The sequence below is a fragment of the Campylobacter sp. MIT 99-7217 genome (assembly GCF_006864365.1).
Classification (GTDB): Bacteria; Campylobacterota; Campylobacteria; order Campylobacterales; family Campylobacteraceae; genus Campylobacter_D.
Window position 1 is genome coordinate 1 of record NZ_QHLJ01000002.1, and the last position, 230,686, is coordinate 230,686.

Annotated in this window: 218 protein-coding genes, 2 tRNA genes and 5 pseudogenes (1 of these 225 cut by a window edge); 104 read left to right on the forward strand and 121 right to left on the reverse strand. The window is 33.6% G+C overall.

Going from position 1 to position 230,686, the window contains the following annotated elements; translation table 11 throughout:
* From DMB92_RS01865 to DMB92_RS01905, 9 genes are all read left to right on the forward strand, one after another.
* On the forward strand, positions 1 to 2,856 hold a 2,856-nt coding region (locus DMB92_RS01865), incomplete at its 5' end, for a glycosyltransferase family 8 protein (protein WP_142681355.1).
* A gap of 99 nt (positions 2,857 to 2,955) precedes the next feature.
* Positions 2,956 to 4,050, forward strand: coding sequence for an FkbM family methyltransferase (locus DMB92_RS01870; protein WP_260604721.1), 1,095 nt, complete (start codon positions 2,956 to 2,958; stop codon positions 4,048 to 4,050).
* A gap of 25 nt (positions 4,051 to 4,075) precedes the next feature.
* Positions 4,076 to 6,346, forward strand: coding sequence for a discoidin domain-containing protein (locus DMB92_RS01875; RefSeq protein ID WP_142681356.1), 2,271 nt, complete (start codon positions 4,076 to 4,078; stop codon positions 6,344 to 6,346).
* 81 nt (positions 6,347 to 6,427) lie between these two features.
* Positions 6,428 to 7,483 carry a GDP-L-fucose synthase family protein gene (locus DMB92_RS01880; RefSeq protein ID WP_142681357.1) on the forward strand — a complete coding sequence of 352 codons (1,056 nt, stop codon included), beginning with the start codon at positions 6,428 to 6,430 and terminating at the stop codon, positions 7,481 to 7,483.
* Positions 7,484 to 7,504: 21 nt separating this feature from the next.
* Positions 7,505 to 8,662, forward strand: a complete 1,158-nt coding sequence (locus DMB92_RS01885) for a DegT/DnrJ/EryC1/StrS aminotransferase family protein (protein WP_142681358.1) — start codon at positions 7,505 to 7,507, stop codon at positions 8,660 to 8,662.
* A 64-nt stretch (positions 8,663 to 8,726) separates the two neighbouring features.
* Complete coding sequence (locus DMB92_RS01890) at positions 8,727 to 9,758, forward strand: GDP-mannose 4,6-dehydratase (protein ID WP_142681359.1); 1,032 nt, start codon at positions 8,727 to 8,729, stop codon at positions 9,756 to 9,758.
* Positions 9,759 to 9,763: 5 nt separating this feature from the next.
* The gene (locus tag DMB92_RS01895) at positions 9,764 to 10,783 is read left to right on the forward strand and encodes a dehydrogenase (RefSeq protein WP_142681360.1); all 1,020 of its coding nucleotides are present in this window, start codon (positions 9,764 to 9,766) and stop codon (positions 10,781 to 10,783) included.
* Positions 10,771 to 11,364 (forward strand): D-sedoheptulose 7-phosphate isomerase, encoded by a 594-nt coding sequence (locus DMB92_RS01900; RefSeq protein ID WP_142681361.1) that lies wholly within the window; start codon positions 10,771 to 10,773, stop codon positions 11,362 to 11,364. The genes DMB92_RS01895 and DMB92_RS01900 overlap by 13 nt, the downstream gene beginning before the upstream one ends.
* Positions 11,364 to 12,041, forward strand: coding sequence for a nucleotidyltransferase family protein (locus tag DMB92_RS01905; protein WP_142681362.1), 678 nt, complete (start codon positions 11,364 to 11,366; stop codon positions 12,039 to 12,041). The genes DMB92_RS01900 and DMB92_RS01905 overlap by 1 nt, the downstream gene beginning before the upstream one ends.
* Positions 12,042 to 12,232: 191 nt before the next feature.
* Here DMB92_RS01905 and serC read toward each other — a convergent pair whose 3' ends face one another.
* The 9 genes from serC to gap all read right to left on the reverse strand — a co-directional run bounded on the left by serC (position 12,233) and on the right by gap (position 21,201).
* A complete protein-coding gene (serC, locus tag DMB92_RS01910; protein ID WP_142681363.1) occupies positions 12,233 to 13,309 on the reverse strand; it encodes a phosphoserine transaminase in 1,077 nt (358 codons plus the stop codon).
* 10 nt (positions 13,310 to 13,319) lie between these two features.
* The gene (xseA, locus tag DMB92_RS01915; RefSeq protein WP_142681364.1) at positions 13,320 to 14,483 is read right to left on the reverse strand and encodes an exodeoxyribonuclease VII large subunit; all 1,164 of its coding nucleotides are present in this window, start codon (positions 14,481 to 14,483) and stop codon (positions 13,320 to 13,322) included.
* A complete protein-coding gene (gene ubiE / locus DMB92_RS01920) occupies positions 14,480 to 15,193 on the reverse strand; it encodes a bifunctional demethylmenaquinone methyltransferase/2-methoxy-6-polyprenyl-1,4-benzoquinol methylase UbiE (RefSeq protein WP_142681365.1) in 714 nt (237 codons plus the stop codon). The genes xseA and ubiE overlap by 4 nt, the downstream gene beginning before the upstream one ends.
* A gap of 71 nt (positions 15,194 to 15,264) precedes the next feature.
* A complete protein-coding gene (gene perR / locus DMB92_RS01925; RefSeq protein WP_142681366.1) occupies positions 15,265 to 15,675 on the reverse strand; it encodes a peroxide-responsive transcriptional repressor PerR in 411 nt (136 codons plus the stop codon).
* A gap of 118 nt (positions 15,676 to 15,793) precedes the next feature.
* On the reverse strand, positions 15,794 to 17,470 hold the full coding sequence (locus DMB92_RS01930) for a hydrogenase small subunit (protein ID WP_142681367.1): 1,677 nt from the start codon (positions 17,468 to 17,470) through the stop codon (positions 15,794 to 15,796).
* Positions 17,471 to 17,499: 29 nt separating this feature from the next.
* A complete protein-coding gene (gene fabI / locus DMB92_RS01935) occupies positions 17,500 to 18,321 on the reverse strand; it encodes an enoyl-ACP reductase FabI (protein ID WP_142681368.1) in 822 nt (273 codons plus the stop codon).
* 3 nt (positions 18,322 to 18,324) lie between these two features.
* Complete coding sequence (locus DMB92_RS01940) at positions 18,325 to 19,005, reverse strand: triose-phosphate isomerase (protein WP_142681369.1); 681 nt, start codon at positions 19,003 to 19,005, stop codon at positions 18,325 to 18,327.
* A complete protein-coding gene (locus tag DMB92_RS01945) occupies positions 19,002 to 20,204 on the reverse strand; it encodes a phosphoglycerate kinase (RefSeq protein WP_142681370.1) in 1,203 nt (400 codons plus the stop codon). The genes DMB92_RS01940 and DMB92_RS01945 overlap by 4 nt, the downstream gene beginning before the upstream one ends.
* 1 nt (position 20,205) lies before the next feature.
* Complete coding sequence (gene gap, locus DMB92_RS01950) at positions 20,206 to 21,201, reverse strand: type I glyceraldehyde-3-phosphate dehydrogenase (protein ID WP_142681371.1); 996 nt, start codon at positions 21,199 to 21,201, stop codon at positions 20,206 to 20,208.
* 59 nt (positions 21,202 to 21,260) lie between these two features.
* On the opposite strand from gap, the gene nadD reads away from it, so the two are divergent.
* Both nadD and rsfS read left to right on the forward strand, forming a co-directional pair.
* Complete coding sequence (nadD, locus tag DMB92_RS01955) at positions 21,261 to 21,818, forward strand: nicotinate (nicotinamide) nucleotide adenylyltransferase (RefSeq protein WP_142681372.1); 558 nt, start codon at positions 21,261 to 21,263, stop codon at positions 21,816 to 21,818.
* Between the two features lie 18 nt (positions 21,819 to 21,836).
* A complete protein-coding gene (gene rsfS, locus DMB92_RS01960; protein ID WP_142681373.1) occupies positions 21,837 to 22,169 on the forward strand; it encodes a ribosome silencing factor in 333 nt (110 codons plus the stop codon).
* A gap of 4 nt (positions 22,170 to 22,173) precedes the next feature.
* Here the strand turns inward: rsfS and DMB92_RS01965 are convergent, their stop codons facing one another.
* Positions 22,174 to 23,508 carry an apolipoprotein N-acyltransferase gene (locus DMB92_RS01965; protein WP_142681374.1) on the reverse strand — a complete coding sequence of 445 codons (1,335 nt, stop codon included), beginning with the start codon at positions 23,506 to 23,508 and terminating at the stop codon, positions 22,174 to 22,176.
* Between DMB92_RS01965 and yajC the strand changes: the two genes are divergently transcribed.
* The 11 genes from yajC to DMB92_RS02020 are packed head-to-tail and all read left to right on the forward strand — an operon-like array spanning position 23,481 to position 36,608.
* Complete coding sequence (yajC, locus tag DMB92_RS01970; protein WP_142681375.1) at positions 23,481 to 23,753, forward strand: preprotein translocase subunit YajC; 273 nt, start codon at positions 23,481 to 23,483, stop codon at positions 23,751 to 23,753. The genes DMB92_RS01965 and yajC overlap by 28 nt on opposite strands.
* Positions 23,746 to 25,329: a protein translocase subunit SecD gene (gene secD / locus DMB92_RS01975; protein ID WP_142681376.1), complete on the forward strand. Its 1,584-nt coding sequence runs from the start codon at positions 23,746 to 23,748 to the stop codon at positions 25,327 to 25,329. The genes yajC and secD overlap by 8 nt, the downstream gene beginning before the upstream one ends.
* Positions 25,329 to 26,300 (forward strand): protein translocase subunit SecF, encoded by a 972-nt coding sequence (gene secF, locus DMB92_RS01980; protein ID WP_142681377.1) that lies wholly within the window; start codon positions 25,329 to 25,331, stop codon positions 26,298 to 26,300. Before secD ends, secF begins: the two co-directional genes overlap by 1 nt.
* Positions 26,300 to 28,738 carry a leucine--tRNA ligase gene (leuS, locus tag DMB92_RS01985; protein ID WP_142681378.1) on the forward strand — a complete coding sequence of 813 codons (2,439 nt, stop codon included), beginning with the start codon at positions 26,300 to 26,302 and terminating at the stop codon, positions 28,736 to 28,738. The genes secF and leuS overlap by 1 nt, the downstream gene beginning before the upstream one ends.
* The gene (lptE, locus tag DMB92_RS01990; RefSeq protein WP_142681379.1) at positions 28,735 to 29,244 is read left to right on the forward strand and encodes an LPS assembly lipoprotein LptE; all 510 of its coding nucleotides are present in this window, start codon (positions 28,735 to 28,737) and stop codon (positions 29,242 to 29,244) included. Before leuS ends, lptE begins: the two co-directional genes overlap by 4 nt.
* Positions 29,231 to 30,604 carry a hypothetical protein gene (locus DMB92_RS01995; protein ID WP_142681380.1) on the forward strand — a complete coding sequence of 458 codons (1,374 nt, stop codon included), beginning with the start codon at positions 29,231 to 29,233 and terminating at the stop codon, positions 30,602 to 30,604. Before lptE ends, DMB92_RS01995 begins: the two co-directional genes overlap by 14 nt.
* Positions 30,597 to 31,778 (forward strand): Mur ligase family protein, encoded by a 1,182-nt coding sequence (locus DMB92_RS02000; RefSeq protein ID WP_142681381.1) that lies wholly within the window; start codon positions 30,597 to 30,599, stop codon positions 31,776 to 31,778. The genes DMB92_RS01995 and DMB92_RS02000 overlap by 8 nt, the downstream gene beginning before the upstream one ends.
* Positions 31,756 to 32,658 carry a M23 family metallopeptidase gene (locus DMB92_RS02005; RefSeq protein ID WP_142681382.1) on the forward strand — a complete coding sequence of 301 codons (903 nt, stop codon included), beginning with the start codon at positions 31,756 to 31,758 and terminating at the stop codon, positions 32,656 to 32,658. The genes DMB92_RS02000 and DMB92_RS02005 overlap by 23 nt, the downstream gene beginning before the upstream one ends.
* Entirely contained in the window at positions 32,604 to 32,990 is a 387-nt protein-coding gene (locus DMB92_RS02010; protein WP_142681383.1) for a polymer-forming cytoskeletal protein, read from the forward strand. The genes DMB92_RS02005 and DMB92_RS02010 overlap by 55 nt, the downstream gene beginning before the upstream one ends.
* A gap of 7 nt (positions 32,991 to 32,997) precedes the next feature.
* Positions 32,998 to 35,931: a DEAD/DEAH box helicase gene (locus tag DMB92_RS02015; RefSeq protein ID WP_142681384.1), complete on the forward strand. Its 2,934-nt coding sequence runs from the start codon at positions 32,998 to 33,000 to the stop codon at positions 35,929 to 35,931.
* On the forward strand, positions 35,931 to 36,608 hold the full coding sequence (locus tag DMB92_RS02020; protein ID WP_142681385.1) for a 3-methyladenine DNA glycosylase: 678 nt from the start codon (positions 35,931 to 35,933) through the stop codon (positions 36,606 to 36,608). Before DMB92_RS02015 ends, DMB92_RS02020 begins: the two co-directional genes overlap by 1 nt.
* On the opposite strand, the gene DMB92_RS02025 is transcribed toward DMB92_RS02020, so the two are convergent.
* From DMB92_RS02025 to DMB92_RS02035, 3 genes are read right to left on the reverse strand one after another with little or no spacing between them, the layout of a single operon-like run.
* The gene (locus DMB92_RS02025; protein ID WP_142681386.1) at positions 36,605 to 38,593 is read right to left on the reverse strand and encodes an LTA synthase family protein; all 1,989 of its coding nucleotides are present in this window, start codon (positions 38,591 to 38,593) and stop codon (positions 36,605 to 36,607) included. The two genes, DMB92_RS02020 and DMB92_RS02025, sit on opposite strands and share 4 nt — an antisense overlap.
* Positions 38,590 to 39,174 carry a hypothetical protein gene (locus DMB92_RS02030; protein WP_142681387.1) on the reverse strand — a complete coding sequence of 195 codons (585 nt, stop codon included), beginning with the start codon at positions 39,172 to 39,174 and terminating at the stop codon, positions 38,590 to 38,592. Before DMB92_RS02030 ends, DMB92_RS02025 begins: the two co-directional genes overlap by 4 nt.
* Complete coding sequence (locus tag DMB92_RS02035; RefSeq protein WP_142681388.1) at positions 39,174 to 40,322, reverse strand: sialidase family protein; 1,149 nt, start codon at positions 40,320 to 40,322, stop codon at positions 39,174 to 39,176. Before DMB92_RS02035 ends, DMB92_RS02030 begins: the two co-directional genes overlap by 1 nt.
* A gap of 172 nt (positions 40,323 to 40,494) precedes the next feature.
* On the opposite strand from DMB92_RS02035, the gene acpP reads away from it, so the two are divergent.
* From acpP to DMB92_RS02070, 7 genes are all read left to right on the forward strand, one after another.
* Positions 40,495 to 40,728, forward strand: coding sequence for an acyl carrier protein (gene acpP / locus DMB92_RS02040; RefSeq protein ID WP_142681389.1), 234 nt, complete (start codon positions 40,495 to 40,497; stop codon positions 40,726 to 40,728).
* Between the two features lie 28 nt (positions 40,729 to 40,756).
* The gene (locus tag DMB92_RS02045; protein ID WP_142681390.1) at positions 40,757 to 41,971 is read left to right on the forward strand and encodes a beta-ketoacyl-ACP synthase II; all 1,215 of its coding nucleotides are present in this window, start codon (positions 40,757 to 40,759) and stop codon (positions 41,969 to 41,971) included.
* Between the two features lies 1 nt (position 41,972).
* Positions 41,973 to 42,908 carry an acetyl-CoA carboxylase carboxyltransferase subunit alpha gene (locus tag DMB92_RS02050; protein WP_142681391.1) on the forward strand — a complete coding sequence of 312 codons (936 nt, stop codon included), beginning with the start codon at positions 41,973 to 41,975 and terminating at the stop codon, positions 42,906 to 42,908.
* Between the two features lie 3 nt (positions 42,909 to 42,911).
* Positions 42,912 to 43,739, forward strand: coding sequence for a hypothetical protein (locus DMB92_RS02055; RefSeq protein WP_142681392.1), 828 nt, complete (start codon positions 42,912 to 42,914; stop codon positions 43,737 to 43,739).
* A 1-nt stretch (position 43,740) separates the two neighbouring features.
* A complete protein-coding gene (locus DMB92_RS02060; protein ID WP_142681393.1) occupies positions 43,741 to 44,148 on the forward strand; it encodes a hypothetical protein in 408 nt (135 codons plus the stop codon).
* An 84-nt stretch (positions 44,149 to 44,232) separates the two neighbouring features.
* Complete coding sequence (locus DMB92_RS02065) at positions 44,233 to 45,438, forward strand: MFS transporter (protein ID WP_142681394.1); 1,206 nt, start codon at positions 44,233 to 44,235, stop codon at positions 45,436 to 45,438.
* The gene (locus tag DMB92_RS02070) at positions 45,439 to 47,424 is read left to right on the forward strand and encodes an LTA synthase family protein (RefSeq protein WP_142681395.1); all 1,986 of its coding nucleotides are present in this window, start codon (positions 45,439 to 45,441) and stop codon (positions 47,422 to 47,424) included.
* Between the two features lie 100 nt (positions 47,425 to 47,524).
* Here the strand turns inward: DMB92_RS02070 and DMB92_RS02075 are convergent, their stop codons facing one another.
* The 23 genes from DMB92_RS02075 to DMB92_RS02185 all read right to left on the reverse strand — a co-directional run bounded on the left by DMB92_RS02075 (position 47,525) and on the right by DMB92_RS02185 (position 74,160).
* Positions 47,525 to 48,253 (reverse strand): ABC transporter ATP-binding protein, encoded by a 729-nt coding sequence (locus DMB92_RS02075; RefSeq protein ID WP_142681396.1) that lies wholly within the window; start codon positions 48,251 to 48,253, stop codon positions 47,525 to 47,527.
* Entirely contained in the window at positions 48,250 to 49,215 is a 966-nt protein-coding gene (locus DMB92_RS02080) for an iron ABC transporter permease (RefSeq protein WP_142681397.1), read from the reverse strand. Before DMB92_RS02080 ends, DMB92_RS02075 begins: the two co-directional genes overlap by 4 nt.
* The gene (locus DMB92_RS02085) at positions 49,216 to 51,303 is read right to left on the reverse strand and encodes a TonB-dependent receptor plug domain-containing protein (protein ID WP_142681398.1); all 2,088 of its coding nucleotides are present in this window, start codon (positions 51,301 to 51,303) and stop codon (positions 49,216 to 49,218) included. It lies immediately after the preceding gene.
* 16 nt (positions 51,304 to 51,319) lie between these two features.
* A complete protein-coding gene (locus tag DMB92_RS02090) occupies positions 51,320 to 52,285 on the reverse strand; it encodes an ABC transporter substrate-binding protein (RefSeq protein ID WP_142681399.1) in 966 nt (321 codons plus the stop codon).
* A 259-nt stretch (positions 52,286 to 52,544) separates the two neighbouring features.
* Positions 52,545 to 53,156, reverse strand: coding sequence for a hypothetical protein (locus DMB92_RS02095; protein ID WP_142681400.1), 612 nt, complete (start codon positions 53,154 to 53,156; stop codon positions 52,545 to 52,547).
* Positions 53,157 to 53,166: 10 nt separating this feature from the next.
* Complete coding sequence (locus tag DMB92_RS02100) at positions 53,167 to 53,823, reverse strand: aspartate/tyrosine/aromatic aminotransferase (RefSeq protein ID WP_142681401.1); 657 nt, start codon at positions 53,821 to 53,823, stop codon at positions 53,167 to 53,169.
* 126 nt (positions 53,824 to 53,949) lie between these two features.
* Positions 53,950 to 54,024 (reverse strand) — tRNA-Asn (locus DMB92_RS02105).
* Positions 54,025 to 54,091: 67 nt separating this feature from the next.
* Positions 54,092 to 54,997 (reverse strand): radical SAM protein, encoded by a 906-nt coding sequence (locus tag DMB92_RS02110; protein ID WP_142681402.1) that lies wholly within the window; start codon positions 54,995 to 54,997, stop codon positions 54,092 to 54,094.
* Positions 54,998 to 55,006: 9 nt separating this feature from the next.
* Positions 55,007 to 56,029, reverse strand: a complete 1,023-nt coding sequence (gene hemE, locus DMB92_RS02115) for a uroporphyrinogen decarboxylase (protein ID WP_142681403.1) — start codon at positions 56,027 to 56,029, stop codon at positions 55,007 to 55,009.
* Positions 56,030 to 56,057: 28 nt separating this feature from the next.
* Complete coding sequence (locus DMB92_RS02120; protein ID WP_142681404.1) at positions 56,058 to 56,564, reverse strand: YqhA family protein; 507 nt, start codon at positions 56,562 to 56,564, stop codon at positions 56,058 to 56,060.
* Positions 56,565 to 56,574: 10 nt separating this feature from the next.
* Entirely contained in the window at positions 56,575 to 57,600 is a 1,026-nt protein-coding gene (locus DMB92_RS02125; RefSeq protein WP_142681405.1) for an aspartate-semialdehyde dehydrogenase, read from the reverse strand.
* A gap of 3 nt (positions 57,601 to 57,603) precedes the next feature.
* Entirely contained in the window at positions 57,604 to 58,893 is a 1,290-nt protein-coding gene (locus DMB92_RS02130) for a sigma-54 dependent transcriptional regulator (RefSeq protein ID WP_142681406.1), read from the reverse strand.
* Positions 58,894 to 58,975: 82 nt separating this feature from the next.
* Positions 58,976 to 59,410: a hypothetical protein gene (locus DMB92_RS02135; protein WP_142681407.1), complete on the reverse strand. Its 435-nt coding sequence runs from the start codon at positions 59,408 to 59,410 to the stop codon at positions 58,976 to 58,978.
* 9 nt (positions 59,411 to 59,419) lie between these two features.
* The gene (gene ccsB / locus DMB92_RS02140; RefSeq protein ID WP_142681408.1) at positions 59,420 to 62,656 is read right to left on the reverse strand and encodes a c-type cytochrome biogenesis protein CcsB; all 3,237 of its coding nucleotides are present in this window, start codon (positions 62,654 to 62,656) and stop codon (positions 59,420 to 59,422) included.
* Positions 62,657 to 62,714: 58 nt separating this feature from the next.
* Complete coding sequence (locus DMB92_RS02145) at positions 62,715 to 63,410, reverse strand: ABC transporter ATP-binding protein (protein WP_142681409.1); 696 nt, start codon at positions 63,408 to 63,410, stop codon at positions 62,715 to 62,717.
* Positions 63,410 to 64,180 (reverse strand): ABC transporter ATP-binding protein, encoded by a 771-nt coding sequence (locus tag DMB92_RS02150; RefSeq protein ID WP_142681410.1) that lies wholly within the window; start codon positions 64,178 to 64,180, stop codon positions 63,410 to 63,412. The genes DMB92_RS02145 and DMB92_RS02150 overlap by 1 nt, the downstream gene beginning before the upstream one ends.
* Positions 64,177 to 65,199, reverse strand: coding sequence for a branched-chain amino acid ABC transporter permease (locus DMB92_RS02155; RefSeq protein ID WP_142681582.1), 1,023 nt, complete (start codon positions 65,197 to 65,199; stop codon positions 64,177 to 64,179). Before DMB92_RS02155 ends, DMB92_RS02150 begins: the two co-directional genes overlap by 4 nt.
* Before the next feature lie 5 nt (positions 65,200 to 65,204).
* Entirely contained in the window at positions 65,205 to 66,101 is an 897-nt protein-coding gene (locus DMB92_RS02160) for a branched-chain amino acid ABC transporter permease (protein ID WP_142681411.1), read from the reverse strand.
* An 11-nt stretch (positions 66,102 to 66,112) separates the two neighbouring features.
* Positions 66,113 to 67,225, reverse strand: coding sequence for an ABC transporter substrate-binding protein (locus DMB92_RS02165; protein WP_142681412.1), 1,113 nt, complete (start codon positions 67,223 to 67,225; stop codon positions 66,113 to 66,115).
* Between the two features lie 22 nt (positions 67,226 to 67,247).
* Positions 67,248 to 68,363, reverse strand: coding sequence for an ABC transporter substrate-binding protein (locus DMB92_RS02170; protein ID WP_142681413.1), 1,116 nt, complete (start codon positions 68,361 to 68,363; stop codon positions 67,248 to 67,250).
* Positions 68,364 to 68,385: 22 nt separating this feature from the next.
* Positions 68,386 to 69,501 carry an ABC transporter substrate-binding protein gene (locus DMB92_RS02175; protein ID WP_142681414.1) on the reverse strand — a complete coding sequence of 372 codons (1,116 nt, stop codon included), beginning with the start codon at positions 69,499 to 69,501 and terminating at the stop codon, positions 68,386 to 68,388.
* 325 nt (positions 69,502 to 69,826) lie between these two features.
* Positions 69,827 to 70,891: an aminofutalosine synthase MqnE gene (gene mqnE / locus DMB92_RS02180; RefSeq protein ID WP_142681415.1), complete on the reverse strand. Its 1,065-nt coding sequence runs from the start codon at positions 70,889 to 70,891 to the stop codon at positions 69,827 to 69,829.
* Between the two features lie 77 nt (positions 70,892 to 70,968).
* Positions 70,969 to 74,160: a S8 family serine peptidase gene (locus tag DMB92_RS02185; RefSeq protein ID WP_142681416.1), complete on the reverse strand. Its 3,192-nt coding sequence runs from the start codon at positions 74,158 to 74,160 to the stop codon at positions 70,969 to 70,971.
* Positions 74,161 to 74,378: 218 nt separating this feature from the next.
* Between DMB92_RS02185 and DMB92_RS02190 the strand changes: the two genes are divergently transcribed.
* The gene (locus tag DMB92_RS02190) at positions 74,379 to 76,772 is read left to right on the forward strand and encodes a nucleotidyltransferase (RefSeq protein WP_142681417.1); all 2,394 of its coding nucleotides are present in this window, start codon (positions 74,379 to 74,381) and stop codon (positions 76,770 to 76,772) included.
* Positions 76,773 to 76,775: 3 nt separating this feature from the next.
* Positions 76,776 to 78,572: a glutamine--fructose-6-phosphate transaminase (isomerizing) gene (gene glmS / locus DMB92_RS02195; protein ID WP_142681418.1), complete on the forward strand. Its 1,797-nt coding sequence runs from the start codon at positions 76,776 to 76,778 to the stop codon at positions 78,570 to 78,572.
* Here glmS and queA read toward each other — a convergent pair whose 3' ends face one another.
* The 4 genes from queA to hemW are packed head-to-tail and all read right to left on the reverse strand — an operon-like array spanning position 78,573 to position 81,896.
* Positions 78,573 to 79,592 carry a tRNA preQ1(34) S-adenosylmethionine ribosyltransferase-isomerase QueA gene (gene queA / locus DMB92_RS02200; protein WP_142681419.1) on the reverse strand — a complete coding sequence of 340 codons (1,020 nt, stop codon included), beginning with the start codon at positions 79,590 to 79,592 and terminating at the stop codon, positions 78,573 to 78,575. It abuts the gene before it with no gap.
* Positions 79,585 to 80,340 carry a twin-arginine translocase subunit TatC gene (tatC, locus tag DMB92_RS02205; protein ID WP_142681420.1) on the reverse strand — a complete coding sequence of 252 codons (756 nt, stop codon included), beginning with the start codon at positions 80,338 to 80,340 and terminating at the stop codon, positions 79,585 to 79,587. Before tatC ends, queA begins: the two co-directional genes overlap by 8 nt.
* Positions 80,333 to 80,797 carry a Sec-independent protein translocase protein TatB gene (gene tatB / locus DMB92_RS02210; RefSeq protein WP_142681421.1) on the reverse strand — a complete coding sequence of 155 codons (465 nt, stop codon included), beginning with the start codon at positions 80,795 to 80,797 and terminating at the stop codon, positions 80,333 to 80,335. Before tatB ends, tatC begins: the two co-directional genes overlap by 8 nt.
* 46 nt (positions 80,798 to 80,843) lie before the next feature.
* Positions 80,844 to 81,896, reverse strand: coding sequence for a radical SAM family heme chaperone HemW (hemW, locus tag DMB92_RS02215; RefSeq protein ID WP_142681422.1), 1,053 nt, complete (start codon positions 81,894 to 81,896; stop codon positions 80,844 to 80,846).
* A gap of 100 nt (positions 81,897 to 81,996) precedes the next feature.
* On the opposite strand from hemW, the gene DMB92_RS02220 reads away from it, so the two are divergent.
* The 12 genes from DMB92_RS02220 to cmoA are packed head-to-tail and all read left to right on the forward strand — an operon-like array spanning position 81,997 to position 92,692.
* Entirely contained in the window at positions 81,997 to 82,467 is a 471-nt protein-coding gene (locus tag DMB92_RS02220) for an RNA pyrophosphohydrolase (protein ID WP_142681423.1), read from the forward strand.
* Entirely contained in the window at positions 82,467 to 83,672 is a 1,206-nt protein-coding gene (locus tag DMB92_RS02225) for an aspartate kinase (protein ID WP_142681424.1), read from the forward strand. Before DMB92_RS02220 ends, DMB92_RS02225 begins: the two co-directional genes overlap by 1 nt.
* Positions 83,672 to 84,205 (forward strand): HobA family DNA replication regulator, encoded by a 534-nt coding sequence (locus DMB92_RS02230; protein ID WP_142681425.1) that lies wholly within the window; start codon positions 83,672 to 83,674, stop codon positions 84,203 to 84,205. The genes DMB92_RS02225 and DMB92_RS02230 overlap by 1 nt, the downstream gene beginning before the upstream one ends.
* A gap of 53 nt (positions 84,206 to 84,258) precedes the next feature.
* Complete coding sequence (locus DMB92_RS02235; protein WP_260604730.1) at positions 84,259 to 84,813, forward strand: DNA polymerase III subunit delta'; 555 nt, start codon at positions 84,259 to 84,261, stop codon at positions 84,811 to 84,813.
* Positions 84,810 to 85,952, forward strand: coding sequence for a dihydropteroate synthase (gene folP / locus DMB92_RS02240; RefSeq protein ID WP_142681427.1), 1,143 nt, complete (start codon positions 84,810 to 84,812; stop codon positions 85,950 to 85,952). The genes DMB92_RS02235 and folP overlap by 4 nt, the downstream gene beginning before the upstream one ends.
* A 10-nt stretch (positions 85,953 to 85,962) precedes the next feature.
* Entirely contained in the window at positions 85,963 to 86,967 is a 1,005-nt protein-coding gene (locus DMB92_RS02245) for an AAA family ATPase (RefSeq protein ID WP_142681428.1), read from the forward strand.
* The gene (locus DMB92_RS02250) at positions 86,954 to 87,493 is read left to right on the forward strand and encodes a hypothetical protein (RefSeq protein ID WP_142681429.1); all 540 of its coding nucleotides are present in this window, start codon (positions 86,954 to 86,956) and stop codon (positions 87,491 to 87,493) included. The genes DMB92_RS02245 and DMB92_RS02250 overlap by 14 nt, the downstream gene beginning before the upstream one ends.
* Before the next feature lie 12 nt (positions 87,494 to 87,505).
* A complete protein-coding gene (ligA, locus tag DMB92_RS02255) occupies positions 87,506 to 89,458 on the forward strand; it encodes an NAD-dependent DNA ligase LigA (protein WP_142681430.1) in 1,953 nt (650 codons plus the stop codon).
* Positions 89,455 to 90,423: a hypothetical protein gene (locus DMB92_RS02260; protein WP_142681431.1), complete on the forward strand. Its 969-nt coding sequence runs from the start codon at positions 89,455 to 89,457 to the stop codon at positions 90,421 to 90,423. Before ligA ends, DMB92_RS02260 begins: the two co-directional genes overlap by 4 nt.
* Positions 90,413 to 91,171 (forward strand): TlyA family RNA methyltransferase, encoded by a 759-nt coding sequence (locus DMB92_RS02265; RefSeq protein ID WP_142681583.1) that lies wholly within the window; start codon positions 90,413 to 90,415, stop codon positions 91,169 to 91,171. Before DMB92_RS02260 ends, DMB92_RS02265 begins: the two co-directional genes overlap by 11 nt.
* Positions 91,140 to 91,988, forward strand: a complete 849-nt coding sequence (locus tag DMB92_RS02270) for a bifunctional riboflavin kinase/FAD synthetase (protein WP_260604731.1) — start codon at positions 91,140 to 91,142, stop codon at positions 91,986 to 91,988. Before DMB92_RS02265 ends, DMB92_RS02270 begins: the two co-directional genes overlap by 32 nt.
* Positions 91,985 to 92,692: a carboxy-S-adenosyl-L-methionine synthase CmoA gene (cmoA, locus tag DMB92_RS02275; protein WP_142681433.1), complete on the forward strand. Its 708-nt coding sequence runs from the start codon at positions 91,985 to 91,987 to the stop codon at positions 92,690 to 92,692. The genes DMB92_RS02270 and cmoA overlap by 4 nt, the downstream gene beginning before the upstream one ends.
* 400 nt (positions 92,693 to 93,092) lie before the next feature.
* Here cmoA and DMB92_RS02280 read toward each other — a convergent pair whose 3' ends face one another.
* Entirely contained in the window at positions 93,093 to 93,701 is a 609-nt protein-coding gene (locus tag DMB92_RS02280; protein ID WP_142681434.1) for a trimeric intracellular cation channel family protein, read from the reverse strand.
* 156 nt (positions 93,702 to 93,857) lie between these two features.
* Between DMB92_RS02280 and DMB92_RS02285 the strand changes: the two genes are divergently transcribed.
* On the forward strand, positions 93,858 to 94,451 hold the full coding sequence (locus DMB92_RS02285; RefSeq protein WP_142681435.1) for an NAD(P)/FAD-dependent oxidoreductase: 594 nt from the start codon (positions 93,858 to 93,860) through the stop codon (positions 94,449 to 94,451).
* Positions 94,452 to 94,494: 43 nt separating this feature from the next.
* On the opposite strand, the gene DMB92_RS02290 is transcribed toward DMB92_RS02285, so the two are convergent.
* The 5 genes from DMB92_RS02290 to DMB92_RS02310 form a co-directional block, all read right to left on the reverse strand.
* A complete protein-coding gene (locus DMB92_RS02290) occupies positions 94,495 to 95,211 on the reverse strand; it encodes a TerC family protein (protein ID WP_142681436.1) in 717 nt (238 codons plus the stop codon).
* A 78-nt stretch (positions 95,212 to 95,289) separates the two neighbouring features.
* Positions 95,290 to 95,859: a phosphoribosylglycinamide formyltransferase gene (purN, locus tag DMB92_RS02295; protein WP_142681437.1), complete on the reverse strand. Its 570-nt coding sequence runs from the start codon at positions 95,857 to 95,859 to the stop codon at positions 95,290 to 95,292.
* Positions 95,850 to 97,223 (reverse strand): NAD(P)H-hydrate dehydratase, encoded by a 1,374-nt coding sequence (locus DMB92_RS02300; RefSeq protein ID WP_142681438.1) that lies wholly within the window; start codon positions 97,221 to 97,223, stop codon positions 95,850 to 95,852. The genes purN and DMB92_RS02300 overlap by 10 nt, the downstream gene beginning before the upstream one ends.
* Positions 97,220 to 97,903, reverse strand: a complete 684-nt coding sequence (locus DMB92_RS02305) for an NYN domain-containing protein (RefSeq protein ID WP_142681439.1) — start codon at positions 97,901 to 97,903, stop codon at positions 97,220 to 97,222. The genes DMB92_RS02300 and DMB92_RS02305 overlap by 4 nt, the downstream gene beginning before the upstream one ends.
* A gap of 10 nt (positions 97,904 to 97,913) precedes the next feature.
* Positions 97,914 to 98,900 carry an MnmA/TRMU family protein gene (locus DMB92_RS02310; protein ID WP_142681440.1) on the reverse strand — a complete coding sequence of 329 codons (987 nt, stop codon included), beginning with the start codon at positions 98,898 to 98,900 and terminating at the stop codon, positions 97,914 to 97,916.
* A gap of 121 nt (positions 98,901 to 99,021) precedes the next feature.
* On the opposite strand from DMB92_RS02310, the gene DMB92_RS02315 reads away from it, so the two are divergent.
* On the forward strand, positions 99,022 to 100,266 hold the full coding sequence (locus tag DMB92_RS02315; protein WP_142681441.1) for a glycosyltransferase family 2 protein: 1,245 nt from the start codon (positions 99,022 to 99,024) through the stop codon (positions 100,264 to 100,266).
* On the opposite strand, the gene DMB92_RS02320 is transcribed toward DMB92_RS02315, so the two are convergent.
* Positions 100,237 to 101,364 carry a glycosyltransferase gene (locus tag DMB92_RS02320; RefSeq protein ID WP_142681442.1) on the reverse strand — a complete coding sequence of 376 codons (1,128 nt, stop codon included), beginning with the start codon at positions 101,362 to 101,364 and terminating at the stop codon, positions 100,237 to 100,239. The two genes, DMB92_RS02315 and DMB92_RS02320, sit on opposite strands and share 30 nt — an antisense overlap.
* Positions 101,365 to 101,513: 149 nt before the next feature.
* Here DMB92_RS02320 and rfbA point away from each other — a divergent pair, with 149 nt between their 5' ends.
* From rfbA to DMB92_RS02385, 15 genes are all read left to right on the forward strand, one after another.
* Entirely contained in the window at positions 101,514 to 102,389 is an 876-nt protein-coding gene (gene rfbA / locus DMB92_RS02325) for a glucose-1-phosphate thymidylyltransferase RfbA (RefSeq protein WP_142681443.1), read from the forward strand.
* Positions 102,390 to 102,393: 4 nt separating this feature from the next.
* Positions 102,394 to 103,437 (forward strand): dTDP-glucose 4,6-dehydratase, encoded by a 1,044-nt coding sequence (gene rfbB / locus DMB92_RS02330; protein WP_142681444.1) that lies wholly within the window; start codon positions 102,394 to 102,396, stop codon positions 103,435 to 103,437.
* A gap of 7 nt (positions 103,438 to 103,444) precedes the next feature.
* A complete protein-coding gene (locus DMB92_RS09275) occupies positions 103,445 to 103,675 on the forward strand; it encodes a hypothetical protein (RefSeq protein WP_221886241.1) in 231 nt (76 codons plus the stop codon).
* A gap of 32 nt (positions 103,676 to 103,707) precedes the next feature.
* Positions 103,708 to 104,013, forward strand: a complete 306-nt coding sequence (locus DMB92_RS09280; RefSeq protein WP_221886242.1) for an acyltransferase — start codon at positions 103,708 to 103,710, stop codon at positions 104,011 to 104,013.
* 10 nt (positions 104,014 to 104,023) lie between these two features.
* Positions 104,024 to 104,461: a sugar 3,4-ketoisomerase gene (locus DMB92_RS02340; RefSeq protein ID WP_142681445.1), complete on the forward strand. Its 438-nt coding sequence runs from the start codon at positions 104,024 to 104,026 to the stop codon at positions 104,459 to 104,461.
* Between the two features lie 10 nt (positions 104,462 to 104,471).
* A complete protein-coding gene (locus DMB92_RS02345) occupies positions 104,472 to 104,873 on the forward strand; it encodes a sugar 3,4-ketoisomerase (RefSeq protein ID WP_142681446.1) in 402 nt (133 codons plus the stop codon).
* Positions 104,874 to 104,924: 51 nt separating this feature from the next.
* On the forward strand, positions 104,925 to 105,383 hold the full coding sequence (locus DMB92_RS02350) for an N-acetyltransferase (protein WP_142681584.1): 459 nt from the start codon (positions 104,925 to 104,927) through the stop codon (positions 105,381 to 105,383).
* 36 nt (positions 105,384 to 105,419) lie between these two features.
* Entirely contained in the window at positions 105,420 to 106,103 is a 684-nt protein-coding gene (locus DMB92_RS02355) for a GNAT family N-acetyltransferase (protein ID WP_142681447.1), read from the forward strand.
* A 10-nt stretch (positions 106,104 to 106,113) separates the two neighbouring features.
* Positions 106,114 to 106,944: a formyltransferase family protein gene (locus DMB92_RS02360; protein ID WP_142681448.1), complete on the forward strand. Its 831-nt coding sequence runs from the start codon at positions 106,114 to 106,116 to the stop codon at positions 106,942 to 106,944.
* A 48-nt stretch (positions 106,945 to 106,992) separates the two neighbouring features.
* The gene (locus DMB92_RS09140; protein ID WP_185900149.1) at positions 106,993 to 107,553 is read left to right on the forward strand and encodes a glycosyltransferase family 2 protein; all 561 of its coding nucleotides are present in this window, start codon (positions 106,993 to 106,995) and stop codon (positions 107,551 to 107,553) included.
* Entirely contained in the window at positions 107,550 to 107,999 is a 450-nt protein-coding gene (locus tag DMB92_RS09145; RefSeq protein ID WP_185900150.1) for a hypothetical protein, read from the forward strand. Before DMB92_RS09140 ends, DMB92_RS09145 begins: the two co-directional genes overlap by 4 nt.
* Entirely contained in the window at positions 107,992 to 109,062 is a 1,071-nt protein-coding gene (locus DMB92_RS02370) for a glycosyltransferase family 2 protein (RefSeq protein WP_142681449.1), read from the forward strand. The genes DMB92_RS09145 and DMB92_RS02370 overlap by 8 nt, the downstream gene beginning before the upstream one ends.
* Positions 109,059 to 110,150, forward strand: a complete 1,092-nt coding sequence (locus tag DMB92_RS02375) for a DegT/DnrJ/EryC1/StrS family aminotransferase (RefSeq protein ID WP_142681450.1) — start codon at positions 109,059 to 109,061, stop codon at positions 110,148 to 110,150. Before DMB92_RS02370 ends, DMB92_RS02375 begins: the two co-directional genes overlap by 4 nt.
* A 10-nt stretch (positions 110,151 to 110,160) precedes the next feature.
* The gene (gene yibB / locus DMB92_RS02380) at positions 110,161 to 111,162 is read left to right on the forward strand and encodes a protein YibB (protein ID WP_142681451.1); all 1,002 of its coding nucleotides are present in this window, start codon (positions 110,161 to 110,163) and stop codon (positions 111,160 to 111,162) included.
* Between the two features lie 85 nt (positions 111,163 to 111,247).
* A complete protein-coding gene (locus DMB92_RS02385) occupies positions 111,248 to 112,105 on the forward strand; it encodes a capsular polysaccharide synthesis protein (RefSeq protein WP_260604722.1) in 858 nt (285 codons plus the stop codon).
* A gap of 32 nt (positions 112,106 to 112,137) precedes the next feature.
* Here the strand turns inward: DMB92_RS02385 and DMB92_RS02390 are convergent, their stop codons facing one another.
* The 3 genes from DMB92_RS02390 to waaC are packed head-to-tail and all read right to left on the reverse strand — an operon-like array spanning position 112,138 to position 115,597.
* Positions 112,138 to 113,694: a glycosyltransferase family 2 protein gene (locus tag DMB92_RS02390; RefSeq protein WP_142681453.1), complete on the reverse strand. Its 1,557-nt coding sequence runs from the start codon at positions 113,692 to 113,694 to the stop codon at positions 112,138 to 112,140.
* Positions 113,695 to 113,706: 12 nt separating this feature from the next.
* Positions 113,707 to 114,576, reverse strand: coding sequence for a lipid A biosynthesis lauroyl acyltransferase (locus tag DMB92_RS02395; RefSeq protein ID WP_142681585.1), 870 nt, complete (start codon positions 114,574 to 114,576; stop codon positions 113,707 to 113,709).
* A gap of 1 nt (position 114,577) precedes the next feature.
* Complete coding sequence (gene waaC, locus DMB92_RS02400; RefSeq protein ID WP_142681454.1) at positions 114,578 to 115,597, reverse strand: lipopolysaccharide heptosyltransferase I; 1,020 nt, start codon at positions 115,595 to 115,597, stop codon at positions 114,578 to 114,580.
* 72 nt (positions 115,598 to 115,669) lie between these two features.
* Between waaC and DMB92_RS02405 the strand changes: the two genes are divergently transcribed.
* Complete coding sequence (locus DMB92_RS02405; RefSeq protein WP_142681455.1) at positions 115,670 to 116,464, forward strand: 3'-5' exonuclease; 795 nt, start codon at positions 115,670 to 115,672, stop codon at positions 116,462 to 116,464.
* 96 nt (positions 116,465 to 116,560) lie between these two features.
* Here DMB92_RS02405 and DMB92_RS02410 read toward each other — a convergent pair whose 3' ends face one another.
* Complete coding sequence (locus tag DMB92_RS02410) at positions 116,561 to 116,785, reverse strand: hypothetical protein (protein ID WP_142681456.1); 225 nt, start codon at positions 116,783 to 116,785, stop codon at positions 116,561 to 116,563.
* 149 nt (positions 116,786 to 116,934) lie between these two features.
* Here DMB92_RS02410 and galE point away from each other — a divergent pair, with 149 nt between their 5' ends.
* The 13 genes and pseudogenes from galE to DMB92_RS02470 all read left to right on the forward strand — a co-directional run bounded on the left by galE (position 116,935) and on the right by DMB92_RS02470 (position 130,038).
* Positions 116,935 to 117,921 carry a UDP-glucose 4-epimerase GalE gene (gene galE, locus DMB92_RS02415; protein ID WP_142681457.1) on the forward strand — a complete coding sequence of 329 codons (987 nt, stop codon included), beginning with the start codon at positions 116,935 to 116,937 and terminating at the stop codon, positions 117,919 to 117,921.
* A pseudogene (locus DMB92_RS09510) lies at positions 117,915 to 118,790 on the forward strand (ABC transporter transmembrane domain-containing protein); the annotation flags it as partial. The gene galE and the pseudogene DMB92_RS09510, both read left to right, overlap by 7 nt.
* Positions 118,791 to 119,003: 213 nt before the next feature.
* Positions 119,004 to 119,463, forward strand: a pseudogene (locus DMB92_RS09515) (ATP-binding cassette domain-containing protein); the annotation flags it as partial.
* Positions 119,464 to 119,629: 166 nt separating this feature from the next.
* Positions 119,630 to 120,688 (forward strand): glycosyltransferase, encoded by a 1,059-nt coding sequence (locus DMB92_RS02425; protein WP_142681459.1) that lies wholly within the window; start codon positions 119,630 to 119,632, stop codon positions 120,686 to 120,688.
* Positions 120,685 to 121,611, forward strand: a complete 927-nt coding sequence (locus DMB92_RS02430) for a glycosyltransferase family 2 protein (RefSeq protein ID WP_142681460.1) — start codon at positions 120,685 to 120,687, stop codon at positions 121,609 to 121,611. Before DMB92_RS02425 ends, DMB92_RS02430 begins: the two co-directional genes overlap by 4 nt.
* Positions 121,599 to 122,696: a glycosyltransferase gene (locus DMB92_RS02435; protein WP_142681461.1), complete on the forward strand. Its 1,098-nt coding sequence runs from the start codon at positions 121,599 to 121,601 to the stop codon at positions 122,694 to 122,696. Before DMB92_RS02430 ends, DMB92_RS02435 begins: the two co-directional genes overlap by 13 nt.
* Positions 122,697 to 122,704: 8 nt before the next feature.
* Positions 122,705 to 125,044, forward strand: a complete 2,340-nt coding sequence (locus tag DMB92_RS02440; protein ID WP_409513383.1) for an STT3 domain-containing protein — start codon at positions 122,705 to 122,707, stop codon at positions 125,042 to 125,044.
* Between the two features lie 2 nt (positions 125,045 to 125,046).
* Positions 125,047 to 126,174 carry a glycosyltransferase family 4 protein gene (locus DMB92_RS02445; protein WP_142681463.1) on the forward strand — a complete coding sequence of 376 codons (1,128 nt, stop codon included), beginning with the start codon at positions 125,047 to 125,049 and terminating at the stop codon, positions 126,172 to 126,174.
* Positions 126,175 to 126,777, forward strand: coding sequence for an undecaprenyl phosphate N,N'-diacetylbacillosamine 1-phosphate transferase (pglC, locus tag DMB92_RS02450; RefSeq protein WP_142681464.1), 603 nt, complete (start codon positions 126,175 to 126,177; stop codon positions 126,775 to 126,777).
* On the forward strand, positions 126,764 to 127,351 hold the full coding sequence (locus DMB92_RS02455) for an acetyltransferase (protein ID WP_142681465.1): 588 nt from the start codon (positions 126,764 to 126,766) through the stop codon (positions 127,349 to 127,351). Before pglC ends, DMB92_RS02455 begins: the two co-directional genes overlap by 14 nt.
* Before the next feature lie 68 nt (positions 127,352 to 127,419).
* Positions 127,420 to 128,997 carry a DNA methyltransferase gene (locus DMB92_RS02460; protein ID WP_142681466.1) on the forward strand — a complete coding sequence of 526 codons (1,578 nt, stop codon included), beginning with the start codon at positions 127,420 to 127,422 and terminating at the stop codon, positions 128,995 to 128,997.
* A gap of 1 nt (position 128,998) precedes the next feature.
* Entirely contained in the window at positions 128,999 to 129,766 is a 768-nt protein-coding gene (locus DMB92_RS02465; protein WP_142681467.1) for a TdeIII family type II restriction endonuclease, read from the forward strand.
* 32 nt (positions 129,767 to 129,798) lie between these two features.
* Positions 129,799 to 130,038 carry a TdeIII family type II restriction endonuclease gene (locus DMB92_RS02470; RefSeq protein ID WP_142681468.1) on the forward strand — a complete coding sequence of 80 codons (240 nt, stop codon included), beginning with the start codon at positions 129,799 to 129,801 and terminating at the stop codon, positions 130,036 to 130,038.
* A gap of 11 nt (positions 130,039 to 130,049) precedes the next feature.
* Here the strand turns inward: DMB92_RS02470 and DMB92_RS02475 are convergent.
* Together DMB92_RS02475 and DMB92_RS02480 are read right to left on the reverse strand one after the other, a co-directional pair.
* A tRNA-Ile gene (locus DMB92_RS02475) sits at positions 130,050 to 130,126 on the reverse strand.
* A 59-nt stretch (positions 130,127 to 130,185) separates the two neighbouring features.
* Positions 130,186 to 131,301, reverse strand: coding sequence for an FtsW/RodA/SpoVE family cell cycle protein (locus DMB92_RS02480; RefSeq protein WP_142681469.1), 1,116 nt, complete (start codon positions 131,299 to 131,301; stop codon positions 130,186 to 130,188).
* 74 nt (positions 131,302 to 131,375) lie between these two features.
* Here DMB92_RS02480 and DMB92_RS02485 point away from each other — a divergent pair, with 74 nt between their 5' ends.
* The 13 genes from DMB92_RS02485 (at position 131,376) to mnmC (ending at position 146,567) form a co-directional block, all read left to right on the forward strand.
* Positions 131,376 to 132,353, forward strand: a complete 978-nt coding sequence (locus DMB92_RS02485; RefSeq protein WP_142681470.1) for an RluA family pseudouridine synthase — start codon at positions 131,376 to 131,378, stop codon at positions 132,351 to 132,353.
* On the forward strand, positions 132,301 to 133,512 hold the full coding sequence (locus DMB92_RS02490; protein ID WP_142681471.1) for a fibronectin type III domain-containing protein: 1,212 nt from the start codon (positions 132,301 to 132,303) through the stop codon (positions 133,510 to 133,512). The genes DMB92_RS02485 and DMB92_RS02490 overlap by 53 nt, the downstream gene beginning before the upstream one ends.
* A complete protein-coding gene (trmB, locus tag DMB92_RS02495) occupies positions 133,512 to 134,699 on the forward strand; it encodes a tRNA (guanosine(46)-N7)-methyltransferase TrmB (RefSeq protein ID WP_142681472.1) in 1,188 nt (395 codons plus the stop codon). Before DMB92_RS02490 ends, trmB begins: the two co-directional genes overlap by 1 nt.
* Positions 134,700 to 134,776: 77 nt before the next feature.
* Complete coding sequence (locus DMB92_RS02500; protein ID WP_142681473.1) at positions 134,777 to 135,442, forward strand: cell division ATP-binding protein FtsE; 666 nt, start codon at positions 134,777 to 134,779, stop codon at positions 135,440 to 135,442.
* Positions 135,429 to 136,235, forward strand: a complete 807-nt coding sequence (locus DMB92_RS02505; protein WP_142681474.1) for an FtsX-like permease family protein — start codon at positions 135,429 to 135,431, stop codon at positions 136,233 to 136,235. Before DMB92_RS02500 ends, DMB92_RS02505 begins: the two co-directional genes overlap by 14 nt.
* A complete protein-coding gene (locus DMB92_RS02510) occupies positions 136,232 to 137,401 on the forward strand; it encodes a murein hydrolase activator EnvC family protein (RefSeq protein WP_142681475.1) in 1,170 nt (389 codons plus the stop codon). Before DMB92_RS02505 ends, DMB92_RS02510 begins: the two co-directional genes overlap by 4 nt.
* 53 nt (positions 137,402 to 137,454) lie before the next feature.
* Positions 137,455 to 138,180, forward strand: coding sequence for a UMP kinase (pyrH, locus tag DMB92_RS02515; RefSeq protein WP_142681476.1), 726 nt, complete (start codon positions 137,455 to 137,457; stop codon positions 138,178 to 138,180).
* A 13-nt stretch (positions 138,181 to 138,193) separates the two neighbouring features.
* Positions 138,194 to 138,412 (forward strand): DNA-directed RNA polymerase subunit omega, encoded by a 219-nt coding sequence (locus DMB92_RS02520; protein ID WP_142681477.1) that lies wholly within the window; start codon positions 138,194 to 138,196, stop codon positions 138,410 to 138,412.
* Positions 138,399 to 140,600, forward strand: coding sequence for a RelA/SpoT family protein (locus DMB92_RS02525; RefSeq protein WP_142681478.1), 2,202 nt, complete (start codon positions 138,399 to 138,401; stop codon positions 140,598 to 140,600). Before DMB92_RS02520 ends, DMB92_RS02525 begins: the two co-directional genes overlap by 14 nt.
* Complete coding sequence (tyrS, locus tag DMB92_RS02530; protein WP_142681479.1) at positions 140,601 to 141,812, forward strand: tyrosine--tRNA ligase; 1,212 nt, start codon at positions 140,601 to 140,603, stop codon at positions 141,810 to 141,812.
* Positions 141,812 to 142,909: a nitronate monooxygenase gene (locus DMB92_RS02535; protein WP_142681480.1), complete on the forward strand. Its 1,098-nt coding sequence runs from the start codon at positions 141,812 to 141,814 to the stop codon at positions 142,907 to 142,909. The genes tyrS and DMB92_RS02535 overlap by 1 nt, the downstream gene beginning before the upstream one ends.
* Positions 142,902 to 144,725, forward strand: a complete 1,824-nt coding sequence (locus DMB92_RS02540) for an N-acetylmuramoyl-L-alanine amidase (RefSeq protein ID WP_142681481.1) — start codon at positions 142,902 to 142,904, stop codon at positions 144,723 to 144,725. Before DMB92_RS02535 ends, DMB92_RS02540 begins: the two co-directional genes overlap by 8 nt.
* Before the next feature lie 3 nt (positions 144,726 to 144,728).
* Positions 144,729 to 146,567, forward strand: a complete 1,839-nt coding sequence (gene mnmC, locus DMB92_RS02545) for a bifunctional tRNA (5-methylaminomethyl-2-thiouridine)(34)-methyltransferase MnmD/FAD-dependent 5-carboxymethylaminomethyl-2-thiouridine(34) oxidoreductase MnmC (protein WP_142681482.1) — start codon at positions 144,729 to 144,731, stop codon at positions 146,565 to 146,567.
* On the opposite strand, the gene DMB92_RS02550 is transcribed toward mnmC, so the two are convergent.
* Positions 146,564 to 147,211 (reverse strand): MarC family protein, encoded by a 648-nt coding sequence (locus DMB92_RS02550; protein ID WP_142681483.1) that lies wholly within the window; start codon positions 147,209 to 147,211, stop codon positions 146,564 to 146,566. The two genes, mnmC and DMB92_RS02550, sit on opposite strands and share 4 nt — an antisense overlap.
* Before the next feature lie 2 nt (positions 147,212 to 147,213).
* Positions 147,214 to 147,591, reverse strand: coding sequence for a methionine-R-sulfoxide reductase (locus DMB92_RS02555; RefSeq protein ID WP_260604732.1), 378 nt, complete (start codon positions 147,589 to 147,591; stop codon positions 147,214 to 147,216).
* 63 nt (positions 147,592 to 147,654) lie between these two features.
* Between DMB92_RS02555 and DMB92_RS02560 the strand changes: the two genes are divergently transcribed.
* The gene (locus tag DMB92_RS02560; protein WP_142681485.1) at positions 147,655 to 148,470 is read left to right on the forward strand and encodes a ferritin-like domain-containing protein; all 816 of its coding nucleotides are present in this window, start codon (positions 147,655 to 147,657) and stop codon (positions 148,468 to 148,470) included.
* Here the strand turns inward: DMB92_RS02560 and pssA are convergent.
* The 16 genes and pseudogenes from pssA to DMB92_RS02640 all read right to left on the reverse strand — a co-directional run bounded on the left by pssA (position 148,467) and on the right by DMB92_RS02640 (position 163,752).
* Complete coding sequence (gene pssA, locus DMB92_RS02565; RefSeq protein ID WP_142681486.1) at positions 148,467 to 149,189, reverse strand: CDP-diacylglycerol--serine O-phosphatidyltransferase; 723 nt, start codon at positions 149,187 to 149,189, stop codon at positions 148,467 to 148,469. The two genes, DMB92_RS02560 and pssA, sit on opposite strands and share 4 nt — an antisense overlap.
* Positions 149,190 to 149,197: 8 nt before the next feature.
* Positions 149,198 to 149,821, reverse strand: a complete 624-nt coding sequence (locus DMB92_RS02570; RefSeq protein WP_142681487.1) for a phosphatidylserine decarboxylase — start codon at positions 149,819 to 149,821, stop codon at positions 149,198 to 149,200.
* Positions 149,821 to 151,743: an ATP-dependent zinc metalloprotease FtsH gene (gene ftsH, locus DMB92_RS02575; protein WP_142681488.1), complete on the reverse strand. Its 1,923-nt coding sequence runs from the start codon at positions 151,741 to 151,743 to the stop codon at positions 149,821 to 149,823. Before ftsH ends, DMB92_RS02570 begins: the two co-directional genes overlap by 1 nt.
* Positions 151,743 to 152,576 carry a 50S ribosomal protein L11 methyltransferase gene (locus DMB92_RS02580; RefSeq protein ID WP_142681489.1) on the reverse strand — a complete coding sequence of 278 codons (834 nt, stop codon included), beginning with the start codon at positions 152,574 to 152,576 and terminating at the stop codon, positions 151,743 to 151,745. Before DMB92_RS02580 ends, ftsH begins: the two co-directional genes overlap by 1 nt.
* A 27-nt stretch (positions 152,577 to 152,603) precedes the next feature.
* On the reverse strand, positions 152,604 to 152,993 hold the full coding sequence (locus DMB92_RS02585) for a chemotaxis response regulator CheY (RefSeq protein ID WP_142681490.1): 390 nt from the start codon (positions 152,991 to 152,993) through the stop codon (positions 152,604 to 152,606).
* Between the two features lie 196 nt (positions 152,994 to 153,189).
* Positions 153,190 to 154,959 carry a nucleoside-diphosphate sugar epimerase/dehydratase gene (locus DMB92_RS02590; RefSeq protein ID WP_185900152.1) on the reverse strand — a complete coding sequence of 590 codons (1,770 nt, stop codon included), beginning with the start codon at positions 154,957 to 154,959 and terminating at the stop codon, positions 153,190 to 153,192.
* A 10-nt stretch (positions 154,960 to 154,969) separates the two neighbouring features.
* Positions 154,970 to 156,130 (reverse strand): aminotransferase class I/II-fold pyridoxal phosphate-dependent enzyme, encoded by a 1,161-nt coding sequence (locus DMB92_RS02595; protein ID WP_142681492.1) that lies wholly within the window; start codon positions 156,128 to 156,130, stop codon positions 154,970 to 154,972.
* Between the two features lie 571 nt (positions 156,131 to 156,701).
* Entirely contained in the window at positions 156,702 to 157,613 is a 912-nt protein-coding gene (locus tag DMB92_RS09475; RefSeq protein WP_312845140.1) for an HNH endonuclease family protein, read from the reverse strand.
* A gap of 129 nt (positions 157,614 to 157,742) precedes the next feature.
* A pseudogene (locus tag DMB92_RS09330) lies at positions 157,743 to 158,345 on the reverse strand (DUF262 domain-containing protein); the annotation flags it as partial.
* A 161-nt stretch (positions 158,346 to 158,506) separates the two neighbouring features.
* Positions 158,507 to 158,764, reverse strand: coding sequence for a hypothetical protein (locus tag DMB92_RS02610; protein ID WP_142681495.1), 258 nt, complete (start codon positions 158,762 to 158,764; stop codon positions 158,507 to 158,509).
* Positions 158,761 to 159,237: a Panacea domain-containing protein gene (locus DMB92_RS02615; RefSeq protein WP_142681496.1), complete on the reverse strand. Its 477-nt coding sequence runs from the start codon at positions 159,235 to 159,237 to the stop codon at positions 158,761 to 158,763. The genes DMB92_RS02610 and DMB92_RS02615 overlap by 4 nt, the downstream gene beginning before the upstream one ends.
* Positions 159,238 to 159,343: 106 nt before the next feature.
* Positions 159,344 to 160,117: a putative hydro-lyase gene (locus tag DMB92_RS02620; protein WP_142681497.1), complete on the reverse strand. Its 774-nt coding sequence runs from the start codon at positions 160,115 to 160,117 to the stop codon at positions 159,344 to 159,346.
* 9 nt (positions 160,118 to 160,126) lie between these two features.
* Entirely contained in the window at positions 160,127 to 161,086 is a 960-nt protein-coding gene (locus DMB92_RS02625; protein ID WP_142681498.1) for a biotin-dependent carboxyltransferase family protein, read from the reverse strand.
* A complete protein-coding gene (gene pxpB / locus DMB92_RS02630; protein WP_142681499.1) occupies positions 161,067 to 161,807 on the reverse strand; it encodes a 5-oxoprolinase subunit PxpB in 741 nt (246 codons plus the stop codon). The genes DMB92_RS02625 and pxpB overlap by 20 nt, the downstream gene beginning before the upstream one ends.
* A complete protein-coding gene (locus DMB92_RS02635; protein WP_142681500.1) occupies positions 161,800 to 162,972 on the reverse strand; it encodes an NRAMP family divalent metal transporter in 1,173 nt (390 codons plus the stop codon). Before DMB92_RS02635 ends, pxpB begins: the two co-directional genes overlap by 8 nt.
* Before the next feature lie 15 nt (positions 162,973 to 162,987).
* Positions 162,988 to 163,752, reverse strand: coding sequence for a LamB/YcsF family protein (locus DMB92_RS02640; protein WP_221886243.1), 765 nt, complete (start codon positions 163,750 to 163,752; stop codon positions 162,988 to 162,990).
* 238 nt (positions 163,753 to 163,990) lie between these two features.
* On the opposite strand from DMB92_RS02640, the gene DMB92_RS02645 reads away from it, so the two are divergent.
* From DMB92_RS02645 to DMB92_RS02670, 7 genes are read left to right on the forward strand one after another with little or no spacing between them, the layout of a single operon-like run.
* Entirely contained in the window at positions 163,991 to 164,908 is a 918-nt protein-coding gene (locus DMB92_RS02645; RefSeq protein WP_142681502.1) for a DMT family transporter, read from the forward strand.
* Positions 164,909 to 165,718: a 3-deoxy-8-phosphooctulonate synthase gene (kdsA, locus tag DMB92_RS02650; RefSeq protein WP_142681503.1), complete on the forward strand. Its 810-nt coding sequence runs from the start codon at positions 164,909 to 164,911 to the stop codon at positions 165,716 to 165,718.
* Positions 165,719 to 165,720: 2 nt separating this feature from the next.
* Positions 165,721 to 166,191 (forward strand): 6,7-dimethyl-8-ribityllumazine synthase, encoded by a 471-nt coding sequence (gene ribH, locus DMB92_RS02655; protein ID WP_142681504.1) that lies wholly within the window; start codon positions 165,721 to 165,723, stop codon positions 166,189 to 166,191.
* Between the two features lies 1 nt (position 166,192).
* The gene (gene nusB, locus DMB92_RS02660) at positions 166,193 to 166,585 is read left to right on the forward strand and encodes a transcription antitermination factor NusB (RefSeq protein ID WP_142681505.1); all 393 of its coding nucleotides are present in this window, start codon (positions 166,193 to 166,195) and stop codon (positions 166,583 to 166,585) included.
* Positions 166,582 to 167,262 carry an orotidine-5'-phosphate decarboxylase gene (gene pyrF, locus DMB92_RS02665; protein WP_142681506.1) on the forward strand — a complete coding sequence of 227 codons (681 nt, stop codon included), beginning with the start codon at positions 166,582 to 166,584 and terminating at the stop codon, positions 167,260 to 167,262. The genes nusB and pyrF overlap by 4 nt, the downstream gene beginning before the upstream one ends.
* Positions 167,252 to 167,386 carry a hypothetical protein gene (locus tag DMB92_RS09335; RefSeq protein ID WP_260604724.1) on the forward strand — a complete coding sequence of 45 codons (135 nt, stop codon included), beginning with the start codon at positions 167,252 to 167,254 and terminating at the stop codon, positions 167,384 to 167,386. Before pyrF ends, DMB92_RS09335 begins: the two co-directional genes overlap by 11 nt.
* A 4-nt stretch (positions 167,387 to 167,390) precedes the next feature.
* A complete protein-coding gene (locus DMB92_RS02670) occupies positions 167,391 to 168,554 on the forward strand; it encodes a glycosyltransferase family 8 protein (protein WP_260604734.1) in 1,164 nt (387 codons plus the stop codon).
* Positions 168,555 to 168,661: 107 nt separating this feature from the next.
* Here DMB92_RS02670 and DMB92_RS02675 read toward each other — a convergent pair whose 3' ends face one another.
* The 29 genes and pseudogenes from DMB92_RS02675 to DMB92_RS02810 all read right to left on the reverse strand — a co-directional run bounded on the left by DMB92_RS02675 (position 168,662) and on the right by DMB92_RS02810 (position 197,564).
* On the reverse strand, positions 168,662 to 168,892 hold the full coding sequence (locus DMB92_RS02675) for a hypothetical protein (RefSeq protein WP_142681508.1): 231 nt from the start codon (positions 168,890 to 168,892) through the stop codon (positions 168,662 to 168,664).
* Positions 168,893 to 168,997: 105 nt separating this feature from the next.
* On the reverse strand, positions 168,998 to 171,412 hold the full coding sequence (locus DMB92_RS02680; protein WP_142681586.1) for an efflux RND transporter permease subunit: 2,415 nt from the start codon (positions 171,410 to 171,412) through the stop codon (positions 168,998 to 169,000).
* Positions 171,412 to 171,993, reverse strand: coding sequence for a phospholipid-binding protein MlaC (locus DMB92_RS02685; RefSeq protein WP_142681509.1), 582 nt, complete (start codon positions 171,991 to 171,993; stop codon positions 171,412 to 171,414). The genes DMB92_RS02680 and DMB92_RS02685 overlap by 1 nt, the downstream gene beginning before the upstream one ends.
* A gap of 11 nt (positions 171,994 to 172,004) precedes the next feature.
* Complete coding sequence (locus DMB92_RS02690) at positions 172,005 to 172,697, reverse strand: VacJ family lipoprotein (RefSeq protein ID WP_409513384.1); 693 nt, start codon at positions 172,695 to 172,697, stop codon at positions 172,005 to 172,007.
* A gap of 29 nt (positions 172,698 to 172,726) precedes the next feature.
* On the reverse strand, positions 172,727 to 173,170 hold the full coding sequence (locus DMB92_RS02695) for a phosphoribosyltransferase (protein WP_142681511.1): 444 nt from the start codon (positions 173,168 to 173,170) through the stop codon (positions 172,727 to 172,729).
* Between the two features lie 12 nt (positions 173,171 to 173,182).
* Positions 173,183 to 174,496, reverse strand: a complete 1,314-nt coding sequence (locus DMB92_RS02700) for an NCS2 family permease (RefSeq protein WP_142681512.1) — start codon at positions 174,494 to 174,496, stop codon at positions 173,183 to 173,185.
* Positions 174,497 to 174,583: 87 nt separating this feature from the next.
* Positions 174,584 to 176,488, reverse strand: coding sequence for a motility associated factor glycosyltransferase family protein (locus DMB92_RS02705; protein WP_142681513.1), 1,905 nt, complete (start codon positions 176,486 to 176,488; stop codon positions 174,584 to 174,586).
* Positions 176,489 to 176,509: 21 nt separating this feature from the next.
* Entirely contained in the window at positions 176,510 to 178,378 is a 1,869-nt protein-coding gene (locus tag DMB92_RS02710; RefSeq protein WP_142681514.1) for a motility associated factor glycosyltransferase family protein, read from the reverse strand.
* On the reverse strand, positions 178,378 to 179,157 hold the full coding sequence (locus tag DMB92_RS02715; protein WP_142681515.1) for an oxidoreductase: 780 nt from the start codon (positions 179,155 to 179,157) through the stop codon (positions 178,378 to 178,380). The genes DMB92_RS02710 and DMB92_RS02715 overlap by 1 nt, the downstream gene beginning before the upstream one ends.
* Positions 179,157 to 179,864, reverse strand: coding sequence for an acylneuraminate cytidylyltransferase family protein (locus DMB92_RS02720; protein WP_142681516.1), 708 nt, complete (start codon positions 179,862 to 179,864; stop codon positions 179,157 to 179,159). Before DMB92_RS02720 ends, DMB92_RS02715 begins: the two co-directional genes overlap by 1 nt.
* Positions 179,861 to 180,787, reverse strand: a complete 927-nt coding sequence (locus DMB92_RS02725) for a Gfo/Idh/MocA family oxidoreductase (RefSeq protein WP_221886245.1) — start codon at positions 180,785 to 180,787, stop codon at positions 179,861 to 179,863. The genes DMB92_RS02720 and DMB92_RS02725 overlap by 4 nt, the downstream gene beginning before the upstream one ends.
* Positions 180,768 to 181,814 (reverse strand): nucleotidyltransferase family protein, encoded by a 1,047-nt coding sequence (locus DMB92_RS02730; RefSeq protein WP_142681521.1) that lies wholly within the window; start codon positions 181,812 to 181,814, stop codon positions 180,768 to 180,770. Before DMB92_RS02730 ends, DMB92_RS02725 begins: the two co-directional genes overlap by 20 nt.
* Positions 181,804 to 182,973, reverse strand: coding sequence for a UDP-N-acetylglucosamine 2-epimerase (neuC, locus tag DMB92_RS02735; protein ID WP_142681522.1), 1,170 nt, complete (start codon positions 182,971 to 182,973; stop codon positions 181,804 to 181,806). Before neuC ends, DMB92_RS02730 begins: the two co-directional genes overlap by 11 nt.
* Positions 182,966 to 183,976, reverse strand: a complete 1,011-nt coding sequence (gene neuB / locus DMB92_RS02740; protein WP_142681523.1) for an N-acetylneuraminate synthase — start codon at positions 183,974 to 183,976, stop codon at positions 182,966 to 182,968. The genes neuC and neuB overlap by 8 nt, the downstream gene beginning before the upstream one ends.
* A 60-nt stretch (positions 183,977 to 184,036) precedes the next feature.
* A pseudogene (locus DMB92_RS02745) lies at positions 184,037 to 185,151 on the reverse strand (N-acetyl sugar amidotransferase).
* A gap of 104 nt (positions 185,152 to 185,255) precedes the next feature.
* Positions 185,256 to 186,137 carry a methionyl-tRNA formyltransferase gene (locus DMB92_RS02750; RefSeq protein ID WP_142681525.1) on the reverse strand — a complete coding sequence of 294 codons (882 nt, stop codon included), beginning with the start codon at positions 186,135 to 186,137 and terminating at the stop codon, positions 185,256 to 185,258.
* A gap of 42 nt (positions 186,138 to 186,179) precedes the next feature.
* Entirely contained in the window at positions 186,180 to 186,773 is a 594-nt protein-coding gene (locus DMB92_RS02755; RefSeq protein WP_142681526.1) for an acetyltransferase, read from the reverse strand.
* Positions 186,770 to 187,153 (reverse strand): type II toxin-antitoxin system death-on-curing family toxin, encoded by a 384-nt coding sequence (locus DMB92_RS02760; protein ID WP_142681527.1) that lies wholly within the window; start codon positions 187,151 to 187,153, stop codon positions 186,770 to 186,772. The genes DMB92_RS02755 and DMB92_RS02760 overlap by 4 nt, the downstream gene beginning before the upstream one ends.
* A complete protein-coding gene (locus DMB92_RS09340) occupies positions 187,150 to 187,284 on the reverse strand; it encodes a hypothetical protein (protein ID WP_260604725.1) in 135 nt (44 codons plus the stop codon). The genes DMB92_RS02760 and DMB92_RS09340 overlap by 4 nt, the downstream gene beginning before the upstream one ends.
* Before the next feature lie 10 nt (positions 187,285 to 187,294).
* A complete protein-coding gene (locus DMB92_RS02765) occupies positions 187,295 to 188,443 on the reverse strand; it encodes a LegC family aminotransferase (protein ID WP_142681529.1) in 1,149 nt (382 codons plus the stop codon).
* Complete coding sequence (locus DMB92_RS02770) at positions 188,436 to 189,407, reverse strand: GDP-mannose 4,6-dehydratase (RefSeq protein ID WP_142681531.1); 972 nt, start codon at positions 189,405 to 189,407, stop codon at positions 188,436 to 188,438. The genes DMB92_RS02765 and DMB92_RS02770 overlap by 8 nt, the downstream gene beginning before the upstream one ends.
* 70 nt (positions 189,408 to 189,477) lie before the next feature.
* A complete protein-coding gene (locus DMB92_RS02775) occupies positions 189,478 to 191,493 on the reverse strand; it encodes a motility associated factor glycosyltransferase family protein (protein WP_142681532.1) in 2,016 nt (671 codons plus the stop codon).
* Positions 191,494 to 191,510: 17 nt separating this feature from the next.
* Positions 191,511 to 192,542 carry a pseudaminic acid synthase gene (pseI, locus tag DMB92_RS02780; protein WP_142681534.1) on the reverse strand — a complete coding sequence of 344 codons (1,032 nt, stop codon included), beginning with the start codon at positions 192,540 to 192,542 and terminating at the stop codon, positions 191,511 to 191,513.
* A gap of 118 nt (positions 192,543 to 192,660) precedes the next feature.
* Positions 192,661 to 193,488 (reverse strand): UDP-2,4-diacetamido-2,4,6-trideoxy-beta-L-altropyranose hydrolase, encoded by an 828-nt coding sequence (gene pseG, locus DMB92_RS02785; protein WP_142681536.1) that lies wholly within the window; start codon positions 193,486 to 193,488, stop codon positions 192,661 to 192,663.
* A gap of 3 nt (positions 193,489 to 193,491) precedes the next feature.
* A complete protein-coding gene (locus DMB92_RS02790) occupies positions 193,492 to 194,199 on the reverse strand; it encodes a WbqC family protein (RefSeq protein WP_142681537.1) in 708 nt (235 codons plus the stop codon).
* Positions 194,196 to 194,870 (reverse strand): bifunctional 2-polyprenyl-6-hydroxyphenol methylase/3-demethylubiquinol 3-O-methyltransferase UbiG, encoded by a 675-nt coding sequence (locus DMB92_RS02795; RefSeq protein WP_142681538.1) that lies wholly within the window; start codon positions 194,868 to 194,870, stop codon positions 194,196 to 194,198. The genes DMB92_RS02790 and DMB92_RS02795 overlap by 4 nt, the downstream gene beginning before the upstream one ends.
* Before the next feature lie 13 nt (positions 194,871 to 194,883).
* On the reverse strand, positions 194,884 to 195,558 hold the full coding sequence (locus tag DMB92_RS02800) for a class I SAM-dependent methyltransferase (protein WP_260604726.1): 675 nt from the start codon (positions 195,556 to 195,558) through the stop codon (positions 194,884 to 194,886).
* A gap of 9 nt (positions 195,559 to 195,567) precedes the next feature.
* Positions 195,568 to 196,263, reverse strand: a complete 696-nt coding sequence (gene pseF / locus DMB92_RS02805) for a pseudaminic acid cytidylyltransferase (RefSeq protein ID WP_142681539.1) — start codon at positions 196,261 to 196,263, stop codon at positions 195,568 to 195,570.
* Between the two features lie 53 nt (positions 196,264 to 196,316).
* Positions 196,317 to 197,564 carry a DUF2920 family protein gene (locus DMB92_RS02810; protein ID WP_142681540.1) on the reverse strand — a complete coding sequence of 416 codons (1,248 nt, stop codon included), beginning with the start codon at positions 197,562 to 197,564 and terminating at the stop codon, positions 196,317 to 196,319.
* A gap of 62 nt (positions 197,565 to 197,626) precedes the next feature.
* On the opposite strand from DMB92_RS02810, the gene DMB92_RS02815 reads away from it, so the two are divergent.
* Positions 197,627 to 198,844 (forward strand): DUF2920 family protein, encoded by a 1,218-nt coding sequence (locus DMB92_RS02815; protein WP_142681541.1) that lies wholly within the window; start codon positions 197,627 to 197,629, stop codon positions 198,842 to 198,844.
* Here the strand turns inward: DMB92_RS02815 and DMB92_RS02820 are convergent.
* Together DMB92_RS02820 and DMB92_RS02825 are read right to left on the reverse strand one after the other, a co-directional pair.
* Complete coding sequence (locus DMB92_RS02820) at positions 198,831 to 199,883, reverse strand: 3-oxoacyl-ACP synthase (RefSeq protein WP_142681542.1); 1,053 nt, start codon at positions 199,881 to 199,883, stop codon at positions 198,831 to 198,833. The two genes, DMB92_RS02815 and DMB92_RS02820, sit on opposite strands and share 14 nt — an antisense overlap.
* Positions 199,883 to 200,671: an AAC(3) family N-acetyltransferase gene (locus DMB92_RS02825; RefSeq protein WP_142681543.1), complete on the reverse strand. Its 789-nt coding sequence runs from the start codon at positions 200,669 to 200,671 to the stop codon at positions 199,883 to 199,885. The genes DMB92_RS02820 and DMB92_RS02825 overlap by 1 nt, the downstream gene beginning before the upstream one ends.
* Before the next feature lie 78 nt (positions 200,672 to 200,749).
* On the opposite strand from DMB92_RS02825, the gene DMB92_RS02830 reads away from it, so the two are divergent.
* A complete protein-coding gene (locus DMB92_RS02830) occupies positions 200,750 to 202,000 on the forward strand; it encodes a DUF2920 family protein (RefSeq protein WP_142681544.1) in 1,251 nt (416 codons plus the stop codon).
* A 204-nt stretch (positions 202,001 to 202,204) separates the two neighbouring features.
* Here DMB92_RS02830 and DMB92_RS02835 read toward each other — a convergent pair whose 3' ends face one another.
* On the reverse strand, positions 202,205 to 202,429 hold the full coding sequence (locus DMB92_RS02835; RefSeq protein ID WP_142681545.1) for an acyl carrier protein: 225 nt from the start codon (positions 202,427 to 202,429) through the stop codon (positions 202,205 to 202,207).
* Between the two features lie 166 nt (positions 202,430 to 202,595).
* A pseudogene (locus tag DMB92_RS09345) lies at positions 202,596 to 202,733 on the reverse strand (CHC2 zinc finger domain-containing protein); the annotation flags it as partial.
* Between the two features lie 765 nt (positions 202,734 to 203,498).
* Between DMB92_RS09345 and DMB92_RS02845 the strand changes: the two are divergent.
* Genes DMB92_RS02845 through oppF form a run of 5 tightly spaced genes read left to right on the forward strand, consistent with a single transcriptional unit; the run spans position 203,499 to position 208,982 of the window.
* The gene (locus DMB92_RS02845) at positions 203,499 to 205,106 is read left to right on the forward strand and encodes an ABC transporter substrate-binding protein (protein ID WP_221886244.1); all 1,608 of its coding nucleotides are present in this window, start codon (positions 203,499 to 203,501) and stop codon (positions 205,104 to 205,106) included.
* A 10-nt stretch (positions 205,107 to 205,116) separates the two neighbouring features.
* A complete protein-coding gene (gene oppB, locus DMB92_RS02850) occupies positions 205,117 to 206,037 on the forward strand; it encodes an oligopeptide ABC transporter permease OppB (RefSeq protein ID WP_142681547.1) in 921 nt (306 codons plus the stop codon).
* A gap of 10 nt (positions 206,038 to 206,047) precedes the next feature.
* Entirely contained in the window at positions 206,048 to 207,028 is a 981-nt protein-coding gene (oppC, locus tag DMB92_RS02855) for an oligopeptide ABC transporter permease OppC (protein WP_142681548.1), read from the forward strand.
* The gene (locus tag DMB92_RS02860) at positions 207,028 to 207,999 is read left to right on the forward strand and encodes an oligopeptide/dipeptide ABC transporter ATP-binding protein (RefSeq protein WP_260604728.1); all 972 of its coding nucleotides are present in this window, start codon (positions 207,028 to 207,030) and stop codon (positions 207,997 to 207,999) included. Before oppC ends, DMB92_RS02860 begins: the two co-directional genes overlap by 1 nt.
* A complete protein-coding gene (gene oppF / locus DMB92_RS02865; RefSeq protein WP_142681550.1) occupies positions 207,999 to 208,982 on the forward strand; it encodes a murein tripeptide/oligopeptide ABC transporter ATP binding protein OppF in 984 nt (327 codons plus the stop codon). The genes DMB92_RS02860 and oppF overlap by 1 nt, the downstream gene beginning before the upstream one ends.
* Before the next feature lie 150 nt (positions 208,983 to 209,132).
* Here the strand turns inward: oppF and DMB92_RS02870 are convergent, their stop codons facing one another.
* From DMB92_RS02870 to DMB92_RS02930, 13 genes are all read right to left on the reverse strand, one after another.
* Entirely contained in the window at positions 209,133 to 210,545 is a 1,413-nt protein-coding gene (locus DMB92_RS02870; protein WP_142681551.1) for a major outer membrane protein, read from the reverse strand.
* Between the two features lie 508 nt (positions 210,546 to 211,053).
* Positions 211,054 to 211,818 carry a 3'(2'),5'-bisphosphate nucleotidase CysQ gene (locus tag DMB92_RS02875; RefSeq protein ID WP_142681552.1) on the reverse strand — a complete coding sequence of 255 codons (765 nt, stop codon included), beginning with the start codon at positions 211,816 to 211,818 and terminating at the stop codon, positions 211,054 to 211,056.
* Between the two features lie 106 nt (positions 211,819 to 211,924).
* Positions 211,925 to 213,361 (reverse strand): efflux transporter outer membrane subunit, encoded by a 1,437-nt coding sequence (locus DMB92_RS02880; protein ID WP_142681553.1) that lies wholly within the window; start codon positions 213,359 to 213,361, stop codon positions 211,925 to 211,927.
* Entirely contained in the window at positions 213,354 to 216,494 is a 3,141-nt protein-coding gene (locus DMB92_RS02885; protein ID WP_142681554.1) for an efflux RND transporter permease subunit, read from the reverse strand. The genes DMB92_RS02880 and DMB92_RS02885 overlap by 8 nt, the downstream gene beginning before the upstream one ends.
* Positions 216,494 to 217,591 carry an efflux RND transporter periplasmic adaptor subunit gene (locus DMB92_RS02890; protein WP_142681555.1) on the reverse strand — a complete coding sequence of 366 codons (1,098 nt, stop codon included), beginning with the start codon at positions 217,589 to 217,591 and terminating at the stop codon, positions 216,494 to 216,496. Before DMB92_RS02890 ends, DMB92_RS02885 begins: the two co-directional genes overlap by 1 nt.
* A gap of 93 nt (positions 217,592 to 217,684) precedes the next feature.
* On the reverse strand, positions 217,685 to 218,302 hold the full coding sequence (locus DMB92_RS02895; RefSeq protein ID WP_142681556.1) for a TetR/AcrR family transcriptional regulator: 618 nt from the start codon (positions 218,300 to 218,302) through the stop codon (positions 217,685 to 217,687).
* Positions 218,303 to 218,407: 105 nt separating this feature from the next.
* Positions 218,408 to 218,977, reverse strand: coding sequence for a type II secretion system protein (locus DMB92_RS02900; RefSeq protein ID WP_142681557.1), 570 nt, complete (start codon positions 218,975 to 218,977; stop codon positions 218,408 to 218,410).
* 8 nt (positions 218,978 to 218,985) lie between these two features.
* The gene (gene tsaD / locus DMB92_RS02905; protein ID WP_142681558.1) at positions 218,986 to 219,993 is read right to left on the reverse strand and encodes a tRNA (adenosine(37)-N6)-threonylcarbamoyltransferase complex transferase subunit TsaD; all 1,008 of its coding nucleotides are present in this window, start codon (positions 219,991 to 219,993) and stop codon (positions 218,986 to 218,988) included.
* The gene (locus tag DMB92_RS02910; RefSeq protein ID WP_142681559.1) at positions 219,990 to 221,378 is read right to left on the reverse strand and encodes a M99 family carboxypeptidase catalytic domain-containing protein; all 1,389 of its coding nucleotides are present in this window, start codon (positions 221,376 to 221,378) and stop codon (positions 219,990 to 219,992) included. The genes tsaD and DMB92_RS02910 overlap by 4 nt, the downstream gene beginning before the upstream one ends.
* A gap of 2 nt (positions 221,379 to 221,380) precedes the next feature.
* Positions 221,381 to 222,457 (reverse strand): 1-deoxy-D-xylulose-5-phosphate reductoisomerase, encoded by a 1,077-nt coding sequence (gene dxr / locus DMB92_RS02915; protein ID WP_142681560.1) that lies wholly within the window; start codon positions 222,455 to 222,457, stop codon positions 221,381 to 221,383.
* Positions 222,454 to 223,179, reverse strand: a complete 726-nt coding sequence (locus tag DMB92_RS02920) for a phosphatidate cytidylyltransferase (RefSeq protein WP_142681561.1) — start codon at positions 223,177 to 223,179, stop codon at positions 222,454 to 222,456. Before DMB92_RS02920 ends, dxr begins: the two co-directional genes overlap by 4 nt.
* Positions 223,180 to 223,191: 12 nt before the next feature.
* The gene (locus DMB92_RS02925) at positions 223,192 to 223,566 is read right to left on the reverse strand and encodes a hypothetical protein (protein ID WP_142681562.1); all 375 of its coding nucleotides are present in this window, start codon (positions 223,564 to 223,566) and stop codon (positions 223,192 to 223,194) included.
* A gap of 1 nt (position 223,567) precedes the next feature.
* Complete coding sequence (locus DMB92_RS02930) at positions 223,568 to 224,872, reverse strand: NFACT RNA binding domain-containing protein (protein ID WP_142681563.1); 1,305 nt, start codon at positions 224,870 to 224,872, stop codon at positions 223,568 to 223,570.
* Positions 224,873 to 224,976: 104 nt separating this feature from the next.
* Between DMB92_RS02930 and DMB92_RS02935 the strand changes: the two genes are divergently transcribed.
* Positions 224,977 to 225,579, forward strand: a complete 603-nt coding sequence (locus tag DMB92_RS02935) for a molybdenum cofactor guanylyltransferase (protein ID WP_260604729.1) — start codon at positions 224,977 to 224,979, stop codon at positions 225,577 to 225,579.
* On the forward strand, positions 225,549 to 226,415 hold the full coding sequence (locus tag DMB92_RS02940) for a phospholipase A (protein WP_142681564.1): 867 nt from the start codon (positions 225,549 to 225,551) through the stop codon (positions 226,413 to 226,415). Before DMB92_RS02935 ends, DMB92_RS02940 begins: the two co-directional genes overlap by 31 nt.
* Positions 226,416 to 226,484: 69 nt before the next feature.
* On the opposite strand, the gene gdhA is transcribed toward DMB92_RS02940, so the two are convergent.
* The 4 genes from gdhA to gltX form a co-directional block, all read right to left on the reverse strand.
* Positions 226,485 to 227,846 carry an NADP-specific glutamate dehydrogenase gene (gene gdhA, locus DMB92_RS02945; RefSeq protein ID WP_142681565.1) on the reverse strand — a complete coding sequence of 454 codons (1,362 nt, stop codon included), beginning with the start codon at positions 227,844 to 227,846 and terminating at the stop codon, positions 226,485 to 226,487.
* A gap of 117 nt (positions 227,847 to 227,963) precedes the next feature.
* Positions 227,964 to 228,635: an MqnA/MqnD/SBP family protein gene (locus tag DMB92_RS02950; protein WP_142681566.1), complete on the reverse strand. Its 672-nt coding sequence runs from the start codon at positions 228,633 to 228,635 to the stop codon at positions 227,964 to 227,966.
* Complete coding sequence (locus tag DMB92_RS02955) at positions 228,632 to 229,897, reverse strand: malic enzyme-like NAD(P)-binding protein (RefSeq protein ID WP_142681567.1); 1,266 nt, start codon at positions 229,895 to 229,897, stop codon at positions 228,632 to 228,634. Before DMB92_RS02955 ends, DMB92_RS02950 begins: the two co-directional genes overlap by 4 nt.
* 3 nt (positions 229,898 to 229,900) lie before the next feature.
* Positions 229,901 to 230,686: the 3' portion of a glutamate--tRNA ligase gene (gene gltX, locus DMB92_RS02960; RefSeq protein ID WP_142681568.1), read on the reverse strand. Its footprint extends 603 nt past the window's final position; the window shows 786 of its 1,389 coding nt (coding positions 604-1,389); the start codon falls outside the window, past its right edge; it ends in the stop codon at positions 229,901 to 229,903.

The following is a 230,686-nucleotide window of genomic DNA, read 5'->3' on the forward strand; positions in this document are numbered from 1 at the left end:
GATATAGAATGGGTAACTTTTACTGATCCTGATGATTTTTTAGATAGGGATTATTTTTATGAGGTGGATAGGTTTTTGAGAAAAGAGGAAGGTGAAGATATCATAGCAATCAAAACCACTCCTTTTATAGACCATATAAAAGATAAGCCTAAAGGTAAAATAAAAAATAAAATAAGCATTGATTCTTTTATAGATTTGGATTTAAATTTATACTTCACATCTTTAATTTTTTCTTTAAAATTATTCAGTAAAAATAATAATTTCAAAGAAGATATTAAAAATGATTTATATGAAGCATTTTTTATGGAAAACATATGTTCAAATAATCAGAATAAATTTATATGCTTTGTCAAAAATGCCAATATATTCAAAAGCAATGCACCCAAAAATGACGACTCTTTGCATGATTTGCATAAGGTATTAAAAAAATATATAGATTTTTACTATAAAAAACATTCTTTAGTATCTAAATTTCTACAAAAAGAGCTTTTAAAAAAATTAGAAATATTTGTCCAAACAATAGAAAATAACAAAGAAATAACTTCTCAAGAACAGCAAGAACTTTTATCTTTTTTGAAAAGAAGTTTTGACTTGATAAATGATAATCAGATTATATTTAACTTTAATTATACTAAAAGGTATTATAAAATTTTATTTTTAGAATGCTTTAAGAAAGTTTATTATTATCCATATGAAATATATCGCGAAAGCTTACATGATGGATTAAAGATAAGCTATTTTAGTGCTAATAAAGATAGTGTTGAGTCTATATTTTTTCACAATAAAGAAATATTTGCGTATAAAGAAGAAATTTATGAACTCAGCCTTTTAGAGCAAGTTTTTTACAAAAAAGTATTATACTTAAATATTGGTACTTCAAATAGAACAAAGTTCAAAGTGAATGGTAAAAAATGTACCATCATAAAAAATAGCCCCTTTGAAATAAATAAAAAATTAATATATTCTTATTCTAATAAAAGATTAGACTTGGATTTAGAATATATAACCCAAAAAGCTTGTAAAGCAAAAAATCAAGCTTTTTTAGATCTTGCTTTAAAAAGATATGACTTTCTTTATAAAAAAACTAAAAACTATGAACTTTTAGAAGGATACTGCTCTTGCTTAAGAAATGTTTATCTATACGATATAGCATTATCATTGCTCTCTAATTTAAGTGAAAATCAAAAAACCGAAGCTCTAAAACTCGAAGAAATAAAATGTCTCATAGGCATGAAATTGTATAACAAATCACTAAAAATGCTCTTAAAACTAGAAAAAGAAGGAAGTAAAAATGAAAAAATTTTATATCTAAAGCTTAGAATCTATTGTATTTTAGAAGAACTAGAAAAAGCTCAACAATTATTGATAAAAATTAAAATGTTGCCAAAAACTATAGAAACAGCAAAATTAACCACTCAAATTAATAAAAATGAGGAATTTCATATTATTTTTAATGCCGATGAAAAGTATTTTAAATATGTAGCTGTTATGATATATAATATTATCTCCAAAATAGATAAAAATAAAAAATTTAGCGACTTTTTAAATTTAAGTGAAAAATCTATTCAAAATGAAAAATTTGTATTTCATATATTAACCGATATTGCAAGTAAAGAGAGCTTGGAAAAATTTGATAAATTACAAAAAGAATTAAATTTTATTTTTAAATGTGAAATTCTTATACACGAAGTTGATGAAAGTGATTTCAAAAATTGTCCAAAATGGCAAAATCACGAAAATCATCTATGTTATTTTAAAATCAAACTTGGTGATTTTATTCCTGAATATATAGACAAATGTATTTTTTTAGATGCTGATATGCTGGTTTTATCCGACATAAGAGAAATTTTTGCAATCAATTTAGAAGATAAAGTAGCTGCTAGCACTCCAGATTGTTCAAATTCATTGATAAATAGAAAATTAAAATCGGTAAATCAAGATAAAGCAAAACTAACACTATCTTATCAAGATTTATATTTTAATGTTGGTTTTATGCTTATAAATCTTAAAAAATGGAGAGAAATAAATGTAAAATCAAGGGCATTAAATTTTTTAAAATGTTATATCCCAAGAGTTCCAGAACAAGATACACTAAATTATGCTTTATCAGGGGAGATTATAAGACTTTCACCCAAATATAATTTTTTTATTGCTCATTTTCTAGATGAAAAATGCCATTGGAAAAGTTCGTTTAAAGATGAAGTGCGAGACTATATCTATGATTACACTCGTGAAGAATACGAAGAAGCATTAAAGGATATTAAGATAATACATTTTACCTATGGTGTGCCTAAGCCTTGGGAAAGTATTTATAAAGATATAGCAGTTAATTTCAAACTCAAATTTTACCCTTTTTATAAAGAATGGTGGCAAAATGCTCTCAATGTGCCAATTTTTAAAGATGAACTAAAAAGACAAAAAGAAAATAATGAAAACGGCTTAAAAATATATTCAATAGAGCTTTCTAAAAGACTTAACATTATAGAACAAAGATTAAATTATACAGAAACACTCTTGGGTCTTGAGAACAATAACGCCTTTAGTGCCTTAAAAAATCAAAAATCGTATCACACGGGCAATATTATGGTAAAGAATAAAAGCAACATACTAAAACTTGTTTTTATCTTATTTAGTGAATTAAAAAAAGAAAAATTAAGAGAAAAATATTTGAAAATATTGGCAAAGAAAAATTATAGTGAAATTTCAACCCATTTTTATGAAGATCATGAAAAAGCACAAATAGAGCTTAAAAAGCACCTATCTTATAGGCTAGGAGAAGCTTTTTATAAAAATAAACTAAGTTTTATTTTTAAAATTAAGAGTATTTATAAGGAATTTAAAAATCTAAACAAATAAAGGAGGATACAATGAAAATATTGGAACACAGAAGAAATGGCGATTTTAGAAAAACCTATTTTTTAGGCATCCCTATTGCAAGTCGCATAAGAAATGTTTATGCTAGGGGGGGGGGGGATTGAATATGTGCGTTATATTTATAAATTTTGTGGTATTAGCTATTTTAGAACCCAAAGCATCATTGAAGCAAAAAAGTCATATGGTGAAAATATGAGTTCATTATATCATGAAATAAAACATATGCAGTGGCAGTGGCAAATGCATCATTATCCACATTTGTTTCCTAAAGATGACTGGTCGATATCATTAGGAAAATGTCTATGTGAGGATAAAAATCTTTTTGATAAAATTCAAAATTTAACCCAAAATTTAGATGAAGTGAGTAAAACAAAGATTTATACAATAATAGCAAGATTAAAAACTTGTTATTTATCTCAAAATCATCAAATTCAAAATTTAACCAAAGAAGAATTAGATGAATTTTTTGAGATACAAACTAAATTTATTCCAAATATTTTTCAAGTCGCAGAAAATGTTTTTTGCTACAATGGATATTTTTTGCCCATAAATCACTTTGAAGTTGGTATGTTTTGGAGTAAAATGGGCAAGCATATTTTAAGCCTTCAAACTCTAGAGAAAATCAAGCAAAAAGACATAATAGATGTTGGCGGATATATAGGCGATAGTGCCATAATCTTTGAAAAAGAATGGACTGATAAAAATATCTATAGTTTTGAAGCTACGAAAAAAAATTATGAACTCATGCTTCAAACTATAAAATTAAATCAAAGCACAAGGATTAATCCTATCAACAAAGGTTTAGGATCTAAAAGAGAAATTTTAAAAATCAAATTTCAAGGTTCAGCTTCTTCTATTGGCAATGCAAATGAGGCAGATGAAGAATGTGAAATTATTACCTTAGATGAATTTGTTACGCAAAATAATATAGAAGTAGGTTTTATAAAAGTTGATATAGAAGGGTTTGAGCAAGAATTTTTAAAAGGAGCGATGAATACTATAAAAACTCAAAAACCAGCAATGCTTATTAGTATTTATCATAATCTTGATGATTTCTTTAATATAAAACCTTTAATAGAAAGCTGGAATTTAGGCTATAAATTTAAAATATATCGCCCATCAGAACTATGGAATTTCCATGTAGAAACAGCGTTGTATTGTGAGGTAATTGATTGAATAAATCCATAAATAAGGGAGTAAAATGATATTTAAAGAATGTGATATCATTAATGTTGCAGAAAATAAAAAAGCTATACAAAGCTCTATAAGTGCATGGTCATTTAAAAACGATTTAAAAAGTGATTTAGAAGTGCAAGATTTTGCTTTTCATACAGGATTTGAGGAAAATCCTTGGTGGATGGTGGATTTAGAAGATGAGATCGAAATAGATTGCATAAGACTCACAAACAGAACAAATAAATCTTTTCAAGAAAATTTAAAAAACATTAAAGTTGAGCTTTCTTTAGATAAAAATTCTTGGATTACACTTGATCATTCTATGTTTGAATGGCAAAATGGGTTTGACATTTTAGACATAAATATTTACCAAGTAACAAAGGCAAGATATATTAAAATTTCATTAAATGGCTGGGGTCATTTATATTTTAAGAAATGTGAAGTTTTTGTAAAAAATGTAAAAGGTTATGTCATAGCTTCAAGAGGCGATGGACTTGGCATGAGACTTACAGCTATGATAACAGGAATTTGGCTTGCTAAAAAGCTTGATTTTAAATTTGCTTTCATATGGGAAGAAGGAGATTTCCTAAATATGCCATATATTAAAAACAAAGATATAGTTGATGTTTCTATGGCTAGTAAAGAAGAGGTGTTTTCAAAAGAGTACCTTCAAGAGTACGCAACTAATGGAGAAGCACTATACGGTTACCCTGCATCATTAAAAGATGAATTCTTTGAAAATAATCTTTCTTGGTTTAAAAATCCTGATAATCTTTATAAAAATTATGGATATTACACCGCTGATTATTTCTTGCATTATATAGAAAAATTTGGATTTTACCAAGAGCTTAAAGAATGCTTTGAAAGCATAGATTTTAGTGATAAGTTTAAAGAAATTCAAAACTACTCCAAGATTATAAAAGAGCAACTAAGTGATCATTCAAATAAAATTTGTGCTTTACACATTAGAGGAGCAGAATGGGTATATTCTGACGATGAAGGAGGACTTCATTGTCCTAATGCTTGGATTAATTCTAGATTTTTTCCTTATGAGTTAGCTTTAGAAATAGCAAAAACAGAACTTTCAAATGGCAATAGTGTGATTATTTTTTCACAAGATAGAAGTGTTGATTTAAGACTAATAAAACATATTAAAAAAGAGCTTGGAGAAAAATCAAAAATCGTAAGAGCTGTGGATTTATTCTCTCATAAAAATTATACAAATTTTGAAGAAGCCTTTTTTGAAATCAATTTAATGTCTAAAGCTGATAAAATATATGCAACAGGATCATCTGGGTTTTCTTTAGTTGCTCAGGCAATATCTGCAAATACAAATCAATCAATTTACCAGCTTTATTCAACAAAAGAACTTTGTGAGATAATAATTAAAAATATAAACCTAAAAACTTCTGATAAACAAAAAGCTATGTCTTATTATTTTATTTATTATTTTTTACGAGAAGATAACTTTAATAAAGCTTTTTCTTATCTTAAAAAGGCTATTGAAACAAATGATAAAAGCATAACTTTTAAGGTAATTTTTATGGATTGTCTTTTTAGATTAAAAGAATTTGATCAAATAGAGTTCATTTTAAAAAACCTTGTAAAATCTGATCTAAGAGAGCTTGAAGGAGGTCTGTATGGAAGTGGTACTTATTTTGGCTGGATATTTGATTTTTATGAGAATATAAGAAAATGTTATACAAATTTTCAAAATAAACAAAATTACCCTTACATTAGCTTTATAGCAGCTAAAATATCATTTCATAAGCAAGATACAAGGCATGCAGAACAATATTTACAATTTTGCTTACAAAAAGAGCCAAATAATGAGATATTTTTAGAATTTTATGAGCAACTAAAATATAAAAACAATGTCTTGCTTACTGGCAAAAACCAACAAGAAAGCATAAAAACCTCAGCTGTGTCAAGAATAAAATCCCACCTTTCTTATAAACTAGGTCAAGCTATGATAGAAAACTCAAAAAGTATAAAAGGTTATATAAGAATGCCTTATGTCTTATCTTATATAAAAGATAAACATAAACAAGAACAAAGAGCTTATGAAAGATCTATTAAAGAAAATCCAAGTTTAAAACTACCTCCTTTAGAAACTTATAGTGATTATAAAGAAGCTTTAAAAATAAAAGAACACCTATCTTATAAATTAGGGGAAGCTTGGATAAGGGCTTATAAAAATTGGTATAAGGGTGGCTTTATCAAATTCATCTTCATAGACGCACCTAAGATCAAAAAAGATTTTAAAAATAAAAAAATAAATAAGGATCAACCATAAAAAGCAGAGCTTCTACTCACACAAAATCAAGTTCATTTTGGTTAAATTATGATATAATGCGAGTTCTCACAAGGATAGTAAATGAAGAAAGATAGCAAAATTTTTATCGCTGGACATAAGGGGCTTGTAGGCTCTGCTTTGATGAAAAAGCTACAAAATGAAGGTTTTGTAAATTTAATCACTAGATCACATACACAGCTTGATTTGACAGAACAAAAAGCTGTGCATGATTTCTTTGATAAAGAAAGACCACAATATGTATTTTTATGTGCTGCAAAAGCCGGAGGCATAGCAGCAAATAGCACTTATAGGGCTGATTTTATCTATGAAAATTTGATGATTGAAAGCAATGTCATTTATCATGCCTATAAATTTGGTGTCAAAAAGCTCTTATTTATGGCTTCAACCTCTGTTTATCCAAAGGATAAAAGCTTCATCGTAGAAGAGGATTTACTCAGCGGGAAGCTTGATTTTTCAAACAAACCCTACGCCTTGGCTAAAATGGCTGGCTTGGTGATGTGCGAGAGTTTTAACATTCAGTATAACACAAATTTCTTGGGTGTTACACCCATAAATTTATACGGCAATAATGATAAATTTGATCTTGAAAAAGCACATGTTATGCCTGCTTTATTGCGTAAATTTCATCTTGCTAAGCTTTTAAGTGAGAAAAAAGATGAAGAAGTTTTAAAAGATTTAAGATTAAACAACATTGATGAGGCAAGAAAATATCTCGCTCTTTTTGGAGTGAGTGAAGAAAGTGTGGAAATTTGGGGAAGTGGAAAGCAAAAGAGAGAATTTTTACACAGTGATGATTTGGCTGAAGCTTGTATTTTTTTAATGCAAAATGTGGATTTTAAAAATCTTGTGCAGGATAAAAAAGAGGTTGAAAATACACATTTTAACATCAGCTCTAATGAAAATATACGCATTAAAGACTTAGCCCTTTTGATCAAAAAAATCGTGGGCTTTAAAGGGGAGCTTGAGTTTAACACGAGTCGTCCTGATGGCATAGCTGGACGCCTTACAAGTAGTGCGAAAATCAATGCTCTTGGCTGGAAAGCAAAAATAAATTTAGAACAAGGAATTAAAATGATGTATGAGTGGTATTTGAAACAAAATAATTTTAGAAAATAAACTTAAATAAAAGGAGAAAAAATGAATTACCCACTAGCTTCATCGACTTGGGATGAAAAAGAGCTAAATGCTATACAAGAGGTTATCAAAAGTGATATGTTCACTATGAGCAAAAAAGTTGCAGAATTTGAAAAGGATTTTGCTAAATTTGTTGGTTCAAAATACGCCGTAATGACAAGTTCAGGTTCAACTGCAAACTTAATTGCTACTGCAGCGTTATTTTACACTAAAAAGCCTAAACTTAAAAGAGGAGATGAGGTCATAGTGCCTGCTGTTTCTTGGAGTACGACTTATTATCCACTTTATCAGTATGGGCTTAAGCTTAAATTTGTAGATATTGATTTGCACACACTAAACTATGATTTACAAGCTTTAAAATCAGCTATCACAGATAAAACAAAGATGATCATGATCGTAAATTTATTAGGCAATCCAAATGATTTTGATGCGATCAAAGAGATGATCAAAGATAAAAATATTATTCTACTTGAAGATAACTGCGAATCCATGGGTGCTGAATATAAAGGCAAGCAAGCAGGAACTTTTGGGATAATGGGGACTTTTTCGACCTTTTTTTCTCATCATATGGCGACTATGGAGGGAGGCTTTGTAGTAACCGATGATGAAGAGCTTTACCATATCTTGCTTTGCTTAAGAGCTCATGGCTGGACTAGGAATTTACCAAAAGAAAATAAGATTTGTAACAAAAGCGATAACTGGTTTGAAGAAAGTTTCAACTTCGTTTTACCAGGCTATAATGTCCGCCCTGTTGAAATGAGTGGAGCAATAGGCATAGAACAGCTTAAAAAATTACCTACCTTTTTAAAACATAGGAGGGAAAATGCCAAGCTTTTTAAGGAACTTTTTGGAAATCACCCTGATTTCATCATGCAAGAAGAAATAGGCTCTAGTTCTTGGTTTGGCTTTTCTTTGATCATTAAAGAAAACTCCAAAATCCAAAGAAAAGATATCATTGAAATACTTGAAAAAAACAATATAGAATACCGCCCAATAGCAACAGGAGATTTTACTCAAAATCCTGTTATAAAATATTTTGATTATGAAATTTTTGGCGAACTTAAAAATGCAAAATACCTAGACAAACACGGCTTTTTTGTAGGAAATCATCAATTTAGCATAAAAGAACAGATAGAAAATTTACATAAGTTGATTGGATAGGATTATCATATATGTGGAACTTATTTTAAAAAAGTATTAATAAATTTAAAAAAAAGGAAAATAATTGAAAAAAACCGCCCTAATCACAGGCTTTACAGGTCAAGTTGGCTCTCAAATGGCTGATTTTTTACTTGAAAATACGGACTTTGAAATTATAGGCATGATGCGTTGGCAAGAAAGTATGGAAAATATCTATCATCTAAATGAGCGTATCAACAAAAAGGATAGAATTAGCGTATTTTACGCAGATTTAAACGATTATTCAAGCTTACAAAAGCTTTTTGAGAGCAAAAGACCTGATTTTATCTTTCATTTAGCTGCCCAATCTTTTCCCAAAACTTCCTTTGATATCCCCCTTGAAACACTGCAAACAAATATCATCGGCACAGCAAATTTGCTGGAAAACATAAGGGCTTTAAAGGATAAAGACGGATACGATCCTACCGTTCATATTTGTTCTTCTAGCGAGGTTTATGGCAGAGCCAAAAAAGGCATTCGCCTTGATGAAAATACCCCATTTCACGGCGCAAGTCCTTATAGTATCAGCAAGATAGGCACGGATTATTTGGGGCGTTTTTATGGCGAGGCTTATAAGATCCGCACCTTTGTTACCAGAATGGGCACTCACAGCGGACCAAGAAGAAGCGATGTTTTCTTTGAAAGCACGGTCGCAAAGCAAATCGCTTTGATCGAGGCAGGACTTCAAGAACCCATCATCAAGGTAGGAAATTTAGAAAGCACACGCACCTTTCAAGATGTACGCGACGCTGTTAGGGCTTACTATCTTTTAAGCCTTGAAAGCCAAAAGGGCAAAGTTCCTTGCGGCGAGGCTTTTAACATAGCAGGTGAAGAAGCCTTTAAACTGCCTGAAGTTATAGAAATTTTACTTAGCTTTAGCACGCGAAAAGATATCAAGGTGCAAACAGATAAAGAGCGTTTGCGTCCTATTGATGCGGATTATCAAATGTTTGATAATACCAAGATAAGAAGTTTTATCGACTGGAAGCCTTTAATCCCTGCTAAAAAGATGTTTGAAGACTTGCTTAATCACTGGAGAAAAGAAATTTCTCTTGGCAAAATTCCATTAGATAGGTAAAAATCATGACTTTAATTCGCTCTCAAACCCCTTTAAGACTTGGTTTAGCAGGTGGTGGAACTGATATAAATTTATACTGTGATACCTACACGGGCTATGTTTTAAATGCGACGATTTCTATGTATATTCACTGCACGCTGATAGCTAAGGATAATGGAAAGATTATTTTTTACTCCCCTGATACTAATGCTAAGACAAGCTATAAAAGCTCCTTGCATTTAGAGCTTGACGGAAAAATGGACATTTACAAAAGCATTTATAACCGCTTGGTAAAGGACTTCATCAAAAAGCCCTTAAGCTTTGAGCTTTACACCTACTCAGACGCTCCAAGTGGCAGTGGGCTTGGAGGAAGCTCTACCTTGGTGGTGGGCATCATTAAAGCCTTTGTGGAGTGGCTTAACTTACCCCTTGGAGAATACGACATCGCAAGGCTTGCTTATGAGATAGAAAGGGAGGATTTAGGCATAGTTGGAGGCGCGCAAGATCAATACGCCGCAACCTTCGGAGGCTTTAATTTTATAGAATTTTACGCAGATAAAAGAGTTATTGTAAATCCCCTTCGCATTAAAAACTGGATCATGAGTGAGCTTGAAGAGCAAATCGTGCTTTATTTTACCAATATCACACGCGAGGCAAAGGACATTGAAGAGCATAAAAAAGGAAAGCTAGGAGATACAAAGTCCCTTGAAGCCATGCACGCCATAAAAGAGGATGCAAGCCATATGAAAGAAGCCTTGTTAAAAGGGGATTTTAAAAGCATTGCTAAAATTTTAGGCAGATCTTGGCAGAGCAAAAAGATCATTTCTGAAATCGTAAGCAATGATGAGCTTGATAGAATTTATAACTTAGCCATGTTAAACGGTGCTTACAGTGGCAAGACAAGTGGGGCTGGGGCTGGTGGCTTTATGTTTTTTATGGTTGATCCTACTAAAAAATATGATTTGATCAAGCTTTTAAACAAGGAGCAAGGTTATGTGGCTAAATTTAATTTCACCAAAGAAGGAAGTAAATCATGGAAGCTTTAAACACCTATATCAAAGAGCATTTCTCAAAATCAATCAGCGTCAAAGAACAAATTTTAAAAGATGAAAGCCTTATAAAACTCATCAAAGAAGTAGCCTTAAAAGGCGTTGAGCTGTATAAAAAAGGAGGCAAGATCTTGCTTGCTGGAAACGGAGGAAGTGCAGCTGATGCACAGCACATCGCAGGAGAGCTTGTAAGTAGGTTTTATTTTGATCGAGATGGCTTAGCAAGCATAGCACTTACCACAGATACAAGCATATTAACAGCCATTGGCAATGACTATGGCTATGAAAGGCTTTTTTCAAGACAGCTTGAAGCAAACGGCGTTTTAGGCGACATGTTCATAGGAATTTCTACAAGTGGAAATAGCAAAAACATACTTGAAGCACTCAAAAGCTGCAAAGAAAAAGGCATTTTAAGCGTTGGGCTAACAGGCATGAGCGGAGGAGCTATGCAAGGGCTTTGTGATTATTGTATCAAAGTGCCATCAAATGAAACCCCACGCATACAAGAAGCGCATATTTTAATAGGACATATCATCTGTGCCATCATCGAAGAAAGCCTTTTTGGCAAGGGCTTTTAATGGAGGCTATTTTACTTTGCGGAGGGCTTGGCACGAGGCTTAAAAGCGTGGTTAAAGACCTGCCAAAGCCTATGGCTAACATAAATGGCAAGCCTTTTTTGCAAATTTTACTTGAGTTTTTACAAAAGCAAGGCTTTAAGCAAGTGATCCTCGCCGTAGCTTATAAATTTGAGCTTATACAGGATTTTTTTGCAAATGATTTCAAGGGCATGAAGCTCATTTACAGCATAGAAAAAAGCCCCTTAGGAACAGGTGGGGGACTAAGACAGGCTTTAAGCTATGCTAGCCAAAAAGAAGTTTTTGTGCTTAATGGGGATAGCTTTTTTGATATCAATTTAAAGGCTTTAAGCTTAGAAGGACAAAGTAAGATTATCCTAGCCTTAAAAAGGATGAAAGAATTTGACAGATACGGCGAAGTAAGGCTTACTGAGGCTGGTTTTATCAGCTCTTTTAGGGAGAAAGAATTTGTAAATGAGGGGCTTATTAATGCTGGGATTTATCTTTTAAAAAAAGATATTTTTGAGGGTTTTATCTTAAATGATAGCTTTTCTTTTGAGGATTTTTTGCAAGCTAATTTTAAGGCTTTAAAGGCAAAAGGCTTAGCCTTTGAGGGCTATTTTAAGGATATTGGAGTGCCTGAGGATTATGAGGAGTTTAAGAGGGATTTTAAAGGCTAATCAACTCATGATATTTTCTTGCCACCTGGTATGAATTCACAATTTTTAATAAATACCATTTATATTACATTTTCTTTTTCAATATCCATAGTTCTTAAAAATCGATAAACAAAGATATAAAAATCTAAAAAACTCTTTAGGTTTTTTCAGCTATTTACACTCTTAAATTCACATTTTGCTTATTTAAAAACTCAAGAATATTTCTTTTGAAAATCTTTCATAAATTCACAAAGAGTTTGCACCTGCTCTAAACTAATGGCATTATAAATGCTTGCACGAATTCCTCCTAAAAGGCGGTGTCCTTTAAGCCCTATCATGCCAACTTCTTCTGCTTCTTTAACAAAAACAGGCTCAAGATCAGCGTTCTTAGCCACATTAAAACTTACATTCATAAGCGAGCGAGAGCCTTCTTTGGCATGAGCTTTGTAAAAACCGCCACTTTGATCAATGCACTCATAAAGCGTTTTTGCTTTTTGCTCATTTTTAGCATTAATCGCTTCAAGTCCTCCTTGATCCAAAAGCCATTGCATTTCAAGTGCAAACATATAAATAGCAAAGGTTGGTGGGGTATTAAAAAGCGAGTCATTTTCACTATGAACGGCGTATTTTAGCATGCTTGGGATATTTTTTGTCTTACTTCTTTCAAGCATATCCTTACGCATAAAAACACAGGAAAGCCCTGAAATTCCAGCATTTTTTTGCACTCCACCATAAAATACAGCAATATTACTAAAATCAACTTTTTTTGAGAAAAAATCACTCGAAGCATCGACGATCAAAGGAGCTTTTGTCTTTGGATAGCTAGGATACTGCGTGCCATAAATGGTGTTGTTTGAGCAAATATAAGCATAATCAGCGTTGTCGCTAAATTCCACGCTTGGAATATGATCAAATTTATCCTCCTCGCTGCTTGCGACAACCTTTACATTTGCGCCTAAAATTTGTGCTTCCTTGATAGCCTTTTTTGTCCAAACCCCTGTATTTGCATACTCGCAAACTCCATCTAAGCTTAAATTCATTGGGATCATCGCAAACTGCAAGCTTGCTCCACCTTGCAAAAAAAGCACTTCATAATCATCATTCAAGCCATAAAGCTTTTTAGCATTATTCATCGCACCAAAATGCACTTCTTCAAAAATCTTCGTGCGGTGTGAAATTTCCATTATCGAAAAGCCCTTATTTTGGTAGTTTAAAAGCTCATCTTGTGCCTTTTGCAAAAGCTCTAAAGGCAGGGTTGAAGGACCGGCGCTGAAATTAATTTTTCTCATTTATTTTTCCTTATATGATTTGTGCTTCTTTGCTTAAATCTTGAGAGCTTAAAACAACCTTATCTCCACTTTTAAGCTCGTTTAGCCTCGTTATTTTACCATTTTTTTGTATAGAAACTAAATTTTTGCTTCGTTTAAAAAAATTTTCGTGCTGAAAAAAGGCATTTTGTAAATTTATAAGCTTTAATTCTTCAAGATTTAAGCGGTTTTTCATAGCATTTTGAAAGCTTTTTAAAAGCTCTTTGTTTTGTTTTAAATTCTGCTCTATTTTTAAAGGCAAGGACTGCATTTTAAAGATTTTTTCCAAATTAAACAGCTCGTTTTTTAAACTCGTCATTTTGGCTTCACAAAGCGTTTTTAGCTTATCTTGCAAAAGATCTAAATTCTGCTCCAAAGAAAAACGCGAGAAAAAACAAAGATCAATAGCAGCACTTGGCGTAGGCGCTCTAAAATCCGCCACAAAATCGCTAATCACATAATCAATCTCATGTCCAATAGCCGAGATTATCGGCGTTTTAGCTGAAAAAATAGCCCTTGCTAAGTCCTCATCATTAAAACAAAACAAATCCTCCCTGCTCCCACCGCCTCGTGCGATGATGATGAGATCAAGCCCTGCTTCATCAGCTTTTTTAAGGGCTTTGATCAAAGAAGCTGGTGCTGTATTTCCTTGCGTAAGTGCGTTAAAAACAAAAAATTTAGCCAAAAAATACTCTTTTTGCGTGATGAGTTTTAACATATCTTGCAAGGCTGCCGAAGTGCTTGAAGTGATGATACCTACTTTTTTTGGAAACTTTGGCAAGGGCTTTTTAAATTTGTCATCAAAAAGCCCTTCGCCCTCAAGCTTAGCTTTAAGGGCTAAAAAGCGTGCCTCAAGATCTCCAAAGCCTGATTTGCTCATACTTGTAGCGATAAATTGATAACGCCCACTTTGTTCATAAAGGCTTACAAAACCGCGTAAATTTAGGCTATCGCCAATGCTTGGCTTAAAATTGAGTTTAGAATTTGCACCCTTAAACATGGCACAAGCTATGCTTGATTTTTCATCTTTAAGCTCGAAATACCAATGTCCTGAGCTATGAAGCGTGATCTTTGAAATTTCTCCACTTAATTCAATATCACTTAAATGTGCTTCCAAAAGGCTTTTAGCCTTTAAATTAAGCTCGCTAACTTTCAACGCTTTTTAGCCACAAACATAGAACTGATGCCAAAACTAAAGCTATCATAAAAAACGATATCAAAGCCAGCTTCATCGAGTTCTTTAATGAAGTCATCTTTAGTGATAAAAGCCTCAATAGAACTTGGTAAATACTCATAAGCAGCTTTGTTTTTGCTTATGAAGCCCCCTATTTTTGGCAAGATAGTATGAAGATAAAAATTGCTCAATGATCTTAAAATGCCCTTATCACTTGGCTTTGTAAATTCAAGCACAAGCAAAATGCCATCTTTTCTTAAAACCCTTGCAAATTCCTGCCAAGCCCTTTTTCGCTCAAGAACATTACGAATACCATAACTTATACTCAAAATATCCATTTGCCTATCATCAAAGGGAAGCTTGGTAGCACTTGCTTTGATAAACTTGGCATTTTCTATCTTTTTTTGAGCAAGTTCAAGCATTTTTTCACTCGGATCAACACCTATAATTGTTTGAATTTTTTGACCCAGCTGCCTTGCTTTATCCTGCCAAGTGAGTATCAAATCCCCTGTCCCACAAGCAATATCTGCGATTTGAAGCTCTAAATTCTTATCCTCAAAACAAGCTAAAGCTTTTTGGCAACCCTTTTTACGCCATTTTATATCTATACCAAAGCTTAAAATTCGATTTGCTTTATCATAAGTAGGAGCTATATCATCAAACATCTTGATGATTTTTTCTTGTTCTTGCATACGAGTTTATCCTTAAAAATTTAGGCTCATTGTAACAAATTTTTGTAACACAAACCTAAATTTTATTAAGTCTATTTACACTTAGAACAACCATCAATATAAGCACAAATATTTAAATGATCAACAAAATTACCCACTTTTTTTTCAAGAGTTTCATTAAATGCTGATAAATTTACATCTTTAAAACTCAAATCACTAATATGTCCGCATTTAGAACATATCACATGGATATGAGGCTCTTCGTAAATATCATAGTAGGTTTTTTGATTTGGCACATTAACTTCAACGACAAGCCCTTGTTCTTGAAGTGTGTTTAAATTTTTATAAACAGTTGCTAAAGAAATGGAAGGATATTCTTTTTTAATATCTGCATAAAGCTCGTCTATATTTGGATGTTCATGACGCTTTAAAATTTTAAGCACACAAAGTCTTTGAGGAGTCGCTTTTAAATCATGCTCTTTAAGTAAATCAATAAGTTCCATAAATTTAACCTTTTTTATCTTAATAGCTTTTTTGTAATGATATATTAAAAAAGTTTAAAAAAAGTTTATACTATCTAATATTTTTTATCATTTAAGAAAAATAATTTCTAAAATAAGACTAATTTTTTTGCAAATGCTTTGAAAAACTTTCCTGTAAAAAACCCGTGTTTAAAGACTTATCGATATTTAAAACGATAGTTTTATTTTCTTTTTTGCTCATAAAACTAAGTATTTGGCTTAGATTTTGAATCAAAGCATAAACCAAAGAAAAAGCCAAGGCTTCTAAATCAAGTCCCCCGCAAAGATAAATCAAAGGCATACGCAAGGATTTGCTTACATCAAGCTTTGCTCCTTGTTCATTTAAAGAAAGCTTTATATCAAAAGGACTTGAGTGTTTGTATTTATAGCTTGCAGCCAAATTTAAAAACTCTACCTTATCCTTTAAAAACTCTCCTTTTGCCAAAATATAAACAAGCTCGAAAAGCTTTGTCATATCAGTGCTTATAACCTGTTTTTCATCAAAATTTTCTTGTATAAAGGCATAATTTTGGGGAAAATCTTTTTGATAATTTTCCACTAAACTTGCTCCAATTTTATTTTTAGCCAGATTTTGCAAAATAAGCTTGAGATTACTTTCAAATTCAAAACTTAAGAAATTTTGAATAAGCTCTCCGTCTTTTTTATAAAGAATTTGAGTTTGAGGCGTGAAATTTAAAACAATATTTTCATCTTTAAAATTTTTATTCAAGCTTTGAAAATCTTGCTCTAAATTTGGCAAAAAGGACTTAAAATCTTGCTTAAAAGAAAAATCCATATAAGCAAAAGCATTTCTCATAGGTTCTTCATAATTTCCAAAATCGTCCCAAAAATTTGGCTCACTACAAGCCATGCAACCATGTCCAGCAGCCACAGGCCAAGAAGTTTTAGCATTAAATTTTACCTTAGGGCAGTTATTGTAAGTATAAGGACCCTTACAACCTATCTTAAACAAGCAAGCCCCTGTTTTTGCTAACTCATCATCAAAGCGGTTTGCAAAAATTCCAGCTTCAAATTTAGCCTTTCTTTCGCACATATCATGTAAGCATTTTCCATAAGCCCATTTTGGACGATTTTTTTCATCTAAATTTGGAGCTATTCCAAAAATCGCATAAAAAATAAGATTTGCGACTATATTTATATCACTTGGAGGACAACCCGGCACATTAATAACTTTTTGCGTTAAAACCTCGCTTATGCCACAAGTCTTTGAGATATTAGGACGCGCTGCTTGGATACCTCCATAAGAAGAGCAAGTTCCCATAGCAAAAATAGCCTTAGCATTTTGAGCTGCTCTTACTAAGCCCTCATAACCACTTTGTCCATGAGCTCCAATAGTCAAAAAATAAGTATCAATGGCAGCTACTCCACCCTCAACTGCTAAGATATAATCCTCATCTAAGGTATTTTCTAAATTCTCTTCAGCCTGCCAACCATTAGCCGTCATAATGGTTTCATGATATTCTAAAGAAATAAAATCAAAAACTAATTCGATAAAATCAGGCGCTAGAGTCCTAAACAAGCTCTCAGAACAACCTGTACATTCACAAAGGTGCATCCAAATGACCTTTTGTTTTGGAGCAAGCTCTAAAACCCTACTTGCTAGTGGGAGAAAATCACTTGGCAGGGCTAAAATCTTCAAAATATTTTGTAAATTTTCCACATTGATCGTTTTTGGCTCTTGTTTAGAAGAACTTTCAAGCTCTTGAATGCGTTTTTGAAGTATGATCTTTAGATCATCATTGCTCATATCTGCCATTTTTTCTCCTATGTTTTTAATCTTCTTCCTTATTTATGATAATCCCAGCAAAGCACCGTGTTGCCTTCCTCGTCCTTAGTTACATCGCCCATACCTAAGATATTAAAGCCAGCATCAACATAATGCACCTCGCCTGTTACAGCACTTGCTAAATCGCTGAGCAAATACATAGCTGAATTTCCCACCTCATCAATGCCCACATTGCGTTTTAAAGGGGCATTTAGTTCGTTATATTTTAAAATCATTCTAAAATCGCCTATCCCACTTGCTGCAAGGGTTTTGATAGGTCCTGCTGAAATGGCATTGACACGAATTCCTTGCTCTCCAAGGTCTCTAGCTAAATAACGCACTGAGCTTTCAAGTGCCGCTTTTGCAACACCCATGACATTATAATGAGGCACATATTTCACTCCGCCAAGATAGCTTAGCGTTAAAATACTTCCGCCTTTTTTAAGCACCGGCAAAACCGCTCTTGTCAAAGAAAGTAGAGAATACACAGAAGTTTGCATAGCCACATCAAAGGCTTCTTTGCTGGTTTGTAAAAAAGAATTTTCTAAGGCTTCTTTTGGAGCAAAGGCTACTGCATGCACCAAAAAATCAATCTCGCCAAAGTCTTTTTTGATCTTTTGTGCAAGAGTGTTTAAATGCTCCTCGTTATTCACATCAAGTTCATAAACTAAATTTGAGTGAAATTCGCTTGCTATAGGCTCAACGCGTTTTTTTAAAGCATCATTAAGATAGGTAAAAGCAAGGCTTGCTCCTTGTAAGGCACAGGCTTTAGCAATGCCGTAAGCTATGGATTTATTATTTGCAACACCTACTATAAGTCCTTTTTTTCCTTGCATAATCATTTTTTATCCTTTAATTAAATTTATAAATTTACGCACATCTAAGGCAGCGCTCCCCACTAAAACACCACCACAATGCTCTATGTCTAAAATCGCTTTTATATTGTCCTCATTTACGCTTCCACCATACAAAAGCTTAGCCTTAGTCTTTGAACTAAGAAAAGTTAAGACACTTTCAATATCCTTTATCTCAGCACTCAAACCTGTACCAATAGAATAAATCGGCTCATAAGCGATAATTAAATTTTGATAGTTTAAATCCAAATTTTCAAGCTGTTTATTAAGAAATTCTTTCGTTTTGCCCTGCTTTTTACACTCAAGCTCTTCGCCTACACAAAAGATAATTTTAAAATCATGCTCTTTTGCAAACTCAAATTTAGCTTTTAAAAGCTCATGATCTTCGCCTAAAGCTCTGCGTTCAGAATGCCCTATCAAAACGCAGTTTATACCAAATTCATCTAAATGCATTTTGCCAAGTTCGCCTGTGAATGCGCCATTTACGCAAGGATAGAAATTTTGTGTACCTTGAATAAAATCTAATTTTTCTCCTAAAAAAGCTATGCTTGGTGGAAAAACAATAATTTCATCTTCATTTTTTGTATATTTTAAGGCTTCATTTAAGGCTTTGGCATAAAGTGCAAAACTTGCTCTTGTGTGATTGCACTTTAAATTTGCGGCAAAGATCATTGTTCTTCCTTAATTCTTAGTGGTTTTACCCCCGGAAGTTCCTTGCCCTCTATAAGCTCCAAGCTAGCACCTCCACCGGTTGAAATAAAGGTCATTTCATCAACATCACCAGCCCTAGCCACAACATCAGCCGTATCGCCACCACCTATCACACTTGTAGCATGTGTATCAGCGATATAATGGCTCATTTTAATGCTTCCTTTGCTAAATTTATCAATCTCAAAAACGCCCATAGGTCCATTCCACCAAATCGTCTGTGCATCAGCAATAACTTCTTTAAAAAGCGTCACACTTGCAGGTCCCACATCAAGCCCCATCCAGCCATTTGGAATTTCTTGCACGCTTACATACTGCACAGGTGATTCTTGAGAACAAGTTGGAGCAGCTACTATATCAACAGGTAGATAAATTTTTACGCCAAGTTCTTTGCCTTTTCGCAAAATTTGCTTTGCTTCATCGATAAGCTCTTCTTCTAAAAGCGAGTTACCTATATCAAAGCCGATTGACTTTAAAAAAGTAAAAGCCATACCTCCGCCAATGATAAGTTTATCCACCCTTGGAAGCAAATTTGTCAAAGCTTGAAGCTTGCCACTTACCTTTGATCCTCCAACAACAGCAACAAAGGGACGAGATGGGCGTTTGATAAGATTTTTAGAAAACTCAATTTCTTTCAAAAGCAAAAATCCAGCCGCCTTTTTACCCTCAGCAAAAAATTTAGTGATAGCCTCAACGCTTGCATGAGCTCTATGACAAACTCCAAAGGCATCATTAATATAAATTTCAGCCATGCTCGCAAGCTCTTTGGCTAAATTTTCATCGTTTTTGGTTTCACCCTTTTCAAAACGCAAATTTTCAAGTATTAAAATCTCAGTTGGTTTTAACTCACCAACCTTTTTTTTTGCATCTTCGCCTATAACATTTTTAGCCAAAATCACATCTTTATTCATAAGCCTTGCTAAACGCTTAGCAACAGGTTCTAAAGAGTATTTTGAACTAATTTCCTTGGGGCGTCCTAGGTGAGAGGCTAAGATCACGCTACAACCATTATCAAGGCAATATCTGATCGTAGGAATAGCCGAACGAATACGCCTATCATCAGTGATATTTAAAAACTCATCTTGAGGTACATTAAAATCACATCTTATAAAGACTTTTTTACCAGCAATCTCAATATCTTTAATTGAAACAATATCACTCATGCTAAGTCCTTGCTATAAATACAGCCATATCGACCAAGCGACTTGAATAGCCCCATTCATTGTCATACCAAGCTACAATTTTTACGAAATCATCGCAAATAACCTGAGTTAGATCGCTTGCTACAATAGCCCCATAAGAACAAGTAATAAAATCGCTTGAAACCCGCTCATCATCATCAACAAGCAAAAGTCCCTTTAAATTTGTCGCAGCTGCCTTTCTAAAGGCTTCATTGATTTCTTCCTTGCTTGTTTTTTTACGAAGCTGAGCAGTTAAATCTACACTTGAAACATCAATGACAGGCACACGCATGCTTTGACCATGAAGTTTGCCCTCAAGCTCTGGCATAACAAGTTTCATCGCCTTTGCCGCACCGGTTGAAGTAGGGATAATATTTTGCGCAGCCGCACGGCTTCTTCTTTTATCACGCGCCTTTGCATCAATAATGCTTTGTCCATTTGTATAGGCATGAATAGTTGTCATAAGTCCTTTTTCTATGCCAAAATTATCTTGCAAAACGCGACACACAGGTCCTAAACAATTCGTAGTGCAACTTGCGTTTGAAATGATATTTTCACCCTTATAAGAGTTAGAATTTACGCCCAAAACATAAGTTGGCGTGTCATCTTTTGCTGGCGCACTCATAATCACTTTTTTAATACCCTTGTCCAAAAAACCTTGACATTTTTCCTTTGTTAAGTGAGCTCCTGTGCATTCTAGCACTACATCAGCACCAAATTTAGCAAAATCAAGCTCCTTTATATCACGACTTTTAAAAACCTTAATTTTTTTACCATTGATGATCAAATCATGATCATCACTTTCAACACTTCCTTTAAATTCCCCATGAACTGTATCGTATTTGAAAAGATATTTTGTAAGTTTAATATCTGTAGTGTCATTGATCGCCACAAGCTCTATATCATCTCGTTCTAAGATGATTCTAGCAACACATCTACCAATGCGTCCAAAACCATTTATCGCAACTTTTACAGCCATTTAATTTCCTTTTGAAAAATAAAATGCTAATATTTTACAAAAAAAAGGTTGAATTTTTTATGAAAATAGCAATTTTTGGCGGAAGTTTTGATCCGCCACACAAAGGACATGATCGTATCGTGAAGGAGGCTTTAAAATGCCTTGATATTGATAAACTTTTTATCATACCTGCCTTTATAAGTCCTTTTAAAAAAGGCTTTTTTGCAGATGAAACACAAAGGCTTAAATGGGTAAAAAAGCTTTGGGGAAATTTAGAAAAAGTTGAAATTTCTGATTTTGAAATTGCTCAAAAGCGTCCTGTACCAAGCATTGAAAGTGTTGAATATTTATATAAGCTTTATAAGCCCAGCAAATTTTATCTTTTAATTGGAGCTGATCATTTAAAAAGCTTACATCTTTGGCATGATTTCGAAAAGCTCAGCTCTTTAGTAGAATTTGTTATAGCAAATCGCGATGATATAGAAATTCCAAAAACTTTTAAGGATTTAAACACTCATGTAAATATTGCTTCTTCTTTTATCCGCTCAACCCTAGATACAAACGAAGTTTGTGATGAGATTAAGGACGAGGTAAAAGATTATTATCAAAAATTACAAAAAACAGATACAATTTCATAAAAATAATTAAGGGAAAAAATGCAAACAAGAATTGATGCAATCACACAAATTTTAGATGAAAAAAAGGCTGAGGATATTCAAATTTTTGATATGAGAGGAAAGGATTATTTTACTGATTTTGTTATACTTGCAACCACCCTTACCCAAAGACATGCCCTATCTTTAATAGATGAGCTTAAAACAAAACTCAAAGCAAAAGGTGAAGAATTTTTAAGTATAGAAAGTAGTGAGGATTGGAGTGTGATTGATCTAGGAGATATCATCATTCATCTTTTAAGCGAGCAATATCGCTTAAAATACAATATAGAAGAACTTTTAAACTCTCTTGAAAAACAAAAACTTGGCTCATAAATTTCTAACTCAACAATGCTAAAATTTTGTCTTTTGCTTCAAGTGTGTATTTTTTCACTATGGATTGTTTTGGGGTAATGATAGCTGTTTGTTCTCCATTTGTTGCATGATAGATACTTACTGCATATTTATTAGCATAATAACGCATTAAAAGTTTTTGCAAACTTGGTTCAACGAAGCCATCAAACCATGCATTGTTAGAAATAGCCACGATAATTTTGCTTTGTTTATAAAGCTCTTCCTTACTTGCTTCATAGCAAATGGCGTTAGTAATATTTTGATCATGTATGGTGTAAGTATTAAGCCTTTCTCCTCTTGAAAACTCAGCCATATTTGGCATCAGATATTTTCTAAAAGTATCTTTAAAAAATGGAATTTCTTCTCCAAAAGGCACGAGATAGTATTTATTTAAAATTTTATCCCTACCCTTTTCAAAAACATAAGTGCTATTAAAAACTTTATCATCTTGCTCGCTAAATGCACCGACAACGATAGAAATTTGATAAGAAAGCTCTTGTAAAATAGCATAATATCGCCCATCAAAATCTCTTTCTAAATTAAAAGCAAAAGCACTTTCAGGTAAAATCACAAGCTCTTTTTTTTCTTCTATTGCCTTTTGAATTTCAGCAATCAAATCATCTGAGTTTTTTTGCATATTTTCATAAAAATACTTTTGACTTTGAGAAATATCTGTATGAATAAGCTTGTAATCTACATTCAAACTCTCATAAGGAGTATCTTTAAGTTGAATACCAAGATAAAAAAGTCCTAAAATGATAGCAATTTTATAATATCTTGAAATATATCTTTCATGATAAAAATAAGCGATGAGAAAAATACAAACAACACCCTTTAAAGAGCTTTCAAAGACACCAAAGCTCGTTAAAATTCCCCAATTTAGCCAATCAAATCCCAAAATATGAAGATATGAAAGTAAAAAAATACCTGTAAGTCTTAGAAAATCATATTTAAAAGCATAACAAATTCGAAATAAAATCCCATAAACCAGCCCAACCCCTAAAATTTCAAAAGGCACAAGATAAGTTAAGCCAAAATAAATAGAAGAAAGGCTAAGCCACCAAAACCAAAGCAAGCCAATAAAAAATCCTGTCCAAAAATATCCAAATTTATCACTTCTTAAAAGCAAAATGAAACCATAGATAGCAAAAAAAACTGAAAAAAGTTCGAAAAATATATTTTCCAAAAAAGACAAATATATAGAATTTGAAATGAAAAATGCACAAGTAAAGGCTTTTATTATTTTAAAAATGTTAGAATTAGGGTTTAATTTTTTAAAAAAAGGAAAAGAAAATGGAACAAAATTCAATGCTAACCTCATTATTACCTCTGATCGTTTTATTTGCGATTTTTTATTTCTTGGTGATAAGACCTCAACAAAAACAAGCCAAAGCTCACAAACAAATGATTTCAGAGCTTAGTAAAGGTGATAAAATCATCACTAATGGCGGACTTATCTGTGAAGTAGTAAAACCCGAAGAGGATTTTATCAAAGTTAAGCTTAATGATGAGAATGTTATGGCAAAAATTTCAAAAGAATTTATAGCAAAGAAAATCAATGACTGATAAAAAAATCACTTATAAATTTTGGGTATTTGCCCTTGTTTTAATCTTTGGAGTGGCTTTTTCACTACCTTCTTTTTTGCAAAGTGAAAAGGGCAAAAAAATCAATCTTGGACTTGATTTACAAGGTGGACTTTATATGCTTTTAGGCGTTGATAATGAAGAGGCTGTAAAATCCAAGATCAAATCCATAGCTTCAGCACTTAATTATGAGATTAATAAACAAAATATCATCATCGATGAACTCAAAATCAGTGATACAAGTATTGATTTTAGGCTTTTTGATAACTTAGATGTCGAAAAAATCAATGCTGTTTTAAAAGAAATTCAAGGATTAGAGATCAAAAATGAAAACATGCATTATAGTATCGCTTTAAGTGCAGCTGAAACTAAGGCTACTTATGATTATGCCCTTCTTCAAGCAGTAGAAACCATAAGAAACCGCCTTGATGAATTTGGACTTGCTGAACCCACAGTAGCTAAACAAGGAGATGATAAGATCTTGGTTGAGCTTGCTGGGATCAAAACTCAAGAAGATGAGCAAATCGCTAAAGAAAGGATTACAAAAGCAGCTCATTTACAACTCATGGAAGTAGATGAAGCAAGAATGCCTATGGCACAAACTCTAAGCCAAGCTTCAGCCGCTGCTTATGGAGATGTTATCTTAGCTGATGCAAAAAATGAAAATATCAAATACGCCCTAAAAGCTATCCCTGTTCTTGACGGCTCAACACTTACCGATGCAAGGGTGGCTTTTTCTCAAGATCAAAATACCCCTATTATCAATTTTACACTCAATTCTCAAGGAGCAAGAATCTTTGCTGATTACACCGAAAAAAATGTAGGCAAACGCCTTGCTATAGTCCTTGATAACAAGGTTTATTCAGCTCCTAGGATTAATGAAAGAATTGGTGGAGGAAGTGGGCAAATTAGCGGAAATTTCACACCAAATGAGGCAAGAGATGTTGCTGTAGCTTTAAGAAGTGGGGCTTTGATCGCTCCTGTTAAATTGCTTGAACAAAGAAGCATAGGACCATCTTTAGGAAGTGATAGTATAGAAAAGTCTATGATTGCTCTTATAGGTGCTAGCATTGCTATTGTCGTGTTTATGATGATTTATTATGGCATAGCTGGAATTTTTGCAAATTTAGCCCTTGTGGTTAATATCTTGGTTGTCGTTGCTGTAATGGCACTTTTTGGTGCGACACTAACTCTACCCGGAATGGCTGGTCTTGTCTTAACAGTTGGTATGGCAGTAGATGCAAATGTAATCATCAATGAAAGGATTAGAGAGCTTTTAAGAGAGGGTAAGTCTATCAGACAAAGTGTAGCAGATGGCTATAAGCATGCTATGAGTGCGATTATAGATTCAAATATTACTTCTTTGGTTACTGCTATAGCACTTTATACTTATGGAACAGGAGCTGTAAAGGGCTTTGCCGTAACAACTGGTATAGGTATAGTTGTGAGTATGATAACAGCTATTTGGGGAACTCATGCTATGTTTGATCTTTTTATGGCTAAAATGATGAAGAGTGCAAATACAAGACTTTGGTTTGGATATAGGAGAAAAATTTAATGCAGTTTTTTAGCGAGAAAAAAGTTTATGATTTTATGCGTATGCGTTTTGGCGCTTACGCAATTACCGGATTTTTAGTCCTTGCTTGTATTTGGCTTTTATTTGATCGTGGTTTGCAGTATGGTATTGATTTTAGTGGAGGAACCCTCATACAAATGAAGTATGAAGAAAAAGCTCCTATACCGCAGATCAGAGAAAAACTCGAACTTGGTGGGGATTTTCAAAATTTAAGTGTTACTGAATTTGGAAGCGATGATGAGATCACTATTCGCTTTTTAGGATCAAATGACAATATAAACGAAAATATAAGCGATACGATCAGCGAACTTTTAAAAGATACAGGTCATTTTGAAATTCGCCGTGTTGATGTCGTAGGACCAAAGGTTGGAGATGAGCTTAAAAATAAAGGCTTTATGGCGATTAGCGTTTCTTTGATTGCTATACTCATTTATATAGCACTTCGTTTTGAATGGCGTTTTGCCATGGCAGCTATCCTAACAACTATGCATGATGTTTTGATCACACTTGGAGCGATTTCCTTGCTTAAAATCGATGTTAATTTAGACACCCTAGCTGCTGTTTTAACTGTGCTTGGTTATTCTTTAAATGATACTGTCATCATCTTTGATAGAATTCGTGAGGGGGTCAAAACGAGCAAGAAAAGCGATCTTGCCCCTATCATCAATGAAAGCGTTTCAGCTACCCTTTCAAGAACAGTGCTTACCTCAGGGCTTACCTTAGCCACTGTTGTGATCTTGTATTTTTTTGGTGGCTCTATGATAGAAGGTTTTTCTTTAGCTATGATAGTAGGTATAATAGCTGGAACTTTAAGTTCGATTTTTGTTGCAAGCCCTGCTCTTCTTTGGTTTAATTTCAAGATTGATCACTACCGACAAAAAGAACTTGATAAAATCAAACGCAAACAAGAAGCAGCTAAACAAAGAGCCTTATACGAAAAAGGGAGCATTTAATGGGATATAAAGCAAAAGATATAGAAAAAAAATGGCAAGAAATTTGGCTTAAAAATAAAGCTTTTGAACCAAGCAAAGACTACACCAAACCCAAAAAATATATCTTATCTATGTTTCCGTATCCAAGCGGACGCATACATATGGGGCATGTTAGAAACTATACCATAGGCGATGCTCTAGCAAGGCATTATAGAAAAATGGGTTATAATGTTTTGCATCCTATAGGCTTTGATAGCTTTGGAATGCCTGCTGAAAATGCTGCTATCACACATAAAATTCACCCTAAAATTTGGACCTATGACAATATAGACTACATGAAAAAAGAACTTTTTTCTTTGGGTTTTAGCTTTTCAAGAAAAAAGATCCTTGCTACTTCTGATCCTATATATACGAAATTTGAGCAAGAAATTTTCATTAAAATGCTTGAAAAAGGGCTGGTCTATACCAAAGAAGCCCTAGTTAACTGGTGTGAAACAGATCAAACCGTGCTTGCAAACGAACAAGTTGAAGATGGAAAATGCTGGCGTTGTGGGCATGAAGTTATCCAAAAGAAAATGCCCGGATACTATGTCAAGATAACTGCTTACGCTGAGGAGCTTTTAAAGGATCTTAAAAAACTTGAAAATAAGTGGCCAAATCAAGTTTTAATTATGCAAGAAAATTGGATAGGCAAGAGCCTTGGGCTTGAACTTGCTTTTGAACTTGATGAGGAGGCAAAAAAACAAAGTTTTGTGGATAAATTTGAGGTCTTTACAACAAGAGCAGATACGATCTATGGGGTTTCTTATGTGGCTTTAGCACCAGAGCATGAAATTGTTGCTAATCTACTTAAAAACAATGCCCTTGATGAAAAAACCACGCAGGCTATCAAAACTATACAAAATCAAAGCCCAAAACAAAGACAAATGAATGATAAAGAGGGCTATTTCTTAGGAATTTATGCACTTCACCCCCTCACAAAGGAAAAAATACCTATTTGGGTAGCAAATTTTGTTTTGGCTGATTATGGAAGCGGTGCTGTTATGGCTGTGCCAGCTCATGATGAGAGGGATTATGACTTTGCTTTAAAATATGGCTTAGAAATCAAAAAAGTCATTTCTTCAAAAGATGCTAAGGAAAATGAAGCCTATACTCAAAAAAATGGAATTTTAATCAATAGTGATATCTTTAATAATCTTGAATGCAATGAAGCTAGAGCAAAGATCATTGCTCACTTTGAAAAATTAGGGCTTGGAAAGAGCGTTATTAACTATAAGCTTAGAGATTGGGGGGTTTCAAGGCAAAGATATTGGGGTTGTCCTATCCCTATGGTGCATTGTAAGGATTGTGGTATAGTAAGTGAAAAGATAGAAAATTTACCCATTACCTTGCCTGAAGATATTGTTATTACCGGAGAGGGCAATCCCTTAGAAAAACACCCAACTTGGAAGCTTTGCAAATGTCCTAAGTGCGGAAAAGATGCCTTAAGAGAAACAGACACCCTAGATACTTTTTTTGAAAGTTCTTGGTATTATGCTCGCTTTGCAAGCGATGAGGATACTTGGCAAGAAGTAGCTTTAGATAAACAAAGCACCGAGTATTGGCTTGGGGTCGATCAATACATAGGTGGTATAGAACATGCCATTTTACATCTTTTGTATGCAAGATTTTTTCAAAAAGCCTTAAGGGATCTTGGATATTTAAAAAATGATGAGCCCTTTGATCAACTTTTAACTCAAGGAATGGTCTTAAAAGACGGCAGAAAAATGAGTAAAAGCTGGGGCAATGTCGTAGAACCTGATTTTATCATCAACTTATACGGAGCAGATACAGCAAGGCTTTTCACACTTTTTGCAGCGCCTCCTGCAAAGGAACTTGATTGGAATGATGATGCACTTGAGGGAGCTTATCGCTTTTTGTGCCGTCTTTGGGATAGAGCCTTGAAGCTTGAGGGCAAAAAGCTTGAAAGTATAGTCCAAGAAAAACTAAATAAAGAAGAAAAATATGCGAGATTAAAGGTTTTTGAAGCTGCAAAAAAAGGTGAAGAGGTATTTGAGAAAAGCTTTGCTCTTAATACCCTCATTGCTGCTTGCATGGAAGCACTAAATGCTTTGAACGCAGCTAAAAATGAAAATTTAGAACTTGAGGGCTTTTATATCATCTTAAATTTACTAGAACCCATAGTTCCGCACATTGCTTATGAGCTTTCAAATAGGCTCTTTGGGTGTGAAAATTTCCAAAAAATCAAGCTTATAGATGAAGTTTTTATCAAGGATAGCTTTAGCATAGGTGTGAGTATCAATGGTAAAAAAAGAGCCGAACTTGAAATAAATGCTCATTTAAGCCAAGATGAAATTATCAATGAAGCAAAGCAAAGCGTTAAAAAATGGCTTGAGGGCAAGGAACTTTTAAAAGAAATTTATGTTGAAAAAAAGCTTGTAAATTTGGTTGTAAAATGAAAATTGTAATCTTGAGCTTTTTACTTTTTTACATCGGTGCTTGTGGCTATGCCCCAACAAGTAAAATCTCAAGCAATGTTTTTAATGATAAAATTTATGTAGAAGTCATCATCAACCAGCAAGATCCTCAAAATAGTATTTTCGTCGTGGATACCTTAAGAGAGGTCGTTTTAAATAAACTTGGAAAAACCCCAGCTTTAAAATCAGAAGCTGATGATACGATAAGGGTTGAAATGAATAATCTAAGTTTTACTCCTATTATCTACGATGAAAATGGCTATGTTATAGGCTATAAGGCTAAACTTGAACTTGAATTTTATGTGAGCTTTAAAGATAAACAAGATGAAAGCATTAAAACAACAGGAAGCTATGATTTTGCTATTTCCCCAAATAGCGTCATCAGTGATACCGCGAGACTTGAAGCCATAAGAACAGCATCAAGTGAAGCTTTTGATGAATTTATTTCGGTCTTAGCGATCAAAGGGCAACAAAATGTCAAATATTAGCGAACTTGCAAAACAAACACTCATTGTTTTACATGAAAGAGGACTTAAACCAACCCCTGAAAATTACTCTGAAGTTTTTGAGGAACTAAGCTCTAAAAAGGGTTATAGCGGTGGGACAAAGGAAAAGATTGAAAAATTTAAAAATCTACTTATTCCAGCTTATCAAGAAAATTTAAAAAATCGAAATTTCAAAAATACAGATGAGCTTTTAAGTTTTTTGATCTCCTTACTCAATAGACAAGGCACAGAAAAGGTTTCAAGCTTTTATGAGCCTTTAAATTTGATCCTAAAGGCTTTGCTTGTTAGCAAAGATAAGAAAATAAAAGATATGGCTTCACTAAGCTTAAGTCGAATTTCTAAAACTATGGATGCTGAAATGATTTTTTTGCTCGAAAAAAAATGGCAAGAATTTCAAAAAAACTATGAAAATAATGATTTTGAAGAAGAGCTTAAAAAATACGGCATTAAAAATGAGGATTTTAACTCGACCATAAAAAAACTTTTAACCCAGCTTGATTTAAGATCTTATGAGTATTTTGCAAGCTTGCTAGCAGCTTGCATGAAACCTTCCTTAGTTCAAAGTGAACTCATTGATAATTTTGCCAAAAATCTTGAAGACAAACCAAGTAAGCTTTTAGATAAAAATTTTAAAAATATCTTACTAGAATATATCAATAAAAGAATTGCTGCGGATATGATCTTTGTGCAAAAAAATTTAAGTTTTTTTAATCAAAATTTATTAAAACTTAACCAAATGCTTGATTTGCTTCAAAATATCAATCAAAAAAATATCGACTTTGTTAATGGTTTTGATCATAAAAAAGAAGATATTCAGCTCAGTTTTGATGATATAAAATCCAAATTTATGGAGCTTAATGAAAAAATTAATGCTATTAATGCTCAAATTAAAATCACAAATGATCCAAAACAAAGACAAGAATGGAGTTTAGAAAAAGAAATCCTCAAACTTGATGAAAGATTTTTATCTTATAAGCTTAACTATGCTCTATGCTTGTTTAGCGTGAGCAATTATCATTTCATTATAGAAAAATACGGCATCATCAACCTAGGAGAAATTCTTACTCGCTTAAAAACTATCCTTGAAAACAGCTGTGGTGAGCTTGATGAGCTTTGGATTGTTGATGAAAAATCTTTCATGCTTATCATTCGTAACAAAAGCTATGATGAGGTGATTAATTTAGTTCAAAGAAACATTACAAGTATAGAAAATTATAAATTCATCTATCAACAAGAAGTCGTTGTGCCAAGAATTCAAAGCTTTTTTATGGACAAACAAAGCTATCCTCATCTTAATATCTATAAAGAGCTTTTAAAAAAATTAGATAGCGAAAATGAATAAAACCTTTCTTGCTTTCTTAGAAACCAAAAGCCAAAACTACGATAAAATAGATCGCTTTAGAGCCTTTAGATTTTTTGAAAAATACAAACAGCATTTTAAACTAAAACCTATCATTCATATCATAGGAACAAATGGCAAGGGAAGCACAGGACGCTTTTTAACTCAGCTTTTACTAGGTCTTGGCTTTAAGGTGGGACATTATACAAGTCCTCATATTTTTAAATTTAACGAAAGATTTTATTTTAATGGCAAAATTGCTAGTGATGAGCTTTTAAATAAAACACACGAAAAGCTAAAAAATATCTTTAAAGATGACTTAGAAAAACTTAGTTATTTCGAATACGCAACCTTTTTAGCAGCTCTTATGTTTGAAGAATGTGAATTTGTTATTTTTGAAGCAGGCATTGGAGGAGAATACGATGCTACCTCTCTTTTTGAAAAAAGACTTAGCATTTTTACAAAAATTGGTTTTGATCATATGCAAATTTTGGGCTCTAGTTTAAAAGAAATTTCAAGAACCAAGCTCAAAGTTATGTCAAAAGAAGCGATTATTTCGCATGAACAAGAACAAATTACCCTTGATCTTGCTTTAAAGATCGCTCTTTTAAAAAATGCAAAACTTTCTTTTCTCAATGAAAGCTTGAATGAAAATTTACTTCAAGGCGTTCATCTTTATCAAAAAAAATACCCCTTAGTAGCTTTTTTAAAACACAACCTCTTGCTTGCCTGTGCAAGCTTAAATCAAATGCTAGGACAAGAACTATGCTTAAAAGCTCTTGAAAGGCTTGGAAAACTTGATCTAAGAGGACGATGTGAAAAAATAGCTGAAAATATCTATATCGATGTGGGACATAACGAAATGGCCGCTCAAGCCTTAGCTGATGAACTAAGTGGAGAAAAGGTGGTTTTAATCTATAATGCCTTTATGGATAAAGATATTTTTTCAATTTTAAGAAAATTAAAGCCTATAATTGCTAAAATTAGTATTTACAATTATAAAAGCGAGGAAAGAAAACTCGCCAATAAAACGATCAAGCAAGCTTGCGAAGAGCTTGAAATAAAATGCGAAGAGTTTCAAACATTTGATAAAAATGAAAAATATTTAGTATTTGGCTCTTTTGTTTTGGTTGAAAATTTTTTAAGAGGCTATATTGAAAAAACTAAAAGCTCATAAATTTACAATTACCATAACAGATGTTAATGGTTCAAGGCATTTTCATTTATCACAAATCATAAAAAAAGTCGCCTTATATACCATACTCTTTATTTTGGCATTTTTAGTCTTCTCAGCCTTTTATATTGACTATCTCAATGGAAAAGTTACTGAAATTTCAAACAAAAGAGAAGATCTGATCCAAAAAAGCAAAGAACTTGAAAAAGCTAATGAAAAAATGCAAGAAAGCGTAGCCAAAAAAGCTGAGGAATACTCGCTCATAGAAAATAAAATAGCCCTTTTTGAAGAGCAGCTTGGTCTTGATAGCGAAAACAATCTCACCCTTAATGCTAGACTTGATAAGCTTAATCTAACAAACGAACAACAAATTGGAGTTTTACTTCAAATTCCAAATGGCTATCCCATAGAAAACAGAGGCATTACGGGAAATTACGGCTGGAGGGATCACCCTGTTTTAAATAGAAAAGAATTTCATTCAGGTATTGATCTTAGAGCACCCATTGGAACGCCTATTTATGCTCCTGCAAATGGGGTTGTTGAGTTTTCATCGTATAATAGCAATGGATATGGATATATGATTATTTTGGTGCATAATTTTGGCTTTAAAACCGTTTATGCTCACATGACAAGAAAAGATGTGGTTCAGCCCGGGGAATTTGTAACAAAAGGACAACTCATAGGCTATACGGGCAATACAGGCGTAAGCACTGGACCTCATTTGCACTATGAAGTGCGTTTTATAAATAAAACCTTAGAACCTTTATATTTTTTAAATTTGACTCGCAAAAACATGGATAAATTTTTTAATCAAGAAAGGAGAGTACCATGGCAATCTTTAATAAAAGCAATATCAACTCAAGCGTCTCAGAAACAACAGTAATTTCTTCGGGCGCTAGGATTGAAGGACAATTTTATTTTAATTCCATGCTTCATTTAGATGGAGAAATCAGTGGTGTGATCAATTCACAAAGTCAAGTTGTTATCGGCAAAAATGGCGTCTTAAAAGGACAGCTTAACGCTGATAAGGTTATTGTAAGTGGTGTTTTTGAAGGAGAGCTTGAAACAAATGTTCTTGAAATTTTAGAAGGCGGCTTAGTCAATGGAAATATCATTATCAAGCAAATCGCCATTGAAAGCGGTGGGAGATTTGTTGGTAACAGCAAACTTAAAGATGACAATACAATCAATCTAATAGAAAACGCTCAAGACTAAGCTGTAAATGCAAGCCAATCTTTACGAATTTTTACAAAAAACAAAATGCGAGCTTGTGCTTTGTGAAGACGATAAAGAGGCTGATTTACTTGCACAAGTGAGTATTTTTCAAGGTTTAAAAACCTTTGTTTTGCCGGATTTTAGAGCTGAGTTTAATGATGATTTAAAACCTTTTTCAAAGGAACTTTTTGAAATTTGTAAGGTTTTAAATGCTTATCATCAAACAGACTCAGCCAAAATTCTCATCAGTCCCATAAAAACTATACTCAATAAGCTTCCGGGTAAAAATCATCTTAAAAATCTTAATTTAAATCTCAATCAACAAATTAAGCTCAACGAACTTAAAGATGAATTTGAACGCTTGGGCTATGAATTTGTAGATATGGTGCAAGATAGGGCTGAGGTATCTTTTAGGGGAGAAATCATTGATATTTTTGCTATCAATGAAGAAAATCCTTTTAGAATTTTACTTTTTGAAGATGAGATTGAAAGTATAAGATATTTTGATCTTAATACACAAAAATCCATACCCAAAGAACTTTCAAGCATTAAAATTTGCCCCTTTTTATCAAATTTTTCCAAACAAGGTTTTATTGATTTTCAAAACAAGCTCGAAGAAAGGCAAAATCAAAGCCTTATTAGCGATATTAACTCGCTTGGTTTTTGGTGCATTGATGATTTTTTTGATTATTTAAGCCTTGATTTTATGTCTATAAAAGCTTTTGTCCAAGAAGAGTTTTCAAGGGATATTTCTTTTATCAATAAAAAAATTATCCCCGAAGCTAAGATTTATAAGGACTTGCAAAGCTCTTATACGAGGGATTTTTTTAGTTTTCATAAGGATAAAAAGATTACTATCCTTGCTAGAAATGAAGCCTTGCTCAAGCAAAAAGGCATAGAGCTTGACATAAATATTTGCTTTAAACAAAGCGAACTTCGTATAAATCTCATCAGCAAAGATGAAATCATACTTTCTTTAAATACAAAGGAAAGAAGAACTTTTCGCAAAAAAGCAAATTTACTCATTGATGAGCTTAAAGTGGGGGATTTTGTAACCCATGAAGATTATGGTGTAGGCAAGTTTTTGGGGCTTGAGATGATTAAAATAGCTGGGGTGCAAAAAGAATTTGTCGCCCTACTTTATCAAAACAATGACAAGCTTTTGCTTCCTGTTGAAAATTTATATATGATCGATAAATTTTTAAGTGCAAGCGGTAATGTTCCCATACTTGATAAGCTTGGTAAGGGTTCGTTTTTAAAACTTAAAGAAAAATTAAAAGAAAAACTTTTTGCCATTGCCAATTCCATTATCTCAATGGCTGCAAAAAGAGCCTTAATCAAACCCAAAGATATAAAGATTGATTATGCTATGCAGGCTAAATTTTCTCAAAGTGCTGGCTTTGTCTATACTGAGGATCAAGAAAAAAGTATAGAAGAAATTTTACAGGACTTTGAAAGTGGCAAGGTCATGGATAGGCTTTTAAGTGGTGATGTGGGCTTTGGAAAAACAGAAATCGCCATGAATGCGATATTCCCTGTTATTAAAAGTGGTTTTTGTGTATTTTTTTTCGTGCCAACCACGCTTTTATCACATCAGCATTTTAAAACACTTAAAAATCGTTTTGAACCCTTTAATATAGAAGTTTTTAAGCTTGATCGTTTCACAAGCTCAAAGGATAAAAAAAGCCTTTTAGAAAATCTTGCTCTTAAAAAGCCTTGCGTTGTTATAGGAACACACTCACTTTTAAATGTGGAATGTGAAAATTTAGCCCTTGTTATCATCGATGAAGAACATAAATTTGGTGTCAAACAAAAAGAAAAGCTTAAAGAATTTACTCAAAATTCACACCTACTTTCAATGTCAGCTACGCCTATTCCAAGAAGCTTAAATCAAGCCCTAAGCTCTATCAAGTCATACAGCATTTTAAGCACGCCTCCGCTTGAAAGACTTGATGTAAGAACCTTTGTAAAGCAAAGTGATGATGCATTGATCAAAGAAGCTATTTCAAGGGAGCTTCGCCGTGGTGGGCAAATTTTTTATATTCACAACCACATCGCTAGTATAAAAGAATGCGAAAAATATCTCAAATCCTTGTTTAAAGACTTGAAAATACTCATTTTGCATTCAAAGATTGATTCTAAGACCACAGAAGAGCAAATGCTTAAATTTGAAAACAAAGAATACGACTTACTTTTATGCACAAGCATAGTTGAAAGTGGTATTGATCTTCCAAATGTCAATACCATCATCGTTGAAAATTCAGATCGTTTTGGAATGGCTGATTTGCACCAACTAAGAGGCAGGGTAGGAAGAAGCGATAAACAGGGGTATTGTTATTTCTTGATAGAAGATAAAAATGCGATCACAAAAGATGCTCTAAAACGCCTTGTAAGCCTTGAAAGCAACTCTTTCTTAGGTTCAGGAAGCATACTTGCTTATCATGATCTTGAAATTCGCGGTGGAGGAAACTTACTTGGGGTTGATCAAAGTGGGCATATCGAACAAGTTGGCTATGGACTTTATCTTAAAATGCTTGAAGATGAACTCAATGCCTTAAGCAAAAAACGAATTTTAGAACAAAAATGCGAACTAAAACTCAATGTCAATGCCTTTTTAAATAGCGATTTAATCAGCGAAGATCGCTTAAGACTTGAGCTTTATAAAAGACTTAGCAAATGCAAAAGCGTAAATAGCGTATATGAAATAGAAGGCGAGATAGAAGATCGCTTTGGCAAACTTGATACTTACACAAAACAATTCCTAGAACTTATCATCATCAAAATTTTAAGCAAGGATCGCTTTAAGCTGATCAGTAATTTTGAAGCAAATATACAATTTACAAATTTAAATGATGAAAAATTTCTCATCAAAGCAAATAGCAAGGACGATGATGATGTGCTTTCTTGCATTTTAAACTATCTTAGACAAAAGGAAAGCTAATGCAAGGCAGTGATATTTTCAAGCTTCTATGCTCTTTAAATTTAAACTTCAAGGACTTTGACTGGTTTGAAAATAAGGGTTTGAGTGAATTTGAGCTTTTGATTTCTGTGATTTTAACGCAAAATACAAATTGGAAAAATGTTTTAAAAGCCTTAGAAAGCCTAAGATCAGCAAAAATCACAAGCCTAGAACACATTTTAAAACTAGAAAATACCGAGCTTGCAAATCTCATCAAGGCAAGTGGCTTTTATAATACCAAGGCAAAAAGGATCAAAGGCTTATGCGAGGCTATTTTAAGAGATTTTGAAAATTTACAAAATTTCAAGGCAAAAGTTAGTAGGCAGTGGCTTTTGAATATCAAGGGCTTAGGTTTTGAAAGTGCTGATGGGATATTAAATTATCTTTGCAATAAAGAAATTCTTGTCGTTGATAGCTACACAAACCGCCTTGCTTTAGCACTAGGATACGAATTTGAAAGCTATGAGGAATTAAGGGAATTTTTTGAAAGCGGGATCAGCAATGAACAAAATGAGCTTTGTAAACTCTTAGGAAAAAAACTTGAACTTTATGAACTTTATCAAATTTTTCATGCTCTTATCATAAGTTTTGCAAAAGCATATTTTAGAGGCAAAAAGCTTAGTGATGAGGGAAGTGCGATTCTTCAAAATCTAGCTTAATCATCTTTTATCTCATAACCATTTCTAAAAATCCACCAGCTCAAAGCCTTGGCTCTTTTAAGCTGTCTTAACAAATGCTCGGCTAAGCTCTCATCATCTTGCAAACTTTGCTCACCTTCAAAATACTCGTTTTTATAGCCATTGTTTAAAAATCTCTCATTTGCAACGGCAAAATACCCTAAAACATAATCTTTTTTAGGCAAAGCCTGGTTTGAAAAAAGAGGATAACCAAAGCTTTCGTATTTAAAGCCTTTTGGTGCGACAAGTTCGACTATGGTAGGCACGATATCGATGTGAGAGCCAAGCTTTGAGGTCATTTTTGGCTTTAAATTTGGTGCGTAGAGTATGAAAGGAATTTGATTTTGCAAGATAGCACTATCTGTTTTAAAAGGATATTCTCTATCATAATGATCGCCTGTGATGACAAAAAGGGAATTTGGAAGGGCTTTTGAAGTTTCTTTGATAAATTTTGCAAGCATTTTATCTTGATAATAAATATGCGCAAAAACCTTTCTAGCCCTTGTTTTATCAGCTATTTCATCATGTTTTTGTAAAAATTGATCTATGCTTTCAAAAGGCACATTAAAATCCTCTAAAGGCAGATCATAAGGAGGGTGATAAGAGGTGGTCATGATCATAGAAAAGGTTTTTTTGCCTGCATTTTCCAAACTTTTTGCCTTGATAAATTCATACAAATAATGATCATAAGCACCCCAAGCGTTTTCAAAAGGTGCTTTAAATCCTTGTTTTTTAGCAAAATCAATAACATGCGTGTTATAAAAAATTTGATCAAAACCTTGAGAAAGCGTGTAGCTGTCAAGCTTTTGCCAAGTTCCAGAGCCTCCGTAGTAAAAATTATTTTCATAGCCTAAGCTTTTAAAGATAAAACCTGCTGAAGTGTTAAATACAGGGCTTTTGCCTACGCTTAGATTAAGCGGAATTTCGATTTGATAAAGTCCGCTGATTTGTACATCAAGACTTTTTATCGTGGAGGCTGCATTTTGGATAAAAATAGGCACGCAAAAGGCAGTTTGTAAATCAATCATTTTTGAAAGCTCACTTGTTAGATTCATCTCCTTAAATTCCTCGTCAAAATGCCAAGCACTAAAGCTTTCGGCCACGATATAAAAAATATGATCGATTTTTGTATCTTTTGAGCTTTGAACCTCTTTTTGAAGCAAATCATGTAAATTTAGCGTTTTAAAGTCATTTTCTTTGAGATTGAAAAAATTAGAAGCTGTTTTTATAGGACTTTCATCGATATAGTTTTGAAAACTTGACTTTGAAATTTGTGCGTAAGATTTATAAACATAGTTTAAATCCCTGTAAGCACCTTGCGTGATCTGCCTTAAAAAAGTATCGCTCACTGGAACAAGCTCTTTTCCTAAAGAAATGCCTTTAAGTCCTATTTGTCCATTGATAGCAAAGAGTAAGCAAAGGGCGAGACACAAAAAAAGAGCTAAATTTTTAAGCTTGCTTAAATTTATAAAACGAGCCTTAAAGATTTTTTGAGCCAAAAAGAGCAAAAATAAAAATAAAGCATAAAAAACAAAGCTTAAAATAAGCCACAAAAGCACCTTTATACTGAGGTTAAACTCCCCACTTAAGCCCGTTTTTAAAATCGCCATTTGATCATCAAAGATAAGTCCTAAAAGCGTTGCATTAAAAACATCTTTGTAAATTTCATAAAAGCCGATATTAGCAATATTGACAAAGCAAGTGATGAAAATACATAAAAAAGCATAAATTCGGACTAATTTTTGCTTTAAAAACAAAGAAAGTAAAAAATATCCAAGCACCAAAACGCCGATAATTTGCCCATCGTATCTAAAAGCATTGTAAAAACTTGTGAAAAAATCAACATTTAAATGAATGCTTCCTTGAATATACAAGATAAAAACAAGCCTTAAGCTTAAAAATACAAAATACAAAAAGATAAAAAAGATAAAAGAATGAATCAAAATTTGTTTAAAAGAAAGTTTCATTTTCTAAGCCTTAATTTTATTTTATTTAAACCTTTTAGCACCAAAAATATCAAAGAAAAAAGCCATAAATACACATCGATTAAGACATCAAAAGCCGTTTTTTCGCCTATCATAAAAACAAGGCTTAAAAGGGCTAAAATTCCATAAAAAGGCTTTATCAAATACAAAATCATCACAAAAATAAACACAATCATGCCTTGATACATCAAGCTAGAGTGATAAAGATCAAATCCTATAAGATTAAGCTCTCCTAAAAATAAAATCAAGCCAAGAACAAAAACTACCACACAAAAGGCTAAATTTAAAGCATTTTGTTCTAAAAAATGAGTGATTTTTAAGCCTGTATGAAAATCTTTAAGCATTTTTCTTAAAATAAAACACAAAAGCAAAAGTATGCTTAAAATACAAGGTGCATCGAAAAAAGAATACCAAAGATTGATTACAGAATGATTTTTTTGATATAAGGGCAGACAAAATAACGCTAAAAAGCTAATAACTAAGATATATTTAAGCCAAATTTTTTGTATAAAGTTAAACGAAGCTAAAAACAAGGCAAGAAAAAGCAAAAACACTCCAAACATCATCTCACTCCTTGCTCAAGCTTTTCTATAAGGCTATTTAGGCTCTCTAAAGAAAAGCGTTTGAAGAGGATATTTTTTCTATCAAGGGTAAAACTTAAATAAGCATTTTTCTCGTCCAAACTCACGCTTGGATAGCTTACCTCATCAGCTTCTTTGATGGTAAAAAGCTTTGTAAAATGAGCCTCATTTGTCAAATTTTCTAAATTTGTAAGATAATACAAAGAAAGGCTTTTTCTTGGCATCTTTTTGCCTGCATCATTATGGACAAGCAAAATGCGTTTTTTGCCCTCAAAATCAAAGCTAAACAAAACACTTGAAGTGTCGTAACTTTTGAGATTTGTTTTGATGATTTGCTCAGGATTTTCACAGCTTTGCATAAAAGCGTCATTTTCATAAGCTTTGTGGTTGCGAAAAAAGATGAGGCAAGAGTTTGAATTTGTGGCTATCATGCTTGGTTGAAGCTGGGATTTTAAAGAATTTAGCCTTTGTGTAAATTTTAGCCTCGCCTTGTCATCAAAATACCCAAGCAAAGCGTATTTATCCGCAAGTTCATGATAAAATGGCAAAACAAAGCCTGAGTTTTGCAAAGCAAGTGCTGGAGTTCTTACTAGATGAGAAAAATTAGCCAAATTTGAAAGCTTTAGCTCGCCGATAAACTCAAGCTTTTCTAAGCTCTCATCAAAACGAAGTTGATAAATCTTGCTCGTTGCCCAGCCTCCAAGGCTAACGCCCACGACAAAAAGATGTACTCTTTCATTTGTATCCTTAAAAAGCACGGGATTGCCAAGTTTTTTGATAAATTTCTTGCTCATCAAAGAAAGATCTTTTGCACTTAAAATCGCCTTTGGTTCATCAAATTTGCCAGCATTTAAAAAACTCTTGTAAATTCTAACATCTTTAGCCCCTTCTTTTGTGCCTGCAAAAAAGACAAGCAAGATGCCTTCTTTAAATCTTAGTAAAGAGCTTGAATGTGCTGATTTTTCTGAATTTTTAATGAGTATTTCATCAAAGCTTAACTCAAGAGCTTTTTGTGTCGTAACTGCAAAATTTAAATTTGTCTTTGCTGTTTTTATGTCATTTTCTTTATAAAAGCTAAGAGAAAAAACGACAAAAAAGCAAACGCAAGCAAAAATAAAAGCCTTTTTCATCTATATTTATTCCAAATTTAAAATAAAGCTTAAATTCTAATCTAAGTTCGTTTATAAGCTACTTAAAAAAGCCTCTTATGAAAAAAATATATAAAAAAATATTTACACAAGGTTATTTTTTAAGTTTTTTATTGTAGAATATCGTTTAATTTAATTTTATCAAGGAGAAAAAATGGCAACTTTTGATGATGTAAAAGCTGTTGTTGTTGAGCAATTAAGTGTTGATGGAGATTCTGTTAAGATGGAATCTAAAATTATCGAAGATTTGGGTGCTGATTCTTTAGATGTTGTTGAGCTGATCATGGCTTTGGAAGAAAAATTTGGCGTAGAAATTCCAGATAGTGATGCTGAAAAATTAGTAAAAATAGAAGATGTGGTTAGCTATATAGAAAATCTTAAAAAATAATTTTTTAATTTTGCATTGAGGAGCTAACTTGGCAAGAGTTGTAGTTACAGGTATTGCGATGATCAATGCCTTAGGTTTAGATAAAGAAAGTTCTTTTGAAAATATTTGTAAGGGCGAAAGTGGTGTTGATAAGATCACACTTTTTGATACAAATGACTTTCCTGTGCAAATCGCTGCTGAAGTTAAAGGCTTTGATCCCCTAGAATTTATCGATCCTAAAGAGGTTAAAAAACTTGATCGCTTTATACAGCTTGGCATTAAGGCTGCAAGGGACGCGATTAAGGAAGCTAAACTTCCTGAAGACTTTGATAGAGAAGATTTTGGTATAGTTTCGGCCGCTGGTATAGGAGGCTTGCCAAATATAGAAAAAAATTCTATAACCTGCTTTGATAAAGGTGCTAGACGCATATCTGCTTTTTTTATTCCCTCTGCTCTTGTAAATATGCTAGGTGGTGTTATTTCTATCGAACATGGGCTTAAGGGTCCAAATTTAGCCTGTGTAACAGCTTGTGCAGCAGGAACTCATGCTATTGGCGAAGCTTACAAAAGCATAGCCTTAGGCGATGCAAGTAAAATGCTTGTTATCGGTGCTGAAGCAGCCATTTGCCCTGTGGGTATAGGTGGTTTTGCCGCCATGAAAGCCTTATCAACAAGAAATGATGATCCAAAAAAAGCCTCTCGTCCATTTGATAAAGAAAGAGATGGCTTTGTTATGGGCGAGGGTGCAGGTGCTTTAATACTTGAAAAATACGAAGATGCTGTAAAAAGAGGGGCTAAAATTTATGCCGAACTTGTAGGATATGGTGAAAGTGCGGATGCTAACCACATCACAGCTCCTACTCTTGAAGGTCCTTTAAGAGCTATGAAAAAAGCTCTTAAAATGGCTGGAAATATAAAGGTTGATTATATCAACGCACACGGAACTTCAACTCCAGCAAATGACAAAAACGAAACTGCTGCGATCAAAGAACTTTTTGGAAATGATATTCCTTTGATAAGCTCTACAAAGGGGCAAATTGGACATTGTTTGGGAGCTGCTGGGGCTATTGAAGCGGTGATTTGTCTTATGGCTTTAGATAAGGGTATCATTCCTCCAACTATCAATCAAATCAGTAAAGATGAAGAATGCGATCTAAATTATGTTCCAAATTCTGCACAAAAAAAAGATATAAAAGTAGCAATGAGCAACTCCTTTGGCTTTGGCGGAACAAATGGTTGTGTAATCTTTAAAAAAGTGGATTAGTATGGCTTCTTATCTGGATTTTGAAAAAAATATAGAGCAAATTGACGAGGCTATTCTTAATGCACAAATCAAAGGCGATAGCGATGCTGTAGCTATCCTAAAAAAAAATCTTGAAAAAGAGATTTCTAAAACTTATAAAAATTTAAGTGATTTTCAACGCTTACAACTTGCAAGACACCCAGATCGTCCTTACGCACTTGATTATATACAAAGTATTTTAAGTGATGCTCATGAAATTCACGGAGATAGAACCTTTAGAGATGATCCTGCCATTGTTTGCTTTGCTGGGTATTTAGGTGGTAAAAAACTCATCGTCATAGGCGAACAAAAGGGCAGAGGAACAAAAGAAAAGCTTGCTAGAAACTTTGGTATGCCTCACCCTGAGGGATATAGAAAAGCTTTAAGAGTGGCAAAACTTGCCGAGAAATTTCAAATTCCTATTTTATTTTTGGTTGATACTCCGGGTGCTTATCCGGGTATTGGTGCTGAAGAAAGAGGACAAAGCGAGGCTATTGCTACAAATTTATACGAACTTAGTGATTTAAAAACCATTACTATAGCTGTAGTTATAGGAGAAGGTGGAAGTGGTGGAGCTTTGGCTGTTGGCGTGGCTGACAAGCTAGCGATGATGAAAAACTCCGTTTTTTCCGTGATTTCTCCTGAGGGCTGCGCTGCTATACTTTGGAATGATCCTAGCAAGAGCGAGCAAGCTGCAAAAGCTTTGAAAATAACAGCAAATGATCTTAAGAGTCAAGGCTTAATCGATGATGTGATTGATGAGCCTGTTAATGGGGCTCATAGAAATAAAGATAAGGCTGCTGCAAATATCGCAAACTATGTTTCTCAAGCCTTAGAAGAACTTGAAAATATAGACAAAAGAGAACTTGTCGCTATGAGAGTTCAAAAAATACTAAAACTAGGAGCTTTTAAAGGGTAATTTATGTTTGTTTTTTTACCTATTGGTATCTTTCTTGTCCTTGTAGCTATGAGTATTGCTTTTGGCTTACTTCGCTTCTTTAGCACACCTTTTATGCCACTTATCCGCCCTTGGATACAATTTTCCTTTTTATGCGTTTTTGCCCTTGCTATATCTTGGGTGATCGAGCTTGTCATAGGTGTCGAATTTTATAGCTTACTCATTTTAGCTTCTTTTATCATCGTTGTTTATTTTAAAGATGATGAGATCAATGGACAAAATATCCTTATACCCCTTTATATATTTTTGTTTTATAAAAGCTTAAAGGACTTTGGGCTTGATTTGATCGCTGACTTCCCTACAAATGAGAAAGAATTTGAACAATTTATCGCTTTCGTGCCTGAGTTTAAAAGCTTTGAAGATTACGAAAGGCTTATACCTTTGACTCTAAGTTTTGTGGGCGTTTGTAGCTTTTTTATGTGCAAAAGATTTCCTTATTTGCCAAAAGACTTGTTTGCTTTAATCTTTTTTGGTGGTGTGATGTCCTTTTATATCAATGGATTTTTTAAGCCTTTGGCGAAAAATATCACCTCAACTTTTGAAATTTACGCCTTTTATATACTCTCAGGCTTAAGTGTTTTAATCTGCGTTGCTGGTGTGTTTTATACCTTGTATTGCATTTTTAAAGATAATCACCTTAAATTACAATCATACACTGATGAATACGGGCGTATGCAAATTTATGAAGATCAAGAAAAAAGTGAGGCAAGACATGGCGGTGTTTTAGCTGGTGCTTTGTTTTTGGGTATTTTATATATTATTTCGCAGTTTATTTATCACTATGCTGGCTAAAATGCCTCAAAAAATACTTGATTATATACAAAAAATGCGTCTTTTATCATGGGCTATGCAAGATGAAAACGGCGTTTATATCGCTAATGCCTTTTATGCTTTTGATGAAGAAAATTTTGCCTTTATCATAGCTTCACACGAAAATACTAAGCACATTCATCTTGCAAGGCTTAATCCAAACATAGCCATAAATATCGCCGAAGATAGTTTTATAGCTACACTTAAGGGCTTGCAAATCAAAGCTAGCTTTAAAGAAGCAAATTTAAAGCAAACTAAGATATATCATCAAAAATTTCCTTTTGCAAAACTTGGCAATGCAAAATGCTTTTCTTTAGAAATGCTTTATGCTAAAATGACTGATAACACAAGCCTTAAAGCAAAACTTCAGTGGCAAAAAGACCATTTTTAAATTCTAAAATCATATTAATTTTTACATTAAATTAAGGCTAAGAATTTATAATTTCGCTTTGAAATTGTTATCATAGAGGAAAAAATGCAAGATTATAAAAAAGCTATTTTCGCCCTAGCCTTAAGCTCCTTTGCCTTGGGCGTTACTGAATTTGTAATGGCTGGGGTTTTAGTTGATGTGCAAGATTATTTTCATATCGATGCAAAAACTGCAGGCTGGCTCACAACTCTTTATGCCATAGGCGTGGTCATTGGTGCGCCACTTGTTACCATACCTTTAAGTCGCTTTTATCGCCATACTCAGCTTTTGATCAACCTAGGAATCTTTGCACTTGTGAATTTAGTGATATTTTTTAGCACAAATTTTTATCTTACAGCCTTTATGCGTTTTATAGCAGGTACTCAGCATGGGGTATTTTTTGTGATCGCCACACTTGCAGTTACCGCCATAGCACCAAGTGATAAACGCTCAAGTGCTTTGGCTGTTATGGTTACGGGATTAACTGTGGCTTTGGTTACCGGAGTTCCTTTGGGGACTTTTATCGGGCATTTTTTTGGCTTTAAATTTATCTTTTTGCTCATCTTTATCATCACTCTATTAGCCTTTATAGGGGTTTTAAGAATGATGCCAAAAAATTTAAACTCTATTCAAACCAGCCTTAAAAGTTTGATTCCAGCCTTTTCTCATAAGAATTTAGTTAAAACCTATGTGATCACGATTTGTTCATGTGGATCTCAGTTTGTCCTTTATACTTATATCCAAAAACTCTTGGTTGAAATCAGTGGCTTTAGAGTGCAAGATACTGCTTATATCTTACTTGCTTATGGAATTTGTGCTATTTTTGGGAATTTATGGGGTGGAAAAATGGCAGATAAATTTGGTGCTGTTTTTTCTTTAAGAGTGATTTTACTACTTTTAATGCTTTCTTTTTTAAGCGTTGAGCCGGCTATGTATTCTAAGATAGGTATTGTTATAAGCATTTGTTTGATAGGCTTTTTTGCCTTTTCTACTATACCCTCACTTAAAATGCTAAGTATCGCAAAAGCCAAAAGACATAGTCATAAATTTATAGATAGCACCGTAAGTGTCAATGAGGCTGCCTTTAATGTAGGCATAGCACTTGCTTCATGGCTTGGAGGACTTGTTTTAATGAACTTTGGAGTGCAGTTTAATGCCCTTTTTTCAGCTCTTTTTGTGCTTCCAGCTTTGATTTTTGCTTTTATCTTTGCTAAGGATAAACTTAACTACACTAAATTTAGCTCTTCAAAGCTCAAGTCAAAAAGGACTTAGATGAGGAAAATTTTACTTCAAATTCTAGTTTTCAGCCTTGTTTTTATAGCACTTTTTGCCCTGCAAAGAGCCTTTATGATAGGCTTTGCTCAAAATGAGCTTTTAAATACAAAAGATCTTATCAAAATGTCTCTAGCTGGTGCTTTTCATGATATAAGACTTTGTGCAAGTGGCTTTTTGCCTTTGCTTTTGATTTATTTTATACTTTTATTTTTAAAGCCTTTTGAAACAAAAATAAGATATCAAAGTAGGATAATCACTCATTTTTATCTTTACGCAAGCTCTTTTTATATAGGGCTTTTTGCCTTTTTAAATATACTTTTTTGCTTTATTAATTATTATTATTTTGCCTTGTATCAAAACAAGATTGATATTTTTATCTTTGGGCTTAAAGATGATGATACAAGCACCTTGCTTAAGATCATTTGGAGTGATTATCCTATTTTGCTTTTACTTTTTCTTGCCCTTATTTTTAGCCTTTTTTGTGCATGGCTTAATCATAAAATTTTAAGGCTTGATTTAAAGCCCTTAAGGCTTAAATTTTCTTTTTTGATCCTTTTTAACCTAGGCTTAATAGCCCTTTATATCATAGCGTTAAGAGGTCCTTACAAGCATGTTTCAATGAATGCTTTTAATTATAAATTCCACCAAATCCCACTTATCAACGAAATCGCTGTTAATCCCATATTAGCTTTTTCATGGGCATTAAAGCAGTATAAAAATGATGAAAAGATAAATTTTATCAGCGATGAGGAAGGGGCTAACTTACAAAAAGAGCTTTTTCCTCTTTATCAAACAAGCCCTAAAAACGAACTTGCCCTAAGGCTTAAACCTCATGTGGTGCTAAATATAATGGAAAGCTTTGGTTTAGCAGCCTTAGACTTTCAAAATGAGGTGAATTTGCTAGGCGAGCTTGAAAAGCATTTTGAGCAAGATTTTTTATTTACACGCTTTTTATCGAGCGAAAACGGCACTATGCCCTCATTTTCAAGACTTCTTTTTCTAAGTCCTAAGGCACAAATTGCAAGCTCAAGGTATCAAAATTTAAGACTTAAGGATACGCCTTTGCAAATTTATAAAAATGCTGGTTATAAGCTTGTTTTTGTTTATGCTGGAAATGAGGCTTGGCAAAATGTGGGCAATTTTTTAAAAGCCCAAGGCGTTGATGAGATCATCGATGAGGTGGTTTTGATGAGTGAATACGAGGGCGCAAAAGAAAGTGCAAATGGATACGGCGTAGCCGATGAGTATATGTATAAGAAAATTTATGAGCTTTTAAAAAATAGCGAGGAAAGGCTTTTTATCATCGCTCTTAGCATTTCAAATCACCCACCTTATAACAAAACCCCTTATGCTCTGCTTGATGAAAAAGCTGTGCCAAAGGCTTTGCTTGAAAGGACTTACTCACCCAAAACAAACAATGCTTTAGAAATTTTACAAGCCTTTGCATACGCAAATAATGAATTTGGCAAGTTTTTAAGCTTGATAAAAAAAGATGAAAAACTAGCCTCAAACACTATCATAGCAGCTACAGGAGATCACCGCCAAAGAGAGCTTAAGACGGATTTTAACACGCAAAAAGCCCTAACTTACTCTGTGCCTTTTTATCTTTATATCCCAAAGGCTTTGCAAAAGGATCTTTACTATGATAAAACTCGTATCGGCTCTCACAAAGATATCTTTGCAACCTTATATGCTTTAAGCTTAAGCGAGGTTAAGTTTTTAAGTCTTGGAGGTAAAAATATGCTAGCAAAACCACAAAATGAAAGGCTTGAATTTGGCTTTAATAGTGATTTGTTCATCACTCAAAAAGGAATTTATTTAAAAGATAGCAAACAGGGCTTTTTCTACAGGGATAAAGAAAGTTTAAATGATGAAAACAAAGCTTTTGAAGCTGATTTATATCATCAAAACTTTTATGAAAATTATCAACGCTTAGATGAATATCAATTTAGCAGCCGTTTGAAAGAAGCTTTGAAAGAATAATTCAGCCTTTAGTCTAGGGCTTATTTTTATAAAAAAGCCTTTCAGCCCAAATTTAAGCAAGGGCTATTTAAAGACTCTTTAAAGATCTTTTAAACACTCTTTAAAGCCAATGCTCAAAAAACTCCTCCCTAACCTCAAAGCTCTTTGAAAGCTGGGTTTTATTTAAAAGCTCAGCTCCTGCTAGGGCGTGGGTGTTTTTTTCTAAGATAAGCACCTTAGAGGCTAGCTTTTTGGCATTTTGAGGATAATGGGTATTAAAGATTATGGCCCTACCCTCAGCTTGCAAGGCTTTTAAATTTTCTAAGATGCAAAGCTGATTTTTAAAGTCTAAATGACTTTCTATTTCATCAAGTATGATTAGGCTTGGCTCATTTACTAAAGCCCTTGCAAAAAGCACCATACCAAGCTCGCCCCCGCTTAAACTATCGCAGGTTCTGTTTTTTAAATGCTCTAAATTTAGCCTTTCTATCATCATACTAGCCTTTTTATAATGCTCTTTTTTAGGCTCTAAAAAAATTTGAGTATTAAGCCCTAAGACAACCATATCCAAAACACTCAAAGAAAAGCCGTGATTTTTAGCCTGAGCCACATAAGAAAGCTTGGAAAAAAGCTCCCTTTGACTAAGGCTAGTGATATTTTTACCATCTATAAAGCAAGCCCCTGTTTTTAGGGGTAAAAAGCCCATTAGACATTGCAAAAGCGTGGTTTTGCCAACCCCATTTTGTCCTAGTATGGCTAGGATTTCCCCTCCTTTGACGCTTAAGCTTAGCCCCTCAAAAAGCATTCTTTTACCCCTTGCAAAAGAGCCTTGCCTTAGCTCAAAAATCATATTCTCATTCCCTTTGCCTTGTAAAGTATGGCTATGAAAAAAGGCGCTCCAACCACAGCACTAAGTATAGAAATAGGAAGTTCTTGCTGGGCTAAGCTTCTACTTAGCGTATCTATTATGAGCATAAAAATAGCACCTATAAAAAGGCTCGTTGCAATGACCTTGGCTGTGTTAAAACCAGCTATCATTCTAGCTATATGAGGCACTATAAGTCCTATCCAGCCTATGATTCCACAGATACTAACCACACAAGCAACAATAAGAGTGCTAGCAAAGATAAGCCCTAATCTTAAGGCCTTAATATTAAGCCCTAGGCTCCTTGCTTCTATATCCTCAAGCATTAAAATATTGTGTTTAAAGCGGTAAATCACAATGATGATAGAGCCTATTATCATACCTAAGCTACAAATGATCATTTGCTTTAAATTTCCAACTTGCAAAGAGCCAAGTAGCCAATAAGTAATCACAGGCAAGGTATCTTGGGGATCTGCTATGTATTTTAGCAAGGAAATAAAGCTTTGAAAAAGAGCTGAGATGATGACGCCTGATAAGATAATCATGATTTTATTATGAGAATCTTTAGCAATTAAAAGCACCAAAGCAAGGCTAAGTAGGCCAAAGCTAAAGCTAAAAGCAGTTAATAAATAAATATTAAGCCCAAGAAGCAAGGCTAATACAGCTCCAAAAGCTGCCCCACTAGCAACGCCTAAGATATCAGGGGAGGCTAGAGGATTTCTAAAAATAGCCTGAAAGCTAGCCCCTGCCACGCTTAAGCTAGCTCCTACTATGAGGGCTAAAATAACACGAGGCAAGCGAAGTTCAAGCAAGATAAAGGCTTCCCTGCCCTCAGTTTTACCAAGTAAGATATCAAAAATTTGAAGATAACTTAGCTCAAAACGACCAATTCCAAGTATGATCAAGGATAAAATGATAATAAAAATTAAGGCAAATAAAATTTTCATCTAGTAATTATATCCGTATTTGATGAAAAAATTACGCCCCGGCTCTAGCAAGGGATTAGTCTTAGACTTAGCAAATTTTATATCTTCTTGAGTTACCGGATTTCTTGCAAGTTTATCAAAGATATTTTCTACACCAAAGATAAGCTGCATATTTTTAGCTTCTTTATTAAAAAAGCCTAAATTTAAGCCAAGATATAGATCGCTCAAGGCATAGGACTTACTCTTTCTTTCAACTGCCCTATCTACGCGAGTTTTACCCTTATAAGCTCTTTCTTGAAATTTAACATAACCCCAAGGCATATCATAAGCAAGACTTAATCTTCCATAAAGAGGTGCGATTTGAGAAAGAGGCTTATCATTTGTTTTATCTTGAGCATAGGTATAAGTAGCATTATAAGCATAAGTAAAGCCCATAAATTTATGCTCTCCTTGAAGTTCAACCCCGCGGATCATAGCCTTGCCAATATTAATATAAGAATAATTCCAACCATTTGGATACTGCGGATCATTTAAGGTTTCACTTGGAGTAATCAGCATATCTTTATAATCTGTTTGATAAAAATTTAAACTAGAAAAATTATACTCATCTTCGAAACGAATACCAGCCTCATAACTTCTTGCTGTTTCGTTTTTTAAATTTGGATTAGGTAAAAGAACCTTACCCGTTGCTGTTGTAGAACTTGTCGAATAATGAGCTGCTTCAGGACTTTTGAAATTTTGTGAGATATTTGCCACCAAAGATATAGGCTCAGCTATAAAATACACAAAACCTAAGCTTCCTGTAAGAGCATTATTACTTATCGTTCCAAGCTCATCAAGAGCCTTGCTTCTAGCTGGCGTTTCATTTTGTGCGTTTTTCTTGCCTATTTTTGTGATGATAAAATCATCTCTTAAACTTGCATTGATAAAAAAGCTCTCACTAAGCTTTAAATCATCTTTAACAAAGGCTGAAAGCGTGTGTTGTTGGGATTTTCTACCTGCGATAGTTTCTCTTTGTGTATAAAGATTTTTAGCCTTAGCCTGGGTTGGAGATATGGCACTAAGGCTTTCTAATCCATAAGATAGAGTATTTGTTTCAAAGATATTTTGAAGGGCTAATCTTGCACCAAAGAAATTATTATTATAAACTTGATTATTTGTGTAAGTGCTTGCATTACGGGTAAATAAGTCCGTATTATACCGTCTGTAATATACAAAATAATCAAGTTTATCCACAAAGCCCAAATCATAAGCTTCAAGCCCAAGACGAAGATAGCTTTCTATATTTGGATCTCTTCTTCTTTCAAAGCCAAAATCACTCCCAGCTCCTGCAAACTGACCTCCAGCATCCCCGTCAACTGAGCGTTGAAAGCGACCTTGGCTGTAAAATCTTATATCATTGTCATTTGTGTAACCAAGATTAAAATCAAAGCCATAAGAGTGAAAATCAGATCCCTTAGCAGGTCCTAAAGGTGTGCGAAAACTTTCCCCTGTGCGTCCATGAAGTCCAAACAAGGCATCAAAGCCATCTCCTCCTCCTAGAATCTCAAGCCGTCCAGCACTACCCTTATTTACAGAGCTAAATTCCAAGGCTCTTATCCTTGTATCAAGACTAAAGGGTTTGTTGATATCTCCTGTGTAGCGTCTTGACTTAAAATTAACTACCCCATTTATAGCATGAGAGCCATACAAAGATGAGGCTGAACCCCTTATGATCTCTACGCTATCTATAGAATTTGGGTCAATTAAGTTAAGTTCCAGAGTATTTCGTCCGGTTATGCGAACTCCATCAAGAGCTATGATAGAGCGAGAAAGCTGAGAACTCATACCACGTACTGAAATTTGCCCATTTATGCTTCCTTGTCTTACAAAAACTATACTTGGAGCTTTTTCTAAGGCACTTTGCATAGCACCTGTACCACCACTTTGCAAAAGCTCTTCACTCTTAATAACACTTATACTTTTAGAATTTTCTTTCAAGGGTGTTTCAAAAGCCTTGGATCTATCTGCTGATATAAAGCTAGCTTCCAATCTTTTAGTAGAATTAATATCCTCATTTGCTCCAAAAGCACAAAGGCTAAGTAAGGCAATAAAACTTAATTTTCTCATATCTATCCTTTATATTTTATTTCATAAGTCCAGCTTCTTTGCTGGGATTAAAAATCTTTTCAAGCTGAGCCTCGTTTAAATCAAGATTTAAATTTTGCTTAAAATGTCTTTTATATTCAGCTTTTATGTCAAGATCTTCAAAAAGATCTGGGTGATTTTTCAAAGCCATAAATTTCAAAAGCACAGCTAGGTCTAAATTTGGAGCAAAGGAGCGATAAGTTGCCAAAGGCAATTTATACACCTTTTTATCCGCAACCGCCTTTAAACCCTGCCATTTAGAAGAAACAAATAAATCCTCAGGTAAAGCCGTGGTAAAATTAGTGATATAAATAATTTCAGGATCAAGTGCGTAAAGTTCTTCTAAATTTATGGCTGAAGCATTTACACCCTTAAATAAATTCACAGCACCGCTTTTTTCTAAAAGATAATTTGCAAAAAGTCCGCCTAAAACCAGCCTTTCTTTTTCATAGCTAAAGATAATGATAGCCCTTGTTTTAGGCTGGTTTTTTGTTTTTGAGGCTATGAAATCCTCGCTTTTGCTTATATCAGCCAGGATTTTTTCCTCCTTTTCTTTTACATTAAAATACTTGCCTAAGTTTTTAAACCAATAAGCTAAAACTGATTTAGAATTATAATTATCCGCATCAAAACCAAGCTCAAGTACTTCAAGTCCAGCTCTTTTAAGCTCAGCACAAAGCTTAGGCTTAGTACTTGGACAAATATATAAATCAGCTCCTAGCTTTAAAAGCTCCTCAGCACTTGGTTCATTAGAGTGTAAAGCCCTTAAGTTTTCAGGGTAAAAAAAGGCGGCTAGGGAGTTTTTATAAGCATTCATCGAAGCACTTGGCATAAAAACTATCCTCGCATCACTTACAAAAGCAGTTAATGCCGGTAAGGGCAATGGGGCTACAATAGCCACGCTTAAAGGATTTTTAGCCAAAGCAAAGCTTACAAGAAAGAGTAAAAAGAGTATTTTTTTCATTAATTTGCCTTGATGTAATATTTTAAAAAATTGAAATCATACTTTAAGTATCCTTAATTTTTAATTAAATAAATTTTAATAATTATTATTTTTTATTAAAGATAAAATGATATTATCATAGCTTATTTTATATACTTAAATTCTCTCAACAAGCTATAAATTTTAGAAAATAAATTTATAAATTTGCACCATAAATATTTAAATTCACTATGAATATATAGTTTTCATATAACTTCAAAAAATAAAAAATATTTTTAAATCAATTTTTTATATCAAACTCGATAAAAGACATAAAATGATCAAAAAATGGTTCAGTTATTGGCATAAAGCCTTGACCTAGATGAAAGTCAGGATCAAGTGCGCTAAAATAAATATTGCCCTTAAAATGATGCATATCCTTGCAAAGAATAGAAAAACCAAGCTCATCAACTATAATCTTTTGAGTCTTATCATCATGTTTAAAAACTCCATGATAATGCCATTTGCATTGTTCGAGTTTTAAAAATTTCCAAAAACAATCCTGCTTATTAAACTCATAAATAGCCAAATCAGCTCCCGGCAAAATCCACCACCAAAAATTTACAGCCCTTGACTCGTAACTAATAAAATCAAAAAATCCCTTGCAAAGATCATGAAAAAACACAACATGACCTCCATTTTCAAGATAAGTATAAATTTTTTCCTTATTTGCAAGCATAAATTTAGAATGTAGCCGAGAAGCAAAAACAATATATTCGAATTCCTCTAAATTTTCTTTTTCAAGATCAGGTAAATAAATTTTTTTATCAAAAAAATCCTTATACTTGCCATTTTTATTGCTAAAAAAATTTTGATGATGTGATGAACCTGATGTTATGATCGCTTTTTTCATCTTTATCCTTTCAAACTTTTGCTTTAAGCTCGTTTTCAAGCCAAAGCAAGGTATTAAGTGGCATTCTTTTAGAGCTATCATGATCATACAAAGAATATGCGAAAAAATCAGCTCCAGCAGTATTTAAAATGATCCCCTTACTAGAGCTTCTATCAATATAAGCCACACATTTGCCATCGCTATCTGTGAGGATAATCTCAGCTTTTTGAGGGGGATTTAAAAAACCTCTGCTAAAAAAGCCTTTTACTCCTCGCCTATAATTTATATCATACTCTCTAACGCCGTCACATATAATGTGTTTACTAAGCTTAATCTCTCTTACACGAATAGGTGTCATACTTTGTTCATATAAAGATAAATTTGGTAAATACTCGCAAAAACTTGCAACAAAATTAAGAACTATTCCGCCTTGCTCAAGATAAGAAAAAAGAAGTTCCTTGTGTCTGAAAAGCCAAATTTGATCCACACTCATGGGCAAAATCAATGCACAAAAATTATCCAAAGCCCCTTCTTTAAATTCCTCATACAAATCAATCCTCTTTAAAACACCCTGATAAAGTTCCTGTGCATAACTATTGTGCTTATTAAACTCCCAAGAATCAACAAAACCAACCCCACCTTTTTGTTTAAGAAAATCAAAATTTAAATTTGTGTAATCCTTATACATCATAAAACCTCAATATAAATTTTAATAATTATAACCAAAAAAATATTAAATAAATTTTTAAAGATATCTCTACGAAGCAAAAAAATAAAAAATAACGGAGGTAAAACGAGAATTTTTTAAAGATAGTGGCTCCGGATGTAGGATTCGAACCTACGACCAATCGGTTAACAGCCGACTACTCTACCGCTGAGCTAATCCGGAATAAATAAAGTGTGATTATATAGAAAAAAGTTTTACTTGTCAAGGCTTTTTTTAAAAAAATGTATTTTTAAGACTTATAAAATTTAACCCCTCCAAGGCTAAGTTCTTTAATCTTTTTAGCCTCAAGCAATTCTTTTAAATTCTGCCTTGAAAGAGCTGAAAATTTAGCCTCTATGTCAAGTTCGCTTTGAGCTCTTAAATGAAGCATTTTTAAAAGCTCATCTTTACTAAAATCAAGCTTTTTGCCCTCAAAATGCCTACTTGGCAAAAGCACAGGCACGCTAGTTATAAGCTTACTTAAGCTTTCTAGCCTTTCTTTGCTAACAGGCTTTACAGGATAAGCAGGAGGGCGGTCAAGGCTTGATATATCAAGTCTTAGGGGTCTTATCTTATAAAAGGCTTCATTTAGGGCTAAAAAATCCTCCTCATTATCGTTAATATCCTTTATAATCAAGCTTTCCATGATAAGATCTCCCTTAAAGAGCTTGCTAAATTCAGCCATTTTTTCTATCATCTTTTTTAAATTTATGCTTTTTAAGGCTCTGTCTATTCGAAAAAAGCTTTTTTCAAGAGCGCTATCAAGGCTAAGCTTAACTATGTCAAGCTCTAGCAAAGCTTCAAATTTAGCCTCATCTAAAACAGCTGTGCCATTACTTAGGATAAGAAGTTTTTTATCTTTTTTTATCTTTTTAAGCTCTATAATGAGCTCTTTTAAATAAGGATAAAGGCTTGGCTCTCCATTAGCTGTAAGGGTTAGTATGTCAAAATCAAGCTTACTTTCAAGCACCTTTTTAACCTCTTCAAAGATAAGCTCAAAGCTTACTGGCTCATCATTTTTGCTTACTGGCTTTGCAGGGCTTAATTCACAATAAACACAGTCATAATTACAAAGCTTTTTATTTGGGCTTAAATCTATGCCTAAAGAGCGTCCAAAACGCCTAGAATTTATAGGTCCAAAAATGATCTTTGACAAAGCCTATCCTTACAGGGCTGAAAGCTCTTGCACCCTTTTGATGAAAAATTTAGCATTTTCAACAGGAATATCAGGCAAGATCCCATGACCTAGGTTGAAAATATGAGCCCTGCCTCTCATAATGCTTAAAATTTCTTTTATGCCCTCTTCTATCGCCTTTTTATCATATAAACGGCAAGGCTCTAAATTGCCCTGCAAGACAAAACGAGAGCTTAATTTATCCCTTGCAAGTTCTAAGGGCGTGCTCCAATCCACCCCAAAAACATCAAAATCCCCATTAATTTTGTCTAAATACCCGCTAATTGCCCTTGGAAAGACTATCAAAGGAATGTGAGGGTATTTTTCCTTGATATAAGAGCAAAGCTCTTTAGTATAAGAAAAAGAAAAGTCAAAAAAGGCCTTTTCTTCTAAGGCACTTGCCCAGCTATCAAAGATTTGAAGAGCATTTGCCCCTGCTTTGATTTGCTCTTCTAAATAAAGCTTTAAAGCCTGAGTGAGTGTGCTTAAAATTTGATGCAAAAGCTCAGGATTTTGATAAAGCATTTTCTTGCTCTTAGCATAGCTTTTAGATCCAGCTCCTTCTATCATGTAAGTAGCTATGGTCCAAGCGGAGCCACAAAAGCCTATCAAAGCCTTTTCTTTGGGAAGTTTTTCTCTAGTAAGCTTTAAGGCATCATAAACATAACTTAACTTTTTTACAGCCTTCAAAGGATCAAGTGCTTTTAAATCCTCTAAATTTGAAAGAGGCTTAGAAAAAACAGGACCCTCACCTGCTTTAAAGCATAAATGCATACCCATTTCCAAAGGCACAACCAAGATATCAGAAAAAATAATTGCTGCATCAACACCTAAAATTTCAACAGGCTGCAAGCTTACCTCACTAGCCTTTTTATAATCCTTACAAAGTGCTAAAAAGCTTCCAGCTTCTTTTCTAACAGCCATATATTCGCTTAAATACCGCCCAGCTTGACGCATCATCCAAACAGGGGTATAAGGAACCTTTTTTTTAAAACAAGCATCGATGAAAATCATTTTTCTTCCTTAATCATAAACAAATATATCAATGTCCGCCCTTGTGCAAAAAGTAAAGTCCTACACAAAGTGCTAAAATCGAAGCAGCTAAATACCCCATATCAAGCATGCTATCAAGTTTCATTTGAAGCACTCTTTGGAAAAAATTTACCACCAAAACCATGATGATGACCTTAGCAAGTTTATCTTTGAGTTGATCAAGACTATGAACTTCAAGTACTTTTGATTGCTTACTTTGCTTAAATTCCTCAATTTCGCTGATAAAAAGCTCATAAATCCCAAAAGAAAAGATAAAAAGCACTAAAGCCATAAGATATAAATCCACAGCTCCAATGATTTGTCCCACTACATCTTCATGCAGATCAATACCTGAACCAGGAACAACAAAATACTCAAAGGTGCCGATGATAACCTTGATCACATCATAACTTGCGATAAAAAATAACACAAAAGCACCAACAAGTCCAAAAATTACCGGTAAAATCGTAACAATACGACTCTTTATCAACAAAGATTCAAAAAATTTCTCTAACATCAATCCTTCCTTATTTAAGCTCAAGCCATTTTTGAGCGATTCTTACTGCATTTGTAGCAGCACCGACACGAATTTGATCAGCCACACACCAAAGATGTAGGATATTTTTATGATTGATATCACTTCTTATCCTACCAACATAAGTTTCATTTGTATCGCTTGTGAAAAGTGGCATAGGGTATTTTTTATTTTCTGGTTCATCGATCACCACGACACTTGGAGCATTTTTTAGAATTTCTCTTGCCTTTTGAACACTTACTTCTTTTTCAAAATGCATTGAAATGGCTTCGCTGTGGCTTCTAAGAACAGGAACGCGAACGCAAGTTGCCGAAATATCAAGACTTTTATGCAAAATCTTTTGGGTTTCATTGACCATTTTAAGCTCTTCTTTAGTGTAGCCATTATCGGTAAAAACATCAATTTGCGGGATCAAATTTAAGGCTAGAGTATAAGGAAAGGTGTTTGCCTTAAATTCATCAAGCTTAAACTCAAAAAAGCTTTGCATAGCCTTAACGAGCTCTTCCATACCCTCTTTTCCAGCCCCACTTGCTGCTTGATAAGTGCTTACATCAACTCTTTTAAGATTAAAAGCGTCATTTAAAGGCTTTAAAACATGCACCATTTGGATAGTCGAGCAGTTTGGATTAGCAATGATTCCGGTGTTTTTCCAAAGCTTGATATCCTCGGGATTGCACTCAGGAACGACTAAAGGCACATCTTTGTCCATTCTAAAATGGCTCGTATTATCGATCACTACAGCACCTGCTTGCGTGGCAAATTTGGCGTATTTTGCTGAGATACTTCCACCCGCACTAAAAAAAGCTATATCTACAGGATTTTTCTTAAAAACTTCTTCGGTAAGCTCTTGAACAACGAAGCTTTTTCCCCTAAATTCAACCTTTTCTCCAGCGCTTTTTGCACTCGCTAAGGGTAAAATGCTTTCAACCGGAAAATCAAGCTCATCTAAGACATTTAAAAGCTCTTCGCCCACTGCACCTGTTGCACCTATAATAGCGATTTTTTGTTTTTTCGACACTTTCTATCCTTTAAATTTAGCTAGTTTTTCTTTAAATTTATCCTCGCTTATATCAAGGATTTTCGCAGCTTGTGAAATATCGCCTCCGCTTTGTTCTAAGGCCTGTTCAAAAAGCTCTTTTTCTAAATTTTTAATCTCCTTTTTCGTGCTTCTTGCCTCAATAAACAAATCCTGCCTTGAAATTTCAGCACCCTCACTCAAAATACAAGCCCTTTGCACGATAGAAATAAGCTCTCTAATGTTTCCTGGATAATCATACTCTAAAAGTGCGTTTTGAGCATCTTTACTAAGGCTCTTGCTTGGCAAATCATACTCCTTGCAAGTATCTTCTAAAACCTTATTCGCAATGCCTAAAATTTCTTCTTTTCTTTCTCTTAGTGGCGGAATTTGAATGGGAATCGTATTTAAACGATAATATAAATCGCTTCTAAATTCGCTTTTAGCAATTTTTTCTTCTATGTTGGCATTTGTTGCTGAAATGATCCTAACATCTATTTTTATAGGTTTTGTGCTTCCAAGACGCGTGATTTCTTTTTCTTGCAAGGCTCTTAAAAGCTTGGCTTGAATTTCAAAAGGCATTTCGCCGATCTCATCTAAAAAAAGCGTGCCTTCATTTGCCATTTCAAAAAGTCCTATTTTAGCAGCATTTGCGTCTGTGAATGCTCCTTTTTCAAAGCCAAAAAGCTCGCTTTCTATGAGATTGTTTGGAATGGCAGCCATATTGATAGCAACAAAGGGCTTATTTGCTCTCTTTGAGTTTTTGTGTATAAATTTAGAAAAAAGCTCTTTTCCCACACCACTTTCGCCAAAAAACATAACAGAAGCATCAGTTTTTGCAGCTTTTGAGCTTAAATTTAGAGTTTTTTCAAGCTGGGCTGAGTTTGCAAAAAAATCACTTTGCTCGGTATTTTCTTTTTTCTTGTTCTTTTTTTCTGTGGTTTTATCGCGTATGATTTTAGCTCTTTTGATCGCTGTAACTAGGGTTTGTATATCAAAGGGCTTGGTTAAAAAGTCTTTCACGCCCAAACGCACAGCCTCAATGGCTCTATTTAAGGTAGCATTTCCTGTAATGATGATAAAATCATATTTGTTTTCGCAAGCTTTGACAAATTCTATGCCATCAAGTCCTGGCATATTGATATCAGTGATGATCAAATCCACGCTATTATCAAGCTTTTTGAGTGCTTCGGTGGCGGATTTATAAGATTTGATATTAAATTCCTCAAATTCGCCTAGGGCGATTTCAAGTCCCTTACGCATATTAATATCATCTTCAACGATCACCAAATTCATCTTTGCCCCTTAAAAATTTACCCTGAAATCATAGCATATTTTCATATGAATTTAAGAATTTGACTTAAACAATTCCCTCATTTTAGCCTTGTCTTATTTTTCTTTTAGCAAGTCCCATTTGTTCATAAGCATCGATTTCTTTTTTATAAGATGGATATCTTTTGCTTAATTCTCTATTTAAAAAAGCTATATTTTTAGCTTCAGAATGAGAATTTGAAGAAACAGCTGTTACAAAATCAAGCTTTTTCTTTGCATCTTTACTGATACTTTTTGCATTTGTTCTTGAGCCTAATTTTTGCGTATTAACAAAGGTTAAAATAAGATCATGAAGTTTATCATCACTTGCTGTTTGCGCCATAGATATAAGATCATCTAAGGATAAGCTCTTGTGTTCAGGCTTATGCTTTGTGCTATCTTGACTGGTTTGCGTTTGTTTTTTTAAGGTCAAAAATATAGCCACAGCAAAGCCAATAGCTAAAAGTACAACAAGTAAAATGACTATTCTTTCTATGCTCATTCATATCCCTTATAATTTTTTAATAAATTGTTTTTTATAAGAACTTATAATACCTAAAATTAACATAAATAAAAAGCTATAATACGCAGAAGGAGGAATTTGTGCTGCCTCTCCTGCAGCGTAAGAATGAAGTCCCACTAAGAAATAATTAACTCCAAAATAAGTCATTATAATGCTCCAATACGCAAACATAGACCAAAGTGCAAAGCTGTATTGATTGTTAAATTTAGGAACTAAACGCATATGAAGCACAGCAGCATAAATTAATATACTGATCAAAGCCCAAGTTTCCTTAGAATCCCAGCTCCAATACCTACCCCAGCTTTCATTTGCCCAAATCGCACCTAGAAAATTGCCTATAGTAAGCAAGATCAAGCCCAAAATCATAGCCATTTCATTAATCCTACTTGCTTCTGTGATATTTCTTAAGATATTTTCATTGTGTTTGCCCTCTTTTTTCAAAAAGCACATTAAAATCAAAACAAAGATTCCAAGTAAGCAACAAAGCCCTAAAAATCCATAACTAGCAGTAATAACAGAAACATGGATACTTAGCCAATACGATTTTAAAACAGGAACTAAATTTGTAATTTGCGGATCCATTTCCCCAAGATGTGCCACATGCAAAACAACGCCTGCTAGGATAGAGGTTAAGGCTAGAGCAATAGGGCTTTTTCTTGAAAAGAAAATACCACTCAAAGCCAAAGCCCAAGCGATATACACCATACTTTCATACGCATTACTCCAAGGTGCATGATCAGCTAAATAAGCTCTTAAGATAAGTCCTAGGGTATGGATAAGAAAGGCGATGATATTGCAAATATAAACAAGTTTAAAGATAAAATTGATCTTGATCTTTGTTTGTATCATCTTTGCCAAAATCAAGATCAAAAGCAAGGCTCCAGCTAAAAGATATAAAGGGGTAAGCTTTACAAAAATTTGAGCGTGATTGACAAAAACTTCAGTAGCGATTTTATTTTCACTTGGCATAATGCTTGCACCCATTTTTTGCTGATAGAGTTTAAGAGCTTCTAAAGCCTTATTAGCCTCGGTGTAATCATTTGTATTTAAGGCTTTATCAAGATTGATAAAATAATTTCTAAGGAGCAAGGAGGCAAGAGGGTTTTTTTGCTCTTTATCTTCAAGTACTTCAAAAGGATTAAGCCAAGTGGTGTTGTTAGCATCTTCTTGAGGAAAGATCCTAAAAAGCTCGGTACTTAAAACAAGATTGACTATATTTGCTCTTTCATCAAGCTTGATAAGCTCTTTATCAAATACTCCTCTTGCATTAGGACTTTTTCTATTTGCATTTTCAACATATTTTGTAAGCTTATAACCTGTTTTTTCATCAAAAAAATCAAGTATGCTCACATACTTACTAGGATTTATCCCTAAAATTTTAGAAATCTCTTCATTTACACCCTTATTTCTTGGCATGATGATGATAGGCTCTTTACTCCAAGCTCTAAAATCAACAAGCATAGAAAGTATCACACCACTTGCATCTTGTCCTTTATAGTTCGTATCTTTATATACTTTTTCTAAAATTTCCATAGCTAAAGTATCAAAAGGAACAATTCTTCCGTTTTTCTGCACAGCTAAAAAGGCAAATTGTTTGCTGTGTTCTTTGCTGATGAGAGGAAGTTGATTTTCCTCAGCTTGAACGCTTTGAAAATTATAAATCACACCTAAACAAAACAAAGCCACAGCTATATTTTTAAGACTATCACGGCTTACAAGTTTTGCTAAGATTCTAAAGCGAGAATTTGGATTTAAAAGACTAAGAAACATTCCCAAACAAAGTAAAAAATAACCTATGTAAGTTGGGATTTTGCCCGGATCTTTATTGACAGAAAGTATAGTGCCTAGCTCATCTTGATCATAAGAGCTTTGATAAAGTCTAAAACCTCTATAATCAAGCACATTGTTCATAAATATCCTAAAATCAAATTCATTGTCATCATCTTTTACTATAACTTCGCTTGCATAAGATTGTGGAGACATAGAACCTGGATAACGATCAAGAATAAAGTCTTTAAGATAAAGAGAAAATGGTAAATTCATTGTTGAAGTACTCCAAGCAACAAAAAATTTCTCCACTCCAAAGTCAAGGATCACCGGACTTGCTTCTTCAAAAACATATAAATTTTTCTTCACGCCCTTATACTCAAGCTCTAATTCTAAAGCATTTCTTGCATTTTGAGAAAGTTCTAAAGCTTGGTATTCTTTACTCATAGCAAAGTCTTTCATACTAAGCAAGAGACTATTTTTCCAGTTTTGTGGCTCTCCAAACAAGGAAATCAAACCTGTTCTAAAAAGCTCAAGCCAAGAGTTTTTAAACCAAAGCCAAAAGCTATCATCTTGTGGGCGATTTGCTCCTTTGATCTCTTCTTTTGCATGAAGTGAGACAAATTTAACAACAAAATTTATATTATCAAGGGTATAAAGTCTTTTTTCTTCGCTGTTTGCAACACTTTGTGCTTGAAGTTTTGAACTCGAGCCATCACTCATTTGCATAAAATTAAGATTTTCACTTGAGCTTAACTTCAAATTTTTATCAATTTTCACATAAGGGCTTGTAACCTCATCGTTTAAAAAGGCAAAATTTATACCAGCTACATTTTGAACTTCTCCTTCATTTAAAACAAGTTCTAAGGTTTGCCCTTGGTCATTTGAAAGCATTAAAGCAAGCAAGCCAGAAGCATTTTCATCTTCGCTAAAAACTTTTTTTGCATCAAGGAGTAAATTTTTATAACTAAGCTTAGCCTTTTGTCCATCTATATCTAAAACAAGCTTCAAATCATTTGCAAAAGGCAAAAGTCCTATATCTTTCATCGCAGCTGTGCCGTAAGTTTGTCCCTCTTTAAAAGCTGACATTTTGATAAAAGATTTAGAGCTTTCAATGATAGCATTTTCTTCGTTTTCTCTGATATGTAAATTTCCTTCAAAGCCCATATATCTAGTCATAGCAGCACCAAGTAAGATAAATAAAAATGAAAAATGAAAAAGAGCAAGAGGAAGTTTTTTAAGCATGAACATTTTATATCTAAACATTGCACAAGCAAGATTTAAACCTAAAAGTAGCTGTATAAATCCAAACCACAGCGTGCCATAAATCATAGCCCAAGCAGTTGGTGTGCCATAAGCACTTTCAATAAAAGTTGCCAAGGCACAAAAAAGTGCAAAAAGTAAAAATAAAGCAATAGAAATTTTCAAATCGCCAAAATTTTGGATAATATTTTTCATCAAGTCCCTAGGTAGAATAAATTTTTTGTAAATTTATTATATTAAAGTTAATCTAATATTAAATTCCTAAGTATCTTTTGCGAATTTCATCATTTCCTATAAGCTCGCTTGCCACGCCTTGCATAACAAGCTTTCCATTTTCCAAAACATAGGCATAATCACTTATTTTAAGGGCTGAAAAGGCATTTTGTTCAACTAAAAGTATGGTAATGCCCTCTTCTTTTAGTCTCACAATGATATCAAACACCTCTCCTACGATCTTTGGAGCAAGTCCTAAAGATGGTTCATCAAGCATTAAAAGCTTAGGCTCACTCATCAAAGCTCTTGAAATCGCAAGCATTTGAGCTTCTCCACCACTTAAATTTCCTGCTAAACTTTGTCTTTTAGCCTTAAGACGCGGAAAAAGCTTATACATCTGCTCTTTTAAATGCTCATAATTTTCTCCATTGTTAAAAGCTCCGATTTTTAAATTTTCTTCAACGCTAAGATTGATAAAAATTTTTCTACCCTCAGGAACTAAGGCTATGCCTTTTTGCACTAAGGCATGTGTTGAATGTCTTTTTGTCTCATAGCCCAAAAAGCTAATTTCGCCCTTTTTTTTCACGCGGTTTAAAATAGCATTAAGAGTTGATGTTTTTCCAGCACCATTTGAACCTATAAGTGTGATGATTTGCCCTGTTTTTATATCAAAACTTATGCCCTTTAAAGCTTCAATCAAGCCATAATAAACCTTTAAATCTTTAACCACTAACATTATTTTTCTCCATGAAAATCGCCCAAATAAGCAGCAATAACTTCTTCGTTTTTTACCGCCTCTTCAATCTTACCCTCAAAAATCACCTTACCATAATCAAGCACCAAAACCCTATCACAAAGCTTATGCACAAAATTCATATCATGTTCTATCAACAAAACGCTGATCTTATAATCCTTTCTTAGCTTTAAGATCAAATTTGCAAGCTCTAAGCTTTCAGCTGAGTTCATACCAGCAGCTGGCTCATCAAGCAAAAGTAAGCTAGGGTTTGTAGCCATTGCTCTTGCGATTTCAACCTTTCTTTGCTGTCCATAGCTTAAGCTTGTTGCCTTTTCATGTGCAAGATCAGCAATTGAAAGCTCTTCTAAAAGTTCCAAGGCTTTTTTTCTAGCCTCTTTTTCGCTTTTACTAAAACGCCCCAAATGCAAAAAAGCTTCTAAAACATTGTATTTTATACTTTGATCAAAGCCTATAAGCACATTTTCAAGCACGCTCATGCTTGAAAAAAGGCGTATATTTTGAAAGGTTCTTGCTATACCTAAATGAACGATTTTATGAGGCTTTAGCTCATTGATCAACTTATCTTTGAAAAAAACTTGCCCGCTACTTGGTTTATAATTTCCAGTGATGATGTTAAAAAGCGTTGTTTTTCCAGCACCATTTGGTCCTATGAGAGTAAAAATTTCTCCTTCTTTGATACCAAAACTTGTATCACTTATGGCTTGGACACCATTGAAATTTTTGTTGATATTTTTAAGCTCAAGTATCATTTTTTATTCCTTTTTTTGAAAAAATCAAGGATTTCTTTATCGCCTAAAAGTCCTTTTCGTGCAAAAAGCATAACAAGGATCAAAATAAGTGAAAAAACAACCATTCTAAAACCCGGCATTGCAGGTGTTTCATAGCCAAAGATATTCATACTTTCATCTAAAAATCTAAGCCACTCAGCCCCACCAATGACCAAAAATGCTCCCAAAATAGCTCCACTTGTAGATCCAAGCCCACCTAAAACGATGATGATAAGAAGCTGAAAAGTAAGCAAAAAGTCAAACTGCTCAGGACTTACTGAAGCAAGCAAACAAGCTAAAAGTCCTCCTCCAACGCCTTCTAAAAAGGCTGAGGTGCAAAAAGCAAGGGTTTTGATCCAAAAAGCATTGATCCCCATAGCACTAGCTGCATCTTCATCATCTCTAATCGCACGCATAGCACGACCATATTTTGAATACACTAAATTTAGGATCAAAATCACAGCTATAATGGCAGCTCCTCCTGTGTAGTAAAGATTTGAATGTCTTGGCAGATCATTAAGTCCTAAAGAACCATTTGTGATACTTGGAAAATTTATAGCTAAAAGCTTGATGATGATACCAAAACCCAAAGTTACGATAGCTAGGTAATCTCCTCTTACTCGAAACACCGCAAAAGAAAGAAGCAAGGCAAGTAAAGCTGCTAAAAGTCCTCCCATGAACAAAGCAAAGATAAAAGAACTCGAATGAAAGGCTAAAATAAAAGAACTTGGATCTTCAAGTACGAATTGATCGATTTTATTATCAGAGCTTAAAAGTATCAAAGCTGCTGCGTATGCTCCAACAGCCACAAAGCCATTAGGCTCTAAAGAAAACTGCCCTGTAACGCCGTTGATGAGATTATAACTTACTGCTAAGATGATAAAAATAGCGATATTATTTAAAATTTGGTTGCCATAATCACTAAAAAAATTTGGACTAAAAACGATAAAAAGCAAGGCAAGTGCTAAAAAAGCAAAATGTGCAAATTTATTTTTACTCATACTCATTAAAATCTGCTCCTTTCATAGTTTATACCTAAAATTCCCGTAGGTTTAAAAAGCAAGATAAAAACTAAAAAGATAAAGGCAAAGGCATCTTTAAAACCTGAAAGCTCCGGAAAAAACGCAACAACAATCACTTCAGAAAAACCTATGATAAGTCCTCCTAAAACAGCACCCACAACAGAGCCTATCCCTCCTAAAACAGCTGCTGCAAAGGCTTTTAGACCGATTAATACGCCCATGTGAGGATCGATAGAAGGATAATTTATCGCCCAAAAAACCCCTCCAACAGCAGCTAGAGCTGATCCTAGAGCAAAAACTAAAGCTATGATTTTATTTGCATCAATGCCCATTAAGCTCACAGTTTGTATGTCAAAGGCTAAGGCTCTTATCGCAACGCCGTATTTACTTTTGTAAAGCACAAAAAGTACAAAAAGTAGGATAACAAAGGTAAGCACAGGCACAAAAATAGAAATCACACTTATGCTTAAGCCCTTAAATTCTATAACTTTTTCCAAATAACTTGGCACAGGGAAAGAAAGTGCTGCTGAGCCAAAGATGACATTGAAAAGATTTTGTATCAAATAACTCATTCCTATGGCTGTGATAAGAAGAGAAATTTTAGGAGCATTTCTTAGGGGCTTGTAGGCGATTTTATCTATACTTATACCCACTAAGGCAGCAAAAATCATAGCAAGACTTAAAGCACCCAAAAAAGGCACATTTAAAATCGTTATGCAAAATAAAGCCGCATAAGCTCCAACCATCATAATTTCGCCATGAGCAAAATTAATAAGCCTTAAAACCCCATAAACCATAGTATAACCTATGGCTATGAGTGCATACATCGAGCCTAGAGAAAGGGCGTTGATGAGTTGCTGAAAAAAAAGAGTGGTATCCATTTTGAACTATCCTAAGGGTTGATAATGTCTTTGAAAACTTGTTTCAAATCTTTTACTTCTTTGATCACGACAGATCTTTTTGTTTCGCCGCTTTGATCAATGTTTATAATACCTGAAACACCTTGAAAATTACTTGTGCTATGAATTTGCTTGTTAATACACTCACTTGTAAGATCATGTGTGCATTTATTCATAGCTTCAAACATAACAAAATACGCATCGGCTCCCATGGCACTAAAATTTGGAACTTCTTTTGTTTTGTTCTTTTTTTCAAACTCAGCGATAAATTCTTTGCTAAGCTTGGTTTGAGGGTTATTAAAATCAAAACTATCGCTAAAAATATAGCCATTTGCCGCCTCGCCTGCAAGCTCTATAAATTTTTGATCAGCTATACCCCAACCGCTGAGGGTTGGAATTTTAACATTCATCGCAAGGGCTTGTCTTGCAAAAAGTGCTGCTTCGTGATAAAAAATAGGGATAAAGATAAATTCAGGATTTATGGTTTTAATCTTAGAAATAATTGCCTTAAAGTCCTTATCTCCTGTGCTTATCCTTATCTTTTCTTTGATTTTTCCTCCATTTTTTACAAATTCTTTTTCAAAAACCTTGGCTAAATTTAAAGAAAAATCATTACTTTGATCAAGCACGATCACGGTTTCTTTGAAGCTCATTTTTGTTATAGCATATCGTGCAAGAACTTCTCCTTGTAAATTATCTGAAAAACTTACTCTAGCAGCATAGGGTTTATCTGTTATTTTTGCAGATGAAGCTGCTGGAGAAATCACTGGGATCTTATCTTTTTGGGCTATACGCACGACTTGTAAAAAATGTGCTGTTGTCATTTCCCCTATCAGTGCTAAAACTTCATCTGTAGCTATAAGTCTTGTGGCTGAATTTGCTGCTTCTATCTTCTCGCCCTTATCATCAGTTATAACGAGCTCAACCTTATCTCCATTGTCTAAGGTATTTTGCATTAAATGAGCTATTTTAATCCCCTCTAAAGCACTTTGTCCATAAGCAGCAGTAGCTCCACTTAAGGGTAAAACAACACCTATTTTAACTTCTTTTGCATATACAAAACTTGTAAGTGCTAAAGCACATAAACTAAGATGAAATTTTTTCATATTTTTATTTCCTTCAAAAAATTTATGGATTAATTGTCGCCTTATATGTTTGTTTTTCGTTTTGAATTTCTTTCACAACGACTGAGCGACTAGCGTTACCGCTTTGATCAATGTTTATAATACCTGAAACACCTTGAAAATTACTTGTGCTATGAATTTGCTTGTTAATGCACTCACTTGTAAGATCATGTGTGCATTTATTCATAGCTTCAAACATAACAAAATACGCATCGGCTCCCATGGCACTAAAATTTGGAACTTCTTTTGTTTTGTTCTTTTTTTCAAACTCAGCGATAAATTCTTTGCTAAGCTTAGTGGTTGGATTAGTATAATCAAAGCTATCTGTGAAAATATAGCCATTGCTCGCATCTTTTGCTAGCTTGATAAAGGTCTCATCAGCTACCCCATCAGCTGATCCCATAGCTATGTTTAAATTTACATTTTTAGCCTGACGCACAAAAAGAGCTGCTTCGTTATAATAAATTGGCAAATAAATAAAATCAGGCTTTAAATTTGCAATTTGAGCAATCACAGCCTTATAGTCTTTATCTCCAGAGCTTACTCTTAATTTTGCTAAAATCTCTCCGCCATTTTGCTTAAATTCTTTTTCAAAAGCCTTAGCCAAACCTAAAGAATAATCAGTACTTTGATCCATAACAATCACAGCCTTTTTATAAGAAAGGTCTTTAAAAGCATATTTTGCTAAAGATGAGCCTTGAAAGCTATCCATAAAACAAACCCTGCTTGAGTATTTTTTGCCATTTAAAAGCTTATCACTCGTTGCAGCAGGAGCAATGAGAGGAATTTTTTTATCTTCTGCTACACGCATGATCTGCAAGGTATTTGCAGTTACCATTTCTCCTATAAATCCAAGCACCTTATCTTGTGCGATAAGCCTTGTAGCAGCTGTGGCACTTTCTACCTTATCTCCTCTTGAATCAAGAGTAACAAGCTCAACCTTATCTCCATTTTTTAAGGTATTTTGCATTAAATGAGCTATTTTAATCCCCTCTAAAGCACTTTGTCCATAAGCAGCAGTAGCTCCACTTAAGGGTAAAACAACACCTATTTTAACTTCTTTTGCATATACAAAACTTGTAAGTGCTAAAGCACATAAACTAAGATGAAATTTTTTCATATTTTTATTTCCTTCAAAAAATTTATGGATTAATTGTCGCCTTATATGTTTGTTTTTCGTTTTGAATTTCTTTCACAACGACTGAGCGACTAGCGTTACCGCTTTTGTTGATATTGATTGTTCCACCTACGCTTTGAAAATTTGTGATAGAGTGGATTTCATTGTTAATACACTCACTTGTTAAATTTGTCTCACATTTGTTCATCGCTTCAAGCACAACCAAATACGCATCTGCCCCCATGGCTGAAAAAGCTGGAAGCTCTCTTGTGCCTTTTTCTTTAGCATAAAGATCAAGAAAACTTTTGCTGATTTGATTTGGCGGGTTATTATAATCAAAACTATCCGTAAAAACCACGCCATTTACAGCACTACCTCCAAGCTCGATAAAGGTCTTGTTATTTACCCCATCTCCTGCTGCTAAAAGCCCTTTAAAGCCTGCTGCTCTTGCTTGCTTAGCAATAAGTGCAGCTTCTGGGTGATAAATTGGCATATATACAAAGTCTGCATTTATACCTTGAAGCTGCGAAACGATAGCCTTAAAGTCCTTGTCATTTGACGAGATATTAAATTTCTTAAGAATTTTTCCACCTTTTTGTGTAAAGCTTTGCTCAAAAACCTTGGATAAACCCAAAGAATACACATTGCTTTGATCAGTAATCAAAACAGCTGTTTTTAAATTTAAGGTATTAAAGGCATAATCAGCAAATTTTTGACCCTGAAAACTATCCATAAAACAAACCCTGCTTGAGTATTTTTTACCATTTAAAAGTTTATCGCCTGAGGCAACAGGAGCTATCATAGGAATTTTTTTACTTTCTGCTACGCTAATAACTTGCATGGTATTTGGAGTAACAGCTTCTCCTATAAGGGCTAAAACCTTATCTGCTGAAACAAGCCTTGTAGCAGCTGTGGCACTTTCTACCTTATCTCCCTTGCTATCAAGAACAACAAGCTTTACATCATCGCCGTTTTTAAGCTTAGCTTGAAATTTATTAGCAAGTTCTATGCCCATGAGAACATCTTGCCCATAAGCAGCAACGCTTCCCGTCAGGGGCAAAACAACACCTATTTTAACTTCTTTTGCACAAGCAAAACCTGCAAGTGCCAAAGCACATAAACCAAGATGAAATTTTTTCATCTTATCCTCCTTTTTAAGATAAAAATTTATAACATATTTAAAGTAAAGTTATGAAAATCATAACAACCAAAAAACTGAACAATAATAAAAATAATGTGAAGAAAAAATTATTTGACGATAGTCAGGACGACAGAAGAAATGAGAGAAATAAGAGCTTTATTTCTTAAATTTGTTTTCTTATGATCTGTAAAACAAGGGTATTTAAACGCTTGCATGATATATCCTTTCATTTAAAATTAACATGAGTTTGATTATACATAAAAAATTATAAATTTATTCTGAAATCATTATTTTTTAAAATCAAAAATAAAAAATTACACAAAAACTAATACACCCTAAGTTCATTATACAAGCTATCTCTTTCGATGGGGATTAAATTTGAAGTTTTTATCATATCGATGAAAGTTTTTAGGCTTTGACCCTTGGCTGATTTTGCCCCGCCAGCACTTTGTATGCTTTCTTTTTCTATAGTGCCATCAAGATCATTTGCACCAAATTCTTGTGCCACCATAGCTAAATTTATGCCCATGGTTGCCCAATATGCCTTGATATTTTTGATATTATCAAGCACAAGTCTTGAAATAGCTATGGTTTTTAAGATCTCCTCGCTATCCATGATCTTTTTAGCTTCTAAAAAGCTATTATCCACCTGCCAAACAAGTGGTATAAAGGCGTTAAAACCTCCTGTTTCATCTTGAAGCTTACGAAGTCTTAACATATGATCGATTCTATGTTCCTTTTCTTCTATATGACCAAAAAGCATGGTAGCGTTACTTTGCCTACCTTTTTTATGCCATAAAGCATGAATTTTAAGCCAATTTTCGCTACTCACCTTGCCATTGCAAATTTTTTTACGCACCTGCTCATCAAAAATTTCAGCTCCACCTCCGGGCATCGAATCCACGCCATATTCAAGCATTTTATCGATTACTTCTTCGTAGCTCATCTTAAAACGGCGGTGTAAAAAGTCGATTTCCGCTGCCGTCATCGCTTTGATATGAATTTGTGGATATTTTTCTTTAATCATCTTAAAAATACCCAAATACCATTGCCAGCTTGTGTCTTTATTATGTGCTGATACGATATGCACTTCTTTTGTATCATTTTTTACCGTATCATCAACAATCTTCATAATCTCTTCATGACTCATCAAATAAGGATTTGGATTTTTGCGGTGTGCTGAAAAGGCACAGAATTTACAAGTATCTGCACAAATATTTGTAGGATTTATATGGCGATTTATGTTAAAATACACCTTTTTTCCATGAAGCTTACTACGTTTTTCATGAGCATATTTTGCCAAGGTAAAAAGATCAAGATCATAGAGCTTAAAAGCTTGTTCTTCACTCAATCGTTCGCCATTTTCTAGGGTTTTAATAAGTTTTTCCATCATCTTACTCTAAAGGTTAAAATAAAGCTTGATTATAATGAAAAATCGTTAAATTTTCCTTTAGTTTTTGAATATTTTTAAAATCTTACACCCAAATTGGCTAAGATATCAAAATTGTATTGATTTTTAGCAAATTCATTGATAAAATGAAGACGGATAAATTTATCAAAATATCCAAATTCATAGCCCAAACCCCAAGTTACTAAATCCTTACTCAAACTATATCTTTGCGTGAATTGATCATTAGGAAAATCATTAAAATGAACCTTATTTTTGATCACACTCCCACTTAAAATCCTCTCATAAGTTAAAAAACTTGAAAAGGAGGTTTTTAAAGGAGCATTTTCAAGATCATAAGATAGATCAAGTCCCCATGCCATAGATATTGAATGATGATTGACAGCCTTATATTTTTTACTAAATAAGCCATCATTTTCTTTAAAACTTTCTTGTTGCAAGAAATTATAATTAAAATACGCCAAAGGGGTTATCGTTAAAAAATTAATTCCAAAATCCTTGGCAAGCCCTATTTGCCCAGAAGCTAATAGGTTATTATAATCAGCTTTTATGAGATTATTGCTCGCATATAGCTGCCTTTTCATATTATTAGTAGCTAAGCCTAAGCTTGCAGAGTTTAAAACCTTAAAATAATCCAAATTTAAAACATGATTAAAAGAAGCATTGTAAAAATTGTTTTTGAAATCAGCATAATCAAAATCAAGCTTTGAGCGAAGATAATTAAAATTAAAAGTAAGCTGTGAAATCTCATTTGCCCCACCAAAACTCAAATCAAAGCCAAAACTATCACCCTTATAATCATCGCCATTTAAATACTTATATCTTGGACTAAGATAAAAGATATATCTTTGTTCAGGAGCTGGAGTAAAAAGACCTAGATTAATGTATGAATCGCTTCTATATTGTTGTAACTGCGGTGCATAGGCAAGTAAAATAGGCTTTTGAGCATATAAGTTACTTGAGATGAAAACCGGATTAAGAGCTGTGAAGAGATTATTTTGAGTAATTTTATATTGGTGTGAAAGAAGCTGAATACCGGTATTAAGATAATCAATGCTCTCGATACTTTCTAAACTCTCATGAAATGCTGATGAAGAGAGATTAGGATCATCAAGATAGGCAAAATAATCCTGATATGCCTGAGAAAGATCTGTTCTTGCACGAATAGATCTTAAAGCTCTTCCCATATTTGAATTACTCACTTCATAAGCGTTTATTTTCATACTTGGTATGATCACAGGAGGATTTGTGTTACCTCCTGAACCTGGTTTATTAATACTTACCCAATCAGCATCAAGAGTAAAGGTCATAGAATTGCTACTTTGCACGCTCACATCTTGAAAATCAAAAAGATGGGGCTGTAACTGACCTAGATCTATGACAACAGCTGTGCCGTTTGTATAAAATTGAGCAAGGGGTATGTATTCAAGAAAGCCCTTGATATTATAGCTTGTGGCTATGAGTTTTGAATTTCCAGTATTTCCAAACTCAAGTTGCAGTTTCGCATTAGCACCTTGAGTATAAGCTCCTTGTATCGTTAAATCCTTTAAATCTTCATTTCCAGCCCTAACAATGCCTTCATTATTAACATTTTGTTCAACGATACCATTTCCGCTGAAAATACCTCCATTTAAAACCTGAACACTTCCTTTAAGCCTGCCACCATTTGCATTTCTTTGAATCAAACTCAATTCGCCTTGTTTTACAACACTCATGCCCTCGTAAGTGTTATTTCCACTTAAGCTTAATTTTCCATTTCCCTCTTTTATAAGTCCTACATTCAAATTTTGCATGGCGGGTAAATTTAAGGCATTTTGCTGGTGTAAAGAAGCTTCCCACTTTTTTTGAGTTATATCATTGCTAAACTCAGCATCAATTCCGGCAGTATCAAGTGTATAATATGCTTCTTGTTGTCCATAAGTACTTAAAATATCACTTGTATTAAGCCTATTAGCATCAAGAACTGCTAAACCCTTTAAAGCTTTTTCAATATCAAGTATGCCCTGCCCAAAAAGAGCTTCTTTACTAACACTACGCACAGCCTCATAGCCTTGCATAGGAGTATGATTTGTAATAAGATTATTTGTAATATTATCAGCCTCAGTTGAAGAATACCCAGCACTTTGTAAATCCGCCTTAATCCTAGCAATATCAGTGGCATTTGGGGCATTAGCTGTATCGATATAAATGATAGTATAATACACTTTTTGTGAAATAGTTGTTTCTTTTACAGTGAGCTTTGGGGCTTCATAGTCTTTATTTGCAGTGCTTAAAAGCACATCAGCAATTTGCTTTCCATTTAAAAAGCTAAATTTTTGAGCCACTAAAGCAGCTGCTCCACTAACCATAGGTGCAGCCATGGAAGTTCCACTTTTTACTGCGTATAAGCTTTGTCCAGAGCTTGCAAAATTTGAGTTGACATTACTCACACCTGTTCCTGGTGCGACTAGAGAAAAATTTTCAGCTCCTAAAAGAGCATTACTATATGATGCTAAGCCTTTAGCTGAAACCTCAAGCTTTCCACTTGTGGCATTTTTACTCACAAAAGGCGAATCCAAAGCTCCAACTACAAGATAACTTCTTATCTCCTCATCATAACGAGGTATCATGCCATTAAGTCCAGCACTTATAATACCCTCATTTCCAGCAGCAAAAACAGATAAAACTTTTTGATCCTTAGCAAGATCGGCTAGCTGTTTTGTATTTGGGCTATTTCCATAAGCTGTATTAAGAAAAAATTGTGGATTTTGAGTAATAATACTTGCATCATATTTATCCACATTCACACCAGCAACAGGGTAATAAGAGCTATTCCAGCTGTTGTTAATGATCTTGATATTTTTATCTTTGAAATAATTATACACATCAGGAGCTGTCATTGTGCTTGAACCTGTGCTACTTCCAAAACTTTGCACCCCATACATCTGTGCTTCATAAGCTACTCCATGAGGATCACTTGCTCCTGTGCGTTTTGCAAGGATAATACCAGCTACATGACTTCCATGAGTATCCACGCTAAAATCAGGTGTGTAATTTTGTCCACTTGCTAAGGTAGAATAAATTTGACCCAAAACCTGACCTTGCAAACTTGGGTGTTGATCATTAAAAGCTGAATCAATTACACCAACAACAACACCTTTTCCTGTAATGCCTTGGGTGTATGCACTCTCTGAATTAATCAACTCAGCATCATTTAAAGCAAAAAGTTTCACACTACACAATAAAAAAATAAATAAAGATATTTTTCTCATCAAAAACCTCATAAACTAAGCTTGAAAAGCTAATATCGTCCTTTGCGGAAAATGATTTATAAAACAAGGGATAAGATTATAGGATAAATTATGTAAAAAATACATTAATCAGCTCTATTTTTGCATGAAAATTTTGAAAAAATATACCATTTTTTAAGCTTTAAGAAATTATTTTTTGCTAAAATCGCTCAATCATTTTTAAATTTTAAGGATTTTTTTTGCTTGAGTTTAGCCCTTTAAAGCAAGAATTTAAAGAATATCAGTCTTATTATTTAAAGCATTTTTTAAAACAGGGTTCTTTTAGCCTTTATCATTCAAAAGAGATTGATAAACTCATTAAAAAAGCATTTCATATCCTTTTGGAAGATTTTTTTGAAGATTTTTTTGAAGATTTCTTACCTGAAAATATACCCCTTTGTATCATCGCAACAAAACAATATAGTGATTTTAAACTTTGTGCAAATGAAGCTATTAACTTACTTTTTATTTATAAGGATATCAAGGGTTTTAATGTAAAACCTATGATCAAAGCCTTGATTTCTGCTCTTAATGATCTTGATCTTGTTATACAAGCTCAAATTTGTGAACTCAACGGACTTTTAAGCAAAAATGCTCATGAACTAGATATCTTGGGGACTCGTTATTTATGTGGATCAAAATATCTTTTTAAGAATGCTAAAGAAAAATTTAAACTTATTTTGGATTCTAAAAAAAATGAATACGCTTTAAATTTATTTGAGTATTTTCAAAGTAATCATGTGCCTTTTATTAAGCAAGAATTTAGTATACAAAGGGATTTTGGCGGTCTAAATGACTATGCAAATTTAGATTCTTTACTCGCACTTTTTAAGGACAGCCCAAAAAACTACGCACTTCATTTTATCAGCGAAAAAGAACTTAGCGAGCTAAGACTTGCTATGGATTTTTTGCTTTCCTTAAAATCAGCAATGAATATCCAAAGCAAAAAAGATACTGATACCCTATTTTTAAGTGAGCTTGATGAGCTTTGCACACTTATGCAAAAAAAGGATAAAAAGAATTTGGACGCTAAGGAAAGTTTACTCAAAAAAGCTATGCAAAGCCTGCATTGTGTGGGAATTTATACTCATTTTTTAGCTCAAAAAATTAAGGAGAAAAATTACAAAACCGATTTTAAGATCATTAACGAAAATTTCACCGAAAAAAATGGTCTTTTAGCTACAAATAAAAATTTTACTTCTTTAAAATCAGCCTTAAAAGCCTTGCTAGAACTTGAGGATAAAGATTATCAAATCGATATGAGTTTAATTTTTGCACTAAAAAGAATAAAAATCAACAAGAAAAATTTAGAAGAAAGCTTGAGCGAATTTAAACAAATTTTTTATAAAAAACATAGCTTTACGATCTTAAAAGCTCTTTTAGATAGCTCTTTGCTTGAAATTTTATGCAAGCCCTTTTACGAAACAAGATTTTTGCTTGATGAAGAGCATGTTTTAAGTCGCGATGAAAATGCTCTTTTATGCTTGCAAGAATTTGAAAGAAGTTTTGATGAATTTGAGGAATTAAAGTCTTTAAACGAAGATGAACGAGCTGTTGCGAAGCTCAGTATTTTTATGAGTGCCATTGAAGAAGAAAATGAAATTTCCTTAGCAAATATTTACAGAGCCTATGCTTTAAAACTTGACATAAAAGGTGATATTTTAGAATTTGGCTTAAAACTTTTTAAAAATTTCAAACTTATGAAAGATATTATCTTAAAAGAAGATATTTATAATGAAACCATTATTTTTAACCTTATCTCAAGACTTGAAAAACCAAAGTATCTTAAAATTTTATATATACTCACCCTCATTAATGCAAGAGCTTTGCAAGATAAAAACCACTTCTTTTATAAAAGTCTTGATACACTGCTTGCAAATGCCAAGGAGGGCTTTTTAGACGAGAGCTTTTTAGATGAGAGTCAAAGAAGGGTTAAAAAAGAACAAACCCTTAAGCGAAGCAAGGTATTTTTGGAAGCAAACACGCTTTTGCAAGATAAAATCACGCACATAAAATCAAATCTTTTCTTTATAAAAAATTCCTTTGAAGATATCGTTAAAATCGCCAAAATCGCACAAGAAAATGAATTTAAATTCTGGTTTAACAACGATAAAAATCTTATTTTTGAAATGTGTGCAAACTCAAAGCTTGATTTAGAAAACATTTTACAAGCCTTAAGTCATCTAAATCTTATTTTTATGAGCTTTTTTCCACTTTTTGATGATAAATTTTATTTGAAATTTGAGTATGATAATATCATTTCAAATGAGCAAAAAGAAAGGCTTGAAAGCCTTTTAAGCTCAAATTTACAAAGCAAAACAAAAGCAAAGCTTAAAAAACCAAATATTAAAAAAGATGAGCTAAAATTTGACTTTGAGTATTCTAAAACTTATGTCAAGCTTAATCTTAATACCAAAGATGAGCAAGGTTTAATGGCGTATTTGATGAGCGTTTTTAATGAATTTGAGCTTATTTTAAGTGCGGCTAAAATCCAAACCATAAGGCAAAGAACCAGAAATACCTTTTATTTTCTAAAAACGCCAAATTTAATAGAAAATGAAGAAAAAATTTTAAAAACCCTAATAAGTGAGTAAAAAATGTGTGGAATCGTAGGCTACATAGGCAAAAAAGAAAAAAAATCCTTGATCATAAACGGACTTAAAGAGCTTGAATACAGAGGCTATGATAGTGCCGGCTTAGCCGTGCTTAAAGATGAGGAGCTAAGCTTTTTTAAGGCTGTGGGCAAGCTAAATAATCTTGCAAACAAATGCGAAAACTTTGAAAGCAATGGGCTTGGACTTGCCATAGGACACACAAGATGGGCAACGCATGGAAAGCCAAATGAGATCAACGCACACCCACATTTAGGGCAGTATTCTTGCGTGATACATAATGGAATCATTGAAAATTACAAAGAGCTTAAAGAAAAGCTTGAAAAAGAGGGCGTGAGCTTTTTAAGCCAGACTGATACTGAGGTTATCGTGGCACTTTTTGAGCATTATGCAAAAAATTTAGAGGCTTGGCAGGCTTTTGAAAAATGCGTGCATGAGCTAAGGGGTGCTTTTGCCATACTTTTAATCAGCAAAAAAGATAAGGAAAAGATTTTCTTTGCTAAAAACGCCGCACCTTTGATCGTGGGGAAAAACGCTCAAAATGAGCTTTTCTTTTCCTCAGGCGATGCACCTTTGATAGGGCACTGTGAAGATGTGATTTATCTTGAAGATCTTAGTTTTGGCTATGCAAGCAAAGATGAGCTAACAATCTATGAAAATAACAAGCTTAAAACCCCTGTTTTTACTAAACTACCTCAAGATAAAAGCTATGCTCAAAAGGACGGCTTTCGCTTTTTTATGGAAAAAGAAATTTATGAACAAAGCCGTGTTTTAAGCGAGGTTTTAATGGGGCGAGTTGAGGGAGGTGAGATCGTTTTTGATGAGCTTAAAGATGAAAATTTAAAAGAGCTTAGCGAAATCACGCTTTGTGCTTGTGGGACGAGCTATCACGCAGCCCTTGCTAGTGCTTATTTGTTTGAAAGGGTGGCTAAGGTCAAAACCAAGGTTGAAATCGCAAGCGAGTTTCGCTATAAAGACGCCTTAATCACGCCAAATTCGCTTTTCATCGTCATTTCTCAAAGTGGGGAAACTGCTGATACCCTTGAAGCTCTTAAAATCGCCAAGCAAAAAGGAGCAAAAACCTTTGCCATTTGCAATGTGGATAATTCAAGCATAGTCCGCCTTGCTCATCTTAGCATACTAACCCGTGCTGGCATTGAAAAAGGCGTGGCTTCAACTAAGGCTTTTGCTTCTCAAATGCTTACCTTGTGGGCTATTTCTTTATATATCGCTAAAGAAAAGGGCTTTGATATACATGAACATTTGCAAGCACTTTTACACACTCCAAATGTAGTTGTGGTCTCGCCTACCTTGCACGAAAGGATAAGAAGGCTTAGCAAACGCTATCTTGATGGGCATGGCTTTTTTTTCATAGGGCGAGATGTCTTTTATCCTCTTGCCTTAGAAGGAGCTTTAAAGCTTAAGGAGCTTTCTTATTTGCATGCAGAAGGTTATGCAAGCGGGGAGATGAAGCACGGACCTATAGCCCTAGCTGATAGCAAGCTTTATACCATAGCTTTGATGCCCCAGCATCTGCTTTATGAAAAGGTCAAATCAAATGTAGAAGAGCTTATCGCAAGGGATTCAACCCTGCTTTGTATATCTGCTCTTGATTTTGATCTTAGTGATGATCTTATTAAAATCAATCCGCAAAAGCACTATATGAATGAGTTTTTTGAGATGATGCTTGTTTTACAGCTCTTAGCTCTTGAAATTTCTATAAGACTTGGAAATGATGTAGATATGCCACGAAATTTAGCCAAAAGCGTAACAGTAGAATAGTTATACCAAAAGCATTGCATCCCCGTAAGAATAAAAGCGGTATTTTTCTTTGATAGCTTCTTCGTAAAGCTCAAGGGTTTTTTTCCTGCCTATAAAAGAAGCTACAAGCATGATCAAACTTGTTTTTGGAAGGTGGAAATTAGTCAGCAAATGATTTACTCTTAAGGGTTTATTAAAGGGATTTAAAAAAAGATCACACCAGCCTTTTTCAAGCTTTGTTCTTACAAAATACTCAATAGCTCTGGTTGTGGTCGTTCCCACACAAAGCATAGGCTCTTTGCTTTTTATAAGCTCTATTAGCTTTTTTTCTAGCTCATAAGCTTCTTTGTGCATAAAATGATCTTTGATATTTTCACACTCAACACCTTTAAAGGTCCCAGCTCCAACATGCAAGGTTAAGGTATAAAAATCATGATTTTTAGCTAGTTTTTTTAAAATTTTTTCATCAAAATGAAGGCTTGCCGTTGGTGCAGCCACAGCTCCTAAATTTTTAGCAAAAATGCTTTGATAATCTTTTTCATCGTCCTTTTCATCAGCTCTTTTTATGTAAGGAGGCAAGGGGATATGCCCTATTTTTTCAAGCAAGGAAAAAACTTCACTATCCTTTAAAAAAAGCTCATTTTTAATAAAACGAACCACCCTTGTGCCGTCCTCATTGAGCTTTAAAATTTTTATTTTTATCCCCTTTTCAAGATCTAAAAAATCCCCCTTTTTAACTCTGCCCTTGATTTGAACTAAAAACTCATTTTGGCTTAAATTTTTGTGAAAAAAAAGCTCACAAAGCTTGCCACTTGGCTTTTTTGCGAAAATCCTTGCTTTAATAACCTTAGTATCATTAAAAATAATGGCACAGTTTGGCAAAAAATCTTGCAAATATTTAAATTTAGTATGAATGATCTTATCCTTGCTTCTTTCGTAAATCAAAAGCCTAGTTTGTTCTTTATCTTCTAAGGGCTTTGAGGCTATAAGTTCTTTTGGCAAAAAATAATCATAATTTTTTAAAAACAAATCCTCATTCATTTGTATCTTGCTCTAAATTTTCATCATCTTCTTTTGAAGCTGGATTGACCTTTTTAGCAACAAAAATAGAAATTCCATAAAGTAAGCACAAAGGTCCTGCCATGAGAAGCTGAGAAAGCACATCAGGAGGGGTCATAAAGGCTGCAAAGATGAAAATAACCAAAATCGCTACCCTAAAATGCCTTTTTAGCATAGCATCATTTACAAGTCCGAGTTTTGCAAGGAAAAAAGTGATAATGGGAAGTTCAAAGCCAAGCCCAAAAGCTAGCATAAGCTTGATTAAAAAGTCTATGTAAGGAGCTATGGTGATATTTGGGTTTAGATTATGTGCTTGTCCAAAAACAACAAAAAAATCAAAAGCCATAGGCACAGCGATAAAATAACAAAAGCTAGCCCCTAATAAAAACATAATACTAGCACACACAACAAAGGGAACTACTAGTCTTTTTTCATTATCATAAAGTCCGGGTGCTACAAATTTCCAAAACTGCCAAAAAATCACAGGCATAGAAAGTAAAAAAGCTGTAAAAAAACTTACTTTAACAGCGTTAAAAAAGGGTTCTGTAAGCTCGATAAAATTGACTTGATTTGCACCCTGAGGCAAAACGCGTTCAAGTGGGAGGGTAAGGATTTTCGTGATATATTCATTAAAACCAAAGCACGCAAAAAACAGCACAAAAACGCAAGCCACAGAGATAAAAAGTCTTTTTCTAAGTTCGACTAGATGAGGTTTTAATTCTTCAAACATTTTGATTTTCCGTTTTATTTTGAGATGATGAATCTAAATTTGACACAAGTTTAGGCTTATCCCGGGTGTTTGAGGAAGCTAAATTTTCGGTGTTTATCTCACTTTTAGGCTCTTCTTTTTGACCTAGTTCTTTAAGGTCTTGAGCGATTTCTTCTAAGCTCGTATCAATGGCTTTTTTTTCTTTTAAGATATTTTCTTTTAGTTCATCAAATTCTTCAAAACTCAATTTTTTTCTTATGTTTTGATTGTATTCGCTCATTTCATCTTTATACTTTTTCGCCTCTTCTTTTAGTTCGCTTATACGCAACTCTTTTTCTATGCTTTCCTTTGCATCATCAACTTGTCTTTTTAATGCTCTTAAAATTTTAGCAATCTGCACGGCTGTACTTGGCAATTTTTCAGGTCCAAGCACCAAAATCGCCACAACCAAAATGACAATAATCTCGCCCATACTCATATTTTTTCCTTTTAAAGCTCTCATTTTACTAAAAAATGTTTTAAATTTAGCTTTGCAAAAAAAGCACCAGCTCATCAGCTAATAAAAAATTTTTATTAAAAAAACTCCCCCTTTTAAACTCAAGCTTTTTTTCTTCTAAAAGCAAATTTGCCCTTTGTAAGGTGCTTTCATCAAGCCTTGCTTTTTTGATGCCAACACAGCTTCTAAGCCCTAAAAATAAATGTTCTAAATTTAAATCTTGCTTGCTTAAAAGCTCCTTACTTCTAAACAAAGGCTCTTTGATATAGGCTTTTAAATTAGGCCTTGTGTAAAAGCGAGCATTTTCATAAAAACTAACCCCAGAAAGCCCACAAGCAAGATAGTTTTTACCCTGCCAATAAGCAAGATTATGCTTGCATTTAAAGCCTTTTTTGCAAAAATTGCTGATTTCATATTGCTTAAAGCCAAGTTTTTCAAGCTCTTTTATGAAAAATGAAGCTAAAAGGGGGGCATTTTTTTTAAATTTAGGCCTTTTAGCAAAGGCTGTATTTTTTTCTATACTTAAAGAATAAGCACTGACATGAGTTAAAAAATCAAGCTTTGAAAGCTCTTTAAGCTCAAATTCAAGCATTTTTTTATCATCAAGCTTGGTATCATAAATAAGATCGATATTAAGATTTTTAAATCCAGCCTTTAAGGCATTTTCAAAGGCTTTAAAAATTTGCTTTGAGCTGTGAATGCGTCCTAAAAAATGAAGCTTTTTTTCATTAAAGCTTTGAGCTCCAAAAGAAAGGCGGTTTAGCCCAAGCTCTTTCATCTTTTTAAGCCAGTTAAAACTAGCCGAGCTTGGATTTGCCTCGCTTGTAAGCTCACATTTTGAAGCTAAAAAGGGTTGTAAAAAATCAAAAATCCTTTCAAAATGCCTTGCCTTAACACAGCTTGGCGTGCCTCCTCCTATGAAAAGGGTGGTGATTTTTTCTTTTTCAAAAAGGCTTTTTTTAGAAATTAAATCCTTTAAAAGTGCGTCCATATAGGCTTTTTCATCTTTAAGCCTTAAGGAGGTAAAGGCACAGTAATGACACTTGCTCTCACAAAAGGGTATGTGTAAATATAAATGCAAGTTCTCTCCTTTTTGCCTTAAAAGTTCAAATTTTAATCAAAATTTGATTTGAAATAAGTTAAAATAGCATTCATTTTTTGGTAAACTTTGGAAAAAGACTATGGAAAAGGAAAAAAAATACAGAGCAAATGTTGCTGCAATAGTGCTTTCAAATAAATATCCTTTTGAATGTCGTATTCTTCTTGGAGAAAGAAGCGATATGAAAGGTATTTGGCAGCTTCCTCAAGGTGGTATTGATAAGGGAGAGGACGCAAAGAAAGCACTTTTTAGAGAGCTTAAAGAAGAAATAGGCACAGATGAGGTTGAGATCATCAGCTCTTATCCTGAATGGCTTTACTATGATTTTCCTGCAAATGCAAAGGCAAAGATGTATCCTTATGATGGACAAAAACAAAAATATTTTTTAGTTAGACTAAAAGATAAGGCGAAAATTGATATACATACTAAAGATGCGGAATTTAGTGCCTATGAGTTTGTAAATTTAAAAAAATTCTTTGAGGTTGTCAATCACTTCAAAAAACCCCTTTATAGTAAGGTGATTAAACATTTTCAAGAGAAAGGTTACATATAATGCTGATAGTTCAAAAATACGGCGGAACAAGTGTAGGCTCTTTAGAACGCATTGAAGAAGTTGCTAAACGCGTGATCGAGACCAAAAAAAAGGGTTGTTCGCTTGTAGTTGTCGTTTCTGCGATGAGTGGGGTTACAAATGAGTTAATTGACGAGGCACATTATTTTAGTCAATTTCCAAACCCAAAAGATATGGATTTACTTTTAAGTAGCGGAGAAAGGGTTACCTCAGCACTTTTATCAATCGCTTTAAATGATAAAGGCTATAAGGCTATGGCTTTTTCTGGAAGAAAAGCCGGTATCATCACAGACAGCGTTTTTACAAAGGCTAAAATCCAATACATTCATACAAAAAATATAGAGCAAGCCTTAAAAGAAGATATGATTGTTGTTGTAGCAGGTTTTCAAGGCATAGATGAAAATGGCGAAGTAACTACTCTTGGACGGGGAGGAAGTGATCTTAGTGCTGTTGCCTTGGCTGGAGCTTTAAAGGCTGATTTGTGTGAAATTTACACCGATGTAGACGGAGTTTATACAACTGATCCACGCATAGAACCAAAGGCAAAAAAGCTTGATAAGATCTCCTATGAAGAAATGTTAGAGCTTGCTAGTCTTGGAGCTAAAGTGCTTCAAAACCGCTCTGTAGAGCTTGCAAAAAAACTAAGCGTAAATTTGGTAACAAGAAGTAGTTTTAATCAAAACGAAGGAACAATGATAGCAAAGGAAGATGAAATAATGGAAAAAGCTTTAGTTAGTGGGATAGCCCTTGATAAAAATCAAGCAAGAGTAACTCTAAGAGATATAGAAGATAAACCGGGCATTGCGGCAGAAATTTTTTCAAGCCTAGCAGAACAAAATATCAATGTGGACATGATTATTCAAAATGTAGGTCGAGATGGAACGACAAATTTAGGTTTTACTGTGCCACAAAATGAGCTTGAACTTGCAAAAAAAAGTGTTCAAAATATCTTATCATCAAAATCTGTTATAGAAACAGATGATGAGATTGTCAAGGTTTCTATCGTTGGTGTAGGTATGAAATCGCATTCAGGTGTTGCTTCAGCTGCTTTTAGAAGCCTAGCTAATGAGGGGATTAATATAGAAATGATTTCCACAAGCGAGATTAAAATTTCTATGATAGTACACGAAAAATACGGGGAACTAGCCGTTCGTGCCTTACATAGCGTCTATGAGCTTGATAAATAATGCAAGATTTTTTACAATTTACCCTAGAAAATATAAGAGCAGGTGGCACTTTTATGTCCTGGCTTGAAAAAAGGCGTTTAGAATGGGCGCCTTTGATCGCAGCAAGACTAAGGCTTTTGATCGAGGGCAAGAGTTTTATTTTGATTTGTGATAGTGAGCGTTCATGGTATGAAGAGTATTTTTTAAAAAATATCAACGCAAAATCAAACCGCCCCTTAGTGCCTATATTTTCCCTTTCTAGCCTTTGTAATAAAAATATTCAAAGCAAAGAAGATATCCTTTTGCTTAATGATCTCTTAGATGTAGCTTTTCCTAATGGTTTTGTATATTTTTATATAGGAAGTGGTTTGGATAAAAAATCAAATATCGCTAAATCAAAAGATGATAGTCTTTTATGGGTTTTTGATGAGGAGCTTCAAAATAGCTTTTATCTCAGCTCAAAAGATGAAAATTTAGACGAAAAGCTTATTTCTATGTATAAACTTTTTGATAAAAGTTTGGAGGCTATTTTATTTTCCAAGGTTAGCATTTGAACTTTTTAAGCAAAATTTTAATCAGTAATGATTTTGAGGGCGTAAAAGAAAAAATGCTCCAAGAATTTCAAGCTAAAAATTTGCGTTTTATCCCAAAAGAGCCTAAAGATGAGTTTTTGATTGATGATGCAAGAGAGGTTCAAAAAGAAAGCTATATAGCAGAAACAGATGAAAAAATCATCATCATCATGGCAAATTCCTTTAGAGTAGAAGCTCAAAATTTCTTGCTCAAGCTCTTTGAAGAACCGCCAAAAAATATCAAATTTTTACTCGTAGCTCCTTCAAAAAATTTACTTTTACCCACAGTAAGATCAAGATTTATCTGCGAGGTGCAAAAGCTAAAAAAAGAAGAAAAAAAGCTTGATCTTAACATTCAAAATTTAGATCTAAAAGAAATCTTAAATTTTCTCAAAAATAATGAAAATTTAGATAAACTTGACCTCATGCAAACCATTTCTACTTTAAGCACAGAGGCGATAAAAGAGCTAAATTTAAGCGAAAAAGAGCTTGAACTTTTTTTTAATGCCTATGAGTTAGCAAGACTTAACTCAAAGCCCAGTGTTTTACTCAGCACTCTTTTGCTATCCTTATATGAAGGAAAAAAATGAAAATTTATAAGATCAATGAAAATACCGATTTTAACATTATTTGCAAGCTTATAAGCCCTGAGAAAATGGGTGCAATAATTATGAGTAAAAAGGCTAGGCTTCATTTTTTTTATATCAAAGGGCTTTCAAACACAGCCTTAAACATACTAAAACAAGACGCACTAAGTCTTGGAGCTGAGCTTATAACGCACAAGGAGGTCATCACTCACAAGGCTCAAAATAGCCCCTCCTTACTCATAGCAAATGAAAATCAGCTTTCAAAGCTCATAGAAAAGGAAAAAAAACAAGGCTTTAAGCTAAAAGACTTGGCTAAATTTTTACAAAAGAGCTTTAAAAAGCCCAAAGTTGCAAAGCTTATGGGTGTTTTAAATATCAACAATGACAGCTTTAATCCAAGCAGCAGGGTTAGCGAGGCTGATTTTATCCAAAAACTTGAGGCTATGCTCGAGTTAAAGCCTGATTATATAGACCTTGGAGCAGTTTCATCGCGTCCTGGTAGCTCTTATGTAGGAAGCAAGGAAGAACAAGATAGGCTAAAAGGCATTTTTAAGCTCATTTCTAAGCATGATTATACTAAATTTGCTAAATTTAGCCTTGATAGCTTTGATGAGCTTAGTCTTAAAAGAGCCTTAGATCTTGGTTTTAAGATGATAAATGATATCACAGGGCTTAAAAATGAGAATTTAGCCAAATTAGCCAAAGAATATGAGTGCGAATACTGCCTTATGCACATGCAAAATGAGCCCTCAAATATGCAAATAAATCCTAAATATGATGATTTGCTAGGAGAAATTGAGGATTTTTTTGCCCAAAAGCTTGAAATTCTTAAAAGCTACGGGGTTGAAAAAGTGGTGCTTGATGTGGGAATTGGCTTTGGTAAAAGTGCTGAACATAATTTAATTTTAATCAAGCATTTAGAGCATTTTTTGCAGTTTGAAAAGCCCTTGCTTGTGGGAGCAAGTAGAAAAAGCTTGATAAATGAGTATTTTAAAAGCGAGGTTCAAAACCGCCTAGCTGGCACTCTTTTTTTACATTTAAAAGCCTTTGAAAATGGGGCGAGCATTTTAAGGGTGCATGATTTATACGAACATAAACAAATTTTAGCCCTGCACGAGGCTATGGATAAGATTTTTATTTAAGGGAGGATAAATGCAATTAGAACTAAAAGATATGGGAGCTATTAAAGAAGGCTTGGTTGAGCTAGACGGACTTTGCGTTATTGCAGGTTATAATGATGAGGGTAAAAGCACAGTAGGAAAAGTGCTTATGGCTCTTATTAAAGCTCATAATATTAGCAAACAAAAAGAAAAAAAAATTGGGGAAAATATTTCAAAAGAAAAGGAGTTTGGAAAAATATTTCGTCTTTTATTTGATGATAATTTTACCGACAAATCAAGTATAAAGATACAAAAAGAAGGAAATATCCTTTATGATGTGCAAATGGATGGAAATTCTTGTAAAAAATTTACTAGTGAAAAAAATGAGTATCTTGATTGCACCTTTATCCAAAGTCCCTTTGTTTGGGATTTGTTTGATTTTTTTAGACAAGTAAGACTTCTTAATGATAGTGCCGAAATTTATGAACAAAGAGAAAGTATCCGCTATCCTTACATACTTTGGGATTTATATCAAAAAATACAAGCAAATCCACTTAAAGCATATGATGGACTAAAGGAACTTAAAAAAGACATAACAGAACTTATTCGGGGAAATTTTATGAGAGATGAAGAAAAATACAAATTTATAAGAAATGAACAAGAAATATCGCTAAGAAATGTAGCCACTGGTATTAAACAATTTGGTATTTTACAAGCTCTTATCAATAATAACCGTCTTACTCCAAATGGCTTTTTGATCTTTGATGAGCCAGAAAATCATCTCCACCCTATGTGGCAATTAAAATTTGCTGAGTTTTTGGTTAGACTTTGTCAAAAACAAATCCCCATACTCATAAATACTCATAGTCCTTATATGGTAGAAGCACTTCATAAATATAGCTTGAAATACAAGGTTAAAAGCAATTTTCATCTTGCCTCAAAAGGAGAAATAAAACAGCATAAGCATAATGAAAAAACGATAGGCTTGATTTTTGAAAAACTCAACCAACCTTTTGAAACTTTTGATGAATTGGATAAAGAAAATGGCAGATCTTAAGCTTTTAGAAAAAGAATTTAAAGCTTATAAAAGCAATTTAAAAAAAACAAGCTATGATAAACAAAATAAAGAATCTTTATGCTTAAAAGAAGATGAGGTGATTCATTTTGAAAATTATAGCATAGAATATTATCATAAAAACAAAATGCAGGATAGAAAAACAGTCGATGCTCTTTATTATGATATAAATAAATGGAATCTTTATTTAATCGAGTTTAAAAATGAAAAACCAAGCTCTATTAAAAAAGATGAAGTATTAAAGAAATTTAAAGATAGTGTTGCTCTTTTAAAAGAAATTTTAAAGAAAAATAACATTTCTTTAAAAGATATTACAATTTACCTTTATCTTGTAGTGAAGGATAAAAAAGAGAGTGAAACTTTTAAAGATAGACAAAGAGGCGAAAATATTGATCTTATGATAGATAGTGCTATAAACACAAACGAATTACCAAAATGTCATCATAAATGCCGACCAAAAAAATATTTTTTAAAAAATTATAAAGAAATCTTTAATGAAGAATGTTAAAAAGAGGCGACAATGACAAAAGAGCAGTATTTAGAAAAACTAAGCTTAGTAAATGAATATGCTAGGGCATATTATGAAAAAGATGAGCCCTTGGCTAGTGATGAGGAATATGATAAATTAATAAGAGAGCTAAGAAGCTTTGAGGCAGAAAATCCAAATTTAAAGGCTTCAAACTCACCTACCCAGCAAATTGCACCCACCATTCAAAGCGAGTTTAAAAAATTACAGCATTTAAGCAAGATGTGGTCTATGGAAGATATTTTTGATGAGGCTGAGCTTAGAGCCTGGGCTAAAAGAGCAAAAGCTGAGAATGAGGCTTTTTTCATCGAGCCTAAATTTGACGGAGCTAGCTTAAATTTGCTTTATGAAAATGGCAAGCTTATAAGCGGGGCTACAAGAGGGGATGGGCAAATTGGAGAAGATATTAGCCTTAATGTCTTAGAAATTGAAAATATCCCAAAAGCTATTTCATATCAGGGCAAGATTGAAATTCGTGGTGAGGTTGTCATACTCAAAGAAGACTTTGAAAGGCTTAATGAGCAAAGAGCCTTAAATAAAGAAAATCTCTTTGCAAATCCAAGAAATGCTGCAAGTGGCAGTCTAAGACAGCTTGATACTAGCATTACAAGGCAAAGGAAGTTGAAATTTTATCCTTGGGGCGTGGGTTATAATGAGCTTAAATTTAATAAGCATAGCGAAATTATGAGCTTTATTAGAGAGCTTGGCTTTTTAAAAGATGATTTTGTAAGGCTTTGTAAGGATTTAGCTGAGGTGATGAGTGCTTATAAGGAGCTTTTGGCTTTAAGGGATAAAAAGCCTATGATGATGGATGGAATGGTGGTTCGCATCGATAATTTAGCACTTTGCAAGGAGCTTGGCTACACAGTTAAATTTCCAAAATTTATGGCTGCTTTTAAATTTCCAGCCCTAGAAAAAACCACAAGGCTTTTGGGTGTGAGCTTGCAGGTTGGAAGAAGTGGGGCGATCACCCCTGTTGCTATGCTTGAGAGCGTAAATTTAGACGGGGTAATGGTAAAATCAGCCTCGCTTCATAATTTTGATGAGATAGCAAGGCTTGATATAAGGATAAATGATTTTGTAAGCGTGATAAGAAGCGGGGATGTGATACCAAAGATCACTAATGTTTTTAAGGATAGAAGAACCGGGCTTGAAAGCCTTATCACTCGCCCAAGCCTTTGTCCTGTGTGTGAAAGCAAGCTTTTAGATGAGGGGGCCTTGATAAGGTGTCAGAATTTAGATTGCAAGGCAAGGCTAGTTAATTCTATCATTTATTTTGTTTCTAAAAAATGCCTAAATATAGAAGGACTTGGTGAGAGCATAACTGAGCTTTTATTTAAAGAGGGTAAGATCACTAGCATTGAGAGCATTTTTCATCTTAAATTTAGCGATTTTGAAAAACTTGAGGGCTTTAAGGAAAAAAAGATTAATAAGCTTTTAAAAGCCATTGAGGATGCTAAAAATTGCGAGCTTTCTCGCTTTATAACAGCTCTTGGAATTGAACATATTGGCGAGGTGGCTGCTAAAAAACTCGCCCTTAGCTTTGGCTTTGCTTGGCATGAAAAAGGCTTTGAAGAATACAAAAATTTAGAGGGCTTCGGGGAGCAAATGGCTCTTAGTTTAAGTGAGTTTAGTAAGGTCAATAAGCAAAGAATTGATGAGTTTTACAAGCTTTTAAATTTAAGTTTAGATAAGTTAGACTCTAGTGAAAAGGGCCTGCTTTTTGATAAAAGCTTTGTGATTACGGGAAGCTTGAGCCGTCCAAGAGAGGAGTTTAAAAAGCTTATTGAAAGCCTAGGTGGTAAGGTTTTAAGCTCTGTTTCTAAAAAAACTGACTTCGTGCTTTTTGGAAGCGAGGCTGGAAGCAAGCTTCAAAAGGCAAAGGAGCTAGGAGTGAAATTACTTGATGAGGCCCAGTTTGAAGCCTTGCTTAAAGAGCTAAAATGAAAGCTATAGCCTTACTTAGTCTTTGTTTTTTTGTGCTTTTTTGGCAAAGCCTTTCTTTTGCCTTTTTATTTTTAATCCTACCTTTTTTAGCCCTTTTTAGGCAAAATTTTATTATTTTAAGAGCCAGAAAAAGGCTCTTAAAAAGAGCTATTTTAAGATCAAATTCCTTCTTTTTTAGACTGACAAAAAGGCATTTTTTTCTTTTATTTTTAAGCTTTTTTTTAGCCCTTTTAAGCCTTTGTTCTTTAAGCTTAAATTTAATGTATGCAAAGAGCCTTGATTTCGTGCTTTTATTTGCTTTTTTTCCCTTGCTTTATTTTTTTTTAAAAAAAAGACTTTTCACCCAGTTTAAAAAAAGCAGCTTCAATACCCCCTATATAATAATGCTTTGTGCTCTTTTTCCAGCCCTTATTTATGCTCTTTTTATGATAAGTTTTGAAAAAATGGACGCCTTTTTTTATCTTCAAAATGAAATTGATAGCTTTAAAACAGCGACATTTAAGCCTCTAGAGGCTCTTTCTATGATGCTTCATTATTTAAGCTTGTTAAGAGGCTTTTTTTCTTTGTATTTAAATAGCTTCTTGCTTGAGTGCTTATTTTTTTGCTTTCATTTTTTTAATTTTTTCTTTCTACTTTGTGTTTTTGCCCTTTTGATAAATCCAGCCTTAAATGAGCTTAAATATCTTTTTTTAAGCCTTTTTTGTGCCTTTGTTTTACTCTTTTTTTATGAGGAGCAAAAAAATAAGGAGCCTTTTTTAGCTCAAAAACTTTCTTTTTTGATAAAAAATTTAGAGCAAAAAGAGCTTTTATTTGATAATAATTTAAGCAAGCTAAAACTTGAAGAAAGCTTGCTTAAAGAGCTTAGAAAAGGCCTTGATAAGAGCTTTTTTGAGCTTGGGATTTGGTGGTTTTCTGATGAGAAAAAAGAACTTGATGAAAGGCTTAAAAAACTTGATGCGTTATGATCTTTTTGTAAGCAAGAAGCTTAAAATCAGCAAAAATCAGGCCCTAGAGCTTATAAAAAATGAGGCTTTAAGCTTAAATTTAAGGCATTTTAAGCCCTCTTTTAATATTAAAAATTATGCTAAAAGCCTTTTTGCTAAGGATTTTAGCCAAGAGGAGCTTTTAAGCTTAAAGGAGCTAAATTTAAAACTTAAAACTAAGCTTTATGTAAGCCGTGCAGCCTTAAAGCTAAAGGCCTTTTTAGAAGAAATTAAAATAGAGGTAAAAAACAAAGCCTGCCTTGACATAGGCTCATCAACAGGAGGCTTCGTGCAAGTTTTGCTTGAAAAAGAGGTCAAAAGCGTGCTAGCTCTTGATGTTGGAAAAAATCAGCTTCATTCAAGCCTAAGGCAAGATCCTAGGATAAGAGTAGCTGAAAACACTGATTTAAGAGCCTTTGAAAGCAAGGAAAAATTTGAACTAATTACTTGTGATGTGAGTTTTATTTCTCTTTTAAACTTGATTTTTTATATCGATGAGCTAGCAAGCAAGGATATAATCTTGCTTTTTAAGCCTCAATTTGAGGTAGGAAAGGAGGCAAAAAGAGATAAAAAGGGTGTCTTAAAAGATGAAAAAGCGATCTTAAAAGCAAGGGCTAAATTTGAAGAAGAGTGTGCAAAAACGGGCTGGGTGCTTGAGCACTGCGAAATATCTGCTATCAAGGGAAAAGAAGGAAATGCTGAGTATTTTTACCACTATGCCAAAAAATGAGGTTAGATCCTTAGCCATAGGGTGTTTTGATGGACTTCATAGGGGGCATTTAGAGCTGATAAAGCATTTAGACGATAAAAGCATTTTGCTTGTGATTGATAAATTTAAGGGCAAGATGCTTTGTGATAACGAGCAAAAGGCACTTTTGTCTAAGAAAGAGGTCGTGGAGCTTGATTTTGAGAGTATTAAAAACTTGGAGGGCAAGGAGTTTTTAGAGCTTTTGAAAAATGAATTTGTAAATTTAGAATACATCGTTGTGGGTTATGATTTCATTTTTGGTAAAAACAAGATGTCAAAAGCTAGTGATATCGAGCGTTTGAGTGGGATTAAATGTGTGATTGTCGATGAGTTTAAGTTAAATGGCGTGAGTGTGCATTCAAGATATATTAAAGAATTATTATCAAATGCGGATATTAAGCAGGCAAATGAGCTTTTGGGGCGAAGATATAGCATTAAAACCACTCTCACAAAAGGTCAAGGAATAGGCTCTAAAGAGCTTTTTGCGACCTTAAATTCTACATGCCAAAGGCATTTTTTGCCTAAAAACGGTGTTTATGGGAGCTTTATAAAAATCAGAGGCAAAACCTATCCAAGCGTTAGTTTTTTGGGTGTTCGATCGACTGATTTTGCTTTTAGCATAGAAAGTCATATTTTGCAAAATTTTGATGAAAAACTTATAGAAAATGAGCCTTTAGAGCTGGAATTTGTTGATTTTATTAGGGAAAATCAAAAATTTGATGATTTAAGTCTTTTAAAAGAACAAATTTCAAAAGATATTTTAAAAGCAAGGCAAATACTTGCAAAGGAAAGTAAATGAAAGATGAAATTTTTAAGCAAAAACTTAAAAAACAATTTGAATTTGACAAAAGTGTAGCTAGCGTTTTTGATGATATGATACAGCGCTCAGTGCCTTTTTATCAGGAGAATTTAGAGCTTTGTGCTAAGCTTATCGATAAGCTCATGCCTTTGAATGCTAGGATTTTTGATCTTGGCTGTTCAAGTGCAAATTTTTTGCTTTTTTTGGCGACTTTAAGAAAGGATTTTAAGCTTTTTGGTGTTGATAATGCTGCTGCTATGCTTGAGATCGCAAGGGCTAAGAGCGAGGCTTTTGGGGCTAGGATCGAGTTTTTTGAAAGCTCGCTTGATGAGTTTTGTTTCTTTCAAAGCGATGTTTTTGTGGCAAATTACACCTTGCAGTTTATCCGTCCGCCCAAAAGACAGGCTTTAGTCGATAAAATTTATCAAAATTTAAGCAAAAATGGCATGTTTGTGATGAGTGAAAAAATCCTTTATGAAAACGCACTTTTAGCTAAGGAAATGATAGAAATTTACGCTCAGTTTAAGCAAGAGCAAGGGTATTCAAAACTTGAAATTGCCACAAAAAGAGAGGCTTTGGAAAATGTCTTGATCCCTTATAGCGAGCAAGAAAATATCTCTATGCTTAAAAATGCCGGCTTTAAGAGGGTGGAAATCATTTTTAAGTGGGCAAATTTTGAAAGTTTCGTGGCGTTTAAGGATTGATCTTTTAATATAAAATGTGATTTTATATTAAAAAATTTAAGAAAGGAATTAGTAATTTAAGCTTAGATGAAAGTATTAAAAAATTAGAGCTTAAAAAAACTAGAAAAAAGCTTAGGTTTTAATAAAAAAATGTTTTGGTGCATTTATCAAAATGATTGCAAATAGCTTTGTTATAGATAATAAAAGCTTAAATTTAAATGCCCAAACCATAAAAAGCATAAAATAAGGTTTTGGCTCTTTTGCATGCTTAATTTAAGTGTTTTTATTTCGTTTTGTAGAGGTTTATAATAAGGATAAATTTCTTGCAAATAGGGACTAAAATCAAATTTAAATTATTAAAATGAATTTACTCTAATCAGCCTTTTAAAAAACAAAATGAAAAACTTTTTTTCAAGTCAAATCATTTAATAACAAAAATAGGCAAAGACCACCTGTATTTAATCGCTAAAAGTCTCAAACAAACGCCTATGCCTAGAGTGATGAGGCTTGAGATGAGTGTATCTAACTTGGCATAAACGATTAGGGCATAATACAAAATTCCTGCAAGTATGGCAATTCCTGCATAAATTTCTTTTTGAAAAACTAAGGGAATTCTATTGCATAAAATATCCCTTAAAATTCCTCCAAAAACTCCGGTAATCACAGCAGCACTCACAGCGATGATAAGTCCTAAATTTTCTTGTATAGCAATTTGAGCGCCCAAGATACTAAAAACCACCAAGCCAATCGCATCAAGAGTTAAAAAAAGTCCCTCAAGTCGTATCACTACACTAGGAATTTTCGTTGTCAATAAGGCACAAATGCAAATGAGTATCACATATTCTGGGTGCTTTACCCAAGTTAAGGGATAATGTCCTAGTAAAATATCTCTTATAGATCCACCTCCAATAGCTGTTACCAAAGCGATAAAGCTCACTCCAAAAAGATCCATTTTGTGTCTTCCAGCAGCAATAGCTCCTGTCATGGCTTCTGAAGAAATTCCTATGATATAAAGTGTAGTAAGTAGCATAAATTCTTCTTTTCTTTCAAAATAAAAAGCTAATTATATAAAAAATTTATATCATAATGATACATTTTTTCGCAAGACTTGAGCTTTTTCATAAATTTAGTTTGTATTTATATGTTTTAGATATAATTTGTTTTATTTTATTACAAAGGAGAAAATATGAAAAAATCAGTTCTTATCGTAGGTGGAAGCATAGCAGGACTTACAAGTGCTTTAGTTTTAGCCTCTGCAAAAAATGCTGAACTTGACTTTGACATCACTATAGTTGATGATGGTAAGGCAGACTTAAGTGCGGTTGCGATTTATAATGTGCCTTTTTTTCCAAAAGGTGTTCAAGGTAAAGAAATCATAGAACATACAAAAAAACAAATCGAAACTTTGATTAAAGTAAATTATGTCCAAGCGAGCGTTGAAGAGATCAGCGGTTCGAAGGGTGCTTTTGTAGCAAAAAGTAACAATGGAGAATTTAAGGCTGATTATGTGATTTTGGCTACTGGTGCAAGTCGTTTTGATATTAAGGGCTTGGGCGATATAGTAAAACCTCACGAACTTATGAACAAACCAAATAAAATCCGCCTTGCAACAAGCGGTCGTCAAATGGTAAAAGATGGAATTTACGCTTCTGGTCTTGCCTCAGGTGTAACGACTATGGTTACTTGTGCTATCGGTAGTGCAGGCGAGGCTGCTTGTGCTGTTTTAAGTGATATAAAAGGTGCTGTAAGTATCGTTCATGATACTCCAACAAGTAGATAAAAACTCAAGCCTCTTGGCTTGAGTTTATTTTTTTCTTAATTTTCTAGCTTTTTTGATTTTTCAAAGCAAGAATATTTAAAACCTCAACAACTAAAGAAAAGAACATTGCTGTATAAATATAAGCCTTTTGAATATGAATATCTATACTCTCAAGCATCAAAACACAGCCTATCATCACCAAAAATGCCAAAGCCAAAATTTTAATACTTGGATATTTTTCCACAAAATCAGCTATTGGCTTACTTGCAAAAAGCATAACAAGCACAGCGATAACCACCGCAAGTATCATGATCTCGATATTTTGAGCCATTCCAACAGCAGTAATCACGCTATCAAGCGAAAATACTATATCTAAAATAGCGATTTCAGCCACGACAAACCAAAGCTTATCGCTTGCTTTGAGATGACTTTGCTCTTCTTCCTCGCCTTTGATATGTTCGATAAGTTCTTTTATAGGCTTAAAAACAAGAAAAAGTCCTCCAAAAAATAGCACCAAATCCCTACCTGAAATTTCTTGTCCCAAAATACTAAACAAAGGCGTTACAAGCTTCATCACCCAAAAAAGAGAAAATAAGAGCAAGACCCTTGTAAGCATGGCAAAAAACAAACCTAAAATGCGTCCTTTATTGCGGTGTTTTGGTGGTAATTTACCTACAACTATGGCTAAAAAAATGATATTGTCTATGCCAAGGACGATCTCAAGCGCACTAAGAGTTAAAAGTGTCATCCAAGCATCAAGACTAAACACCCATTCAAACATGAATTTCCTTTGTTTGTGGTTTTTTAATTGTTATTGTAAAATTTTATTTTAAATTTGCAAAATATTTTTTAACATATTTTAACTAAAAATCTCCACCACGCTTTGAGGTAAAATTTCATACTCTAGAGCGTGAATTTTACTTTCAAACTCGGTAAAGCTCATATTTTTAGTTTTTTCAAAGGCTTTTTGAGCGATGATTTTTCCACTATCAAGCTCCTCATTTACCCAATGCACGCTAACTCCAGCTACCTTCATATCGCTTTTAAAGCTTTCTTCAATGGCATTTGCACCCTTAAAAAGTGGCAAAAGCGAGGGGTGTAGGTTAATAGCACGCACATTGCTCGTAAAAACAGGGCTTAAAATTCTCATAAAACCAGCCAAAATGCTAAGCTGTGCCCCACTTTGCCCAATCTTTTCAACCAAAGCCTTATCAAAATCTTCTCTTGATAAAAATTTTGTATGATCGATAATCACGCTTTCAAGATTAAATTTCCTAGCCCTTTCAATGCCCTTTGCACCGGGTTTGTTACAAAGACAAAGCACCACTTCAAATTCATTTTCGCCTATCTTTTTTTTGTGAAGTTTTTGCAAAAGATTTTCAAGATTTGAGCCATTTCCACTAAATAAAATCGCAAGTTTTACAAGCATTTAAGTCCTTTTATGAGTTTTAACGCATCAAAGCTGTTTGGATTGTGTTTATATTTTTTAGCCATAAGTGCGTGGGCTAAAACGGCATTTTTAGCAGCTTCTAAGGGTTTAAAATGAGCGCATAAAAGTGCAAGTATCATGCCGCTTAAAGCGTCTCCACTTCCTGCTTTAGCAAGGGCTTCATTTCCTAAATTTACCACAAAAAGCTGATTTTTTTGCACGATGATAGGATTTGCACCCTTTAAAACCAAAACACACTCAAAAGCACTTGCAAATTTTCTCGCATAAAAAAAGCGGTTTTGTTGCAAGTCTTTCACACTTAAATTCTCGTTAAAAGCTTTTTCATAAAGCCTTGTAAATTCCTTTGGATGCGGGGTTAAAATAGCGTCTCGTCGGTTTAAAAAATTTAAAATTTCCTCACTTAAAAAGCAATTTGCATCTAAAACTAAAGGGATTTTTTCTAAAAGCTTATCTTTTAAAAGCTCCAAATTAAGAAGCCCCATTCCAAGTGCGCCAGCCGTTGCGGTATTTTCAAAACGCTCTTTTATCATGATAAGAGGCGAAAAACTGCTAGGTGCGATAAGCGAGATGAGCCCTGCTCCAAAATTTAAAGCCGCTAGCCCAGCCAAAGTGCCAGCACTCGCACTTGCTGCGATGAAACCATGCCCAAAATCGCCCTTATTTGCACTTTTATTACGCTTTATAAGCCTTAGATCCTTTGCCTCAAGCAAAAAACTCTCATTAAAAGGTGCAAATTTTTTCTCATCAAGTCCTAAATTTAAAAGTTTGATTTTCCCCACATTTGGCTTTGCAAAATCCTCTAGCAAAAGCTCTTTCATCGCTCCCATTGTCGCGGTAAGATCTGCTTTAAAGCTCGTTTTAAAACCAAGCCCACAAGGCACATCACAAGCAATTTTCAAAGCCTTGCTTTGATTTGCTCTTATGATAAGCTCTGCTAAATCATCATCTAAAGCCCTTTTTAAGCCACTTCCAAAGATACATTCTACAATCACATCAAATTTTTTAAACCGAGGCTCTTTTTTGAGAAAATGAAGCTTCAAATTTTTAGCGATTTGAAGCTGTTTTTCAAAAAGAGCGGATTTTTTGAGCTTTTCATCGACACAAAAAAGGCGGATTTTTTTAAAATCATTTTGTAAAATTCGAGCCGCAACAAGCCCGTCAGCTGCATTATTTCCACCGCCTAATAAAAAAAGTATCCTAGGCTTTGATTTTTTTTTCAAAAGCTTTTTTTTGATTAAATCTGCTAAATTTAGCCCGGCATTTTCCATCAAAATCAACTCATCAAGCCCTAAATTTACGGCTCTTTCATCAAGTTTTTTGCAGTCTTTGTAAATTGCTTTCATTCTTTTCTTACCAAAAAATAGATATTTTTTTCCCTTTCTTCCTCAAATTTACTCATCTTAGGCAAAAGCTTTTGTATTAATGCACGAAAATTCTTAAAGCCATAGTTTTGTGGGTTAAAATCAGAGTATTTGCGGTTCATGTTGGTGCGGATTTGAGCGTATTCTGCACGACCTTTTTCATCGATTAGTTGTTCTGTTATGTTGATGAGATCTTTAAGATGATCCTTACTTAAAATGCTTTCTTTTTGGTTTTCATTTTGATCGAGATAAAAAAACTCACTAAAGGCATTGACATATGATTTTATAGACTTTTCAAGCCCCATTCCTATAACTTGCTTTTTGTTTTCTCTTAGCTTTTGTATCAAGGAAGTGTAATCACTATCGCTTGAAACGATCACAAAAATATCAATATCCTTTTCATAAAAAATACTCATAATCTCAGTGATCAAATACATATCGCTTGAGTTTTTATTTGCCGCAAAATTAAACTGCTGCATGGCTATGATCGAATATTCAGCGATTTGCTCCCTCCAGCCTTGTAAATTCTTTTGAGTCCAATCTGCATAAATACGCTTAATGATGATTTCTCCATAATCCAAAGCTATATCAAAAATCGCCTTTGCGTATTTTGCCGGGATATTTTCTGCGTCTATAAAAATCGCTATGCTTTTATTTTCCATATAACTTTCTTTATGAGGCTACAAAATACCTTGCCGCTAAGCTTTTATCAGCGAGCGAAGAAGCCTTGTAAAGCTTATCTTTAAAGCCTAATTCGTATTCTTTTTGAGGCTCTGCCTTGCTGTAGCTTAAAGCGATCTTAAGGGCTAAATTTAAGTCATTTTCATTTATATTTTTATCCACCAAAGAATAAGCCCCAACTAAGTCAAAAAGCTTTATTTCCTCGTATTTATCGGTTTTTAGCCCTCTTAAAAGCTCGTTTTCAAGCTCATTTCGCCCTACTATCATTTTTGCACCATTTTCTAGCCTTAAATGGCGTCCGTATTTTAGAAGCTGGGCGTCATTTACCTGCATATTTTGATCAAATTCTTTGAAGTCTTTGATTTTCCTAGCAAAGCTTTCAAGAGTGAGCAAACAGCCACCTCCCGGGCTTTCAAAGTCTTCTAAGCCAAAAATAGCCGCAAGTTCAAGCTGTCTTTTACGGCTTCTACCACTTATGCCCTCAAGTTTTTCTCTATCCACCCAGCCAAGCCTTTCAGGCTTTGTTAGAGGCAAGTTTTTAGCGCACATAGGACGCAAGATAAGATCCTCATCATCGCCTGACAAGCTTTTTACCTTTGCCATAGCGTCATTTCTTTGACTCATGGGGCGTTGCCCTAAAACTTCGCCTGTTATGATAAAGCTTGCTTTTTCGCTTTCAAGCATAGCAAGAGCTGTTTTAAACATGAAAGCATGGCAATCAATGCAAGGATTAAAATGCTTGCCATAGCCATACTGAGGGTTAAAAAGCACCTTTTGCAAATACGCATTTCGCACATCAATCATCTCAAAGCTTGCTCCAACCATAGCCGCTCTTCTTGCCATAAGTTCGCTTTTGTCTTCTCTTGAGCCAAAGCCTATGTTGATATTTAGAGCCTTTACTTCTATGCCTTGATCTGTGATAAGCTTCATAGCTAGCATACTATCAAGCCCACCACTAAAAAGTGCTAACGCTTTCATTTATTTTCCTTAGAGAATTTAAGGCAAAATTATATCAAAATAAGGTTACATTCTCTTTGGTATAACTTAAACTTCATATAACAAAATTTAGATATAATCTTGCCTTAAAAAGGACTAGAATTTGCAAAACCCACTTGTTAGTATCATAATCCCTATTTTTAATGTGAAAAACTATCTTAAAGAATGTCTTGAAAGTGTTATAAATCAAAGCTATAAAAATTTAGATATTATCTTAGTTGATGATGGAAGCGAAGATGAAAGTTTAGAGCTTTGCCTTGAGTATGCGAAAAAAGATAAAAGGATTTTTGTCATTTCAAAGCCAAATGGTGGGTTAAGTTCGGCAAGAAATACAGGACTTGAGTTTATCAAAGGCACTGCTTTGAGAAGCTTTTTTGAAGATTTTGCAAATTCCTCCACAAATGTGGGAATTTCAAGCTTTACAAAAACCCTAAGCTTTGATGAAAGCGTTAAAATCTTAAGCCCAAATGAAATAAACAAGCATTTTAAGCTTAAAGCTTCAAATTTCATTCAAAGTGATTTAGAAAATATCAATGATTTTATAATTCAAGAACTGCCTAAAAGAATCATTCATTTTGTAGATAGTGATGATTATTTAAAACTTGATTGTATAGAATTTTGCGTGAGGCAAATGCAAAGAGAAAAGCTTGAAATTTGTATGCATGAGTGGATAGAATTTCATGAAAGCAATCAACAATTCATCACAAATCAAACAAAGCTTAAAAATAAACAATCCCTCTTTGACAAAGGACTTGATTTTTTGATCAAAAATAGATTTTATGATTTTTTCTTTGCATGGCAAGGAAGCTTTCAAAGTGAAATTTTAAACCGCTATAAGCTTCGTTTTACCCACGGAATTTACCATGAGGATCACGACTTTGGCACCTTACTTTTTTGCTTAGCTTTGAGGATTTTAAAATCTGATTATAAGGGCTATATTTACAGGATAAGGGCTAATTCTATAACGACAAGCCAAAATGATGATACATTTCCTCAAAAACTTCCTAAATTTTTAGAGCCTTTAAAACCATATTTTACAAGTTATAAGGATTTAAGAGAATATTTTAGAACATATGGTAATGTCATCATCGCGTATAATATTTATAATTTTTCTAAAACACAAAATAATTCAAGAAAAGAAAAAAAATTTTTCAAAAAATGTATTTTTAGATACAGCTATGATTATATTTTTAATTTTTCTCATTTCAATTATCTTGATCCTAAAGCCTTGCTTGACAAAATGAGCATTAATGCAAAAAAGCTTAGGAAATTTTTGGTATTAAGAATGTATTGGCGTAATCCTAAGAAAATTTTTTCTTTATTTAATTCCAGCCCAAAAAAGCCATAATTTATAAGCAATTTTATTTTTACAAAAAGGCTTTAACTCCTTTGAATATGAGCTTAAATTTAAGGGATCTTTGTCAAAGTTTTTGATTTTTAAAGCTTGCTTGCAGTAATTTGGTAAAAAAAGATTTTTAATCACTTTTTTAGTAAAATCATCATTATTTGATCTTATAAATTCTATCAAAGCCAAAGAAACCTTAGTAAAATTATGTATCTCATAATAAGCTTTAACCCCATCTTCATCATCAAAGTCCCTATGCAAATGCTCTAAATTTGAAGGTAATTTTATCTTTTTGATAGCATTGGTACTTGAGTTTGGACGAATTCTATAATGATATAAAATTTTAGGCAAAATGTAGATATTTTTTGCACTTGAAAAAAGTAAAATCCCAAAATGATGATCCTCAGCATAAATATGCTCAATAAATTTAAGTTTTAAGCTTTTCAAAAAATTAAAATCAATCAAGCCCATAAAAGAAAAGGCAAATTTTTTCTTTTTAGTAACAATGCTTTGTTTAAGCCATTCTTTAGAGCTTATAACGCCTTCTTTAAATCTGTATTGTTTGAGCCATGATTTACTTTCTTTTTTGGACTTTTCCACCCCATCATACACGCAGTCATAATCAAACCATACGATATCCATACCCAAAGCCTTATTTATGCACTCTTCAAGGCAGGTTTTTTCCCAAAAATCATCACTATCTAAAAAGATGATATAATCAACACTACAAATTCTAAAATTTTCCCTTATGGTGTAAATTTGCTTGATATTTTTAGGATTTTCATTGGATATTTTATAAACTCTAAACTCACTTTCTTTGCTCAAGCTTTCATCAAAACAAAGCTTAAATCCTTCACAAAAAAGCTCTATGCCTACATTTCTAGCTACGCTTTGACCTGCGTTTTCTTTATCGATGAGGATTATTCTTTCATCTTTTAGGGCGTATTTTTTGGCAATTTCAAGGCTATTATCGCTTGATCCGTCATTTATCAAAATAATTTCTAAATTCGTATAAGTTTGATTTAAAACGCTATCTAAACACTCTTCTAAATACTTTTCAACATTGTATATAGGTATAATCACGCCAACTTTTTTTTGCATTCAAAACTCCTTGAAATAAATTATAACAAAACATATTTTATTACATGATAAAATAAATAAGATTTGAAAAACACTTTTAGAAATAATAAAGAGTTTTTTAGATATAGTTTCCCATAAAAATATAAATCACTCATTTTTTAAGGAAGATTATGAAAGGTATAATCTTAGCGGGAGGAAGTGGGACTAGACTTTTTCCAAGTACTTTAACCCTATGCAAACAACTTTTACCAGTCTATGATAAGCCAATGATTTATTACCCTCTTTCTGTTTTAATGCTTGCCTCTATTCGTGAAGTTCTCATTATTTCCACTCCTAAAGATACTCCTAAATTTAAAGAACTTTTTGGAGATGGATCTTGGCTTGGAATGCATTTTGAATACATTATCCAAGAAAAACCGGAAGGCTTAGCTCAAGGACTTATTTTAGCTGAAAATTTCGCCAAAGGAGATGATCTTTGCCTTATCTTGGGTGATAATGTATTTTATGGACAAGGATTAAGTACTTATCTTGCAAATGCGAAAGAATGGGTCAAATCAAACTATGCAACCATATTTTCCTATCATGTTAATGATCCTTGGCGTTTTGGTGTTGCACAAATTGATAAAGAAGGTAAGGTTTTAAGTCTTGAAGAAAAACCTAAAGAACCCAAGTCAAACTATGCTGTTACTGGATTATATTTTTATGATAATAAATGCATAGAATATGCTAAAAGCATAAAGCCAAGTGCTAGAGGCGAATTAGAAATAACTGATGTAAATTTAAAATACCTCGAAGCTTCGAAGCTTAAAAGTATAAATTTAGGTAGAGGCTTTGCATGGCTTGATACAGGGACACATGATAGTTTGATAGAGGCTGGAAGTTTTGTACAAACCATAGAGCTAAGGCAAGGATACAAGATCGCTTGTTTGGAAGAAATTGCTTTTAATAATGGCTGGATTGATGCGAATTTATTATCCCAAAGAGCAAAACTACTACAAAAAAGTTCTTACGGCGAATATCTTTCAAAGATCTTAAAGGAAAAGTAAGATCATGAATACTATCTTAGTAACCGGTGGAGCCGGATTTATAGGCAGTAACTTTATTTTTCATTATCTTAATAATAATCCCGAAGATAAGATCATCAATCTTGACTTACTAACATATGCTGGAAATTTAGATAATCTTAAAGCATTAAAAGATCATTCAAACTATGTTTTTATGCAAGGAGATATCAACGATAAAGATCTCGTTTCTAAGCTTTTTCGCGAATACAAAATAAATGCAGTAATACACTTTGCCGCCGAATCACATGTAGATAATTCTATTAACACTCCTGATATTTTTATTAAAACAAATATTAATGGCACTTTTAATCTACTCTTATGTGCTTATGAATATTGGTATGAAAAACCTTTCTTAGCAAAAAAAGGCTTAGAAAATACTTTATTTCATCATATCAGCACAGATGAGGTTTTTGGAAGTTTGAAAGAAAGTGGTTTTTTTAGCGAAACATCGCCTTATGCACCAAATTCCCCTTATTCTGCCTCAAAGGCAAGTAGTGATATGCTTGTTAGAAGCTATGCTCATACTTATGGTTTGAATGCTGTAATTACGAACTGCTCAAATAACTACGGACCTCATCAACATGATGAAAAATTAATACCAACAATCATTCGTAATGCCTTAGCAAACAAAGATATTCCTATTTATGGAGATGGTAAAAATATTAGAGATTGGCTCTATGTGATTGATCATTGCAAGGGCATTGAAAAAGTATTTCATTATGGTTTAAAAAATTGCAAAAATAAAAAGGATAATGAGGGATTTTTTGATAATTTTTGCATAGGTGCAAACGAGGAACATCAAAATTTGGAAATTGCAAGAATAATTTGTGAAATTTTAGATACAAAACTCCCTAAAAACACAAGCTATAAAGAGCAAATCCGTTTTGTTGCCGATAGAGCAGGACATGATAGAAGATATGCTATTGACTCTACGAAAATACGAGAACAACTAGGCTTTAAAGCAGATGAGAGTTTTGAAAGCGGTTTAGAAAAAACCATTTTGTATTATATTCAAAAATATAAAGGTTGATTAAAATATGAAAAAAATAGCAAAGTTCTTGCAAAAATTTCGTATCTTTTGGTTTAAATCTATACTTTCAGATCACAAAGTGCAAACAAAGGCAAATATTTTATCCCCTACTCTTTTTTTGCAAAATGATGGAAAGATCAATATAGAAGGGAGTGTAACGCTCGGATATTTCCCATCTCCAAAATTTTATAGCGGATATAATCACATAGAAACTCGCAGGGGGGGGGGATTAACATAGACAAAAACTCTTATCTTAATAATAATTTTTATTTGTGTGCTGATAAAAATCATATCAGCATTGGGAAAAATTGTCTTATAGGTGTTGATTTTTGCGTTATAAACTCTGATTTTCATGCTCTTTACATAAAAGATAGAACAGATATAAATAAGGTTAAATCAGCAGATGTTATCATAGAAGATGATTGTTTTATAGGAGCAAATGTTACCATCTTAAAAGGAGTTTGCATAGGTGCAGGAAGTGTGATAGGGTGTGGAAGTGTGGTTACAAAATCATTTGAAAAAAACTCTATCATCGCTGGAAATCCAGCTCGCCTTATCAAAACAATTATTCAGTGAAAGGAAAAGCATGAATTACAAAATCATTGATCTTAAAAGCAATGAAAGCGAAAATGCCCTTCTCATAGCTTGCGAGAAAAACCAAAATTGTCCCTTTGAGATCAAAAGAATTTTTTATATTTATAATACAAACAACGAATGCATAAGAGGCAATCACGCTAATAAAAACTCTCAGTTTTTGTTTATCATGATGAATGGGAGTTGCAAAATAAAAATCGATGATGGGAAAAGCACTGAAATTATAAATCTAAAAGAAAAACATAAGGCTCTTTATATAGATAAAATGATATGGAAACAAATGTATGACTTTTCCAAAGATGCCATTTTACTAGTGCTTACAAATACTCACTATGATAAAAACGAATACATCAAAGACTATGAAGAATTTAAAAAACTCATGGGGGGGGGGGTTAGAGAATTTTTAAACCCTTACTCTAAGGTAGCTTAAGGGTTTAAAAATGAATATTAAGTTACTAAAGATGAAGGTTTTAGGAGATGAAAGAGGAAAACTTGTTTCTTTGGAAGCAAATAAAAATGTGCCTTTTGAGATAAAAAGGGTGTATTATATCTTTGATACCTTGCCAGAAGAAGATAGGGGCAAACATGCACATGTAAATTTAGAACAACTCATTATAGCAATTGATGGGTCTTGTGAGTTTATACTTGATGATGGAAAAGAAAAACAAAATATAGTTCTTAACCGACCTGATATAGGACTTTATATAGGAAAAAATATATGGAGAGAAATGAAAAACTTTTCTTATGGAGCAAAGCTTATGGTGCTAGCAAGTGATTATTATGATGAGAAAGAATATATCAGATCCTATGATGAATTTTTAAAAATATGTAAGGAAAAGTGATCATGTATCAAAATTTAAAATTTAAAGGTTTTTGATATGAACGAGAATATCATGTTACATCCTCTTTGTGATGTACAAAGTAAAAGCATAGGAACAAAAACAAAAATTTGGCAATTTTGCGTTGTATTGCCAAAAGCTATCATAGGCAAAAACTGCAATATCTGCTCGCATTGTTTTATAGAAAATGATGTCAAAATAGGCGATAATGTTACGATAAAATGTGGAGTTCAAATTTGGGACGGTATAGAAATTGAAGATGATGTTTTTATAGGTCCTAATGTAACTTTTTGCAATGACAAATATCCAAAGTCAAGACAATATCCTGATAAATTTTTAAAAACTATCATCAAAAAAGGTGCTTCAATCGGTGCAAATGCCACCATACTACCGGGTATAAAGATAGGCAGAAATGCTATCATAGGAGCTGGTTGCATTGTTACAAAAGATGTGGCTGATGATATGATTGTTTTTAGCAAACAAAATATTATTTCCATGGGGGGGGGGGGTTAGACTCCTAGCTTCTTCTTGCCAAAAGTTGAGGATAGCATGAAAAATCCTCAACTTCAAAACATACTCAATCAAAGTTTTCCCATAAGTTCTAAAAGTATTAACATGCGTTTGGTTCAAGTAAGCGATGCAAGCTTTATACTTGAACTTCGTAGCAATGTAAATAAAAACAAATTTCTTTCTCCTACAACTCAAACTCTTAAAGCTCAAGAAGAATGGATCTACACCTATAAACAAAGAGAAAAAGAAAATAAAGAATTTTATTTTGTTATAGAATCAAAAAGTGGTGAAAAACTAGGTGTTGTAAGGACTTATGACTTTAGGGATAATTCTTTTTGCTGGGGAAGTTGGATTATAAAAGATGAAGCTCCAGCAGATACAGCTATACAGTCAGTTCTTCAAATTTATATCTTTGCCTTTGAAATTTTAGGCTTTGAACAAAGCCATTTTGATGTAAGAAAACAAAACTCTAAAGTTATAGCTTTTCATAAAAGATTTGGAGCAAAAATAATTCGAGAAGATGAGGATAATTTTTATTTTATTTTTTTGAAAAAAGACTTTGAAATAACAAAAACGAAATATAAAAAATATCTTACACCAACTGATATGGGGGGGGGGTATGCTAGATATATAAGCAATCAATACTTACTACTTCTAAAACACACTTTCATTGTAAAAATTGACCCCAACCTTTCTCATTATACCCTACAAAAAGCATCATAGAGGAAAATTAATGTGCAAAATAATCATAGCAGGCAAAAATCAAATAGCTACAAATGCTCTAAAATACATGCTAAAACATTATGTAAGCAAAGATGAAATAGTCATAATATCAAATAAAACAGATAAAGGGCTAAACTCATGGCAACCCTCACTAAAAAATTTAGCAAAGAGCTTAAATGTGAGAGAAATTAGTCTAAAAGAAGCCTATGATATGGAGAATTCTCTGTTTATATCTTTAGAATTTGATAGGCTCATAAAAACAAGTAATTTCCTCACAAAAAGGCTATATAATATCCATTTTTCAAAACTCCCCCTCTATAAGGGTATGTATACTTCCATTATGCCTATTTTATATGGTGAGAAAGATTCTGGCGTTACACTACACAAAATTAATGATGGTATCGATACGGGCGATATTATAGCTCAAAAGATTTTTGACATTGATATAAATGATACAGCTAGGCATTTGTATTTTAAATACTTAAATAATGGCTTTTGCCTATTTAAAGAAAATATAGAAAAGCTACTATCACAAAATTATCAAACTCTCAAACAAAATGTTATTTCCAGTAGCTATTACTCAAAAGCTGATGTAGATTTTAATGATATAAAGATCAATTTAAACAAAACAAGCTTTGAAATACACAACCAAATACGAGCCTTTATATTTAAAGAATACCAACTACCAACGCTAAAAGGCATAAAGATAAAATCTAGCATATTAAGCGAAGAATTTATTGGATTTAATTCTTTTACAGAGTTTAAAAACTGCTTCATACTATCAGGTATAGATGGCTACAAAATAACTGCTTATAAGGAGTTAGATTTTAATAAAAAATAAATCTTGTTATGATACAATACAAATTTTAAGGTCAAATCAAGGATAAAAATGTCTCATAAAATTTCAGTTATCATACCTTGCTATAATTCAGTAAAATACCTAGAAAGAAGTCTTGGATCTGTGCTTAAGCAAAGTTATGACAATTGGGAAGCAATTTGCATCGATGATTGCTCTAGCGATAATACCTATGAAGTACTTTTAAAACTTGCTTACAAAGATAAAAGAATAAAAGTATTTCGTAATGAAAAAAACATGGGATATCCTATCATTAGCTATCCTCTAGCTCTTGAACAAGCAAGTGGAGAATTTATCTTTTTTCTAGGATATGATGATGAATTAAGTAAAACATGCTTTGAACTACTCATCAAAAGATACGAGGAATTAAACGATGAAAGTATTGACATCATAGTACCAGATCTTTTATTTTACTACCCTCAAAATCCAAGCAAAAATCATGAATTAGCGGGTATAGATAATGATGAAAACACGCAAAGTATGATACTTGAAGGCAAAGAAGCTTTTAAATATAGTCTTGATTGGAAAATTCATGGCGCAAATCTTTACAAAAGTTCTCTTGTAAAAAAGCTAGGATTTAGCTGGGGGGTATGAATGATGATGAATACTCAACAAGAGAATTTATTTACTATGCTAGGAAAATTGCTTTTTGTAAAGATGCTACTTATATATACTATCAACTTGATGAAAGTTTGACTAAGAAGCATTCGCCAAGAAAATTTAATGTCTATAGGGTTTTTATGAGATTAGAAGAACTAGCAAAAAAAGAAAAAATGAAAAAATCTTTAATCAAAACAATAAACAAACACAGATACAGCGAGTTTTATTACCTACAAAATATGTATCTACAAGATCAAGATAAATTTTCCCTAGAAGATCAAAAAACTATACAAGGTTATCTTGATGAACATTTTGCTTCTTTAAAGCCGTATTATACTTTAGCAGATTATATTTTTAGAAAAGAAAGAATTATGAATAAAAAATTTATAGTTTTATTTCATTTTATAAAATTTCAGTATAGAAAGCTAAAAAATGCCTAAATTTTCGATACTCTGTCCAAGCTTCAATCACGAACAATATGTTGGCTTTTTTATAGAAAGTGTTTTAAAACAAGAATTTAGAGACTTTGAGTTAATCATCGTTGATGATTGCTCAAAAGATAACAATGTTAAGAAGATACAACAATATAACGATACAAGGATTAAACTCATTTGTCATTCTTTTAATCAAGGCATTAACGCGAGCTTAAATACCGCATTTAAGCACTCGAGCGGAGAAATTATCATATTTTGTGCAAGTGATGATATGTTTGAACAAAACGCTTTAAATGAATACAACAAATACTTCCAAGATAAAAAAAATAATATCATCGTTCCAAGCCTCACTCTCATAGATATCCAAAACCAAGTTTTAACTAAGCAAAGCCACCAACCCATCAAAATGAGTAGGGAAAAGCTTTTAAATCATCTTTTTTTAAAAGGAAACTGTCTTACCTCTCCTGGACTAAGCATGAGAAGGGATATTTTTGAACGAGTACTTTATCCTTTACCTCTATGTATATGCAACCAACAAGATACCCAAATGCACATTAAGCTTCTTTTGCAATACGAATACACCATACTTGATGAAAAACTTGTCAAATACCGCCTTGATATACAAAATCCAAGTATAAGTGCGCAGAATAATCCCCTAACCAAAATAAGAGAAAACTTAGAAACCCAAATGATCATGGATACCTTCCTACAATGCAAAGATTTAAAGCTTTTAAAGCAAATTTTTTCTGCTGAAAACTCTCAAGAATATATAGAAATTTTTGAAGATGATATCTCTTTTTTCTTAGGAAAAATGGCTCTTTTATCTCCTCATCTTGAAAGAAGAATTTGGGGCTATCATAAGATAATGAAAGCTTATGATACAAATGCTCAAGCCTTGCATGAAAGGTATAATTTTACCTTTAAGTCCATGCTAGATCTTGCTTTATTTTGCAAGGAAGATGATACCTACATAAAAAAATATAAAAAATACAAGAAATTTTTTAAAATTAGCCTGATTTTTTTTGGAATTTTGCTGATTTTATTTATTATTTTGGAGGTTTTAAGATGATTAAATTTTTAGATTTATTTGAACTCAATCAAACATATAGAAAAGAGATTGATGAAGCTATTTCTCGTGTTCTTGATAGTGGATGGTATCTACTTGGAAAAGAAGTTCAAAACTTTGAAAAAAAATTTGCTGATTTTTGTGGAACAAAACACTGCGTAGCTTGTGCAAATGGACTTGACGGCTTAAGACTTATCATTAAAGCCTATGATTTTAAAGAAAATGATGAGATTATAGTTCCAGCAAATACCTATATAGCTTCTATATTAGCTATTAGTGATAATGCCTTAAAGCCTGTTTTAGTTGAACCTGATATCAACACTTATAACATCAACCCTGATCTAATAGAAGAAAAAATCACACCCAATACGAAAGCTATCATGGTTGTTCATCTTTACGGACAAGCTGTTGATATGGGTAAAATTTATACCTTAGCTCAAAAATACAAACTCAAAATCATAGAAGATTGCGCTCAAGCTCATGGGGCAATCGAACTTTATACCCAAAAAAGAGTTGGAAATTTAGGTGATGCAGGGGCTTTTTCTTTTTATCCGGGTAAAAATTTAGGTTGTTTAGGAGATGGGGGTTGTATCACTACCAACGATGATAATCTAGCTCAAAAAATACGAGCCTTGGCAAACTATGGCTCACACATTAAATACCAAAATCTTTATAAAGGCTTAAATTCGCGCTTAGATGAGATTCAAGCAGGAGTATTAAGTGTAAAACTAAAATATTTAGACGAGGATAATCAAAAAAGAAGAGAAATAGCAAATTTCTATAGAACTCATATCAATAACCCTAAAATAATCTTGCCTCAAAGCCAAGATGATAAATCTCATGTTTGGCATCTTTTTGTCATCAGAAGCAAACAAAGAGATGAGCTTCAAAAGTATTTAGAGAAAAATCAAATTCAAACCATTATCCATTACCCAATTCCCCCTCACAAACAAGAGTGCTATCCTGAACTTCATCATCTAAATTTACACATAAGTGAGCAAATTCATGAAGAAGTCTTATCCCTACCCATATCTCCTGCAATGCAAGATACACAGGTAAAAAAAGTTGTAGAAATACTCAACGCATGGTGAGCTACAATACATGAATGATCAAATTACTATCATCACAGCTTTTTATGATATAAAACGAGAATCTATCGTGGGAGCTGAAAGAGATATTGCAAAATACTTAGAGTATTTTTCTTTTTGGGCTGGGCTTAAAAATGAGCTTATCATCTATACAGATAAAGAATTTAAAGAAGATATCCTCAATGAAAGAAAAAAGCACGGCTTAGAGCATAAAACAACGATCATCATAAAGGAATTTGAAAGCTTTGAGCCACAAAGCCTAGCTTTGATAAGAAATACTTTCCAAAATTTTGATCAAACTAAAGCAAGGGCAAATCCTAGGAATATCGAGTGCATTAGTGCTGAGTATTGCTTTTTGATGTATATGAAAGTTCTTTGCGTTTGTGACTCTATACAAAGAGGTTTAGGCGAGGAAAATTTTATGTGGCTTGATTTTGGCTTTAACCATACAGATGATTTTTTTACCGATAAAACGCAGTTTAATTTTACTCTCATTAACAATGAAAAAATGTCAAAAGATAAGATGAATTTTTTCAAACTCAAAGATGAAGAAAAAGACAATCTTGCAAGTATTTATTTTTCTATGAAAACCTTTATCATGGGTGGCTTGCTTTTTGGCAACAAAACAGCTTGGCGTGAATTTCACAAGCATTTTAGGGAAGCTTTAAAATGCTTTGCAAGTATGGGACTTATGGACGATGATCAAATTTTTCTACTTTGGTGCGTGAGAAACTATCCGCAAAATTATACTTTACACCGCTCTTATGCTTGGTTTGATTCTTTATATGAATTTATGCCCAAGGAAAAGATAAAAAGTCTAAGTATAAGAAGTTTTGAAACCACCATTATCTTTTATAAACTCGCCAAAAAAGAAATCAAAAAAAACCTTAAAGATGAAAAATACCTTTGCTTATTGAAAAATATGATAAAATACTTTTTCTATAAATTTATTTATAGAAAAAAACTTCATATTAAGTTTGATTACAAAGATAGGGGAAATTATGTTGAGGAGTGAGGCTTTTATATTTAATGAAATTACATATTTTTTAGTCGCTAAACTTACTCCTTTTAAATCATTTAGAAGAAGATTAAAAGGACTCATGAGAAATAAGATAGAACACCCCAAAGCAGCAAATTTCCTCAAGCAAAACTATGTCCTACCTTTTTTAGAGGGTGCAATTCCAAATTTTCCTTTCAAAGCCAAAAAGCATTTTGAAGATGAAAAAATCATTTGGCAACTTTGGTATCAAGGCGAACAAAACGCCCCAGCTCTCATTCAAAAATGCCTAAGCTCAGTTAAAAAGCATATGGGAAAAGAGTATAAGATCATCGTTTTAGATGAGCAAAGCATTAAAGATTATATTGATTTTCCTGATTTTGTTTATGAAAAGCTAAGGCAAAAAAGTTTTGGCGAAAAAAGCGTTACTTTCTTTTCTGACTTGCTTCGCATGAGCTTGCTAAGCGTTTATGGGGGAATTTGGCTTGATGCAAGCATTTTTTTAAGTGATAAAATCCCACAAAAACTTTGTCAAAAAGACTTTTTTGTTTATCAGCGATCAAAGCTAAAGCCACAAGATCACAAAGAATGGACTGCTTTTGATTATAGGTATTTCATTTGGGAAAAGGACTTTCGTGCAAGGTTTTTTTCAGCTTTTATCATCGCGAAGAAAGATTATCCGCTAATAACTGCCTTAAAAGACATTTTGATGAACTTTTGGCAAAAAGAAAACGAGCTTCCTCATTATTTTACCCTACATTTTATCTTTGATTTACTGCTTGAAAATGAAAATTATCAGGCTTTAAACTGCGAGCTTACCAACGATACAGATATTCACCTCGTGCAATTTCACGCTAAAAAAGGGGATTTACGCGAAAAATGGCAAGACATAAAAAGCAAAAGCTTTTTACATAAACTTCACACCACTATACAAGGCGTTGATCCTATCTTTGGGGATTAAAAAAGATTTGATAGAATTTATTTTAAAAAAAGCTAAAGTTTATCCCTCCAGCCTATCTTTTTTTCTCTTAAGCTTTGCAAATAAAGCTGATGATTTGCACTAAAATCAGCCTTCTTGTTTTCTTTATGCCAAATATGAAAGGCAAGAGCTTTAAATTTAAGCCTTCTAAAAGTACCTCCTGCAAACAAAAACCTAGCCACAAATTCGCTATCTTCTCGTCCCCAGCCCTTAAATTTTTCATTAAAGCCCTCTATTTTATCAAAATCTTCTTTAAAAAAGCTCATATTACAGCCTCTCACGCCTTTGATAAGCTCTTTTTTTTCAAAAAAAGAAGCTGTGATTTTAGAGCTTTTATAAATGAGCCTAGCTAAAAAAGAGCATCTTTTAGCCTTGAAACTTCTTTTTTCAAAAGCCTTTTCAAAAGCCTTTTTTTCTAAAATTTCCTTGCTTTCATCTTCGTTTAAAATCACTCTTGAGCCTTGCAAAAACACTCCCTTTTTTGCAAAATCAAGATGATCTTTAACAAAATGAGGCCCTAGTATCATATCCCCATCTACAATGATAATATAATCACTTTTTGAAGCACTCACAGCCTTATTTCGAATTTCACTTAGTGCAAAGCCCTTATCCTCTTGCCAAATATGCCTTAAAGCACAAGGAAAATCCTTAGCATATTTTTCAATAAGCTCTTTAGTATCAGGCTTTGAGCCATCATCAGCGATCAAAAGCTCATCTGGCAAGTATTTTAAAGCCTTGACGCTATCAAGCACCAAAGCTAAACGCTCTTTTTGATTATAAGTTGTGATGATAAGGCTAACTGATGCCTTTTTTAGCTGCAATTCATAAAGCTTCATATATTTAAAAAAGACTCCCAAAGCATTACAAAAGCTTATCACAAAGCCCTTATAGCCATATAAAAAGCCCTTTTTAAAAAAATAATCCCTAAAAAATTTCCAAATACTTCTTAAAATAGCCTTTGAAACAGAGCTTTTTTTATGGATATTTGCCCTTGCATAAAGGCTAGAATAATGACAAAGCTTATCAAGTAAGCCTTGAATGTCATTAAAAGCATAATGCCTGAGTGCATTTTTAAGATAAATTTTCTTAGTATCTTTTTGTATCATTACGCTTTCATGCACTAAATTTTCATTAAATTTAGTGTGATTTTTGTTAAAAAGCCTAAAAACAAAGTCAGGATACCAGCCACTTGCTTTTATCCACTCACCAGCATATAAGTTTTTGCGAGGCAAGGCGTAAAGTTCGTTTTCTTTCAAACTCAAGCTACCTATCTCATCAAAGGCTTTTTTTTCTAAAATTTCATCACTATCAATGCTTAAGATCCACTCGTTTTTAGCAAAGCTCACGCAAAGATTTTTAAGTGCTCCAAAGCCTATAAACTCACTTTTTTCTATGCGTAAATTTGCATAGCTTTTTTGAAAATCTTTTGCAATTTCTAGAGTTTTATCACTGCTATCATTTATAAGTAAAACAATCTCATCAAAGCCCTTTAAGGATTGAAGGCATTCTTTTAAGCTTTTTTGAGCGTTTTTTGCTATTATGCAAACGCTGATTTTATCGCTGTTTTTCAAGACTTTTTTCCTCTATAAGTAAATTTCATTATAAAATCTTTTAAATCTTTTATGAAAGAAGAAGTATTGTTCAGGTTTAAGCTTGATCATTTCTTCACAACATTTTGCTTGATAGCAGGTAAGTTCTTCTATGCTTGCTGTTTTACTATCCATAGGTTTGAAAACCTTTATTTCAAAATTTTTATCCTCGTTTTTAAAGATAAAGGTTGGTATGAGCAAAGCTCCTGTTTTTTTAGCCACCACACTAGCTCCTACAACCCAATTTACCTTTTTGCCAAAAAAATCAAGCACAAGACTTTCGCTATCGCTTGCATCTTGATCGGTAAGTATGCCCAAGGGTCTTTTTTGCTTAAGACAAGCAAGCATTTTTCTTAAACCACCTTTTTTGTCGATAATTTCTATATCAAATTGATGACGATTCTTTTGTAAAATCTTGTCCATAGCCTTGCTATCTAAAGCCCTACCTACAACGCTCATAGGCTTAAATTGAGCCGCAAAAAATAAAGGCAAAAGCTCCCAATTTCCAAAATGTGCTGTAGTAAAAACTATGGGGCGAGTAAAATCAACATAAGCATTTACCACTTCTTCATCACAAACAACCTTTTGCAAAACCTTTTCTTTACTTGTATTTTGATTTTTTAAAGCATCTATGGCAAAAAAAGCAAAATTTTGATAAATTTCAAGAGTGATCGCTTCTTTTTCTTGCTCACTTTTTTCAGGAAAGCAAAGATCTAAATTTGCTCTGATGATTTTTCTATGCTTTGCATTGAACACATACACGCTTTTAGCAATAAATTTAATAAAAATTTGAAGTAAAAAATCAGGCAAAATCCACACAAAGAATTTCAACACATAATACAAACTTAAATACAAATAATCCATCTTACCCCAAAAGCTCTTTTGTAAGCTCAAAGATCTTATCTTCATCAACATTTTGTATGCAAAAATCACTCTTATCCAAATGCTTTGCATGAAGAATTTTCTTACCAGAATCAATAACCCTATTTATAGGTGTCGCAAAGGCATTTCGACCACTTGGAGTAGCTCCAAAGATAGTGATAGAGGGCTTATTCATCGCAAAGGCTAGATGCGTTGGACCGCTGTCATTTCCTATCACTAAAGAGCTAAGCTTGGTCATGGCTATAAGTTCTTGCAAGCTTAGTTTTTGCAAAATTTCAAGCCTTTGAGAAGCAACACAAGAAGCAAGCAAATCTTTTGAAAATTTAAGCTCTTTATCATTTCCCCAAGCAAGAAAGATCCTTGCTTGCTCGTAATGCTTTAAGATGAGATTGATAAGTATGGCTAATCTTTCCTTTGGATAAATTTTATTTTCAACACTTGAACCAACATGAATCAAGATATTTTTATCATCTTTTTTTAAAGCTAATCTTTGAACAAGAGTTTGCTTAATCCCCTCTTTTGCTTTAAAAATAGGCTCTTTAAGCCTCAAATCATCAAGTTCAAAACTTTCATTAAAAACATAAGAAATCAAATTTAAATACCGCAAAAAGACATTTTCATCATAGTTGCTATAAAATTTTTGATTATAAAAATTTGCGGCTAAACTTTCTTTGAGGCTATATTTATCAAAGCCAAAATTATTTACCGACAATGCCCTACTTACAAGGGCTGATTTAACAAGTCCTTGAAAATCCACAACAAGATCATATTCGTTTTTTCTAGCCCTGTGTAAAATTTTTAAGACCTTGAGGATTTTTTTATCCTTTAAAGGCAGGGCATAGACTTTGTCGATTAGGGGGTGATCTTCAAGAAGCTCTTTAAATCTCTCATCAACAAACCAATGAATTTGCGTATCTTGCTTAAATTTTTTGATAAATTGCAAACAAATGGCAGTTTGGATAATATCTCCTAGAGCTGAGAGACGGACTATGGCTATTTTCATCTTTAAGTTTCTTTAATTTTTGCTATAATTTTAACAAATTTTTTTAAAAATAAACTAAAGATTTGAGGCAAAATGAAAGAAAGACAGCAGCTTATTTGCATTTTTGATTGCGAGAGTATCCTAGATACTGAGCTTATCCGTAGGGTTTGGAATTTAGAGGGCGAGGACTTTGAAGTAAGCAAGGAAGCGATGAAAAAGCAGTTTGAAGAAAGTGCGAGTGAGTTTTTGCCCCTGCCTTTTCACAAAGTCATAAGCATTTGTGCTGTGATCACTGATCATTTTGGCAAATTTATCAAGGTCAATAAAATCGAAGGCGAGAGCGAAGCTGAAATGATAAGCAATTTTTTTAAATTCATCGATAAATTTAGTCCCAAGCTTGTAAGTTTTAATGGCAAAAACTACGATATGCCCTTGCTTGTCTTAAGGGCGTTAAAATATAACATCAAAGCAAGCACCTATCTTGACACGATCAGCGATAAGTGGAATAACTATAAATCAAGATTTAACGAGCTTAAGCATTGTGATTTGTTTGAAAGTCTTGGTGCTGGGCGTGGAATGAGGCTTGATACAATTTGTGCTATGGCAAATTTACCCGGCAAATACGATGTTCATGGGGATCAGGTTTTAGAGCTTTTTTATCAAAATGAGCTTGAAAAGATCCACGAATACTGCGAAAGCGATGTTTTAAACACCTTTATGCTCTATCTTAAATACGAGTTTATTAAGGGGAATTTAACAGAAGAAGATTACGCAAATAGCCTAAGTTTGATGAGTGAGTATTTGCAAGAACACAAAGCAAACAGAGGCTATGTAGATATTTTTGTTCATTGTAGTGATGAAGAAATCAAAAGGATTTTAGAAAAATAATAATACTTTGCCTAGTGAGTGTAAAATATAAAGTGCAAAAAACTTTAACCAAGCTAAGCTATAAAAGCTTTGGCTTGGTAAATTTAGCCCGGTTAACTAACCAAGTAATTCGTGGGTTTTAGTAGGGGATTTTGAACAAGAATTTCTAGCAAATGAAGGCACGCCTGAAGACCCACCACAATGAACACAAGTATATTTTGCTAGTTTTTCTGTTGCACTCATTAAAACATGAGATTTAGTTGGACTTTTAGAACAAGAATTTCTAGCAAATGAAGAGTTACATGATTGTGCTCCGCAGTATTTGCAAGTGTAAGTTGCCATTTTGTATCCTTTCAAGTTAAATTTGGTTGAAACGATATCAAAAAAAAAAAAATGTCAAGACAAAAAACTATCAAGGCTATAAAATACAAAATTCCTAACATTAATAAAAGCTTGCTACAATTAAGCCCAATTTAAATTAAGGAAAAATAATGAAGATCTTAATCAGCGGCGGTGCTGGCTACATAGGCTCTCACACGCTTAGGCAGTTTTTAAAAACTAAGCATGAGCTTTGCGTTTTGGATAATTTTTCAAAGGGTTCTAAAAAAAGCCTTGAGGACTTGCAAAAGATAAGAGAATTTAAGCTTTTTGAGCAAGATTTAAGCGATTTTGATGCCATTCATAAGCTTTTTGAAAAAGAGAAATTTGACGCCATAGTTCATTTTGCAGCAAGTATTGAGGTCTTTGAAAGTATGCAAGATCCTTTAAAATACTATCTTAACAACACAGCAAACACCACAAATTTAATCAAAGCTTGCGTTAAATACGGCACAAATAAATTTATATTTTCATCAACAGCAGCTGTTTATGGAGAGCCAAAAACGCCTGTGGTAAGCGAGGAAAGTCCACTTGATCCTATCAATCCTTATGGCTTTAGCAAGCTTATGAGCGAGCAGGTTTTACGCGATACAAGCAGGGCAAATCCTGAGTTTAAACACTGCATTTTGCGTTATTTTAATGTAGCTGGTGCTTGCATGGATTATGCCCTAGGACAACGCTACCCTAAAGCTACGCTTTTAATCAAGGTTGCAGCAGAAGTTGCAGCTGGAAAGAGGGATAAAATTTATATTTACGGCACAGATTATGATACTAAGGATGGCACTTGCATTAGAGATTTTATCCATGTTGATGATATTTCAAGTGCGCATTTAGCAGCCTTAGAATATCTAGAAAAAAATCCAAGCGATATTTTTAATGTGGGCTACGGACATGGTTTTTCAGTAAAAGAGGTCATAGAAGCCATGAAAGAAGTTAGCGGGGTAAATTTTAAGGTCGAATTTGCTCCAAGGAGAGCAGGAGATCCAAGCATTTTAATCTCAAATGCTAATAAGATCAAAGAAAAAACCTCGTGGAAAGCCAAATTTGATGATTTAAAACTCATTTGCAAAAGTGCTTATGAGTGGGAGAAGCAGTGCTAAAAAAGCTTTTTTTTGTTTTAAGCAAGCAAGATAAATACTTTTTCTTTTCCTTGCTTATCTTTTCTGTGTTTATTTCTTTTATAGAAAGCTTTGCGATAAGCCTTATCATGCCTTTTGTTTCACTGGCTAGTGATTTTGAGCTTTTTGAAAAAAATGAGCATTTAAAAAGCTTTTATGCTCATTTTGATCTGCCAATTTATGCCTTTGTGGGCTATTTTGGGCTTTTTTTGATAGCTTTTTATCTTTTAAGAGCCTTTTTAAATTCTCTTTATTTTCATTTATTAGCCAGATTTTCAAAGGGTCGTTATCATCTTTTTGCAAGTAGGCTTTTTGATAAAATTTTAAGCCTTTCTTATGAGGATTTTAGGCTTGAAAAGCAAAGCTTTCTTCTAAAAACCATAACAAATGAAGCCTTTAATCTAAGCACCATGCTAGCAAGCTTTTTACTGCTTTTAAGTGAGCTTTTTGTCGTGCTTTTACTTTACACTTTAATGCTTTTTATAAATCTTAAAATCACGCTTTTTTTAAGTGGCTTTTTAGCTCTTAATGCTCTTATTTTAGTGCGTTTATTAATACCTAGGATTAAAAAAGCAGCAAAAAAAAGAGAAGAGGCTATGAGTGGCTTTTTTGAAAGCTTGAATGCAAATTTAAACAATTTCACCCTTATCAAACTAAGGGGTAACGAAAGGGCTATAAGCAAGGTTTTTGAAGAGCAAAGCAAGGATTTTTCAAAGGCAAATATCATTAGCGAAAGCCTAAATGCTGTGCCTAGAATTTATCTTGAAGCCATAGGCTTTTGCCTTTTGATACTCATTGTTATTTTTTTACTTTGGCAAGAAAAAGGCGATATCAAGGCATCTTTAGCGATGATTTCTATGTTTGTGCTAGCACTTTACCGCCTTATGCCAAGTGCAAACCGCATTATCACAAGCTTAAATGATCTTTATTATTACAAAAACTCGCTTGATATCATTCATGAGCTTTTAAGTAAAAAAAGCGAGTGTTTAAAACATGAAAAAATCAGCTTTAAAAAAGAACTTAGAGTAGAAAATCTTTGCTTTGCTTATAAAAACAAGCAAAAAATGCTTTTTGAAAATGTAAATTTTAGCCTTAAAAAAGGAGAAAAAATCGCCTTCATAGGAGAAAGTGGAGGCGGAAAAAGCAGCTTTGTATCCTTGCTTTGCTCTTTGTTAAAGCCAAGTTCTGGTAAGATCTTGCTTGATGATGTCCCTTTAAACGAGACAAATTTAAAGGATTTTAGAAGCAAAATTGGGCTTATCCCTCAAGAAATTTCACTTTATAATGAAAGCCTAGCTTATAACATAGCCTTAAGCAAGGATTATGATGAGGCTTTAATCATGCAGGTTTTAAAACAAGCTAATTTACAAAGCTTTGCAAGCTCTTTAGAAAATGGCATTTATTCCATGCTTTCAAACACAAATTTAAGCGGAGGGCAAAAGCAAAGAGTAGCCATAGCAAGAGCGCTTTATCAAAAGCCTGAAATTTTAGTGCTTGATGAGGCTACCTCAGCTCTTGATAAAAAAAGCGAGCAAAAAATCATGAATGAAATTTACACACTTTGCACTGATAAAACCCTTATCATCATCGCTCACCGCCTAAGTAGCATAGAACGCTGCGATAAAATTTATGAAATTCATAAGGGGCAAATGAAAATGCTTGATAGCAAGTCTTTTAAGGACAAGGCTTTATGAAAATAGCCTTTATCATCGCAAGTCTTGGAAGTGGCGGAGCTGAGAGGGTTTTAGTAAGCCTTGCAAACGAGCTTTGCAAAGAACATAGCATTAAAATCATTAAATTTGATGATAAGCCAAGTTTTTACGAGCTAAAAAGCTCTATCAGCCTTTATGAACTGCCTCAGTTTTGCTATAAAAATCTTTATCATAAGATCATGAGCCGTTTTAAGAAGTATTTTGCACTAAGAAAGGCTTTAAAACAAAGCAAGGCTGATATTTTTATCTCTTTTTTGGATACTACAAATATAGCTTGCATAGTAGCTAAAATAGGACTTAAAAGCCCTCTTATCATAAGTGAGCATAGCACGCAAAGTTATTTAAAAGCTAAAATTTGGCGTTTTTTAAGGCGTATAAGCTATCCATATTGTTCGGCTTTAACCGTGCTTAGCAAGCAAGATAAGGCTTATTATGAACGCTTTGTTAAAAGGGTAGAAATACTTTTAAATCCTTGTCATTTTAGCCCTAGCAAGGCTAATAAAAAAGAAAATTTGGTGCTTTTTGTGGGGCGACTTGATAGCAATAAAAATCCTTCTATGTTCATTAGAGCTATTTCTTTATTAGATGAAAATTTAAGGGTAAATTATAGCTTTTGTATAGCTGGAGATGGGGAGCTTAGAAAAAAGCTAGAAACTCAGGCCTTAAATTTAGGTGTAAAAATAGAGTTTTTAGGACGCGTGAAAGACATGAAAGCTCTTTATGAAAGGGCTAAAATTCTTTGCTTGTGTTCATTTATCGAGGGCTTGCCAACCGTTCTTATAGAAAGCTTGTTTTTTAAGATAGCAAGGATAAGCACGGATTATATAAACTCAGCCAAAGACTTGATAGATGATGAAAAAGATGGCTTTTTGGTAGCTGTTGATGATAGCCAAGGCTTAGCTAAAAAGCTTGAACTTTTAATGAAAGATGAAAATTTGCGCCAAAAATTAGCTCAAAATGCCCTTAAAAGATGCGAGGATTTTAACCCTGAGAAAATCAAAAAGCAGTGGCTAGAGCTTATAAAGGAGCTTAAATGAAGCCTTTTTTATCGGTTTTAATTACAACTTATAATAGAAAAGATTTGCTTTTAAAGGCTGTAAATAGTGTTTTAGAGCAAGATTTTAAGGATTTAGAACTTATCATTAGTGATGATTTTTCAAATGATGGCACGAAAGAACTTTGCGAGGGCTTAGTAAAAAAAGATGAGAGGATAAAATATTTTCTTAATCAAAGCTATAAAAAAGGACCAAATGGCAATAAAAACAACGCCTTAGATAAGGCTAGAGGCAAATTTATAATCTTTTTAGATGATGATGATGAGCTTTTAAAGGGTGCGATTTCCGAGCTTATCAAAAAGCTAAATGAGGGCTATTCTCATGTTTTGGCAAATTGTGTAATTAGAAAAAATGGAATTTTAAGCGATGAGCTTAGTGGCAGGGGTTTGAAAGAGGATCAAGAGCTAAGTAAAAAAGATTTTTTAATGGCTAAATTTGAGGGAGAGTTTTTGGGGATCTTTGAAAAAGCCTTACTTGAAAATGAACGCTTTGATGAGAATTTTTATGGTAATGAAGCCTTGCTTTGGGTTAAACTTTATGCAAAAAAAAGTTTTTATATACACAAGGCTTTAAGAATTTATACAAATAATCAAATTAGCGTTACTAAAAATGCGAGCAATGAGGCTTCAAGGGTCTTTTTAGGCTATTTTGAAATGGCAAAGCTCATAGAAAAAGAGCTTGAAAATGATAAGGATTTGGCTAAAAAATGTGCTTATGAGTATAAAATGGCAGCGTATTATGCAAAGCTTGCAAGGCTTTATAAAAAAATGTTTTTTTGCCTTTTTAAAAGCCTTAAAATCCACTTTAATAAAGAAGCTTTTATACTTTTATGCCTTTGTTTTTTACCAAATTCTTTTATCAAAACCTTATCTAAAATGAGAGTGAGCTTAAAATGCAAAAATTAGCAATTTTTATTTATTCGCTTGGAAGTGGTGGGGCTGAAAGGGTTGTGGCTACGCTTTTGCCTCATTTAAATCTTTTTTATGAAACTCATCTTATTTTGATGAATGAAAAAATTTCTTACGAGCTTGAAGATACTAAAATTCATTTTTTAGAAAAATCAAAGCCTAATGAAAGTGCCTTTTTAAAGCTTTTTAAGCTTCCTTTTTTAGCCCTTAAATACAAAAAACTTTGCCAAAATTTAGGCATTAACACGCATTTTGTTTTTTTAAACCGCCCAAATTACATAGCCTTAATGGCTAGGCTCTTTGGGCTTAAATCAAGGCTTATAATCAACGAATGCACCACGCCAAGCGTTATGTATAGGGGCTTTTCTTTAAATGCCTTGGTTAATAGGGCTTTGATTTATCTACTTTATCCAAGGGCTGATTTGATTTTGGCTAATTCAAGGGGAAATTTAGAGGATTTAAGGCTTCATTTTAAATTAAGAGAGGATAAAACAGCACTTTTGTATAATGCTGTAAATTTAGAGCAAATAAGGCTTCAAAGCAAGGAAGAAATAGCCTTTAAGCATAAATTTATACTTAGCGTGGGTAGGCTTGATAAGGGCAAAAATCACGCCCTTTTGATAAGGGCTTTTTCAAGGCTTAAAACCGAGCTTAAGCTTTTAATTTTAGGCGAGGGAGAGCTTAAAGATGAGCTTTTAGAGCTTATAAAAAGCTTAAATTTAGAAGAAAGGGTCTTTTTGCTTGGCTTTGATAATAATCCTTATAAATACATGAGCAAATGCGAGTTTTTTGCCTTTGCTTCAAGCTTTGAGGGCTTTTCAAATGTTTTGATCGAGGCTTTGGCTTGCGGTTGTGCTGTTGTAAGTAGCAATCATTTAAGCGGGGCTAGTGAGCTTTTTGGAGAAAATGAATTTGGACTTTTGGTTGAGGTTAATAATGAAGAAGCGATGTTTAGGGGGCTTAAAACAATGTGCGAAGATGAAAACCTTAGGAAAAATTATCAACAAAGGGCAAAAACAAGGGCTTTAAGCTTTGATAAAAACGAGATTGCCAAGCAAGCCTTAGCCTATCTTAAAGGATAAAAATGAATTTGATAAAATCAGCTTATTTTAAAGAAAATCCTAAATTTTCTTTATTTTTGCTTATATTGTGTGCGTATTGTTTTAGCGTTTTGTGTAGGTTTTACTGGGTCGTTTGGGCGAGCTCTTATGAGGATTTTTTCTGGAATAACCAACTCATGATCATCTCAAATGATGGCTATGTCTTTGCTGAGGGTGCAAGGGACATGATAGCTGGCTTTCATCAAGAAAATGATTTGTCCTTTTTTGGAAGCCCTTTATCAAGTATAACTTACTATCTTTATGAGCTTACGCCCTTTAATTTTGAAAGCATTATTCTTTATATGAGCGTATTTTTTGGCTCCTTAATCGTCGTTCCCATTATACTAATCGCAAATTTATACAAGCAAAATTTAGCAGGCTTTTTAGCAGCCTTGCTTGCAAGTATTGCAAACAGCTATTACAACCGCACTATGGCAGGGTATTATGATACTGATATGCTCGTGATCGTTTTAGCCATGTTTATTTTATTTTTTATGATACGACTGATCATTAAAAAAGACTTTTTTTCTTTGTTCGCCCTACCCTTGATGATGATATTTTTTCTTTGGTATTATCCCTCAAGCTACACTTTAAATTGTGCTTTTATCTTACTTTTTTTCATTTATACCCTCATTTTTCACAGAAAAGATAATTTTGCTTATCTTGCTACTATCTTTATGATCATAGCCATTTCAAGCATTGCTTGGTATTATCAATGTGCTATCATTGCTTTATTTCTTGCCTTGTTTGCTTTTAAACAAGAATTTTTCAAGATCAAATTCATCATCTTGCTTGGACTTTTTGCCTTGATCTTGCTTGTTTTAAGCGGTGGAGTTGATCCTATCATCTATCAGCTTAAATTTTATATCTTTAAAGATAGTCTTAATGCTAGTGCCGAGCAAGCTTTTTCGTATTTTAATGTCAATCAAACCATACAAGAGGTTTCGAGTGTGGATTGGTCTGTGTTTATGCAAAGGATCAGTGCAAGCGAGACGGCATTTTTTTGCTCTTTGATCGGACTTTTTTTACTTTGCAAGGAACATAAAAGCTTCATTTTAACCCTACCCATGTTTGCCTTAGGCTTTTTGGCTTTAAGAAGTGGTTTAAGATTTACCATTTATGCTGTGCCTGTTATGGCTCTTGGTTTTGGATATTTTGTTCATTTTCTTTTGCAAAAATGTGAAAATTTACATATCAACAAAACCAAACTAAACGCTTATATCATCTTAAGCTTTAGCTTGGGCTTTTTGCTTTTGTTGCCTTTTTTGGGCGATTTATTTGGCTTAAAAGTATTTTTTATCCAAATTTTAAGCTTGTTATATAGTGCCTTTCCTCAAAGCTTGCAACTTGGTGCTATACTCTTTTGTGTAGGGGTTTTTCTAGTCTTTATACAAAATAAACAAAATGAATCTTTAAAACCCTTTATACTTTGTGTAGCCTTATTTTTCTCTGTATTTTTTGCCTTTAGTCACATTTATAATTACAAAGCCCCAAGTGTTTTTACTGCCAAAGAGGTAAGCATTTTAAACGATCTTAAGAGCATAGCTTCAAGGGAAGATTATGTGGTAGCGTGGTGGGATTATGGTTATCCAGTGCGTTATTACAGCGATGTTAAGACCCTAGCAGATGGCGGAAAGCACTTAGGAAAGGATAATTTCTTCCCCTCTTTTATACTCTCTCATGATCAAATCAGTGCAGCTAATATGGCAAGACTAAGCGTTGAATACACTGAAAAAAGCTTTAAAACGCCTATGAATGATCTTTTAAAAGCCATGATGAAAGATTATAATATAAGCAATGAAGATGTTTTTTTGCACTCTTTGCAAAATATAAATTTTCAGTTCAAAGACGAAAAAACGAGGGATATTTTCTTATATATGCCAGCACGCATGATCAATATCTTTTCAACCGTAGCTAGCTTTTCAAAGATAGATCTAAACACAGGGTTTATAAATTCGCCCTTTGTTTTTAGCCCAGCCTTTGGTATAGGACAAGAAAGTGGCTTTTTTATTTTGAGCAATGGCATGCTTTTAAGCGATGATTTTAGAAGCTTAGCTTATGAAGATAAAGAATACTCTATCAATACTTGGATCAAGGTCAAATCGTTAAGCAAAGGCGAGTTTGATCCTATCAAGATAGATGATAATGGGCGATTTTTTGTTTTGTTTATCGAGGATAAATTTCAAACGCCTATGCAATTTCTTATCATGGATAAATCAATGTTTGAAAGTGCTTTTGTGCAAATGTTTTTCCTTAACAACTACGATAAAAACTTGTTTGATTTGATCATCAATGACAATCAAGCCAAAATTTTCAAACTCAAGAGATAAAGATGAAAATAGCTTTTTTATCGCATAGTGCCATGAGTGTGTATCATTTTAGAATGCCTATCATTAAGGCTTTAAAAGCTCGTGGCGATGAGGTTTTGATCATAGTGCCTGATGATGAATATAGTTTGAAGCTTAAAAATTTAGGCTTTGAGGTCATTAACTACGAACTTAAAAGATCAAGCACAAATCCTTTCATCGTTTTTTCAAATTTCTTGAGCCTTTTAAGGCTTTTAAAAGCTCTTAAAATAGATCTTATACAAAGCTCAGCACATAAAAGCAACACCCTTGGTATCATCGCTTCTAAATTTGCTAAGATCCCTCATCGTTTCGCACTTGTTGAAGGACTTGGCTCTTTTTATATCGATGAGGATTTTAAAAGCTTGCTCATTCGCTCTTGTATTAATTTTTTATACAAAATCACCTTCATATACGCACAAAAAATCATCTTTGTAAGCAAAAGTGATGAGCTTTTTATGCAAAATTTAGGGCTTAAAAAAGAAAAAAGCGTGCTTATAAGCTCGGTTGGGGTAAATTTAAGGCAGTTTTTTCCTATGCAAATTCCCAGCAAAGAAGACTTTTTAAAAAAATATGATTTGCCAGATAAACCCATAGTTTTAATGATAGCTAGAACGCTTTGGCACAAGGGCATTAAAGAATTTTACGAGGCTGCTAGCTTGCTTAGGCAAAGGGCAAATTTTATCCTTGTTGGTGGCAGTGATGATAACAAATCTTGTGCGAATAAAGAATTTTTAAACTCAGGCTGCGTGAAGTATCTGGGCGAGCAAGAAAATATCAACTTTTTTTTAAATCTTTGCGATATTTTCGTGCTTCCAAGCTATAAAGAGGGCTTTCCAAGAACTGTGCTTGAGGCAAAGGCTTGTGCAAAAGCTTGCGTGGTGAGTGATTGTGATGGCTGTGTGGAGGCTGTTAAAAACGGCTTTGACGGACTTTGGGCAAGGACAAGAGATAGCAAGGATTTGGCTGAAAAGATTGAGCTTTTGCTTGTTGATGAGCGTTTGCGTGTAAATTTAGCTCAAAATGCCTTTAAAGACGCCCTAAACTATGATGAAAATATCATCGCTTCAAAATACCTTAAGCTTTATGATGAAGCTTTAAAGCAAGGAAAATAAATGTATGCTCATTTTTTTAAGCGGATTTTAGACTTTTTTTTGGCTCTTTTTTTACTCATCATCTTAAGCCCCCTAATGCTTTTTGTGGCTTTAATGCTTAAGATCATTCAAAAAAGCGTGTTTTTTACCCAAGAAAGACCGGGTTTAAATGAAAAAATCTTTGTGATTTACAAATTTAAAACCATGAGCGATGAAAGAGATGAAAAAGGCGAGCTTTTAAGCGATGAAAAGCGTTTAAAGCCCTTTGGAAAGCTTGTTAGAAGCCTTAGCCTTGATGAGCTTCCCCAGCTTTTTAATGTCCTTAAAGGAGATATGAGCTTTATAGGACCTCGTCCCTTGCTAAGTGAGTATTTGCCACTTTATAACGAGGAGCAAAAACTGCGTCATAGCGTAAGACCCGGCATTAGCGGTCTTGCACAAGTTAGTGGCAGAAACGCCCTTTCTTGGCAGAAAAAATTTGAACTTGATGTGTATTATGTAAGGCATATATCCTTTTTTTTAGATCTTAAAATCATCGCTCTAACAGCTCTTAAGGTGCTTAAAAGAAGCGGTATAAGTAAAGAGGGCATGGCAACAACGGAGAAATTTAATGGAAAAAACTAAGCAAATTTATATCTATGGATACAGCGGACATGGCTTTGTTTGTGCTGATGTAGCAAGGGCTTTAGGATATGAAAAAATCATCTTTTTAGACGATGATGAGAAAAAAGGGGTTTTGAAATTTAGCAAAGAGCTTGAAAAGCATGATATTTTCATCGCTATAGGGGATAATGAAATAAGATCCAAGCTTTATGAAAGAGTTTTAAACTCAGGCTTTAAGCTGGTAAATTTGATCCACCCAAGTGCCATTGTAAGCCCTGAAGCAAGCATAGAAAAAAGCGGAGTGCTTATCATGCCTTTGGTCATAATAAATTCTAAAGCCAAGATAGAAAAAGGAGTGATCTTAAACTCAGCCTGCGTGATAGAACATGAATGCCTTGTGGGCGAGTTTTCGCACATCAGCGTAGGTGCGAAGCTAGCAGGAAATGTTAAGGTTGGCAAAAAATGCCTTGTGGGCATAAATTCATGTATTTTGCCAAATTTAAGCCTTGCTGATGAGTGCATTTTAGGAGGTGGTGCTGTGCTTAGCAAAAGCATTTTTAAAAAATGTGTTTTAAAAGGCGTTGCGGCAAGGTGATTTAAAATATTTTTTACAAATTTAGTATAATATTTAAAAATTCTTTCTTAAAATACAAGGATTAAAATATGCAAGATGATTTATTTGAAGAAAATGAGCTTTTAACACCAAAACAAAGTGCTCTTTGGGCTAGTGAGTATTTAAATAAAAATGTAACGAGTTCTAATATTATTTATCTTATAAATTATGGCAAAATTGCAAATTATGCTATTGATAAAAAGCAAAATTTAGTAAATAAAAATGAGCTAAAAAACTATTATGATAGCCTTTATACAAATGAAAATCTAGCTCATCCACTATCATTTTCGCAATATAAAGAAGCAGAGACTACAAAGCATATACATAGACTTCACCCATACAAGGGCAAGTTTATTCCACAGCTTGTAGAGTATTTTTTAGATTCTCATACTGATAATTTAAAAAAAGAAGTATTTTTTAAAAAAGGTGATATTGTGCTTGATATTTTTTGTGGTAGTGGCACTACTTTAAGCGTTGCAAATGAGCTAGGTATGCACGCAATAGGACTTGAAATATCGCAATTTAACACTCTAATATCTAATGCCAAGATAGAAAATTATGAGCTAAATCTTTTAGAAGCTAGTCTCTTAAAACTTAATAAAATATTAGAATCTAATATAAAAAATTCTAATATTTTAGAATTTGAAAACACTCTAAATCTGGCTTTAAGCGAATTTAATCAAAAATATTTTCCAAGAGAATTCAAAAGACAAGTAGCCTTAAAACAAATTAATGAAAAAACTTATAGCAAGGAAAAAGAGCAGGAATTTTTACTTATTTATGAAAAAATCGTGAGTGATTTTAATATAAATATTTATACAAATATAAATGGTAATTTTTTTGAAAAATGGTATTTTGACTTTATAAAAAGTGAAATAATGCTACTAAAAAATGAGATAGAAAAAGAACCTAAATTTTTGCAAAATATTTTAAGGCTTATTTTAAGTCGCACTGCAAGAAGCTGTAGGGCTACGACACATGCGGACTTAGCCACACTAAAAGAACCTATGATAAAAAGCTATTATTGTGCTAAACATGGCAGAATTTGCAAACCACTTTTTAGTATCCATAAGTGGTTTAAAAGCTATGCACAAGATACTTTAAAGCGTTTATATGAATTTAAGAATTTAAGAAGCGATACTATGCAACTTTGTCTAAACGCAGATGCTACAAATTGTGATATTATAGCTGAGCTTAAAAAACAAAACTCTTATGATTTAGCTAACTTAGTAGAAAGTAAAAAGATAGCTGGTATTTTTAGCTCTCCTCCTTATGTAGGGCTAATTGATTATCACGAACAACACGCTTATGCTTATGATATTTTTAATTTTCCTAGATTAGATAAATTAGAAATAGGCTCAAAAAGTGCTGGGCAAAGCAATAACGCAAAACAAAATTATGTAAAAAATATAGCCAAGGCCTTAAATAACGCTAAAAGATTTTTAAAAGATGATTACAATATTTTCTTAGTTGCTAATGATAAATTTAAGCTCTATCCACAAATTGCCCTTGAGGCAAATATGTGTATAGTAGGGCAGTTTGAACGCCCTGTGCTTAACCGTAGTGAAAAGGATAAGAACAAATATAGTGAAATTATTTTTCACTTAAAAGATGCTAAAGGAGTTTAAAATGCAAAAATTAAAACTAGAAATCAAAAATAAACTTACCCAAGCTTTAAGAAGTAAATTTGAAAACTATAAGCCTGAAAGTGTCTCTATGCCCTTTCATACAAGGCTTTTGGGTAAAGATAGAATGGCACTTTATAGTTTTATTCAAAGCCTTAATACAAATTTTGGCACAAGTATTTTTGAGCCAGTGGCAGAGCTTTTGGCAAAAAGTCGTTTTGATAAGGTAGAAAAGCAAAAAGACGCGGGCGGCACTATAAGCAAAAACGCGCAAAGGGCAATACAAGACATTATGGATAATTTAGAGAGTGCAAACACAAAACCAAACAAAAATGAAGAAATAGCTAAAATCTTAGAAGTGGCAAATAGCGGTGAAACAAGTAGTATAAAGCCTACTAAAATTGATTTATTTTTACAAAAAGATAATAATGTGTATTTAATTGACATAAAGACTGCTAAGCCAAATAAGGGAGGCTTTAAGGAGTTTAAAAGAACGCTTTTAACTTGGGTTGCCACCTATGCCTACACAGATTCTAACAATAAAAATATCAATACACTCATTGCTATCCCTTACAACCCTTACGAGCCAAAACCTTATCAAAGATGGACTATGGCTGGGATGCTAGACTTAAAAGCTGAATTAAAAGTAGCTGAGGAGTTTTGGGATTTTTTAGGCGGAAGTGGTAGTTATAATATGCTTTTAGAAGCTTTTGAAGAGGTGGGAATAGAAATACGAGAAGAAATTGATAATTATTTCAAACGATTTAAATAAAATGCTATTTGGCTTCAGATAGAAATTAATTTATTGATCTATTTTTACAAAAAGATAATAATGTGTATTTAATTGACATAAAAACAGCTAAGCCAAATAAGGGTGGCTTTAAAGAATTTAAGCACACACTTTTAACTTGGGTTGCCACCTATGCTTACACAGATTCTAACAATAAAAATATTAATACGCTTATTACTATTCCTTACAATCCTTACGAGCCAAAAACTTATCAAAGATGGACTATGGCTAGGATGCTAGACTTAAAAGTTTAAGTTTTATAAAATGGTGGATTTAGCAGGACTCGAACCTGCGACCAACCGGTTATGAGCCGGTTGCTCTAACCAACTGAGCTATAAATCCGCCTTGAAGTTTGAAATTATACTATTTTTTTCTTAAAATTTAGTTATATGTTTGATTTTTTACTTTCTGTTGCCAAGTTTGAAATTTTTATCCATCCAAGAATACCTAAAAGTAAGTAGATTTTGCAAGATACCAAAAAAGACCATGAAGGTTGTAAAAGAGCTTCCCCCATAGCTAAAAAATGGCAAAGGAATACCCACAACAGGAGCAAATCCTATAGTCATAGAAATATTTACGGCTGTATAAATAAATATAAACAAAGCAAGACAACTCGTAACCACCCGTATAAAATAATCCTCTTTAAATTTATAATTTAGGCTCAGTAAATGCAAGATCAAAAATACATAGCATACAATGAGTGCAGTTCCTCCTATAAAACCAAATCTTTCAACCACATAAGCAAAAATAAAATCACTCGTAGAAATAGGCAAAAATTTAAAATGCGTTTGTGTAGCAAATTCAGAAGTTTTTCCGCTAAGTCCGCCATTTCCTATGGCGATAATGGATTGTTTAACTTGATAGCTTGGCTTTTCAGACAAAAAGTCGTGAATTCTTTGTTTTTGATAAGGCTTTAAAAGATGAGTGTAGATGATGGGCGATGAGATCCCTATAACAAGGATAATACTTAGCCAAATTTTATAATTTACCCCTATGATAAAAAGAGTTCCAAAGCCAACGATAAGCAAAACCATCGCCGTTCCTAAATCAGGCTCGCCAGCGATAAGAACAAAGGGTAAAAGTATATAAAAACTCAGCCTTAAAAAGTCTTTAAGCTTATAACCATTTTTTGGAGGCGGTTTGTTATATATAAGATAAGCAAGCATAAGCATAAAAGAGGGTTTAAAAATTTCAGAAGGCTGAATGGTAAAATGCACAAAAGGGATCTCAAGCCATCTTTTTGCTCCAAGTTTTTCAACCCCAAATAAATCAACGCTCAAAAGCAAAATGATATTAATCCAATAAAGAGTAGGGATAATCCAAGAAAGTTTTTTGATAGGCAAAATAAAAAAAAAGCCAAAGGCTAGGAAGCCTACTAGGATATATACGATTTGTTTTTCGGCTAAGAAAGGATTTGCCTCAGCGATCAAAATAAAAGAAGTTACGATAATAGGGATAATCAAAACAGGCTGAACAAAGTCAAAATGTATAAGAATTCCCCTATCTAATTTGAGCAAAATGAAACCTTGATTATAAATTTTGTGTTATTATATGCTAAAAATGTGAATTTTAAATAAGTTTAGAAGAATAAATGCAAAAATTTTTAGTCCATACGCCTTGTCGCTTAGATGTGTTCTTAGCCCAAAGTCTTAATCAAAGCCGAAATCAAGTAAGTTTATTGATAAAAGATGAATGTATAAAAGTTAATTCTATCCTACAAAATAAAACCTCTTTTAAGCTTAAAGAAAATGATGAAGTTGAGGTGATTTTCAAAGAAAAAAGCCAAATACAAAATAACTTTGAAATTAATTTTGATATTGAGGTGCTTTTTGAAGATGAGGATTTACTTGTTATCAATAAGCCCCCATGCCTTGTTGTTCATGGAGCAAGTAGCGTGAAAGAAGCAACGCTTGTGGATTGGCTTTTGAGCAAAAATTATGCCTTATCAAGTTTAAATGGCTTGCAAAGAGCAGGTCTTATACACCGCTTGGATAAAGAAACAAGTGGGGCTTTAATCATAGCTAAAAATAATACTTCTCATCAAATTTTAAGCAAACAATTACAAGATAAAAGCATGGGAAGATACTATCTTGCTCTGATCGATCTTGCTTTAAAAGAAGATAAACTTGTTGTTGAAAAGGCTCTTGCAAGAGCCATAAATCACAGGATCAAAAAAACAGCCCTTGAAAAGGCTCGAAGCTCAAGTGGGATAAAACATGCAAAAAGTGCTTTTATTAATTTACTCAGCCAAGAACAAAAAGAGCCAAATCTCATAGCAGCAAAGCTTTTTACAGGACGCACACATCAAATAAGAGCGCATCTTGAAAGTTTAAATCGTCATATTTTAGGAGATGAACTTTATGGATATAGGGGTAAATTTAAAACTAGGGTTATGCTTCATGCTTATTTTGTGTATTTTTTACACCCAAAAACTCAAGAAAAGTACATAATTAAAGCACCAATTTATGATGATTTTAATACAATTTTACACAAATATTTCACACAAGGAGAAATTGATGAAAAAACTTCGCTTAGCTTTATTGAGCAGTGTTTTGATACTTTTGTTTAGTGCTTGTGTTCAAAAACAACAAAACACACAAGTAGTTAATGAAAGTTTGCCAAGAATAGAAAATTTAAAACATATAAGCGATATGAATAGCATTGCTTTTGAATGGTCTGCTCAGTATGATCAAGCAATTTCAGGCTTTTATCTTTATAGAAGCACCCAAGATAACACCCAAATGCAACTCATAGCTACCATTAAAAACAAATTTCAAACCCATTTCGTAGATAAAAATTTAGAGCCTGCAACAAAATATACCTATATGATGAGAACTTTTAATTCTCAAGGGCATGTTTCAGAAGATAGTGCTTTTGTGCAAGCTACAACACTTCCAAGACCTGCTAGTGTTCCTTTTGTTGAGGTTGTTAGGGGACTACCTAACAAGGTCAAGCTTATTTGGCGTCCTCACCCTGATTTAAGAGTAGCTTCTTATGTAATTGAAAGAGCTGAGGATAATAAGGTTGATTTTAAGTCTTTGGCTGAGGTAAAAGGAAGATTAAATGCTGAGTATATTGATGATAATCTCAAGCCAAATCGCTCTTTTGAATATAGAATTTTTGCAAAGACTTTTGATGGGGTGTATTCTGAATCAAGTGAAATTTTACAATCCACAACCAAAGCTTTACCTCCACAAATAAACAGCGTTTCAGCAAGCAAAGATGTGGCAGGAAAGATTGTTTTAACTTGGGAAAGTGTGCCATATGAAGACTTTGCGTATTATCAAGTTTATGCGAGCTCTTCTACTCTTTTGCCCTTTTCTATGATCGCTAAAACGCAAGAGCCTGCCTTTGAGGATATAGTTAATGAGGTTGGCAAGAGCAAAAGATATAAAATCACTATGGTTGATAAGGACGGACTTGAAAGCCCTATGCCAAATGATAGCGTGCAAGGGCAAACCTTAGCACCTCCTCAAGCTCCAAGTATCATTTCAGCTACCCCAACAGATAAAGGCATAGAACTTTTATGGACTCCAAATGATCATAGAGCTGTAAAATATGCTGTTAAAAGATATGGTGGTGGAGATGCGATCTTTAAAGATATCGCAGATACAAGGCTTGAAGATATTACGGCTGAGTATGGGCGTGTTTATACTTATGAAGTCATCGCTATTGATATTAATGGCTTAGAATCAAAGCCTTCATCAAGCATAAAGACAGGCAAATAATGCCAAATTTTAGGTGCAAAGAGCTTTTAGACTTAAATTTGCCCTTTGAAAAGGACGGGGTAAGCTTTTTATGGTGGGCAAAGAATGAACATACCTGCTTGATTTTTACTCAGGTTTTAAACTCAAGCTTTTTTTTGCAACTGAGCTGGGATAAGCAAGGTTTTTTCATCATCAAGGCTGAAAAGACCTTTAAACCCTCTCAAATAGGGTATTTACAAAAGGCTTTACTTGTATTTAAGCAAAATTTTTGCAAGCAAATTATCAGCGAGGCTTTTTCTTTTAAAAAGACACACCTAGCTAGAAAAACTTCTTTGATCGCTTATGATACTCAAAAACTTTTAGATCAAATTTCATTAAAGAAAAAAATTTATGTAGAAATAGGCTTTGGTTCAGGAAGACATTTACTCTTTTGGGCAAATAAAAACAAAGATATTTTTATCATCGGTATAGAAATTTATACACCTGCTTTAGAACAAGTAGCAAAGCTTGCCCTTGCTCAAAATTTAGACAATGTTTTACTTACTCAAAATGACGCAAGGCTTGTATTTAGTATCTTGCAATCAAATAGCGTGGATAAGATCTTTCTTCATTTTCCTGTTCCTTGGGATAAAAAGCCTCACAGAAGAGTAGTAAGCAAGTCTTTTGTTGATGAGTGTTTAAGGGTTTTAAAATGTGGTGGGAGTTTTGAGCTTCGCACTGATAGCAAGGAATATTTTGATTTTTCCTTGCAAAGTTTTTTAGAACATGAAAAGCTTAAGGCTCAAATTTACAAAAATGCTTCTTTAGATATTTCAAGCAAGTATGAAGATCGCTGGAAAAGGCAAGAAAAAGATATTTATGATCTTATTGTGATCAATGAAAATTCAAGCAAAGAGCTTGAGCAAATTAAAGATTTTGATCTTAAAGAGCTTTGTTTTGATAAAAAAAAGCTTGAAAATTTGCGTACGGCTTTTAAAAAGCAACATTTTAAGGGGGAAGATTTTTTCTTGCATTTGGAACAAATCTATGTCCAAGAAGAAAGGCTTATGCTAAAAATTTCTTTTGGAGCTTTTCATAAGCCAGAACATGCTTATTTACTCTTATCAAAACAAAGTGAATTTGTGTTTCACAAGCCCTTTACAACAAAAGAAAATCTCAAAGCCTTTGATAAACTCAAAGAAATTTTGATAAATTTAAGCAAAAATTAGTCTCAAAGAGAGCTTTTTTCTTGAAATTTAAGTAAAAATAAAGCATAATGTAAGATTATATTTTTGTAAGGATAGCAATGCCACATTTGATACAGGCACAAAATTTATGTTTAGGATATGATGAACTTGTGATTGAAAAGGCAAATTTTGCCTTTAATGATAAAGATTTTGTTTTCATTACAGGCAAAAGTGGGAGTGGAAAATCCACACTTTTAAAGTCATTTTATGGAGATTTAGAGCCTTTGGCTGGAAAACTCGAGGTTTGTGAGAGTTCTTTGAAAGGTATAGGGAATTTTGAGCTTTTAAAGCTAAGACAAAAGATAGGTATTATTTTTCAAGATTATAAACTCATTCAAGAATACAGCATTGAAAAAAATATTATGCTTCCTTTAATGATCAAAGGTTATAGTAAAAAAGCTTGTCAAGAGCAGGCTGCAAAGCTTTTAAAACATGTGAATTTAATCTTCAAGGCTAATAAAAAGCCTGATCAGCTCTCAGGTGGAGAACAACAAAGAGTAGCCATGGCAAGAGCTTTAGCACACAATCCTAAGCTTTTGCTCTGCGATGAACCAACAGGAAATTTAGACGAATACAGCTCAGATATCATTTGGACGCTTTTAAAATCAGCTAATGAAGTTTTAAAAGCCTGCGTTGTCGTAGTTACTCATAGAATTCCTAGTCATTTAAAAGTAAATTACAGAAGATTTAATATAGAAAATGGGAAAATGAATGAAGTCTTTTAAAACACATTTATCTTTAATCTTTCCCTTGGTGTTCATCATGTTTGCTTTTGAGTTTATTTTGGTGATTAATGCGACGATTAGGCATTATGAAGAGTTGTTAAATAAGGATTATAATATCATCATAGCAAGCTCAAGTACACTTGATGAGGTAAATTTAAAAACACGAATTCCAGATCTTGCTAGCATAGTCAGTTTAGATGCTAAAAGCATGATACAAAGGTTAAAAAATGATGTTTCAGCACGAAATCTTAGTGCCTTAGAAAAGTCTTTACCCCAGTTTTATTCTCTAAAATTAAGTTCTTTGCCTTCTCAAAAAGATTTAGAACAAATCAAACAAAAACTTACCCAAATTCCAAGTGTTCTTAAGGTTGAAACCTTTTCTAAAACCTATGATAAGGTATATACTTTGCTTGTATTGGTTGAATTTGTTTTGTGGCTTTTTTCTTTTATTATCATTGCCTTAAGTTTCACACTCTTTTTAAAACAAATGAAAATTTGGCTCTTTGAACATATACAAAGGGTGCAAATTCTTTGTTTATTTGGAGCTCCTTTTTGGTTTCGATCCTTTATGCTCTATAAGATCGTTTTTGTGGATTGCTTAGTAGCTTTTTTGCTTGTTTTAGCCTTTTTCACTCAGGTGTATTCACTTGATATACTTATGCAAAGTTTGGAAAAAGTAGATATCATCTTACCAAAGATAAATTTTCTTATGCATTTAGGCTTGATATTTGCCTTTGTGCTGTGTGTCAGCTTGCTTTGCGTAAATAGTGTGATGTTTAAGGTTAAAAGATGAGATTTTTTTGTATTTTTCTTTTGCTTTTAACTTTTATCAATGCTGATGAGATCAAGGAAAAATCAAAAAATTTAAAAGAAAATGAAAGGATAGCAAATCAGCTTAATAAAAAATTAGAAGATCTAGCCAAAGATATACTCAGCAGTGAGAAAAATCTTGCAAATTTAGCAACTCAAATTGAAAAGTTAAATACTGAAACCTCAAGGCTTTCTCAAAGTGCTAAGGTGCAAAATCAAGAACTTGCAAATTTAAGCTCGCAAAATAAAAATCTTCTTAAAAATAAAAACGATATTGAAAGTAAACTTATTAACTTAATCGCTAAGGATTTTGCTTATGAACTTGCTTTGCCAAGTGGATATATAGAAAGCGAGGAAAGTTTTATAGCCTTTGAGGTGTTAAATACTCTTGATGCGGTTTTAAAAGAGGATTTTTATAAACTCTCTAAGGATTATGAGGATATTTCAAAACTCATTGATGATAAGCAAAAACAAATCAATGTCATTAACAATAATCTTAAAGAATATAATAGCCAAATAGCAAAGCTTGAAGAGCTTAAAAAAAAACAAGTTGAAGAGATCAACAAGCAAAAAACAGATAGAAGTATTTATACTAAAAAGCTTAGTGATTTACAAAAGCAACAAGTAGAGCTTCGAAAAACACTTGCTACGCTCAAAATCACAGATGAAAATAAAGAACAACAAATCAATAAAAACTCAAGCTCAAATCAAAGAATTAGGCAACTAGGATCAAGCTATCAAGGCTCTTTGGTTAAAAGATATACAGGGAAAAAGACCATTGCACCGCTTGATAATTTTAGCGTAAAGCAAAAATTTGGAAACTATATTGATCCTGTATATAATATCAAGCTTTTTAATGAAAATGTGGTTTTAAGAAGCAAAAGTTCTGATGCGACAGTTAAAAGTGTTTTAGCGGGTAAGGTTGTTTTTGCTAAGGAAACAAATTTGCTTCAAAAGGTTGTGATAGTGGAGCATTCAAATGGCATTCATACTATTTATGCACATTTAGATAAGATAGCACCCACGGTAAAAGTAGGGAAAAATGTAAAAAAAAGCGAGGTTTTAGGTCGGGTAAAAAATGATCTTACCTTTGAGGTAACGCAGGAGAAATTTCATATCAATCCTTTGGAGCTGATCTCTTTAAATTAATCAAATACAAAGGCTTTTTATGATAGAATTTGGAGCTTAGAAAAGGGGAAGAAATGCTAGATAATGATAAAATAAAAAGGGTTTTGGTTAAATTTTCAGGCGAGGCTTTGGCTGGAGAAAACGGCTTTGGTATAGAAAATGATATTTTAAAATACATTGCAAATCAGATCAAAGAACTTGTCATCAATGATATTCAAGTGGGTATAGTTATAGGTGGAGGAAATATCATTAGAGGAGTATCAGCTGCAAAAGGCGGACTTATAAAAAGAACGAGTGGCGATCATATGGGTATGCTAGCAACTGTTATTAATGCTATTGCTATGCAAGAAGCCTTAGAAAGTAGTGGGCTTGATGTGAGGGTGCAAAGCGCTATTCAAATGGAAGCTTTTTGTGAAACTTATATCATGAGAAGAGCTCAAAGACACCTAGAAAAGGGCAGAGTAGTTATCTTTGCTGCAGGAACAGGAAATCCTTACTTTACAACAGATACAACAGCGATTTTAAGAGCGGTGGAAATCGAAGCAAAGCTTATCATAAAAGCAACAAAGGTTGATGGGGTTTATGATAAAGATCCACATAAATTTGAAGATGCGAAATTTTTAAATACCCTAAGCTATGAAGAGGCGATGAAAGACAATATAAAAGTGATGGACGATACAGCTATTGCTTTAGCTAAGGATAATAAACTTCCTATAGTGGTTTGCAACATGTTTCATGATGGAAATTTATTAAGGATTATTCAAGGGGATATGAGCAAATGCTCTATCGTTACAAACTAAAAAAGGAGAAAATATGCAAAGAATGGAAGAAATAGCAACAAAGGCTTTGGAGCGTTTAAAAAATGACAGATACAAGCTTTCTTTAGTGGTTGCTAAAAGAGCTGAAGAACTTGCAAATGGTGCTTCACCACTAGTTGATCTAGACAAAAATAAGGTTAAATTAGCTGATATTGCTCTTTATGAAATCGCAGAAAATAAAATCATTTTAGAGGATAGTGTTGAAACCTATTGATGAGGAGATATTACTTGAGCAACTCATAGAAGAAATTTATGAGTGCAAAGACTTGCAAAAAGCCCAAGAACTACTTTTTTCACTTTGTCCTGAGAGCGAGTCTATACAAAAGGCAGTGAACTTTTGTATTAAGGCTCATGAGGGACAGCAAAGAAAGGGTGGCGAACCTTATGCTGTGCATCCTATCTTAGCGGCTTCTTTGGTAGCTTATCTTAGCTCAAATGAGACTATGATAATAGTAGCCTTACTTCATGATGTGATAGAAGATACACCACACAGCGAAGAAGAGTTAAGAAATGAATTTGGTTCAGAAGTTGCTAGGCTTGTTCATGGACTTACGAAGATTGCCGAGATCAGAGAGGATAATTTTAACTCTAAATTCAGTAAAAATTTAACCAAATCCGCACTTACTTTTAGAAATATGCTTTTAGCAAGTATCGAAGATGTAGGCGTTTTAGTCATCAAGCTTTGTGATAGACTTCACAATATGCTTACCTTAAATGCTTTAAGAGAAGATAAAAGAAAAAGAATCAGCGAGGAAACCTTGGTCGTTTATGCACCCATAGCTCATAGACTTGGGATTTCTAGCATTAAAAACTATCTTGAGGATTTAAGTTTTAAGTATTTAATGCCTGATGAATATACTCAAATTGATAATTACATTAACTCAAACGATCAGCAAATGCAACTTGGACTTAATGAGTTTATTTCAAAAATCGAACTTTTATTTTTAAAAAATGGTTTTAGACAAGGAAGCTTTGAAATTCATAAACGCATAAAGCATAATTATTCGGTATATCTTAAAATGCAAAGAAAGGGTGTAAGTATAGAAGAAGTACTTGACTTACTTGGGGTTAGGATTATGGTTCAAGATGTGAGCGAGTGCTATCTTGCTTTGGGAATTTTACATACGCATTTTAATCCTTTAATCTCTCGTTTCAAAGACTATATAGCCTTGCCAAAACAAAATGGCTATCAAACTATACATTCAACACTTTTTGATACAAAAAATATCATAGAAGCTCAAATTCGAACCTTTGATATGCACAAGGTGGCTGAGTTTGGTGTTGCTGCACATTGGAAGTATAAAGAAGGCGGAGCTGGAGTTCAAACTCCAAAGCTTGATTGGCTTAATGATATTTCTATGAGAAGTGCTAATAATATCGAAAATCCAGAAGATTATAATGCCGTAGAACTTTACGAATACGCCAAAGATAGTCTTTATATAGAAGATATTGCCGTGTATTCTCCAAAGGGCGAAATTTTTACCTTACCAAGAGGGGCTACTGTGCTTGATTTTGCTTATGAGGTGCATACTAAGATAGGGCTTCATGCAAAAACTGCCTATGTGAACCGCGTTAGAGTTCCGCTTTTAACAGAGCTTAAAAATGGAGATATCGTTCGCGTAGTAACAAGCAATGATAAATTCTATCGTTGTTCTTGGATAGATAGTGTTAAAACAGGTAAGGCAAAAGCAAATATTAGAGAATTTTGTAAGCAAAAGATAAGAGAGATTAATTTGCAAGTATCAATAGGGGTTCTTGCAAATATATTCAATGAAAGTCATGAAATCATTAATGCTTGGATAGAAAAAGAACATTTATCGCGTAAAATTAGACAAGTAAGTATTGATAGTGCTTATTTTAAAGATGTTGTGAATGCTTTGAAAAAATATGCGAAAAAATCTTATCTTTTTGATCGTTATGAGCTTAAAGAACAAAAATTTGATAATATAAAAGTGATTAGCAACCGAAAATACACAAATATAGACTTTGATTTTTGTTGTAGACCAAAAAAAGGTGATGCCATCGTAGCTTTTTCAAATGCAGGAAGTATTACCTTGCATCATAAGCTTTGCGATAAGGCAGAAAAAATGCTTGAAGAACAAGCCCCTATGGTTTTTGTTGAATGGAGCGGAACAACTTTGAAAAGTTATAAGCTCATTTTTTCCTTAGAAAATAAAAAAGGAGCTTTGGCTGAGTTTTTAACAAATTTAGCTAAAATGCAAATCAATGTTTTAAGTATCAATGTTTCTAATGAACCAAGTTCTATAGCAGATTATTTTGAGGTTCATATTGAACTTCCTGAAAATATAGAAGAAAATGTGTTTAAAGAAAGGCTTAAAAATAGATATAAAATCGTTGATTTTACTTCTTTAAACGACGCGTATAATCAGCAAGGAAAATAAATGAACATAAAAGAAATTTTAAAAGATATAAAAAAGGGTGTAGCCGAGCTTATCGATGAAGAAAGACTTGAAATTTTGGTAAAAAATTATTACGAAAAGGGTGAAAATTTCTTTGTCAAAGCAGGTTTTGATCCTACTGCACCTGATTTACACTTAGGGCATAGTGTAGTGTTAGGTAAAATGGCACTTTTGCAAAAACATGGAGCTATAGTGCAGTTTTTAATCGGCGATTTTACAGGACAAATAGGCGATCCAAGTGGCAAAAACGCTACAAGAAAAAAGCTTGACAAAGAAGAGGTCTTAAAAAATGCTAAAACATACGAAGAGCAGGTTTTTAAAATTTTAGATAAAGAAAAAACTCAAATTTGTTTTAATTCCAAATGGCTTAATGAGCTTGGAGCAGTGGGTATGATAGAACTTGCTTCAACTTTTAGCGTAGCTCGTATGCTTGAAAGAGATGATTTTGCAAAAAGATATAAAGAACAAAGCCCTATTTCAGTGAGCGAGTTTATGTATCCTCTTTTGCAAGGCTATGACAGCGTGGCTTTAAATTGTGATATTGAAATGGGTGGAACAGATCAGAAATTTAACCTTCTCATGGGACGACATTTACAAAGAACTTATGGAGCAAAAAAAGAACAAGTTGTCTTGATGATGCCTTTGCTTGTGGGGCTTGATGGTGTAAATAAAATGAGCAAAAGCTTGGGAAATTATATCGGTGTTACTGAAAATGCAAACGATATGTATGCGAAAATTTTAAGCATTAGTGATGAATTGATGATTGATTATTATGAGCTTTTGAGTGAAATTTCAAGTGCTGAGTTTGAAAAATTAAAGCTTGATTTAAAACAAGGTATAATTCACCCTAAAAAAGTCAAAGAAAATTTAGCTTTAGAAATCACTGCAAGATTTCATTCACAAGAAAAGGCTAAAATAGCACAAGATGAATTTGACAAGGTTCATAAAGCAAAGGCATTGCCAAGTGATATTGCTGAGTTTAGCATTTCAAGTGAGCAGGGAAAACTTTGGCTTGCAAAGGCTTTGGTTGAATGTGGCTTAGAAAGTTCAACCTCAGCAGCAAGAAGAAGTATCACAGCAAATGCTGTTAGTGTTGATTCAAAAAAGATAAATGATGAGCAGTTTAAACTCGAAAAAGGCGAGTTTATCTTACAAGTAGGCAAAAGAAAATTCGCTAAATTAAAGGTGTTGTAATGGATTTTCAAGCTTTAAAAATAGGAAAGCATACGATTAGGTATCCGATTTTTCAAGGTGGAATGGGGCTAGGTATTAGCTGGGACCGCCTTGCTTCAGCTGTTTCTTTAAATGGGGGTTTAGGTATTATTTCTTCAGTGGGAACAGGATATTATGAAAATAGATCTCATGTAAAAAAAGAACTTAATCTTAAGCCTTATGGAAGTGAAAATTTTTATTCAAAAGAGGGTTTGAAAGCTGTTATTACTAATGCAAGAAAGGTTTGTGGCGATAAGCCTTTAGGCTGTAACATACTTTGTGCGAGCAATGATTATGCAAGGATAGCAAGAGATGCTTGCGAGGTGGGTTTTAATGTCATAGTGAGCGGAGCTGGTTTGCCGACAAATTTACCTGAATTTACTGCTGATTTTCCAGATGTTGCTTTAGTTCCCATAGTTTCATCAGCTAAGGCTTTGAGGATTATTTGTAAAAGATGGCAAAGCAGATACAACCGCTTGCCTGATGCCATTGTTGTTGAGGGTCCAAAAAGTGGCGGACATCAAGGCTTTACCTATGAGCAATGTTTAGACCCAAATTTTCAGCTTGAGGCTATAGTTCCTCCTATTGCTAAGGAGATTAAAGAATGGGGCGATTTCCCTCTTATTGCAGCTGGTGGTATTTGGGATAAAAAAGATATAGAAAAAATGATGAACTTAGGAGCAAATGGCGTTCAAATGGGAACGCGTTTTATCGGGACCTTTGAATGTGATGCAAGTGATGAATTTAAGGAAGTTTTGCTTGCTTGTAAAGAAGAAGATATAGAACTTTTAAAATCTCCGGTAGGTTATCCTGCAAGAGGGGTTCGCACAAATTTATTAAATTTAGTTGATAAGAGAATGGGACCAAAGATAAATTGTATCAGCAACTGCGTCTCCCCTTGTCAGAGGGGAAAAGAAGCAACTAAGGTTGGATACTGTATAGCAGACCGTCTTTTTGATGCTTGGAGTGGAAAAAAAGAAACAGGGCTTTTTTTCACAGGAGCAAATGGATACCGCTTAGATAAGCTCATAAGCGTAAAAGAGCTTATGGATAAACTTGTTCATGGTGAAGATGTGTAAATTTTTTTTTGTATTTTTTATTTTTCTTTCTCAGCTTTTTGCAGCCTATGAGGCTCAATTATCTGATTTTGATAAAAATTTCATCAGCTCAAATGAAAAATTAAGATTTCATCATCAACTTCAAAATTTATATGTTCAAAGCATTATCAATGAAGATGAAAAAAGCAAAACAGAAATCCTAAAACGCCTAGTCATCAGCTCAAATACACTAAATTTAGACGATAGCTCTTATGTGGCTGAATTAAAGCAAAGTGGGCTTACAACGGCTAATATTAAGAATTTACAAGCAAATAACACAGCTAAGAATTCAAACACAAAATCTTCACAAAATACTTCTAATAAAAACGAAAACAAAACCCTCTTTGTTTTGGGTGTAAAAACCTCAGAAGATGGCTTAGAGCTTGGTTTGAGTGCAAATTTAGATAAAGAGGATTTAAAGATTTTTGAACTTGAGGAAAAGACAAATTTCCGCTATGTTATAGACTTTGAAGCTGCTTTAGATGTGGGGAGAAAAAACTTTAGTTGGGGCGATATAGATGGATCAATCGCTCAGTTTAATCCCAAAACAACAAGGCTGGTTTTACACGCTAAGACTAAATTTAAACCTGAGATTAGCTTTGCAAATAAAAGCTTAATGATTAGCTTTAAAATATCTCAATCTTCAAAAATCACTCAAGAGCCAAAAAAAGAAGTTCAAAAACAAGTGCAAAAAGCAAATCAAAAGCCCCTTTTTGTGCTTAAAAGCTCTAAAGAAAATGCAGGTATCACGCTTGTTTTAAGTGATGAGCTTGAAAAAGATGAACTAAAAAGCTTTACGATGAAAGCTGGTGGTGCGTTTCGTCAAATTTTTGACTTTGAAGCTACGCTTGAGGGAGGTAGGAAAAATTTTAACTTTGGTAAAAACTCTATCACTTTAACACAATATACGCCAAAAATCGTTCGTGTGGTGCTTAATTCGAACAAAAATTTTAAACCTGTATTAAATTTTGAAGATAAAAAGCTTTATATGGGTTTTGAAAATTTAAGCACCAAAGCTCAGCCAAAGCAAAATACTTCAAATCCCTCTCAAAGCCAGCAAGTATCTGTAAGCAAAACAGAAAACAAAGCTCCTGCACGCAGTTTTCGTGCAAGTAAAACCATAGTCATAGACGCAGGACATGGAGGAAAGGACGCTGGAGCTTTAGGAGCTGGAGGAAAGCTTTTTGAAAAAACTGTGGTGCTAAATACGGCTTTAAAGCTTGGTAATGAACTAAAAAAACGCGGTTATAAGGTGTATTATACAAGGACAAAGGATACTTTCATCAATCTTAGGGACCGAACAAAGGTTGCAAATAACAAAAGGGCAAATCTTTTTATCTCAATCCACGCTAATGCTGCACCAAACAAAAACAAAGCAGCCACTATGCAAGGCGTGGAAACCTTTTTTTTAAGTCCTGCTAGAAGTGAAAGAAGCAGGGAAGTAGCTGCTCAGGAAAATCAATCCGATGTTGAAGAAATGAATTATTTTGGAAAGCAAACAACGATTTTGCATTCTTTAAGTAGAGATAAGATCATTGCTTCAAATAAACTTGCTATAGATGTTCAAAAGGGAATGTTAAGTGCTTTGAGAAAAAAATATAAAATCATTGACGGAGGAGTGAGAGAAGCTCCTTTTTGGGTGTTAGTAGGGGCTCAAGATATGCCTGCTATCTTGATCGAAATGGGCTATATCACGCATCCTGAAGAGGGCAAAAGGCTTGCAAATAACGCCTTTCAAGAAAGTATAGCCGATGGTATAGCCGATGGTATAGACAATTATTTTTATTACAATCCTTGATTTATGCAAAAAGCAAGCCTTATCTTTAAAGACAATACCCCTTATTCTACTCTCTTTGAGGATTTTTATTTTAACTCAAAAGAAGGCATTGAAGAGAGCGAGTTTGTTTATACCAAAGCCTTTGAATTTGAGCAAAAAGACACTTTCATCATAGCCGAGCTTGGTTTTGGCATAGGCTTAAATTTCTTTCTTACACTTCAAAGATTTCTAGGACTTAAAAATCGCCCAAAAAAGCTTTTTTATGTGAGTTTGGAAGGTTTTTATCTTTCTTGCGAAGAGCTTTTGCAAAGTTATAAAAAACTTGGTATTTATGAGAAATTTAAAGATTTTTTAGAACCTTTTTTAAAAGCTTATCCAAAGTGCAAGGACGGAATGTATCGTTTTTATTTTGAGGATTGTTTTTTAGATCTTGTTTTTGCAGACGCAAGAAAGGGGATCAAAGAGCTTGATTTTAAGGCTGATGTTTGGTATTTAGACGGCTTTTCGCCAAGAACTAATCCAACTTTGTTTGATGAGGATATGATCAAAGAAGTAGCAAGACTGAGCAAGAAAGGCACGCAAATTTGCACCTTTTCTGCTTCTTCTTTGCTCAGAAAAGCCTTAGAAAAATATAATTTTAAAATACAAAAGCTTCAAGGCTTTCGAAAAAGACAAATGATACGAGCTTTTTTTGAGGGTTTTGAATTTGATGATACGCAAGCTTATTTTGCAAGGACAAAACCAAGACATAAAAACAAAAAAGTTGCTATCATAGGTGCTGGCATAGCAGGGGCAAGTCTTGCCTTTGAACTTGGTTTAAGAGGTTTTGAGGTAAGCGTTTTTGATAAAAAAGCTGATTTAAATTTAGGGGCAAGTGCTAATGAGGCAGGTATTTTAAGTTCTTTGATCTTAAAAGAAGGCGTGAGTTTGGGCGAATTTAGTCAAAGTGCTTTTTATGAGGCTTCAAGATTTTATAAACGCCATTTAAAGCTTGAGTTAAACGGAGTTTATGAGTTTGCATACTCAAATTTAATGAAAGAGCGTTTTTTAAGTCAAGATAAAAATCCCTTGTTTAGGATAGAAGATGATAAGGCTTTTTTGGAAGATGGTGGCATGATCAAGCCCTCATATATCGTCAAAGAGCTTTTTAAAAAAAGCAAAGCAAAGCTTTATTTTTCTCATGAGTTTTTAAAATATGGCTTTGAAAACGGAGTTTTTGAGCTTTTTTTCAAGCAAAAAGCTTCCTTTCAGGGTTTTGACATACTTATTTATGCTATGGGTGCTGATAGCAAGGATTTCATTAATTTTAAGGCTATGAATTTAAGTAAGGTTAGAGGGCAGCTTACTCATCTTAAGCCTTTTTTAAATACCCCTTATCCGCTTTCATCTAAGGGCTATATCTGCCCTATATGTGATACCATGCAAGTTATTGGTGCAACTTATGATAGGCTAAATCAAGATCAAGCTTCTTTAAAAAGTGATGATGAACAAAATATCAAAAATATACAAGAATTTATCAAAGATGATATTTCTTTTGAGGTGATTGGCTCAAGGGTAGCTTTTCGGTCGTATTCAAGCGATAGATTTGCTATTATTGGCAGTGCTTATGATGAGAATTTGTATTTAAAGACATATAAAAGTTTGTTGTGGAGCAAAAACAAGGCTCAAGTGCCTGTGGAAAATGATTTGAGCTTATATTTTGCCTTTGGTTTTGGCTCAAGAGGCTTTGCAACAGCTATACTTGGGGCTAGGTATTTGTGTGCCTTGATCAATGATGAGCCTTTGGGTATCTTAAAATCTTTCGTCAAAGACATTCATCCGGCAAGATTTTTAATACGAGAGCTTAAAAAGGGCAAAATTTAAGCAAGAATAAAAATATCTTTTATCCCAACGATGAGCATTTTCACACCTATAGCCATGATAAATACCTGAGCAATGCGTGAAAAAATATGCAAGATGAGCTTTCCTACTATCCTTTCTATCGTGGCTGCAAAGTGAAATAAAATAAACATAAAAGCAAAGGCAAAGCACACACAACCAAAACCAATAAGCATACCACTATCTTCGCTAACCACAATCACAGTTGAAAGCGCTCCAGGACCTACAAGCATAGGAAAAGCCATAGGAATGATACTTTTTCTTAAAATTTCATTTTCGCTTAAATTTTGGTATTGGCTAAAATCCTGCTTACTTTTGTGTGCTTCTGAGCTTAAGAGTAGATTTTTTGTTGCCATAACCATCAAAATAAGCCCACCAGCAATACGCAAGTCATCAAGTCCTATGTTGAAAATATATTTCATCATAAAAGGACCTGTAAATAAAAAGGTCATCACTATAGTTAAAGCTGTATAAAGAATGATCCTAAAAAGCTTTTTCCTTGTTGTAAGCACCATATCTTCGGTCATGGAAAGAAATTGTGTTAAATTTCCAAAAGGATTAAGTACTGCAAGTAAGGTAATGGCAGCAAAAAACATAGCATAAAAATGACTTTGAAAATCCGCAAACATTATCAGTCCTTAATAAAGTCTAAAGATATAGAATTAACGCAATGTCTTATGTTTTTAGGCGTAAAGCCCTCGCCCTCAAAAACATGACCTAAATGCCCCTTGCACTTTGCACAAATGATTTCTGTTCTTATGCCATCTTTATCTTTTACTCTTTTTACAGCACCCTGAATTTCATCATCAAAGCTTGGCCAACCACAGCCTGATTTAAATTTAGATTCGCTTTTATAAAGCTTTGCTCCGCATTGTTTGCACACATACACACCCTTTTCAAAGCAATCATTAAATTTTCCACTAAAAGGAGCTTCTGTGCCTTTGTATAAGATAACCCTTTTTTCTTCATCGTTGAGTTCTTTCATATTAGCTTCCTTGTTTTTGGAAATTGTAGCAGAAATTTGATAATCTTTGCGAAAAAAACTTGATATAATTCAAAACAAAGGATAAAAATGAAAAAAGAATTTTTTGAAAATTTAGAAAAAATTTTATATGCAAAAAATTTAGATGATAAATTTAGAGATTTTGATGATTTTTATGAAAATTTTAAAACTCAGAGCTTTGTTTTCAACCATGAACAAGAAGCAATCTTTAAGGAAAATTTTTATCCTAGTAAAAAAATTTTAAGCCCTCTAAAAATTAGACGCATAAAAAACGCAAATTCAAACGAGAGCTTAGCTAAGATGATTCATGCTATCGCTCATATAGAATTTTCAGCCATAAATTTAGCTCTTGATGCAAGTTATCGTTTTAAAAATCTACCCCAGAAATTTTATGAGGATTGGCTTGAGGTAGCTGATGAGGAGATCAAGCATTTTAAGCTTTTGCAAAGGGCTTTAAGGGAGCTTGGTTTTAAATATGGGGATTTTGCTGTGCATGATAATCTTGAAAATGCCCTAAAATCAACCAAAAACTCACTTGCTTTTAGAATGGGTGTTGTGCATAGGGGCTTAGAGGCTAAGGGGCTTGATGCAAATCCCTTTGTGCTTTCTAAACTTCAAAACACAAATCATCATATTAAAAGTTTATTAGAAGAAATTTTAAGCACTATCTTAAATGATGAAATCAAACATGTAAAAAAGGGGGATTTTTGGTGGAGTTTTGCAAAAAAAGATGAAGATGATTTTTTGCATCTTTGCAAGAAATTTATACAATTTAAGCTTGCCGGAAAGGTTTTAAACAAAGAAGCAAGACTTAAGGCTGGTTTTAGTGAAAAAGAACTTGAAGAACTTGAGAATTTTTATTCAAGGGATAAAACTAAAATTTAAGATTTTTTGATCTTTTTATTAGAAATGGCTAGGGTATAAATAGCTCTTAAAATCCCATATAAAACATAAGCACTAACTATAATCAGAGTGCTTTGTAAGGGAAAAACATATAAAAATGAAAAGAAGATCAGCAAAAGTATAAAAATTTTGAGCATTAAAGCCTTGTTTATGGGAATTTTTTTAAAGCTTGGATAGCGGATATTGCTCACCATAAGCAAGGATAAAATTCCTTGTGCTACAAGAAATAAAACCGCATAATCTTGCAAAAAATCATAACTAAGATATGAAAAAGTCCAAACACTACTTACCACAGCAGCCGTTGGGATAGGAAGCCCTATAAAAACAGAGGGTTCATAAGTGCCTGTAGTAACATTAAATCTTGCAAGGCGGATAGCCCCAAAAATGACAAAAAAGGCTGTGATAACAACGCCTATTTTTCCATACTTATATCCTATATTCATATAAAATAAAACCGCAGGAGCTACACCAAAAGCAACCAAATCAGCCAAAGAATCAAACTCAACTCCAAATTTAGAAGTTGTATTTGTAAGCCTTGCCACTCGCCCATCAAGCCCATCGCAAATGAGGGCTAAAATGATATAAACTAAAGCCTTTTCATATAAGCCATTTATAGAAGCTAGCACAGATAAAACACCAAAAAAGGCTGAAGTAGCTGTAAAAAGATTTGGTAAAATGTAGGCAAGATGAGGTTTATTCATGGTTTTCCTTATGAAAAATAGCCGATTAAAGAGCAGGCTTTTACGCTATCGCCAACGCCTATTTTAATCGCCGTATCCTTGGGAAGCAAAAGGCTAATGATACCATTAACACTAAAGCCAAGTTCTTCTCCGCCTTTAAATTCTGTGCTATTGTTATAAAATTTGATTTTTCTATCAAGACAACCTGCACAAATTCTAAGCCCAAATTTACGCTTTTCTTTATTTTGAGCAATGATTAATAAACGCTCATTCAAATGCAAAGGCAGATCAAATTTAGGACTTAAAAAAAGTCCATGTCTTGCTTTAATCTCTTGAATTTGCATATCTAAACTTGCTCTTATCGTGCCATTTTGATAAAAAGCATTTTTAAAATTAAGCTCGATACATTCGCCAAAATCATGATGAATAATTTGTTTTATAGATAAAAGCTCTGCGTCAATAGGCGATAAAATAGCCTTTTTATCATCGTATAAGGCTATGCGTTCAGGATTTTTATAAATCCACAAAAGAAGTAAAAATAAAAAAAATAAAACCCAAGAAAAGCTATAAAAAATCCACACAAGTATGAAAAATACAGCATAAAGACTTAAGGGAAAAATGCCAGCTCTTGAGATGAAATTTTTAATGCTCATTATGCTTCTTTTTTATTTTCTTCTTCTTGTAAGCGGGTTGAAAGATTGTTTTGCACCTCAAAATCCTTGATAATCTCACGCACCTTTGCACCCTCGATCGTTTCTTCTTCGTATAAAGCTGCGACCATAGTTTCAATAGCACCTTTATAGGTTTCAAGTGTGGCTTTAACGCCTGCATATCTTTCATTTAAGGTATTTTTAACATATTCATCTAAGGACTCTGCCATTTTATCAGAATAATCCTTAATCGTCTGTCCGCCTGTCAAAAAGGTATTTCTTTGCTTTTCAAGCACCATAAGCCCAGCGATTTCACTCATTCCATACATAGAAATCATCGCTTTGATAATATCAGTAGCCCTTTCAAGATCGTTACTTGCTCCGGTTGAAATTTCGCCTATAAATACCTCTTCAGCTCCACGCCCTCCTAAAAGCACATCAACTTCAGCCAAAAGTTCATGTTTTTGCATTAAAAACTTGTTTTCTTCAGGCGTATTTAAGGTATAGCCAAGTGCTGCAAGACCCCTTGGGATCACAGAAACCTTACTTACTTTCTTTGCTCCCTTGGTGGTTTCAGCGATCAAAGCATGTCCGCACTCATGATAGGTTACGATTTTTTTCTCTTTTTCGTTTATACGGCGTGATTTTTTCTCAAGCCCAGCAATAGCCCTTTCAACAGCTTCGACAAGATCTTTTTGTTCGACATATCTTTTGCTATCTCTTCCTGCTAAAAGCGCTGCTTCATTTATGATATTAGCAAGATCAGCTCCTGCAAGCCCAGCAGTAAGGCGTGCTACATCTTCGACCTTAACTTCAGGTGAAATTTTTACATCTTTCATATGCACTTTCAAAATATCACAACGACCCTTAAAATCAGGCTTATCAACCAAAACTTGTCTATCAAAACGCCCAGGTCTTAAAAGTGCGGCATCTAAAACCTCAGGGCGGTTTGTAGCGGCTAAAACGATGACAGGAGAGCTTTCTGTGCCAAAGCCGTCCATTTCGGCTAAGAGCTGATTTAAGGTTTGTTCTCTTTCATCATTTCCACCCATCATAGCCCCAGCTGCACGGCTTTTTCCTATGGCATCAATCTCATCGATAAAAACAATAGCCGGAGCTTCTTTTTTGGCATTTTCAAAAAGATCACGCACTCTACTTGCTCCAACGCCTACAAACATTTCTATAAAAGATGAACCTGAAACGCTAAAAAACGGCACATCAGCTTCTCCGGCAACAGCCTTTGCAAGCAGGGTTTTACCAGTGCCCGGAGGTCCTACAAGTAAAAGACCTTTTGGGATTTTCGCACCTAAATTTATATATCTTTCAGGGTGTTTGAGAAAATCAACGATTTCTTTTACCTCTTCTTTGGCTTCCTCAACGCCAGCTACATCGCTAAATTTAACCTTTGGCTTTTCAGAATTTACAAGCTTTTTGGAACTTCCTATGCCAAGTATTGAACTGCCCATATTTCTTTGCATTCTACTTGCTAAAAACATCCAAATTCCAAAGAAAATGAAAATCGGCAAGACCCAAGAAAATAGTATATCAGTAAACCAATTTGTTTCAGAATATGCTCCATAAGAGATTTTCTTCTCATCAAGCAAAGGAATGAGTGTTGGATCAGTACTTACTTTTTTTGCAATGAAAGTTGTATTTTGATTTGACAAAGCTCTAATGCTTGTTTGACCTATGCTTACCTGAGTGATCTGGTTGCTTTCGATAAGCTTTTTAAGTTCTGAATAAGGGATATTTTTGGTTGCACCACCAGAGCCTATCCCTCCTAGACTTGATTCTGAGCTATCTACAAAAGTTTTGAAAAGCAATATAGCTATGATCGCAAAGATTGCAAAAACTAAAATAGGATTTTTGTTGAAAAAATTATTGTTATTATTTTGTTGAGGATTATTTTTTTGATTATTGTCCATTATTTTTCCTTTCTATAAACTAAGCTTAACCATTCATTTTGCCTAAGAACCTTGATTAAATTAAGATCCTTAAAAGCTTCTTGAACTCTTTGTTCGTATTTATCCAAGATCCCTGAGAGGATTAAAAAAGAATTTATCTTGAGTGTGGATTTGAGTTCATCTTTGAGATTTAAAATCACATCAGCGATTAAATTTGCAATCACAAGATCGTATTTATCGTAGTTTTTACTGATACTACCTTGCCAAATTTTATCAAGAAAGACTTTATTAAGCTTTGCATTAGCTAAAGTGCTTTGAATGGCTAGTTCATCAGTATCGCAAGCCTCAGTTTTGCAACCAAGTTTAGCTAAAACTATGCTTAAAATTCCACTTCCACAGCCAATATCTAAGGCTTTCATATCTTTTTTTGCAAATTCTTGCAAAAGCTCGATACAGGAATTTGTGCTTTCATGATGTCCAGATCCAAAGGCTAGGGCAGGATCTATTTGAACATTGATCAAATTTTTTTCAGGTTTTTGCCAAGAACTATGGATATAAATATCATTGATTTTTATGGGCTGGACATTCTTTTTATACTCTTCAATCCAGTCTTTATTTTGTTTTTGAGTTAAAGAGGTATCAAAGTAAAAATCCTCATTAAAAGTTTCTTTGAGTTTATCCTTGAACAAATCAACAGCCCAAGCAAGCTCGTTAAGATTTTCTGTAGATCTTATATAAATATTTTCATTTTCCTCTTCTACAGCTTCTACACCAAATTCAAAAACGAAATCAATAAACACGCTAGTGTATTTTTTATCAACTTTAAGGCAGAGTTCATTATAAGAATCTAACATTATATTTATTTGCCCCTAAGAGTTTACTCAAGAGCTGGTTTCTCCTGAGCCAATGCCTAACACATCTTCAAGTTTTTCTTTAAGAACTTGAGGCGTAAAAGGCTTTACGATATAGTTATTAACCCCTGCTTTAAGTGCAGTGATAACCTCAGCCTTTCCACCCTCAGTCGTAACCATGATAATAGGCATGTCCTCGTATTTTTTTTCTGCTCGTATTTTTTTAACAAGGTCTAAGCCATTCATTTCAGGCATATTCCAATCCGTAATAACAACCTTAATATCATCATTTTTTTCAAGCAAATCCCACGCTTCAACCCCGTGTTCAGCCTCAAGAATATCATTATGCCCCAGTTTTTCAAGAGTATTTTTAATGATCCTTCTCATAGTAGAGCTATCATCAACGACAAGTAGTTTCACATTTCTTCCTTTCGCTTTTAACAAAAATATAATAAAAACTTTTTTGTAATTTTACACTTTTAAAACTTATTGAAAGTTAAAAGTATAAAATTAAAGCAAATATTTTATCATATATATGATTAAAATTTAAAGATAATTTTTCATTCTACAATAATTTAGTAAATATCATAAAAGTTATATTTTGGGCTTTTGTTAATTATTTTCCTTCTTTATTATGCCTAAACTCAGGCACGATCTCTTGCAAAAGCTCTTCAGGTTTTTGGCTCGTTATAAGGGCTTTAATTTGCTCATTTAAGAGCTTTAGATTAGCCCTTTGGCTCGTCGTTACAAAAATGCTTTCATACTTGGTTTTAACATCTTTTTCGTTGATCAAAAGCTCTTCAAAAAGCTTTTCGCCCTTTCTTAAGCCACTGATTTTGATCTCTAGATTATTTTTGTTTGAAAGCATGAGCATTTTTTTAGCTAGATCCATGATTTTTACAGGCTCTCCCATATCAAGTACGAAAAGTTCTCCACCCTTAGCCAAGCTTGCAGCCTGCAAGACAAGTTGCACAGCCTCACTAACAAGCATAAAATACCTAACGATATCAGGGTGAGTAAGGGTCAAAGGCTCATTTGCTTCAATTTGTGCCTTAAATTTAGGAATCACGCTTCCACTTGATCCAAGTACATTGCCAAAGCGAACACTTGCAACCTCAAAATTTTCATCACTCAAACTTAGGGTATAAATTTCACAAACCCGCTTCGAACAACCCATTATACTCGTAGGTCTTACGGCTTTATCCGTACTTATCATCACGAATTTTTTAACCTTATGCTCTTTAGCACTATCACATAAAATTTTCGTGCCTAGGATATTGTTAATGATAGCTGAGTGCGGGTTTTGCTCGCATAAAGGCACATGTTTATAAGCTGCTGCGTGCAAGATAAGATCGATTTTGTTTTGACTTAAAAGCTCATCAAGAGCGGTTTTATCAAGTATGCTCATTAAAACAGGTGTGATTTTTTCCTTAAATTTGCTTAAATCTTCGTTGATTTTATAAAGATTAAATTCGCTATGATCAAGCATAAAAAGGTGCTTTGCACCAAATTGAATGCACTGCTTGCAAAGCTCGCTTCCTATCGTTCCACCAGCCCCACTTACCAAAACGACCTTGTCCTTTAAGAACTCCGCCACGCCAGCAGCGTCTAAATCCTTTGGCTTGCGTGCGAGTAAGTCTTCGATGCTGATATCTCTTGCTTCATTTCTAGTAAAAGAAAAGATCTTTACATCACTGATCCCATAGCTTATAAGCTCATCAAAAAGCGTTTTTAAGTCCTCTCTATCAAGCTTTAGAGCAATGATAGCTGTTTTTACGCCATTTGCGACATAGTCTTTGATCTTGCTTTTTTCTTCCACTATGAAGTTATCACAATAAGTTCCCACAAGCTCCTTTCTTGCGTCCATCACAGCCACAGGGTAAAGCCCTAAAGAGCCTTCCTTAGCGCCCTTTAACAAATGCAAAGCCTTAGAAGTAGCACCTATGAGTATGCAAGGCGTTTCAGCGTCTTTAAATTTAGAGTTTTTAAAATCCACAAACATTCTTTTAGAAATTCTTAAAGTCCCTATAAAAAGATAGCTCAAAACAAAATCAATACCCACAACACTTCTTGGAAAGGGATTAAAAAAATCCGAAAAAAAGTAAAAAATTCCCAAAAAAACAAGCTCAGCCAAGGCTAAAGCGATGAAAATTTTTCTTGCTTCATTGAGAGAAAAAAACCTCCAAGCCACCTTATAAATTCGAAAAGCAAACAAAAATAAAAGCTTTAAAACAAGCAAAATCACGCCTGCTTTTATCATTCCCTCATAAAAAATTTGCGGAATCTCTCCGCTAAATCTCAGTTCAAAGGCTAAAAAAGTTGCAAGCAAGCACAAAAGCACATCAGCACTTAAGAAAAACACAAGGCGTCCGGTTTTGCGAAACATAAAGTTCATTTTAAGCCCTTAAGCTCTTTAAAATAAGCGTTGAAATCTCTTTGACATCGTCTTTGCTCATCGCCGTTGCACTTGGAAGGCAAATTCCTTTGCTAAAAAAAAGCTCGCTGTTGCCGTTAAGATAGGCACTTTCGCCCTCAAAAACCTTTTGCATGTGCATAGCTTTCCACAAAGGACGGCTTTCAATGCCAAGATTTTTAAGATCCTCGATGAGCCTTGAAATTTTAGGATCTAAAGCGATTTTTTTTTGCACACAAAAATCTTTCTTTTCATAAGCAAAAAGTTCGTTTTTATCAAGCCCCAAAAAAGCCACGCTTAGCCAGCGATTTGCCCTCTCATCATCAAGCTCAGGCACAAAACTAAGTTCATCGCCCAAAAATTCCACATACCATTCATAAATTTGACGCTTTTTAAGCACCCTTTCTTCTAAAACCTCCATTTGAGCCACGCCAATAGCACCTAAAACATTGCTCAAGCGGTAATTATACCCATAGTCTAAATGCTCATAATGCAAGCAGTTTTCACGCGCTTGCGTGCTGTAAAATCTAGCCTTTTCAAGCTTAGTTTTATCAGGGCTTATGAGCATTCCGCCTCCACTTGTTGTGATGATTTTGTTTCCATTAAAAGAATAAACGCCAAATTCCCCAAAAGTCCCCAAAGCCTTGCCTTTATAAAAGCTTCCCAAGGCTTCAGCCGCATCTTCTATCAAGATGAGATCATTTTCCTTGCAAATTTGCAAAATCTCATCTATTTTGCTCGCATTTCCATAAAGATGAGTTAAAATGAGGGCTTTAGGCTTTTTAGGGCTTGTTTTAAGGGCAAGCTTGAGTAAATTTACATCAAGGTTTAAACTCTCATCACAATCAATAAAAATGGGCTTTGCTCCAAGGTATTTTATCGGTGCAACTGAGGCGATAAAGGTGCAAGATGAGGCTAGCACGGTGTCATTTTGCTTTACTCCAGCAACTCTTAAGGCTAGATGAAGGGCTGCGGTGGCTGAATTTAGCGCTAGGGCGTTTGGGGTTTTGGTGTAGGCTTTGATACTTTCTTCAAAGCGATTCACAAACTCGCCTAAGGGTGCTATATAGTTGCTTTCAAACACTTCTTTGATGTAGTCAAGCTCCTTGCCGCTCATGTGAGGTGGGGAGAGAAAAAATTTCATCGTTTTTCCTTTTTGGGAGGCTAAATTTCGTGTGATTGTAGCAAATAAACCTTGCTTAATAGCTAACAATATAAATGATAAATAAATTTAAGATTTTGAAAATTTGGGGGTAAAAAATAAAGATTTAAGCTTTTTGGGCTTAAATCTTTTTGAAAGTTAACAAAGGATTTGTCGCTAATTATAATAAAGTATGGTAGATTTTTGGGGCTAAAAATATTTATTTAACTATAAAAACTCGGTTGAATTTAGTTAATTATTAGGATTAATACTTATAGAATGAATTTATAAGCTTCAAAGATAATATTATTGAAAAATAATTTTGCTCTTACTAAAAAATTATCAGAATTCAAAGGCATTTAAAAAAGAAGTTCTTACCTACAACTTAAAAAATAAAAGCTTCATTCTTCGGCAAAATGAAGCCCCGTAAATTAATTGAAATAGAATATAAAAAATTGAAGATAAAAAACTTTACGCAATCATTACTAAAAGTTAATAAGGATAACCTTTTTAGGCTGTCTTAAGCCTTATTAACTTCTGTTTTGATTTATTCTATCATATTTGCCATTATGGTTTAAACTTCTACAAACTTTTTTATCCTATTATAAATGTTTTTGTTTCTATTTTTTATATCCTCTTTATCCCATATTTTTTTATCTCTATTACCTAGCTCTTTGACTTCTTTTAGGTTAATATCTTTTTTATACTCCTCTTGTTTTTTAGCAAAAAAATTATTTATACATTTTATATTTGATTTTTTATTTAGCAGAACCTTATTGCCGATTTGCTCCAAATAATCCTTATGTGTATCTTCATCCCACCCATTAAAATTCGCATCTTGCCACGCTTTAGGCAGGATATGTTCTATCTCTAACTTGCTACTTATATCGTGAGTAAAATTATCATAAATATAAGAATCTAGCAGTAAAATATACTTCATTTTTTTAGCATTTGTGGAATCAAAAGTCTTGCAAAAGCTCTCCTCAGAATCTGGCATTTTATAGCCTTGATTTATTTCTATATTTCGCTCATTTAGTATATCGACATTAACTTTGTAGATTATTTTATCTATCACACTTGAAGTACCTTGTTCGTGTAAATAGGGCAGAGTTATGATTTTTATAAGTTTTAATAAATTTATTTCAAAATCCTCACTAAAAGCATCTTTATCAAATTCCTCCTTTTCAAAATATTTCCTATTTTTCCACACAAGTGAGCTTACAAAGCTTTTCCAACCCACATTTTGAAACACATCTAAAACTCCCATATACCTACAACAAAGTTCATTTAAATAATTTTCATAATTTATCCAAAATTTACTCAAATTCACAATAAAAGGCATAGTAAAATCTTTATACAGCCACCCATCATTAGCTCCATAGCAAACTTTCTTTTTGAAGTTTGTATTAGATTTTTTAGTAAAAAAATCTAATACACTAGGCGTAGTGGTATCAGAATCTTTATTAATAGCACGAATAATGTGCATGTATTGTAAAAATAAAAAATCTAAATCTTTAATTCTATCACTATCCTCAACACTAGATTCTAATTCACGCCAAACTTGTGCAAAATCTTTTCTTTCATTTTCGCTTTTAGATTTGTAAATATAGCCCTTTAAAATATCCGCATTAGCAAGTGGCAAACCACGAGAATTAAGTGTATTAAAAATAGTCATAGCAGAATCTTGGCTATCACAAGACACAAATAGGATAAAAAGATTTCTCCCAAGCATAAACTTACAAAAATTTATCCAATCGCTAGAGCGTTTTTGTTTAAAATCTTGCAATTTATCAAAGAAATATACATAATTTTTTGCATAATTTGACTTATTTTTTCTTAAATCTTCTAAATCTAGCTTATCACTTAGAATCTTATGTAATATTTCATTATCATTGTCTGTTGCTACTTGGCTTTTTAAATGTCTTTTATCAAATAAAAAACATTCATTATCCATATCAAATTCCTAAATACATTTACCAAAAGCCTTTGTGTATTCAACTCTAGCATTTTGACTTTCAGTTTTAAAACATTGATAAATAGCTCTAAAAAGCATAGTTAAAGTAGTGATTCTTTGCTGTCCATCTATCACCTCAAAACTAACATCATCACTTGAATGCACGATAATAGAACCTAAAAAATATTCTTTTTCCTCGCTATCACTAAAAGCATCCTGTATATCATTCCACAAAGTCTCACATTTATCAACTTCCCATCTATATGGTCTTTGATAAAAATGATGAAGATGTTTTTGTAACTGCCCCTATGATCAGTCCACTTAGAATGCACTATAAAAAGCTTTTTTACACAGAAATAAAAACTAAGATTTGGATTTAATTATGGGAGGGCTTAGAATGTTTGGTAAAATCAACTCCCACCCTTTTAAATCATATCTTTAAGATTTTTTAGCAAAAACCTACTTAAAAAGTGCTTAGCTTTTTTTGTATCTTCACAAAGAAAGCTAAAATCTAATCCGTCTAAAAAAGAATCTAAATCTTTTTTACACAAAGCAAAAACATTTTTATCGCTAAGTGGAAGCAAAAGCTTTTTAAGTATCTTTTCTTGTTCTTTGTTTAGCTTTACTTCTAGAGCTAATTCAAAATAAACTATAAGCGTTTTAAAACCTATAAAACCGCTCATAAATAAGCTTTAGCCTCTTTTTTAATTTGCTCTTTAAAAAAGCTTTTTATGCTTTCAAGTGGAATTTCTTGTGTATTGTATTCTAAATAGTAGTCCTTATATGGCTTTTCGCTGTGAGTTTTCATAACTAAATCCCAAGCACTAAAGGAATTGTATTTTTTATAAAAAAAAGGTAAAAAATCTAAATGCTCCTCAGTATAAACGCTTGAATTGAAGCTTTCAAGCTCTTTAAAATCAATAGCTAAATCATGATAAATTTTAAATTTATCATAAATACTTTTTACAACGGGACCAAATTTCCAAGCTTCTATTTTTTCTAAAAACAAAGGCTTATCATAAAGTGCTAGAAAATGTCCTTGTGCGTAATAAAGCAATTTTTGCATTTTAAGATTTGATATAATATCTCCAGCATTATCTTTTTTTGCTAAAAATAAAAAATAAAGTGCGACATCAAAAGCTTTTAAAGTTTTCATTATTTTTCCTTTTTTTTATTTTAATGTATTTTTCTTAAATTTTTCCTTGACATTGTAAAAATACCTTAAAATCAAAGAAAATTTAAATAAAAATTAAATTTAAACCCTACTCAAATTTATACATTAAATCCTCATTAAGCACATCACTGATAAACATGAAACCCGGTGCATGCGTGATAGCAAAAGGAAGCTTTGCATTCATTAAAGCAATCTGGGGCGTAACCCCACAAGCCCAAAATACAGGAATTTCTCCCTCATTGATCACAGGCACATCGCCAAAATCAGGTTTATAAATGTCCTTAATCCCTAGCTTTTGAGCATCTCCTATTTGTATGGGTTCGCCGTGTACCTTTGGAAAGGCTTTTGTGATTTCATAAGCCTTTTGTGCATCCTTTGGGCTAAAAGGACGCATGGAAACGACCATTTCTCCATGAAAAATACCAGCTTTTTTGCATTGAATATTTGTTTTATACATACTTACATTGCGTTTAAAACTGATATGTCTTAACTCTAAACCCTCTTTTTGCAAAGCCTCTTCAAATGAAAAACTACACCCTAACAAAAAACCCACCAAATCATCACTATAATACTTGCTCACATCAAATTCTTCCCTTGTTTTTACCCCATTTTCATAAATAAAATACTTAGGGATATCTGTATAAATATTTGCATGATGAGCAATTTTTTGCGTAAATTTACCCTCTACTATCTCGAGCAAAGGGCAAGCTTTTGCATTGAGCTTACAAAATTCTTCAAAATCCTTAGCATACTCTTTTGACAAAATCACTAAATTTGCCTGAGCATAACCTAAAGCCATACCTGAGGTTTGAGCTTTAAGCTCTTGTTTGGCTATTTTTTCTCTTAATTCTTTAGGATTCATTTTCCTTCCTTAAACCAAATTTTCAAAGTCTAAATTTAAGCTTTTATCTAAACAAGATAAACTTTCTTCTCTTTGCTTATAAAGCCTCAAGGCTTCTTGTATATCAATGCGTTCAAAACGAAGTTTTGTTCCTATTTTAGCCTGAGCAAGTAGATAAAGATCGCTTTCTATCACACTAGCAATCATAGTATAACCTCCGGTGCTTTGTCTTCCAGCCATTAATACAATAGGTAATCCGCTAGCTGGTACTTGTATAGAGCCAAAAACAACAGGTTGAGAAATAATATCAGCTGAATCTTTATGCTCAATCCTTTCATCACTTTCGCAATAAATACCCATTCTATCGCTTTTTGAACCAACTGTATAAAGCGTATTTAAAAAACTTTGTATGCCTTTTTTACTAAAAGCACTTTCATTTAAAAGAACGCGAACTTTTATTTGCGTATCTAGCTGTAAAATTGGATTTTCTATGCTTCTTTTTTCAAGATTAAAAGGCACAAAAATGTCCTCACAGGGCAAAATATCGCCTTCTTTTAAAAAGCGTCCCTCAAAAAGCCCAACACCCATTTTAATATCACTTGACTTACTTTGCAAAAAAGGCTTGACCTTAAAACCACCAGCCACACATAAATACCCACGAAAGCCTTTTTTGGCTATGTCTAAATTTAAGATCATACCTTTTTTTGCATGATATACCTTAGAAGTTTCGATATTTTTTCCATCAAGCTTTGCTGCAAAATCAGCTCCACTTAAAACAAAATAATGATCACTTAAAAACTCGTAAACTCCGCCTTGCAAACAAATCTCCAAACCTGCTTCATCTTGATGATTGCCAAGCAAAATGTTAGCCATTCTTAAAGAATAAGCATCCATAGCCCCACTTCTTGCTATACCTAAATTTGCAAAGCCTCTCCTGCCCAAATCTTGCAAACTTGAAGCCAAAGATGCCTTAAGAATCTTTATACTCATAAACTACTCTTTCATAAGCATTTCTTTCAAGCCTTTGTTTGATATCATCAAACTCAGCCCTATCAATAGCCTTAAATTTTAAAAACATTCCAGCCTTAAGTAAGGTGGGATCAGTTTCATTTTCTTTATCAAAAAATTTCAAAGGACTTCTTGCTATGATTTGCCAACCTCCCGGGCTTGAAATAGGATAAATTCCTGTTTGTTTATCAGCAATACCCACACTTCCTGCTTCAATTTTTAGGCGAGGAGAAGAAAGTCTTGGAGTAAAAAGCCTCTTATCAAGTCCTCCTAAATACGCAAAACCAGCCATAAATCCAAGCATAAAAACCCTGTAAAAAGGCTTTGTATGTAAGCTGATAAGCTCTTCTTTGGAACATTTCGTATGCATACAAACACTTTGCAAATCAAGCCCAAATTCCTCATCATAACAAAGAGGAAGCTCTAAACATAGACTAGGCTGAGTGTTTAAGAATATTTTTTCATGTTTTATATGTTCTAAAAAAATACTCAGCCTTTCTAAGCTCAATTTACAAGGATCAAAGTAAATAAGCAAGCTCGCATAAGCACTAACAATTTCTTCAATACCATAAATTTCATTTTCCTTTATAGCCTTTTGAATACGCTCTTGCATAGCCAAAACTTCAGCATTAATTTCATTTGAAATCTCTTGCTTAAACAAAAGCAAAAGAGAAGTTGTGCTGTTATAATGAACCTCAAACACCAAAAATCCTTATCATGGTAAGTACAGCCAAATAAGACATTAAAACAACGATTATAAGACCAAAAACACTCATCCACAAAGGATGTTTATAATCTCCTACTATACTCTTTTTATGTGCTGCTATGATCATGATCACTAAACTTACAGGCAAAATCCAACCATTAATCGTCCCAGCTAGGATCAAAAGCTCAGCTGGAGACTTTCCAAGCACGATGAAAACAAGGCTAGAAACACAAATAAAAACTATAACAACAAAGCGGTTATAATTCTCAAAAAGTCTATGGAAAGAACGGATAAAAGAAACAGAAGTATACGCTACACCTATAACAGAAGAAATACCTGCACACCAAAGTACTACTCCAAAGAATTTAAGTCCCAAATCCCCTAAAGCATAGTGAAATACAGAAGCTGCTGGATTTGACTTATCCAAAGTAAAGCCCTGACTTACCACTCCTAAAACAGCCAAAAATAAAACCACTCTCATAATGCCCGTTACTATGATACCACTAATAGCAGCCTTATTGACTTGTTTTAAATTTGACTCTCCTGTAAGATTTGCATCAACTAAGCGGTGTGCACCTGAAAAAACTATATATCCACCAACAGTGCCTCCCACCAAAGTAACTATAGCTATAGTATCGATCTTCATAGGCACAAAACTTTGTTTAAAAGCCTCAAACATAGGAGGTTCACTTACAACAGCCACATAAGCTGTAAGTATAATCATCACAAAACCAGCTAAAACAATGAATTTATCCATAAATTCCATAGCTCTTTTGAATATAAAGATCCCAACAGCTAAAACTGTGCTGATAATAGCTGCATAAACTATAGGCAAATCAAAAACAAGACTCAAACCCAAAGACGCTCCTGCTATATTTCCCATATTAAAAATAAAGCCTCCAGCAGCTATCAAAAGGGCTAAAACATAGCCAAGATAAGGAAAAACCTCATTAGCTATATCTTGACCCCTCTTCTTTGCAACAGCAATAATCCTCCAAATATTTAACTGAGCCCCTATATCAAGTATGATAGAAACAAGGATCACAAAGCCAAAACTTGCAAGCAACTGCTCGGTAAAAGTTGCTGTTTGCGTTAAAAAACCGGGTCCTATGGCTGAGGTTGCCATCAAAAAAGCTGCGCCAAGTAAAGCTGTTTTATTCATTTTTTCTCCCTTTAATCACACAAGTTCTTCAAGAGGGCAGATTTTTATACCCTCTTGTTCAAGCGTTTTTCGAATTCTTTTTACAAAATTTAAAGCCTTGACATTATCTCCATGAACACAAATGCTATCAACCTCAAGATCAATTTCCTTGCCATTAATGCTTGTTGTCTTATGATCTTTAATCATTGCAACAACACGCTCAATAGCCTCATCTTCATCTTCAATCACAGCACCTGCTAATTTTCTTGAAACCAAGGTGACATCATCATTATATGCCCTATCTGCAAAGACTTCATTAGCATATCTAAGACCCTTTTTTTTAGCGATTTCTCCCATTAAAGAACCGCTTAGTCCCATGATGATAATATTGTCATCAAATTCTGCTATACTTTCACAAAGAGCTAAGGATAAATTTTCATCAAAATTAGCCATATTATAAAATGCACCATGTAACTTAAGATGAGAAATTTTCATCTTATTTGCTTTGGCAAAAGCATATAAAGCCCCAAGCTGATACAAAATGTAATTCTTCGCCTCCTCAAAGCTTATATACATGTTGCGTCTTCCAAAACCTAACAAATCAGGATAAGAAGGGTGAGCTCCTATGCAAACACCATATTTTTTAGCTAATTCTAAGGTCTTTGCCATAACACAAGGATCTCCTGCATGAAAACCACAAGCCACATTTGCAGAGCTTACAAATTGCAATATCTCATCGTCCATTCCCATTTTATAGATACTAAAAGCCTCTCCTAGATCGCTATTTAAATCTACTTTCACTTTGATTTCTCCTTAAAATGTTTTACTAAAGAGATATTCTATAATATTTTTTCTTTGAAAATGTGTAATTTTGTATAATAAAATAATTTTAATGTTACTATTAGTAATAAATTTGGACTAGAAAAGACTATTCTTTAACCCACTTCATCACTGAGAATATTTTAAAAATTTCTTTTATTTTAACTCATTTTAAAAGATAAATTAAGTACAATCCCTTTTAAAAATTAAAGAGAAAACAATGTTAAGGATAATCAAACACAATCTTGGTGTGTATTTTATGATCATAGCCTGCTTAGATTTTACTCTAGTTGGAGCTTGTGCCAAGCTTTTGGGCGATGAGCTTTCATCAGTTGAGATCATGTTTTTTAGAAATGCCATTGGGGTTATTTTTATGCTTTATATACTCAAAAAAATCAAGATACATAAAGAAGGTAAACACCTATGGCTTCTCATTTTTAGAGGGATAACAGGAGCTCTTTCTTTATATCTTTTTTTCTATAATGTTTCAAATATCTCACTTGGAGGGGCATTTGCTTTTCAAAAAACCTCACCAATTTTTATTACGATCATAGCCTTTTTTATTTTTAAAGAAAATATAGGCTTAAAAGGTATTTTTGGGATTTTAATCGCCTTTTTAGGCGTGCTTTTAGTCTCTCAACCTTGGGCAGATACACACTCGCACACAGGCTTTGATTTTAAAAACTCTTCTCTTGGTGTTTTAAGTGGGTTTTTAGCCGCACTTGCTCTTACTAGCGTGCGTCAGCTTCGAAAGTACTATGCTACAGAGCTTATAGCCTTTTCTTTTATCTTGATTGGGACCTTACTTCCAGCCTTATCGATGATCATAGGGGAATTTTACTCTCCACCAAGTCTTGATTTTCTCTTTACTCCCTTTGTTATGCCAAGTTTAAAAGCATGGTTTTTGATCGCTGTTATGGGCTGTTTTGGCACAATTTATCAAATTCATGTTACCAAGGCTTATGGTGTGGCAAAACAAGCTGGGGTTGTGGCTGGGGTAAGCTATTTGGATGTAGTTTTTTCTCTTATTTTGGGTATAATTTTGGGCGATGATTTACCAAGTGCTATGGTTTTTATCGGTATAATTGGCATAGTATTTGGCGGATTGATTTTAGTGAAAAAACAAAAAGGAAAATAAATGAAAAAAATGATTTTGATCGCAGGACCTTGCGTGATTGAGAGCAAAGAACTTGTTTTTAAAGTAGCAAACGAGCTTAAAAGCTTGGCACAAGATGAAAGGATAGATTTTTATTTTAAATCAAGCTTTGATAAGGCAAATCGCACCAGCATAAGCTCTTTTAGAGGACCCGGACTTGATGAGGGGCTTAAGATTTTACAGGCTGTAAAAGATGAATTTAACATGAAAATTCTAACCGACATTCACGAAAGCACCCAAGCTACACCCGTAGCACAAGTAGCTGATATGATGCAAATTCCAGCCTTTTTGTGCAGGCAAACAGACTTGCTTGTAGCAGCTGCAAAAACAAAGGCTCAGGTTAATATCAAAAAGGGTCAGTTTTTAAATCCTGCCGATATCAAATATAGCGTTAAAAAGGTGCTTGAAACAAGAGGCGTGAAAGATGAGGGCTTTGAGGTGGCTTTGAAAAACGGCGTTTTTGTAACTGAGCGTGGGGCTAGCTTTGGCTATGGAAATTTAGTCGTTGATATGAGAAGCCTTGTCATTATGCGTGAGTTTGCTCCGGTGATCTTTGATGCAACTCACAGCGTGCAAATGCCCGGTGCTGCAGGGGGGAAAAGTGGAGGAAAAAGCGAATTTATCGAGCCTTTAGCAAGGGCTGCTGCTGCGGTTGGCGTTGATGGCTTTTTCTTTGAAACGCATGTAAATCCTTGCGAAGCACTTTGCGATGGACCAAATCAACTCACCCCAGCAAGACTTAAGGCAAGTGTCGAACAAATTTTAAAAATTCAAGAAAGCATAAAGGAATAAAAATGAAAATCATAGAGGGAAAATTAAATTTAAAAGGTAGCGAAAAAATTGCCATTATCAATGCAAGGTTTAATCACATCATTACCGATCGCTTAGTAGAAGGAGCTAAAGATGCTTTTTTAAGACATGGAGGCAAGGAAGAAAATTTAAGCCTCATTTTAGTGCCGGGTGCTTTTGAGCTTCCTTTTGTCTTAAAAACAGCCATTGAGAGTAAGAAATTTGACGCAATTTGTTGCTTGGGTGCTGTGATCCGCGGCTCAACGCCTCATTTTGACTATGTTTCAGCTGAGACGACTAAGGGCATTGCAAATGTGAGCTTAGCACACAATGTGCCTGTAAGTTTTGGAGTTTTAACCACAGACACCATAGAACAAGCCATAGAACGAGCTGGTAGCAAGGCTGGAAATAAGGGCTTTGAGGCTATGACAACTTTGATTGAAATTCTAAATTTAAAACTGAATTTGAAAGCTTAAAATGGCGACGCGTCATCAGGTAAGAACTTGCGTTGTGTCCTTACTTTACGCAAATGAGATGAATGAAGAAAACACGCAGTTTATAGATGAGTTTTTAGAAGAAAAAAAAATTCGCAATGAGCAAAAAAACTTTGCTTTGGAGCTTTATAAGGGCGTTTGTGAGAATTTAGCAAGGCTTGATGAGCTTTTGAGTGCGAATTTAAAAGAATTTGAAAGGCTAAGCAAAACTGAGCTGATGATTTTAAGGCTAAGTGCTTATGAGCTTTGTTTTAGCGACACGCAAAAGGCTATCATCATCAATGAAGCCGTAGAACTTGGCAAAGAACTTGGCAATGAAAACTCATCAAAACTCATCAATGCTGTGCTTGACGCACTTCAAAAGGACTTAAAATGAAGCTTTGCGTAGCACTTGATCTAGCAAGCAAAGAAGAGTGTTTGAAGCTTGCAAGCGAGTTAAGAGGGCTTGATTTGTGGCTTAAGGTTGGCATGCGTGCTTTTTATAGGGAGGGTTTTGCTTTTATTGAGGAGCTTAAGAAAATCGGTGATTTTAGGATTTTTTTAGATCTTAAGCTTTATGATATCCCAAATACCATGGCTGATGCTTGCGAAGAGCTTGCTAAATTTGGTGTTGATATGATCAATCTTCACGCAAGTGCCGGAGAAATAGCACTTAAAATCTGCATGCAAAGACTAAACACACTTAAAAGTCGCCCTTTGGTGCTTGGAGTTTCGGCACTTACTAGCTTTGATGAGCAAGGTTTTCATCAAATTTACAAGCAGAATTTAAAAGAAGCGGTGGAAAATTTTAGCAAAATTTGCTTTGAAAGTTCGCTTGATGGAATGGTTTGCTCGGTTTTTGAAAGCAAGCTTATCAAAAATGCTACAAATCAAAATTTTCTTACCTTAACGCCTGGAATTCGCCCTTTCAAAGAAGAAAGCGATGATCAAAAAAGAGTGGCTGACATTCAAAGGGCAAAGCAAGAAAATGCTGATTTTATCGTGGTTGGTCGTCCTATTTACAAGGATAATGAGCCAAGAAAGAAATGTGAAAGGATTTTAAATGAACTTTGATATAGTCTTTGTAGCCGATGATAAATACATTAAATTTACAGCCGTTTTAATGACAAGCATTATAAAAAACACACAAGGGGGGGGGGGCTTTAAGCCAGAAATTTCATTTTCATATCATCAGTGATTTTATAAGTGAAAAAAATCTTAAAAAACTAGATAAACTTAGAGCTAAATTAAATGAAATTTATCCTTGCGAACTTTCAAATTATACTATAAAAGAGGATTTTTCTCAGTTTCAAACCTTTGGCGAGGGACTAAATCACGCTACTTATTTTAAGCTTAAAATCGCTTCTATCTTGCCAAGTCATATAAAAACTTGTCTTTATTTGGATACTGATATGCTTTGTGTGGGCGATATAAGAGAGCTTTTTGAGCTAAATTTAGAAGATAAGATTTTAGCTTGTGTGCTGGATAAAAAGAGTTTAAACACACAAAAGATTTTACACAAAAAAGATCCAAGTAAAGACTATATTTTAAGGCTTGATAAGACTTATTTTAATGCTGGCTTTTTGTTTATTAATTTAAACAAATTTAGACTTGAAAATATAGAAGAAAAGATTTTTTTATTACTCAAAGACTATGTGGTTGATATCCATGATCAAGGTGCTTTTAATGCTGTGTTGTGTGATAAAAAGGATTTGAAAATTCTTTCTTTTAAATACAATTTTTTGCAACATATCAATTTTAAAACCCAAACTTTTTACACGCAAAAAGAATGTGATGAGGCTTTAAAAGATATAAAAATCATTCATTATACAGACAAAAAGCCTTGGAATAGCTTTTTGGCAAATACCTTAAATTTACAAAATACTCATATCAAACTTTGGTGGGATATGGCTTTAAAAACACCTTGTTTTAAAAAAGAGTTTAAAAAACTTCAGTTGCAAGCCTTAGAAAATGAGCTTTTAAATTTGATCGATCCTAGAATGAGTAATGCAAGATTTAGGATAAAAACAAGTCTTGCTTATGAACTTGGAGCTTGTCTTATACGAAATCAAAAATCTTTTAAACTGCCATTTTTACTTATCAAAATAGCACTAAAACATAAACAGCTCGAAAAGATATATCAGCAAAGAATTTTTTATAATCCAAATTTAGCCATGCCACCTTTAGAGCTTTGTAAGGATTATCAAAATGCTTTAAAACTTGAAAATCATCTTTCCTATCAACTTGGAAATGCCTTTTTGAAAGCTTGCAAAACTTGGTATAAGGGAGGATTTTTTATCTTTTTAAAACAAGCAAATGAGATCAAAAAAGAATTTAAAAAAACTAGGAGGCTTTTTATTGTATAAAATGAAAGCTTATTTTTGAATTTCATTTGTTCTTTCAATCATTTTTAAAATCATTAAAGAAGCACCAAAAAAAGCACTTAAAGCAATAATTGCACAAATTATACCTATCATTGTAACTCCTCAATATCTTTTAAATTTTTAAGAACCTTTTTTGCACAAATATATAAAAGAATGCAAAGCACCATGATGCCAAGCATTATCGCCACTGCCTTTACCAAATCAATACTTTGATAATTAATCACAGAATATCCAAAAATACCAAAAATGGCAGTCAAAAAAGCTAAAATCAAAGCCTTAAGTATATCAATTTCAAGTTTAATTCTTTCTTTTTTACTCATTTCACTTCCATAACAAACAGATGAGATAATTCTAATACCTCTTAACTTAAATTTATATGAATACAAAATGAATACATGTAAATCTACATAAAAATTGTATAAATACTAAACCTTTTTATAAAAAGTGCTTAAAAAGCAAGGCAGTAAAAACAAGCTTCCCAAGAGCAAAAGTAGCATAACAAGTATGGTTAAAACGCCAAAATAAATCGTTGGGATAAAATTGCTACTCATCATCACGCTAAAGCCTAAAACTATGGCAAAGGTGGTGTAGTAAATCGCTGAACCTATGGATCTGTGCGTTGTAAAAATGGCATTTTCTAGGCTTTGCTTTTTAAGCTCTTCTTTAAAGCGATATACATAATGCAAGGCATCATCAACGCCTATTCCTATAGCAATGGCAGCTATAGTGATACTCATGAGATCAAGAGGCAAGCCCAAAAATCCCATAAAGGCAAAAACCAAACTCAAAGGTATGATATTTGCTAAAATTGCTGCACTTGCATATCTAAAACTTCTAAAAATCACCACAAATAAAGAAAAGATCACAAGCACCACAAAGGCTAGGGTATTAAACTGCGACGCAAAAAGGCTTTGAAGCATGTTATTGTATAAAAGCATGATTCCTGTTAGCTTAAAATCAAGCTCTTCATCTTTTAAAAGCGTTTTAAGCTCTTCATTTAACTCTTTTAAAAAATCATCTCTTTTTAAATTTTTATCAGAATCAATGATACGCATGGAAAATCTCAGCTCATTTTCTTCTATATTTACAAAAGGAGAAAGCAAATCTTGCTTAAAATGAGGAGGTAAGTTTTCATTTAAAAAAGCAAGGGCGAAATCGTCCAAATCCCTGCCCTCGTTAATATCCTTTCCTAAGATAAGTAGGCTATTAAGACTTAAAACTGAGCCGATAAAGCGTTTTTGCACAAGGTATTCATGCACCCTTTTAGCTATCCTTGTTTTCCTAGAATCAAACCAATAAGTTTCTTTGCTTGACAAGGCTTCAAATTCATCTTCAAAACTATCATTTGAATGAGTTTTTGTTTCATTTTTCTTAAATTTAATGATAAGATCTAAGGGCAAGGTCCCGCCTAAATTTTTATCAATAACAAGCAAGCCTTGTTTGATCTCGCTACTATCTTTAAAATAATTTACAAAAGAGTTTTCAACCTTAAGTTTAGAAATACCCAAAAGAGCTAAAAGAACAGCAAAAAAGCAAATCACATATATACTTTTTTTGTATTTTAAGCTTGTATTTGCACAAAAGCTTAAGAAGCTGAAATTAAATTTCCTTAAAGCATACGCCCTTGGCTTTAAGCAAGGTAAAATGCTTGCAAAGAAAAGATACGAAAGAATCAAACTCACACTTATACCAAGACTCATCATAATGCCAAGCTTAATGATAGGCTCAATGCCAGAAAAAAGCAAACTTAAAAAGCCTATGGCTGTGGTTAAAATAGCATAAAAACTAGGCTTAGCCTTGGCTAAAAGAGTGGCTAAAACAAGTCTTTGGATGCTTGCTTTTGGAAAGTTGTGGCTAAGTTCTACAAAATGAGCAATAAGATGAATGATAACAGAAACGCAGATGATAAGCATTAAAGCTACATAGTTTGAAGAAATGACCGTGATAGGAAAATGAAATAAAGCAAAAATTCCACTTGCACTACTTAAAGAAATAAGACATACAAATAAGGGCAAAATCACAAAACGCCACGCCTTAAAAAACCACCATAAAGCAAGGCTTAAAAGCAAAATCAAACTCAAACCATAAACAAGCAAATCATCTTTGATATAAGAAATCATATCATCAGCGATCAAACTCACCCCACTGATATGAAGATCAATATCTTCTTTTTCATAAGCTTTCATCTGCGTTTTGATCTCTTGCAAAAGCTTACTTGTTATAAGTTTTTGCTCTTCTTGGTGTTTTTTGATAAGAAGGCGAAAATGTGCTTTTTCATTTTCATCTTTTGCCTCATCTCTTAAAGAAATAAGCTCTGTGTATCTTAAATCAGGCTCAAGATAAATGATCAAAGCAGCAGTTTTACCATCTTTTGAAATGATATTACCTTGATAAAAGGGGCTATTAGTAAATTCCCATTTTGCTTTTGTAAGATTTATATCCGCATCTTTTAGGGTTGGGATATGTTTAAGTAAATCTTTTAAGTCCTTATTATCGCTACTTTTAAGCAAGGGAGCATTAAGAGGGCTTAAAATTCTATTAATGCCTGAAATTTGTTCTAAATTTGTGTGTAAAGAGGCAAGTTTTTCTAAATTTGACCTTGAAAAAGGGTCTTGATCTTTAGGAGAAAAGCTTAGCATTAAGAAATTATCGCTTTTATAATGCTTGCTAAGCTCTCTAAAAATTTTCAAATCCTTATCATCTTCTAAAAGCAAGCTTTCAGCACTTGCATCAACTGAGAGCTTAAAAGCAAAGCTACTTAAGATGATACAACACAAAAGCGTAAAAAAAAGACTTGTTTTTTTATACGCTATGAGGATTTTAAGGATTTTTGAAAATATCATTTTTGATAAAAATTAACGGCTTTGATTTTTTCTAACAGGGTTTGAAAATTCTCATTTTCCAAAACATCGCCAAACTGAGTTCTATAAGTTTGTATAATGCTCACGCCCAAAACATCGACATCATAAATGAGCCAGTCTTTTTGGGGATTTTGATAAAATTTAAACACTACAAATTTATCCTCCCCATCAATTCTCATCACGCTTGTTAAAAAATATCTCGTGCCTTTGTCATTTTTTTCTCCTTTGACAATCTTTAGGGTTTGATCCTTGTAAAGATGTAATTTATCAGTGAAGCTTTTTTTAAGCTGGGCTTCAAAAGCCTCGCTAAATTGCTTTTTTTCAGCCTCGCTAAGCTTGTCATAGTGTTTAGATAAAGAAAGTTTAGCCATAAGCTTATAGTCAAATATAGGATCAAAAAGCTCAAAAATTTTTCCTGCTGCCTTGCTTTTATCTCCGCTTGTATTTTTTAGTATCAGCAAGGTTTTATCGATATTTTCTTGCATAGTGCTTGAGATATTTTCAAGCTTTAGGGCAAAAGAAGCCACCACAAAGACGCATAAAAATGCTAAAGTTTTCATTTTTTCTCCTTTTATTTGCTCATTTCAATGCGTCTTTGCTCATAAGCATCACGCAAGAAAGGATAGACATTTGGGGTATTATAATAAAGCTCATCAAGTGTATCAGTTTGAAAAGACAGCTCATTCATCACTACATAAGAATTTACAGCTAAACTAACATAAAATGGCTCTATATAGCCTGTTGGGACTAAATACCAATTCACAGGCATTGAAAGCGTGTCTCTAAGATTGCTAGGACCAAGTATAGGCAAAACAAGATGAAAGCCACTGCCAACACCCCAATGTGCCAAGGCTGTTCCAAAATCAGCCGGATACTTGGCAATGCCTGTGTTACTTGCCGCATCGATGACCCCAAAAAAGCCAAAAAACATATTTACGCCAAATCTTTTAAACTCTATACCCACTTCCTTAAATTTAAACTGCAAGAGCAAAGAGCTTACACGCATAGGCATAGCAAGATTGCCCATGATATTTTTTACTCCTGTGCGTAAAAATTGTGGTGTGATAAAATTATAAGATTTAATCGCCGGTCTTGCTACATAGCTATAAAAGCCTATATTAAAGCTTGTCATCATTTTATTGTATCCTGATAAGGGATCATTAACCTTAAATTCTTCAAATTCTGCTTCAAAGTCATCAAATTCATCGCACAAGCTTACACTTAGGCATAAAAAAAGCAACAAGCAAATTCTTATCTTCAAAATTTATAGTCCAAATTATACTTCATTTTTATTTAATCAATTTTAATATCCCAGAAAAAATCCACCCATTCAAGGGCTTCTTTTACCTTAAATTCTGGGATAAGCAAGGCTTTACTTTTATAAAAAATACTTGCGATTTTAAGATCAAGATGAGGGAATTTTTCAAGCAGGAGCTTTTTAATCTCGCTAATTGTTTCGCCACTATCAATGATATCATCAACAAGCAAGACCTTTTTGTAATCATGCAAATCAGGGATATTAAAGATTTTAATGCTATCAAGTTTGTTTGTATCTTCATAATGAATGGAATTTAAGGAAAAAAGATTGCGGTTATTAAGTGCCACGCTTAAAGAATGTCCTAAACTCATACCCCCTCTAGCAATGGCTAAAATCACTTCAGGATCAAATTCTTGCTTGATATTTCTTGCTAAAAACTGAGTATCGCCCACAAACTCATCAAAACTATAAAATCTCATTTTTACTCCATATCAAATAAATTTAAGCACGAAAATTGCTAAAGAAATCAAGCTCAAAACCCAAATTCCCAAAGAAATTTGGTTTAATTCTTTGCTAAAAATACGCATGAGCAAGTAACTTACAAAACCAAAGGCAAAACCTGTTGTAATCGAGTAAGTAAAGGGCATCATGATGATGATGAAAAAGGTTGCTACAGCTATGCTTGGATCTTTAAAATTGATATTTCTTACTTCCATAAACATCAAGATACCCACCATAACTAAAACAGGGTAAATTGCATTTGCCGGAATAGCCTTAAACAAAGGCAAAAAAAACAAACAAAGTCCAAAGCAAAGTGCCACGACTAAGGTTGTAAGCCCTGTTCTTCCTCCACTTTCTACCCCTGTTGTGCTTTCTACAAAGGCTGTAACGGTTGAAGTTCCCACCAAAGCACCCACACTTGAAGCACTTGCATCGCTAATGAGTGTTCTGCCAAGCTTTTTTTCTCCTTCTTCTCCTTCAAAAATTTTTCCTCTTGCCCCAACGCCTGTTATCGTTCCTATACTATCAAAAAGCTGAGTGATGAAAAAGGTTAAAATAACTGGTATCATCGCTAAATTTAAGGCTGAAGCTATATCAAGTTGTAAAAAAATAGCACCCAAACCATCGACCGAGCTAAAATTTGGTAAAGAAACAAGCTCTTTTGGAAAAGTAGCCCCACCAATACCAAAAATCCAAGCAACTAAAGAAGATATAAGCACTGCTAAGATAAAAGCTGCCTTGATCTTTAGTGTCCAAAAAAGCAAGATCAAAATAAAACTAAAAAGTCCAAATAGCACCTTGGCACTTGCTAAATTTCCAAGTCCTACAAGAGTGGCTTCATTATAAACGATAACACCCATTTCTTTTAAGCCCAAAAAGGCTATAAACGCACCAATACCAGCACAAATAGCAAGCCTTAGATCTAAAGGGATACTCTTAATCACCCAAACCCTAAAATTTGTAAAGGCAAGACATAAAAAAATAGCTCCTGATATAAAAACAGCACCCAAGGCACTCTGCCATGCAATGCCACTTCCCAAACAAACACTAAAAGCAAAATACGCATTCATTCCCATTCCAACACTCATGGCAACAGGAGTATTTGCATAAAAGGCATTAAACATGCAAGCTATAAGAGTAACTAAAGCAGTAGCCACGATCAAAGCATCAATTGGCATACCTGCATTTGACATGATATTTGAATTTACAGGAATGATATAAATCATTGTCAAAAAAGTTCCAAGCCCTGCTATAAGCTCGGTTTTAACGCTGGTTTTGTTTTGTTCGAGTTTAAAAATATCCATAAAAGCCCCTTGATTATAAAAGCATTATTGTAGCATTGAAGTAAAAAATTTATGCTTAAATTCTCTTATAAATAAGGGCTTTTTATCTTACAACAAATTTCTTTTTTCTAGCCTATCTTGCAAGGGGATAATATCATATTTTATCCTTGAAATCATCACTTGAGAAAGATTAATAATCTCTTCAAGCCAAGCCTCATGAGCAAAAATCCATGCGACAAGCTTATTTTGTTGCTCACCTTCGTTGCTGATATTTTTCACATACAAAGGAGTAAGCTGGGAATCTTGGTGAAATAACGAAGGAGATAAAATTTCGTGAACAAAAAAACCTTTTTTACTTTCTATTAATTCTCTAACGCTATCTATTCTTTCGCAAAGTTCTAGTGGCGTTTCATGTTGCTTTCCACTTGTAAGATTATGAATTTGCTTGAGTATTTTTTTACACTCTTTGATCATCTTTTGTGTTTGAGACATACCTTTTTTAAGTTTTTTATAGGCATCAAGCATATATTTATCTCTTTGTTTCATGCTCACTCGTGTAAGTTTTTTAAAGGGTTTTTTTAAGGGCTTACTAAAAAATGTTTCGCAAGCTTCTTTAAAAGGCATTTCTATACTCCCATGAATCCTTGCACCACCCTCCGTACAATTATAAGTACTAATCCTTCGTTTATCTCTTTCTATGAAATTTTCAAAAATTTGCCTAAAAAGTGTCCAAACCTCAGAACTTTCCACAAAGCCATCTCCACCATAAGCCGTGGTGGTAAATCTACCCTTATGTCTTTCATAATGTCCTTCATGCAAAAAAGGATTTCTATATTCTTTTACATGAGAAGCCCCATCTTTGCCATAAGCAAGATCTTGTCCTACTAAACAAATTTTTGTATAGCCTAATGCTGAGGCTACTTCATAAGCCATATTAGCTACGCTCATTCCTCCACCAAAATATCCAAAATCATCAAGTTTCATATATCTAGCAAAGGGTAAACTTCTTTGCGTAAGTATATAAGATCTTTTATTTTTTTCAAGATATTTAATAGAATTTGGGTGAGTTAAAGAAAAAAGTATAAAGATGATATCCTTATCAAATTCCCCAAAGTCATTGTTAAAAAACTCTGAAGTGATTTCCGCTCTTTCTAATGATAAAACATAATCAGGTTTTATACCATACTTATATAAAATTTCATAAGAAGAATCAGCGCAAAAGATAGTTGCTCTATCTTGATATTCTTTAAGTAAGGGAAGTTGTTTTGCAAGACTTGGTCCAGTAGCAACGATGATGGCAGCACCATCTTTTACCTTTCTTTTTTCTAAAAGGTGTTTGATACTTATGTGAGAGATCATAAAAGGTAAATTTAACACATATTGCTCAATGCCCTGCAAGGCATCAGCTGGATCATTACCATGCATTAAGGCTATTGATTTCATTGCCTCAAGATTATAAGAATTGATTTCTTTGATGATATCCTTGTAATTATCCTGATAAAAATCACAAGTTGTATGCAAAAAATAAAGCTTAAAAAAAAGCTCTATTTCAGGCATTCTAAAAATATAATTTGCTTTAACATAAGAATACTCATTTGCATCAATGATGATTAGCCTTGCCTTTGATATATCCTCGCTAAAATCAATCATATTTAAAACAAGATAAATGAGTTCTACTTCATTTTCAAAAACAATAATGCGTTTAAAAGCTTGATTTTGAAGCAAAACCTTAAACAAAACCCCATTTCCTATCCCATAAAAAAATAAAGAAGGATATTTTGCATACTCCGTTTTAAAAGATTTGATTTTTTCTTCAAGCTCTTTTAAAGGTTCTTTGTAAAGTTCTTTTTTATCTCTTCTTATGATATTGGTATTTAAAGGATCTTTGTCCTTACTAAACTGATAAGAAAAATTTTTCGGGGCTTTGATGCTCAAAAGCTTTTCTTTTAAATTTATATATCTTTCTCCACTCATCACTTCTATATTTTTTTCAAAAATATCTGTTTTTATCATCACTTCTCCTTTATTTAAATTTTACCATTTTTCTATACTTTCTTCAATAGCTTTTTGTTGAGCGTTTGTATAAAGTAGTATATCATGAAACCAATGCTGCTGTGTATCAAGCCAAGTGATGAGCTGTTGAACTTGTTCTTGTTGCGAACCTGAGGACATGGTTTCAATCCTAACAAGCTCACAATCATTATGAAACAAAGGCGTAGCAAGAGCTTCACTATGTAAATTCTTAGCCCTTAGCTTTTCTTTTAAAATCATAAGGGCTTGTTTGGATTTAAGTGCTTCTTTTATATCGAAATCCTCTACATTTGAAACTTCCAAAAGCTTTGCAACCTTGTCAAGCTCTTTAAGGCAATCTTGGCTAAATTTTTTTAACTTTTTGACATTATTTTCAAGTTTTTGCTTTATTTTTTTAAGCTCCTTATTTCTTTGATGTTCGTTCAAGGTAGGAGCTTGATAAAGAAATTTATCTATTTTTTGAACCAAAAGACTTTCGCATACTTCTTTAAAAGGCTTTTCCAAAGTTCCCCCTATCCTTGCACCACCTTCTGTACAGTTGTAGGTATTGATTTTAAGCATATTTTTTACAATGTTTATATCTCTTTCAAAAGACTGCCTAAAAAGTGTCCAAACATCAGAACTTTCAACAAAACCTTCCCCTCCATAAGCTACAGTGGTAAATCTTCCCTTATGTTTTTCATAGTCTTGCTTATGATCTTCAAGATACCTAAAATCATCAGTATGAGACACTCCGTCTTTACCATAAGCTAAATCTTGTCCTATCAAAATGATATTTTCATGTCTTAAAGCCCCAGCTAACTCATAAGCCATATTAGCAACACTATGTCCTGTTCCTAAATACCCAAATTTAGGTAATTCAAGCTGTAAGGAAAAAGGCAGTGGTCTTAAAACAAGCATAAAATCCCTGTGAGTTTTTTCAAAATATGAAAGCGTATTTTCATGAACTAAGGAAGAAACTATAAATAAAATCCCCTTATCAAATTCCCCAAAGTCATTGTTAAAAAACTCTGAACTAAAATCAATCCTTTCTAATGATAAAACATAATCAGGTTTTATATTATGTTTATATAAAATTTCATAAGAAGAATCAGCACAAAAGATAGTTGCTCTATCTTGATATTCTTTAAGTAAGGGAAGTTGTTTTGCAAGACTTGGTCCAGTAGCAACGATGATGGCATTTTTTACCTTGCCCTTTCTTTGCTTTAGAAAATCTTGAAAAACCCCATGAGCTAACATTGTAGGCAAATTTTGCAAGGCTTGTTTTATACCCACTATAGAATCAACAGGATCATTTCCCTTGCCCAAAACTGAGTATTTTATTTCATGAATGATCTGGGCATTGATTTGATTAAGTTCGTCAAAATATGCCTTATTATAAAACTCGCTTTGCAAGTTAAAATTATAAGTTTTTACCGAAGTTGCTATATCTTTATACTGAAAAAGCGTATTAAGCTGTGCTGAATTTAGGCTCTTTGTATAAAAAATAATCAATCTTTCCTTGCTTAAATTGTGCGTAAAATCAAATAAATGAAAAGCAAGATATAAAATTTCAAGCTCGGGCTCAAAAATGATGATATGTTTGTGTTTATCATTTTCAAGCAAAAGCTTTATTAGCATACCATTTCCAAAGCCATAAAAAAACAAAACCGGATATTTTTCATAATTTTGCTTAAAAAAAAGATAATTTTCTTGTATATCCTTACTCATATCCTGATACACAAAGCTTTGCGTTTTTTTATCAAAGATATTTAAATTTTCATCTAAACCAAATCTTTGACAAGCATGCAAACTCCTAAGCTCATAAGCAAGCACTTGATCGACTTCAAACAAAGCCTGAGTATTTTTTAAAAAAAGCTCGTTATTTTGCATTAAAGCCCCCAACCATCAGCAACCACCAAACTTTGCCCTGTTATAAATTTACTCTCATCACTGAGCAAAAATACCAAAGCCCCACACACATCATGAGCTTCTAGCATACCTTTGCTCGCACAACATTTTCTGTATGCTTGCAAAAAAATTTCTGGTTGATTGTCCAAAATTCCACCACTTACTAAGGTATTAACTCTTATATTAGTGTTAAAAAGTTCTTTTGCAAGCCATACGCCAAGGTGATTAATCCCTGCTTTGATCACGCTGTATTCAAGGCTACTTTGCATGGAAGTTCCCGCGTAATTTTCAAATTTAGGCGCATAAACACCCATGATAGAGCTAAGATTGATGATATTTCCATAACCTTGCTTTTTAAAAAATCTCACAAATTCTTGTGCTGCGAGCATAAAGCCACCCAAATGCAAATTCAAACTCTCACAAATTTGCTCATACTCAAGCTCATAATAAGGCACCTTTCCCCAGTCCTTGCCAAAAGGATAGCTAGAATTAACAAAGGCGTCAATTTTTTTAAATTTAAGTGCTATTTTTTCTATATTTTCTTGCAAATTCCGTCTTGAGCAAATGTCCATTTTTACAAAAAAAACTTCTTTTTTAAACTCAGTTTCAAGCTCTTTTGCAAATTCTTTCATTTTTTCTTCATTAATATCTGCTAAAACCACCTCCCCAGCACTTGCTAAGATCTTTTTGCATAAAGCCTTGCCTATCCTGCCGCAAGCTCCTGCTACAACGATGAGTTTATTTTCTAAAAGTGCGTGCATTAAAAATCCTTTTGCTCTAAATTTTTTCTTTTTATCAAAAACTCAACTAAGTCAAAATCAAGCTCACTATCCACATCAAAAGCAGTATCTTCGCTCATCACATAAAGACTTGTTTTAGCTCCAAAAACGCTATCTTCAAGAAGTAGTCTTTTTCTTGTAAAAATATAAATACTCGCATTCATATCATAGCATTTTGGCGCACTTTGACGCGTGGTAAAATCGCTGATCTTAGATCTTTCAACGACCCCATTTTGCACTTCGATGAGATTAAAATAAGGATTGCGTCTTGAGGGAACTGCTGTGATCAAATTTTCCTTGCCCTCCTTGATAAAAAGCTCATAAGCCTTGCAAATGTCCTTGCTACTTCTAAGAGGTGCACTTGCATCAAGATCGATTAAAATATCAAACTGAGTATTAAAATGCTCCTCGCTTCTTAGCAAAGCATCACGCATAACGGGCACTTTTGCAGCATTATCAGTAGCAAGTTCTGCCTTTCTTTTGAAAAAAACCTCAGCGCCGTATTTTTGTGCTACGCTTGCGATTTCATCGCTATCTGTGCTGATTACTATATGTTCAAAAAGCTTTGAATTTCTAGCTTGAATGATACTATAAGCAATCATTTCTAAGCCATTTATTTTTCTAATATTTTTGTTTTTAACGCCCTTACTTCCGCCTCTTGCACAAATGGTGCATAAAACATTTTTCATCTTTGATTTTCCTTTTTGATCTTATCACATATCTTTAAAAGCTTTAAGGCTTGATCTAGGCTTGGCGTGTTTTTGTCATTATTTAAAACGCCTTTGTGCAAAGCCTTAAGCGTAAGCAAGGTATTTGCCTCAAAGTCAAATCTCAAGCATTTTTGCTTCACATCATAAATTTCAATGAAATTTCCTATCAAATCAGCCTTTATCGAACATTCTTTAGAGTCGATAATAATCTTTCTTTCATTAAATTTACAAAAACAATCAAGGCTAATGCTCACAAAAGCCTTTTTACTCTCAAAACATAAAAAAGCAAAGTCATCGCTTGTGATTTCAAGCTCTGAAATTGTAGCATTTTTTGAAAAAATTAAGTTTAAATCCCCAAAAAGCCACATCGCATAATCAAGCTCATGCGATAAATCAAGCAAAACTCCGCCTCCAAGCTCTTTTTTTGCACTATAATTTTGCTTATAATCACCTTTACGCCACCAAGGCAAGTAAGATTTGCAAACTATACTAGCATTATAAATGCTTAAATTTACGCAAAGTTCTTTAAGCTTTTGCAAAATGGGGTTAAATCTTAGCAAATAAGCCACAAAGACTTTATTTTGCAAATTTAAGCTTTTATAGCTTTCAAACAAAGGTTTTTCCACAAGAATGATCTTATCTTTTACCAAGCTATCAAGCTTTTTAAGGGTTTCAAAGTGCTTTGTAGTGATATTTGCGATGATGAAATAATCAAAGCGGCTTAAATCGCACTCCTCAAAAAAGCGGTAAATTTCAAAAGAGCCAAATTCTTCAAACAAGCTCTCATCAGCACTTTTTGAAAGCACGCTTACTTCAAAACCAAGCTCTTTTAAGGCTAAAAAATGCTTTTTACCTATGCTTCCAAAGCCGATGATTAGGGCTTTAGCTTTCGAATTCATCATTTGCCCTTTTATACTCATCAATTCTGCCTATATCGATCCAATAATCCTTGATCTCATAGTTACTAATTCTCGCTTTTTGTTTCAAAAGTAAGGAAAATAAATCAGGCATATCAAGGTATTCATTTTCTTTTAAAAATTTTAAAGCCTCAGGCTCTAACACATAAATTCCAGCACTAACCAAAAAACTAAAGGTTGGTTTTTCTTCTATATCCAAAATTTTATTATCCTCGCATTTTACAACCCCATAAGGAATTTGATAGCTAAATTCCCTCACACACATCGTTGCTAGGCTTTGTGTTCTTTTGTGTTGTTTCAAGATAGAGGCAAAATCAAGCTCGGTTAAAATATCTCCATTCATCACAAAAAAGCTCTCATCAGGGCTAAGCTCATTTTGCTTGAGCAAGGATAATGCTCCGGCTGTACCAAGACGCTTTTGTTCTTTGATATATTCTATCTTGACACCAAAATCAGCTCCGTCCTTAAAATACTCCTTAATGATCTCACTTTTATAATTGACACAAAAAATAAAATGATAAAAGCCCTGTTTTGCAAATCTTTCCACTATGGTTTGTAAAATGGGCTTTGAGCCAACTTTAAGCATAGGTTTTGGTGTGTCTTTGGTTAAAGGAGCTAGACGCGTTCCAAGACCACCAAGCATTAAGACGATTTTATTTGTTTTGCTCTTTTTTTCTAAAATCTTTGAAACACTAAGTATTTTAAGCACCCTATTATCTTCATCAACAACAGGAAAATCATAAATATCATATTTAGAAGCAAGGGCTAAAATTTCGTTTCGATTTGTGCTTGGGGTGATTGTTTTTGGATTTTTTGTATAAATATTTTGCAAAGATGAGTGAAGTTCATAGCCCTCAAGCAAAGCCTTTCTTACATCAGAATCAGTTAAAACCCCAAGCAAACTATCTTTATCATCAACAACCAAAGCAATTCTCACTCTTTCCTTGCCAAGAACCTTTAGTGCTTCTTTGATCGTGGAGTTTTCTTTTAATTTGAGCTTATCAATGTTCATACCCACTCCTTAAATCCACAAAATTTTTATTTATTAGCACGCTTAAATCGGCATTTTTAAGCCTTTGTTTAATTTCAAAACTTGGATTTTTGCTCTCAAAAGGATTTTTCATCGTTTTTAAAGACTCTTTAAATTCCTTACTCTCAAGCCTTTCAAAGCCTTTTTGCAAATTTGACATACTCACATCGATGATATTAGCTGCTCTTAAACGCCCATTTTGGCGTGATCCTATGTTAATGCAAGGCGTCTTAAAAAAAGGCGTTTCTATAAGCCCACTTGAGCTGTTTCCAACGACTGCGTTAGTAATTTTCATAAGGCTTAGGTATTTAAGCGTTCCAAGACTATCAAAAAGCTTTGCTTTGTGAGGATTTTTATCACAATACACTTTTAAAGCCTCATTGATAAAAATGCCGTTTTCATCGGCATTTGCCTTGGTAAAAATCAGGCTTGAGCTTTTAAATTTATCAAGACTTTGAAGCAAGCTTTTAACTTCTTTTTGCAAAGAACTTGAAGTAAGAGTTTCAGGGTGATAGGTGATAAGATAAATCTTTTTATCAAATTTAAACTCAAGCTCACGCTCAAGCTCTTTTTTGCTCAAAAGTTTTAATTTTTGGATATTTTCGCCACCTAAACTGCCTACATTAAAGACACGCCAAGGCTCTTCGCCAAGCTGCAAAACCCTATTTTTATACTCATTTGCACCCGCAAAATGAAGACTAGCCATTTTGCTTATCGCATGCCTTATACTATCATCAATCGCACCCAAAGTAAGCTCTCCGCCATACAAATGAGCGATTGGAATTTTCATCATCAAACACACGCTAGCCACACAAAGCATTTCATAGCGATCGCCCAAAATAACGACTATATCAGGCTTTAAAGTCTCAAAAGCCTCGCTAAAAGAAACAAACCCAAGCCCCATAGCCTTGCAAATACTGATCTTATCATCACTTGCAAGCAAAATAGGAATTTTTTTATCGATCTTAAATTCTTTTTCTATTTCCTTATAAGTTAGCCCAAAATCAGCACTCAAATGAGCAGCTGTAACGATGAGCTGAAGTTTTAAGTCCTTATCGGCATTAATTTCTTTGCATAAATTTCTAAGCAAGCCCCATTCAGCCCTTGTCGCACTTACGACACAAATTTTTCTCCTACTCATCGATAAGCTCATCTGCTTGATAATCTTTGCTTGCGATTTTACCTAAAAACTCATCATAACGCATAGCACAAATGCCATTTGCCGGTCTTTTTGTCGTAAGATTTTGTTCGCTAAATTTTTCGCCTTTTTTGATTGCACAGCTTGCAACGAGGCTTTTTCTAGCGATTTTAAGATTTTCTTTCTCACTAGGGCTTAATTCTTTTAAGCCACTTCCAAGAGCAAGCTCAGCTTGCCTGATAGCTTGTATCATCGCCTTTAACTCGCTTGGCTCTAAGCTTGCTTTGTGATCTGGTCCGCTCATCGTTTTATCTAAGGTAAAATGCTTTTCAATGATCTTTGCACCCAAAGTTACTGCCATGATAGGACAAGTAATGCCTAGGGTATGATCTGAATAGCCTATATCATGGCTTTTAAACTCATTTTGTAAGGTTAAAATCGCTTTTAAATTTGCATCTTCAAAAGGCGTTGGATAGGCTGTATTAGCGTGCAAAATGCTGATATTTTCTTTTTTTGTGCCATTTTGAATCAAAACATTTAAAGCCCAAGAAATTTCTTGCAACCGGCTCATTCCTGTGCTTAAAATCACTTTTTTATCAAGCTTTGCTATGGCTTTTAGGTAGGGTAAATTTGTGATTTCGCCACTTGGAATTTTAAAAATTTCAAGCCCAAGTTCATCTAAAAGTCTTATACTTGGCAGATCAAAAGCGGTAGAAAGAAAGTTGATATTAAAATCCTTGCAATGCTTGATAAGCTCTTCGTGATCGGCTCTTGAAAGCTCAAGCTTTTTGATCATTTCAAGCTGCGTTTCATTTTTATCTTCGGCATTTTCTACTTGATACTGCGCTTTTGGGGCATTTTTACTAATACACTCATTCGCTACAAAGCTTTGAAATTTAACATAATCAGCCCCAGCCTCGCTAGCCTTTTCAATAAGCTTTTTAGCTAAGCTTAAATCCCCATTGTGATTAACACCAGCCTCAGCGATAATTAAAGTTTTTTGCATTTAATCTACCTTATTTTCTTGCTTTATTATAGCAAAAGGCGTTCCAATCTCAACTTTGTTTTATTTTAGCTCATTTTTTAGCTTAAACTCACCAAATTCATTTTTGTAAAAAAGCTCTTTATTGTAATGTTTTTCAACAATTTTCCAAAATTGATCACGGCTAAGTCCTGTGAAGTTGCAAAAATCCTCCACGCATTTGTTATCAAGATTATGATCTCTTTGTTTAACAATTTTTATAGCATCGTTTCTACTTAAAAGTCCATACCGAATAAAACGAGCAGCATAATCACTCGCCATAGCATGCCCAAATTTAGGATATTTTAACCAAGCATGAACAATATAGCCTATAGTATCAATTTGATCAAAGTTTTCAGCACAATGGCTTCTGTCCCATTCTCCTTGTAAATCGATAAAACCCCTGCTTTTGGCAAAGATATAATTACTATAAGAATTCCATTTAATAAAATAACTCAAATAAATTGGCTCAAGTTTGTTTAAATCATCTTTATTAGGATTAAAAAAGAGTTGCAAATCTTGCTCGCTCGTTTCCTCGTCGATAAATTCTTGTATATCAAGATCGCTTGCTACTCCGTTTAAGAAAATATCTTTGGCACTTGGAGTTTCTCTGGAGTCAATGCCCCCCCCCCATACTCAAAACCAACATTTTCGCCATAAACAAGCAAAGGAGTGTTAAATTTCAAAGCCATAGCAAAAGGATAGCTATAAATCAGCCTATCGATGAACCAAGTAGGTTTGCCGTATTTTTCAAAGGTTTTTAGCATGATCTTTTTTTGGGTTTTGATATCTGGTTTTAAGCTGATGATATGACATTTAAAGGTTTCGCTTAAATTTTTTAGATTTTTCTTACCCGCTTCAGTCATGGTAAAATTATCCTCCACACTAAAAAGCACAGGATTCATTCCAAGCTTTTCTTTCATAACATGCACCTTAAAATGCGAATCCTTACCCCCACTTACCGCTATAGCACAGTCATACTCAAATTTACCATTTCTATGCCTATGCTTATCACAAAGTGCTTCAAGCTCTTTAAGTCTGTCTTGATAATCAATTTGTTCTTTTTGTGCATGATTATTGCAAGCTGAGCAAACACCATTTTCATCAAAACTAATGCCCGGTCTAGTATCTGGTATAACGCACTTTTTGCAGTATTTCACGACCTTCCTTTTAAGATAGACTTATCAATAATTTTAAGGGGTAATTATATCAAAAAAAAAAAAAACAAAAATCAACCATTCCTAAAATAAACCAAAAAGCGAGGCTAAAAATGATTCATAAATTTATCATTAAGCTTTACTTCGCCTTTAAATTTCAAAACCTTTAAAGCTCCATCTTTTGTTTTTACAATAAAACTTTTATCATCTTTTTGCACGATAGCCCCCGTTTTAGAATTTTTAAAATCATCTTGAATAATCTTACTTTTAAAAAGCTTAATTTCTTTATCTTTGATAAAAGCACTTGCTCCTAAATTTGGAGCGTTTAAAGCACGGATAAAATTAAAAATTTCTCTCGTGCTTAAAGACCAATCTATAAATTCATCACCTTTTTTTCGTCTTGGACAATAAAACCCACCTTCTATTTGCTTAAAAGCCTTTACTTCGCCCTTTAAAAATAAAAGCAAGGCTTTGAAAAGCAAATTCGCACATTCTTTATATGCTAGTTTTAAAAGCGTGGTATAATCATCTTTATCGCTGATAGGATAGCTTTTTTGCAAGATGATATCGCCTGTGTCAATGCCACTATCTACAAAATGAACGCTAATGCCAAATTCTTTTTCATCATTGATCAAAACCCAATTTAAAATATTTCTACCACGATAAAAGGGAAGTTTTCCAGCGTGGCAATTAATGATTTTGCGAGGATAAAGTTTTAAAAGCTCGGTTTTAAAAATTTGATCAAAGCTCATTGATACAAGCAAATCAGGACTAAAACTTTGAATTTTTTGAATAAAGGCTGAAGAATTAATATCAACTTTGAAAAAGCAAGGGATATTTTCGTTTTCGGCAAGTTTTTCAAGCTTTTTGTCTCTTTCGTTTCTTAAAACAACAAAGGCAATTTGAATGTGTGGATTTTGTATAATTTTTAAAAAGCAGTTTTGCGCCCAAATGCCATCGCCAAAATACCCTATAACAAGCCTTTTCATGCACTCCTCCTAAGAGGAGTTGTAAGGTAAGGAGCTAAAAGGTCAATCCCCCCCCCCCATAGAAGAGGATAAATTATTATAAAAAATGCTATTTTTTTCTAGAATTTGTCCGTGTTTTAAATGGGTATTTGAGCCTAAAAAGCTTTTTTCTTTGACGATACAATTTCCATTCACCACAGCTGCTGTGGATATATGACAAAAATCCTCCACCACCGCATCGTGTTCGATCAAGCTTTTTGTGTTTAAAATGCAAGCTTTGCCTACCTTTGCTCCGGCATTTACTAAAACTTGGTGCATGATAATGCTTGCTTCTTTGTCAATGCTTGCATGAGCAGATACATGAGCAAGCGGGGAAATGATCGTTGGTAAAGCAAAACCTATGCTTTTAAGTTTTTCATAAATTTGCACCCTTAAATTTGCATTTTTGATCTGTCCTATAGCAATGAGAGCAAATTTATACTGCTTAAAAAGGCTTTTTAAATCCTCATCACAGCCTAAAATGGGATATTTAAAGCCTTGTTCTAAAGGATTATTACTCACAAAACCTACGATTTGAAATTTACCCTCAAGCTCGATCACATCAACGCAAGATCTTGCATGCCCACCAGCTCCTATGAGTAAGATTTTTTCTTTCATTGTCCATCTTTTTGTAAAAATTGTTTTAAAACTTTGCGTAAGTCTTGTTTTGTTAAAGAATCTTCAGCTACCTTTACAACCACATCTTCCATATATTGTGCAAAATTTTCTACATTTTTTCCATTAAGATCTAAAAAATGCATTGCTAAAAATATACTTGTCCTTTTATTGGCATCGTTAAAAGGGTGAAATTTTATACAAGAAAATATTAAATGAGTAAGCTTATCTATAAATTCAGGATAAAAATCATCATTTTTTATCTGTTCCAAAGCTGAACCCAAATATCCTATGTTAGTCTTATTGTATCCGCTTAAACCTTGCATCTTGTCTATGATAATATCATGAATCTTTATAGCCTCATCAATGTTGATATATTTCATTTATCCTTGAGCCTTTTAAATACTTCCATAACTTCTTTTTTTTCAAGCTCTTGTTGCATTTTCTGCATTGTTTTTTGAACTGCTTTTCTTTCCTCTAAATATTTTTTATCCGTTTTGGCTTCTTTTTGCATTTTAAATCCCTTAAATTTTACGAATTCTAACACTGCTTGGTAAATTTACAATGCGTCTTTCAAGTCTTTGTGTATTGATAAGCTCATCTTTGAAGCAGTTTTCAAAGGGTTTTAATGAGGGCAAGCTTTTCCATGCTCCACGCACAAAAATATTATTTCCAAGGCATTCTTTTATAAAATTCTCTCTTGCTTGCTCATCTTTTAAAAGCACAGCATTAAGCCAAAAATTACTCCTTGTTTCAGGCATTTCATCAATAAATTTAAAATTTTCACTCCCCTTAAAAAAGTCCTTATAAAGCCCTGCAAGCTCTCTTTTATCCTTTAAAAAAAGCTCTAAATTTTCAAGCTGAGCGACCAAAATAGCTGCATTGACATTGCACAAGCGGTAGTTATAGCCTACTTCATCATGGATATACTCGTAAGGGTGAGGGATTTTTGCTGTGGTGCTTAGATGTCTTGCTTTTTTGGCTAAGCTCTCATCATCGCTTAAGATCACACCCCCGCAACCTCCGGTAATGGTCTTGTTTCCATTAAAGCTTAAAATTCCACATTTTCCAAAGCTTCCAAGTGCTTTTTCCTTGTAAAAGCTCCCCAAGGCTTCGGCTGCATCTTCGATTAAAATGATAAAATTTTCCTCACAAAGTGCTTTTAACTCCTCTATCTTAGCGCCCAGTCCAAAGGTATGCATAGGCACGCAAGCTTTGATTTGCTTGTGTGTGTTTTTGTTAAAGCATTTTTTATCCTTGATATAGCTTTGTTCTTGCAAAAATTTCTTTAAAGCCTTAGGACTTAAGCTTAAACTTTGCTCATCAATATCCAAAAAAATCGGCTTTGCACCCGTGTAAGCAATGGCATTTGCAGTCGCTACAAAGCTAATACTTTGCGTGATCACCTCATCATTTTCGCCCACTTCATTTGCCAAAAGAGCGATGTGAAGTGCTGAAGTGCCACTATTTGTAGCTACGGCAAATTTGCTTTGACAAAGCTTGGATATTTTTTCTTCAAACTCGCCCACAAATTTACCCACGCTTGAAACAAAGCCGCTATCAATGCACTCGTTTAAATACTTCTTTTCATTGCCGACAAAACAAGGCTCGTGCAAAGGAATATTTTCTTTATCAAAAAGGCTTTTAATGAAAGAAATTTCTTTTTCAAACATTATAAATCCCTGTTTTATAAGCGTTTAAATTTAGCTTAAACCACTCTATCGTTCGCGTTAGCCCATCTTCAAGGCTTGTTTTGCTTTGCCAAGTGCTAACTTTTTTAAGCTTAGAACTATCGCACAAAAGCCTTAAAACCTCGCTATTTTTTGGACGCAATCTTTTGCTATCGCTTTTTATTTCAATGTCTGAGTTTAAAAGCTTTTTGATAAGATCCACCACTTCTTGCATACTATGTTCGGCTCCGCTTCCTATATTAAACACCTCGCCGTAGTTTTCAAGCTCCAAAAGAGCCAAAAAGCCCTCGCAAGTATCACGCACAAAATTTAAATCCCTAGTAGGACTTAAATCCCCAAGTTTAAGGCTTTTTGCCCCACTTAAAATTTGCGTGATGATGGTAGGGATAATCGCTCTTGCACTTTGTCTTGGTCCATAGGTGTTAAACGGGCGTGCTATGATAAGAGGAAGCTCAAAGGCATTATAATAACTAAGAGCCATCATATCAGCTGCGATTTTGCTTGCTGAATAAGGACTTTGAGGCTGCAAGGGGTGCTTTTCATCGATAGGAACATATTGTGCTGTGCCATAAACTTCACTTGTTGAGGTATGAATGATCTTTTTTAGCTTGTGTCTTTTGGCTGCTTCAAGTATGTTTAATGTGCCTTGAATATTTGTATCCACATAGCTTTGAGGTGCGATATAAGAATAAGGTATAGCAATCAACGCCCCCAAATGAAAAACAGCGTCCATGCCCTCACAAAGCTTATCACAAAAAAAGCTATCCCTTAGATCGCCACTTAAAACCTCGATCTGGTCTAAATTTGAAATTTTTTCTAAATTTCCCCAAAAATTAAAAGAATTATACTGACTCAAAGCCCTGACCTTAAAGCCTTTTTCAAGCAAAAGCTCACAAAGATGAGAACCTATAAAGCCGTCAGCTCCTGTTACTAAGATATTTTTCATTATGCTACCTTTAAATTTTCATTTGCCTGAATATTTTCTTCATCACAAAATCGTTGTAATCTTTGTCTTCCTAAAAAAAGCCTCGTATAGCATTTTTCTTATTTGCAAAATAAGAATCCCCCCCCCCCATGATTCTTTCTTGAATTTTTAAAAATCTTTCTTCAAAGCCTCTATTTTTAACTTCGGCGAAAATATCTTGGGAGCTTTCATAAAGGGCTTGTTTGTGTATCTTGATATGTCCTATGATCATATTTATAAGCTCAAGATGCTTACTTATCCACAATGTCTTCTTTTCTAAAGCTTCTTGCTTTGTTTTTGGGATAAAAACATAAATTTTAACTACATTAAATTCAAATTGATAAAGTATAGGAGTTAGTATTTCACTATAAGCAGACATAGGTACTGAAGTGATTTCTTCTATCTTTTCTTTAAGTTTGTCTATATTTTTCAAAGCCTCTTCTAAGAGAAAATTCTGTTCGCTCTCATCTTGCATATCAAGAGCATTTTTCATCAGTATGCTTAAAATTTCTTGTTTTTGGGTGAAAAAATCAATCAGCTCATCGCCTTCCTTAAACACTCTTATCAAGTCAGTAAAAACCTTAAATAAATACTCGTCTTTAAATTTTTGACTTGGCATGTTTATGGCAGGAAAAGGCTTGTGAAGATCCTTTGTTAAAAGTTCTTCGCAAGCTTGCTTGAAAGGTATTTCTATAGTGCCTTTTATCCTTACACCACCTTCTGTGCAGTTAAAGGTCATAACTCCTATACCTCTTGCTCTTGGTATGATAAACTCAAAAAAACCTCTAAAAACTTCCCATGTTTGATTTGTTTCTACAAAACCATCTCCGCCATAAGCAAGAGCCTTTGAGCCATCTTTAAACTCCCCTTCTTCATCTAAATCATCTTCCCCATACAAATACTCCTTTGGGTGGGACTTACCCTCCTTGCTATAAGCTAGATCTTGTCCTATAAGAATAATATTTTTAGCACCTATATTACAAGCAAAATCATAAGCCATATGAGCAACGCTTTGTCCTGTTTGAACAAAATCATAAATTTTGTATTGAAAAGTGGTACTTGATTTCAAAGTGATCATATAAAATCGATTATTTTGTTCAAGGTATTTAAAGGTATTAGCATGAGCGACTGAAGCTACTATAAAAGTGATATCCTTATCAAAATCTTTAAAATCATTATTAAAAAGCTCTGAAGTATAGGCTATTCTTTCAAGCGTAAAGACATAATCAGGCTTAATACCCTTACTTGCAAGTATAGGATAAGCACTATCAGCACAACAAATCAAAGCCTTATTTGCATAGGCTTTAAGTAGGGAAAGCTGTTTGATAAGAGAAGGTCCTGTTGAAACAATGATAGCATTTTGAGCTAGGGCATATCTTTTTGCAAATTCTCTTTTATTTGGGCGATTGATCATCTTTAAAACATTGCTTGCTGTGTGCCTTATACCCACTAAAGCATCTTGAGTATCATTGCCTGATTGAAAACGGAAAGTTTTGATGACTTTGATTATACTTTCATTTAAACTTAAAATACTTTTGCTAAATTTCTCATAATAATCACTATGAAGCTCTAAGTGATAAACTCCACTAAAAGCCTTTATTGTTTTATCTAAAAAAATGGCGTAAAGATCAAATTCTAGAAGTTTTGTAGGATCAAAAATAAAAAGCTTTTTTTCTGCTAATTCCTTAGAAAAATCCACCAAATGAAACATCAAATATACAATTTCTAACTCATTTTCAAAAATGACGAGCATTTTTAAATGCTTTTGTTGTAGTAAAAACTTGTATAAAAGTCCATTTCCAAAACCATAATAAAAAAGTACAGGATAATATATATACTTTTCATTATAAACTCTTATGTGTTCATTAAGTGTGTTTTGAATATCTTTATATATTAAAGAATTATCCCTTAAGTCCTTTAAATTTATATCCAAAGCATCCTTACCAAGCTTTAATTCATAACACCTGACTTTTTGAATTTTTTTAAGCTCTTCTTTGAGCAAAACAAGATGTTCTAAACTTTTTAAATTTTTATTAAAGATCTTTTTGTGTTCGGGGGTAAATTTCATTATCTTTTCCTTAAATATTACTCAAAATCACTTTCTTTTAAAGCTGTGCCAAATTCTATATCTTTTGTAGCCTTTTTACCTAAAATGATAGGGTAAAAACTTGGGTGAAGCCCAAAACTTGGACGCACGGATCTGACATTTTCACTGCTAAAAAGCTCGCCTTTTTTAATGTCCTTACTCGCATACAAGCTTCTTGCAAAAGTGCGGTTTTTCAAAGCCTTTTCATCAAGGTTTAAATGCCCATCTCCTAAAGCACTCTCAGCCTCACGAACAGCCTTTACAAGAGCCTTAAACTCATCAAAATCAAGACTAAAAGCACTATCTTCGCTTTTAATACTTTTATCAAGCATAAAATGCTTTTCAATTACCCTTGCACCAAGTCCTACGGCTAAGATAGCCGCAAGATTGCCAAAGCTATGATCGCTTAAACCAACTTCTATGCCAAATTTAGCCTTTAAGCTCAAAATAGCCCTTAAATTCATATCTTCCAAGCTTGCCGGATAGGCTGAAGTGCATTTTAAAAAGATCAAATTTTCATTTTGTTCTTCTTTGAAAATTTGCACCACTCTTTCAAGTTCAGCCTCACTTGCAATGCCTGTTGAAACTATACTCGGTTTTTTTTGTTTGGCGATTTGGCGGACAAAATGTTCATCATTTGCTTCAAAAGAAGCGATTTTATAAGCTGGAGGATCAAAACGGCTCAAAAAGTCTATATCGTCCTTACAAAAAGGACTAGAAAAGCAGATAATCCCCTCATTTTGTGCGGCTTCAAAGATCAAAGAATGCCATTCATAAGGCGTTTTAGCGCTCTCATAAAGTTCATAAAGCTTTCTTTTATCCCAAAGACCTCCCTTGATGATAAAATCATCTTTATCGCTGTTTAAAGTAAGGCTATCTGGGGTGTAGGTTTGAATTTTGATCGCATTTGCCCCTGCTTTTTTGGCTGCTTTTATGCTTTGCAAGGCAAGCTCTAAGCTTCCTGCATGATTTGCAGAAAGCTCGGCGATGATAAAAACTTCTTTGCTTGTATCAAAATTTGCAATTTTCATGATATTTTTACCTTAAATTTTTTAAAATTATATCCGTTTTTGGTTGGATTTTTTGATACTTGTTTGAAAATTTAGCCTTTAAAAGGCTTTATTTTCAAATTTCAAATCAATGTCAAATCTAATCCTCATAAAATTCAACCTCTCTTCCTTGCATTTTAAGCCAATGGGCAAGTTTTTCTTGATTTTTAGCCACGCAAATAGCCTTAAATTTAGCCTTCAAAATCAAAGCTTCATTGACTAAAGAACTTGCCGTGATAATGAGTTTTTTACTTTCATTCATAAGTTTGGCGATATTTTTAATATCAACTCCAAGAGCTATATTTGAACGCTTATGGACAAATTCTTGCAAGGAAGAAAGATTTAAATTTGCTGAGCTTGTGGCAATAAAAATTTTTTCATCTTTAGGTAATTTATCAGCAATTTGCGCACTTAAATTTTTCACATCTGTTCCACCTAAGCAAATAAAATGATCATAAATTTTTTCCCTCACAAGTCTTGCTTCTTCATAAAACTCATCGCCAACCAAGGCATAAGCAAAGCCACACCGAAGCTCACAATCCTTTGGAACCAAGTCCTTATAAAACTGAGCCTTTGCGTAGGCATTAACATTGAGTAAAATATCACAATAATGAGGCTTTATCTCATCATCAAAGCTTAAGATCTTAGCCTTAGTAACTTGCTTGATATACCTTTCATCTTCATAGCTTAGTGAATAACAATCATTGATAAAAAAATCAAATTTTTCCTCTAAAATAAGCTCTACCAAGCAAGTCATGCTTTCATTTTCCAAAACAAAGGTAGGATATGGGATCTCATCGATCAAAGAACCTTGCAAATCAAGACAAGCAAAACTCACATCTTCATATTGCTTAGCAAGGATAAGATCTCTTTTGATATGTCCATAACCAATCTTGCTTGAACTATCACTTCGAATCAAAACTTTCATCATTTACTCTTCATAATGCACACAAGAAAAATGCTTAAATTCTTGCACAAAATTTGTAACATTGCATAAAAAATCAACCACTCCCAAATAAGAAAGAAAGCCCTTGCCTTGCTGATGATATATAGGGTGTTCAAAGCTAAAATAAAAAATTTGTATATTGGCATTTTTAAAAATTTCTCTTGCCTCATCTTTGGCTAAATAAGACTTCGAACCCTCAGCAGAAAGATAAGAATCAGCCTTTAAAGCCTTGCAAATTTCAAGCAACAAATACTCTTTTTTTCCAAAAAGATTTAAATTTGAAGCCTTTAATAAAGGGGTTTTTATCTCTAAATCCTTACAAAAATTTTGTATCAAAAAAATATTTAGCTCACTTAAAATTTGAAAATGAAAAAGAGCATAAGAAAGTAAATCCTCATATCTTTTAAAATGAACACTTTTAGAATACGCATGATGAAAACTTAATAAAAGCTTATTTTTCCATTTTTCTTCTTCGCTTAGGTAAATTTCATTTAAGGGTGTTTGCTGGCTTGTTTTTTTCAAACTAAGGCTTAAAAAAAACTCTTCATCATTAAGTTTAATTTTATTTCTACTTTGCCAGCTTCTTCTTTCAAACTGCACGCAGTCCAAAAAAACAAAGCAATCCACGCTTTCAATCATCTTAAAATAGCCTATCCAAGGCAAAAAGGTGGGTTGCATGATAGCTATTTTCATTGAATCTTCCCATAAATAACTATATCACTATCTGTAACAAGGCGTTCATCTTCGCCCATGACATTAGTGCTTTCATATTGCAAAACCTTAAAATCATAAAGTTTTAAATACTCCTTAAAATAACCAACTAACTCATGCTCTTGATATAAGGTGTTGATGCAGCCTTTTTCCCCTGTAGTGTTATCATGTTCGTTAAAAAAGCTATTGTGTGCGATTTTTTTACCAAGTCCGTAACGATAGTCCTTTATGCTTCTTGTTCTTGTAAAAAATAAGGCATCTTTTTTATATAAAGAATTTGCTCTCAAATCCTTTAAAAGCTGTAAAAAGTCCTCTCTTTTAAGATAGTTAATCACATTTGGAAGTAAAAAAATATCAGCTTTTATGTCTTTATTTTGTTTGGCAAACTCAAGCATATTAGCGTGAAAAAACTCAAAATTCTTAGCACCTATAACTTCTTTAAAATTATAATTTGCATTTTCTATATCTTCTTTATTTAAATCAACGCCTATACACTCATAATCATAATTTGCAAACAAGCTTAGATTGTTGCCATTAGAGCAAGCAAATTCAAGCACTTTAAGTTTGCTTTGGTTATGCAAGCCTTGTTTGAAAAAAAATTTTATGACAGCCAAATCAGGAAATTTAAGCCCTTTTAAGTCTTTCAAATACACCTTTTCTCCTTTTTTATCTTATCTTACCATAGACGATAATATCGCTATCTTTGATAAAAACTTTATCCTTGATATTGATATTTTCACTTGTTATAAGCTCAAAATCATATAAATTTAAATGCTCTTCTAAAAGCTCTACAAGCTCGTATTCTTGATAGGCTGTGCAGATACAACCTTTTTCTCCTGCGTATTCATCATCAAGCAAAAAAGAGCCATTGTCTAGTTTTTTACCAAGTCCGTAACGATAGTCCTTTATGCTTCTTGCTCTTATAAAAAAATGTGCAAAGTCATTCTCATACTCGTAAAGCTTATTTTTTCGTGAGTTTTGGAGCAAATTTATAAATTCTTCTTTGCTAAGAAAATTGATTACATTTGGGATAAGAAAAACACTAGCCTTAATGTCCTTTTTTACTTGTGCAAAGTGCTTGATATCATCTGTAAAAAACTCGCATTTTTGGTAATTTTCAAGCTCTTTGAAATTATAATTTGCATTTTCTACATTTTTTTCATCAAGTTCTACTCCCAAAACCTCAAAATCATAGCTTGCAAAAAGGGCTAGGTTGTTGCCATTATGCGAGCCAAACTCAAGGACTTTCTTTCTAGGAAGTTCATAAATTTTAGATTTAAAAAACCACCTCACAAGCTCAATATCAGGGTATTTAAAACCTCTTATCTTGCTAATAAACATATTTTTCCTTTATGATTTTTGTTGATTGATCAAGAAAAGTTTTTTTGCAAATTCCAAATCCTCCAAGGTATCAATATCACAAACTAAATTTTTTTCCAACAAAAACACGCTTGAATGCGGTTTAAACATAAAATCCTCCTCAAGCCAAGCCTTGCTCGTACCAAAATAAAACACCCCAGCATCATGATAAGCTCTTATAAGATCTTGGCTTCTTGTGCTATATTTGCTCTCATCAAACATTTGCACGCCATTTTGTGCATTAAGATAAAAAGCCCTTTGTATAGGATAAGAAAACTCAGCTGCCGCAAATAAAAATTTACTCTTATTTTTAAGAAAAGAATCAAAAGCTTGCTTTAAAATTTCAGGACTTAAAAGTGGTGCGGTCGCGTATAAACAACAAATGTTATCATAACTTTTCCCCATCTTTGCTAAAATTTTGATCGCATCTTTTATCACATCGTCGCTTGAAACATAATCATCACTTAGACTTTGATCACGCACAAATGGAACTTTTGCACCAAAATCTAAAGCCACTTTGATAATAGCCTCATCGTCGCTTGAAACGATAACATCGTCAAAAATGTTAGCATTTAAAGCATTTTCTATACTATAAGCAATCAAGGGCTTGCCACAAAAATCGATGATATTTTTATTTTTAATGCGTTTTGATCCACCTCGAGCTGGTATAATGCAAAGTGTTTTCACGCTCTAGCCTTATTTTTCATTCACTTTCCAAACTAAAAATTTATCCTTGAATGTTATCCATTTGTAATCTTTAAATTTAGTTTATCATATTTTTGAAAAAAAGTATAAATAAGCTCAGCACTTTTATAAGAAATGCTTTTTTCTTTATACTCTTTTTTTGGAGCTTTTTTGATTAAATCTAGCATTATTGGAAGCTCTTTTTTAAGCAAAAGTTTAAGGGGTATGCCAAGTCCGTGCTTTAAATTTTTAATAAATTTACCATCAACTTCGCTTTCATCTTTTATAAGTCTTAGATAAGCTTTAAAGCCAAGCTCTTTATAAAGCTCAAAAAGCCTTTGCTTATCCTGATAGCTTAGATACTCATCTTTGGCTGAATGATAGCCTATGATCTTGGTTTGATTAAATTTAGTCTGAGTTTTTAGATGATCTTCAACTAATAAGGTTCTTATATCAAGCCTAGCCTTTGAGAAGTAATTTTTTGAGTATTTGTTTGAGCTCCAAAAAGTCTTACTCGAACAATGGGTTTTGATATGATGAAAAAAATCAAAGCTAGCAAACTCAGCTTCTTTCATAAAATCAAGCTCCTTACCAAAGCCTACAAGCCTTTGCAAGATCTTAGCTCCACCTGAATTTTCTATCACCCCATCAATGAGCCAAGGAGCAAGCTTAGCACTTAAAAGAGCTAGATAAGCGCCGTAAGATCCTCCTGTCATTATAACAGGCAATGCCCCCCCCCCTACACTAAAGGGAGCATTTTTTTGAAGATATAAGGCTGTGTTGATAAGATCACTTGCAGCCATAATGCCAAAATTTTGATATTCATTTCTAGCAGGTGCTAAGCTTACATGCAAATTTAAATAAAAGCTCATCTCAAGCTCGCCCTCTTTTTTAAGGTCTATGATTTTATTATTAATCAATTTAAAAGCACTACTCATATCATCATAGCTGTTAAGCTCTTTTATATTAAAGGGGAGCTTTAAATTTAAAGCCTCAAGGCTTGCTTGCATAATGAGCTTATCTATATCATCAAGATAAAACTTAGACCCTGTTTGAGGGCGATTTCCTATACAATGATAATTTACGCTGACAAAGGCTACACAAAAATCCTTCAATAAGGACTTAATCACAAGCTCTAAAAAACTATCATCAGCATCAGCTCCTATTCCTTGGATCACAAAAACTAAAGCCTCTACAGGCTTTGTTTCATCATAATAAAGATAAAATTTAAGCTTTGAACTTCTTTTTATATCAAGCTCTACATCATCACAAGATTTGATCTCATAAGTTTTTTTCACTATCATTAAAGCTCCTTTAAGTTATTTTACTTAAATTTCAGTATAATTTCACTTAAAAAGGTTAGAATATGCTTGTTAATAAGAGTTTTGAGATACAATCTTGTGATGATATAGAGCTTAAGCTTAAGAGAAAAAATTTACTTGAGTACCGCATAAGTTATGATAAAAGCAAAGATTTAAAAGCCATAGTTTTCATAGTACCTGGTTTTGGAGATAATCAAAATATTTCTTTTTTAGACTTTGATAGAGAGTTTCTTGCTAAAAATTATAGCGTAATGGCGGTAAGCGTTTTTCATCACTGCTTTGCAAACAGACCTGGCATCAATAAAGAAGAAAAATATAATGCCCAAATTTTACCTACCCAAAAAGGTCTTGATGAGTTAAATAGACTTTTAGCAAGCTTTGGGGGGGGGGCTTTTAAAAGGGAACTAAACGCACAGGAGTTTAAAAGCCTTTGCTTTTATATAGATGAACTGATAAGTAAGGCTTCTTATAATGGAGATAAAATTGGCATAGAATGTGATTTAATCCCTGCAAACGATGAATATCAAAACTATGGCATAATGCAAGCTATAGATCATATCAATGCGCTAAAGGATATCATCAAGCATTTTCCAAGCCTTCATAAGCTGCCCAGAATTTATGCAGGAGCTTCTCATGGAGCTTATGTGAGTATGCTTGTAGCTAAAATAGCTCCTTATTTTGCTGATGGAGTGATCGAAAACTCAGGCCCTACTTTGCCATATTTGCCCTTTATCCTAGGGCGTGAGTTAAGCCAGTGTGATTTTTATGTTAATTCTTTTAAAAATCTTCTTTTACTTTGCACCACAAAAAGCCTTTGGACGCGTAATGAAAACTCGCCCTTTTTCTTTGATGAAGCACATTATCTCATACGCACCCTTTTAAATCCTGCTCATTTACAAAGCCAGCAAAGGACTAATAATAAGACTATTTTTACACATTATCATAGCCTTCAAGATAAGGGTGCAAGTGCGGAGCATAAAATAAGCTTTCATAAGCTTTTAAAAGAACTTGGCTTTGATAGTACTTTGCACTTAATAAAAGATGAAAGCGAGCTTGATGGAAGATTTATAAAAAGCTTAGAGCACGGCTTAAGACTTAGCAATAAAAATCTTTTAAAAAAAGAACTGCCACCTTTGCTTAAAAAACTTGAAAATAAAGATTTTAAAAGCACAAATAATGAATTTGAACTTTTGCACTCATGCAAGGATAAAAACTATATTTTTCAAAACAACAAAGATGGCTTTAGGCTTAGGATTTTGTAAAATCATAAATTTTAATCATGCTTTTAAGCTTTTCAAAATTAATTTTTAAGGCTAAGGCATTAAAAACTATGCCTGTTCCAAAGCTAGCTAAAAGGCTGAAATTTGTATTTTCTAAGCCATCTTTTTTGCTAAAAAGCTCAATCCCCCCCCCCAGCTTTGCATTTTCAGCCCTTAGGGCTAGTTCAAGTGGGATTTTGTTGATATTAGCATCGCCAAAATTTCTAAAAAGCTCATCATCTTTATACTCAAAGCCCATTTTTTCCAAGAGTCTTTTTTTAAAAAAGGCATTAGGAGCTTGCAAAAAAAGCTCTCCTCTTTTAAGCTTCGCTTCTTTTAAAAAATCCTCAAAAAAGTGCGGGAACTTATCCATTACAAAAGAAAAGATAAAGTCCCCATCAACTTTTATAAAATCATCAAAGCTCTCATTAAAGGCATTGCAAGGCAGGGTTTCTTTTAGGGCATATTGGCTGTGAGTTTGCTGGGTGTAAAAGGCAGTTTCTTTTATCTTTGATTTTTCTATCAAAAGAGCACTAGCACTGTCTGTATTACTTAAAAACAAGGCTCTATCCTTAGGGCTTAGCTTTTTTGACTTGGTATTAACGCAAATTAAAACCACGCTTTGAATATCTTCATTTTCAAGGGCTAAAAAGGCTTTAAAAAGCCCTTGCAAAAAGCCGGCACAAAAGCTTATTTCATCAAAGCAAAGCACATTTTCATTCAAATTTAAGCCCTTTGCCACCAAAGAGGATAAAGAAGGGCAGTAAAAATCAGGAGTAAAGCTTGAAAGAACGAGCATATCAAGTCTTTTAGCCAAGGGTTCAAGCTCAAAAAGTCCTTCTAAGGCTTTAATGGCCAAATCACTAGCAAAGACTTGCTTAGGTGCGTTAAAATGAGTTCTTATGCCACTTTGCAAACTTAAAAGCTCATATTTTTTAAGGCTTAAATTGCATTCTTTTAATTCCTCTTCTAAGCTTTTTAACTGCCTTGGCAAGGCTATGCTAAGGGCTTTGATACTGTGATTTTTAAGTTTTATTTTCATTAATTTTCCTTTTGCAAAAGCACTTCTTCATCTTCTTTTAAAGCCTTTAAAAAGCTTTGTAAATAAGGCTTTGCATTAATAAGCGTAAGGCTTGCATTAGCAAAGCTTAAGCTTTTAAAATTTAAATCTTGCTTTAAAAGTTCAATTTGCTTTTCAACACTTAAATTTGAGTTTTTTTCTAAGCTTCTAACAAAATATTCTATATTTTTTTGATAAGCCTTTCCAGCCTCATCAATTAAGATTCCGCTAAATTTTTTAAAATACCTATAGCTTACTCCAGCTTTTTCTTCTACAAAATGAGTGAAGGTATAGCCTGAGTTTTGCATACCAAAAAGTAAAATTTTACCCTCATTTTTAGCTAACTCATCATACACGCAGCCCTCACCAAAACAAGAGCTAGTATCCTTTAAAAAAAGCTCTTCCTTAGCACCTTTTATGGCAAAAGAAAAGATAGGATCATTTGTGCGTTTGACCCCCTTTTGCTTTCTAAAAAACTCAGTTAATACCCCCATAGTGCTTTTTGAATGCGTCTTATCAAAGGCTTCATTTTTACAAAAGCTATAAGTAAAGCTTGGCATTATCAAAGTTCCTCTTTGTCCTAAGGCCTTATAAAAGCACTCAAGCAAGGCTTTTAAAAACTCATCTTTGCTTAAAAGTGGCTTTCCAAAATTAAAAAGCTCAGTATGCACACAAAGTATATCGCCTTCTTTTATGCCAAGTTCTTGCAAGCTCTTAATTAAATCTCTGTTTGTATAATTTTTATCCCTAGTGCTTATTAATTCTTTCATTATCCTAAACCTTAATTTCGCCATTTTAGCTAAAAATAAATTTCTTTTAGCTAAAATTAAGCCCTAAAAGGAAAAACTATGCTTATAAGAAAAAAGCTTAAATTTAAATCAAGCCATGATTTAGAGCTTAATATCAAAAGAGAAGAAGATCCTGATTTTGTCATGCATTATGATGATGAAAAGACTCCTAAGGCCTTTGTTTTTGTGCTTCAAGGCTGGGGAAGTTCAGCCGATGATAAGTTTTTAAATTTATATCTTGAATATTTTGCAAAAAAATATGAGCTTGTTATGGTGAGTGTTAATTATCACTGCATTTATAACCGCTTTGATCTTGGGTCTCATTTTATGCTTGATGAAAGAGATAAAAGCATACTTGAAAAAGAATGTGAAAAAATAGATATTAAGCTTAGTAAGGAACTTTTAAATCAAAAAATAGAAAAAGCTAAGGTCTATGAGCTAGTACAAGCCTTAAATTATAAGCTTAGTGAGCTTAAAAAGGCTTCATTTTTAAAAGGCGATTTTAGGCTTAAACTTCACGCAAGTATAGTTCCTAAAAGAAAGGAGTATCAAAATTTTGGCCTTATGGCTGCTCTTGATATCTTAAATGCTGCACTTTTTGTAAAAAAGCTTTTCAATGCTAGGGGGGGGGGGGGTTCGCCTCTTATATTAGCTGGTGAATCTTACGGAGCCTACCTTAGTATGCTTTGTGCTAAGCTTGCTCCTTGGCTTGTTGATGGGCTGATTGAAAACTCAGGTGGGGTTGAGATCTTACCTTGGCATGTGGGCCTTGGAAAGGAACTTGACTTCACAAAATACCCTGAATTAGCCCCCATTGAAAATGAAACTTATGAAAACTTATCTATCTACACCTCAACCAAAAGCCTTTGGAACTTAGATGAGAAAAGCAAATTTTATTTTAGCCCTGCAAGAAAGGCTATAAGAACCCTTTTAAATAAAGAGCATTTAAAAACTATGGCAGGGCTAGCAAGACCCCTTTATGTGAGCTATCACTGCAAATTTGATCCCGTAGCCTCCTTTGAGGCTAAAAAAGAATTTATTAATGAGCTTTTAGCCCTTGGCTTTGAGGTGGATTTTAAGTCTATTGTCAGTGAAAATCAAGTAGATGGCAAATTTATCAAAAATTTAAATCACGGTATGGATACACCCCTTAAAATGCTTATAGAAAAAGAACTTTTTCCCTTACTTCAAAGGCTTGAAAATAGAAAAAAGCCAAACTGTGAAAAAAATATAAGCTATCTTTGTGATGACTTGCTTTATAATTTTTTTGAAGAAGAGGATCAATTGAAGCTCAAAATAAAAGGGCTTTGAAAAGAATTTAAAGCCCTTTTAAGGCTAATTTAAAGAGCCTTTAAGGCTTTAGTGAGCTAAATTTAAGCTCTTTATGGGTGAAAGAAGCTTTAAATTAGTCATTTGAGTTAAAAGGCTTTAGACAAGAAAGCAATTTTAGGACAATTTTTAGACTAGTAAAGCCTTTAAGCTCCTATTTAAATCTTAAAATTTTTTAAATAAAACTTAGCCAAAGGCCTCTTTTAGCATCTTGCTAATAGCTTCAAAGCTTTCAAAATTTTCAGCCCTTATAAAATCAGCCTCCAAGGCCTTACCATAGCTTTTTTCTATCTCAGCTACCAAGGCCATTATATCAATGCTATCTATGATATCATCGCTAATAAGATTATTCATCTCACTCGTAATATCCTCTCTTTCAATAGCCTTAAAAAGCTCTTTAATTTCTTTCATTTTTTCTCCTTTTCATAAAATTTAAGCTCTGTTTTAGCAAAGCTAAAGCTAAGAAAAACTTTTTAAGATTTAAAGGGATAGTGATTCTTTTTAGTATCATTTTTAGCGAGTTTAACTTGAATTTGCTTTTCAAACTCTATAATCTTATTTAACCTATTCTTTAAAGTTTAAATGCATTTCCTCCAACTCCACAACCAAAACAATAAAATATATTTTTTCCAGAATTTACCATGAAAGAGAGCATTCTTTCATCGTGAAAAGGACAAAGTATCTTAAAATTGTGCAAGAGCAAAAAATACTCCACCGCTTATAAAATATCGCTTTTTTGCTTTGATTCCTTCTAAATATAATGTTATTTTATCTTTTTGACCTTCATTATTAAACCCATTTTTTCATAAATAAAAGGCAACTAAAATACACAAACCAATACAAAATATAAATAAATATTTGCAAAAATTGGATAAAGGCTGATAAAAAGCTAAAGCTTCATTAAATAAACTTAACAAATCTAACATTTTTAAACTCCTTTTTAGTATACTTTTTAGACATCAAAAAACAAAAGAAGGAAATATATATCGTAATTACGGCTTTTATTTCGGAATTTTATTTGAGTTGTCTTTTTATTTTTTATTATTCAAAAAAACGCAAGGGCTTAAATAAACTAAAATAAAGGCAATAAAATCTAAAAAATTTATAAAAATTTTGAGTTGTAAAATAAATGGAAAATAAAATAATTCGGTATTGCTATAAGAACTTATCATTCTTTATTTATCATGAAAAATTGTAACATTATTTTTGTTTGCTTATCTATAGTAGAAGTATTTTCTAAAGACTTATTTTTAAACTTGTAACGATTAGGATAAATTCTTTCTTATTTTTATATAGGTTTGTAGAAAAAGTATGAAAATATCCTAATTATAAAAACACAATTTTTCATTATTATAAGTTTAAAGTGTTTCATTTTGAAACGAAATTTGCATTTTTTAAATTTGAGATGTGATTTTCAGTATATAGGAATAATACATACAATATAATTAATCATAATTTATATTCAAGGAGGATTTTCATTATGAAAAAATTAACCTGTGTCTTTTTGGTTTTAACCAGCTTGCTTTTCGCTGTGCAGCCTAAGGCTGGAGAAAAGCTTGCTTCAAATCAAATTTTTACCTATAACGCAGGAGCAGCTCCGCAATCCTTAGATCCTGCTAAGGTTGAGGGTGTTCCTGAGGGTATTTTTGCAAGAAATTTATTTGAAACTCTTATCATTTCTGATGTAGATGATAAGATAAAGCCTGGTGTTGCTATAAAATGGGAGCATAGCAATGATTATAAAACTTGGACCTTTACGCTTAGAAAAGACGCTAAGTGGTCAAATGGAGATCCTGTTTTAGCAAGTGATTTTGTTTTTGCGTGGAAAAGGCTAGCTGATCCAAAAACAGCTTCTCCTTATGCTTCTTTTTTGAACTACATGAAGCTTAAAAATGCCTCTTCTATCATCAGTGGCAGAATGCCATCAAGCTCTCTTGGAGTAGAGGCAAAAGATGATTATACCCTTGTTTTGCACTTGGAAGATTCTGTGCCTTATGCTGATTTGCTTACTCAGTTTTATGTGCTTTCTCCTGTGCCTCAAAAGGTAGTTGAAAAATTGGGCGATTCTTGGAGTGATCCTAAAAATATCGTTACCAACGGAGCTTTCAAGATTGATTCTTTGGTTGTGAATGAAGAGGCGATTTTATCTAAAAATCCTTATTATTGGGATGCGAAAAATGTCGTGTTAGATAAGGTAAGATTACTTCAAATCGCAAATCAATCAGTAGCTTATACTCGCTATAGAGCGGGCAGTCTTGATGTGTCTAAATTCCCTTTAGAACTTTTTGATAGCATTAAAAAAGATTATCCAAAAGAGCTTACCATAGGACCTAGCCTTTGTACTTATTTTTATGAATTTAATGTAAAAAAACCTCCTTTTAATGATGTGAAAGTTCGTAAAGCCTTAACTATGTCTTTGGATAGAGATATACTCACTGATCAAATTCTTAAACAAGGGCAAAAACCAGCTTATACCTTTTCTCCGCCTGCTATTCAAGGAGCTTCAGCTATAGTTGCACCTGAGTATTCAAAATGGAGTAAGCAAAAAAGAAATGAAGAAGCTATCAAGCTTTTAGAGCAAGCTGGTTATAGCAAGGCTAAGCCTTTAAATTTCACTCTTTTATACAATACAAATGAAGATCATAAAAAACTAGCCCTTGCTGTTTCTTCTATTTGGAAGCAAAATTTAAAAGGACTTGTCAATGTCAAGCTTCAAAATCAAGAATGGAAAACCTTTCTTTCAACCAGACGCTTAGGTCAGCAACAAATGTCAAGAGCTGCTTGGTGTTCTGATTATAATGAAGCAAGTAGCTTCTTAAATACTTTTACAACAGGTTCTTCAAACAATCAAGGTGGTTTTTCAAATGCTCAGTTTGATGAGATGATGAAAACAGCTACAAAAGCAAAGACTGATGAGGAAAGAGCTAAAATTTATGCTAAGGCAGAGGAAATTCTTTACAATGAAGCAGCTCTTGCTCCAGCTTACTTCTATACAGAGTCTCAGATCATCAAACCTTATGTAAGAGGATATAAGATCAAACCTTCAAGAAGTTATTACTTTAAAGATGTTTATATTTTAGAACATTGAGGAAGCTAGGGTGTTAAAATTTATATTTTTTCGTATCTTACAAGCTTTACCTACCTTATTTGTGCTTATTACAGTCTCATTTTTTTTAATGAGACTAGCACCTGGAAGTCCCTTTATGGGCGAAGTGGCTTATCCTCCTGAGGTAATGGCAAATATCAATGCCAAATACGGACTTGATAAACCTTTGCTTGTTCAGTATCTTACTTATCTTGGTTCTTTGTTGCAAGGAGATTTTGGACCAAGTTTTGTTTATAAGGATCTTTCTGTTAATGATCTTTTAGCCCAAGCCTTTCCAGTATCGATTAGCTTAGGCATTATAGCCTTTTGTTTTGCTGTGGTTATTGGCGTAAGCATAGGTATCACAGCAGCTTTAAATCAAAACAGCATTTTAGATTACTGCGTTATGGCTTTTGCTATGATAGGGGTTGTTTTACCAAGCTTTATCATAGCTCCTTTGCTTGTTTTGATCTTTGCTATAAATTTGGAGTTTTTACCATCAGGTGGTTGGAACAACGGCGATCCTAAATTTATGATCTTGCCTGTAGCTGCTCTTTGTATAGCTTATATGGCAGCAATTGCTAGGATTACAAGAGGTTCTATGATAGAAATTTTGCATTCTGATTTTATACGAACAGCAAGATCTAAAGGACTTTCATCATTAAGAATTCTTTTTAAACATGCCTTAAAACCAGCCTTAATTCCGGTAGTTTCTTATCTTTCTCCAGCCTTTGTGGGTATTATCACAGGCTCAGTTGTAATAGAAACCTTGTTTACCATACCAGGAGTAGGACAGCTCTTTGTAAATGGGGCCTTAAATAGAGATTATTCTTTGGTGCTTTCTCTTACTATCATTGTAGGAGCACTAACCATACTCTTTAATGCCATAGCTGATATACTCTATGCCTTTTTAGATCCTAAGATCACTCACTAAGGACTTTGTGATGATAGTTTTTAACAAAAATAAGCAAGTTGCCTTAAATTTGGAACAAAGCTTAAATATAAATTTAGAAGAGCTAAGAAGCACTTGGGAAAGCCAAGCTAGCTATGCTTTGGAAAATGAGCAAAAAACACTTAAGGGAAGAAGCCTTTGGCAAAATGCGATGAGGCGTTTTGTGCGTAATAAAGCGGCCATAGCCTCAGTTATACTTATACTTATAGTGCTTTTCTTTTCTTTTTTTGGCTCTTATTTAAGTGGCTTTAACTACGATGATACAGATTTTTCTTTAATGGATTCAAGTCCAAGCTTTGCTAGCGGGCATTATTTTGGCACGGATAATCTTGGCAGGGATTTATTTGTTCGTGTTGCTATTGGGGGTAAAATTTCTTTGCTTGTAGGTATAGCAGGTGCTTTAATGGCTATAATCATTGGGGTCATTTATGGGGCAAGTTCAGGCTTTTTGGGAGGCAAGATTGATATTGTGATGATGAGGATCTTAGAGATCTTTTCTGCTCTTCCTTTTATGTTTTTTGTGATCTTGCTCGTTACTTTTTTTGGTCAAAGTCTTTTTTTGATCTTTGTGGCCATTGGGGCTGTAAGCTGGCTTGATATGGCAAGGATAGTAAGAGGGCAAACCCTAAGCCTTAAAAATAAAGAATTCGTCCAAGCTGCCTTGGTTTGTGGGGTTAGCACAAGTGGGATTATCTTTAAGCATATAGTGCCAAATTTACTTGGAGTGGTGGTCGTTTATGCTTCTTTATTAGTTCCTAGCATGATACTTTTTGAATCCTTTTTAAGCTTCTTAGGACTTGGGGTGCAAGAGCCACTAAGCTCTTGGGGTTCTTTGATGAATGATGGGGTAAGTTCTATGGAGCAAACCCCTTGGCTTGTAGCCTTTCCAGCTACTTTTTTGGTTATCACCTTATTTTGCTTTAATTTCATAGGTGATGGGCTAAGAGATGCACTAGATCCTAAGGATAGATGATGTTATTAGAAGTAAGAAATTTAGAAGTAAGCTTTAAAACTCCTGATGGTATAGTAAGAGCGGTTAATGATCTAAGCTTTGATTTAAAAGAGGGACAAACCCTTGGCATAGTAGGCGAATCAGGCTCAGGCAAATCTCAATCCGTTTTCGCTCTTTTGGGACTTTTAGCTAAAAATAGCATAGTCAAAGGCTCTGTTTTATTTGAGGGCAAGGAAATCTTAAATTTAAAGCCTAAGGATATGAATCATTTGCGTTCTGAAAAGATGTCCATAGTCTTTCAAGACTCAATGACAGCACTTAATCCTTATGTAAAGCTTGGCGATCAGCTTTGCGAGGTTTTAACCGTGCATAAGGGCTTAAGTTATAAAGAAGCCTTTAAAGAGTGCGTAGCTATGCTTGATGCGGTTAAGATCCCTGAGTCTAAAAAGCGTATGAATCAATACCCACACGAGCTTAGCGGAGGTATGAGGCAAAGGATTATGATAGCTATGGCACTTTTATGCAAGCCCAAGCTTTTAATCGCTGATGAGCCAACTACAGCTTTAGATGTAACTGTTCAAGCTCAAATCATGGCTTTATTAAAAGAGCTTCAAAAAGAACTTGGCATGGCTATCATACTTATCACTCATGATTTGGGTGTGGTTGCTGGTGCTTGTGATGAAGTTTTGGTGATGTATGCAGGAAGGCTTATGGAATACACCAAGGCAGACGAGGTCTTTTACCACCCAAGCCACCCTTACACCCTAGGGCTTATGAAAACCATACCTCGCCTTGATATACAACAAGATGAGCTAAATTTAATACCCGGAAATCCTCCTGATTTATTAAATTTACCAAAGGGTTGTGCCTTTGCTCCAAGATGTGCCTTTGCTAAGCAAATTTGTATGAACAAACCCCCTTTAGAAGAGCTTGCTCCTCATAAAAAAAGGGCTTGTTTTGCCCCTGTTGAAGCTGTTTTAAGGAGTTTTTGATGAAAGAGGTACTTTTAGAGGTAAATGATCTTAGCGTTTTTTATAAGATTAAAAGCAATCAAGGCTTTTTTGGCAATAAAAAAATCAAAATGAAAGCCGTCAGCAAGATAAGCTTTAAGCTTTATAAGGGCGAAACCTTAGGTATAGTGGGTGAGTCAGGCTGTGGTAAATCAAGTCTTGCTAAGGCTCTTTTAGGGCTTAATAAAGATATTGAAGGCTCTATACTTTGGCTTGGAAAGCACATAGAAAAGCAAGATAAAAAGCAGTGGAAAAGCACCAGAAAGGACATTCAAATGATCTTTCAAGACCCTCTTGCTTCCTTAAATCCTAGAATGAGTATAGGAGATATCATAGCAGAGCCTTTAAAAACGCATTTTCCAAAGCTAAGTGCTAGCGAGGTTCGCAAAAAGGTTCGATCCATTATGCAAAAGGTTGGTTTGTTGCCAAATTTAATCAATCGCTATCCACACGAGTTTTCAGGGGGTCAGTGCCAAAGGATAGGCATAGCAAGGGCTTTGATCTTAGAGCCTAAGCTCATAGTTTGCGATGAGCCTGTTTCTGCTTTAGATGTGTCTATTCAAGCTCAGGTTGTAAATTTGCTAAAAAGTTTGCAGCTTCAAAACCAGCTTTCACTCATCTTTATCGCTCATGATCTTTCTATCATTAAGCATATTTCTGATAGGGTTTTGGTGATGTATCTTGGAAATTTGGTCGAACTTGCTAATTATGAGCAAATTTACAATGAAACCAAGCATCCTTACACTAAGGCTTTGATGTCTGCTGTGCCTATACCTGATCCAAAGATAGAAAAAACCAAGCAAATACAGCTTTTAGAAGGGGATTTACCCTCTCCTATCAATCCTCCAAGTGGCTGCGTGTTTAGAACTCGCTGTCCTTTAGCTGATGAAAACTGCGCTAAAAATAAGCCTGAGTTAAGGGAAAAAAACGAGCATTTTTACGCTTGTTTTAAGGTAGAAGCTTGAGATAAAAGCAAGTAAGACTTGCTTTTATACCACATGCTATTTAAAAAGAATTTATATCTGCAGTTCATAGTTTTAAAAAAGTTTTTTGAGTTTAATTAGATAAGAAAGGTTTTTTAAGAATAACCATCTTCAAAAGAAGATGGTTGTGTGTTAAAATTTATAGAGGGCTTGGAAACGAGCTGTATTTTTCTTACCCTTTGTATCTGGCTTGCTTGCAGTGCCATCTTTAGCATTATAATCAAGCATAGAATACCAAAGCAAAAAGTCAAGTTTTTTACCAAGCTTATAGGTAAGATCAACAACATATTCATTTTTCTGACCTCCACCGATCTTTGCTGCATCTTGGTTGCCAAGACCTGTTTTTGTGCCTCCTATAACAACTTGTATCCCGGCTCTAAAGTCATTAAAGGTATAGCCTATGTTTGTGTAGGCAAAGGTATTTTTACCAAAGCTATTGGTGTAGTTTGAGCCTTGAAGATATTTGATTTGACGACCCGGCATACCAAGTTTGCCATCTTCTTCTAAGGTATTGATCGTAAAGACTTTTTCCTTACCATAGGTAACAAAACCAAGTTTTGCGTCAAAGCCGTAAGCTTCTATGGTTCCTGAGAAGTTAATCAAGTTACCATTGTCGAGATTGTCTTTGATTTTTTGTCCATTTGCATCCCAAGAAGCAAATCTATCCTTTGTGAAGCTGTCGATAGAATTTCCAAGGTAGTCAAATTGAAAGCCCCAGTCTAAACCTTCAATGATAGGCATTTTATAACGCACATCAAGGACATAGAACAAGGCTCTATTGTCAAGATAGCCTAGCCAAATTTGAGGTTTGAGTGAAGCAAAACCAAGATCATAAGAACCCACCATAGAAGCACCTAAGAAATTTTGTCTAAAAAGAAAATCACTTGCTTCTGTATTTCCGATCGCATCTGTTTTTAGCCTTGTATTGCCTACACGACCATTAGCAGGAGTAGCACCTAGTATGCTTCCAATCCCACCTTTTCCGTTGTTTCCAAACACTCTATCGCCGTCATTTTCGAAATTATCAAGTCCAAAGACAGAAAGCTTTGTGCCTTCTAAACCAGAGTAAGAAGCCAAAGCTCCCATAGCAACCATTCCATCGTCCCATATTGTTGTGAGTCCTTGTCGTCCTAATTTAAGTTCAAGATCTTCATAGTTATAACCTAAGTAGGCTTGGCGTAGGTTAAATGGGGTGCTTGTGTTGGTTTGTCCGTTATTTCCATTATATCCTGAATTTTGAGGAAAGCTTCTATCTGAAGAAAGATGCTGAAGTTGTCCGTAAAAATTTAAGCCATAACCAAGCTGAACTAAGGCTCCTAGTCTAACCCTTACATTGTGTACTTGTTTTCCTGTAATGTTTGAATGTCCGTCTATAGATTTGTAGTTATCTCCATCTTTCCATTCACCAGAAGAAAAGCGGTATCTTAAGTTACCATCTATTTTCACATCTTTGATGGCTTCTTCAAGCGCTGTTGCTGCGTGAGCTGTGCTTAGTCCTACACAGGCAAGTGCTGCCACTAAACTGAGCTTTATTGTTTTTTTCATAATTCCTCCTAAAATAAGATATTTTCAGTATAACATAATTTTTTTTTTTTTATTCTTTATTTATCTTTTGTTATATATTTTTGTTACTAAAATTCACAATAAATAATAAAAATCAGCTAGAAAAACTAGAAATATATACAAAATCGAATGAAATTAAGGCAATGTATTACAAAATTACACATATAAAAATTGAAAAAGGGCTGTTAAAAAATAAATAACACAACACTTTTAAATACAAAAGCAAAGACACTTAAAAAAATTTTAAAACAAAGCTTAAAATATAGCCTCTCTATAAGAGAGGCTCGGTAGTAAAGAAGAATTGTTTTTAAAGTCTAATTGTCTCAAAATTTAAGTTAAAAAATACTTAAGTTTTAGACAAAAAAACGATTATTTTAAAATTTATATTTTAATTTCAGTGAGTATTTTATGTTTAGCTATGATTGTGTAAGTATTTGTAGGCATTGTAAAAATTGTTGGCTAAAAAGGCATATCATCAACAAATATAAAATCAGCCTACTAAATTTGTTAGAAATTCTTTCCTAGAAACAGCGATAAAAGAAGGACACAAGAAGCTTTCTTGGTTATAAAGTATGGGTTTTAAGCTTAAATCACACATAAGACCACCACCATGATTAACTAAAAAATCTCCAGCAGCTATATCCCAAGAATGCAGGCTTTCTATGCGTCTATAAACCCCAGCCTCGCCATTACAAAGAGCATTAAATTTTAAAGCTGAAGAAATTTTAATTGCTTCTAAATCATTTTTATCCATAAATTCTTTGCTTTGAGGATTAGGGTGATGAACGCTAAGTAAAAGCTTTTTTTTGTTTTGTAAAAAAAAGGATTCATCAGGTATAAATTCAGCGTGATTTTTGAAAAGTTTGCTCTGCTGGTGAGCATAGAAAAGATTTTCTTTTTCAGGCTGTTCTATGAGTGCTAAAATAGGTCTTTGTCCTTGAATAAGAGCAATTAAAATGCAGTATTCATCACTGCCCTTGATAAAGCCCTTTGTTCCATCTAAAGGATCAATGAGCCAAAAATAAGGCAAATTTTTTCTTTGTTCAAAGGGAAGAATTTGTTCTTCAGAGCAAATGGGGATATTGCTTTTTTTAAGGATTTTGCATAGGGCTTCGTTGGAGGCAAGGTCGGCTGAAGTTAGGGGACTTCGGTCATTTTTTTGCCAAATTTGTGGGTTTTGTTTTTCTTTTAAAATTGCCTTAGAAGCCTCATGGCTTGCACTAAGGGCAAGTTCAAGTAAGTCATCTAAATTCATATATTTTCCTTTGAGAAATTGTAACATAAATTTATTTTCAAGAAGTAATTTTAAGTTTATATTTAAGTAAGAAAAAAGGTAAATTAAGCCTATGAGCTTAAGGGATCTACTCCCTAAAACTCATATCAAGATTTTTGGCATTTTCTTGGGTGTTATCTTCTAAGTCCTCCTTGGTGTTAAATCCCCCACCAAAGTTTTTAAATACCTCAACTAAGGAGCTTAGAACTTCGTAGTTTGAATTCACAAAATTAATCTGCGCATTAAGATAATTTCTTTGAGCATCTAAAAGATCGTTTAAGCTTATGCTCCCGCTTTCATAGCGAATTTGAGCTAAGGAGTAAATCTTTTCTTGGGCACTCAATAAATTTGCATAATTAACCTCATTTTCATATGCTCCTTGCCTGTTGATAAGAGCGGTTCTTATCTCAGAAAATGCTGTTTTTAGAGTATTTTCATAATTTAAAAAGGCTTCATCTTTGGCAAGTTTGGCTAAATTTACATTTGATTTGATTTCGCCCCAATGAAAAATTGGCATCGCAAAACTAGCCCCAGCACTCCAAGCCCCACTACCAGCTTTAACTAAGGTATCTAAATCCCTACTTTGATAGCCTAAAAGCCCTGTTAAAGAAATGCTTGGTAAAAAAGCTGCCCTTGCAACACCTACAAGATAGTTGCTTTGCTCAAGTCTTTTTAAAGCAGCTGCAACATCAGGTCTTTGAAGTAAAATTCCACTACTTATACCCTCAGGCAGATCGATATTAAATTTTTGGATTTCTTTTTTATCAAAGCTTGAATATAAAATTTTATCAAAATCGCTTGAAACAAGTATGGTCAAAGCCTTTTCATTGGCGTCTTTGTTGAGTTTTGCACTTACAAGCTGGGCTTTTGCAGAGTCAAGCTGGGCTTTAAAGTTATAAAGTTCGTATTCGCTGATCGTGCCGACATTGTATTGTTCTGATTTAAGTAGGTAAGTTTCTTCATAGCTTTGAACACTTTTTTCTAAAATTTCAACCTGTCTGGCTAAATTTATGGCGTTAAAATAAAGCTTAGCAACATTTGCACTAAGGCTTAATCTTGCCACTTCAAAGTCAAGTGCTGAAGCCTCATAAGCCTTTGAAGCAGCACCCCATTGATCTCTTAGCTTACCCCATAAATCAAGCTCATAACTTAAATTCAAACCTAGTGAGTATTGGTTGCTTATAGAACCCTCTCTTGCACCACTAAGATTTTTAGGTGTCCTAGCTCTTGTGCCAGAAGCTGAACCATCGGCTTTTGGAAATAAAGCACTACGATCAATCCCTAAATTTTCAGCCGCCATTTCAAAACGCACAAAAGCTATTTTAAGATCGGTATTGTTTTTTAAAGCTTCTTGCATGAGAGCATTTAAATCTTCGTCGTTAAAGGCTCTCCACCATTGTTTATCAACAAGAAAGGCTTGTTCTTTAGCTGTATAACTTGCTTCTTTGAGTTTTAAACTCGGTTTTAAGGTGCAAGCACTAAAACTTAGGATACACACAAATAAAAACAAGTGAAATTTACGCATTTTTCACTCCTTTCACACCTCTTTTTCTATCTAGCCATTCATTAAAGCTTTCAAGTAGATAGAAAAATAAAGGCACAAAGATGAGGGCTAGGGTTGAAGCTGCTATCATACCACCTATAAGTCCTGTTCCAAGTGAGTGTCTGCTCGCACTTCCAGCACCAGTAGCAATAACCAAAGGCAAAATCCCCAAGCAAAATGCCAAAGAAGTCATGCAAATAGGGCGAAATCTTAATTTTGCTGCTTCAATGGAAGCTTGAAAAATACTCTTTCCTCTTTGCAAATGCTCTTCCATAGCAAACTCAACGATCAAAATCGCATTTTTAGCCGAAAGTCCTATAAGAAGCAATAGTCCTGTTTGAAAATATATATCATTGCTCACACTTGGATTGATAAAATTTCTAAGATATACAAAAAGCAAAGATCCAAATACCGCAAAAGGCACAGCTGTAACAACAGCTAGAGGCATGAGCCATCTTTCATATTGTGCTGCTAGGATTAAAAATACAAAAACAAGCCCTAAGATCATGGAGGTTTGTCCTGCACTTGAGCTTGAAACTTCTTGATAAGCTGAGCCACTCCAAGCTATGGTATAATCATCGCCCAAGGTCTCAGCCACAACATCACTAATTGCCTGTATGGCTTGTCCTGAGGTAAAGCCAGGAGCTGGATCTCCTTGAACCAAAGCTGCTGGGAAGAGGTTAAAACGCTTCACATCATCAGCACCTGTGCTTCTTGTTAGAGTAAGTACAGCATCAAGAGGCACCATAGTGCCATTACTTGAGCGAACAAAGATATTTTTCAAAGCTTCTTGAGTATTTCTAAAATCCCCCAAAGAACGCACATTGACCTGAAAGCTCTTTCCAAACATAGTAAAGTCGTTAACATAATAAGTGCCTATGGTTGAGGCTATGGTCGTAAAAATATCTTGCATGTTTAAGCCATAAGCCTTTAACTTGTCTCTATTGATTTCAAGTTTAAACTGAGGAAAGCTAGTATCAAGTGTTGTTCTTACATTTGCTAAATCAGGTCTGTTTCTAGCTGCTACTAAAAGGGCATTGACATCTTCTTGAATTTGAGCATAAGTCTTACCACTTCTATTTTGAACATACATATCAAAGCCACCTGTAAGACTTAAGCCTTGGATTGGCGGTGGATTGACGAAGAAAGTTTGTCCGTCTGTATTGGCTGCGTTTTTGATATTGTATTGTAAGGCTAGTGCTTGGGCGGTCATATTTCTATCTCCCCAATCCTTCATACTCACAAAGGATACTCCAGCATTTTCTTTTAAAGAGCTTGTAAAAAGGTCAAAGCCTATCATAGACATGCTGTATTTTACCAAGGGATCTTGATTAAAATCCTTTGAAAGTTCATCAATATACCCAACAGTCCTATGAAGTGCTGAAGCTGCTGGCAAATTTGTAATCGCAATAACTGTTCCTTGATCCTCAGAAGGAACTAAGGCTTTTGGAACGATAAGATATAAATATCCTGTTAAACCAAGCATACCAACAAAAACAAGAACAAAACGAATCGGTCTTTGTAAAACAAAGGCGACAATAGAAGTAAAAACTTTTGTACTCCAATCAAAAAAATCATTAAATTTTTCAACGATTTTAAAAGGTTTTCCCATATTTCGCTTTAAAAATAAGGCACATAAAGAAGGCGTTAAGCTCAGAGCCACAAAGCCTGAAATAGCCACCGAAATAGCTAGAGTAAGGGCAAATTGTTTTTGAATTTGTCCTGTAAAGCCTCCCATAAAAGAAACAGGGATAAATACAGCACAAAGCACAAGTACGATAGAAATAACAGGAGAAGTGATCTCGCCCATAGATATAATGGCTGCGTCTTTTACGCTGATATTTTTATCCTCATGTATGATTCTGTCTATATTTTCAACCACGATGATCGCATCATCAACAACAATACCAATAGCCAAAATAAGAGCAAACAAGGTCAGCAAATTTACACTAAAGCCTAAAACATAAAGTCCTGCAAAGGTTCCAAGTAAAGAAACAGGAATGGCTATCATAGGGATAATAGTCGATCGGAAATTTTTTAAGAAAAAATACATAACGATAATAACCAAAACAAAAGCTTCCACAAAGGTTTTGATCACTTCTTCTATGGAAGCTACAACGAATTCAGTTGTATCATAAGGGATATTATACTCAAGCCCTGCGGGGAAGTTTTTAGAAAGTTCTTCCATTTTTGCTTTAACAAGTCCTGCTACTTCGATAGCATTTGCACCTGATTGTAAATTGATCATGATAGGAACAGCATCATTTCCGTTTAAGCGTCCTTGAGAGACATATTGTTGCGAGCCAATTTCTACTTTTGCTACATCTTTTATGCGTAAAAACGAACCATCGCTATTTGCTCTTAAGATGATATTTTCAAATTCTTCTATAGTATTTAAACGCCCTTTCATTGTGATAGAATACACATAAGGGGATTTTTGAGCAACAGGTTCTTCGCCTATCTTACCGGTGGCATATTGGGTATTTTGTTCGCTTATGGCAGAGATTACCTCACTTGCCGTAACATTAAATTTGTTTAATAAATTTGGATCTGTCCAAATTCTCATAGAGTAATTTTTATTTCCAATAGCCGTCGCATCGCCAACTCCTGGAACCCTTTTTAAATCATCTAAGATATTTAAAACGATATAATTATAAATTTCAGTCGAATCCATACTACCATCAGAATTTAGGGTAATGGCTGCAAGTATTGTTGAAGAGGCTTTTCTTACGGTTACCCCAAGCCTTTTTACATCTTCAGGAAGCTTTGCTGTGGCAGCTGAAATTCTGTTATTGACATTAATTGTTGCTTGATCAGGATCGGTTCCTATGTCAAAATAAACTGTCATTCTCATCGAACCTGCTGATGAAGTGGTGTCAATATAAATCATATCTTCAACCCCATTAATAGCATCTTCAATAGGTGTTGCTACGGTTTGAGCAATGGTTTCAGCATCAGCACCGGTATAAGTAGCACTTACACTCACGGTTGGAGGGGTCAAAGAAGGGTATTGCTCTACAGGTAGGGATTTTAAAGCGATAATCCCGGCTAAAGAGATGATAATAGCAACAACGGAAGCAAATACGGGTCTTTCTATAAAAAATTTAGAAAACATTATCTACTCCCTAGATCTTGAACTTCACTACCTAAACGAATTTTTTTGAAGTTATCCACAATGATCTTATCGCCATTTTTAAGCCCACTATCAATAACAACAAATTCGTTATTTTGATAGGCAATGCTTACAGGAGTTTTGCTCACTTTATTATCTTTTATCGTATAGACATAAGAGCTTTGTTTTTGATCTTGTAAAACTGCAACTTGAGGGACCTTATAACCATTTTTTTGCACGAAACCACTCATGTTGATCGTAGCAAAAGTACCCGGTATAAGTTTATTATCAGCATTATCAAACACAGCCTTAGCCTTTACTTTAGCACTTTCATTAACAACAGAGTCCACAAATGAAATTTTACCCTTTATCTTTTGTCCATTGATATTTAAAACCGCATCAATATTTGCAATTTCCCAATTTTTGCTTGCTAGGTTGCTATCAAGCCTTAATTTATCTTTATCGCTGATATAAAAATCTGCGTAAATTTCGTTTAAATTTGTGATTCTTACAAGCTCAGTTGCACTTGCGCTTACATATTCGCCGATATTAACCAAAGCATCGCCCACAACACCATCAAATGGTGCTTCTACATTGGTATAATCAAGATCGATTTTAGCATTTTCATACTGAGCTTTTGTACTTTCTAAATTTGCAGCAGCAGAGTTATAATTAGCTAGGCTCGTATCGTATTCTTTTTGAGAGATAGCCTTTTTAGAAAACAAAATTTCATTTCTGCTGTGATCTTTTTTCATATTGGTGTGATTAGCACTTGCAACAAGAAAGCTTCCATAAGCGACATTAGCAGCAGCTTTGTATTTGTCAGGATCGATAAGAAAAAGTTTGTCGCCTTTTTTAACACTAGCTCCGGGCTTGAAATACTGCTCCTTGATCGAGCCACTCACCTTAGCTTTTAAAACAACATCATAATCACTTGTCAAAGTCGCAGGATATGTGTATTCTAAGCTTAAATTTTCTCCCTTAGCAACAAGAGTATGAACACCAGCAGGAGGCAAGGCTTGCTTGGGAGCATCTCCTTTTGAGCATGCACTCAACAAGAATGCTAAGCTTGCTAGCAAAAAGTATAAAATTTGTTTCATGTTTGTAACCCTTTTTAAATTTATTATCATTTCATTACTTTTTTGTAACAAAAGTTACAAAAAATAGGTAAGCGAGATTATAATGATTTTTAGTTAATGAAAACTTAGCAAACCTTTAAGAAAGATTTGCACTATAAAATCAACATGTTCGATCTGCTCTTTTTTGTTTGGGAATTCTCCCAAACAAACACAACGCTTAAAATACGGCTCTCTAAGCATAATACAAAAAAGATTTGCAAGCCTGCTTGCATTTTGAGATATATTTTCTTCCTTTTGTTTGCTTAGAAAATCTTTCACTAGGCTGTCTGAAAGTTTATTTTGATTACTTTCAAACCATTTGACCAAACCAAGTTTTTCGTTGCTGATTTGGGAAAAAACAACCTTAACTAAGCCAATACTATCAGGGTGAAAGAAAATTTCCATGTAAGCTCTTCCAAAGGAGCTTAAAAATTCTTCCAAGCTTTTATTTTTAGCATCTTGTATAAGATTTTCGATATCTTTAAAATGACTTGTGCAATGATCTTGTATAAGTTCTACAAACAAAGCCTCTTTGCTTTCAAAGCTTTTATATATATTTGAAAAAGAGCCACCAGAAATTTTGATGATATCTTTTAAATGAGTTGCTTCGTAGCCTCTTTGCAAAAATAGCTCTAAAGCAACAGCTTTAATCTTTTCATCGCGTTTTAAATTCTTGTCTGTAAGCTTTTGCATTGTTATCCTAAATTTATAAAATCAGCTTTTGTTTATTTTACTTTAATTTTATTAAAATATGAGTTAAAAAGTAATTTTTTATCTTCAAAATACTAATAAAATATCTCAGTTTCCTAAAAGCGTATAAGTTTTGCTTGCTAAATCCTTAAAACTTTGAGAATTGCTTAAACTTACGCAGGCTTTATTGCTTGAAGTGCTTGTAAAATTTGCAGTACTTAAGGCATTATTTGCATTTAAAAGGCTTGTTTTTAGAGCATTATCGTTTGGATTTTGACTTAATTTATCTTTTAAATCAGCGATATTTTCTATCAAGGCTTTTGTATTGTCATTGCTTGCTATGCCAAAAAGTAGGATAGAACCCTTGTTGATAAAGATAAATTTCAAGCACTCATCATCGTTTCCTACCTTAAATTTAGCCACAGCATTAGCACTAATGTTGCTAAGATCTATATTTTCAAGTGAGCTTACATTGCTCATGGAAGAAATGAGCGTGAGGCTATCATTTTTTAAGGCATATTGAGTAAGATCACTGATCGCTGTTTTTAGATTGATTAAAGATTTGCTTATCTCGCTATCATCTTTGCTTGAGCTAAATTTGGGCAAGGCAATGGCTGCTAAAATACCTAAAATCACAATCACAAAAATCAGCTCCAAAACCGTAAATGCCTTTTTCATCTTCGCTCCTAAATCCTATCAAAATGCTTGCTTTTTGGACTTAAAATATCATCTTCAATCCGCACAAATTCTTTTTTTTCATAAGAATCACAAGCTGCTCTTGCTATCATCAAAGCATTATCACTACAATACTTTAAAGGAGCAAGCAAAAGCTCGCAGTTGTATTTTTCACAAAGAAGCATTAGTTTTTGACGCAACTTAAGATTAGCACTTGCACCACCAACCACACCAAAGCTTTTAAATTTATGCTCAGCAAAAATTTTTTCAAGTTTGTTAAGGATATGAGATATGGCACATTCTTCAAAGCCAAAGGCGATTTCACTTTTTAGGTTTTCATCAATTTGTTCATATTTTAAAAGCTCTAAACGAACAGCGTTTTTAAGCCCTGAAAAACTATAATCAAGCCCCTTAGAATGAAGTAAAGGAACGCTAAAATGAATATCTTTTTTGCTCGCCTTTTGAGCTAAGCTTTCTATGATAGCACCTCCTGGATAGCCTAAATTCATCATCTTTGCAACCTTATCAAAACTTTCTCCAAAACTATCATCAAGCGTTTTTGAAAGTATGTGTATAAAGCCTTTTTCATCGATCTTAAGATTCATCGTGTGTCCGCCACTAACAAGCAAGATCCCCATATCAAATTTAAGTTTATTTTCTAAAAATAAAGAATAAATATGACCCTTGAGATGATTTACAGCAATAAGGGGCAAATGAAGACTTAGAGCCAAAATCTTAGCCATGCTAATACCTCCTATCAAACTCACACTAAGACCGGGTTCGTTTGTAACGGCTATAGCACAAAGCTTATCAAAAAAGACTTGACATTCTTTTAGGATATTTGTTAAAGCCTTAGTATGAAGCCTAGCAGCAAGTTCTGGCACAACACCACCATAAAGGCTATGTTCTTTTTCTTGGGAAATTTTTTGATGAAAGATGCATTTAAAGCTATCTTTATCAATGATAGCAATAGAGCTATCATCACAAGAACTTTCAATGGCTAGGATATAATTTTTCATTCAAATTCCACAAGAATAGAACCTAAAAATTTATCTTTATTTTGGGCCTGTTTATACACTTCAGTGTTGATTATGGGAGGATCTTTGATGATTTTGTTAAAAGGTATAGCAGGAAGTTCTTGAGAGATGTTTGCATGTCTTAGCTCATAAAATTCTACTCTAAAAATTTTACCTGCTGTATCAAGCGAATATCTTGCTTGCATTTTATTTTTTTCTACTAAGATACCACTTTCATCACGGCTTAAATCAAGTCCTATAACATTGACGCGAACACCTTGAATTTTAGGGATTAAGAAGTTATTTTTTATGTTGACTATGCTTGCAAAAGGCACAACTTTTTCTTCTCCATCAACAAGCATTCTAAACTCAGTAAAAGCGTCACTAAATTCGAGGTATTCTGGGAAAATTCTTGTTTGAAAGCGGTTGCCATATTGGATAAAAAAGGAATTTTGCTCTGCTACAACGGCTGTGATTTCATTACTTGTTTCATAATCAAAAGCCCTTCTTAAAGGAAAGGGTAGATAATTTACCGTGCTTCTTGGTTTGTTTAGAGCAAGTATAATTTTATTGCCAAAAAATTTTACATAAAGTCTTTGATTTATAGCCTTATTGACACCTGCAGGAGTAAGCTCAAAATTTCTTTGAAACTCTATACCTGCTGTTTTCAAATAATTTTCTATCGCCACTAAATGATAGTAAGTTCTTTCATTTACAGGTAAATTTTTACTTGCTTCATTCGCAAAGGCAGCTTTGTTGTTTGAGATCACGAAATAAGTCAGTGCTTTGAGCATTTCAGTATCATCAAGCTCTTCGGTTTTTGTGTTTTTGAGATGATATTGATGCTTAGGGTGAAGTAAAAATGAATTCACTTGCTCGACCGTGCTTTGGGCGATATTTTCAAGATCATTATACTTACTTGCATTAATCTCGCTTGTATCAATGACGCTTGAGTTTCCCCATCTTTTTGGATTTTGCTCGGCATTGATGAAAGTTGGACGATAAAAGCCCCAGCCATCATGTAAATTTATCACCATGCCCACTTCAGGAAGTAAGATCAAATTTTTAATGCGTTGCACTGTTTCATAATCTGGATCATTTCTATCAATGGCTGCAAATTTTCGGTTCAAATCCCCCTTTATGCCACGGCTTCTTTTGATGATACTATCAAAGGCTATATTTGGTGCGACGATGATTTTTCCTTTAGTGATATTGTAATCACTAATGAGCAAGCTTGCTGCATGAAAGCCACCCGGTTCATCTCCTTGTATGCCACCAAAGATCAAAACGGTGTTATTATCATCTAAACTTTTGCCCTTATGACTTATGGTAAATTCTAAAGAAAAAGCATAACAAAAGCTTAAAAAAAATAAAAAAATTTTTTTCATTTTTAACCTTTTAAAAATTCTTTAACTTTGATATTGTATTCAAAAATATCCTCAATATCTTTTATTTTAGGAATGCCAAAGTGTTCTATACTTTTAAAAACTCCTTTTGAAATATCTAAAAATTTGCATTTGCCTTGTAAAAAATCATGAACTAAAATTTCATTTGCCCCATTGATGATTACCCCCAGATCAGGGTGTTTGAGTAAGACTTCTTTTAAAGAAAAAATAGGATATTTTTTAGAAGAAATTTTATGAAATTTTATACTTGGAAGCTTGAGCGGATCTAAATTTTCTATGATTTTTTCATTATTTTTCTTTAAAATTGCCTGAGAAATGGCTAATTTCATATCAGCCTTGGAAAAATACGCACTCATTCCACCATCTTCAAATTCACAAAGTGCATGAACTAAAGAATGCCTTTCTATGAAAGCGTCAATTTCACTAAAATCATACAAATGATAAGCTTCTATGATCTCAAAAAGCTTATTTGCCATTGTAGCACTATCTATAGTGATCTTAGCACCCATAGACCAGTTTGGATGCTTAAGAGCGGTTTTTATATCAAGATCCTTTAAATTTTCTGTCTTAAGCTTAAAAACTGCACCTCCGCTTGCTGTGATATAAAGTTTTTTGACATGGCGTTGATTTTGAAGTAAGAAATTTAAAGCTGCATGTTCGCTATCAATGGGGATAATCTTCATGCCCTTTAGAAATTTACCAGCAACCACTAGGCTTTCTTTGTTGGCAAGAGCTAGGGTTTTGCCAAGTTTTTTACAAGCAAGACTTGTTCTTAACCCAGCAAAACCAACTATGGCATTGATCACGAAATTATCTTTACTGAGTTTTAAAATTTTTTCTAAACCTTCTTGAGCGACAAAAACCTTACTTTTTGGGTAATCAACAAGAGTTTTATCTGCCCTATCTTGCACACAAACAAACTCAGGTTTAAATTGAGCAATTTGCTTGTTTAAAAGTTTGATATTTTTTCCGCATGCAAGGGCAGTGATAGCTATTTTATGTTGCTTTGCAAGCTCAAGGACATTTACGCCTATGCTTCCTGTGCTTCCAAAAACTATCATAAAAGAGCAACCATTACAAAGGCTGCTATGATCACAGCGTCAATTCTATCTAAGATTCCTCCATGACCGGGTATTAAATTTCCACTATCTTTAATCTTAGCATGTCTTTTAAAATAACTTTCTAATAAATCGCCAATCACAGCAAAAACAGCGACTAAAAAAGAAATAATAAGACTTAAAAAGAAATCATAAACAAAAAGCCCTATCAAACAACCAAAAATCGTCGCACAACTAATACCTCCAACAACCCCTTCTCTTGTTTTATTTGGACTAGTTGGAGAAAAGGGCGTGCTTCCAAATAATTTTCCTATAAAATACGCACAAGTATCACACATCGCAACGATAAAAATGAGCCAAAACAAGGCAAAAGCACCATGTTCTAAATATACCTGCCACAAAGCAAAGATAGGGACGATAGGATAAAGATAGGCTAAGGCAGGTTTTAAATTCCTACTCTTAATATAAACTAAATGCCCAATCACAAGTAAGCACAACAGTGTCGCAAAAAACAAAGGTTTTTCAAAATAAGTACCAAGTATATAAAAGATGAATACAAGCCAAATATTTGCACTATCTTTAAAGAATTTTTTAGCCTCATCAATAGCAAAATAAATGATGATACCAAAGACGACGAAACTTAAACTCTTATCATCAATCAAAAGTATGAGTAGCACCGCTACTGCCATAATCAGCCCTGAAATAATACGCGTTTTACTAAACATCTTATTTTTCCTTCATATGCTTATATCAAGTTTTTTAAATTTGTGTGATTTTTTGTAAAGTCCTTCATCTTCATCTTGCATTTCTTCATCTTCTTGGCTTAGAGCAAGCTCTTCTTGCTCATCATTTTCTTCTTCATTGTTTTCATCTTCATCTTTTCTATGCCTTTTTTTCTTTTCCTCTTCGGCTTTTTCTTTTATTTCATCTTGTACCTCATCAGTAGCATTGACTTTTTCGAGTTTCTCGGCTGTTTTTTCTTTACTTTGAAACTCAGACATATTTGTAAGGCTTGCAAATCCTTCTTTGGCAAGCTCATTGCTTGCTTGAGTTGAGGGTAAAGCGACATTTTGGTTGATAAAATTAAGATTTCCTAAAGGCGTAACGGGCATTTTAATCCTTTGAAAGTTTTAGCGTTTTGTAGTTTGTGTAATTTACAAAAGCCTTTTGTTTTATTTTAACAAATTTTCTACTTGTATAGTCAACCAAATACGAACCCTTGTTTAAATTAGAAAAATTCATACAAAGCTTAGCGGCAAATTCTAAAACCTCATCATTTGGCTTTGTTTTATTTGAGATAATGAAAGCATGAGAGCTTGGCTTATCTTTGACATGTAGCCAAATATCATCTTTTTTAGTATTTTTAAGCAAATATTCATTTGCTGCTTCATTCTTTCCTATACAAATTTTAAAATGATCAAAATAAAAATTTGCAATGCCTGCACTATTTTCTTCTTTTTTGTCTTTTTTTTCTCTTTTAGGACACAAAACCTCAAGTTCAAAGCTGGAACTTGTTTTCATGATCATATCTAAAAGCTGGGTGTAAAAATTTATTTTTTCTTGGAGATTATTTTTTTGCAAGTGTAAATTTAAAGCCTTTTGCTTCAGTTTTTTTGCATTTTTATAATACTCATTAGCACTTTGTTTTGCATTTTTTTCAAGCTTAAACTCAAGCTTTTGACCCTCAAAGTCTAAAAGCTCAAATTCTCTCTCATATTCTTTTATTTGGTAAAGATTGGCAAATAAAACATCGGCTCTTGAGGCTAAATTTTTAGAAGCTAAAAGGAGTTCTTCTTCATTTTCAAGGCTTAAGATAAGTTCTTTTAATTTGGCAATTTTTTTAGAAATTTGCAAACTTTTGTTTTGTTTGAGTGTTTGAAGCTTTTTGTGATTGATTTGTAAAAAAGTATCTTGGAAGTATTTTTGAAAATCAATGATTTTGTTTTCTTTATCGTCCATTTTAAAAGGCTCTAGCATTTGGAGTTTTAAGCCTATTTTAACAGGTCTTGAGCTTTTATCTATATGTCTTAGAGCTTCGATGATATAATCATTTTCATCGGTGATGATAGCATTCGTGTTTTTTCCTGTAAATTCAAAATATATCTTATTTTGATAAGTTTTATAAGCCTTAGAACAAAGGGTATGAAAAACTAAAATTCTGTTATTTTTCAACACTTCAAGCTTTGTAATTTTTGCATTTGAGAAGTATTTTTTGAGCATAAAATCAAAAGGAGCGTTATAAGTTTTGGCTGTTAAATCAGCTGTATAAATGGCACTTTGGTTGCGATTTAAGTCAAAAATGATTTTATCTTTTTGAAAAGAAAGTTGAAAAATGTTATCTTCTATTCTTTTAATGCTTTCAAATTTGTTATAATTCTTTAAAAAATCAGCGATTTGCAAAAGTTCCATATATTTCATGAAAGTATTATAACATTTTGCACTTAATTTTCTTTGATTTGGGGTAAAAATTAAGAAATTTTAAGCTTTAAAACGATAAGAAGTTTTTATTTTAAGGATAGTTATTGAAAGATAAATGTTTTAAAAAACTTGATCTTCCTTGTGTGATTTTATGTGGAGGAAAGTCAAGTAGAATGGGTTTTGATAAGTGTTTTTTAAAATTTCAAGAAACAGATTTAATCCATTTTCAGTATCAACAAAAGGCTGAAATTTTTGAAAAAGTATATCTTAGTGTCAAAGAAGATAAATTTCAAAATGAATTTAAAAATCTTATTTTTGATGAATGCGAGGATAAGACAGAGTTTAATCCTATGCTAGCACTTTTTTCTATACTCAAACAATTTCACAATATCTTTGTTTTCATTCTTTGTGTAGATATGCCAAATGTTGGTTTAAAAGAGATCTTACAACTTCAAAATGCTCTTGATGATGAAAAAATTGTCTATGCTAAAACGCCAAAACATGAGCATTTTTTGTGTGGATTTTACCATAGCTCTTTAGCAAATTTATGTTTAGACTTTGTAAAGAAAAAAGAATATAAAATACAAGCCTTACTCAAAGAAACAAAACACAAAAGCGTTGCATTTGAAAATGAGCTTTGTTTTGCAAATTTAAATTATTATAAGGATTATGAGGATTGGAAAAATCAGCATTCAAAGCCATTTTGATCACTTGCTTTTTTATCTCGACTCTTTTTGCGAAAAATTTAGATACAACGCCTCTTGCAAAAGAAGAAAAAGATTTTAAAAAATACCTTATCATGAGCTATAAGGGCGAAACTTCAGGACTTAATCTTTTTGGGATAAGCATTTATAATATGAACTATTTTTTGCCACTTTCACATAATTTTGAAAAAATGAACTCATACGATCAATCAGAGGTTAAATTTCAAATCAGCATTAAAAAGGCTTTGTTTGAAAATCTTTTTAATCTCAATGAAACTTATTATTTTGCTTATACCCAAACGGCTTGGTGGCAACTTTATAGGTATTCTTCTCCTTTTAGAGAAATCAATTTCAAGCCTGAGTTTTTTATGGATATACCTCTTGAATTTGATAAATTTGAATACTTAAAAAGTATCAAATTTGGCTTTTTGCATAGCTCAAATGGAAAAGATAATACCAGCTTTAAGTCCAGATCTTGGAACAGGGTATATGCAAGTAGTGTATTTATGCTTGATAGGCTTGTGGTTGCTCCAAGAATTTGGTATAGAATCCCAGAAAAAAAATCCCAAGATGATAATCCTAACATCACTAACTATATGGGAAATTTTGATTTTACCCTTGCTTATCTTGGTAAAAATTTCCTTGCAAGCTCTGTATTTAGAAATAATCTCAACTTCATAGGCAAAAACCGCACCGCTTGGGAACTAAACATAGGCTCTGATATCTTGGGTAATGGGATCTTTTGGCATCTTCAGTATTTTGTAGGATATGGGGAAAGTTTGATTGATTATAATAAATTTAGCAACAGAATCTCTGCTGGTTTTTTAATTGCCTATTAAATTTATCAAATTTAGAAATTTTTTATAAATAAAAAATACAAGGAAAGCAAAGCAATCCTTGCAAAAATATCAAATATAACCATGATCAATCATCGCATCAGCGACCTTTTTAAAGCCTGCGATATTTGAGCCAACGACTAAATTTCCGGCGTGTTTAAACTCTTTTGCAGTTTCATAAGAGTTGTTGAAAATATTTTTCATGATTTTATGAAGCTTTTTATCCACCTCTTCAAAGCTCCATTGAGACATGGACGAGTTTTGTTGCATTTCAAGCTGTGAAGTTGCCACACCTCCAGCATTTGCTGCTTTTGCAGGTCCAAAATGAAAATCCTTTTTAGAAAGCATAAAATCAATAGCCTCAAGCGTGCTAGGCATATTAGCCCCCTCAGAAACAAAGCGACAACCATTACTATAAAGGGTTTTGATGTCTTCTAAATTCAGTTCATTTTGTGTCGCACTTGGAAAAGCTCCATCACAAGGCACGCTCCAAACGCCATTTGTGCCTTTTTTATAAGCTTTTGCTTCAGTATAAACCGCATCTTTTCTAGCCTTAGCATAATCGCTTACACGACCTCTTTTTACCTCTTTTATCTCTTTTAAAAGCTCTAAATCAATGCCGTTTTTATCATAAACAAAGCCATTGCTATCGCTTATAGTTACGGGTTTTGCACCCATTTGATAAAGTTTTTCTATGGTGTAAATAGCCACATTTCCGCTTCCAGAAACAGCACAAACCTTGCCCTCAAGACCTTGTTTTGCTTTTTTGAGCATTTCATCAGTGAAATAAACACAGCCATAGCCGGTAGCCTCAGTTCTTGCCAAGCTTCCGCCCCAGTTTAAACCCTTACCTGTAAGCGTTCCGTCATAAAATCCCGTGAGTTTTTTATACATGCCAAACATATAGCCTATTTCTCTACCACCAACGCCGATATCTCCAGCAGGAACATCTGTTGTAGCACCGATAACCTTGCTTAAGTTGAGCATAAAGGCTTGACAAAAACGCATGATCTCAGCTTCGCTTTTGCCCTTAGGATCAAAATCACTTCCCCCTTTTGCACCGCCCATCATAAGCCCTGTGAGAGAATTTTTAAAAATTTGTTCAAAGCCTAAAAATTTAAGTAAATCTAAATTTACACTCGGGTGAAATCTAAGTCCGCCTTTATAAGGGCCAAGTGCTGAAGAAAACTGCACACGATATCCTAAATTTACATTAGCCTTACCCTTATCATCACAATAAATCACACGAAAGGTATGGATCTTTTCAGGAATGATGAGCTGTTCTAAAATAGCATGTTCTTGATATTTTTTCTCAGCACTCAAAATAGGCTCTAAGGATTTTAGAACTTCGGTGGCTGCTTGCAGAAAAACAGGTTCGTTTGCTCTAATTTTAATGCTTTCTAATATAGCATTGATATAACTGCTTGCACTCATGACTTCTCCTTTTATTATAAAATTTAAAAAGTTTTTAAGCTTTTTGTAAAAATATTTTACAATAAAAAAAATTAAATCATTTTAAAAAATATATAAATTTAAACTTAAATATAAAATTTATACATTGATATTAAATTTTACTGCTCTAGTAAATTTTTTAAGTGCCTTTTGCTCTTTATTTGCGATACGATAATAAATCACTTCATCTAGATAAAAGCGGATATCTTGCGGTGCAATGCCTCTTTTTTGGGCATAGTCTTTTAAGATATATTGAGGAATTTTGATATTTTTTTGAGGGAAATTTTTTAAAATTTTAGCAAAAAGAGCTTTTTTTTGAGTACAAGAAAAGCGGGCAAAAACAAAAGGAAGCCCGGTTTTTTCATACCATAAAGCACAAAGATCATTATAAGCTTTTGGATTTTTTAAAAAAAGTTTTAAAGCCGCATCGCCTATGATCACCTTGCCTTTTTGCCCTAAAACCTTAGCTAGCGCGTTTGAGCTTGCTGAACTTTTATCTGCTTCATTAGGGCGATTTTTTTGCACCAAAACGCTTAAAACTCTTTTGTTTGAACAAATTCCTATATTTAAATTTGTATATTTTTTTCTCACGCTTTCAATGCTTGAGATAATAGCTGCGTCAATTCTTCTATAAAAAAGCTCGTGATTAAGTTTGCTAGGAACACCTTTTTTGTGTTCCATAGCCATTTTTATACCACTTGGCAGGGGATATTTTTTAAGATAGATATGTAAAGGAAGTAAATTTATATAATCAATTTTGCCAAAAATCAATTATGTTTTCCCTTATGAAATCTTGTCTCATTTAAGCTTGCAAGATAGGTTTTCTCGTCAAAATTTTTAACCTTTGCAACACCATCTTTAACAGCAGCAGCTGCAACTGCCGTGCTTACAACACCCTTTACTCTTCTATCAAAAGGCTTTGGAATGATGTATTCTTTGCCAAATTCTAGAGATTTAAGATTATAAGCTTTTTTAACCGCCTCACTTACAGGAAGTTTTGCAAGATCTGCTAAGGCTTTTGCTGCAGCTACTTTCATATTTTCAGTAATTTTACTTGCACGCACATCTAAAGCGCCACGGAAAATAAAAGGAAAACCTAGTACATTGTTGATTTGATTTGGATAATCACTGCGTCCAGTTCCCATGATAGCATCTTTTCTAACCTCTGCTACAAGCTCAGGCATAACCTCTGGGATAGGATTTGCTAAGGCAAAGATAACAGGATCTTTTGCCATAGAAAGTAGCATTTCTTTATCGATGATATTTGGTGCAGAAAGTCCTAAAAACACATCAGCACCACGCAAGGCATCTTTTAAGGTTTTTTCATTTGAATCCACGGCAAATTCAAGTTTTTGCGGAGTAAGATCGTTTCTTTGCTTAGTGATAACACCTTTACTATCGATCAAAATGATATTTTCAACACCTAAATTTCTATACATTCTAGCACTTGCAATGCCCGCTGCACCAGCACCACTGACTACGACCTTAATATCTTTAAATTTTTTACCACTAAGCTCCATAGCATTCATAAGACCTGCTGTTGAGATGATAGCTGTGCCGTGTTGATCATCATGCATTACAGGAATACCAAGATCTTGCAAGGCAGCTTCTATGTCAAAACATTTTGGAGCAGCGATATCTTCAAGATTTATCCCACCTATGCTTGGAGCAAGCGCTTTGCAAAATGCCACAATTTCTTCTATACTATGAGCGTTGATCTCTATATCATAGGCATTGACATTAGCAAATTTTTTAAACAAGCAAGCTTTGCCCTCCATAACAGGCTTACTAGCTTGAGCGCCGATATTTCCAAGTCCTAAAACCGCTGAACCATCGCTTACTATGGCGACTAAATTTGCTTTATTTGTATAAGTATAAGCAAGCTCTTCATCTTTTGCTATCTCAAGGCATGGTTCTGCAACGCCCGGAGAATAAGCAAGACTTAAATCATAAGCTGTATTCATAACCTTTGTAGGTATGGTTTCGATTTTACCACCTACATGATAGCTTAAAGCATCTTCTTTTAAACTCATTTTTTATCCTTTAATCTTTAAAATTTTTTGTATCCTTTTCTTGCACTCGCCTACGCCTAAAAACTCAAGTACTTCAAAAATACTAGGACTTACCGCACTTCCTGTTAAAGCTATCCTTAAAGGCTGGGCTAAGTCTTTTAACTTCACTTCATGCTTTTGTAGGAATTCATTTGTAAAATCCTCAAATTCCTTAGCTTTTCTTTGCTGATTTAGCTCAGTTTCAAAAAAAGCAAGCAATTTTAAGCTTTTTTCGTTAATGAATTTTTGCACGGCATTTTCATCATAAGAGTTAGGCTCGTTAATGATACTTTTTGCTGAAGCGATGATTTCAAGTAAGTTTTTGGCACGCTCTCTTAACAAATCAAGCAAAAACTCGCCCCTACTTACAGCCGATAAATCAAAACCAAGTCCTTTTAACTCTAAATTTAACCTTTCAAAAGCTAAGGTTTTTATGTAGTGAGCATTGAGCCATTCAAGCTTTTTAAAGCTGTAAGCTGAGGCTGATTTGCTGATATGATGAGGATCAAAGATCTTTTTAAGCTCTTCAAGGCTAAAAATTTCATCATCGCCATGACTCCAGCCAAGCCTAACTAAGAAATTTAAAAGTGCTTCAGGCAAGATCCCCATAGCCTTATACTCCATAACATCGGTTGCGCCGTGCCTTTTAGAAAGCTTTTTGCCATCTTCGCCGTGTATCATAGCAAGGTGAAAAAATTTCGGTACTTCAAAGCCAAGAGCTTCATAAAGCACGATTTGCTTAGGGGTATTTGAAAGATGATCATCGCCTCT

What these genes read in the sequence shown, in the direction of transcription:
- DMB92_RS01870 (WP_260604721.1), top strand. Translation starts at nt 2,956, where the DNA reads ATGCTAGGGGGGGGGGGGATTGAATATGTGCGTTATATTTATAAATTT.
- DMB92_RS01875 (WP_142681356.1), top strand. Translation starts at nt 4,076, where the DNA reads ATGATATTTAAAGAATGTGATATCATTAATGTTGCAGAAAATAAAAAA.
- DMB92_RS01880 (WP_142681357.1), top strand. Translation starts at nt 6,428, where the DNA reads ATGAAGAAAGATAGCAAAATTTTTATCGCTGGACATAAGGGGCTTGTA.
- DMB92_RS01885 (WP_142681358.1), top strand. Translation starts at nt 7,505, where the DNA reads ATGAATTACCCACTAGCTTCATCGACTTGGGATGAAAAAGAGCTAAAT.
- DMB92_RS01895 (WP_142681360.1), top strand. Translation starts at nt 9,764, where the DNA reads ATGACTTTAATTCGCTCTCAAACCCCTTTAAGACTTGGTTTAGCAGGT.
- DMB92_RS01900 (WP_142681361.1), top strand. Translation starts at nt 10,771, where the DNA reads ATGGAAGCTTTAAACACCTATATCAAAGAGCATTTCTCAAAATCAATC.
- DMB92_RS01905 (WP_142681362.1), top strand. Translation starts at nt 11,364, where the DNA reads ATGGAGGCTATTTTACTTTGCGGAGGGCTTGGCACGAGGCTTAAAAGC.
- serC (WP_142681363.1), bottom strand. Translation starts at nt 13,309, where the DNA reads ATGAGAAAAATTAATTTCAGCGCCGGTCCTTCAACCCTGCCTTTAGAG.
- ubiE (WP_142681365.1), bottom strand. Translation starts at nt 15,193, where the DNA reads ATGCAAGAACAAGAAAAAATCATCAAGATGTTTGATGATATAGCTCCT.
- perR (WP_142681366.1), bottom strand. Translation starts at nt 15,675, where the DNA reads ATGGAACTTATTGATTTACTTAAAGAGCATGATTTAAAAGCGACTCCT.
- DMB92_RS01930 (WP_142681367.1), bottom strand. Translation starts at nt 17,470, where the DNA reads ATGGCAGATATGAGCAATGATGATCTAAAGATCATACTTCAAAAACGC.
- fabI (WP_142681368.1), bottom strand. Translation starts at nt 18,321, where the DNA reads ATGATTATGCAAGGAAAAAAAGGACTTATAGTAGGTGTTGCAAATAAT.
- DMB92_RS01940 (WP_142681369.1), bottom strand. Translation starts at nt 19,005, where the DNA reads ATGATCTTTGCCGCAAATTTAAAGTGCAATCACACAAGAGCAAGTTTT.
- DMB92_RS01945 (WP_142681370.1), bottom strand. Translation starts at nt 20,204, where the DNA reads ATGAGTGATATTGTTTCAATTAAAGATATTGAGATTGCTGGTAAAAAA.
- gap (WP_142681371.1), bottom strand. Translation starts at nt 21,201, where the DNA reads ATGGCTGTAAAAGTTGCGATAAATGGTTTTGGACGCATTGGTAGATGT.
- nadD (WP_142681372.1), top strand. Translation starts at nt 21,261, where the DNA reads ATGAAAATAGCAATTTTTGGCGGAAGTTTTGATCCGCCACACAAAGGA.
- rsfS (WP_142681373.1), top strand. Translation starts at nt 21,837, where the DNA reads ATGCAAACAAGAATTGATGCAATCACACAAATTTTAGATGAAAAAAAG.
- yajC (WP_142681375.1), top strand. Translation starts at nt 23,481, where the DNA reads ATGGAACAAAATTCAATGCTAACCTCATTATTACCTCTGATCGTTTTA.
- DMB92_RS01965 (WP_142681374.1), bottom strand. Translation starts at nt 23,508, where the DNA reads ATGAGGTTAGCATTGAATTTTGTTCCATTTTCTTTTCCTTTTTTTAAA.
- secD (WP_142681376.1), top strand. Translation starts at nt 23,746, where the DNA reads ATGACTGATAAAAAAATCACTTATAAATTTTGGGTATTTGCCCTTGTT.
- secF (WP_142681377.1), top strand. Translation starts at nt 25,329, where the DNA reads ATGCAGTTTTTTAGCGAGAAAAAAGTTTATGATTTTATGCGTATGCGT.
- leuS (WP_142681378.1), top strand. Translation starts at nt 26,300, where the DNA reads ATGGGATATAAAGCAAAAGATATAGAAAAAAAATGGCAAGAAATTTGG.
- lptE (WP_142681379.1), top strand. Translation starts at nt 28,735, where the DNA reads ATGAAAATTGTAATCTTGAGCTTTTTACTTTTTTACATCGGTGCTTGT.
- DMB92_RS01995 (WP_142681380.1), top strand. Translation starts at nt 29,231, where the DNA reads ATGTCAAATATTAGCGAACTTGCAAAACAAACACTCATTGTTTTACAT.
- DMB92_RS02000 (WP_142681381.1), top strand. Translation starts at nt 30,597, where the DNA reads ATGAATAAAACCTTTCTTGCTTTCTTAGAAACCAAAAGCCAAAACTAC.
- DMB92_RS02010 (WP_142681383.1), top strand. Translation starts at nt 32,604, where the DNA reads ATGGCAATCTTTAATAAAAGCAATATCAACTCAAGCGTCTCAGAAACA.
- DMB92_RS02015 (WP_142681384.1), top strand. Translation starts at nt 32,998, where the DNA reads ATGCAAGCCAATCTTTACGAATTTTTACAAAAAACAAAATGCGAGCTT.
- DMB92_RS02020 (WP_142681385.1), top strand. Translation starts at nt 35,931, where the DNA reads ATGCAAGGCAGTGATATTTTCAAGCTTCTATGCTCTTTAAATTTAAAC.
- DMB92_RS02025 (WP_142681386.1), bottom strand. Translation starts at nt 38,593, where the DNA reads ATGAAACTTTCTTTTAAACAAATTTTGATTCATTCTTTTATCTTTTTT.
- DMB92_RS02030 (WP_142681387.1), bottom strand. Translation starts at nt 39,174, where the DNA reads ATGTTTGGAGTGTTTTTGCTTTTTCTTGCCTTGTTTTTAGCTTCGTTT.
- DMB92_RS02035 (WP_142681388.1), bottom strand. Translation starts at nt 40,322, where the DNA reads ATGAAAAAGGCTTTTATTTTTGCTTGCGTTTGCTTTTTTGTCGTTTTT.
- acpP (WP_142681389.1), top strand. Translation starts at nt 40,495, where the DNA reads ATGGCAACTTTTGATGATGTAAAAGCTGTTGTTGTTGAGCAATTAAGT.
- DMB92_RS02050 (WP_142681391.1), top strand. Translation starts at nt 41,973, where the DNA reads ATGGCTTCTTATCTGGATTTTGAAAAAAATATAGAGCAAATTGACGAG.
- DMB92_RS02055 (WP_142681392.1), top strand. Translation starts at nt 42,912, where the DNA reads ATGTTTGTTTTTTTACCTATTGGTATCTTTCTTGTCCTTGTAGCTATG.
- DMB92_RS02060 (WP_142681393.1), top strand. Translation starts at nt 43,741, where the DNA reads ATGCCTCAAAAAATACTTGATTATATACAAAAAATGCGTCTTTTATCA.
- DMB92_RS02065 (WP_142681394.1), top strand. Translation starts at nt 44,233, where the DNA reads ATGCAAGATTATAAAAAAGCTATTTTCGCCCTAGCCTTAAGCTCCTTT.
- DMB92_RS02070 (WP_142681395.1), top strand. Translation starts at nt 45,439, where the DNA reads ATGAGGAAAATTTTACTTCAAATTCTAGTTTTCAGCCTTGTTTTTATA.
- DMB92_RS02075 (WP_142681396.1), bottom strand. Translation starts at nt 48,253, where the DNA reads ATGATTTTTGAGCTAAGGCAAGGCTCTTTTGCAAGGGGTAAAAGAATG.
- DMB92_RS02080 (WP_142681397.1), bottom strand. Translation starts at nt 49,215, where the DNA reads ATGAAAATTTTATTTGCCTTAATTTTTATTATCATTTTATCCTTGATC.
- DMB92_RS02085 (WP_142681398.1), bottom strand. Translation starts at nt 51,303, where the DNA reads ATGAGAAAATTAAGTTTTATTGCCTTACTTAGCCTTTGTGCTTTTGGA.
- DMB92_RS02090 (WP_142681399.1), bottom strand. Translation starts at nt 52,285, where the DNA reads ATGAAAAAAATACTCTTTTTACTCTTTCTTGTAAGCTTTGCTTTGGCT.
- DMB92_RS02095 (WP_142681400.1), bottom strand. Translation starts at nt 53,156, where the DNA reads ATGAAAAAAGCGATCATAACATCAGGTTCATCACATCATCAAAATTTT.
- DMB92_RS02100 (WP_142681401.1), bottom strand. Translation starts at nt 53,823, where the DNA reads ATGTATAAGGATTACACAAATTTAAATTTTGATTTTCTTAAACAAAAA.
- hemE (WP_142681403.1), bottom strand. Translation starts at nt 56,029, where the DNA reads ATGATTTTCATCGATGCTTGTTTTAAAAAAAAGGTTCCTTATACCCCT.
- DMB92_RS02120 (WP_142681404.1), bottom strand. Translation starts at nt 56,564, where the DNA reads ATGTTAGAGAAATTTTTTGAATCTTTGTTGATAAAGAGTCGTATTGTT.
- DMB92_RS02130 (WP_142681406.1), bottom strand. Translation starts at nt 58,893, where the DNA reads ATGAATTTGGTGATCGTTGAAGATGATATTAATATGCGTAAGGGACTT.
- DMB92_RS02135 (WP_142681407.1), bottom strand. Translation starts at nt 59,410, where the DNA reads ATGAGCATAGAAAGAATAGTCATTTTACTTGTTGTACTTTTAGCTATT.
- ccsB (WP_142681408.1), bottom strand. Translation starts at nt 62,656, where the DNA reads ATGAAAAATATTATCCAAAATTTTGGCGATTTGAAAATTTCTATTGCT.
- DMB92_RS02145 (WP_142681409.1), bottom strand. Translation starts at nt 63,410, where the DNA reads ATGTTAGTGGTTAAAGATTTAAAGGTTTATTATGGCTTGATTGAAGCT.
- DMB92_RS02150 (WP_142681410.1), bottom strand. Translation starts at nt 64,180, where the DNA reads ATGATACTTGAGCTTAAAAATATCAACAAAAATTTCAATGGTGTCCAA.
- DMB92_RS02155 (WP_142681582.1), bottom strand. Translation starts at nt 65,199, where the DNA reads ATGAGTAAAAATAAATTTGCACATTTTGCTTTTTTAGCACTTGCCTTG.
- DMB92_RS02160 (WP_142681411.1), bottom strand. Translation starts at nt 66,101, where the DNA reads ATGGATACCACTCTTTTTTTTCAGCAACTCATCAACGCCCTTTCTCTA.
- DMB92_RS02165 (WP_142681412.1), bottom strand. Translation starts at nt 67,225, where the DNA reads ATGAAAAAATTTCATCTTAGTTTATGTGCTTTAGCACTTACAAGTTTT.
- DMB92_RS02170 (WP_142681413.1), bottom strand. Translation starts at nt 68,363, where the DNA reads ATGAAAAAATTTCATCTTAGTTTATGTGCTTTAGCACTTACAAGTTTT.
- DMB92_RS02175 (WP_142681414.1), bottom strand. Translation starts at nt 69,501, where the DNA reads ATGAAAAAATTTCATCTTGGTTTATGTGCTTTGGCACTTGCAGGTTTT.
- mqnE (WP_142681415.1), bottom strand. Translation starts at nt 70,891, where the DNA reads ATGGAAAAACTTATTAAAACCCTAGAAAATGGCGAACGATTGAGTGAA.
- DMB92_RS02185 (WP_142681416.1), bottom strand. Translation starts at nt 74,160, where the DNA reads ATGAGAAAAATATCTTTATTTATTTTTTTATTGTGTAGTGTGAAACTT.
- glmS (WP_142681418.1), top strand. Translation starts at nt 76,776, where the DNA reads ATGTGTGGAATCGTAGGCTACATAGGCAAAAAAGAAAAAAAATCCTTG.
- queA (WP_142681419.1), bottom strand. Translation starts at nt 79,592, where the DNA reads ATGAATGAGGATTTGTTTTTAAAAAATTATGATTATTTTTTGCCAAAA.
- tatC (WP_142681420.1), bottom strand. Translation starts at nt 80,340, where the DNA reads ATGTTTGAAGAATTAAAACCTCATCTAGTCGAACTTAGAAAAAGACTT.
- tatB (WP_142681421.1), bottom strand. Translation starts at nt 80,797, where the DNA reads ATGAGTATGGGCGAGATTATTGTCATTTTGGTTGTGGCGATTTTGGTG.
- DMB92_RS02220 (WP_142681423.1), top strand. Translation starts at nt 81,997, where the DNA reads ATGGAAAAGGAAAAAAAATACAGAGCAAATGTTGCTGCAATAGTGCTT.
- DMB92_RS02225 (WP_142681424.1), top strand. Translation starts at nt 82,467, where the DNA reads ATGCTGATAGTTCAAAAATACGGCGGAACAAGTGTAGGCTCTTTAGAA.
- DMB92_RS02230 (WP_142681425.1), top strand. Translation starts at nt 83,672, where the DNA reads ATGCAAGATTTTTTACAATTTACCCTAGAAAATATAAGAGCAGGTGGC.
- DMB92_RS02235 (WP_260604730.1), top strand. Translation starts at nt 84,259, where the DNA reads ATGCTCCAAGAATTTCAAGCTAAAAATTTGCGTTTTATCCCAAAAGAG.
- folP (WP_142681427.1), top strand. Translation starts at nt 84,810, where the DNA reads ATGAAAATTTATAAGATCAATGAAAATACCGATTTTAACATTATTTGC.
- DMB92_RS02245 (WP_142681428.1), top strand. Translation starts at nt 85,963, where the DNA reads ATGCAATTAGAACTAAAAGATATGGGAGCTATTAAAGAAGGCTTGGTT.
- DMB92_RS02250 (WP_142681429.1), top strand. Translation starts at nt 86,954, where the DNA reads ATGGCAGATCTTAAGCTTTTAGAAAAAGAATTTAAAGCTTATAAAAGC.
- ligA (WP_142681430.1), top strand. Translation starts at nt 87,506, where the DNA reads ATGACAAAAGAGCAGTATTTAGAAAAACTAAGCTTAGTAAATGAATAT.
- DMB92_RS02260 (WP_142681431.1), top strand. Translation starts at nt 89,455, where the DNA reads ATGAAAGCTATAGCCTTACTTAGTCTTTGTTTTTTTGTGCTTTTTTGG.
- DMB92_RS02265 (WP_142681583.1), top strand. Translation starts at nt 90,413, where the DNA reads ATGCGTTATGATCTTTTTGTAAGCAAGAAGCTTAAAATCAGCAAAAAT.
- cmoA (WP_142681433.1), top strand. Translation starts at nt 91,985, where the DNA reads ATGAAAGATGAAATTTTTAAGCAAAAACTTAAAAAACAATTTGAATTT.
- DMB92_RS02280 (WP_142681434.1), bottom strand. Translation starts at nt 93,701, where the DNA reads ATGCTACTTACTACACTTTATATCATAGGAATTTCTTCAGAAGCCATG.
- DMB92_RS02285 (WP_142681435.1), top strand. Translation starts at nt 93,858, where the DNA reads ATGAAAAAATCAGTTCTTATCGTAGGTGGAAGCATAGCAGGACTTACA.
- DMB92_RS02290 (WP_142681436.1), bottom strand. Translation starts at nt 95,211, where the DNA reads ATGTTTGAATGGGTGTTTAGTCTTGATGCTTGGATGACACTTTTAACT.
- purN (WP_142681437.1), bottom strand. Translation starts at nt 95,859, where the DNA reads ATGCTTGTAAAACTTGCGATTTTATTTAGTGGAAATGGCTCAAATCTT.
- DMB92_RS02300 (WP_142681438.1), bottom strand. Translation starts at nt 97,223, where the DNA reads ATGAAAGCAATTTACAAAGACTGCAAAAAACTTGATGAAAGAGCCGTA.
- DMB92_RS02305 (WP_142681439.1), bottom strand. Translation starts at nt 97,903, where the DNA reads ATGGAAAATAAAAGCATAGCGATTTTTATAGACGCAGAAAATATCCCG.
- DMB92_RS02310 (WP_142681440.1), bottom strand. Translation starts at nt 98,900, where the DNA reads ATGAAAGCGTTAGCACTTTTTAGTGGTGGGCTTGATAGTATGCTAGCT.
- DMB92_RS02320 (WP_142681442.1), bottom strand. Translation starts at nt 101,364, where the DNA reads ATGCAAAAAAAAGTTGGCGTGATTATACCTATATACAATGTTGAAAAG.
- rfbA (WP_142681443.1), top strand. Translation starts at nt 101,514, where the DNA reads ATGAAAGGTATAATCTTAGCGGGAGGAAGTGGGACTAGACTTTTTCCA.
- rfbB (WP_142681444.1), top strand. Translation starts at nt 102,394, where the DNA reads ATGAATACTATCTTAGTAACCGGTGGAGCCGGATTTATAGGCAGTAAC.
- DMB92_RS09275 (WP_221886241.1), top strand. Translation starts at nt 103,445, where the DNA reads ATGAAAAAAATAGCAAAGTTCTTGCAAAAATTTCGTATCTTTTGGTTT.
- DMB92_RS02340 (WP_142681445.1), top strand. Translation starts at nt 104,024, where the DNA reads ATGAATTACAAAATCATTGATCTTAAAAGCAATGAAAGCGAAAATGCC.
- DMB92_RS02345 (WP_142681446.1), top strand. Translation starts at nt 104,472, where the DNA reads ATGAATATTAAGTTACTAAAGATGAAGGTTTTAGGAGATGAAAGAGGA.
- DMB92_RS02350 (WP_142681584.1), top strand. Translation starts at nt 104,925, where the DNA reads ATGTTACATCCTCTTTGTGATGTACAAAGTAAAAGCATAGGAACAAAA.
- DMB92_RS02355 (WP_142681447.1), top strand. Translation starts at nt 105,420, where the DNA reads ATGAAAAATCCTCAACTTCAAAACATACTCAATCAAAGTTTTCCCATA.
- DMB92_RS02360 (WP_142681448.1), top strand. Translation starts at nt 106,114, where the DNA reads ATGTGCAAAATAATCATAGCAGGCAAAAATCAAATAGCTACAAATGCT.
- DMB92_RS09140 (WP_185900149.1), top strand. Translation starts at nt 106,993, where the DNA reads ATGTCTCATAAAATTTCAGTTATCATACCTTGCTATAATTCAGTAAAA.
- DMB92_RS09145 (WP_185900150.1), top strand. Translation starts at nt 107,550, where the DNA reads ATGAATGATGATGAATACTCAACAAGAGAATTTATTTACTATGCTAGG.
- DMB92_RS02370 (WP_142681449.1), top strand. Translation starts at nt 107,992, where the DNA reads ATGCCTAAATTTTCGATACTCTGTCCAAGCTTCAATCACGAACAATAT.
- DMB92_RS02375 (WP_142681450.1), top strand. Translation starts at nt 109,059, where the DNA reads ATGATTAAATTTTTAGATTTATTTGAACTCAATCAAACATATAGAAAA.
- yibB (WP_142681451.1), top strand. Translation starts at nt 110,161, where the DNA reads ATGAATGATCAAATTACTATCATCACAGCTTTTTATGATATAAAACGA.
- DMB92_RS02385 (WP_260604722.1), top strand. Translation starts at nt 111,248, where the DNA reads ATGAGAAATAAGATAGAACACCCCAAAGCAGCAAATTTCCTCAAGCAA.
- DMB92_RS02395 (WP_142681585.1), bottom strand. Translation starts at nt 114,576, where the DNA reads ATGGATTATTTGTATTTAAGTTTGTATTATGTGTTGAAATTCTTTGTG.
- waaC (WP_142681454.1), bottom strand. Translation starts at nt 115,597, where the DNA reads ATGAAAATAGCCATAGTCCGTCTCTCAGCTCTAGGAGATATTATCCAA.
- DMB92_RS02405 (WP_142681455.1), top strand. Translation starts at nt 115,670, where the DNA reads ATGAAAGAAAGACAGCAGCTTATTTGCATTTTTGATTGCGAGAGTATC.
- DMB92_RS02410 (WP_142681456.1), bottom strand. Translation starts at nt 116,785, where the DNA reads ATGGCAACTTACACTTGCAAATACTGCGGAGCACAATCATGTAACTCT.
- galE (WP_142681457.1), top strand. Translation starts at nt 116,935, where the DNA reads ATGAAGATCTTAATCAGCGGCGGTGCTGGCTACATAGGCTCTCACACG.
- DMB92_RS02425 (WP_142681459.1), top strand. Translation starts at nt 119,630, where the DNA reads ATGAAAATAGCCTTTATCATCGCAAGTCTTGGAAGTGGCGGAGCTGAG.
- DMB92_RS02430 (WP_142681460.1), top strand. Translation starts at nt 120,685, where the DNA reads ATGAAGCCTTTTTTATCGGTTTTAATTACAACTTATAATAGAAAAGAT.
- DMB92_RS02435 (WP_142681461.1), top strand. Translation starts at nt 121,599, where the DNA reads ATGCAAAAATTAGCAATTTTTATTTATTCGCTTGGAAGTGGTGGGGCT.
- DMB92_RS02445 (WP_142681463.1), top strand. Translation starts at nt 125,047, where the DNA reads ATGAAAATAGCTTTTTTATCGCATAGTGCCATGAGTGTGTATCATTTT.
- pglC (WP_142681464.1), top strand. Translation starts at nt 126,175, where the DNA reads ATGTATGCTCATTTTTTTAAGCGGATTTTAGACTTTTTTTTGGCTCTT.
- DMB92_RS02455 (WP_142681465.1), top strand. Translation starts at nt 126,764, where the DNA reads ATGGAAAAAACTAAGCAAATTTATATCTATGGATACAGCGGACATGGC.
- DMB92_RS02460 (WP_142681466.1), top strand. Translation starts at nt 127,420, where the DNA reads ATGCAAGATGATTTATTTGAAGAAAATGAGCTTTTAACACCAAAACAA.
- DMB92_RS02465 (WP_142681467.1), top strand. Translation starts at nt 128,999, where the DNA reads ATGCAAAAATTAAAACTAGAAATCAAAAATAAACTTACCCAAGCTTTA.
- DMB92_RS02485 (WP_142681470.1), top strand. Translation starts at nt 131,376, where the DNA reads ATGCAAAAATTTTTAGTCCATACGCCTTGTCGCTTAGATGTGTTCTTA.
- DMB92_RS02490 (WP_142681471.1), top strand. Translation starts at nt 132,301, where the DNA reads ATGAAAAAACTTCGCTTAGCTTTATTGAGCAGTGTTTTGATACTTTTG.
- trmB (WP_142681472.1), top strand. Translation starts at nt 133,512, where the DNA reads ATGCCAAATTTTAGGTGCAAAGAGCTTTTAGACTTAAATTTGCCCTTT.
- DMB92_RS02500 (WP_142681473.1), top strand. Translation starts at nt 134,777, where the DNA reads ATGCCACATTTGATACAGGCACAAAATTTATGTTTAGGATATGATGAA.
- DMB92_RS02505 (WP_142681474.1), top strand. Translation starts at nt 135,429, where the DNA reads ATGAAGTCTTTTAAAACACATTTATCTTTAATCTTTCCCTTGGTGTTC.
- DMB92_RS02510 (WP_142681475.1), top strand. Translation starts at nt 136,232, where the DNA reads ATGAGATTTTTTTGTATTTTTCTTTTGCTTTTAACTTTTATCAATGCT.
- pyrH (WP_142681476.1), top strand. Translation starts at nt 137,455, where the DNA reads ATGCTAGATAATGATAAAATAAAAAGGGTTTTGGTTAAATTTTCAGGC.
- DMB92_RS02520 (WP_142681477.1), top strand. Translation starts at nt 138,194, where the DNA reads ATGCAAAGAATGGAAGAAATAGCAACAAAGGCTTTGGAGCGTTTAAAA.
- tyrS (WP_142681479.1), top strand. Translation starts at nt 140,601, where the DNA reads ATGAACATAAAAGAAATTTTAAAAGATATAAAAAAGGGTGTAGCCGAG.
- DMB92_RS02535 (WP_142681480.1), top strand. Translation starts at nt 141,812, where the DNA reads ATGGATTTTCAAGCTTTAAAAATAGGAAAGCATACGATTAGGTATCCG.
- DMB92_RS02540 (WP_142681481.1), top strand. Translation starts at nt 142,902, where the DNA reads ATGTGTAAATTTTTTTTTGTATTTTTTATTTTTCTTTCTCAGCTTTTT.
- mnmC (WP_142681482.1), top strand. Translation starts at nt 144,729, where the DNA reads ATGCAAAAAGCAAGCCTTATCTTTAAAGACAATACCCCTTATTCTACT.
- DMB92_RS02550 (WP_142681483.1), bottom strand. Translation starts at nt 147,211, where the DNA reads ATGTTTGCGGATTTTCAAAGTCATTTTTATGCTATGTTTTTTGCTGCC.
- DMB92_RS02560 (WP_142681485.1), top strand. Translation starts at nt 147,655, where the DNA reads ATGAAAAAAGAATTTTTTGAAAATTTAGAAAAAATTTTATATGCAAAA.
- pssA (WP_142681486.1), bottom strand. Translation starts at nt 149,189, where the DNA reads ATGAATAAACCTCATCTTGCCTACATTTTACCAAATCTTTTTACAGCT.
- DMB92_RS02570 (WP_142681487.1), bottom strand. Translation starts at nt 149,821, where the DNA reads ATGAGCATTAAAAATTTCATCTCAAGAGCTGGCATTTTTCCCTTAAGT.
- ftsH (WP_142681488.1), bottom strand. Translation starts at nt 151,743, where the DNA reads ATGGACAATAATCAAAAAAATAATCCTCAACAAAATAATAACAATAAT.
- DMB92_RS02580 (WP_142681489.1), bottom strand. Translation starts at nt 152,576, where the DNA reads ATGTTAGATTCTTATAATGAACTCTGCCTTAAAGTTGATAAAAAATAC.
- DMB92_RS02590 (WP_185900152.1), bottom strand. Translation starts at nt 154,959, where the DNA reads ATGTTTCGCAAAACCGGACGCCTTGTGTTTTTCTTAAGTGCTGATGTG.
- DMB92_RS02595 (WP_142681492.1), bottom strand. Translation starts at nt 156,130, where the DNA reads ATGAAATTTTTTCTCTCCCCACCTCACATGAGCGGCAAGGAGCTTGAC.
- DMB92_RS09475 (WP_312845140.1), bottom strand. Translation starts at nt 157,613, where the DNA reads ATGCACATTATTCGTGCTATTAATAAAGATTCTGATACCACTACGCCT.
- DMB92_RS02610 (WP_142681495.1), bottom strand. Translation starts at nt 158,764, where the DNA reads ATGAGCGGTTTTATAGGTTTTAAAACGCTTATAGTTTATTTTGAATTA.
- DMB92_RS02615 (WP_142681496.1), bottom strand. Translation starts at nt 159,237, where the DNA reads ATGAAAACTTTAAAAGCTTTTGATGTCGCACTTTATTTTTTATTTTTA.
- DMB92_RS02620 (WP_142681497.1), bottom strand. Translation starts at nt 160,117, where the DNA reads ATGAATCCTAAAGAATTAAGAGAAAAAATAGCCAAACAAGAGCTTAAA.
- DMB92_RS02625 (WP_142681498.1), bottom strand. Translation starts at nt 161,086, where the DNA reads ATGAGTATAAAGATTCTTAAGGCATCTTTGGCTTCAAGTTTGCAAGAT.
- DMB92_RS02635 (WP_142681500.1), bottom strand. Translation starts at nt 162,972, where the DNA reads ATGAATAAAACAGCTTTACTTGGCGCAGCTTTTTTGATGGCAACCTCA.
- DMB92_RS02645 (WP_142681502.1), top strand. Translation starts at nt 163,991, where the DNA reads ATGTTAAGGATAATCAAACACAATCTTGGTGTGTATTTTATGATCATA.
- kdsA (WP_142681503.1), top strand. Translation starts at nt 164,909, where the DNA reads ATGAAAAAAATGATTTTGATCGCAGGACCTTGCGTGATTGAGAGCAAA.
- ribH (WP_142681504.1), top strand. Translation starts at nt 165,721, where the DNA reads ATGAAAATCATAGAGGGAAAATTAAATTTAAAAGGTAGCGAAAAAATT.
- nusB (WP_142681505.1), top strand. Translation starts at nt 166,193, where the DNA reads ATGGCGACGCGTCATCAGGTAAGAACTTGCGTTGTGTCCTTACTTTAC.
- pyrF (WP_142681506.1), top strand. Translation starts at nt 166,582, where the DNA reads ATGAAGCTTTGCGTAGCACTTGATCTAGCAAGCAAAGAAGAGTGTTTG.
- DMB92_RS09335 (WP_260604724.1), top strand. Translation starts at nt 167,252, where the DNA reads ATGAACTTTGATATAGTCTTTGTAGCCGATGATAAATACATTAAATTT.
- DMB92_RS02675 (WP_142681508.1), bottom strand. Translation starts at nt 168,892, where the DNA reads ATGAGTAAAAAAGAAAGAATTAAACTTGAAATTGATATACTTAAGGCT.
- DMB92_RS02685 (WP_142681509.1), bottom strand. Translation starts at nt 171,993, where the DNA reads ATGAAAACTTTAGCATTTTTATGCGTCTTTGTGGTGGCTTCTTTTGCC.
- DMB92_RS02695 (WP_142681511.1), bottom strand. Translation starts at nt 173,170, where the DNA reads ATGAGATTTTATAGTTTTGATGAGTTTGTGGGCGATACTCAGTTTTTA.
- DMB92_RS02700 (WP_142681512.1), bottom strand. Translation starts at nt 174,496, where the DNA reads ATGGATATTTTTAAACTCGAACAAAACAAAACCAGCGTTAAAACCGAG.
- DMB92_RS02705 (WP_142681513.1), bottom strand. Translation starts at nt 176,488, where the DNA reads ATGATAAAAACAGATATTTTTGAAAAAAATATAGAAGTGATGAGTGGA.
- DMB92_RS02710 (WP_142681514.1), bottom strand. Translation starts at nt 178,378, where the DNA reads ATGCAAAATAACGAGCTTTTTTTAAAAAATACTCAGGCTTTGTTTGAA.
- DMB92_RS02715 (WP_142681515.1), bottom strand. Translation starts at nt 179,157, where the DNA reads ATGCACGCACTTTTAGAAAATAAACTCATCGTTGTAGCAGGAGCTTGC.
- DMB92_RS02720 (WP_142681516.1), bottom strand. Translation starts at nt 179,864, where the DNA reads ATGAAAAATGTTTTATGCACCATTTGTGCAAGAGGCGGAAGTAAGGGC.
- DMB92_RS02725 (WP_221886245.1), bottom strand. Translation starts at nt 180,787, where the DNA reads ATGATGAATTCGAAAGCTAAAGCCCTAATCATCGGCTTTGGAAGCATA.
- DMB92_RS02730 (WP_142681521.1), bottom strand. Translation starts at nt 181,814, where the DNA reads ATGAACATTGATAAGCTCAAATTAAAAGAAAACTCCACGATCAAAGAA.
- neuC (WP_142681522.1), bottom strand. Translation starts at nt 182,973, where the DNA reads ATGAGTAGGAGAAAAATTTGTGTCGTAAGTGCGACAAGGGCTGAATGG.
- neuB (WP_142681523.1), bottom strand. Translation starts at nt 183,976, where the DNA reads ATGCAAAAAACTTTAATTATCGCTGAGGCTGGTGTTAATCACAATGGG.
- DMB92_RS02750 (WP_142681525.1), bottom strand. Translation starts at nt 186,137, where the DNA reads ATGAAAAGGCTTGTTATAGGGTATTTTGGCGATGGCATTTGGGCGCAA.
- DMB92_RS02755 (WP_142681526.1), bottom strand. Translation starts at nt 186,773, where the DNA reads ATGAAAGAAAAAATCTTACTCATAGGAGCTGGTGGGCATGCAAGATCT.
- DMB92_RS02760 (WP_142681527.1), bottom strand. Translation starts at nt 187,153, where the DNA reads ATGAAATATATCAACATTGATGAGGCTATAAAGATTCATGATATTATC.
- DMB92_RS09340 (WP_260604725.1), bottom strand. Translation starts at nt 187,284, where the DNA reads ATGCAAAAAGAAGCCAAAACGGATAAAAAATATTTAGAGGAAAGAAAA.
- DMB92_RS02765 (WP_142681529.1), bottom strand. Translation starts at nt 188,443, where the DNA reads ATGTTTGAAAAAGAAATTTCTTTCATTAAAAGCCTTTTTGATAAAGAA.
- DMB92_RS02770 (WP_142681531.1), bottom strand. Translation starts at nt 189,407, where the DNA reads ATGAAAAATATCTTAGTAACAGGAGCTGACGGCTTTATAGGTTCTCAT.
- DMB92_RS02775 (WP_142681532.1), bottom strand. Translation starts at nt 191,493, where the DNA reads ATGAAATTTACCCCCGAACACAAAAAGATCTTTAATAAAAATTTAAAA.
- pseI (WP_142681534.1), bottom strand. Translation starts at nt 192,542, where the DNA reads ATGAAAATTGCAAATTTTGATACAAGCAAAGAAGTTTTTATCATCGCC.
- pseG (WP_142681536.1), bottom strand. Translation starts at nt 193,488, where the DNA reads ATGAAAGTTTTGATTCGAAGTGATAGTTCAAGCAAGATTGGTTATGGA.
- DMB92_RS02790 (WP_142681537.1), bottom strand. Translation starts at nt 194,199, where the DNA reads ATGAAAATAGCTATCATGCAACCCACCTTTTTGCCTTGGATAGGCTAT.
- DMB92_RS02800 (WP_260604726.1), bottom strand. Translation starts at nt 195,558, where the DNA reads ATGTTTATTAGCAAGATAAGAGGTTTTAAATACCCTGATATTGAGCTT.
- DMB92_RS02810 (WP_142681540.1), bottom strand. Translation starts at nt 197,564, where the DNA reads ATGATAGTGAAAAAAACTTATGAGATCAAATCTTGTGATGATGTAGAG.
- DMB92_RS02815 (WP_142681541.1), top strand. Translation starts at nt 197,627, where the DNA reads ATGCTTGTTAATAAGAGTTTTGAGATACAATCTTGTGATGATATAGAG.
- DMB92_RS02820 (WP_142681542.1), bottom strand. Translation starts at nt 199,883, where the DNA reads ATGAAAATAAAACTTAAAAATCACAGTATCAAAGCCCTTAGCATAGCC.
- DMB92_RS02825 (WP_142681543.1), bottom strand. Translation starts at nt 200,671, where the DNA reads ATGAAAGAATTAATAAGCACTAGGGATAAAAATTATACAAACAGAGAT.
- DMB92_RS02830 (WP_142681544.1), top strand. Translation starts at nt 200,750, where the DNA reads ATGCTTATAAGAAAAAAGCTTAAATTTAAATCAAGCCATGATTTAGAG.
- DMB92_RS02835 (WP_142681545.1), bottom strand. Translation starts at nt 202,429, where the DNA reads ATGAAAGAAATTAAAGAGCTTTTTAAGGCTATTGAAAGAGAGGATATT.
- DMB92_RS02845 (WP_221886244.1), top strand. Translation starts at nt 203,499, where the DNA reads ATGAAAAAATTAACCTGTGTCTTTTTGGTTTTAACCAGCTTGCTTTTC.
- oppC (WP_142681548.1), top strand. Translation starts at nt 206,048, where the DNA reads ATGATAGTTTTTAACAAAAATAAGCAAGTTGCCTTAAATTTGGAACAA.
- DMB92_RS02860 (WP_260604728.1), top strand. Translation starts at nt 207,028, where the DNA reads ATGTTATTAGAAGTAAGAAATTTAGAAGTAAGCTTTAAAACTCCTGAT.
- oppF (WP_142681550.1), top strand. Translation starts at nt 207,999, where the DNA reads ATGAAAGAGGTACTTTTAGAGGTAAATGATCTTAGCGTTTTTTATAAG.
- DMB92_RS02870 (WP_142681551.1), bottom strand. Translation starts at nt 210,545, where the DNA reads ATGAAAAAAACAATAAAGCTCAGTTTAGTGGCAGCACTTGCCTGTGTA.
- DMB92_RS02875 (WP_142681552.1), bottom strand. Translation starts at nt 211,818, where the DNA reads ATGAATTTAGATGACTTACTTGAACTTGCCCTTAGTGCAAGCCATGAG.
- DMB92_RS02880 (WP_142681553.1), bottom strand. Translation starts at nt 213,361, where the DNA reads ATGCGTAAATTTCACTTGTTTTTATTTGTGTGTATCCTAAGTTTTAGT.
- DMB92_RS02885 (WP_142681554.1), bottom strand. Translation starts at nt 216,494, where the DNA reads ATGTTTTCTAAATTTTTTATAGAAAGACCCGTATTTGCTTCCGTTGTT.
- DMB92_RS02890 (WP_142681555.1), bottom strand. Translation starts at nt 217,591, where the DNA reads ATGAAACAAATTTTATACTTTTTGCTAGCAAGCTTAGCATTCTTGTTG.
- DMB92_RS02895 (WP_142681556.1), bottom strand. Translation starts at nt 218,302, where the DNA reads ATGCAAAAGCTTACAGACAAGAATTTAAAACGCGATGAAAAGATTAAA.
- DMB92_RS02900 (WP_142681557.1), bottom strand. Translation starts at nt 218,977, where the DNA reads ATGAAAAAGGCATTTACGGTTTTGGAGCTGATTTTTGTGATTGTGATT.
- tsaD (WP_142681558.1), bottom strand. Translation starts at nt 219,993, where the DNA reads ATGAAAAATTATATCCTAGCCATTGAAAGTTCTTGTGATGATAGCTCT.
- DMB92_RS02910 (WP_142681559.1), bottom strand. Translation starts at nt 221,378, where the DNA reads ATGAAAAAAATTTTTTTATTTTTTTTAAGCTTTTGTTATGCTTTTTCT.
- dxr (WP_142681560.1), bottom strand. Translation starts at nt 222,457, where the DNA reads ATGATAGTTTTTGGAAGCACAGGAAGCATAGGCGTAAATGTCCTTGAG.
- DMB92_RS02920 (WP_142681561.1), bottom strand. Translation starts at nt 223,179, where the DNA reads ATGTTTAGTAAAACGCGTATTATTTCAGGGCTGATTATGGCAGTAGCG.
- DMB92_RS02925 (WP_142681562.1), bottom strand. Translation starts at nt 223,566, where the DNA reads ATGCCCGTTACGCCTTTAGGAAATCTTAATTTTATCAACCAAAATGTC.
- DMB92_RS02930 (WP_142681563.1), bottom strand. Translation starts at nt 224,872, where the DNA reads ATGAAATATATGGAACTTTTGCAAATCGCTGATTTTTTAAAGAATTAT.
- gdhA (WP_142681565.1), bottom strand. Translation starts at nt 227,846, where the DNA reads ATGAGTGCAAGCAGTTATATCAATGCTATATTAGAAAGCATTAAAATT.
- DMB92_RS02955 (WP_142681567.1), bottom strand. Translation starts at nt 229,897, where the DNA reads ATGAGTTTAAAAGAAGATGCTTTAAGCTATCATGTAGGTGGTAAAATC.